This is a genomic window from Falsirhodobacter sp. 1013, from assembly GCF_051195255.1.
GTDB lineage: Bacteria > Pseudomonadota > Alphaproteobacteria > Rhodobacterales > Rhodobacteraceae > Falsirhodobacter.
Genome location: NZ_JBNJLK010000001.1, coordinates 1 through 218,339, shown reverse-complemented (window position 1 = coordinate 218,339; position 218,339 = coordinate 1). Strand labels below are relative to the sequence as shown.

Sequence of the window (218,339 nt, the reverse complement as noted above, 5' to 3'; positions counted from 1 at the left end):
GCCTATGCCATGCTGGCCTGCGCGCGCATCGGGGCGATCCATTCGGTGGTCTTCGCGGGCTTTTCCCCCGACAGCCTGGCGAACCGGATCAACGATTGCCAGGCAAAGCTCGTCATCACCGCCGACACGGCCCCGCGCGGCGGCAAGCGCACCGCGTTGAAGTCGAACACCGACGCAGCCCTGCTGCGCTGTTCGGAAAAGGTGCGCTGCCTGGTGGTGAAGCACACGGGCGATCAGATCAGCTGGATCGACGGCCGCGACGTGGACGTGAAGGCCCTGATGGAAACGGTGGCCCCCGATTGCCCGCCCCGTCCGATGGGAGCGGAGGATCCGCTGTTCATCCTTTATACCTCCGGCTCCACCGGGCGGCCCAAGGGGGTGGTGCACACGACGGGCGGCTATCTTCTGTATGCGGCCATGACGCACCGGCTGGTCTTCGATTACCACGACGGCGACGTCTACTGGTGCACGGCGGATGTGGGCTGGGTGACGGGCCACAGCTACATCGTTTACGGGCCGCTGGCGAACGGGGCCACGACGCTGATGTTCGAAGGCACACCGAACCACCCGGACGCGGGCCGGTTCTGGGCCACGATCGAAAAGCACAAGGTCACCCAGTTCTACACCGCGCCCACCGCCATCCGCGCCCTGATCGGGCAGGGGGAGGCGTGGCCCGCAAAGCACGACCTGTCCAGCCTGCGCGTCCTTGGCAGCGTGGGCGAACCGATCAACCCCGAGGCGTGGAACTGGTTCGACCAGCACATCGGCAAGAACAAGTGCCCCATCGTCGACACCTTCTGGCAGACCGAAACCGGCGGGCACATGATCACCCCGCTGCCCGGCGCCATTCCGACCAAACCGGGATCGGCCACGAAACCGTTCTTCGGGGTGAAGCCGGTGGTGTTGGACCCGACCTCCGGAGAGGAATTGACGGGTGAGGCGGAGGGCGTCCTTGCCATCGCCGACAGCTGGCCCGGGCAGATGCGCACCCTTTGGGACGACCACGAACGGTTCGAGGAGGCATATTTCAGCCAGTACAAGGGCACCTACTTCACCGGCGATGGCTGCCGGCGCGACGCGGACGGCTATTACTGGATCACCGGCCGCGTGGACGACGTGCTGAACGTGTCCGGCCACCGCATGGGCACGGCCGAGGTGGAATCGGCCCTTGTCGCCCATCCCGACGTGGCCGAGGCCGCGGTCGTCGGCGTTCCGCATGACATCAAGGGGCAGGGCATCTACGCCTATGTGACGCTGATGAACGGGGTAGAGCCTTCGGACACACTGCGCGCCGACCTGGTGAAATGGGTCCGGGCCGAGATCGGCCCCATCGCCACGCCCGACTTCCTGCAATGGGCGCCGGGCCTGCCCAAGACGCGGTCCGGCAAGATCATGCGCCGCATCCTGCGCAAGATTGCCGAGGATGATTTCGGCAGCCTTGGCGACACCTCCACCCTGGCCGATCCCGCCGTCGTCGACGACCTGATCGAGAATCGCCAGAATCGGAGTGGCGCATGAACTGTCCTTCGGTGACACAACCTGCCGTCCTGATCCTGCTGGGCCCGCCCGGTGCGGGAAAGGGCACGCAATCGCGCGTGCTGGAAAAGGCCTTTGGGCTGATCCAGCTGTCCACCGGCGACATGCTGCGGGCGGCGGTGAAGGCCGGCACCCCCGCCGGACAGGCGGCGCAGGCGGTGATGGAAACCGGCGGCCTCGTGTCCGACGACATCGTGCTGCAGGTGCTGGCAGAACGGATGGCCGATCCCGACACCGGGCGCGGCGTGATCCTGGACGGCTTTCCGCGCACCGCCGTCCAGGCCTTCGCGCTGGACGAACTTCTGGCCGCGCGGGGCCAGTCCGTCGGTGCCGTCATCAGCATGGAAGTGGATGACGACACGATGGTGGCCCGCGTTTCGGGCCGCACCACCTGCACCAAATGCGGCGAAGGCTATCATGACACGCTGAAGCGGCCCGCCGTTGCCGGCGTCTGCGACGTGTGCGGCGGAACGGACTTCCTGCGCCGCAAGGACGACAACGCCGACACCGCGCGCCAGCGGCTGGACACCTATCACGCCCAGACCGCGCCGCTGATCGGCCATTACCAGCGGGCGGGCGTGTTGCAGCGTCTGGACGCCATGCAGGACATCGCGGCCGTCAGCCGCGAGCTGGAGCGGATGGTGGGGTCCATCGTCCGATCCAGGGCCCCCTGAAGGGGCGGAAACGGACCGGCGGGCACAAGGCTTGGGAGGGCCTTCGCCGGATCGAGGGGAAGGGGCCAGGAAAAGGCCCCGTTATGGGAGGGGAACGACATGGCAAACCATGCTGTGAACGTGGGGCATGCGCGCGCGCGCCCCATGACGAGGGACGAGAAGAAGGTCATCCTGGCCTCGTCCGCCGGGACGATCTTCGAATGGTACGACTTCTATCTCTATGGCTCATTGGCGGCGATCATCGGGGCGCAGTTCTTCACCGCCTTCCCCGAGGCCACGCGCAACGTCTTCGCGCTGCTGGCCTTTGCCGCGGGGTTCCTGGTGCGGCCTTTCGGGGCGCTGGTCTTCGGGTCGGTCGGTGATCTGGTCGGGCGGAAATACACCTTCCTGATCACGATCCTGATCATGGGGATTTCGACCTTCATCGTGGGCCTGCTGCCCGGCTATGCCAGCTGGGGCATCGCGGCGCCGGTCCTGCTGATCGCGCTGCGGATGCTGCAGGGGCTGGCGCTGGGCGGCGAATACGGGGGGGCTGCGGTCTATGTGGCCGAACATGCGCCCGCCAACCGCCGCGGGTATTACACGGCCTTCATCCAGACCACGGCGACGCTGGGCCTCCTTTTGTCGCTGGTCGTGATCCTGATCGTGCAAAGCTACGTGAACAACAACTATCCGATGCAGCCGGTGCTGGATCTGGCCGGCAATGCCGTGCTGGCCGCCGACGGCACGCCGCAGATGATCAGCGCGTTCAACGCCTGGGGTTGGCGGATCCCGTTCCTCGGCTCCATCGTGCTTCTGGGCATCTCGCTTTACATCCGTCTGCAGATGGAGGAGAGCCCGGCCTTCAAGAAGATGAAGGAAGAAGGCCGCACCTCCAAGGCGCCGATGAAGGAAGCGTTCGGGACGTGGAAGAACGGCAAGATCGCCCTGATCGCGCTGTTCGGCCTGACGGCGGGGCAGGCGGTGGTCTGGTATTCCGGCCAGTTCTACGCGCTGTTCTTCGTGCAGAACGTGGTGAAGGTGGACAGCTTCAGCGCCAACGTCTTCATCGCCTGGGCGCTGATCCTTGGCACGGGCGGGTTCCTGTTCTTTGGCGGGCTGTCGGATCGGATCGGGCGCAAGCCGATCATCCTTGCGGGCTGCCTTCTGGCGGCGCTGACCTACTTCCCGGTCTTCAAGGGCATCACCCACATCGCCAACCCCGCGCTTCATGCGGCCCAGATGGTGCCGGTGACGGTGACGCACGCGCCGGACGATTGTTCGTTCCAGTTCAACCCGACGGGCACGGCGAAGTTCACGTCGTCCTGCGACATCGCGAAGGCGGCGCTGGCGAGGGCCTCCGTGAATTATCAAAGCGTGGAGGGTGCGGCGGGCACGCCTGCCGTCATCCGCGTCGGAGAAACGGAGATCGCGTCCTATGACGCGGCCACCTCCGTCGCCGAGAAGCCCCGCTTCGACGCCGCGCTGACGGCGGCGCTGACCGAAGCGGGCTATCCCTTGGGCGGGCAGAACACGACTGTGGCGAAGGCCAACCATTTCTTCGACATCTTCACGGTGCAAAAGCTGACGCTGATCGCGATCCTGACCTACCTGATCCTGCTGGTGACGATGGTCTACGGCCCCATCGCGGCCGCCTTGGTGGAGATGTTCCCCACGCGCATCCGCTATTCCGGCCTGTCCTTGCCCTATCACATCGGCAACGGCTGGTTCGGGGGGCTGCTGCCCGCGACGGCCTTCGCCATCTCGGCCCAGACGGGCAACATCTATGCGGGGTTGTGGTACGCCATCACCGTCGCGGTGATGACGGTGGTGATCGGACTGATCTTCGTGCCGAACAACACCCACCGGAAGGACATCTTCGCGGACGATCACGCGAACTAGGTACAGGGGCGGGGGAGACCCCGCCCTTAGTCCACCTTGATGGCGGTGTAATGTTTCAGGTCGAACTGGATGTTCACCGCCACGGCCGCCGGCGCCTTGGCATGCGATCGAATCACCTCGGCCAGTCGTTTCCCCAGTTCCGCCGCGTAGACGTCATCGCGATGCGGCTTCGGCAGCAGCGACAGGCGCAGAAAGATGTGGCTGTGATGATGATCGGCCACCGGATGGGCGCGGCCCTTGCAGACGCCCGCGCCGCTGTCGAAGGCGGCGATCGTGCGTTCGATTTCGGGCAGGATGTCGGTCAAGGTCTGGTCGGTCGTGAAATACAGGTCGGCCTGCGGCATGGTCTCTCCTCCGTTCGCAGATTCAACCTTGGAACGGATCGACAGGATAGCCAACCCCTGTCAGATACAGCCCCTGCGGCGGACAAACCGGCCCGCAGGCGGCGCGGTCCCGCGCCTCCAGCGCCTGCCGCACGCGGTCCGGGGACCAGCCGCCAGCACCCACCCGTTCCAGCGTGCCCACGATCGACCGGACCTGATTGTGCAGGAAGCTGCGGGCGCGCAGACGGAAGCGGTATTCGACGCCAGCGTCCAGCGGCACCTCCTCGATCGTAATCTCGTCGATGGTCTTCACGGCCGACTTCGCCTGGCACATCGTGCTGCGGAAGGTGGTGAAATCGTGATGACCCACCAGATGCGCCGCCCCTTCGCGCATGGCCTGCGAGTCCAGCCGGTGCCCCACCTGCCAGGCAAGGCCCCGATCATGCGTCAGCGGCGCGCGGCGCGCGATCAGGCGGAACAGGTAGCGCCGTTCGTGTGCGGAAAAGCGGGCGTGGAAATCGTCCGGCACGGCGGCGCAGGCCACCACGGCCACGGGCAGGGGCTTCAGGTGGTGGTTCAGCGCCTCGCTCAGCCGAAAGGGGTCCCAGGGCTTCGACAGGTCGCAATGGGCCACCTGTCCGGTGCCGTGCACGCCGGTGTCGGTGCGCCCCGCCGCCGCGATGGTGTGGGGGCCGGGCTCCAGCCGGGCCAGAGCATCCTCGATCGCGCCCTGAACCGAGGGCTGGCCCTGCGCCTGCCGCTGCCACCCGTGGAAGGGGCCGCCGTCGTAATCGATCTTCAGTGCGTATCTGGGCATGCGTCCGGCCTAGCACCAACCGCGCGCCCTACACAAGCGGCCCACGTGGGCCTACATCCGACAGGCAACCGGAGAAAATGCACGTGGCCCTATCGACCCTGACCGACACCGTCACGCGCCGCGTGGAAGGCACGATCTCCAGCGTGGGGGGGCTGTTTTCGGATCCGGTGATCCGGCTGGGCGTCACGGGCCTGTCGCGGGCGGGCAAGACGGTGTTCATCACCGGGCTGGTCGCGAACCTGCTGGACCGCGGCCGGATGCCGCAGCTGAAGGCGCAGGCCGAAGGGCGGATCGAAAGCGTCTGGCTGCAACCCCAGCCCGACATCACCCTGCCGCGCTTCGATTACGAGGCGCATCTGGCCGCCCTGACCGGCGACGACCCGCGTTGGCCGGACTCCACCCGCTCCATTTCCGAACTGCGGCTGTCGTTCCGCGTGCGGCCGTCGGGGATGTTTTCGGGGCTGCAGGGGATGCAGACGGTGCACCTGGACATCATCGACTATCCCGGGGAATGGCTGCTGGATCTGGCCCTGCTGGACAAGACGTACGAGGAGTGGTCCGACGCCACCTTCGCCCGCATCGCCAAGCGCCCGCAGGCGCGGGACTTCCTTGCGACCGCGCGAGCCGAGGATGGGGCGTTGCCGCTGAACGAGGGCCGCGCGCTGGCACTGGCGGAAAGCTTCACCGCCTATCTGCAGGCGGCGCGGAAAGACGGCTATTCCGACTGCACGCCGGGGCGCTTCCTTTTGCCCGGCGATCTGGCGGGCAGCCCGGTCCTGACCTTCGCCCCGCTGCCCAAGCCGTCCGACGCGCGGCGCGGCACCCTTTGGCATGAAATGGCGCGGCGCTACGAAGGCTACAAGGACAAGGTGGTCCGCCCGTTCTTCCGCAACCATTTCAGCCGGATCGACCGGCAGGTGGTGCTGGTGGACGCGCTGTCCGCCATCCATGACGGCCCGCAGGCGCTGGAGGATCTGCGCCGCACCATGGCCGACATCCTGACCGCCTTCCGCCCCGGCGCGAACAGCTTCCTGAGCCAGATCCTGCTGGGCAAGCGCGTGGAACGCATCCTGTTCGCGGCCACCAAGGCCGACCACATCCATCACACCCAGCACCCGCGCCTGACCGCCATCATGGAGGCGCTGCTGCGCGACGCCCGCGACCGCGCCGCATTTGCCGGCGCGCGGACCGAGGCGATGTCGCTGGCCTCCCTCCGCGCCACGGTTGAGGAGGAGATCACCCGCCACGGCGAGGTGCTGGAGGCCGTCCGCGGCCGCCTGCCCGACAACCGCCACGTGGCCATGTATCCCGGGGAATTGCCCGCCGATCCCGCGCGCCTTCTGTCCCCCGCGCGGGAAGGGGTGGAAAAGTGGCTCGATGCCGAATTCTCGCTGATGAGCTTCGCGCCCGCCCGCAGCACCCTGCGGCCCGGGGAAGGCCCGCCCCATATCCGCCTGGACCGCGCGGCCCAGTTCCTGATCGGAGACCGCCTATGAAGAAGCCCGTCGTTCTGGACTGGGAGGAACCCGCCGACCCCGCCCTGGCCGCCCCCGTGCCCGAGGACAGCGAGGGCGCGCTGGCCGTCGCGATCCGTGTGGGGGCGAAGAAGCCCTCGGGCCTGTGGAAGTTCGCGCTTTGGGCGTTCGGCGCGGCGGGCGGGTTCATCCTGTCGGTTGCGGCTTATGACTTCATCGACTCGCTCCTGAACCGGAACACGGTGCTGGGGCTGATTGCCTTCGTGCTGATCGGGCTGGCAATCGCGGCCGCCGTGATACTGGCAGGACGCGAGGCACTGGCCTATTTCCGCTTGGCACGGCTGGACCACCTGCGGCTGGCGGTGGACGAGGCGCGGGCCAGGGCGGACGTGAAGGCCGCACGGGCGGCCAGCCAAGGCATCGCCTCGGTCTACGCCCCGCACCACCCGCAGGCCGTGGCGCGCCTGCGCGAACGTCAGGACGAGACGTTCGACGCCGACGCCCTGCTGAACATGACGGAAACCGAACTGCTGGCCCCGCTGGACCAATACGCCCGCCGGGAAATCGAGCGTGCGGCGCGGCAGGTGGCCATCGCCACGGCGCTGGTGCCGCTGGCGCTGGCCGATGTGGCGACGGCGCTGTTTGCCAACCTGCGCATGGTGCGGCGCATCGCCGAGATCTATGGTGGACGTTCGGGCACGGTGGGCAGCCTGAAACTGATGAGTCGGGTGTTCAGCTATCTGGTGGCCACGGGCGCGCTGGCCGTGACGGACGATCTTGTGCATTCGGCCGTGGGCGGGGGCCTCTTGTCCCGCGTGTCGCGCCGGTTCGGCGAGGGGATGATCAACGCGGCCCTGACCGCCCGCATCGGCGTGGCGGCGATGGAGCTGAGCCGCCCGATGCCCTTCCACACCGCATCGCGCCCGCGCATCCCGAACCTGCTGTCGCGCGCGCTGACGGGCCTTTGGGAAAAGGACGCCGGATGATCCGGCGTCCCTTGCGGCGTCAGCTCGCCGCCAGCTCGAACTGGTAGGTTTCCGGCATGAAGCGGTAGCCGGCTTCGGTCTTGGCCACGAAGCCGACCGCGGGGAAGGGCATGTGATAGCCGATGAAGGGGATCCGTTCCTCGGCCAGCATGGACAGGACCTTTTGGCGGGTGTTGATGGCGGTGGGCTTGTCCATGTCGAAGCGCACTTCCCAGTCGGGGCGGGCCAGCGACCAGACGTAATGGTTGGTCGTGTCGGCCGTCAGCAGCAGCCGCTGGCCGCCATCCTCGGTCAGCAGGAAGGTCATGTGGCCGGGCGTGTGGCCGGGGGCCAGCATCGCCTTCACGCCCGGAACCACCTCGTCACCATCCTCCAGCAGGCGGAAGTCGGACACGAAGGGGCGCAGCTTGGCCTCGAACGTCTCGTTCCCGGCTTGGGACCAATGCTCCATCTCGATCCGTCCGGCGACCAGATCCACGTCGGGGAAGGTCAGCATGCCGTCGGCCGACAGGCCGCCAATGTGATCGCCATGCATGTGGGTGAGGACGACCGTGCGGATCGTCTCCACCCCCATGCCAGCGCTGGCCAGGGCGGCCTTCAGCCCGTCGGGGTTCAGGCCGGTGTCGAACAGGATCACACCGTTGCCGGATTCGACCACCACGGGGCAGAAGTTGCCCATGGCGCGGTCGGATGGGATGAAGTTCTCCTGCGACAGGGCCACGAACTCCTCTTCCGAGGCGTTGAGGCCGAAGGTGCCGTGCGGATTGTCGCTGGGCGCCTGTCCGGCCAGAAGAACCGTGATCCGCATGGATCCGAAGGTGAAGCTGTGATGCAGCGGCATGGCGGGTGCCTCCTGAGGGGTGGAAGCCTGTGCGGCCAGGTGGGTCGGCACGAAGGCGGCCAGCGGCAACGCCGCCCCGGTGGTCAGGGCGGTACGACGGGTGATGGTCATCGGTGTCTCCTCCTGTGGGATGTGGGAAGGATAGCCTATTCCCACCACGGGTCTATGGCGGCGATGTCGTCGTCGGACCAGCCGAAGTGATGGGCCAGTTCGTGCACCACCACATGCGTGACCAGTTCGCGCAGCGTCACGTTTCCGCGATCCACCCATTCATCCAGGATCGGCCGGCGGAACAGGCGGATCAGGTCCGGCCCCATGGGCTGGTCCATCACCGACTTTTCCGTCAGCGGAATGCCTTCGTAAAGGCCAGTCAGTTCGTAGGGATCCATCATCTCCATCTCGGCCAGCAGGGTGTCCGAGGGGAAATCCTCCACCACGAGGATCACGGCGCGGGCGGGGCCCTGCCACGCGGCGGGCAGCCCCTCCACCGCTTCACGGGCGAGGGCTTCGATGGTGTCGAGGTCGGGCGCGATCTGGTCCATGCCGGCACTGTGGCACGCGGCGGCGGAAAGGCCAATCGAGTTGCATGTCCGGAAGGGCAGGACAGGGACCCGTAGCGCGGGACCGAAGACGCATGCCTTGCCCCGAGGGCCCGCCACGCCGGAGGGGGCGACGAGCCAGGTCTGAGGTCAGCCGCGGATGGCGGCCAGCATCCGGTGCACGTTGTCGGGATCGGCGTCGGGCGTGATGCCGTGGCCCAGGTTGAAGATGTGCGGCCCGTTGCGGAAGGCGGCGACGATGCGCTTGGTTTCGGCTTCCAGATTCGTGGGGTCCACCAAATGGTGCGGGGCGAGGTTGCCCTGCACGCAGCCCGACACCTGCACCTGCGCCGCCGCCCAGTCCGGTTGAACCGAGTTGTCGATGGCCACGGCATCCGCGCCCACGGCCTGCGCGAAGCCGACGTAACGCTCCTTCGCCTCGCGCGGGAAGGCGATGACGGGCAGGGTAGGGTGGCGGCGCTTCAGTTCCGTGATGATGGTCTGGGCCGGGGCCAGCGCGAAATCGTCGAAATCGGCACCCTTCAGCGATCCGGCCCAGCTGTCGAACAGCTTGATGACCTCGGCCCCTGCGCGCACCTGGCAATCCAGGTATTCGATCGTGGCCTCGGTGATGCGGTTGATCAGCGCCTGGAAGGCGGGGCGGTCGGTGTCCTTCAGGCGGTGCGCGGGCCCCTGATCCGGCGTGCCGCGGCCGGCGACCATGTAGGTGGCCACGGTCCAGGGCGCGCCGGCAAAGCCGATCAGCGTCACGGGATCGGGCAGTTCGCGCGACAGGATCTTCACCGTTTCATAGACGGGCGACAGCGTGTCGTGGATCGTGTCGGTCGGGCGCAGGGCCTGAACCCCCGCCATGTCGGTGATGGTCGACAGGCGCGGGCCTTCGCCTTGCACGAAACGCAGGTCCAACCCCAAGGCCTGCGGGATCAGCAGGATGTCCGCGAACAGGATCGCCGCGTCGAAGCCGTAGCGGCGGATGGGCTGCAACGTCACCTCGGCCGCAAGGTCGGGGGTGTAGCACAGTGACAGGAAATCCCCGGCCTGCGCCCGCGTCGCGCGGTATTCGGGCAGGTAGCGGCCGGCTTGGCGCATCATCCAGACGGGCGGCGTGGGCAGGACCTCGCCCGCTAGGGCGCGCAGGATCGGCTTGTCGGTCATGGTCGGATCTCCTTCGGGCCCATCTCGGGGGGTGGGTGGGCAGAGTCAAGGTTGCCCGCCCCCTTCCGGCACGGTAGATGGGGCATATGACCCAGATGCCCACCCCTGACGCGCCGCTTCGCATCGGCACCCGTGGATCGCCGCTTGCGCTGGCGCAGGCGCATGAAACGCGCGACCGGCTGGCGCAGGCGCATGACCTGCCGCCCGACTGCTTCCAGATCGTGCCGATCAAGACCACCGGCGACCGCGTGCAGGACCGCGCCCTGCGCGAAGTGGGCGGCAAGGGCCTGTTCACGAAAGAGATCGAGGAGGCGCTGCTGGACGGCACCATCGATCTGGCCGTGCATTCCATGAAGGACATGCCGGTGCAACAGCCCGAGGGCCTGATCCTGGACACCTGGCTGCCGCGCGAGGATGTGCGGGACGCGTTCATCGCGCCGGGCCTCGGCGGCATCGCCGACCTGCCGCAGGGCGCGGTGGTCGGCACGTCCAGCCTCCGCCGCCGGGCGCAGTTGCTGGCGCGCCGGCCCGACCTGCAGGTGGTGGAATTCCGCGGCAACCTTCAGACCCGGATGCGCAAGCTGGACGAAGGCGTGGCGCAGGCGACGTTCCTCGCCATGGCGGGTCTGAACCGGTTGGGCATGGAGGTGGGCCAAAGCCCCATCGTGCCCGAAGACATGCTGCCCGCCGTGGCGCAAGGCGCCATCGGGATCGAGCGTCGCATGACCGATAATCGCGTGGCCGCGATGCTGGCGGTCCTCCACGACGCGCCCACGGCGGCCTGCATCCGGGCCGAACGGGCGTTTCTTGCGACGCTGGACGGATCCTGCGAAACGCCGATCGCGGGGCTGGCCTTGCTGGTGGACGGCGGGCTGTGGCTACGCGGCGAAATCCTGCGCCCCGACGGTACCGAGGTGCTGGCCGGCGAACGTCGCGGCCCTGTCGCGGACGGTGAAGCGATGGGCGAGGATCTGGCCCGCGACCTCCTCTCGCGCGCAGGTGATGGGTTCTTTGGTTGAAAGGCCCCAAGGCCGGTCTAGCTGCCTGACCCGTATCCCAACGCGAAGGAGACGATCATGGCTATCGTGAAAAAAGGTTCGGCCCAGTGGTCCGGCGGCATCAAGGACGGCAAGGGCACCATCTCCACCGAGAGCGGTGCGCTGAACGCCCATCCCTACGGTTTTGCCGCGCGCTTTGAAGGCGTCAAGGGCTCCAACCCCGAGGAGCTGATCGGTGCGGCCCACGCGTCCTGCTTTACAATGGCGCTGTCGCTGGTTCTGGAAAAGGCCGGCTTCAAGGCCGACAACATGGACACGGTCGCGGCGGTGACGCTGGACAAGGAAGGCGAAGGGTTCGCCGTGAAGAAGTCGGAACTGACGCTGACGGCCACCGTGCCCGGCATCTCGGAGGACGAGTTCCAGAAGGCGGCTGCGGACGCCAAGGTGAACTGCCCGATTTCCAAGCTGCTGAACACCGAGATCACGCTGAACGCTTCGCTGGCGTAAGGCTTTCCGTCCGACAAGGAAAAACCCCCGCCGGTTGGCGGGGGTTTTTCTGTTCGACGCAGCGGTGGGTCAGACGACCCGCTCGACGATCATCTTCTTGATCTCGGCAATGGCCTTGGCCGGGTTCAGACCCTTGGGGCAGGTCTTGGCGCAGTTCATGATCGTGTGGCAACGGTACAGCTTGAAGGGATCCTCCAGCTCGTCCAGACGCTCACCCGTGGCTTCGTCCCGGCTGTCGATGATCCAGCGATACGCGTGCAGCAGCGCCGCCGGACCCAGATAGCGATCCTGGTTCCACCAGTAGCTCGGGCAGGCGGTGGAGCACGAGGCGCACATGATGCACTCGTACAACCCGTCCAGCTTCTTGCGGTCGTCGATGGACTGGCGCCATTCCTTGGCCGGACGGTTCGTCTTCGTTTCCAGCCACGGCATGATGGACGCGTGCTGGGCGTAGAAGGTCGTCAGATCGGGGATCAGGTCGCGAACCACCGGCATGTGGGGCAGGGGGTAGATCTTCACGTCGCCCTTGATCTGGTCCAGACCGTAGATGCAGGCGATCGTGTTGATCCCGTCGATGTTCATCGCGCAGGACCCGCAGATGCCTTCGCGGCAGGACCGGCGGAAGGTCAGCGTGGGGTCGATCTCGTTCTTGATCTTGATCAGGGCATCCAGGACCATCGGACCGCATTTGTCCATGTCCAGGAAGTAGGTGTCGACCCGCGGGTTTTCCCCGTCCTCGGCGCTCCAGCGATAGATCTGGAACTTGCGGACATTGGTCGCGCCCTCGGGCTTCGGCCAGGTCTTTCCGGTACGGATCTTGGAGTTTTTCGGCAGTGTGAACTGAACCATAAGATCATCCCCTCCAGTCAGGGCGCTCGTATAGCGGACGCGTCGGCATCTCGCCCGATTTGTTGAAGACGCAGGTCTGGTAGACAGCTGCCGGATCGCGTCCCATGAAGAAGTCCGACGACGCGTTGATCTCGACGCCGGTATAGGTGTGGCCGCCCGAACCCGTGCCGATCTCGACATAGCCGCGCGGGTGCAGCGCAAGTTCGGCGCGGCGGAAGCAGGCGGCCTCGGCATCCTCGCGCGGGATCGGCCCGCAGGCCGCCACCGCCAGAAGAAGAAGCGCCGCGGCCCGCATCAGTAGCTCAGCCCCGTCAGGGCCGGCAGCCCTTGCGAGCCAAGGCACTGCACCGTCGACGGCCGGGACAGGATCCGCGCCACGATCTGCACCGTGGTCGTGCCGGCCCGCGTTCCGATGTCGCGCGCAAGGGTCGAAAGCTCCCCCGCGTCGGCATTGTCGATGACGCAGTTGGTCGCCGCCTCGGCCTGCCCGGATGGCATGTATTGTGCCACGACCGGGTTCACAACCGACCGGGCCGCACTGCGTGCAACATTGTCGGCCACCGTCTGCGGAGAGCAGGCGGCAAGCAGAAGGGCAGAGGCGACGATCCGGCGCATCAGTAGACCCGTGCCTTCGGCGCGATCTTCTTCAGATCGATCCCGCCTTCCTCGAACGTGGTCAGCGGATCAAGGCGCACGGGACGGTAGTCCAGACGCACCTCGTTCCCATCGACCCAGGCTAGGCTGTGCTTGCGCCAGTTCACGTCGTCGCGATCCGGATAATCCTCGTGCGCGTGGGCGCCGCGGGATTCCTTGCGGGCCTCGGCCCCGACCACGGTGGCCAGCGCGTTCGGCATCAGGTTCGCAAGTTCCAGCGTTTCCATCAGGTCGGAGTTCCAGATGAGGCTGCGGTCGGTCACCTTGATGTCGGCCATCTTGGCGGCGATCGCCTTCATCTTGGCCACGCCTTCGGCCAGCGTCTTGTCCGTGCGGAACACGGCCGCGTCGGCCTGCATGGTGCGCTGCATCTCCAGCCGAAGCTCGGCCGTAGGGATGCTGCCATTGGCGTTGCGGAAACGGTCGAAGCGGTCGAAGATCGCGTCGATGGCCGCCGTGTTGGCGGGTTCGTTGCGGTCCTTCGGGTTCACGACTTCTGCCGCCCGGATGGCCGCCGCACGCCCGAACACCACAAGGTCGATCAGCGAGTTGGAGCCGAGACGGTTCGCCCCGTGCACCGACGCGCAGCCCGCTTCGCCCACGGCCATCAGGCCGGGAAGGATGGCGTCGGGATTGTCGGCCGTCGGGCTCAGCACCTCGCCCCAATAGTTGGTGGGGATGCCGCCCATGTTGTAGTGCACCGTCGGCAGAACCGGGATCGGTTCCTTCGTCAGGTCCACGCCCGCGAAGATGCGCGCGGATTCGGAAATTCCCGGCAGGCGTTCGTGCAGCGTTTCGGGCGGCAGGTGGTTCAGGTGCAGGTGGATGTGGTCCTTGTGTTCGCCCACGCCGCGGCCTTCACGGATTTCCAGCGTCATGCAGCGCGACACCACGTCGCGCGACGCCAGATCCTTGTAGGTCGGGGCGTAGCGTTCCATGAACCGCTCCCCTTCCGAGTTGGTGAGGTAGCCGCCTTCGCCGCGCGCGCCTTCGGTGATCAGGCAGCCCGAGCCGTAGATGCCGGTCGGGTGGAACTGCACGAACTCCATGTCCTGAAGCGGCAGGCCCGCGCGCGCCACCATTCCGCCACCGTCGCCGGTGCAGGTGTGGGCCGAGGTCGCGCTGAAATAGGCGCGGCCGTAGCCGCCCGTGGCCAGCACCACCATCTTGGCGTTGAAGACGTGCATCGTGCCGTCATCGAGCTTCCATGCCACGACGCCCGTGCACTTGCCGTTCGTCATGATGAGGTCGAGCGCGAAGTACTCGATGTAGAATTCCGCGTTGTGCTTCAGCGACTGGCCGTACAGCGTGTGCAGGATTGCGTGGCCGGTCCGGTCGGCGGCGGCGCAGGTGCGCTGCACCGGGGGGCCTTCGCCGTATTCCGTCGTGTGGCCGCCGAAGGGCCGCTGGTAGATCTTGCCTTCTTCCGTGCGGGAGAAGGGGACGCCGTAATGCTCCAGCTCGTACACGGCCTTGGGGGCTTCGCGTGCGAGGTATTCCATCGCGTCCGTGTCGCCCAGCCAGTCCGACCCCTTCACGGTGTCGTACATGTGCCACTGCCAGCTGTCCGGACCCATGTTCGACAAGGACGCCGCGATGCCGCCTTGGGCCGCGACGGTGTGCGAACGGGTCGGGAAGACCTTGGTCACGCAGGCGGTGCGCAGGCCCTGTTCGGCCATGCCCAGTGTCGCGCGCAGGCCCGCGCCGCCGGCGCCGACCACGACCACATCGTATTCGTGGGTTTCGTATTCGTAAGCAGACATCGGTTTTCCTTCAGAGCGCGAGCTTGACCAGCGCGAACAGCACCAGCCCGATGCAGACATAGCTGAACGCCGTCGACAGCAGGATCAGCGAGATCCGCACCTTCGCCTTGGTGTAATCCTCGAACATGACCTGCGCGCCGTTCTTGAAGTGGATCAGGCCCACGATCATCGTCAGAGCCGCGATCAGCACCGGCAGGGGACGCGAGTAGTATTCGACGGCGTCCGCATATTCCATCCCCAGCGCATGGCCGAAGGTGAAGATGAACAGCGGAACCAGAATCACCAGCGCCGCCGAGGAGACCTGCGTGTTCCAGTAGTGATGCGCGCCGCTGTGGGCCGAGCCGTGGCCGTGAACGCGCTTGTAGTCGGTCAGGTAACGCATGATGCCTCCTTACAGCGCGATCAGCGTGATGAGCGTCAGCACGACGGAGCCGACGAGGCAGACGATGCCCAGCATCTCGGCCTTCTTGATCTCCAGCGCGTAGCCCCGGTCCCAAATCAGGTGACGGATGCCGGCAAGGAAGTGGTACCACATTCCCAGAAGGGACAGGGACATCACCAGGTCGCCGAACCACGAGGTGATGAAGCCGTTCGCAGTCTCATACGCCTCTTCACCCAGGGCCGCCGCCACCAGCCACCACACGATCAGGACCACCGCCACCAGCATCGCGTTGCCGGTGATTCGGGTCAGGATCGAGGTGATCGAGGTGATTTGAGGGCGGTAGATCTGGAGATGGGGGGAAAGCGGTCGCTGAATCCGTTTCGCTTCAGCCATGTTCGAACCCTTCTCTTGCTTGCACGCCCGCAGGACAGAAAGGGGGCGGGCTGGCTGGTTTTCGCAATTCCGTCATATACGATTGTACGCCAAAGTCACGCGGACAGAAGCCCCTCTTCGCCCAATTGATGGGCAAAGAGAAAGAAAAAGACGCTTGTGATCACGGAGGAATAACCCGTGATCACAGCTTCACTGTTCGCCCAGCTTCGTGTCGGGCGTGTAGGTGCCCGGCACCTCCTTCACCACGCCCTGACCGCAGCGCATCAGGCCCTTGGCGCTGTCGAAGGCATAGGTCGGGCTGCCATACAGCTCCCATCCCTTGTTCAGGGCGGCGGTGACCTTGTGACAGAACGCGGACGTGTCGTCTTCGGTCAGCAGGCGGTAGAGTTTCATGGATCCTCACAGTTTTCCGATGGCTTCGGCCAGCGCCAGCGTGCGCCGGGCCATGTCGACATGCAAGGCCTCCACGATGCGGCCTTCCACGACGGCGATGGCGCTGCCATCCTGCTCGGCGGCCTCATGCGCGGCGATCTGGCGCCGGGCCAGGTCGATCTCGGCGGGGGAAGGGCTGAAGACCTCGTTCACGACGTCCAGCTGGGCGGGGTGGATCACGGTCTTGCCGTCAAAGCCCAGGTCCAGCCCTTGCGCCGCCTCGCTCCGCAAGGCGTCGATGTCGCGGAACGCCGCGTGAACGCCGTCCAGAATCGGCTTGCCCGTGGCCCGCGCTGCAAGCACACAGGCGGCCAAGGCGTGCGTCAGGCCCAGCCGGTCCGGACGCGGGCGCAGATGCAGCTCCCGTTCCAGATCGTTGGTGCCCATGATCAGCCCTTCCACCTTCGGATGTGCGGCAATGGCAGGGGCGTTCAGGATCGCCTGCGCCGTTTCCATCATCACCCACAAGGGGTGCGGGCTGTCCGGCAGGTCGGCGGACCGCACCTTGGGCAGGACCAGCGCGTCCAGCGGCACATCGGTCAGCGCCGCCATGTCCGTTTCATCATTCACCCGGACCAGGCGCAAGCGGTGGCCGTACTCCATGTCCCGCAGGGCCTGGATCAACCTCGCCCGCGCCTCGTCCTTGCGGGCCGGGCTGACGGCGTCTTCCAGATCGAAGATGATCGCGTCGCAGGGGAGGGTGCGGGCCTTGTCCAGCGCGCGGGCATTGGCCGCAGGAATGTAAAGCGCCGAACGCAGGGGGCGGATGGGCATGGCGTTCCTCCCTTGAAGGTTGCGCGCACTGGACCAGCTTGCCCGGTCATTCGCAAGCACTTGCGATGTGAAAGCCGGTTGGCTACCAACAACGCCAAGCGGTGGGAGGAGGAGCCCTGGGAACTTGCGTGACGGCAATTCAGGGGCTACCCCATTCAGCGTCAATCCTCATGGACCGGAGATATTTCATGGCCAGACCCAAGATTGCACTGATCGGCGCGGGACAGATCGGCGGCACGCTCGCCCATCTCGCCGCGATCAAGGAACTCGGCGACATCGTGCTGTTCGACATTTCGGAAGGCACGCCGCAGGGCAAGGCGCTGGACATCGCACAGTCCGGCCCGTCCGAAGGCTTCGACGCCGTGATGAAGGGCGCCAACAGCTATGAAGACATTGCGGGCGCGGATGTCTGCATCGTCACCGCCGGCGTGCCGCGTAAGCCGGGGATGAGCCGTGACGACCTGCTGGGCATCAACCTCAAGGTCATGAAGGCCGTGGGCGAAGGCATCAAGGCGCACGCGCCGAACGCCTTCGTGATCTGCATCACCAACCCGCTGGACGCGATGGTCTGGGCGCTGCGCGAATTCTCGGGCCTGCCGCACAACAAGGTCGTCGGCATGGCCGGCGTGCTCGACTCCGCCCGTTTCCGTCACTTCCTGTCGCTGGAATTCAACGTCTCCATGCGCGACGTGACGGCCTTCGTGCTGGGCGGCCACGGCGACACGATGGTGCCGCTGGCCCGTTATTCCACCGTGGCCGGCATTCCGCTGCCCGACCTGGTGCAGATGGGCTGGACGACGCAGGAAAAGCTGGACGCGATCATCCAGCGCACCCGTGACGGTGGCGCCGAGATCGTCGGCCTGCTGAAGACCGGCTCGGCCTTCTACGCGCCCGCAACCTCGGCGATCGAGATGGCGGAAGCCTATCTGAAGGACCAGAAGCGCCTTCTGCCCTGCGCTGCCTACGTGGACGGCGCCTTCGGCCTGAACGGCATGTATGTCGGCGTGCCCACGATCATTGGCAAGGACGGGATCGAGCGGATCGTCGACATCAAGCTGGCAGGTGAGGAGCAGGCGATGTTCGACAAGTCCGTCGACGCTGTCAAAGGCCTCGTCGCCGCCTGCAAGGAAATCGACCCCTCGCTGGCCTGATCCGCTCGGCAGCGATTCTGAGGCGCGTCCGGTTTCCGGGCGCGCCTTTTTGCTGCGATCTACGCCGCACCGCCAAAAGCCGTGCCGCAGCGCAGAATATTGTGATCACACATTTTCAGACTGTGATCACGAAGTGCAGATTTCGGCCGTCCTTCGCCTATCCGCGTTTGAATTCGTTTCAACGGCGGTCAGATCCGTGTCATCGATATGACAAATCACCAGCATGGGACATTGCCATGAACATCCATGAATACCAGGCCAAGGCGCTTCTGCGCGATTACGGCGCGCCTGTTTCGGACGGACGCATCGTGCTCAAGGCAGATGAGGCCAAATCGGCCGCCGGTGAGCTGGGCGGCCCGCTCTGGGTCGTGAAATCGCAGATCCATGCCGGCGGTCGCGGCAAGGGCAAGTTCGTCGAGGCTTCGGCCGGCGAGAAGGGCGGCGTCCGTCTGGCGAAGTCCGTCGCGGAAGCCGAAGAGCTGGCCAAGCAGATGCTGGGCCGCACGCTGGTCACGCACCAGACCGGTCCGGCCGGCAAGCAGGTGAACCGCATCTACATCGAAGACGGTTCGGACATCGAGCGTGAGCTGTATCTTGCGCTGCTGGTGGACCGTCAGACCTCTCGCGTGTCCTTCGTCGTGTCGACCGAAGGCGGCATGGACATCGAGGAAGTGGCGGAGCACACGCCCGAGAAAATCGTCAGCTTCTCCGTCGATCCGGCGGCGGGTCTGGCCGACTTCCACGGCCGCAAGGTTGCCTTCGCGCTTGGTCTCGAAGGGGCACTGGTCAAGCAGTGCGTGTCGCTGGTCAAGCTTCTCTACAAGGCCTTCATCGAGAAGGACATGGAGATGCTGGAGATCAACCCGCTGATCGTGACGCCGCAAGGCCAGATCAAGGTGCTGGACGCGAAGGTCAGCTTCGACAACAACGCCCTGTACCGTCACCCTGACATCATGGCGCTGCGCGACGAGACGGAAGAAGACCCGAAAGAGCTGGCGGCGTCCAAGTTTGACCTGAACTACATCGCGCTGGACGGCGAGATCGGCTGCATGGTCAACGGTGCGGGCCTTGCGATGGCCACGATGGACATCATCAAGCTGTATGGTGCGGAACCGGCCAACTTCCTCGACGTCGGCGGCGGCGCGACGAAAGAGAAGGTGACCGAGGCGTTCAAGATCATCACCTCCGATCCGAACGTCAAAGGCATCCTGGTCAACATCTTCGGCGGCATCATGCGCTGCGACATCATCGCGGAAGGCATCATCGCCGCTGTGAAGGAAGTGGGCCTTCAGGTTCCGCTGGTCGTGCGTCTGGAAGGCACGAACGTGGAGCAGGGCAAGGAGATCATCGCGAACTCCGGCCTGAACGTCATCGCGGGCGACAACCTGTCGGACGCGGCGCAGAAAATCGTCAAAGCGGTGAAGGGGTAATCCATGGCCGTTCTCGTCAACGAAAACACCAAGGTCATCTGCCAGGGCATCACCGGCAGCCAGGGGACCTTCCACTCGGAACAGGCGATCGCCTACGGCACGAAGATGGTCGGCGGCGTGACGCCCGGCAAGGGCGGGCAGGAGCATCTGGGCTTGCCGGTCTTCGATTCTGTGCATGACGCCATCGCGAAAACCGGCGCCAACGCGTCCGTGATCTACGTCCCGCCGCCTTTCGCGGCCGACTCGATCCTGGAAGCCATCGACGCCGAGATGGAGCTGATCATCTGCATCACCGAAGGCATCCCGGTGCTGGACATGATGAAGGTGAAGCGCGCGCTGCTGAACTCCAAGTCGCGCCTGATCGGGCCGAACTGCCCCGGCGTCATCACGCCGGACGCCTGCAAGATCGGCATCATGCCGGGCCACATCCACAAACGTGGCTCCATCGGTGTTGTATCGCGTTCGGGCACGCTTACCTATGAAGCCGTGAAACAGACATCCGACCTCGGCCTCGGCCAATCCTCGGCGGTTGGCATCGGCGGCGACCCGATCAAGGGCACCGAGCACCTCGAAGTGCTCGACATGTTCCTGTCGGACCCGGAAACGGAAGCCATGATCATGATCGGCGAAATCGGCGGTTCCGCCGAGGAAGAAGCCGCGCAGTTCCTGGCCGACGAACGCCAGAAGGGCCGCTGGAAGCCGACCGCCGGCTTTATCGCGGGCCGCACGGCGCCTCCCGGACGTCGCATGGGCCATGCCGGTGCCATCGTGTCCGGCGGCAAGGGCGATGCGGACAGCAAGATCGCAGCCATGAAAGAGGCCGGCATCGTCGTCGCCGACAGCCCCGCCCATCTGGGCGAGGCGGTGATGAAGGCGCTCGGTCGCGCATAACCCATAGGCGCCGCCCTTCCGGGGGCGGCGCACCCATTTGTCAGGTGCAGCCATGACGGAACAAAGCCCCAACCAGCAATTCCAAGCCTCCTCCTTCATGGACGGGGCCAACGCCGATTACATCGACCAGCTTCAGGCCCGGTACGCCACCGATCCAGACAGCGTCGATCAGCAATGGGCCGAGTTCTTCGCCGCGCTTGGCGAAAGCGACCAGGATGTGAAGCGTGCCGCCGCAGGTCCCAGCTGGGCCCGCGCCGACTGGCCGCCGCAGCCGGTCGACGATCTGACCGCCGCCTTGACGGGCGAATGGCCGATGCTGCCCGCCGCCGATGCCAAGGCCGCCGCGAAGAAGATCGCGGGCAAGGCCGCCGAGGCGGGCGTTCCGGTGTCTGCCGACCAGATCCAGCGCGCCGTGCTGGATTCGATCCGCGCCATCATGCTGATCCGCGCCTACCGCATCCGCGGCCACTTCGCGGCCGATCTGGACCCTCTGGGAATGCGCGACATCAGCACCACCCACCATCCGGAGCTGGATCCCAAGACCTACGGGTTCACCGACGCCGACATGGACCGCCCGATCTTCCTCGACAACGTGTTGGGAATGCAGGTGGGTAGCCTGCGCCAGATCCTCGACATGGTGAAGCGCGTTTATTGCGGCACCTTCGCACTGCAATACATGCACATTTCCGATCCCGAACAGTCGGCCTGGCTGAAGGAACGGATCGAGGGCTACGGCAAGGAGATCGCCTTCACCCGTGAAGGCCGCCGTGCGATCCTGAACAAGCTGGTCGAGGCCGAGGGCTTCGAGAAGTTCCTGCATGTGAAATACATGGGAACGAAACGCTTCGGTCTGGATGGCGGCGAGGCGCTGATCCCCGCTATGGAGCAGATCATCAAGCGGGGCGGACAGCTGGGCGTGAAGGAAGTCGTCATCGGCATGCCGCACCGTGGCCGCCTGTCGGTGCTGGCCAACGTGATGCAGAAGCCCTTCCGCGCCATCTTCAACGAATTCCAGGGCGGCAGCTTCAAGCCGGACGATGTCGACGGTTCGGGCGACGTGAAATATCACCTCGGCGCCTCGGCCGACCGGTCGTTCGACGGCAACTCCGTCCACCTGTCGCTGACGGCCAACCCGTCGCACCTTGAAGCCGTGAACCCGGTGGTGCTGGGCAAGGTCCGCGCCAAGCAGGACCAGTACAACGACACCGAAAGCCGCGTGGCCGTCCTGCCGATCCTGCTGCATGGCGACGCGGCCTTTGCGGGTCAGGGCGTCGTGGCGGAATGCTTCGGCCTGTCGGGGCTGCGCGGTCACCGCACCGGCGGCACGATCCACATCGTCGTGAACAACCAGATCGGCTTCACCACGGCACCGTCGTTCAGCCGTTCATCGCCCTATCCGACGGACATCGCCTTGATGGTGGAAGCGCCGATCTTCCACGTGAACGGCGACGATCCGGAAGCGGTGGTTCATGCCGCGCGCGTCGCGATCGAATACCGTCAGAAGTTCCACAAGGACGTGGTCATCGACATCTTCTGCTATCGCCGGTTCGGGCACAACGAGGGCGATGAGCCCATGTTCACGAACCCCGCGATGTATCAGAAGATCCGCAAGCAGAAAACGACGCTGCAACTCTATACCGACCGTCTGGTCGCCGACGGGCTGATCCCGGAAGGCGAGATCGAGGACATGAAGGCGCAGTTCCAGTCCATGCTGAACGGCGAGTTCGAGGCCTCCAAGGACTACAAGCCGAACAAGGCCGACTGGCTGGACGGCCGCTGGAAGCACCTCAACCGTGAAGGCGAGGAGTATCAGGCCGGCCAGACCGCGATCGCGCCCGACACCATGGCCGAGATCGGCAAGGCGCTGACCGCCGCCCCCGAAGGGTTCGAACTGCACAAGACCGTGGCCCGTCTTCTGGAAGCCAAGGGCAAGATGTTCGAAACCGGCAAGGGCTTTGACTGGGCCACGGCCGAGGCGCTGGCTTTCGGATCGCTGGCGGTCGAGGGCTTCCCCGTCCGCCTGTCGGGCCAGGACTCCACCCGTGGCACGTTCAGCCAGCGGCATTCGGCTTTCGTCAACCAGTCGACGGAAGAACGCTACTACCCGCTGAACAACATCCGTCAGGGGCAGTCGCGCTACGAGGTCATCGACTCGATGCTCTCGGAATACGCGGTGCTGGGCTTCGAATACGGCTACTCGCTGTCCGAACCGAACGCCCTTGTTATGTGGGAAGCCCAGTTCGGCGATTTCGCCAACGGCGCGCAGATCATGTTCGACCAGTTCATCAACTCGGGCGAATCGAAATGGCTGCGGATGTCGGGCCTGACGATGCTGCTGCCACACGGCTATGAAGGGCAGGGGCCGGAGCATTCCTCCGCCCGTCTGGAACGCTTCCTGCAGATGAGCGCGAACGACAACTGGATCGTGGCCAACGTCTCGACGCCGGCGAACTACTTCCACATCCTGCGCCGCCAGATGCACCGGACCTTCCGCAAGCCGCTGGTGCTGATGACGCCGAAATCGCTGCTGCGCCATCCGATGTGCATCTCGGATGCGGCCGACTTCACGGACGGGTCCACCTTCCACCGCATCCTGTGGGATGACGCGGAACGCGGCCATTCGGAAACGAAGCTGCGTCCGGACGCCGAGATCAAGCGCGTCGTCATCTCCTCGGGCAAGGTTTATTACGACCTGCTGGCGGAGCGCGACAAGCGCGGGGCCGACGACGTCTACCTGCTGCGCCTGGAGCAGTTCTATCCCTTCCCGGCGCTGTCGCTGGTCAAGGAGCTGGAGCGCTTCAAGGACGCCGAGATCGTCTGGTGCCAGGAAGAGCCCAAGAACCAGGGTGGCTGGACCTTCGTGGAGCCGAACCTGGAATGGGTCCTGACGCGCATCGGCGCCAAGCACAGCCGCGCGGTCTATGCCGGGCGTGCGGCTTCGGCCTCGCCCGCGACGGGTCTCGCCTCGCGCCACAAGGCGGAGCAGGACGCGCTTGTGAACGAAGCTTTGACGGTAGGGGGCTGATATGGCGACCGAAGTACGTGTTCCGACACTGGGTGAAAGCGTCTCCGAGGCGACGGTGGCCACCTGGTTCAAGAAGGTGGGTGACAGCGTCGCGGTCGACGAGATGCTGTGCGAGCTGGAAACCGACAAGGTGACGGTGGAGGTGCCGTCGCCCGTCGCCGGCACGCTGACCGAGATCGTCGCCGCGGAAGGCGAAACAGTCGCGGCCAGCGCACTGCTGGCACAGATCGGCGAGGGTGCGGCACAGCCCGCCACCCCGGCCAAGACGGAAGAAACCGGCGCGAAGGCCGGGTCGAGCGAGGCGAAGATGGTCGATGTGATGGTGCCCGCACTGGGCGAAAGCGTGTCCGAGGCGACGGTGGCCACCTGGTTCAAGAAACCGGGTGATGCCGTGGCGCAGGACGAGATGCTGTGCGAACTGGAAACGGACAAGGTGTCGGTCGAGGTTCCGTCCCCCGCGGCGGGCATCCTGGGCGAGATCATCGCCAAGGAAGGCGACACGGTTCCCGCCGGCGCCAAGCTGGCCGTGATCCAGGCCGGCGAAGGCGCGGCGACGTCCACGGCATCGGCGCCTGCCGCGGCCGCTCCGGCGCCCGCCTCCTATGGCGCGTCGGCGGAACCCGCGGCGTCCGCCCCGGGCCGTTCGGTGGAAGACGCGCCGTCGGCCAAGAAGGCGATGGCCGAAGCCGGCCTGAACCGCGACCAGGTCCAGGGCTCGGGCCGTGACGGCCGCGTGATGAAGGAAGACGTGCTGAAGGCGATGAACGCGCCCAAGGCCGCGCCGGCCGCCGCTGCCGCGCCGCGCGCTGCAAGCCCGGCCGACGACGCCTCGCGCGAAGAGCGTGTGAAGATGACGCGCCTGCGTCAGACGATCGCCCGCCGCCTGAAGGAAGCGCAGAACACCGCCGCCATGCTCACCACCTACAACGAGGTGGACATGTCGGGCATCATGGGCCTGCGCAACGAATACAAGGACGTGTTCGAGAAGAAGCACAAGGTGAAGCTGGGCTTCATGTCCTTCTTCGTGAAGGCCTGCTGCCACGCGCTGAAGGAAGTGCCGGACGTCAACGCCGAGATCGACGGCACCGACGTCATCTACAAGAACTACGTCCACATGGGCGTGGCCGTGGGCACGCCCTCGGGCCTCGTGGTTCCGGTCGTCCGCGACGCCGACCAGATGAGCTTTGCCGCGATCGAGAAGAAGATCGCCGAACTGGGCGCGCGCGGCCGTGACGGCAAGCTGTCGATGGCGGAAATGCAGGGCGGTTCGTTCACCATCTCCAACGGTGGCGTCTACGGCTCGCTCATGTCCTCGCCGATCCTGAACCCGCCGCAATCGGGTATCCTGGGGATGCACAAGATCCAGGAACGCCCCGTGGTCGTGAACGGTCAGATCGTGATCCGTCCGATGATGTATCTGGCGCTGTCCTACGATCACCGCATCGTCGACGGCAAGGGCGCGGTGACCTTCCTTGTCCGCGTGAAAGAGGCGCTGGAAGATCCCCGTCGCCTGCTGATGGACCTGTAAGCGCGTTTCACGGTTGATCCCGAAAGGGCGCGCGATCCCCGCGCGCCCGTCATGGGAAAGGCACCACGATGCAGCTGCTTCTTCAGATCGACACACCCGATTACGAAGGCTGGAAATCGTCCTGGGACGACGGCGCGGAAGACCGCGCCAATTCCGGGCTGACGCAGCTGCAACTGTGGCGGGCGGTGGATCACGGCGCGGCCTTCGCGCTGATGGAGGTTCACAATCCGGCCCATGCGAAGGCCTGGCTTGAAAAGGAAACCGCCTTTGGCGGGGCGACCACCGCAACCTTCCTGAGGACCGCATAGCATGGCCGAGATCATCGTTCTTTGTTTGTCCGCACTGCTGTATGTCGGCATCGTGCTGTTCACCTCCCGTCTTCAGGACCGGGACATGGGGCACGAATACAACCTCAGCCCGCGCGATGCGGAACCGCGCTATGCCACCGACACCGGGCGCATGCAGCGCGCGATGCGCAACCATCTCGACAACTTCGTCCTGTTCGCGGCGGCCGCCCTGGCCGTGTACGTGACGGACAGCGATTTCTGGCTGACGGATCTGGCGGCGTGGGTCTACCTGCTGGCCCGCATCGCTTACGTTCCCGCCTATTACATGGGTCTGGCGCCGTGGCGCTCGATCTTCTTCCTGTGCGGCCTCGTGGCGACGATCGTCATGTTCCTGGCCGTTCTTTTCTGACATCTCCGAGGAGCGACTTTTATGGCCAGTTTTGATGTGATCGTGATCGGCGGCGGCCCCGGCGGCTATGTGTGCGCCATCCATTGCGCGCAGCTTGGCCTGAAGGTCGCCTGCGTCGAGGGGCGCGAGACGCTGGGCGGGACCTGCCTGAACGTCGGCTGCATCCCGTCCAAGGCGCTGCTGAACTCCACCCACCACCTGCACGAGGTTCACGAGAACTTCGAGAAGATGGGCCTGATGGGCGCAAACGTGACCGTCGACTGGTCGAAGATGCAGGCCTACAAGCAGGACGTGGTCGACGGCAACACCAAGGGGATCGAGTTCCTGTTCAAGAAGAACAAGGTCACCTGGCTGAAGGGCTGGGGATCGATCCCCGAGGCCGGCCGCGTCAAGGTCGGCGAGGAGGTGCACGAGGCGAAGAACATCGTCATCGCCACCGGCTCCGTACCCGCGACCCTGCCGGGCGTCGAGGTGGACGAGAAGAAGGTGGTGACCTCCACCGGTGCGCTGGCGCTGGACAAGATCCCGGAGAGCCTCGTGGTGATCGGCGCAGGCGTGATCGGGCTGGAAATGGGCTCGGTCTACAAACGTCTGGGGGCGAAGGTCACGGTGGTCGAATTCCAAGATAAGATCCTGCCGGGCACCGACGCGGACACCGTGAAGGCCTTCCACAAGATCCTGACCAAGCAGGGGTTCGAGTTCGTTCTGGGCGCGGCCGTCCAGGGCACTGAGGTGAAGGGCGACAAGGTCGCCGTCAAGTACAAGCTGAACAAGGACGGGTCCGAAGCCTCGATTGAGGCGGATGCGGTTCTGGTCTCCACCGGCCGCAAACCCTACACCGAAGGTCTGGGGCTGGAAGCGCTGGGCGTGGAAATGCTGCCGCGCGGCGTGGTCAAGGTGGACGACCACTTCCAGACGAACGTGAAGGGCGTCTATGCGATCGGCGACGCCATCCCCGGCGCGATGCTGGCCCACAAGGCCGAGGATGAGGGCATGGCCGTGGCCGAGATCCTGGCCGGCAAGCATGGCCACGTGAACTATGGCGTCATCCCGGGCGTGATCTACACGACGCCCGAGGTCGCGTCGGTCGGCATGACCGAGGAAGCGCTGAAGGAAGCGGGCCGCAAGTACAAGGCCGGCAAGTTCCCCTTCATGGGCAATGCCCGCGCCAAGGCGATCTTCCAGGCGGACGGCTTCGTGAAGCTGCTGGTGGACGCGGAAACCGACCGCATCCTTGGATGCCACATCATCGGCCCCATGGCGGGCGACCTGATCCACGAAGTCTGCGTGGCGATGGAATTCGGCGCCTCGGCCCAGGATCTGGCGCTGACCTGCCACGCGCATCCGACCTTCTCGGAAGCCGTGCGCGAAGCGGCGCTGGCCTGCGGCGACGGCGCCATCCACGCCTGATTGCCGGGCCATGCGGGTGCCTTTAAGGTGCCCGCATGACCGCCACCGTTGAACTTCCCGTCTGGCTGCTTGTTCTGGTTCTGGCCTTCGCCATCGTGGCGGCGCTGGACCGGGTGCTCGTCCCCTCGGCCCGCTGGTATCTGCGGCGGCGGATGGAACGGGTGGTGGCCCGGCTGAACCTGCGGCTGGACCGCCCGATCGAGCCGTTCAAGCTGATGCGCCGTCAGGACATGATCCTGCGGTTGGTGCACGATCCGGCGATCAGCGCGGCCGTCGCCCGAAGCGCCCGCAGCACCCAGACACGCGAGGATGTGGTGCTGGAACGCGCCCGCGCCTATGCGCGCGAGATCGTCCCCGCCTTTTCCGCCACCGTCTATTTCGGTTTCGCCACCCGCTTTGCCCGCCGGTTCAGCCGCGCCTTCTATGACGTGAGGATCGCGGCCTCGGCCCCGAGGGGGGATCTGGTGAACCGCGACGCGACGGTTGTCTTCGTGATGAACCACCGTTCGAACATGGATTACGTGCTGGTGACGTGGCTGGTCGCCCAACGCTCGGCCCTGTCCTATGCAGTGGGGGAATGGGCGCGCATCTGGCCCTTGTCCTCGCTGATCCGGGCGATGGGGGCGTATTTCATCCGCCGCAATTCCCGCAGTCCGCTGTATCGCCGGGTGCTGGCCCGCTATGTCCAGATGTCGACCGAAGCGGGGGTGACGCAGGCCTTCTTCCCCGAAGGGGGGCTGAGCCTGGATGGCCGCATCGGCACGCCGAAGGTCGGACTCCTCAGCTACCTGATGGCCGCCGAGGGGCGGGACCTTCTGTTCGTGCCGGTGGGCATCGCCTATGACCGGGTGCTGGAGGATCGCATCCTGACCGAGGCGGACCGCGTGGGCGAACGGCGGTTCCGCGCGGGGCCGGCGCAGTTCGTGGGCTTCGTGCTGCGTACCTTCTGGCGGCTGGTGCGCGGACGCTTTCCGGGTTTCGGCGCGGCAGGGGTGGCGTTCGGGGCGCCCATCTCGCTTCAGGCCTGGAAGGCACGGCGGGCCGAGGATCGGGGCCCGGACGCGCTGGCCCGCGATCTGATGGACGAGATCGGCCGCAACATCCCCATCCTGCCCGTGCCCTTGGTGGCCGCCGCGCTGTCCCGTGGTTCGGTCAGCCGCCATGGTTTGCCGGCGGCGGTGGCGCAACTGCGCGTTGAACTGGCACATGTGGGGGCGGTGACACTTTTGCCCGAAGATCCGGTGGCGGAAGGACTTCGCGCTTTGGAAAAACGCGATATCGTGGTTGAACAAGGGGGTCGGCTGATCCCCGCCGCTGGCAAGGCACGCCTTCTTGCGTTCTACGCGGCAAGCGTGTTGCAACGGCTGGACCGTGGCACGGAAGGAAGACCGGATGGAAGCGAAGTTGGCGCATGACTGGATCCTGGACGTGCTTCGGGATCTGCAAAGCTATTCGATGCAGAACGGCCTGACCGAACTGGCCGAACGGGTGGAAGCGCTGCTTCCCGTGGCCGAGGCCGAGATCACGGCCCGCGCGATGGACCCCGACACGCCCGTCCACTGACTGGCGCCGGGGGCGCGGGGCGGCTATGGTTCGGGCATGAATGTGCCCGCCATCACCTTTTCCGAAGACCAGGCCGAAGCTTGGGATCGTTTGTCCGAACAGCTTCTGGGCATGGGGGTCGATCTGGAACACGCATCCCACCAGCCGGCGCTGGAAGGGAAATCCACCGTTCTGGCCGTCATCGGCAAGGCGGGGTCGGGCAAGACGCTGCTTCTGGCCCAGCTGACCAAGTCCATGCGCGACGCGGGGGTGGACATCGTCTCCGCGGACTGGGAGGGGAAGAAGCGCAAGGAACGGCGCACCTTGGCGATCCTTGCGCCCACCAACAAGGCGGCGTCCGTTCTGCGGATGCGCGGGGTGCCGGCGACCACCATACATCGCATCCTCTACACCCCCGTTTATGATCCGCATTACGAGGCGTTGGCCGAATGGCTGGCGGGCACCGGCAAGCGGCCCGTGGACGTGGAGGGCATGACCGAGGCCGCGCTGGACCGGGCCAAGGCGTTCTATGACACCGTGCCGTCGATTCCGGGCGCGCTGGCGGCGGCGGGGCTGCGGGGGTCGGACTTCATACGCGGCTGGAAGCGGCGGGAAGAGCCGCTGGATGTGGGCTTCGTCGACGAATCCTCCATGCTGGACGAACGCCAGTTCGACGACCTGCGCGAGATTTTTCCGACGCTGGTCCTGTTCGGCGATCCGGCACAGCTGGCCCCGGTGAACCAGTCCGGCCAGATGGTGTTCGAACGGCTGGGCGCCTCGCGCCAGCTGATCCTGAACCGCATCCACCGTCAGGCCGAGGACAACCCGATCCTGGATCTGGCCCACGCGCTGGCCGATCCGGATGTCGATTTCCACCGGTTCGAACGGATGGTGGAAGAGGCGGCCGCCAAGGATGAACGCGTCGTCTGGGCGCAGCGGGTGGACAGCGACCTGATGGCGCGGTCGCCGGTTCTGGTTTGGCGCAACGCCACGCGCATCCGGCTGATCACCGCCTTCCGTTCGGTGCATGGCGCGCCGGAAGATGCGCTGCTGCCGGGCGAACCCCTGGTCTGCGACGGGATCGAACTGCCGCTGAAGCACCGCAAGAAGCGCATCGATCTGGAAGCGCGCGGCCTGATCAAGGGCGCGCAGGTCATCTATCTGGGACCCGGCACGCGCGACGGTTTCGCCCGTCTGCACGTGGTGGGGGCGGAAGATCCGCAGATCTCGGCCGCGTCGATCATCAAGATCGAGAAGCCGGACGAGGAGGAGCCGTTCATCCCCGCCGCCGCCCGCATGGGCGCGGCCTTCCTGCACGGCGCGGCCGTCACGATCCACAAGGCGCAGGGGTCGCAATGGGACAAGGTGCAGGTCTTCGCGCCGGACCTTTACGCCGCCGCGCAGGCCGGACGGATGGAGGCGGGCGTGCCCTTGTGGAAGCGTCTGGCCTATGTCGCGATCACGCGGGCAGAAAACCGGCTGCTGTGGATCGTCCGCAACCGTCTGGCCCGTCCGCAGCAGGCGCTTGGCATCGACGATCTGCCCAAGGCGGCTCCCCGACTGAAACTCCAATCCGAGGAAACACCATGATCTGCGTCTTCGTCCAGTTCCGCTGCGCCCCCGGCAAGACCTACGAGGTGGCGGACGCCATCTATGCCCGCGAGGTGGTGTCGGAACTGTATTCCACCTCCGGCGAATGGGACCTGATGGCGAAGGTCTACCTTCCCGAAGGTTCCGATGTGGGGCACTGGCTGTCGGAACGCCTGTTCGATATTCCTCACATCCAGCGCACCCTGACGACGATGACGTTCAAGGCCTTCTAAAGCCAGCGCTCACGATCCGTGCCCACCGCGTCCGCCACGGTGGCAAAGCCGTCGCGGGCCAGAAGCGCGTCCAGTTCGCGCGCGATCCGGGGGATAAGGGACAGCCCTTCAAACACCATGGCGCTGTAGACCTGCACCGCCGAGGCGCCCGCGCGAATCTTGGCATAGGCCTGTTCGCCCGACCCCACGCCGCCGACGCCGATCAGCGGCAGCCGCCCCGCCACCCGCTGCGACAGTTGCGCCAGCACGCGAGTGGAGCGTTCGAACAGCGGCGCACCCGACAGCCCGCCCGCCTGTTCGCGCTGGGCGTCGGACAGCGCTTCGCGCGACAGGGTGGTGTTGGTGGTGATGATTCCCGACAGGCCAGAGGTGAGGGCCACCTCGGCGATGTCGTCCAGATCGCCTTCCGTCAGGTCGGGGGCAATCTTCAGGAAGACGGGAACGGGTTTGGCCAGCGTGGCGCGCACGTCCATCACCCCTGCCAGAAGGGCGGCCAGCGCCTCTCGGCCCTGAAGGTCGCGCAGGCGCTCGGTGTTGGGCGACGACACGTTGACCGTAACGAAATCCGCGTGAAGCCCGCAGCAGGCCAGAACGGCAGCAAAATCGGCGGCGCGGTCGGTGCTGTCCTTGTTCGCGCCCAAGTTCAGGCCCACCGGAACGCGGCCCCGGGGGCGCATGGCCAGACGGGCCGCGATGGCCGCCGCGCCTTCGTTGTTGAAGCCGAAGCGGTTGATGACCGCGCGGTCCTTGGGCAGGCGGAACAGGCGGGGCTTGGCGTTGCCGGACTGGGGGCGGGGGGTGGCGGCGCCCACCTCGAGGAAGCCGAAGCCCGCCCGCATCAGGGGGGCCACGGCCACCGCGTTCTTGTCGAAGCCTGCCGCCAGCCCGATCGGGTTGTCCAGCGGTATTCCCGCCAGCGTGGTGGCCAGCCGCGCGCCGGTGGCCGGCCCGCCATGCAGCGGGGCAAGGCCCGCGCGCAGGGCGTTCAGCGACCAGTGATGGGCGGTTTCCGGATCCATCCGGTGCAGAAGGCCAAGGCCGGCACGTTCCAAGGCAGTCATATCACACCCTCGGGGAAAATATGGCCGCTGGCCCCCAGCGGCAGGGACTTGTCCCACACCACGTCGTCCAGCGTCAGATCACGGTAAAGATGCGGGAAAAGCTGGCCGCCGCGCGACGGTTCCCAGCGCAGATCGGGGCCAAGGGCCGCGTCGTCCAGCGCCACCAGCACCAGATCGGCCTCGGCCCGGAAATGCTTGGCGGCCGTTTCGGCCACCTGTTCGCGGGTGGAGATGTGGATGTAGCCGTCCGCCAGATCCACCGGTGCACCGGCGGTCTTGCCCGAAGCTCGGAACGCGTCCCATTCCGGACGCCGGAAGATCTTGTAAATCAGCATGATGTCTCTTGCTCCCAATCGGGCTGTCGGTCAATCCCGCTTTGACATGTGAGATGACGCGCCGCAGTCTGGCCCCGCATGCACATGGAGCTTTCGATGCGGACAACCCTTCTGGCAACCGCCGGTGCCCTGGCGCTGAGCGCGGGCGCGGCGCAGGCCGACTTCACCCTGACGATCCTGCACACCAACGACGTGCACGACCGGTTCGAACCCATCACCGCCACCGGCTCCACCTGCGGGGCGGAGGATGACGCGGCGGGCAAATGCTTTGGCGGGGTCGCGCGGCTGGTGACGGCCGTGGACCAGGCGAAGGCGCGGGCGACCAACCCGCTGCTGCTGGACGCGGGCGACTGGTATCAGGGCACGCTTTTCTACACCCACTACAAGCACGAGGCGGCGGCGGAGTTCATCAACAAGCTGGGCTATGCCGCGATGGCGGTGGGCAACCACGAGTTCGATGATGGTCCGGCGGAACTGGCCGCGCTGGCCGACGCGGTGGACATGCCGATCCTGGCCGCCAACATGGACATCGCCAAGGAACCGCTGCTGGCCGACAAGATCGCCCCGCACACGGTGGTGGACGTGGCGGGCCAGAAGATCGGCATCATCGGCCTGACGCCCGAATCGAATCCCGAACTGTCCAGCCCCGGCCCGAACGTCACCTTCCAGGCGCCCATCCAGGTCGTGCAGGCGCAGATCGACGAACTGACGGGGCAGGGGATCGACAAGATCATCCTGCTGTCGCATTCGGGCTACGTGGTGGATCAGCAGATCGCGGACCACACCTCCGGCCTTGACGTGATCGTGGGCGGGCACAGCCACACCTTGCTGTCGAACACCGATCCGGCGGCGGCGGGCCCCTATCCGACGCTGGCCAACGGGGTGCCGATCGTGACGGCGGAATCCTACACCAAGTATCTGGGCGAACTGGTCGTGACCTTCGACGATCAGGGCCGCGTCACGAAGGCGGAAGGCGCGCCCCTGCTTCTGGACGCCAGCGTCACGCCCGATCCGGACGCTGTCGAGCGCATCACCGCCCTTGCCGCCCCGCTGGAGGAGATCCGCGCCGAGGTGGTGGGCCAGACCAGCGCCCCCATCGACGGCAGCCGGGAATCCTGCCGCGTCAAGGAATGCAGCATGGGCAACCTGGTGGCCGAAGCGCAGCTGGCCCGCGTGGCGGATCAGGGGGTGCAGATCTCGTTGGTCAACGGGGGCGGGCTCCGCGCCTCCATCGACCAGGGGGAGGTGTCAATGGGCGACGTGCTGACGGTTCTGCCCTTCCTCAACACCCTGTCCACGTTCGAGGTGACGGGAGAGCAGCTGATGGCCGCGCTGGAAAACGGCGTCAGCCAGATGGAGGAAGGCGGCGGGCGTTTCCCGCAGGTCGCGGGCTTCCGCTACACGGTCGATCCGGCGGCGCCAGCGGGCAGCCGCATTTCGGACGTGATGGTGGGCGATCAGCCGCTGGATCCGAAGGCGAGCTATTTGGCCGTGTCGAACAACTATGTCCGCAATGGCGGGGACGGCTACGTCATGTTCAAGGACGCGCGCAACGCCTATGACTACGGCCCGGATCTGGCGCTGGTCGTGGCGGATTACCTGCGGGCCCATCCCGACTACGCCCCCCACACCGACGGCCGCATCACCGTGAAATGAGGTTGCGCCCTCGGTCACGAGGGCGTATATCCACCCCAGCGCGGGCGTTGTGTAATGGTAAGACCTTAGCCTTCCAAGCTAAAGACGCGGGTTCGATTCCCGCCGCCCGCTCCATCCTCTCCCTCATCGTTCAGGCCGCGCCCCATCCGGACCGGGTGTCGCTTTCTTGTCATTTGCCTGTCATCACGGGGTCGTGCGGGACGCGGTTTCCCCTGACGATCCGGCACGTCCTGCCTGAAATCCTGCCACCTGTCACAAAACGATCTTACGGCTGCCATCTGGCTGTCGCGTGGATGAGGGAAAGCGCTCCGCAAGGCAAAGGAGCGCAGAATGACCCCACAATCCGTCGATCTGACCGGCATCGGCAAGGGGTTCGGGGGGACCGAGGTCCTCAGGAACATCGACCTGTCCATCCGGCCGGGGGAGTTCCTGTCCCTTGTCGGCATGTCGGGCTGCGGAAAATCGACCCTGCTGCGCATCCTTGCGGGGCTGGAAAAGGCCGATCGGGGTTCGGTGTCCATCGGCGGGCGCGACGTGACCGGGATGGACCCCAGCGACCGGAACCTTGCGATGGTGTTCCAGTCCTATGCGCTTTACCCGCACATGACGGTGCGCCAGAACATCTCGACGCCGCTGCGGATGCGTCAGTTGCCGATGTCGGCGCGACTTCCGCTTCTGGGCCGCCTGATGCCGGGCCATGCGCCCACGCGATCCGCCATCGCCGCCGCAGTTCTGCAGGCGGCCGAGACGTTGCAGATTGCCCATCTTCTGGACCGCAAGCCCGCCCAGCTTTCGGGCGGTCAGCGGCAGCGGGTGGCGTTGGCGCGGGCCTTGGTGCGCGACCCGGCCGCCTTCCTGATGGACGAGCCGCTGTCGAACCTTGACGCCAAGTTGCGCGCCCACATGCGCGAGGAACTGTCGGGCCTGCACCGCCGTCTGGGCGCAACCTTCATCTATGTCACGCACGACCAGATCGAGGCGATGACCATGTCCGACCGGATCGCCCTGATGGTCGAAGGCCGGATCGCGCAACTGGGCACGCCGGACGAACTGTATCGCGCCCCGGCCTCGCTGACCGTGGCGCGCTTCATCGGGTCGCCCGCGATCAACCTCCTTCCGGCGGACATCGTGCAGGGCCGCGTCATGGCGTTTGGAACCGACACCGGCCTGCGGGCGGCGGGCCAGGGCCCCGTGACGCTGGGCGTCCGGGCCGAGGATCTGTTCGTGGCCGATCATGGCCTTGCGGTGCGGGTGGACCGTGCCGAGGCCCATGGCGCCGACCGCTTCCTCAGCGGGCATCTGCTGGCCGACGCTGCCCTGCGTGTCACGGTGCGGCAGCCCGCCTCCCACCCGGTGGGGGAAGGGGTGCTGCATCTGGCCTTCGCGCCGGACCGCGCGCATCTCTTCGGGGCGGACGGGCTGCGGCTGGCGGGCGTGACGGACGCGCGGGTGGCCGCATGACCGCCATTCCCCTGAAACAGGCGCCCGCGGCACGGCGGGGGCGCAGCATCGCCCGCCGAGGGATGCTCTTCGCCGCGCCGGCCGCCCTGCTGCTGCTGGCGATCTACATCCTCCCGATCCTGGTGCTGGGCGTCTTTTCGGTGACCGACTACCAGCTGGGCGCGCTGTCCTTCGGCTTTGTCGGTCTGGACAACTTCGCGAATGCTTTCTCGGACCCTGTCTTCCTGCGCGCCCTGTGGAACACCGCGCTTTACGCGCTGATCGTGATACCCCTCGGCGTGTTCCTCGCGCTCGGGATCGCGCTGCTGGTGCACAATCGCACCCGCAGCCGTGCCTTCTGGGAGGTCGCGTATTTCCTGCCCGTCACAGCCACGCTGGTGGCGATGGCGACGGTGTGGCAATTCCTGCTGCACCCCACGCTCGGCCCGGTGAACAGCTTCATCACCTGGCTGGGGTTCGATCCGGTGTCCTTCCTTGGCACGCCGTCGCTTCTGATCCCGACCATGGCGCTGATCGGGGTGTGGCAGATCCTCGGCTTCAACATGGTCCTGTTCCTGGCCGGACTGACCGCCATTCCGAAGGACCTGCACGAGGCCGCGCGGCTGGATGGTGCCAAGCACCCGCTGGACCGGTTCCTGACCGTCACATGGCCGATGCTGGGTCCGACGACGATGTTCGTCGTGGTCACGACCTCGATCAGCGCCTTCAAGGTGTTTGAAACGGTGGCCGTCATCACCAAGGGGCGCGCCGGGTCGGAAACGCTGCTCTTCGCGCTGTATCTGGAAGGGTTCGAGTACTCCAACACCGGATACGCCGCCGCCCTGACCCTGATCTTCCTTGCGATCGTGCTGGTCCTGTCCATCGGCCAGACCATCCACATGGACCGGAAGGTGCATTACTGATGCGTCGTTTCCTTCCCCACATCGTGCTGGCGCTGGGCGCGGGCGTCATGCTGCTGCCCTTCTACTGGATGGTGCTGACCTCCATCCGCTCCCCGTCCGAGATCTTCGACGTCTCGCTTTGGCCGATCCCGAAACAGTTCGACGCGGCTGAGAATTACGCCCGCGCGGCGGGGCAGGTGCCGATGGCGCGCTTCATGCTGAACGGCGTGATTGTCTGCGCGGGCATCCTGATCGTGCAGGTGCTGACGGCGGTGCCGGCGGCCTATGCCATCGCCAAGCTGCGCTTTCCGGGCCGGCGCCTGTTGCTGACGCTGGTGATCGCCGCCCTGTGCGTGCCCATCCAGGCACTGGCGCTGCCCTTGTTCGTGGGGCTGGCGAAGGCCGGGCTTCTGAACACCTATTTCGCGATGATGGCGCCCTTCTTCCTGTCCGTGTTCGCCATCTTCCTGTTCCACCAGTCCTTCCGCTCCTATCCCGAGGAGATCATCGAGGCCGCCCGCATGGACGGCTTTTCCGAGATGGAGATCTGCTGGGGCCTCGTGCTGCGCGGCTCTCTGCCCTCGCTGGCGGCGTTCTCGGTCTTCTCGGTCGTGGCGCATTGGAACGACCTCTACTGGCCCATGATCGTGGTGTCCGACACCGCGCTCGCCCCGCCGCCGCTGGGCATGCTCTTCTTCTCCGACGTGGAGACGGGGGCGAACTACGGCGCGCTGATGGCGGGGGCCACCCTGATCACGGCCCCGATGGTCGTCTGCTTCCCTCTGGCACGACGGCACTTCATCGCGGGCATCACCATGACCGGGGTCAAGTGACCCCTTTTCCGGAGACGACCATGAACATCACCCGCCGCCTTGCCGTCAGCGCGCTGGCGCTTGGCCTGACCCTGCCCGGCCTTGCGCTGGCGCAGGAGGTCACGCTGAACGTCCTGTACAACCTGCCGGGCTTCACGAAATTCCATCAGCCGCTGGCGGATGAGTTCATGAAGAACAACCCCGACGTGAAGATCAACTTCCTGGCCCCCGCCGCCGGTTACAACGAGGGCCAGCAGCAGGTGCTGCGGTCGGCCGTGACGGGCGATCTGCCGGACATCTACTTTTCAGGCTACAACCTGACCGGGGAACTGGTGCACACGCTGGCGCCCCGCGACCAGATCACGGACCTCGGCCCGTTCATCGAGGCCGAGGGCGGTCAGGCCTTCCTGGACGCCAACTTCACCCCGAACATGGTGGCCTTGGGCAACATCGACGGCACGCAATACGGCCTGCCGGTCAACGCGTCTTCACCCATCATGTACATCAACGCCGATCTGGTGCGTTCGGTGGGCGCCGATCCGGAGAACATGCCGACCACCTTCCCCGAACTGATCGAGATCGCGAAGAAGATCCACGAGGCCGATCCCAAGGTCGCGGGCATGGCCTATGACATCGCGGGCTGGGCCGATGACTGGCTGTGGCAGGCGATGATCACGCAGCAGGGCGGCACGCTGGTCGATCCCGCCACCGGCAAGGTGGCCTTCGACAATGAGATCGGGCTGAACAGCCTGCGCCTGATCCGCCAGATGACGGCCGAAGCCGGTGCGCCCACCATGGACTGGGATCAGGCACGCCAGCAGTTCGGCGCCGGGATGACGGGATTCATGTTCTCCACCCCCGCGCATGTCCAGACGATCGAGGGGCTGGTGGGCGACCGCTTCCCGCTGATGACCACGACCTTCCCGCTGCAGGACAAGGAAAAGGGCGGCGTGCCGACGGGCGGAAACTCCGTCGTGATGCTGACGCAGGACGAGGCGAAGCAGAAGGCGGCCTGGAACTACATCAAGTGGATCACGGGACCCGAGGCGCAGAACGTGATCGTGCGCATCACCGGCTATCTGCCGACCAACATCCGCGCCACGGGCGAGGATTATCTGGCACCCTATTACGCCGAGCATCCGAACGTGGCGACGGCGGCCAAGCAGGCCACCCGCTCGCTGCCCTGGGCGGGCTATCCGGGCGGCGATTCGGTCCGCATCTGGCGCACGCAGCGTGACATCATCGGCACCGTGATGCGCGGCGAGGTGACGCCCGAGGATGGTCTGGCGCAAATCGTCGAAGCCACCAACGCCCTGATGAAGTGATCGGACGCGGCGCGGGATCCGTCCCGCGCCCCACAGCGGAGACAAGTCTTGAAGATCATCCAGATCACCGACACGCATCTTGTGCCCTCGGGCCGGATCGTGAACGGCGTGGACCCGGAGGCGCAGCTACGCGCCGCCATCGACGACATCCTGACGCGTCATCCCGATGCGGACCTGCTGACCCTGACCGGCGATCTGTGCAACGATGGGGAGCCGGAGGCCTATACGCTTCTGCGCGACATCCTTGCGCCCGTGCCGTTTCCGGTCCGGCTGATGCTGGGCAACCACGACCGTCGTTCGGCCTTCGTGGAAGCGTTCCCCGACCATCCCCGCGACCCCGACGGCTTCATCCAGTCCCACATGGACACGCCGTTCGGCCGGCTGCTGTTCCTTGACACGCATGAGGCGGGGGTGATCGGCGGCATCTACGGGCCGGATCGGCTGGCTTGGCTGGACGATGCGCTGGCCGGGGCAGGGGAGGCACCGGTGACGGTGTTCCTGCACCACCCCCCCATGGCCGACGGGCTGGCGCATTTCGAACATATCGGGCTGCACGATGACGGCGCGCTTCTGCAACGGCTGGAGGCGCACCGCCCCGGCGTCCGCCATGTCGTCTTCGGCCATATCCATGTGCCACTGGTGGGCGTGACGGCGGGCGGGGTGGCCTTCAGCTCGGGGCAGGCCTGCTCGCACCGCTTCATCACGGATCTGGCCGATCCCGCGCCCTGGTGGACGGGCGGGAACCCGTGCTATCGCATCCTGACGCTGGGGGCCTATGGCCTGCGCGCTTACAGTGCGGAGGTAGGGCAGCAGGCCACACATCGCGCCGTGGAATGCCCCGGCCCGTGAAACAAGAACGGCGCCTGCGAAGGGCGCCGATCCGTCAGTGTCCGTTCATGTGTTCGGGCTGCGGCATGCCCAGAACGTGGTATCCGCCATCTACGCGGATGATTTCTCCCGACGTCATCGCGCCGTAATCCGACGCAAGGTAGACCGCCGTCCCCCCGATCGTTTCCAGCGTCGCGTTGGCGCGCAGGGGGGCGTTCGTTTCCGTGTGACGGAAGGTGGCGCGGGCGCCTGCGATGGCCGAGCCGGCCAGCGTCTTCATCGGGCCGGGCGAAATGGCGTTCACGCGAATCCGCTGCGGACCGAGATCATTCGCAAGATACCGTACGGCCGATTCGAGCGCCGCTTTCGCCACGCCCATGACGTTGTAATAGGGCGTGACGGCGTTCGAGCCCTGATAGGTCAGTGTCAGGACCGTGCCGCCATCGGGCATCAGGTCCGCCGCGCGCTTGGCCACGTCGATGAAGCTGTAGCAGGAGATCGTCAGCGAGTTGCGGAAGTTCTCGCGCGAGGTGTTGATGAAGCGGCCGGCCAGCTCGGTCTTGTCCGAATAGGCGATGGCGTGCACGATGAAGTCGATCGTGCCCCATTCCTCTTTCAGTCTGGCAAAGGCGGCGTCCATGCTGTCGTCGCGCGTCACGTCCACGTCCAGCAGGATCGAGGAGCCGACCGAGGCCGCCAGCGGCGCCAGACGCTTGCCGAAGGCATCACCCTGATAGGTGAAGGCCAGTTCCGCACCCTCGGCCGCCATGGCCCTCGCGATGCCCCACGCGATGGAGCGGTCGTTCGCGACGCCCATCACGACACCGCGTTTTCCCTTCAAAAGCTCGGCCATTGGCGTTCCTTACAGATATTTGCTCATGACAAGCGTGGCGTTCGTGCCGCCGAAGCCGAAGCTGTTGGACAGGACAGAATCGAGTGTGACGTTTTCGCGCAGGGTTGTCACGATCTCACCCTCCCGCAGTTCCGGATCAGGGGTCGTGACGTTGGCCGAAGCCGCGATGAAGTTGCCGTTCATCATCAGAAGCGAATAGATCGCCTCGTGCACGCCCGTGGCGCCCAGCGAGTGGCCGGTGAGGGACTTCGTCGACGCGATCGGCGGGGTGGAGCCTTCGCCGAAGACGCGGCGGATGGCCTTCACCTCGGTCAGGTCGCCCACGCCGGTGGAGGTGCCGTGGCTGTTGATGTAGTCGATCTTGCGGCCTTCGGGCAGCGTGGCCAGGGCCAGACGCATGGACCGTTCGCCGCCTTCACCCGAAGGGGCGACCATGTCGTAGCCATCCGAGGTCGCGCCGTAGCCGGTGACTTCGCCGTAGATCTTCGCGCCGCGGGCCAAGGCGTGCTCCAGCTCCTCCAGCACCACGACGCCGCCGCCGCCGGCGATGACGAAGCCGTCGCGCGTCGCGTCATAGGGGCGGGAGGCGGTGGCCGGCGTGTCGTTGTATTTCGACGACATCGCGCCCATCGCGTCAAACAGGCAGGACAGGGTCCAGTCCAGTTCTTCCCCGCCGCCGGCGAAGACGATGTCCTGCTTGTTCATCTGGATCTGTTCGACCCCGTTCCCGATGCAATGCGCCGAGGTGGAGCAGGCCGATGTGATCGAATAGTTCACGCCCTTGATCTTGAACGGCGTGGCCAGCGTGGCCGAGTTCGACGACGACATGCAGCGGGTGACCATGAACGGCCCCATGCGCTTGGGCGCGCCTTTCTCGATCACCGTGTTGTGGGCAAGAAAGAAGTTGGAGGTCGACGGACCGCCCGAGCCCATGATGAGGCCCGTGCGCTCGTTCGACACGTCGTTGGGTTCCAGCCCCGAATCCTTGATCGCCTGTTCCATGGCAATGAAGTTGTAGGCCGCGCCCGGTCCCATGAAGCGCAGGTCGCGCTTGTCGATGTGATCTTCCAGCACGATCTGCGGCATGCCGTGGACCTGGCTGCGGAAGCCGTGTTCGGTGTATTGCGGGGCGGCGACGATGCCCGAACGGCCCGCGCGCAGCGAGGCTTCCACCTCGGCTGCATCGTTGCCGATGGGAGAGACGATGCCGATGCCGGTGATGACGACGCGACGCATGGACGGTGTTCCTTTCGGTTCTCAGATCAGCTCTCGGAAAGAGCGACCTTCATGTCCTTGACCTGATAGATGACTTCCCCGTCCGCCTCGACGCGGCCGTCGGCCACGCCCATGGTCAGACGGCGGGTCTGCACGGCTTTGGTGAAATCAACGAAGTATCGCAGCAGCTTGCGTTCGGGGCGAACCATGCCGGTCAGCTTGACCTCGCCCACGCCAAGGGCATAGCCGCGCCCTTGCCAGCCACGCCAGCCAAGGTTGAAGCCGGTCAGCTGCCACAGCCCGTCAAGGCCAAGGCAACCGGGCATGATCGGGTTGCCTGGAAAGTGGCAGGCAAAGAACCACAGATCGGGATGGATGTCGAATTCGGCCACGACATGGCCCTTGCCATGCGCACCGCCATCCGCGGAAACCTCCGTGATGCGGTCCATCATCAGCATCGGCGGTTCGGGAAGCTGGGCGTTGCCGGGGCCGAACAGTTCGCCGCGCGCGCAGGCCAGAAGTGCTTCCTTGTCGAAACTCGTCGGATAGTCCGCCATCAAGGCTCCCCATAGATATTCCGCCCCCCTGTATCACCGCAGCCGAACATGTGGCAAGTGCAGGGGGATTCCGTTTGAATCCCGGCGGGCCGACACGATATAGGGAGGCGGAAAGGTGACGCAACAATGACCCAGACGGCAATTGAACGCGGAACATATTGGCTGGCCACGGCCGGACTGCGCCCGACACGGCAGCGGCTGGCCTTGGCAAGCCTGCTGGTGGGGGACGGCCAGCATCGGCACGTCACCGCCGAAAGCCTGTTCGCCGCCAGCACCGACAGCGGAGAGAAGGTGAGCCTTGCCACCGTCTACAACACCCTGCGCGCCTTCTGCGAGGCCGGCCTGATGCGGGAAGTCGTGATCGATGGGGCGAAAAGCTATTTCGACACCAACATGGACGACCACCCCCACTTCTTCTGGGAAGACACGGCCGAGATTGTGGACGCGCCGGCCGACCAGTTCCGCATCGCGCAACTGCCGAAGCTGCCGAAGGGGGCCACGCTCAGCAAGGTGGACGTGGTCATCCGCCTGAAACGGGACTGACCGGAACCGGCAGGCCCCCACGGCGTTCTTCCTCCGATCCAGAGGAAGAGTGTCATGTTTATCAGGTTCGGCTACGACATCACCGTGGCCTGCGCGCAGCCCACCCACTTCGTCAGCCGCATGGCGCTGCGCCCCGAACGCCGTGGCGATCTGGTTCAGGACGAGGTGATCGAGCTGTCCGAGGGCGTTCCTGCACATCCGTTCGTGGACGGATTCGGTAATCATTGCCTGCGCTTTACCGCCCCCGTGGGGGAAACACGGATCAAGGCCACCGGCCTTGTGCGGGACAGCGGGCAGCCGGACGACGTGGCGCCCCATGCGGGCGAAACCCCGTTCGAGCAGTTGCCGGACGACGTGCTGCCCTTCCTTCTGCCCAGCCGGTATTGCGAAAGCGACAGCCTGATGAACATCGCGTGGGAGATGTTCGGCCATCTGCCACGCGGCTGGGCGCGCGTTCAGGCGGTCTGCGACCATGTGAATGGACGCATCAAGTTCGACTACCAGAAGGCCAGCGCCACCCGTACCGCGCAGGGAGCACTGTCGGACGGCCATGGCGTGTGCCGCGACTACGCCCACACCGCGATCGCCCTGTGCCGCGCGCTGTCGATTCCGGCGCGTTACGTGAATGGCTATCTGGGCGACATCGGTGTGCCTTACGCCGGCGCCATGGACTTCTCAGCCTGGTTCGAGGTGTGGCTGGACGGGCGCTGGTATGCCTTCGACGCGCGCCACAACGTGCCGCGCATCGGGCGGGTGAACATCGCGGTCGGGCGCGACGCGGCCGATGTGGCCATGCTGCACAGCTTCGGCCGCCACGATCTGCCCATCTTCACCGTCGTCTGCGAAGAAGAAGCAGAAGGCGACGTGGCCTAGCCCACGGGCGTCCACATCACGGTGTCCACATCTGGCGCCCCTGTGGCCAGCATCACCAGCCGATCAAAGCCAAGGGCAATGCCGCTGGAAGGGGGCATGATCTTCAGCGCGGCCAGAAGATCCTCGTCCAGCGGATAGCGTTCGCCATAGAGGCGGGCCTTTTCGTCCATCTCGGCCAGAAAGCGGCGGCGTTGTTCGATGGGGTCGGTCAACTCGCCGAAGCCGTTGGCCAGTTCCACCCCGCAGGCATAAAGCTCGAACCGTTCGGCCACGCGGGGATCGTCGGCCGGGCGGGCCAGTGCCGCTTCGGCCACGGGGTAGCGGTCAAGGATCGTGGGTCGGTCAAGGCCCAGCGTCGGCTCCACCTTTTCCGAGAGGATGCGGGAGAAGATATCGGACCACGTGTCGTCCGCAGCCACCCGCACGGGCGACATCGCGGCCAGCGCCTCGCGGTCCGTGCCCTGCGGCGTGACTGTGGCCAGCAGATCGACGCCGGCGCGGGCAAAGGCATCGGCCACCGACAGGCGCTCGGGCACGGCGAAGGGGTCGCAGGTCCGGTCGCGGTGGCGGAACAGACACGTTCCGGCCGCCTCGGCCGCCATCCGCATCAACGCGGCGCAATCGTCCATCAGCACGGTGTAGTCCTGCCCGACGCGGTACCATTCCATCATGGTGAATTCGGGGCTGTGGCGCGCGCCCCGTTCGCGGTTGCGCCAAACATGGGAAAAGGCCGCGATGCGCGTTTCCCCCGCCGCCAGCAGCTTCTTCATCGCGAATTCGGGGGATGTGTGCAGATACATCTGCCGGGGTTCCCCATCGTTGCCGATGGCGGTGGTGGCGAAGGCGTGCAGATGCGTTTCGTTTCCCGGGCTGACCTGAAGGGCGGCGGGATCGACCTCCAGAAACCCCTCCTGATCCAGCCAGCGGCGGATGGCCGATTGCAGGCGGGCGCGGGCCAGGAGGGCGGGGCGGCGGTCGGCGTGGCGGTCGGGATGCCACCAGGGGCTGTCTGTCATGTCTCGGGGCTTCCGATTTGCGGCGATATGCGTTAGATCACGCGGGATTTCCCGCGCGTCGGGACCCGCATATCAAGGACATCTTCGTGAAAGTCATCGCATCCTCGCTCCGCAAGGGCAACGTCGTCGACATGGACGGCCGCCTTTATGTCGTCCTGAAGTCCGAGAACTTCCACCCCGGCAAGGGCACGCCCACGACCTCGGTCGACATGCGCCGCATCTCGGACGGGGTGAAGGTGTCGGAACGCTGGCGCACGACCGAGATGGTCGAAAAGGCCACCGTGGATGAGCGTGAATATGACTTCCTGTATGAGGATGGCGAAGGCTACCACTTCATGGAGCCGGCGACCTACGAGCAGCTGGCCGTGTCTCCCGACGTGGTGGGCGAGGACAAGTGGTTCCTGACCGAAGGCTCCAAGGTCTATCTGCAGACGTTCGAAGGCGTGGCCATCGCCATGACCCTGCCGCAGCGCGCCGTGGTGGAGATCGCGGAAACCGAGCCGGTCGTGAAGGGCCAGACGGCGTCGTCGTCCTACAAGCCCGCCATGTGCACCAACGGCCTGCGCGTCATGGTGCCGCCGCATATCGGCGCCGGCACGAAGATCGTCATCAACACCGAAGACAAGACCTATGTGGAGCGTTCGAAGGAGTGATCCTTCGCGCGTCTGGAAACGAAAAGGCCCCCGAACCGGGGGCCTTTTTCATTCCTGCGGATCGTCCTTGCCGTAGAACATGGTGCCGATCTTGATCTTCTCGCGCCCCTTGGAGAGGCGGAAGTCGTTGGTGTCGCGCAGCGAATAGATGCAGCCGCAATATTCCTGCATGTAGAACTCCTCCCGCTTGGAGATGTCGATCATGCGGGACGACCCGCCGCCCTTGCGCCAGTTGAATTCCCAGTACGTCACGCCGTCATAGGGCTTGGCCGCCCGCACGCCGCAATCGTTGATCTGCGTCATGTTCTTCCAGCGCGAGATGCCGAGCGAGGAGGTGATGACGGGGAACCCGTTTTCATAGGCGTAAAGCGCAGTGCGTTCGAATCGCATGTCGAAGCACATGGTGCAGCGGATGCCGCGCTCAGGCTCCCACTCCATCCCCTTGGCGCGCTGGAACCAGTTGTCGGCGTCATAGTCGGCATCGACGAAGGGCACGTTGTGCTTTTCGGCAAAGCGGATGTTCTCGTCCTTGCGCAGAAGGTATTCCTTCTTCGGGTGGATGTTCGGATTGTAGAAGAAGATGGTGTAATCGATGCCGGACGCGGTCATCGCTTCCATCACCTCGCCCGAACAGGGGGCGCAGCAGGAATGGAGCAGGACCTTCGTCTTGCCGTCGGGCGGGGTCAGTATGGGGCGTTCCACGGTCATGATGCCATCCTAATCCGGTCGCGCGATAACGAAAAGGCCCGCGACAAGCGCGGGCCGTTTCGTGATGGTAGCGGAGGAGGGATTTGAACCCCCGACCTAAGGATTATGATTCCTCCGCTCTAACCAGCTGAGCTACTCCGCCATCGGGGCGGACAATTATGCGACCGCGTGCAGGGCGTCAAGCGGGTTTTTGCGAAATTATCCAACCTTTGCGGTGGCCGCTGTCCGGTACTGCTGCGACACGTTCCGGGCCCATTGGTCGACCCGCTGGTCCAGCTGGCCTTGCACCTTACCCTTGGCCAGCCGCAGCGACTGGATCAGCAGGCGCGCCGTCAGGTTGCGCGGCCGCAGTTCCAGCGACACCGCGATGCGCGACCGTTCGGGCGCCACTTCGATCAGGTCGGCCAGGATGTCCACGTCCAGCGAAGTGTCCGCCAGCGTCACGTGCACCTGACGCCCCGGAATTTCCGAAAACAGCGTCATCAGCATGTCCCGGTCGCGGCCCTTCAGGCGGAACCGGGTGTCCCAAGTCGTGCCGGGCCGGATGGGGCCGGGGCTGCGGACAAGGGTAGTATTGCGCTTGGCGATCGCCCGCTCCCACGCCTCGTAATCGGACATGCGCGCGAAGACGAAGTCCGGGGATGCCCCCACGTCGCATTTGCTGGTGATCTTCATGCAGCCTCCCCCGGTGTCGCCGGGGCGGAGTGTGGGGTCAATCCAGATCGTCCGCAAGCCAGCGCGTGATCAGGTGGCGGGCGATAGTGCCCGGCTGGGGCAGGACCAGATCGAGGTGACGTCCGATGATGGCCTCCATCACCTCGTGCTTGTCGGCCCAGCGCGCCGCCTCAAGCTCCTCCGGATCAAGGGTGATGTCGGTGCTTTCGGCTTGTGCCACGCAGCCCAGCATCAGCGAGGCGGGGAAGGGCCAAGGCTGGCTGGTCAGGTAGCGCACCGGCCCGACGCGCACGCCCGTTTCTTCCATCGCTTCGCGCCGCACGGCGGTTTCGGGCGTTTCTCCCGGTTCCATGAAACCTGCAAGGCAGGAATGCATCCCCGGCGCCCATCCCGGAGAGCGGCCGAGAAGCAGGCGTTCCCCGTGCAGGATCAGCATGATGACAACCGGATCCGTGCGCGGGAAGTGGGATGTGCCGCAGGCGGGGCAAAGGCGCTGCCACCCGCCTTGCGATAGGGCGGAAGGTTCGCCGCAGGCCGAACAGAACCGGTGGCTGCGGTGCCAGTGGATCAGGGCGCGTGCCGTCGCGGCGCGTTCTGCCTCGGCCGGGTCCAGTTGCGTCATCATGTCGCGCAGGCCGCGCAACCCCTCGACCGGCCATTCGGGCACGTCGCGTGCGTGACGGGGGCCATCGGCGTCCAGCCCCAGGAATATGTCGTCCCCGGGAGGAAGCTTGTCCGGCGCGTGCCAGATCAGCCCTTCGTCCCCGGCAGACACCTGTCCGCCGCACAGGATCAGGACGCGGCGGGGCGCAGGCGGGGCGGCCCGAAGATGCGCCGCGCGATCCATTCCTGTGGTCCCGAATGCCAGAGCCTTGTTCATCGCCGTTCCCCTTGTGGATCCCGCCTTCAGCATCGCAGGAACGACCGCCAAGTCAAATGTCACAACCCCAAGTGGAATATCGGTTTTTTCAGGTTAAAAGCGTGGCTTGGGGTATCTTTTGCTCAACATCTCGGCAAAAGTCACAGCCGCGTGAGATGCGGGTGAGGCGGAATGCAGGGCGAACGGAACGGCAGGATCGGCGATGACCGCGCGAAGGGCAGGGCCAGCCTTCCGCCTTTGCCCATGGCCCGGCCGGATCGGGTCCATCTGCGCCTTCTGGCCACCAGCGACGTGCACGGCTGGCTGGAGCCGTGGGACTACCATGCGGCGCGGCCGGTTCCGCAAGCGGGCCTGGCCCGGACCGCCCGCCTGATCGAGGAGGCGCGGACCGCGTCCAACACCCTTCTGTTCGACAACGGGGACTTTCTGCAGGGCAGCCCCCTCAGCGACCGGCGCGTTGCGGAGGGGGCGGAGCATCCGGTCATCGCCGCCATGAACCACCTGCACTATGACGCGGTCACGCTGGGCAATCACGAATTCAACTTCGGGCTGTCCGCGCTGCTGGAGGCGCTGGGCCCGGCCCGCTTTCCGGTCGTGTCGGCCAACATCTCGGACATGGAGGGGGAGGAGATCATTCCCCGCTCGGTCGTTCTGGCGCGGCAGGTCGCGGACGGGGCAGGCGGGCTGCATGATCTGCGCGTGGGCGTGATCGGCTTTCTTCCGGTGCAGGTTCTGGTCTGGGACAAGGCCCATCTGGAAGGGCGCGTGGTGGTGGAGCCGATCCTGGCGGCCGCCCGCGCGCAGGTGGGGGCGTTGCGCGCCCGCTGCGATCTGGTCGTCGCCCTTTGCCACGCCGGCATCGGCCTTCCGACCGCACCTGAAGACAGCGAGGACGCCTCTACCGCGCTGGCGGGCCTTGAGGGGATTGATGTGGTGGTGGCGGGACACAGCCATCTGGTCTTCCCTTCCGCCCGGTTCGACGGGATGCCGGGGGTGGACGCCGTGCGGGGCACGTTGCAGGGAAAGCCCGCGGTCATGCCGGGATCGCGCGGGTCGCATCTGGGCGTGATCGATCTTCAGATGCGGGTGGGCGACTGGAAGATCCTTGAAGCGGAAAGCCATGCCGTTCCGGTGACGGACGTGCCGGCCTCACCCGCGCTGGTGGACCTGATCGCCCCGGCGCATCGGGCCACGCTGGCCGAGATGGACCGCCCCCTTGGGCATACCGACCAGCCGTTGAACAGCTTCTTTGCCATGGTGGCGCCGTCCCGCGCCGCGTCCCTGATCGCGGAGGCTTCGGCCGCCTATGTCCGCGAACAGCTGGGCGAGGGCGCGCCGCCGGTTCTGGGCAGCGGTCAGCCGTTCAAATGCGGCGGGCGCGGCGGTCCCCGCCACTACACCGACATCCCCGCCGGCCCCCTGACCCTGCGGCACGCCAGCGACATCTACAGCTATCCCAACACGGTGGCCGCCTTGCGCCTGACGGGCCATGAGGTGCATCTGTGGCTGGAGCGGGCGGCGCGCGTCTTCCGCCGCATCCGCCCCGGCATGCCCGACCAGCCGCTGCTGGACCCCGAGGTGCCGTCCTACAATTTCGACGTGATCCATGGCGTGACCTTTGTGGTGGATCTGGAGCGCCCCGCGATGTTCGGCCCGGACGGGCAGCGGCTGCCCGACGGACGCATCCGCGACCTGACATGGCAGGGCCAGCCCCTTGATCCGGAGGCGGAGTTCATCATCGCCACCAGCAGCTACCGCGCCGGGGGGGCCGGGGGGTTCGCCTCGCATCCCCCGATCCATTCGGGGGCGCGGCGGATGCGCGACGTGCTGGCCGATCATCTTGCCCTGGCCCCCGTTCCGGAAGCCGTGCCCTTCTGGACCTTTGCGCCCATGGCCGACACCTCGGTCACCTTTCCGACGTCACCCCACGCCGCCGCCCATCTGGACGAGGTGCCGCACCTGGCCCTGACCCCGCTGGTCGAGGACAAGGCCGGCTTTCTGAACCTGCGGCTGAGCCTTTGACTTGCGCGCCCCGCGCATTGCTTCTATATCGGGCGCCGAGAGGTTGGCGCGGGCAGGCGCCTCGCCAACCCGGTCAGGTCCGGAAGGAAGCAGCCGTAACGATCCCCGTCTGGGTCGCTGTCCAGCCTCTCACCTTTCCCATCCTAAGTCGTTGATGTTGAAGAAGCCCTTTGTGACAAGAGGGTTTTTTCCATTTGAAGGTTACAAACCTTGCTACAAACGGGCTGACGATGGTGGGCAAGCACAGGCATCTTCTCAATCGCGATGGTCGGTATTTTGCTCGCCTCGTGGTGCCGGTCAACCTGCTTCCGATCCTCGGCAAGACCGAGTTGCGAACCGCACTCGGCGCCGACCTTAGGCTCAGGACTTCGGTAACGGGGCCGTCTCAGTCAAGCGGTTTTGCGCATGCGCCGCCAGCCGCTAGGTAGCGGTTTTCATGCTTGGTCGATCTACGTGTCTCTGCTGGCGCCGCCGCCTTCGTCTGAGATCATCCCGGGTGCATGCTTCGGTTCGTGATCAGCGCGTTGGCTGCCAACATGATGCTGGTTCTAATGCAATTCCGATGGGCCTATCTCATTGGCGTGCTCGACGTTGATCGGCAGCAGTCCTGACCACGGCATCATCAGGACCGCGTCCCTGGGGGCCTCGAAGGCCTGCGGTCAGGCAGGCAACGGTTGGGATCTCAGTTCAGGCCGCATGAGGCATGGCGACGTCTGAGCGGAAGTCGGTATCATCGACCCACATCCTGTGCAGGATCACGCTGATGCGCCGTGCCAGGGCAACCATGGCGCGTTTCGCACCGCGACGGCGGGCAACCTGCACTGCCCATGTTCTTATCCAGGTCCGAACGACCGCGATGTATCATCACGGTTGCCGCCTGACACAGCGCGCGGCACAGGCTGACGTCACCTGCCTTTGTGATGCCGCCCGAGACATCGCGTTCACCGGATTGGTTTCGTGATGGCGTCATGCCAACCCATGGGCCTACCTTCTTGGATGAAGTGAACCGTGCCGGATCATTGACGGCTGATCGGTAGGTCAGCGCAACAACAGCGCCGACTCCGGGCATCGACATCAGTCGCCGACAGACCGGATCATCTTGAGCCAGTTGGCGAACACGGCGCTCCAATCCCGCCAGCTCCAGTCGCAGGGATTCCCGTGCCCGAAGCATCGGCCCGGTCGCAGCTTCCAGCATAGGATTGCCGTTTGCCACTTCGCGGATGCGCTGTTCATACCTGCCCCGGGAGGTGGCGCCAACCTTCAGCCCGAAGTTCCGCGAAAGCCCGCGCAGGGACATTTCCTTCGCGATCATGCCTTGCTGGATAGTTTTTTTGGGCGCCGACCGCGTTTCATGACCTTGGCGAACACGGAAGCCGCGCCTAGACGTCGCCCGCATCTCAATGTTCGCCATTAACAAGTCGTGGCGCCAGTTGTCCTCAACTGAAAAGTTCACCGCCTCCGTGCAGCATGCCTTTGAGGTAGGCGGGCAAGCTCAAAGTCTGAACTTGGGGATTGGCCGCGAGGCGACTCTCCTGGAGCACCCTGATCCCCGGCGCGCGCTGATGAAGGTTCTCAACAAGCACATGAACAGGGCGGGTTGTGGCAAGCTGCCTTACGCTCTCATTTTCAAGAGGGAGCCGGCGGCGGGAGGTGACGGCCACCTTCATCGTCATGGTGTCCTGGACATCAGCGGCCTCTCAACCGAGGAACCGATGCGAGTGCGCCAGTGTTTTGCGAGGCCGCCGGAGAGGCAACCGGCTGCCTGGGAGGTGCACGCCAGCTCAAGCTGAACGTAATAAACGATCCGGAGGGCTGGGCCGACTACATGATGAAGTCCTGAGCGCTGGTCTGGCGGGTCATGAACGTCGAGGCGCCTTACATGCTGAATCAGCCTATGATTCGCGCTGCCCGGCAGTCTTACGACAGGCTCCGTGGCGGCATGCACCGGGGCAGGCGGGGCATCAGAACGGCCACCTGAGCGTTGATAGACGTCTTGATCGCGCGAGACTCGGCGACACCGTCGTGACCTCGAGCGCCACGCCATTCCGTTCAGGACTGATCTTAACGCATCTTGTCATTGGACACACCCGACGTCGTTGACCGACCCTCGTGAAAACATACAGGGGATGACGATGCAGAACAGCGACCCGATCTGGGATCACGTGGACACGCACCGGGACGACCTCATCGCGCTGAGCGATCGAGTTTGGGGCATGCCTGAACTGCTCTATGGCGAATACCGCTCCTGTGCCGAGCATGTCGCGGTGCTGCGCGACAAAGGGTTCACCGTGCACGAGGAAATGGCTGGCATCCCGACCGCCGTCATGGGCGAGGCGGGAGAGGGCGGACCGGTCATCGCGATCCTTGGGGAATACGACGCGCTGCCGGGCCTGAGCCAAGTCGCAGGCATCGCCGAGCCGAAGGCGACGGAGGCGGGTGGTGCCGGACATGGTTGCGGGCACAACCTGCTGGGTTCGGCGGCGCTGCTGGCCGCTTGCGCGCTGAAGGACTGGCTGGCCGAGACGGGAACCCCCGGCCGCGTCCGTTACTACGGCTGTCCGGCGGAAGAGGGTGGGGCGGCCAAGGCGTTCATGGTGCGCGATGGCGCCTTCGACGACGTGGATGCCGCGATCACCTGGCATCCCGCCACGATGACCAAGGTGGATGAGGCGCAAAGCCTTGCCAACACCCGCATGGACTTCGTCTTCACGGGCCGCGCCAGCCATGCGGCCGCCGCCCCGCATCTGGGCCGGTCGGCGCTGGACGCGGCGGAACTGATGGCCGTCGGCGTGAACTACCTGCGCGAGCATGTGCCGCAGGAAAGCCGCATCCACTACGCCTATCTGGATGCGGGCGGCACCGCGCCGAATGTGGTGCAGGCCCGGACGAAGGTGCGCTACGCCATCCGCTCCACCACCCTGGCGGGCATGCTGGCCCTGAACGAGCGGGTGAAGAAGGTCGCGCACGGCGCGGCGATGATGACCGAGACGAAGGTCGACATCTCCATCATGTCGGCCGTGTCGAACATGCTGGGCAACACCCCGCTGGAGGAGGCGATGCAGGCGGCGATGGACGAACTGGGCGGCGTGCCTTTCGATGACGCCGACCGCGCCTATGCCGCCGAGATCCAGAAGACGTTGACGCCCGAGGACATCGCCGCTTCCTATCGCGGCAACGGCATGGAGGTGCGTGAAGGCGAGCCCCTGTGCGACTATGTCGTCCCGCGCACAGCACCCGGCTCGAAGATGATGGGCTCCACCGACGTGGCCGACGTGTCGTGGAAGGTGCCGCTGGTGCAGGCGCGGGTGTCCACGGTGGCGATCGGGACACCGGGGCACAGCTGGCAGATCACGGCGCAGGGCAAGTCGCCCGCCGCGCACAAGGGCATGACCTATGCGGCGAAGGTCATGGGCGTTGTGGGCCGCATGCTGATGACTGACGAGGTGCTGCTGGCCCGCGCCAAAAAGGACCATGCCGAACGGCTGGCGCGCGAACCCTACATCTGCCCGATCCCCGAGGATGTGCGCCCGCCGCTCGTCCCCCGTCCTGTCGCCGCCGAATAAATGCGCGCCGGATCAACCGGCCGCACCACCAACAGGGAAACCTCCATGAACTTCCGCACCCGCCTTCTGGTCGGCGCGGCCTGCCTTGCCGCAGCGCCGAGCTTGGCCGCCACCCCCGACAACGCCCTTGTAATGGCGTGGAACATCGACGCCATCTCCACCTTCGATCCCGCGCAGATCGGTGAGGTCGTGACGAGCGAATTGATGGACAACATCTGCGACCCGCTCGTGAACTTCGCGCCCGAAGAGGAAAGCCGCGTCATCCCCGGTTTCGCCGAAAGCTGGGACGTGTCCGGGGATGGCAAGACACTGACCTTCCACCTGCATCAGGGGGCGACTTTCCCCTCGGGCAACCCCGTCACGGCGGAGGACACGGTCTGGTCGCTGAAGCGGGCGATCTCGCTCGGTTTCGGCAACGCCTCGGCCTTGACGGATTACGGCTTCACGACCGAGAACATGGACGCGCGCATCACGGCGCCCGACGACCACACCGTGGTCCTGACCTTCGAGACGGCCTATCCGACCAACCTGCTGCTGCAGGCCATCGGCGCCGACGGCATCTCGGCCACTCTGGACCGCGAAACGATCCTCGCGAACGAGACGAATGGCGATCTCGGCAATGCCTACCTCAACGCGCACACGGCCTGCGTCGGTCCCTACAGCCTTGTGCAGTGGAACCAGGGCGAAGGCGTGGTCTTGCAGGCGAACGAGGAGTATTACGGCGAGACCCCGAAGATTCCGCGCATCCTGATCCGGCACGTGGCCGAAACCGGCACGCAGCGTCTGCTGGTCGAACAAGGCGACGTGGACGTGGCGCGCGATCTGACGCCCGACGATCTGGCCGCACTGAATCAGACCGACGGGATCGAGATCGTGTCTGCCCTGAAGCCGCAGTTGATTTTTAACACCATGAACCTGTCCCGCCCGCCCTTCGACAATGAAAAGGTGCGGCTGGCGATGAAATACCTCATCGACTACCAAGGCCTTGGCGACACGGTGATGCAGTATCTCGGCAAGCCCTGGAACAGCTTCGCGCAGTTCGGCGCCTGGGGCGCGCTGGAAGGGGAGGAGGGCACGCCCTTCACCCTCGATCTGGAAAAGGCCAAGGCGCTGATCACCGAAGCCGGCTATCCCGACGGGTTCGAGACGACGCTCCTGATCGGTTCGCTCCCGTGGTCCTCGCCCTTGGGCCAGCACCTGCAGCAGAACGCCGCCAAGATCGGCATCACCCTGAACATCGAGCAGATGGCCAACGCGCAACTCTTTGCCCGCGCCCGCGCCCGCGACTTCGACAGCATCATCATGGCGTGGCAGACTGGCATTCCCGACGCACATGGCAACGCCTCGCGTCTGGTCATGAACCCCGACAACTCGGACGAGGCGAAGCTGACGCAATATCCTGCCTGGCGCGCCCATTACCAGGATGTCGGCTACAACGAACGGGTTGAGGCCGCCGTGTCCGAAACGGACGAGGCAAAGCGCCGCGAGATGTATCGCACCCTGCAGCAGGACTGGATGCAGACGGGCGAGATGGCGATCATGTTCCAGACCTACAACGTGGCCGCGATCCGCGACACGGTGAAGGACTGGACGTGGAACGGCTTCCGCACCTACTACTCGGTGGTTTCCAAATGACGGTCGCGCTCGCCACCCCGCGGCGGCGGCGCAAGCGCGGCGGCGCGCCGTCAAAGGCGCTGGCCGTCCTGTCGCGGGCGGGCTCCGTCCTCGTGACCCTGCTGGGGCTGGCGGCGCTGACCTTCATGATCGGACGGCTTCTGCCGCTCGATCCCGTGCTGGCGGTGCTGGGCGACAACGCGACGCCTGAGGCTTACGACCGCATGGTCGTGCAGATGGGTCTCGACCAACCACTGATCGTGCAATTCGGCCACTACCTTTGGGATCTGGCCCGGCTCGACTTCGGCAACTCGCTTCTGTCCGGTCGCCCAGTGGGCGAGGAGATCGCCCGCGTTTTCCCCGCCACGCTGGAACTGGCGACGGTGGCCATGATCCTCGGCACCGGCATCGGCGTGCCGCTGGGTGTCGTTGCCGCCGTCTACCGCAACAGCTGGATCGACCATCTTGCCCGTATTCTGTCGCTGGTGGGCTACTCTGCGCCGAACTTCTGGCTGGGGCTGATGGGTCTCGTGCTGTTTTACGCCGCGCTGGGCTGGGTCGGCGGGCCGGGGCGGATCGACTTCATCTACGAGTTCGACCTGCAGCCCGTGACAGGCTTCTTCCTGCTCGACGCTCTGCTTTCGGGCAACCTCGCGGTCTTCGGCAACGTCTTCAGCCACATCATCCTCCCGGCCTCGATCCTTGCACTGTCGTCCTTGGCCTATATCAGCCGCATGACCCGGTCCTTCATGATCGAGCAGCTGGAGCAGGAATACGTCGTCACCGCCCGTGCCAAGGGCTTGGGCCTGTGGCGGATCGTCTGGCTGCACGTCTTCCGCAACATCGCCGTGCAGGTGATCACCGTGATCGCGCTGTCCTACGCGTTCCTGCTGGAAGGCGCGGTGCTGACCGAGACTGTCTTCGCCTGGCCTGGCTTCGGCCGTTACATGACGAACGCGCTTCTGTCGGGCGACATGAACTCTGTCGTCGGCTGCACACTGCTGATCGGCGTGATCTTCGTGGCGCTGAACCTGATCTGCGATCTTCTCTATCGCATCCTCGATCCCCGCACGCGCTGAGAGGTGACCATGACCGCCATTCCCGCCACCGCAGGACCCCGCACCCCGGCCGAGGCCCGGATGCAGCAGATGCGCATCACCTTCCTGAAGCTGCGCCGCAATGGCTCAGCCATGCTGGGCTTGATCCTGCTGGTGATCATCTTCGCCGCCGCGATCTTCGCGCCGTGGCTGTCCACCCACGACATCTATGCCCAAGACTTGACGAACCGGCTTGCCCGCCCCTCCGCCGCGAACTGGCTGGGAACGGACGAACTGGGGCGCGACATCTATTCGCGCCTGCTGCATGGCGGCCGCATTACCCTCTACATCGCGTGCCTGACGGCGGTGATCTCGGCCCCGATCGGGCTGATCGTTGGAATGCTATCGGGCTGGTTTGGCGGCTGGGTCGACGTGGTGCTGATGCGCGTGACCGAGATCTTCCTCGCTTTCCCGTCGCTGATCCTGGCGCTGGCCTTCGTCGCGGCCCTGGGGCCGAGCATCGAGAACGCGATCATCGCCATCTCGCTGGCCACATGGCCGCCCATCGCTCGTCTGGCGCGGGCCGAGACGATGATGGTCCGCCGGTCGGACTACATCGCCGCCGTGCGTCTTCAGGGGGCAAGCGCGTGGCGGATCATGGTGGGGCACATCGCGCCGATGTGCGTGCCGTCGGTCATCGCGCGGGTGACGCTGAACATGGCGTCGATCATCCTGTCGGCGGCGGGTCTGGGCTTTCTCGGCCTCGGCGCGCAGCCGCCAAGCCCTGAATGGGGGGCGATGCTGTCCTCGGCCCGCCAATTCATCCTGTCGAACGGGCATGTCGCCGCAGCCCCCGGCATTGCGATCCTGCTGACCTCGATCGCCTTCAACCTCGTGGGCGACGGCCTGCGTGACGTATTGGACCCGCGCCATGACTGATCCTGTCCTGACGGTCGAGAACCTGAACATCCATTTCCATGGCTCCGTCCGCACCACCCATGCCGTGCGCGGCGTCAGCTTCACGCTGGGGCACGAAAAGCTGGGTATCGTCGGCGAAAGTGGATCGGGCAAAAGCCAGACGGGGCGGGCGATCATGAAATTGTCGCCCTCATCGGCCAAGATCACGGCGGACGCGTTGCGCTTCGGGCCGACCGATCTGCTGGCCGCGTCCGAAAAGCAGATGCGCGCCATTCGCGGCTCCGAGATCGCGATGATCCTGCAGGACCCGAAATTCAGCCTGAACCCGCTGATGACCGTGGGCAAGCAGATCGCCGAGGCCTATCGCACCCATCACCGCGTCACGAAAGCCGAGGCGAAGGAGCGGGCGCTGGCGATGCTGGAAAGCGTTCACATCCGCGATCCGAAGCGCGTCTACGACATCCTGCCGCACGAAGTGTCGGGCGGCATGGGCCAGCGCATCATGATCGCGATGATGCTGATCCCCGAACCGAAACTGATCATCGCCGACGAGCCCACATCCGCCCTGGACGTGACCGTTCGCCGCCAGGTGCTGAGCGTGCTGGACGAGCTGGTGGACCGCACTGGGGCGAGCCTGATCTTCATCAGCCACGACCTGAACCTCGTGGCCGATTTCTGTGACCGTGTGCTGGTGATGTATGCCGGCCGCGTGATGGAGGATCTGCCCGCGAAGGATCTGGGCCGGGCCAATCACCCCTACACCCGCGCGCTGCTGGAAAGCCTTCCCCGGCTCGACCAGCCGCGCGCCGAACTGCCGGTGATCCGGCGCGACGACACATGGCGGACGGGAGCGCTCGCATGAGGGACACGGTTCTCGAGGCAGTCAACCTCAACATCAGCTTCAACGACGGCGCCGTGATGGCCGTGCAGGGCGCGGAGTTCCGCATCGAACGCGGCGAGTCCTACGGCCTGATCGGCGAATCCGGCTGCGGCAAGTCCACCATCCTGCGCGCCGTCGCGGGGCTGAACACCGATTATGAAGGCGCGATCCTGTTCGAGGGGCGGGAACTGCCCGAGCACCGCCGGCAGGAGCATTTTCGCGCCATGCAGATGGTGTTTCAGGACCCCTACGGCTCGCTTCATCCGCGCAAGATGGTGCAGGCGGTGCTGGCGGAACCCGTGCGCCTGATGGGCCTTGGCGACGAACAGCGCCGCATCGACGAGGTGCTGCGGAATGTCGGCCTCGGCCCGGAATTCCGCTTCCGCTATCCGCATGAGCTGTCGGGCGGGCAACGCCAGCGCATCGCCATCGCCCGCGCCCTGATCGTGGAGCCGAAGATGCTGCTGCTGGACGAACCGACCAGCGCCCTGGACGTGAGCGTCCAGGCAGAGATCCTGAACCTGTTGTCCCGCCTGCGGCGCGAGCTGGGGCTGACCTACCTGATGGTCAGCCACGACATCGCCGTCATCGCGCACATGTGCGACCGCGTAGCGATCATGCAGCACGGACGCATCTTGGAAGAGATCACCGCGCCAGATGTCCGCGCGGGCAAGGTGGCCGAGGATTACACGCGCGAGTTCCTCGCCGCCTCGGCCCCCGCCATCACCGTCTGAGGAGACGCCATGACCGTTCTGGAACAGATTGCCGCCCGCGTGACGGGCGGATGCCGGATCACGCTCGCCGACCGCCATGCGGCGGTAGATGCGATTGTCGACACCATCGCCTGCATTGTTGCGGGGAAGGATGACATGGCCACGCGCGCCATCCTGACCGCCCGTCCACCGGCTGGCGGCCCTTGCGCCACCCCCCATGGCCACGCCACGCCTTCGGACGCGGCGCTGCTCAATGGTGTCGCAGCCCATGCGCTCGATTTCGACGACAACTTCGGGCCGGGGATGAGTCACGCTTCCGCCGTCATGGTGCCCGCGCTGATCGCGGTTGGGCAGGCGGTGGGGGCCACGGGGCGGCAGCTGGTCGATGCCTATCTTGCGGGACTGGAGGCGCAGGCGCTGGTGGGGCAGGGGGTGCGTCCGCATCACTACACCGCCGGATGGCATGGAACCTCCACAGTCGCGCCGATCGGGTCCGCGGCCGGGGCGGCGCTGCTGGCGGGCGCGGATGTGGTGCAGGCGATGTCGCTGGCCACCTCCACGGCTTGCGGGCCGAAAGGGCAGTTCGGCACCTCCGCCAAGCCCTTCCACGCCGGCGTCGCGGCGCGCAACGCGACCGAGGCGGCGCTGTTCGCAAAGGCGGGCCTTCAGGGCCGGACGGACATCCTCGAACGCCCGCAGGGGTTCGGAGAGCTGTTTGGTGCGGGTGTTCACGCGACATGGACCATCGAGGAGGGGCCGCATGTCATCGGGATAGAAGGGCTGTCGCCGAAACTGCATCCCTGCTGCGGGTCCACCCACAACGCGATCGACATGATCCACGACCTGCGGCACACGCACGGCTTCGGCCCCGACGATGTGGAGCATGTGGAGGTCGCGGTGGCGCTGGCGAACTATCGCAACCTTGCCTTCCCCGATCCGCAGGACGAGATGGAGGCGCGCTTTTCGATGCAATATTGTCTTGCACGGGCGCTGCATCAGGATGTGCTGTACCTGGCCGATTTCACGCCCGAGGCGACGCAGGCGCCGCACATCCGCGCCCTTCTGCCGCGCATCGCGATGGTCCTGCTGCCGGAAGAGGAGCAGAAGGCCGCGCTGAAGGCGGCGCACCGCATGACGTTGCGGCTGAAGGACGGTCGTTGTTTCGAGGCATCGCGCAGCCACGCCCGCGGCACCATCCTCGACCCGCTGACGGAGGCCCAGCGCCGGGCGAAGTTCACGGACTGCACCGGCCGCGCGGATGTGTATGAGCGCCTGCTGGCACTGGACGATCTGCCCGACCTGTCCCTGATCGGCGACATCATCGGGGCGCGGATGTTGCTGCCCGCCTGACGCTCAATTCCGGCGGCGCAAGGGGGTGACGTTGGCGGGCTCCTCAGCCAGAAGGGCTTGCGCCGCGTGCCAGACCCGCTCCGTCACCGGACGCTTGGTGCGGCGGTGACGGAAAAGCCTTACCTCCAGCTCCAGCACCCATTCCGGACCACCTGCGAGCACCAGTTCACCCGATCGCAGGTCGGGGAGGGCCAGCGTCTCGGGAATCCAGGCAAAGCCGCATCCGACTTTGGCCAGCGACTGAAGTCCTACGCTCATCGCGTTGGTGGCGGCGACATTCAACCCCATGGGCCGCTCACTCAGCAGTGGGGCCAAGGCACGCGCGAAGAATGAAGACGTGCCATAGCTCAGGAAATTGACGACGCCCCCGGCGTCGAGCTGGTGCAGCGGTCGCCCGTCCGTCCCCGGCGCGGACAGAGGTAAAAGCCGGTCATGCCCAAGGAGGCAGGATTCGAACTCTTCCGGACAAAGACCGTTCGCGACCGATGCATGGGCATATGTCAGGAGAAGGTCCGTCTCTCCATTGCGGAATTGGCGAAGGGTCTGGGCATAGGCGGCGAAGGAGCCCGTGTTTTCGATCACGAGAGGGCCAGTCGCCGCCTCGATCCTCTGACGCCATTCGGGCAGGAAGGCCACGCGCAGCGTGTGCAACGCCGCCAGCCGGATGCAGTTGCGCCCCGGCGTGGCGAAGGCCCGGATGCCCGAGCGCATGCCCAGGAACGTGGCCACCAGCTCTCGCGCTTGTGGCACCATGGCGGCGCCTTCCGGTGTCAGTTCGATCGGATAAGAGGATCGGTCGACCAATGTCGCACCTAGCCAGTGTTCCAGCGTGCGGATGCGCTTGGACAGTGCCGACTGGGTGACGTTGCGCGCTTCCGCCGCGCGGGAAAAGTTGCGCGTGTCGTTCAGACAAAGAAAATCCTCAAGGAGCTTGAGTTCCATGACGTGCCTCCGGCGCAGGATTGGTCCTGTCAGGAGGCGGTCCGAGACACGCTCAGGTCAATGACAAGGCTGGCGATGAAGAATTGCCAGACCGGCATTGGGCAATCACTGGGCAGGAATGATCCCCTGCTGGGCAGGCTGCGCGCTGGTCGCGAAGATGGCGCGCAGCAGGCGGCCGAAGCCGTGCTTGCTGATCGTCCGTCCCTTGATGTCGGTGTTCACGCGGTGGACGATCACCATGTCACGCTCCGGCACCACAAGGCAGTAATGCCCACCCGCGCCCACGGCGGCATAGCTGCCGCGCGGCGTCACGCAGCCCGGAGCGAAGACCCCGTCGCGTTCCAGCCACCACATGTAGCCATAGGCCCCGCGGGTGCCGGCATGCGAATAGGGCATGACATTCTCCTCCGCCCAACCGTCGGGCAGGATACGGCGCCCCTCCCACATGCCGCCTTGCAGGAACATCTGCCCGAACCGCGCCAGATCGCGCGAGGAGAGCCGGAAGGGATAAGCGTCGTGGCGGCTTTCGACGAAGCTTTCTGTCCAGGCGTCGCGGGCGGCATCGAAGTCTTGGAACCCGAGCGGCCGGGCGATGCGCGCCGCGAAGGCCTCCGCCACGCTTTGCCCCGTCGCCCGCACGAAGATCGTGCCAAGCGCGTTGAAGTCCCAGTTGTTGTAGCACCAGAATGTGCCTGGCCCGTGGGAATGGCGCTTTTCCTTGATCGACTTCATCCACTCGGTCTCATAGCCCGCCGGATGATAGATCCCTGAGCGGGCGGTCAGCAGATCATGGACCAGCGCCTTCCGCTCCACCGCCGACAGACCTTCGTTGTCGTCGATGCCCAACTCCTCCAGCGTCGCGTCAAGGCGGATGATCCCCGCCTCCACATCCTGCCCCATCAGCGCGGCCAGAAAGGACTTGCGCATAGAGTGGCAGAGGTAGCGGTGCGTGACGTCGCCATAGGAGTAGACGGTGCGGCCGCCCTGAAGGATCAGCAGGCAATCCGTTTCCAGCGTGTCCACCAAGTGATCGATTTCCGCGGTGTTCCAGCCTGTGCTGCCCACGTTCATTTTGCGGCCAGATCGTAATAGGTGCGGAAGCCGTTCCATGTCCATTCGGTCACCGCGTCGGACAGGGCCGCGGATTCCATGGTTTGCATGATATAGGCCTGCGGCCCGTCCTGCATGACGTCGCGCTGAAGCTGGTGATACATCTCGGTGCGGGTGGCGGGGTCGCGTTCGAACAGCGCATCTTCCACCCGCGCGTTCATCGCCGGGTCATGATACGCCGACCGCCAGCTTGGATATTGGCCCAGCCCCGCGCCGGCCCCATTGTCGGGGTTCGCGACGTGGCGTGAGGCCATGCCATGTGCGTCGGGCACGGACGTCTTGAAGCCGAGCATGGCGGCCTGGAACTCCCGCGCGCGGGTCTTGGCGAACAGTTGGGAGTTGGCCATGCGCTCGATCTGGAACGTCACGCCGACCTTGGCCGCCGCCTCCTGGATCGTCTGCGCGATAGGATCCGCATAGGCATGGGAGCCGAGGATCAGCGATACGGTGAAGCCCTCTGGATATCCCGCCTCGGCCAGCAGCGCCCGTGCCTTTTCGATGTCGAGGTTGAAGGGCTGGCCCGCCTCCTCATCCAGCGCTCCGTAGGCACCGAGTTGGACGAAGCTGGCTCGCGGCACGCCTATGCCGTTCATCACCGTATCACCCAAGCCTTGATAGTCGATCAGGTAGCGCATCGCGAGACGCACCTTCGGGTCGTCGAACGGCTTTTGTGACAGGTTCATCGCCATGTAGAACATCGAGGGCTTCAGGGCAGTATCCACGCGCAGCCCGTCCATCTCCGCCACCGCCACAAGGTCGTCAGGGTTGAGGTTGCGGGCGATGTCGACATCACCGTGCTGCAGCATCAGCCGCTGTGTTCCCGGCTCTGCCACATGGCGGATCAGGATGCGCGGAAGGGCAGGGGCTGGGCCTGCATAACGCTCCGACGCCTCCAGCATTACCGACTCGCCCGAGTTCCAGCGAGCCAGCGTATAAGGTCCGACGCAAGCCGTGCGCGCGCCCAGCCATGCGTTGCCCATGTCCTCGCCTTGGGCGTTCGGCTCGATCTCGGCCCGGTTCAGGAGGAACGATACCCTGTTCGCCCCGATGGAGCCCATGACGAGGTTGACAGGGTAGGGGCGGTCCAGCGATAGAATCACCGTCCGGTCATCTGGCGCGGTGATGCGTTCGGCCATGTTCTCCGCGGTAAAGCCGAAATCGGTCAGCTGCGCGGCATTGCCGTAACCAAGGCTCAGCACGCGGTGCATCGACCAGATCAGGTCACGGGCGGTGGCGGGCGTTCCGTCGGGAAAGACCAGACCCTCCTTCAGGTGGAAGGTGATCGTCTGGCCATCCTCTGCCACATCCCAACGTTCCGCAAGCGACGGGATGAAGTTCGCCTCATCGCCCGGATCGAAGTCCACAAGGGCATCGCAGGTGTTGGTCAGGATCTCGTCCGTGACCACCTCGGCCACCTGCGCGGGATCGAATGTGCTGATCGCGTCGATGTTGTAGGCCATGACCAGCGCCGTGTCGGGCGTCGCGGCCAAGGCCGGAAGGGGAAGGGCCAGCAGCAGGGCGGGCAGAAGCGGTTTCATCGGGCTCTCCTTTGAAATCAGAGGGTGCGGGCCAGCCAATCGGCGATGCGTCCGAAGACGGTCAGGCGATTTCGAAGCCGGACGAAGCCGTGGCCCTCGTGCTCGATCCTCAGCATCTCCACCGCGTGGCCACGGCCACGCAGGCGGGCGAAGACCTGCTCGCCCTGCTCCATCGGCACGCGCGGATCATCGGTGGCGTGGATGACCAGCAGTGGGGCGGTGACACGGTCCAGATGCTTCACGGGCGACACGTCGGCCAGAAAGGCCGCATCCGCCACAGGATCGCCATATTCGGCGGCCCGCAGTGCCGCGCGCCACGGACCCGTCGTTTCCATCAGCGTGGTGAAGTTCGCCACGCCATAGATGTCGATGCCGGTGCGCCAAAGGTCCGGCGCTTCGGTCAGGGCCGCCAGCACCATGAAGCCGCCATAGGATTGCCCCATGACGCCGATCCTTGTGGCGTCCACATCCTCGCGCGCTGCAAAACTGCGGGCCAGCGCGATCAGGTCGCCGACGCTGTCCATGCGCTTCTCGACATCGTCGGCCTCCTGCCATGCGCGGCCATAGCCGGTGGAACCGCGCACGTTCGGCGCCACCACCATGATCCCGTGCGAGGTGTAGTGGTGGATGTCGGCGCGGAAGGTCGGGCGCCACTGTGCCTCAGGCCCGCCATGTACGATGAACAGCACGGGCCAGCCGGCGGCAGGACGTTCGCCCGTCGGCGCATAGACGAGGTGCGGAACCGCCGCCCCATTGACCCCCGGCAGCCGTGCGACGACAGGCATCGGCCGATCGGCCAGACGAACCCCCGCCTTCGGCACCTGTGACAAGTTGGTCCATGTGCCGGCCGTCGGGTCGTGGCGCCACAGATCGGCGGGATCATTCGGTCCCTCCAACGTCATCAGGAGTTGCCCATCGGGCAGCACCTTCAGAGACTGGATAACTCCATAAAGGGGCAGAGCGATATCCACCCCATCACCTCCCACCAGCGGCATGAGGGCGAGGCGTGACGCCCCTTCCTCGTTCACCACTACCCAGGCCTGAGCACCATCGGGATGTGGCGCCCAGAGGTCGATGTCCCGACCTTCCACCACGATCAGCGGCGTGATCTGGTTCTTGGCAAGATCCAGCCATTGCAGGGCGTGAAACTCCTTTCCCTGGTCGCAAATCAGGTGGATGCCGCTGCCGTCTTTTGCCATACGGGCCGCGACATAGCGCGTGCGCCCCGTTTCAGGGGCAAGGTTGCGAACATGCCCCGTCGCGATGTCGAGCAGGGCGAGAGACTGCTGATTCGTTCCGTGCAAAGAATCTCGCAGCAGCAGTCCTGCGCCGTCCGGCGTCCAGGCGATCGCTTCTTGAAAGCCGTGCCCCTTGTGCAGAAAGCGGGTTGCACCCGTTGCGACCGTCATCTCATGGATATCCATGATGCGTGCATCGCGAGCGTTGGACGCATAGGCGATCCTCGTGCCGCAGGGTGACCAGGCCCCCCAGACATGGACGACCCCTGGAGCCGCGGTCAGGGCGCGCGCTGGCCCCGTCCCGTCGGAGAGGAGGTGGAACTGGAACCGCTCGTCCCCGCCGCAATCGATCGTGACCAAAAGGTCGCGACCCACAGGCGAGAAGGCCATCTGCACCACACGCTCAGGCAAATCCGTCACCTTCCAGGCGGCTCCTCCTGCCGCGGCCCGCATCCAGACTTGTGGCAGGCCCGAAGTGTTCTCGATGCTCGCGATCAGCGTGCCATCGGCCGAGACCGCCTCAGCTCGCGCCTCGCGCATGTGGATCAGGTCGGCCATTGTCAGTCCGACATCGCCCGTGTTCTTGAAGATGCGTGTCATGATCCCTCGCGCCGGTGATTGTCACGACAGGGTCACCCTATGACTTAAAGGAGGCAAGATCCGGTTCGGAACGAGCAAGTCCGTTTTGGAATGACTGACTTTTCCGCGGAGGTTTATACTTGTTCGACACAAAGCTTGGTTTCATTAAAATCCTTTGCTGGCCCGCAGGCATCACGTTGCGGATCCACTAGAAGGTGCCGCGTCCAGATTGGACCTCAAGACAAAACCAAGGTCCTAGACCAGCCTGCTATGCTCATCCTGGTGCCGGATGGGCCGCCACTCAGGAGGAACCTAAGCTCCTCTGTTCGCGGCGAGAGCCGCCACTGCGGGTTGCCCGGGAGCCACCACTGGCGTGCCGTTGATCGTCGGCTGCCGGCTCAAACCTGTGGGCGGCATGTCCTTTCAGATCTACCTCGTCGGCCGCGCCGTTTGGCGTTCTTTAGGATCTCGGGGGACCATACTGCGGCCGTATCCTCTCGACCTGCCGACAAAGGTGCGACGTGATCGTGGGTCACTGGGCCCGGTGCCGGGCGTCTCTGAGAACCCGCTGAGCAGGGCACTTCTGGAGGGGCTGATGGACACCGCGCAGCAAAGCCTCCTGACGCACCGCGTCCGAGGGCGAGGTGGAACTGGCGGGCCGCGTCCTCCGTTGGTTTGGATGAAGATCGCGACGTTCAACATCAACGGCGTTCGTGGCCGGCTTTCCCTTCTGCTGCAATGGCTCGCCGAGGCGGCCCCTGACGTCGTATGCCTGCAGGAGTTGAAGTGCCCCCAGAACACCTTTCCGGCGGAAGCGCTGCAACGTGCAGGGTATGGTGCCGTCTGGAAAGGGCAGCGCGCGTGGAATGGTGTCGCGATCCTGGCGCGCGATGCCGATCCGGTTCTGACACGCGATCAACTGCCGGGCGACGCGGAAGACGGACAGGCGCGTTATCTCGAAGCGGCCGTAGAAGGCATGCTGATCGGCTGCGTCTATCTGCCGAACGGCAATCCGCGACCCGGATCGAAATTCGATGACAAGCTTGCCTGGCTCGGCCGGCTGGAACGTCATGCGGCCGCCTTGCTGGAGGCGAAGATCCCGATCATTCTTGTGGGAGACTTCAATATCATTCCGACGGAGTTCGATGTCTACAAGCCCGAGCGGTGGAGAGAGGATGCGTTGTTCCACCCGGACGTACGACATGCGTTCGAGCGCCTATGCGCCTCGGGGTGGATCGATGCCATCCGGGCGCGCCATCCCGAAGAGAAAATCTTCACATTCTGGGACTACATGCGGAATGCCTATGGCCGAAACGACGGCTTGAGGATCGACCACCTTCTGCTGTCGCCGGCACTTGCTCCGGTCTTGCGAACAACGGGGGTCGACGCTCATGTCCGTGGATGGGACAAGCCTTCTGATCACGCCCCCGCGTGGATCACTTTGGATTGGTGATGTGTCACCGGATCGCGTTCAGATGCACCGGGCGCAGTAGGACAGCCAGCAGCGGCCATGGCACATGGTTGGCGACACGGCAGTCCAAAGACGACATAAGTTCCTGTAGAGCGAAAGCAGCCCCAAGGATCATCAGTCCTTCTTCTCCAACCTGCCCTCGACGCGGGTGCGGCTGTTGCCCACATCCTTGATGGCGTCCTTCACCTCCTGCTTCGAGACGCCTTCTTTGCGGGCCTCGTATCGGACCTCATGGTCTTGTCCGCCCGCAACAAGCCGGCGATCCTGGGCACGTCCGCGGGGTGTCTGCTTCTGGGTCATGGTCGTCCTCCTTCTTCCGCACAACACATTCCCGGGCCTTCAAGGTCCATACACTCAAGGATTCCAGCTTGTTGGTCCCGCAATCCCGAATCCAAAACAGAAGCTTGGCCGCACATGTTTACGGTCGTGGCGAAAGGGGTCCGGCCCGTCAAGGCGGGCCGAGATCAGGCTCAACGGCGCGCAAGGGCGCGCGCGGCGACGGCTCCAACCGCCGCCCCGCCCAGCAGCAGGCTGGCCGCAAGACCCGCTTTCACCAGCCCGACGTGGCGCGAAGTGATGAATTCCTGCCGTGTCCGCAACATGCGGTCGGTGGAGATCCCATCGATCCGGGCCGGCCCTTCGCCAGGTTCGTAGAGGTTGCCGTCCTTGCTGCCGACCGGGGCGCCCATCTGGGCGTCGATGAAGCTGCCCACCTGACGGTCCGCGAAGGAGGGACTGATCGCCTGCACCAGCGCCATCTGCATGGTGGTGCGCCCCACCCAGACATCACGGTGCCCGTGCCGGATGGCGGATAACGTGGCCTCGGCGCAAAGACGCGGATCGAACAGCGGGTCGGGCAGGATCTGCTGGTGCCCCGTGTGATTGCGCGCCCAGTCAGGCTGCGGAGTGTTCACCGCTGGCAGGTAGACCACGCTGAGTTTGACCGGAACCTCGTCCGCGAGCAGTTCGGCCCGCAGCGCATCGGTGAACCCGGTGACCGCCGCCTTCGCACCGCAATACGCCGCCTGCAGCGGCGCCGGGCGAATGCCAAGGCCGGAGGAAATCTGCACGATCGATCCCATCCGTCGCGGCTTCATGTGACGCAACGCGGCGAGGGTTCCATAGACTTGGCTCAGATAGGTGGTGGCCGTCACACGCTGGTATTCCTCGGGCGTGATCTGGTCGGCTTTGGAGACGACTGTCGACATAGCGTTGTTCACCCAGGCGCCGATTGGCCCCAGCTCCGCCTCGATCCGGTCGGCGGCGGCGTTCACGGCCTCCGCGTCAGCCACATCCACCGGCAGGGCGAGCACTCGGGCACCTCGTTTCGCCAGATGGACACGCGCCTCTTCCAACCGTTCCTTGCCGCGCGCCAGGATGGCAACATCCCAACCGGCACGCGCCAGCCGGTCCGCGATCGCAAGACCGATCCCGGCGCTGCCGCCGGTCACAACTGCTGCTTTGTTCATTCCATATCCTTGTCGGGAAAGCGGGTCAGTTCCCGAGGGCGACCTGAGCGTGCTGCACCACCGTCCAGTCCTCGTGCGCGCGACGGCGATAGACGGAGGTGCAGGCCGCTGTAAAGATGTTGTCGCCCTTGGCGGCCCTGACCCGATAACCGACCACGATCAGACCTTCCTGGGGGCGGGAGATCGTGTCGTCCGAGAATTCGACCTCATCCCATTCCGGGGTGCCGCTGACAGCGGAGATCGCGTCCTCGCCGCTGGCCAGATATGGCTCATGACTCAGGGCCATGATGCATTCGGGATCGACCCGCTCGTGATACCGCTCGTCGGTCGCCTGCCACAGGCCTCGTTCGAAAGCCCAAACCCGTGTGTCGTCCATATCGTTCTCCTACCTGTGCAGCAGGTCAACAGGAACCAGCGCCGGCTGTTCCCGGCAAACGTTTGATAGGGGGTGCAGTGAAGCTTCGCAGGACAGTCGCTTTCACAATGATGACCGCTTTCCCAGCTTCCGACCGGCCGATTGACGCCCTCGCAGGCCTGCTCCGGCATGGTCGCCAGAACCGACCTTCGGCCGCGTTATGGCAGGACCCGGAACGCCGCTGGCGCGCAAGCTGCATTCCAGGATCCTTCAGCTTGGTGGCAGAAGTTTACTACGAGAACATTAATCGCCGCTTCTGGTGTCCGGCTGATCGCAATAAGATTCTGCTGAACCCGCCCTGCGATGCCCCTTCCGGCATCTGTGCCAGCATGGATGCTACACCGTGCCTACGCTTTGAGTCCCAAGTTCCGACTGTGGCCCCCACGAAACTGAACCAGATCGCTAGGGAGCATACGGGCTGACGCTGGCGTGCAAAGGCACGGATTGGTGAAAGCTGCACAACCTTTTCTGCGCCCAAGACAGCGGCCGGGAGCCTCCGCAGCAGGAGTTCGTCGAGGTCTTGGATGTCGAGCAGAAGTGGCTGCAAGGTGCATGCCGAGGGGTAGACGCTGGGTGTCTCCAAGCGTTTTAGTGCCTGCAGAAGCCGGTCGATACGAAACGCTTCTGCACAGAGTTGACGTCAATGGGTGGCACGCCACGCGGCCTCTGCCGCCGCTTTGAACGCAACGACCTGAGCCTTGTCCCTTGTCAGTGCCTGGCCTGATTATCTGGCCTTCAGCCGCGGCCTGTCTTTATAAACGGTGGCCGCGTTCGGTATCAAAGAAGTGCAACGCAGAGGCGTCGAAGCGTGCCCAGACCGATTCGCCTTCATGTATTTGGGTCGTGGCCGGAACGGCCGACGTGAAGAGGTGCGCGCCGCTCCTGAGCGAAATGAGGCGGCTTTCCCCATGAAATTCATCACGCTCGACCATGGCGGGAATGGCGTCGGGCGTGCCCTCGGGCACCAGATGCACCGCGCCCGGGCGAACACCCAGCGTGACCTTGCCGCTCGGCACAGCGGCGGGCGCCGGCAGGTCCAGTGCCCCATCACGCAGCCGACCCTCGCTTGCCTCCAGTTCGAAGAAGTTCATGTTGGGCGTGCCGATGAATCCCGCGGCGAACAGGGTGGCAGGACGCGAATAAATCTCTTCGGGCGTTCCCATCTGTTCGATCTGGCCCTTGTTCATCAGCACGATACGATCGGCCAGGGTCATCGCCTCCAACTGGTCATGGGTGACATAGATCGAGGTGGATCTCAGGCTCCGGTGCAGCTTGGCGATCTCAACCCGCAGATGGCCGCGAAGCTTCGCGTCGAGGTTGGAGAGAGGTTCGTCGAACAGAAAGACGTCCGGGGTCTTGATCATCGCGCGCGCGATGGCGACGCGCTGCTGCTGCCCGCCGGACAGTTCCGTGGGCTTGCGGTTCAGATGGACATCAAGCCCCAGCGAGTCCACCACAGGGGACAGGCGGGTATCAATGTCGGGTTTCTTCACGCCAGCACGTTCCAACGCGAAAGTGATGTTTTCGCGCACCGTCATGTGCGGATAGAGCGCGTAGTTCTGAAACACCATCGCGATGCCGCGGTCACCAGGATCGCGGTCGTTCACGCAGGTCCCCCCGATCATCAGCTTGCCCGCCGAGATCTCCTCCAGCCCCGCGATCATCCGCAGAATGGTCGACTTTCCGCAGCCCGACGGCCCGAGAAACACCACGAATTCATGATCCGCCACTGAAAGGTTGAAGTTGCGGATGACTTCCTGGGACCCGTAAGATTTGCACAGATCGCGGCATTCGACGGTCGCCATCACCGGACCTCGCTTGCTTTGGAAAGGATGGTGCGAAGGCGCGCCTCGCCGACACGTTCAAGAACGGAAGCTTTCATGGGTCAGTCCCGGGTGGTTTTCTTGGAAAAGGCGGAGTTCAAACCGGCGCCGATCAGCGCGAGCAGGATGAGCGGCGGCAGCGACAACAGCACCACGGCCGCGTTCAGGATGCCCCAAGGCACGTTCATGCCAAGCTGGGACATCTCGGAGGCGATGATCGGCAGCGTCCTGGCCTTCGAGGTGGTCAGCATCATCGCCAGCAGGAACTCGTTCCACACGAGGATGAACGAAAATGCGATCGCCGACAGGATCTGCAGCCGCGCGATCGGAAGCGCGATTCGGAAAAAGGTAGCATAGGGGCCAAGCTGGTCCACCCGTGCCGCCTCCTCGACCGAAATGGGCACGCGTTCGAAGGCGGGGATCGACAGCCAGATGGTGATCGACACAGTGATCGTCATGTAGGTCACGATCAGGGCGGTTCGGCTGTCGTAGAGCCCGAGGCTGAGCCAGATCACCATCATGGGAATGGCCACGGCAACGGGTGGCAGGAAGCGGAGCGACAATGCGAAGAACTGCGTTTCGCGCGTTACACGGTTCTTGTGGCGCGCGATCATATAGGCGGCGGGCACCCCCAGCAGCGCCCCGAGGCCCACGGCGGACGAACAGATCACCAGCGAGTTGATGAGCGCCCGTGACACCGACCGGCGGTTCAACACATAGTCCATGTTGTCCCAGACAGGCGTGAACCACAACTTGGGCGTGCTGACCAGCAGGTCGGCATTGGTCTTGAACGCGTTCAGAAGCGTCCAGACAAGTGGCAACACCACGATCAGCGAGGCAAGGACCAGCAGGGCGCGCAGAAGAAGGGTGGACATCTTCATCGGTTCAACCTTTTCCAGATGGCCGTGAACAGAACCACCGTCAGCACCATCATGATCACCGCCATGGAGGACGCATAGGAGATGTTGCCCGCCTCGATGAAGCCCTGGGAATAGGCATACATGTCCAGCGTTTCGGTCGAGACGCCCGGCCCGCCGCGCGTCATCACGTAGACAAGGTCAAAGGAGCGCAGCGATTCGATCGCTTTCACGAGAAGCAGGGAGATCAGCGGCAGCTTCAGCATCGGCAGGGTGATGTAACGGTGGATCTCCCAACCCTTTGCCTTGTCGATGCGCGCGGCCTCAATCGGTTGCGGGGGCAGGGCTTCCAGCAGCTTCAAGATGATGACGGCGAACAGCGGCCCCCATTGCCAGACATCGACGAACGCCACCGCCAGCATCGCGCCTGCGGGGGATGCCAGAATGTCCGGCGTTTCACCCGTGATGGCACGCACGGGCCAAGTCACTGCACCGTAAAGTGGGTGGAACGAGAACTTCCAGACGAAGGCGGCGCACACGCGGGGCAGAAGAACCGGGATCATGAACAGGATGGTCAGGATCGCACGCCACCGCGGGCTCGCGGCTTCGAACATGGCGATGGCAAGGCCGATGCCGACCGCCATCGTGGCCGACACGGTCAGCAACTCCCACTTCAAGGACACCCAGAGCGCGTTGAGGAAACGCTCATCCCCGAACAGCCGAAAATAGTTGGCAAACCACACATAGTCGGCCGCGGGTGTGCTGAGCGTCCGGTTCTGAAGCGATATGTTGATGGCAAAAAGCGTCGGCACGGCGGCGAGGATGACCATCACCGCCAGAGCCGGGCCAAGAAAGACATAGGGAAGTGATCGCCCCGTCCGCATCTGTGCACCCGTCTGGCAAGAATCGAGAAAGAAGCCGGAGGCGCAGAGAGCGCATCCGGCTGTATTCAGGTCTCAGAGTTGCTTTGCGAAGGCTTCCAGCTCATCCAAGGCGCCCTTCACATCGGTGCGCGAGCCGGTGATCAGCTCTTCCAGCTTGATACCCCAGGCGTTGCCCAGTTCCTGCCAACGCGGGTCTTGCCAGAAGAGCACCTCCGTCTTGGCGCCAGTGGCGGCCATCGCCTGGGAAAGGTTCTCCCCGAAGGTGTCGACGTATTCCTGGCTCTCGAACGTGCTCTTGCGCGTCAGCTCGCCGGGCTGGCCTTCGGCCAGACGGCGCGCCTCCTGCTCCTTGGACGTCGCCCACGCCACGAACAGGCCGGCACAGGCCTTGTCTTCGTCGTTCGCATTGGCACGCGAGGCGATGGCGAAACCATGGGCGTAGCCCGCACCCGGAAGCGGCTCGGGCGGGGGAGCGAAGGCCACAGTGTCCACGACCTGGCTTTGCGACGGGTCCTTGGACATCGCCCCAAGCGGTGCCGATTCGATCAGCAGCGCGACCTTGCCGGATCGGAACGCGCCGGTCGATTCATCGAATGAACCCGTTTGCGTGCCCGGTGCGGAATACTGGAACAGATCGAGGTATTCCTCGGTGGCCTGAACGGCCGCGTCTGAGTTGAACGTGAAGTTCCCGGCCTCATCGACCCACTTGCCGCCCTTGGCAGCGAAGAGGGGCAGCCAGCGCCAGACGTTGGCGCCCGACCCGCGCTGGCCACGCAACGCGACGCCGTAGACACCGTTGTCCGGATCATGAAGCGCGGCCACGGCCCCCTTGTAGTCTTCCCATGTCTTCGGCGGCTCGATCCCGGCTTTTTCCAGAAGATCCGTGCGATACACCATCAGATCGCCGCCGCCTTGGATGGGTGCGAACCACTGCTTGCCGTCATAGGTCGCGGCACTGCGCATGCCGGCGTCGAAATCATCGTAATCGTATTCAGCCGGATAGAAGCCATCCAATGGCACGATCCAGTCCGAGGAAGCAAACAGGGGCAGGTTCGCCTCATCGACGTAATAGACGTTGTAGCTTCCGACCGTGGACGCGTCCGCCTGCGACTTCGTGCGGCGGTCGTTCTCGTTCAGGTAGTCGATCTCGAATCCGGCTCCCGAAAGCTCCTCGAACTCGTCGACATACTCCTCCAGAAGCGTTAGGCCGTCCCGCGGCTGCGCCAGCACGCGCAGATCGTCATTGCACACCGGCGCGGCCCAGGCGGCAGTGCCCAGCAGGGCCGCCAGAACACTGGCGGTCACGATTGTCAGCTTCACAATGATCTCCTCCCAAGAGCCCGGGACCTCTCCCGAATGTGAACATTGAGATTGACCCACTTCCAAAGCTGTCACTAGCTGCAGAGACATGAAAAAGTGATACTTATTCGGCAGTAATCGAAGTGAAATGGCGGTCGCGCATGCGCGGAGCATTGTCGGAAGGGGATACGCGCGCCGGGGGCAGGGCAAAGGAAAGGGTGCCGAAGACGGACAGGCTGGAATGGCCGACGCCGCTTCGTCCCACCCAAGCCACACGCGAAAACATCCGCATGCCTCCGGATCGCTCGTATCTTGTCCGGCGGGACGATTACCCGCATCCCCTCTGCACCTGGAACTATCATCCCGAATGGGAAATCCATTTCATTCCCGACGCGAGAGGCTTTGCCTATGTCGGGGATTATATCGGACCGTTCGAACCTGGCCATGTCACCATGTGCGGCAGCAACCTCCCGCACAACTGGGTGTCTCCCGGGCTGACCGCTCCGGGGCGGGACTACGTGCTTCAATTCGATGCGCAAAACCTCATGCGGCAGGGGCTGGCGGAGTTGCAGGTGCTCCATCTTCTCGCGCCGCTGTCCGAACGGGGTATTGAGCTTTCCGGGCACGAGGCAGCTGAGATAGGAGCCCTCGTGGTGGCGCTTGAACAGGCGCCACCAGGGCAGGGCTTGGGGCTCTTTGTGGAGATCCTCAGCGGGTTCGCGACGTCAGCTAATGCCCGCCTGCTGGCGAGCCCCGGCTTCGTTTCCAGCTACACCCCTTCAGTGAAAGGCCCGCGTGCGAGGGTCAACGACGCGATGCAGCTTCTTCAATCAACGCCCGCAATCACCATGGCTGAAGCGGCCCACCGCGTGGGAGCCGATGCCTCAACCTTCTCCCGCAGCTTCAAGGCGCTCACGGGGATGACCTTTTCAAGCTATCAAAGGGAGGTTCGCATTTCCCGCGCACGGTCTTTACTGGCAGAAACAAGGATGCGGAGGTATGTTTTGAAGCCGGATACACCAACCTGTCCAACTTCAATCGGATGTTTCTGAAGGAAACCGGAATGACCCCACGCGAGTATCGCAGGGTGGCTGGCATCCGGACAAGTTCCCGGTTGGCGCCTGGAGAACGCTGAATGCCGTCAAGGGTGCTGATGTTCAGAAAAAGTCGCCGGCTCAAAAACTGTTCCATCTCGACAGCCGTTACATCGTTACAAACACCAGTGTAAGTTATTGGTTTATAATAGAAGGGGTCGCTGTCCAGCCTCTCACCTTTCCCTAAGCTAGCAAGGTTGAGCAAGACCCCTAGATTGCAAGGACTTTCGTCGCAGCACATGTGGATGTGCTGCGTTGAAACGCTTACCGGGTCTCTCAAGCGTTCGCTCCATAGCCGGCAATCGTGGTAGCCATTCCATCCTTCAGCATCCGGCGCAGCGGCTCTGCGACCATCCGGCCGTCATGGGGCGGCAAAAGCGGCGACAGCGCCTTCTGAATCCGTGCGGCATCCTGTTCCGCGCCGGCCAGGACAGCCGTGATCTGTGCTTCACGCGGGTCCCTCAGGGCATAGGTCTCTCCGCTTTCGGTGCGGCCGACGCAGTAGCGCATCCATGCGGCGAGGGCGAAGGCGAAAGCTTCGGGGGTGTCGCTTTCGGCCATGGGGGCCATGATGCGCTGTGGCAGCTTTTCCGTGCCGTCCATCGCGATCTGATAGGTTCGGTGGGCGATGGCACTGTTGGCGAACCGGGCCAGCAACTCCACGCGGTAGGCATCCAGATCGATCCCTGGCACCGGGGGCAGCGTCGCCGCTGCCGCGATCATCTGCCGTTCCGCGATCCGGCGCAGGTTCGCGTCCTTCATGGCTTCGGCCACCGTGTCGTATCCGGCGATGAAGCCTGCATAAGCCAGCAGTGAATGCGCACCGTTCAGCATGCGCAGCTTCATCTTCTCATACGGCGCCACGTCCGCCACGAAGACCGCGCCCGCCTTGTCCCACGCGGGGCGACCGGCGGCGAAGTCGTCCTCGATCACCCATTGGGTGAAGGGCTCCGTCTCTACGGCCGCGGCGTCGGGATGACCCAGCAGGGCGGCGGCATCGGCCAACGTCTTGTCGGTTGCGGCGGGGGTGATCCGGTCCACCATCGACGACGGGAAGCGCACGTTTTTCGTGATCCAGTCCGCCAGCGCCGGATCGCGGTGGCGGGCGAATTCGGTGACCAGCCTGCGGGTGATGTGCCCGTTCTCGGGCAGGTTGTCGCAGCTGAGGATCGTCAGCGGCGTCTTGCGCCGCGCCAGCCCGGCGACCAGAAAGCCGATCAGGCCGGTCGGGACCATTGCCGCCAGATCCTGCGCGATGGCGGGGTGGGCCGGATCCAGCCCGCCCGTCGCCCGGTCCACCCCATAGCCCTTTTCCGTCACCGTGATCGTCACGATGCGCGTTGCGGGATCGGCGATGGCGGCGATCACGGCTTCGGGGTCGTCGGGGGCCACCAGCACGCGGTCGATGCTGGCGATCAGGCGGGCGCTGTCGCCTTCCTCGTCGCGCGTGAGGAGGAGATAACGCCCGTTCTGCGGGTTCAGCGTCCGGGCGACGTCCGCGCTGCGCAGGCTGACGCCCGTGATGCGCCAGTCGCCGCCATGTTCCAGCGCCGTGTCGGTATAGACGGCCTGATGCGCCTTGTGGAAGGCGCCGGTCCCGATGTGGACGATCCCGCAGCCATGTGCGACCGGGTCGTAATGCGGCATCCGGACCCGCATCAGAAGGTCACCGCCGGATGCGACAGCGCGGTCATGATGCCGCGCAGTTCGGCCAGCCCCTTCAGGCGCCCGATGGTAGGATAGCCGGGCTGACCCTTCCGGTTCAGGTCGTCGATGATGTCCTGACCGTGGTCTGGCCGCATGGGGATCTGGTGGTCGCGGCGGCCTTCGGCCTTCCGGCGGGCTTCCTCGCGCAGCACCTCGGCGATGAGGGCGACCATGTCGGTGCCGCCGCCCAGATGCTCGGCCTCGTGGAAGGAGGCGGGCATCCCCGGTTCCTCCAGCGTGACGTTGCGCAGGTGCAGGAAGTGCACCTTGGGGGCGAATTCGCGCATGATCGCGGGCAGGTCGTTGTCCGGCCGCGCACCAAGAGAGCCGGAGCAGAGCGTCATCCCGTTCGCGGGGCTGTCCACCGCGTCCAGCACGGCCCGGTAATCGGCGGCCGAGGACATGATCCGCGGCAGGCCCAGAAGCGGGAAGGGCGGATCGTCCGGATGACAGCAGAGCCGCATGCCAAGGCGCTCGGCCGTGGGCACGACCTCTTCAAGGAAGTCGATGAAGTGGCGGCGCAGGCGGTCGGCGTCGAGGTTGTCGTATTCGGCCAGATGGCGGCGCACGTCGGGGATCGACATGCTTTCCGTCGATCCCGGCAGGCCCATGGTCACGTTGCGGGCCAGTTCGCGCTTGCGGTCTTCCGTCATGCCGGCAAAGCGTTCGGCAGCCTGCGTGGCCACGTCAGGGCCGAAATCGGACGCGGCAGCGGGGCGTTGCAGGATGTGGATGTCGAAGGCGGCAAAGTCGATCAGGTCGAACCGCATGCAGGTGCCGCCATGCGGAACGCGGAAGGCAAGATCGGTGCGCGTCCAGTCCAGCACCGGCATGAAGTTGTAGCAGATCGTCTCCAGCCCCTTGTCCGCAAGGTTCTGAAGGCTGGTCTTGTAGTTGGCGATGTGGGTGCGCCAGTCGCCCTTCTGCTTCTTGATGTCCTCGGACACGGGCAGGCTTTCCACCACCTCCCACGCTAGGTGCGGGGCAAGGGCCGCCTGACGTTTCGCGATCTCCTCGCCGGTCCAGACGGCGCCGGTCGGGATGTGGTGCAGCGCGCTGACGACACCTTCGACCCCCGCCTGCCGCATGTCGTCGACCGATGTCAGGTCGTGCGGTCCGAACCATCTCCACGTCTGGCGCATGTGCTTTCTCCCCAAGCCATGACATCCATATAAACGGAAGTTGACTAGTATGGAAGTATGCAAGATAACGACCTAAAGAGGAGATCGGATGAACGTCACCCACAGTCTCGATGCCGGTTCGGCGATCGCGCCGCAGCTTTACCAGTTGCTGCGCGGCCGGATCGTACGCACCGAACTGCTGCCGGGTGAGGTCATATCCGAGACGGAGATCGCGAAGGCCTACGACGTGTCCCGCCAGCCGGTGCGCGAAGCGTTCATCAAGCTGGCCGAGGCCGGGCTGGTGCAGATCCGTCCGCAGCGCGGCACGATGATCACGCGCATCAACGAAAGCGCCGTCATGGACGCGCGTTTCGTGCGCGAAGCGATCGAGGCGGACGTGGTGCGGCTGGTGGCCGAAACCTGCGACGCCGCGATGCGCCGCGAGTTGCAGGACCAGATGGCCGCCCAGCAAAGGATGGCGGACGGCGACAACGAGGCGTTCGTCCGGCTGGACGAGCTGTTCCACCGCACGCTCGCCGAGATGGCGGGCAAGCCCTATGCGTGGCGCGTGGTGGAGGACGTGAAGGCCCAGATGGACCGCGTGCGGTATCTGAGCGTGCAGAAGGACCACATCCGCGTGCTGATCGTGCAGCACGCCGCCATCGTGGACACCGTCACGCGCAATGACATCGCGGGGGCCGAGGCCGCGATGCGCGCGCATCTGCGCGAAATCCTGAGATCCATGCCGGAGGTGGCGAAAGCGCGTCCGGACCTGTTCAACACGGCGCGGTAATCCCCGCGCCGGTCGGTCTGCCAAGGAGGAGAAGGGCATGATTTCGATGGGCACCATGAGGATGTTGCTGGCGGGCGCCGCGTTCGCCCTGCCGCTGGGCGCTGCGGCGCAGGACATGACGCTGAAGCTGGGCCATCTCGCGAACGAAGCCAATTCCTGGCACAAGGCTTCGATGCTGTTCGCCGAGGAGGTGGCGACACGCACCGAGGGCCGCATCGCTGTGGAGGTCTATCCCAACGACTCGCTCGGGCGCGAGATCGACCTGATCAACGGCATGCAGCTTGGCACGGTGGAAATGACCATCACCGGCGAAAGCCTGCAGAACTGGGCCCCCATGGCCGCGCTGCTGGCGATCCCCTACGCCCACGCCTCGCTGGAGGAGATGGACGCCGTCGCCAGCGGCGAGATCGGCGACCAGATCGAGGCGCAGATCATCGAACGCGCGCAGGTCCGTCCCATCGCCTATTTCGCCCGCGGCCCGCGCAACCTGACGGCCAACAAGGCGATCACCACCCCGGCCGATCTGGCCGGAATGCGGATGCGTGTGCCCAACGTCCCGCTGTTCGTCGACACGTGGAGCGCGCTTGGCGCCCAGCCGACGCCGATGGCGTTCTCCGAGGTGTTCACCTCGCTGCAGAACGGCACGATCGCGGGGCAGGAAAACCCGCTGGCGCTGATCCAGTCCGCCTCCTTCAACGAGGTGCAAAGCCACGTCAACCTGACCGAGCATGTGCGCGGCTGGATCTATCTGACGGTGGCCGAGCAGGTGTGGCAGCAGATCCCCGAGGAGGATCAGGCCCATCTTCTGGAGGCCGCGGCCGTCGCGCAGGAGTTCGAGCGCGCGCAGTTCCTGAAGGACGAGGAGTTGATCCGGGCCGATCTGGAAAAGAAGGGCATGACCTTCCACGAGGTGGATCAGGCCGCCTTTGCCGAAGCCTCGCGGCAAGCGGTCATCGACGGGGTGGACGAAAGCATCCGCCCGGTCGTCGAGGAACTTTTCGCCAACTGATACCAGCCCCGGCGGTCCGTGCCGGCCGCCGCCCAAGGACTTCATCCGATGCAAACTCTGGCTTTGCTGCAGCGCGTGCTTGCGCTTGTCTGCCGGTCGGTGGTGGGACTTGCGTTCTTCGCGCTGATCGTGGTCGTCATGATCCAGATCACGACGCGCACCTTCGGGCTGCCATCCCCCGTCTGGACCGAGGAACTCTCCCGCTACCTGCTTCTCTACCTCGTGGCCTTCGGGGTCGGCCTGTCGCTGATGACGGGTGAACTGGTGAACGTGGACCTTTTGCAGGAAACCGTGCCGGAAAAGGCCGCCTGGGTGATGCGGCTTGTGGCCGCCGCGTCGACGGCGATCCTTGGCGCGGTGATGATCTGGCCCGCATGGCGGTTCACGAAGATCGGCGCGTTCCAGCAATCGCCCAGCCTGCGCTGGCCGATGGACATCATCCACGCCTCGGTCCTGATGCTGTCGGTTCTTCTGTGTCTGTTCGCGCTGCTGCGCGTGATCGGGATGCTGGCCGGCGCCGATGACGGGCGCCCCCAATATGTCGAGGAGCCTGAATAATGGAGCTTTTCCTGCTTGTCGCGACCTTCTTCGGCACGCTGGCGATCGGGGTTCCGGTGGCGGTCTGTCTGGGACTGTCCTCGCTGGCCTACATCCTTGCGGCGGGTCTGCCGGTCGTCATCATCCCCCAGCGCATGTATGCGGGCATGGACGTGTTCGTGCTGCTGTGCATCCCCGGCTTCATCCTGGCCGGCAACCTGATGAACTTCGGTGGCATCACGGAACGCATCATCCGGCTGGCGAACGCGCTGGTCGGCTGGATGCGCGGTGGCCTCGCGATGGCCAACGTGGCGGACTCCATGATGTTCGGCGGCGTGTCGGGCACGGCGGTGGCGGATGTCGCGGCCACCGGCGGCGTCATGATTCCCGGGATGAAGAAATCGGGCTATCCGGCCGATTTCGCTGCGGCGATCACGGCGGCGTCCTCCACAGTGGGGCCGATGCTGCCGCCCAGCGTGCCGATGATCATCGTGGGGGCGCTGTCCGGCATCTCGGTCGGTCAGCTGTTCCTCGCGGGGGCGGTGCCGGGGGTGCTGATGGGGCTTGGCATGGGGATCACCTGCTACATCATCGCCCTGCGCCGCAATTTCCCGCGCCTGCCGTGGCAAGGTTGGAAAGAACTCCTCGCCGCGTTTCTCAGCGCGTTCTGGGCGCTGGCGATGACCGGGCTGATCATCGGCGGGCTGCTGACAGGCGTCGCGACCCCGACGGAAACCGCCGTCGTGGCCTGCGTCTATGCCTTCATCATCGGCGCCTTCGTGTATCGTGAACTTCCGATCCGGGCCGTGCCGCGCATCGTGATCAACAGCGCGGTGTCCTCGGCGGGCATCCTTGCGCTGGTCGGGTTTGCCAACGTCTTCGGGTCGATCCTGTCGTCCGAGCGCATTCCGCAGCTGCTGGTCACCACGGTGCTGGCAATCACCGACAATCCGATCTTCGTGATCCTGCTGATCAACATCCTGCTGCTGATCATCGGCATGTTCATGGAAACCATCGCCGCGCTGATCATCCTGTTCGTGCCGCTTCTGGGCCTTGCGACCAGCGTCGGGATCGATCCGCTGCACTTTGCCACCTTCGCCGTGCTGAACCTGATGATCGGGCTGACGACGCCGCCCGTGGGCGTCTGCCTGTTCGTGGCCTGCAACATCGCGCGGGTGCCGCTGGCCGGGGTGATCCGCGCGGTCGTGCCCTTCCTGATTTCCAACATCATCGTGCTGCTGCTCGTGTCCTACTATCCACCCTTCGCGACGTGGCTGCCGACAACCCTGATGGGAGCCGCCGCGCCATGAAGACCCGCATCTGCCGCCTGCACGCCAAGGACGACCTCCGCATCGAGGAGATCGAGGTCGCCCCCCCGGGACCGGGCGAGATCCTGATCGCCATGGGCGCGGGCGGGATCTGCGGCTCGGACATGCATTACTGGCTGGATGGCGGCTTCGGCCCCATCCGGGTGCAGGAGCCGATCGTTCTGGGGCACGAGATCGCAGGCACCGTCCGCGACATGGGGAAGGGGGTCGAAGGGTTGTCCGTCGGCACCCGCGTCGCCGTGAATCCGTCGCGGCCCTGCAACGACTGCACCTATTGCCGTCAGGGGCTCCAGCAGCATTGCCTGACGATGCGCTTCTTCGGTTCCGCTCTTCGCTTTCCGCACGAACAGGGCGGGTTCCGCGATCTCATGGTGGTGGATGCCGCGCAATGCGTGCCGCTGGAAAACCCGGAGGTCACACTGGCCGAAGCGGCCTGCGCCGAGCCGTTGGCCGTCTGCCTGCACGCCCTGAACCGCGCGGGGGCGATGGTGGGCAGCCTTGCAGGCAAGCGCGTGCTGGTGACGGGCGCGGGTCCGATCGGGGCGTTGACCGCCGCGGCATTGCGCCAGGCGGGGGCGGAACAGATCGTCGTCACGGATCTGGAGGATTACCCGCTGGAGGTGACTCGCCGCATGGGGGCCACGGAAACCGTGAACATGCGCAGCGACCCTGCGGGGCTTGACGGGTTCATGGCGGGCAAGGGGCATTTCGATCTGTCGTTCGAATGCTCCGCCGCGCCTTCGGCGATCCGGTCGGCTGTCACGGTGACGCGTCCGCAGGGCGCGGTCATCGCGGTCGGGGTGGCCGGCGATGTGCCTGTGCCGTTGAACCTGATCGTTGGCAAGGAAATCGCGTTCGCCGGGACCCACCGTTTCACCAGCGAATACGCCCAGGCCGTCCGCATGATCGACCGGCGCCGCATAGATGTACGTCCGATCATCACCTCGACCTTTGATGTCGGCGATGCCGGGACGGCCTTCGGCGTCGCAAGGGACCGCCGCAACGCGGTAAAGGTGCAGCTTTCTTTTGCAGGTTGATGCAGAACGATGATGGAACAAAGGGAACGCTGCCGGAACAACTGAATGGGCAGCCAGGTGACCAGGTCGTCTTGTCCACTTAAGGCCCCCGCGCTCCTTCAATAACATCTGGGAGGGTTCATGAAGCGAATGAGGGCGCGCGAACCCTGCACCGGGGTGCCATTTTCCGAACTGGACTGGAGTTTCAGCTTCTTAGTTGTGCCCACGCCATGTTGATCGGCCTCCACCCTTGTTCGGGGCCCGCGTCCTGCTAGGATTCCCGCCAACCCCGCATTGGAAGGATCCGATTATGCAAACCCTCGGTTATGCCGCGAAAACCTCTGGCAGCGCGCTGGAACCCATGGCCTTCGACCGCCGCGACCTGCGGCCCGAGGATGTCGCGATCGAGATCCTGTATTGCGGGGTCTGCCATTCCGACCTGCACACCGTCCGCAACGATTGGGGCTTTTCCACCTATCCCGTCGTGCCGGGGCACGAGATCATCGGCCGCGTGACCGAGGTCGGCTCGGCCGTGACCGACTTCCTGGTGGGCGATCATGTCGGTGTGGGCTGCATGGTGGACAGCTGCCAGCACTGCGACCAGTGCCATGGCGGCGAGGAGCAGTATTGCCGCGAAGGCATGACCCAGACCTATGGCAGCCCCGACCGTGTGACGGGCGACATCACCAAGGGCGGGTATTCCAAGCACGTCGTGGTGCGTCAGGAATTCGTGCTGAACATCCCCGACGGGCTGGACCTGTCGCGCGCCGCCCCGCTGCTGTGCGCCGGGATCACCACCTATTCGCCCCTTCGCACCTTCGGCGTGGGGCCGGGCAGCCGCGTGGGCGTGGTGGGCATGGGCGGCCTTGGCCACATGGCGATCAAGCTCGCAGTGGCGCTGGGCGCGCATGTGACCGTCATCTCCCGTTCGCCCTCGAAACAGGGTGATGCCGAGGATCTGGGCGCGCACGCGTTCCTCGTCTCCGCCGACGAAGGGGCGATGGAAGAGGCCGCGAACGGCTTCGACGTCATCATCGACACGGTGCCGGTGAAGCATGACATCAACCCCTACATGCCGCTTCTGGACATCGACGGCACGCTTTGCCTTGTGGGCCAGGTCGGTCCGCTGGACGAACCGATGACGGTGCCGATGATCATGGGCCGCCGCCGCGTCGCGGGCTCGCTGATCGGGGGCATCACCGAAACGCAGGAGATGCTGGATTTCTGCGGCCGCATGGACATCCTGCCGGAATGCGAGATGATCCGCATGGACGAGATCAACGAAGCGTTCGAGCGGATGGAGAAGTCCGACGTTCGCTATCGTTTCGTGATCGACATGGCCTCGCTGTCCGCGTGACGGGTGGACGAAGGCGCGCCGGGTCCTTACCTTGGGGCGACGATCCAATCGGGACTTTTGAATGACCGACGCCCCCGCCACCGCCTACCAGGTGCTGGCCCGCAAGTACCGCCCTGAAACCTTCGCCGACCTTGTCGGGCAGGAGGCGATGGTGCGCACGCTGAAGAACGCCTTCGCCGCCGACCGCATCGCGCATGCCTTCATCATGACGGGCATCCGCGGCACGGGGAAAACCACCACGGCGCGGATCATCGCGAAGGGGCTGAACTGCACGGGGCCGGACGGAAACGGCGGCCCCACCACCGACCCCTGCGGCGTCTGCGACGCCTGCCGCGCCATCGCGGAAGGCCGCCATGTCGACGTGATGGAGATGGACGCGGCGTCCCGCACCGGGGTGAACGACATCCGGGAGATCACGGAGTCGGTGCATTACCGAGCAGCCTCGGCCCGCTACAAGATCTACATCATCGACGAGGTTCACATGCTGTCGACCAGCGCGTTCAACGCGCTGCTGAAGACGCTGGAGGAACCGCCCGCCCACGTGAAGTTCATCTTCGCCACCACCGAAATCCGCAAGGTGCCGGTCACCGTCCTGTCGCGTTGCCAGCGGTTCGACCTGAAGCGGATCGAGCCGGAGGTGATGATCGGCCTGCTGAAACGCATCGCCGGGAACGAGGGCGCGCAGATCACCGACGATGCGCTGGCCCTGATCACCCGCGCCGCCGAAGGCTCCGCCCGCGACGCGACCAGCCTTCTGGATCAGGCCATCAGCCATGGGGCCGGGGAAACCACGGCCGACCAAGTCCGCGCCATGCTGGGACTGGCGGATCGGGGCCGCGTGCTCGACCTGTTCGATCTGGTGATGAAGGGCGACGCGGCGGGCGCGCTGTCGGAACTGGCCGGGCAATACGCCGATGGGGCCGATCCCATGGCCGTGCTGCGCGACCTGGCCGAGATCACGCACTGGATCTCCGTCATCAAGATCACGCCGGAGGCGGCGGATGATCCCACGACCTCTCCCGACGAACGCAGCCGCGGGCTGGAGATGGCGGGCAACCTGCCGATGCGGGTACTGACCCGCGCCTGGCAGATGCTGCTGAAGGCTTTGGAGGAGGTGGCCGCCGCGCCGAACGCCATGATGGCCGCGGAAATGGCGATCATCCGGCTGACGCATGTCGCCGACCTGCCGGACCCGGAACAGCTGATCCGCCGCATCCAGTCCCTGCCGCAGCCCACGCATGCGCCGGCCCCGGCCGCGCCGCAGGGCGGTGGCGGCGGGGCGCGCATGGCCCGCGCGGTGGGTGGCGGCACGGTGGCCAACGCCTTGCCCGCCACCTTCGAATCTGTCGTGGGCCTGATCCGCGACAAGCGCGACATGACCCTGCTGTACGAGGTGGAGAACAACCTTCGCCTTGTCAGCTACCAGCCCGGCCGGATCGAGTTCGAGCCGGGTCCGACCGCCCCGCGCGATCTCGCCTCGCGCCTTGCGCAGCGGTTGCAGGGTTGGACGGGCCAGCGCTGGGGCGTGTCGGTGGTCGGGTCGGGCGGTCAGCCCACCATCGCCGAACAGCAGGCGGTGGAACAGGACGAGGCGAAGGCGCAGGCGCTGGGCCTGCCCCTCGTGCAGGCGATCCTCGCGGCCTTCCCGGGCGCGCAGATCGCCGAAATCCGGGCGCCGGTGGCCGATGCCGCCGCCGAGGCGCTGCCGGAAGTGGAAGATGAATGGGACCCCTTCGAGGAGGAATGAGATGTTCGGGTTGAACGGTTTGGGCGACATGTCCAAGATGATGAAGCAGGCGCAGGATCTTCAGGTGAAGATGACCGAGCTGCAGGAAGAACTGGGCCGTACCATCGTGACGGGCGAAGCCGGGGCCGGTCTGGTCAAGGCGCGCTGCACGGTGAAAGGCGACCTGACGGGGCTGGACATCGATCCGTCCATCTTCGTCGCCTCTGAAAAGGAAGTGGCGGAGGATCTGATCCTGGCCGCCATCAAGGACGCGCAGAAGGCCGCCGCCGATCGTCATCAGGCCGAAATGGCGAAGATGACCGAAAGCTTGGGCCTGCCCGCCGGCATGAAGCTTCCGTTCTGAGATGAGCGAGGCGCCGGGCGACATCCAGACGCTGATCGACCTGATGGCCCGGCTGCCGGGCTTGGGACCGCGATCGGCGCGTCGCGCGGTGCTGACCATGCTGAAGAAGCGGGGGCAGGTGATGGCCCCGCTGGCGCAGTCCATGGCGCAGGTGGCGCTGTCGGCACGCGACTGCGTGCGCTGCGGGAATATCGGCGATTCCGACCTGTGCCACATCTGCCGCGACGACCGCCGCGCCAATGGCGAGATCTGCGTGGTGGAGGATGTCGCCGATCTTTGGGCGATGGAGCGGGGGCGGGCCTTTCGCGGCCGTTACCACGTTCTGGGCGGCACCTTGTCCGCCTTGGACGCGATCGGCCCGGACGAGTTGCGCATTCCCGCCCTGATCGAACGCGTGGGGGATGAGGGGGTAACCGAGGTGATCCTGGCCCTGAACGCCACCGTCGACGGCCAGACCACCGCCCATTACATCGCCGAACGTCTGGAAGGGCGTGTGCGGGTCACGTCTTTGGCGCAGGGGGTTCCGGTGGGCGGGGAACTGGACCATCTGGACGATGGCACCATCGGCGCCGCCTTGCGGGCCCGTCGCAGCGTCTAGAACGCGTTCTGGATCAGGAAGACGGCGCCCGCGACCAGTGCCCAGATCACGCCCCAGACGATCACCAGCGACACGGCGCCCAGCACCAGCCCGATGATGACCCACAGCCCGTCGCGTTCCAGCACGCCCAGCGAGATGATCGTCATGGCCAGCGCGGGCAGCATGTTGCCCAAGGGAATCGGTAAGGCCAGCACCAGCGCCAGAATCAGCAGCGCTGCCCCCAGGAACCGCTGCGCGAGCGGGGAGATCATGAAGGCGAGCCGCGGCACCAGCAGCTTCTCCGCCCGCCCCAGGATTGGGGTCATCTTGCCGACCAGCGCCGCGAAGGACGCCCGTTCCATTGACCGCGTGGCGATGAAGGCGGGCAGCCACGGCATCTTGCCCAGCATCAGCTGCGCGGCCAGGAACACCAGCGGCAGGCCCAGGATGCCCGAGGTTCCGGGCGGCGTCGGCAGCACGTTGGGCAGCGCGAAGATCAGCAGCAAGGCCCCGAAGGCGCGTCCGGCCATCGCATCGATCAGGTCGGCGATGGAGATGCGGATGCGGGCGGGATCATGCGCGATCTCTTCCAGCACCTCCGACAGGCGGCGGCGTTTCAGCTGGGGGTCATCGATCATGGCTTGGTCCCGGGGGTCTGGCATGACGACCACATTGGCCAGTCCCGCCGGCCGGCGCAAGCGGTCAAACGGTCACGTCCAGGTGCGCGCGGCGTCCTTCAGGTGCTTCAGGAAGGTCTGAACCTTCAGCGTGCGGTGCAGGTCCACATGGGTCACCACCCACAGGGGCGCATCCCATTCCGGGCGGGGGGGCAGAACCTCCACCAGGTCGTCGCGGCCGGCGGCCTGGAAGGTGGACAGGAAGCCGATGCCGGCCCCGCTGGTCACCGCCGCCTCCAGCGCGCGGCTTTCCGACGCGCGGACCATGATCCGTTCGGGGGGGATGACTTCCACCAGCCAGCGGTGGAAGGGGGCGCGGGAAATCGGGCCTTCGGCCGTGATGAAGCGGTGGCGGTTCAGGTCGGTCAGCCCTTGGGGCATGCCATAACGTTCGACATAGCTTTGGGACGCGTACAGCCCGCTGCGCATGCGGGGCAGGGGCTGGGCCACGTTGTCCGGCTCCTCGGGGGCGGCGCCGGCGCGGATGGCGACATGCGCCTCGCCGTAATCCAGACGGAAGACGCGCATGTCGGACAGGAACCGCACCACCAGCGAGGGATGCTGAAGCTGGAAGTCGGCCAGAACCGGCATCAGCCGTTCGGCAACACCGGTGATGGATGTGACGACCAGTTCCCCGGCCACTTTCTCCCCCTGACCGCGGATGCGGGAGGCGAGCTGGCCGAACTGCTCCTCGGTCGTCTGGGCGACGGAGAGGAGGTCGCGTCCCGCCTCGGTCGGGGTGTAGCCGCGGGCGTGGCGCTGGAACAGCTTGGTGCCGAGCCGCTTTTCAAGGGCGTCGATGTGGCGGATCACGGTGGCGTGGTGCACGCCCAATGCCTCGGCCGCACCGGACACGGTGCCCATGCGCGCCACCTGGAAGGCCGTCCGCACCTCGTCCCAATTGTCGAAACCCACGCGATCCTCCGGTTGTGCATCCATGAACAGCATAGCCGTCCCTTATGCAGATGCAACGCCGCGCTTGACTTAGGCCGGGGCGCGGCGTAAACGCACCCTGATTTTTCCGGAGTTCTGATGACTCCGGTCCCCCGCAGATCGGGGGATCGCCATCCACCAGCGCGTTGCGCCCGTGGGTGCCGTTGGTGTTTGGAGCGTTCCGGCTTATGTCGGGGCAGGTAATTTGGAAAGGGATGCCGATGTTCGAGAATCTGTCTGAACGGCTTGGCGGCGTCTTCGATCGCCTGACCCGTCAGGGCGCGCTGACCGACGAGGATGTGGCCACCGCCCTGCGCGAGGTGCGCACCGCCCTGCTGGAGGCCGACGTCTCCCTGCCCGTGGCGCGCGACTTCGTGAAGCGCGTGCAGGCGAAGGCCGCCGGCCAGCATGTCACGAAATCGGTGACGCCGGGCCAGCAGGTCGTGAAGATCGTCCATGACGAGTTGGTGGCCGTGCTGGCGGGCGAGGGTCCTGCCGACGCGCTGAAGATCGACAACCCGCCGACCGCCATCCTGATGGTGGGTCTGCAGGGGTCGGGCAAGACGACGACGACCGCCAAGATCGCCAAGCGCCTGAAGGACCGCGAAGGCAAGCGCATCCTGCTCGCCTCGCTGGACACGAACCGTCCCGCCGCGATGGAGCAGCTGGCGATCCTGGCCGGCCAGATCGGCGTGGACAGCCTGCCGATCATCCTGGGCCAGTCGGCCGTGGACATCGCCAAACGTGCGAAGACGCAGGCCGCGATGGGCGGCTACGACGTCGTGATGCTGGACACCGCCGGCCGTCTGCACATTGACGAAGTGCTGATGACCGAGGTTCAGGCCGTCCGCGACATCGCCCAGCCGCGCGAAACGCTGCTGGTGGTCGATGGCCTGACGGGTCAGGACGCGGTGAACGTGGCGACGCAGTTCGACGGGCAGGTCGGCATTTCGGGCGTGGTCCTGACGCGGATGGACGGCGACGGGCGTGGCGGTGCGGCGCTGTCGATGCGCCACATCACCGGCAAGCCGATCCGCTTTGTCGGCTTGGGTGAGAAGATGGACGCGCTGGAGGCCTTCGAGCCCGAGCGCGTGGCCGGCCGCATCCTTGGCATGGGCGACATCGTGGCGCTGGTCGAGAAGGCGCGCGAAACGTTCGAGGTGGAGCAGGCCGAGCGCATGGCCCGCCGCTTCTCCAAGGGTTTGTTCAACATGAACGACCTGAAGAACCAGCTGGACCAGATGCTGAAGATGGGCGGCATGCAGGGCGTCATGGGCATGCTTCCGGGCATGGGCAAGATGCAGAAGGCCGCCGCCGAGGCTGGCATGGATGACAAGATGCTGCGCCGCCAGATCGCGCTGATCAATTCGATGACCAAGAAGGAGCGGGCAAATCCCGACCTTCTGCAGGCGTCGCGCAAGAAGCGCATCGCCGCGGGTGCCGGGCTGGAAGTGGCCGAACTGAACAAGCTTCTGAAGCAGCACCGCCAGATGGCGGACATGATGAAGAAGATGGGCAAGGGCGGTGCCATGAAGCAGGCGCTGAAGGGCATGATGGGTGGCAAGACCCCCGATCTGGCCAACATGGACCCGGCCGAGCTGGAAGCCGCCGCCAAGGCCATGAAGGGCGGGATGCCCGGCGGCATGGGCCTGCCGCGCGGCATGACGCTGCCTGCGGGCCTGTCGGGAATGATGCGCAAGAAATGATCGCGCTGTCGAACACTCCGGTTCTGGAAACGGAACGCCTGATCCTGCGTGCGCCCGTCGCCACGGATTACTCGGTCTATGCCGCCTTCATGGCGGGCGACCGGTGCCGCTGGGTCGGCGGTCCGCAGGCGGAACGGGAAAGCTTCCGCAGCTTCGCCGCGATCATGGGGCACTGGATCCTGCGCGGCTTTGGCCAGTTCGTCATCACCGACCGCCGTTCGGGCGCGGTGCTGGGGCAGGCGGGGGCATGGTTCCCGGCCGCAAAGCCCGAGCAGGAGATCGGCTGGCACATCTGGGCGCCCGAAGCCGAAGGCCAGGGCATCGCCTACGAGGCGGCCTTGGCCGCGCGCGACCATGTCTTCGGCCCCTTGGGCTGGACCACCGCCGTCAGCTACATCGCCACCGACAACACCCGGTCGGCGGCGCTGGCCGCGCGCATGGGCGCCGTCATCGACCGTGAAGCCGTGCCGATGGAGGCGCCGTTCCCCATCGACGTCTGGCGCCACCCCAACCCGAGGAGCCTTGCATGACCGATAGCGCCCAACGCGCCGAAGCGCTGCTGAAGGAACATCGCGCCAGCATCGACCGGCTGGATGCGATCCTCGTCTACACCCTGGCCGAGCGTTTCAACCAGACGCAGGCCGTGGGCCGGCTGAAAGCGGAATACGACCTGCCCCCCGCCGATCCCTCGCGTGAGGCGCGGCAGATCGAACGGCTGGAATGGCTGAGCCGCGAAGCCGACCTCGACCCCGAGTTTGCCAAGAAATTCCTGAACTTCATCATCGCCGAAGTCATCAGGCATCACGAACAACACCAGAAATGACCGTCTTTGGTCCATGCCATCTTAAAGGAGAAACCCAATGGCCATGAAAATCCGTCTCGCCCGTGGTGGTTCGAAAAAACGCCCCCACTATTCCATCGTCGCGACCGACACGCGCATGCCGCGCGACGGCCGCTTCCTGGAAAAGCTGGGCACCTACAACCCGCTGCTGGCCAAGGACGATGAAAACCGCGTCGTCATGAACGCGGAACGCGTGCAGTACTGGCTGGGCCAGGGCGCGCAGCCGACCGACCGCGTGGCGCGCTTCCTGGAATCCGCCGGCCTGAAAGCCAAGACCGAGCGCAACAACCCCAAAGCCGCCGTTCCGGGCAAGAAAGCCGCCGATCTGGCCGCCAAGAAAGCCGCCCGCAACGCGGCACCGGCCGAAGCCGAGTGACGGGATCGGGGGGCGCCACGCCCCCCGTCTTTTCCGGAGAGGGTCATGGACAAGATCTGCGTGGGTGCCATCGCCGGTTCGTTCGGCGTCCGGGGGGAAGTGCGGCTGAAAAGCTTCTGCGCGGAACCTGCGGCCATTGCCGACTACGGCCCCTTGACGACCGAGGACGGGCGCAGCTTCGGCGTGACCCTGACCCGCCCGGTGGCGGGTGGCCTGGGCGCGCGCCTGACCGGCGTGACCACAAAGGAAGCGGCGGACGCCCTGAAGGGCACGCAGTTGTTCGTGGGACGCGACCGTTTGCCGGCCCTTGGCGATGACGAATTCTACCACAGCGACCTGATCGGGCTGGAGGTGCGTGACACTGGCGGCCAGCTTCTGGGCAAGGTCAGCGGCGTGCACAACCACGGCGCCGACGACATCCTGGAAGTGCAGGGCAAGGGCGAAAGCCTGCTGTTCCCCTTTACCCGCGCCGTGGTGCCGACGGTCGATCTGACCGCGGGCCGTATCGTGGTCGACCCGCCCGAGGTGTCGGAATGAGCGATCTTCACCCCGAACGCCGCAACTTCTATGGCCGCATCCACGGCAAGACCCTTCGGCAAAGTCAGAAGGGCTATCTGGCCGAGGATCTGGACAGCCTGCGGCCACGCGGCATCACCTGGGATGAAAACCCGGACCGCACGCCTCTTGATCCCACCGCCCTGTTCGGCGGCAAGGAGGTCTGGCTGGAGGTCGGTTTCGGCGGGGGTGAACACATGGTCGCCATGGCGGCCGCCAACCGCGACATCGGGATCATCGGCTGCGAGCCCTATGTGAACGGCGTCGCCATGCTGCTGGGCAAGATCCGCGCGGCGGAGGTGACGAACGTCGCCGTTCATCCTGGCGACGCGCGGGACCTGATGGATGTGCTGCCCGACGCCTCGATCGCGAAGGCCTTCCTGAACTATCCCGATCCCTGGCCCAAGGCGCGGCATCACCGCCGCCGCTTCGTGACGCCGGATCACCTGATCCCGCTGCACCGCGTGATGAAGCCGGGGGCGGAGTTCCGCGTCGCCTCCGACATCCCCGACTATATCCGGCAAACGCTGGAGGAGGGGCCGAAAGCCGGCTTCACGCTGGTGCATGAAGGGCCGGACGCGTGGGATAACTGGCATTCCACCCGTTACGAGCAGAAGGCGCTGCGCGAAGGCCGTGCGCCCCATTACGTGACCTTCCGTCGTTAAGCCTGTCATGCTAAGGGCGTTTCCAGCAAGAGGAGACGCCCCATGTCCGGCCACGGCACGCCCAAACCCATGACCGCCCAACGCTCCGGCCCGCTGAAGGGCACGGCGGAGGTTCCGGGCGACAAATCCATCAGCCACCGCTCGCTGATCCTGGGCGCGATGGCCGTGGGCGAAACGAAGGTGACGGGGCTTCTGGAAGGGCAGGACGTGCTGGACACGGCTGCCGCCATGCGCGCCTTCGGGGCCGAGGTGATCCGCCACGGGCAGGGCAACTGGTCCGTCTTCGGCGTGGGCGTCGGCGGCTTCCGCGAGCCCGAGCAGGTTCTGGATTGCGGCAACTCCGGCACCGGCGTGCGGCTGATCATGGGCGCGATGGCCACCTCCGACATGACGGTGACGTTCACGGGCGACGCGTCCTTGCGCAAGCGGCCCATGGCGCGGGTGACCGATCCGCTGGCGCTGTTCGGCACGCAGGCCCACGGGCGCAAGGGCGGGCGTCTGCCGATGACGCTGGTGGGCGCGGCCCAGCCGGTGCCGGTGCGGTACGAGGTGCCGGTTCCTTCGGCGCAGGTGAAATCCGCCGTGCTGCTGGCCGGCCTGAACGCCCCCGGCGACACCGTGGTGATCGAGCGTGAGGCGACGCGCGACCATTCCGAACGGATGCTGGCCGGTTTCGGCGCGCAGGTGCATGTGGAGAAGACGGCGCAGGGTAACGTCATCACCCTGACCGGCCAGCCCGAGCTGCGCCCGCAAGAGGTGGCGGTGCCGCGCGATCCGTCCTCGGCCGCGTTTCCGGTCTGTGCGGCGCTGATCGTCGAAGGCTCTGACATCTTCGTGCCGGGCGTCAGTCAGAACCTGACGCGCAACGGCCTTTATCCCACGCTGGTGGAGATGGGCGCCGACATCACCTTCGAGAACGTCCGCGAGGAGGGCGGGGAGCCGGTGGCCGACCTGCGCGTCAAGTTCTCCTCCCTCAAGGGGATCGAGGTGCCGCCGGAACGTGCGCCGTCGATGATCGACGAATATCCGATCCTCTCGGTCGTCGCGGCTTTTGCCGAAGGCAGGACCGTGATGCGCGGCGTGAAGGAGTTGCGCGTCAAGGAAAGCGACCGGATCGACGCGATGGCGCGGGGCCTGGAAGCCTGCGGCGTCCGGATTGAGGAGGACGAGGACACGCTGATCGTTCACGGGATGGGCGGCGCAGTTCCGGGCGGCGCGACGGTGGCCGTGCATCTGGACCACCGCATCGCGATGAGCTTCCTTGTGCTGGGCATGGCCGCGAAGGCGCCGGTGACGGTGGACGATGGAGAGGCGATCTCCACCTCCTTCCCGATCTTCGGGGCGCTGATGACGGGGCTTGGCGCGGACATCCGGGCATGATCTTCACGGTGGCCATCGACGGGCCGGCGGCGGCGGGCAAGGGCACGATCTCGCGCGCCGTGGCGGAGCGGTTCGGGTTGCGGCATCTGGACACAGGGCTGCTGTATCGCGCCGTGGGCGCCAAGGGCGGCGATCCCGTTCAGGCCGCGCTGGCGCTGACCCCCGACGATCTGCTGCGCGACGACCTGCGCAGCCTTGGCGCGGGGGAGGCCGCGAGCCGCGTGGCGGTGATTCCGGAGGTGCGGACGGCGCTCGTCGATTTCCAGAAGCGCTTTGCGCGGGCCGAAGGTGGCGCGGTGCTGGACGGGCGCGACATCGGCACCGTCATCTGCCCCGAGGCCGAGGTGAAGCTGTTCGTGACCGCCAGCGCCCCCGTGCGCGCCCATCGCCGCTGGAAGGAAGTGGGCGGGGATGAGGCCGAGGTTCTGGCCCAGGTGATCGAACGCGACCGCCGCGACGCCGAACGTGCCACGGCCCCGATGGTGGCGGCACCCGATGCGCTCTTGCTTGATACGACGGAAATGAGTATATCCGCCGCAGTCGAGACGGCCGCGAGAGCCATCCGCGAGGTGATCGAACAGGGTCGGGCGTGAGCCTCGGCCCTTTCGTGTTTCCCGTGATCCGTTTCGAAAAGACCGGCGGAGCCAACCGCATGGCCAGAAAAACCGTGTAAAGGAAACTGAAACCGCATGTGCGCTAAATCTACCATGGAAGAATTCGAAGCCCTTCTGAAGGAAAGCTTCGAAATCGACACCCCGGACGAAGGTTCGGTTGTCAAAGGCCGCGTGATCGCCATCGAGGCGGGCCAGGCCATCATCGACGTCGGCTACAAGATGGAAGGCCGCGTTGATCTGAAAGAATTCGCAAACCCCGGCGAAACGCCCGACATCAATGTCGGCGACGAAGTCGAGGTGTATCTGGACCGCGTCGAGAACGCCCGTGGCGAGGCTGTCATCAGCCGTGAGAAAGCCCGTCGCGAAGAAGCGTGGGACCGTCTGGAAAAAGCCTACGCTTCCGAAGCCCGCGTCGACGGCGCGATCTTCGGCCGCGTCAAGGGCGGCTTCACCGTGGATCTGGGCGGCGCCGTGGCGTTCCTTCCGGGTTCGCAGGTCGACGTTCGTCCGGTGCGCGACGCTGGCCCGCTGATGGGTCTGAAGCAGCCGTTCCAGATCCTGAAGATGGACCGTCGCCGCGGCAACATCGTCGTGTCGCGTCGCGCCATCCTGGAAGAATCGCGCGCCGAACAGCGCGCCGAGGTCATCTCGGCCCTGCACGAAGGCCAGACGGTCGACGGCGTGGTCAAGAACATCACCGAATACGGTGCCTTCGTGGATCTGGGCGGCGTCGACGGCCTGCTGCACGTGACGGACATGGCCTGGCGCCGCGTCAACCACCCGTCCGAGATCCTGTCGATCGGCGAGACCGTGAAGGTCCAGGTCATCAAGATCAACAAGGACACCCACCGCATCAGCCTGGGCATGAAACAGCTCCAGTCCGATCCGTGGGATTCGGTGGAAATCCAGTATCCGCTGGGTTCGGTCCACAAGGGCCGCGTCACGAACATCACCGATTACGGCGCGTTCGTGGAACTGGAAGCCGGCGTCGAGGGTCTGGTTCACGTCTCGGAAATGTCCTGGACGAAAAAGAACGTGCACCCCGGCAAGATCGTCTCCACCTCGCAAGAGGTTGACGTCATGGTTCTGGAGATCGACTCCGCGAAGCGTCGCGTGTCGCTCGGCCTGAAGCAGACGCAGCGCAACCCGTGGGAAGTCTTCGCGGAGACGCACCCGATCGGGACCAACATCGAAGGCGAAGTCAAGAACATCACCGAATTCGGTCTGTTCGTTGGCCTCGACAACGACATCGACGGCATGGTTCACCTGTCGGACCTGTCGTGGGACCAGCGCGGCGAAGACGCGATCCAGAACTACCGCAAGGGCGACACGGTTCAGGCCGCCGTCACCGAAGTGGACGTCGAGAAGGAGCGCATCTCGCTCTCCATCAAGGCTCTGGGCGAAGACACGTTCACGGACGCGGTTGACGGCGTGAAGCGCGGTTCGATCGTGACCTGCACCGTGACGGCCATCGAAGAAGGCGGCATCGAGGTTGAATACAACCAGATGAAGGCCTTCATCCGCCGTTCGGATCTGGCCCGCGACCGTGGCGACCAGCGCCCCGAGCGCTTCCAGGTCGGCGACAAGGTCGATGCCCGCGTGACCAACGTGGACAGCAAGACCCGCCGTCTGGGCCTGTCGATCAAGGCGCGCGAGATCGCGGAAGAGAAAGAGGCCGTGGAACAGTACGGCTCCTCGGACTCCGGCGCTTCGCTGGGCGACATCCTGGGCGCCGCGCTCAAAGATCGTCGCTGATCGGACTGCACCTTTGGAAAGGCCCCGCCACTTGGCGGGGCCTTTTTACATTCGCGGTTGGTCTTGGGAACAAGCTGTCCTATAATCAGTCGGATAGAGGGTCCATCATCGCAGCGGGGGGACGATGATCCGGTCAGAACTTATCCAGAAGATCGCGGACGAGAATCCGCATCTGACGCAGCGGCACGTGGAACGCATCGTCCACACCGTGTTCGACGAGATCATCCAGGCCCTGTCCCGCGGCGACCGGGTGGAGCTTCGGGGCTTCGGCGCGTTTTCGGTGAAAGACCGTGACGCGCGCGTGGGCCGCAATCCCCGCACGGGTGAAGCCGTGGACGTCGACGACAAGAGCGTGCCCTTTTTCAAGACAGGCAAGCTGCTGCGCGATCGCTTGAACGGAAGGTAGAATGTTGCGCTGGATCCGAATTGCCCTGCTGGTCATCCTGGCCGTGCTGCTGCTGAGCGTGGCCATTGCCAACCGTGAGCTGGTGACGATCAGCCTGCTGCCGGACGGTGTCACAGCCTTCTTCGGCTGGGACTGGTCGTTCCGGATGCCGTTGTTCCTGATCATCCTGCTGGCGGCGGCGGTCGGCCTCCTGATCGGTTTCGTGTGGGAGTTCCTGCGCGAACACCAGATCCGCACGGCGGCGATCCAAAGCCAGCGCGAAGCGTCCAAGCTGCGGGCCGAGGTGGCAACCCTGCGCCAAGAGCAGCCCAAGGACGACGTTCTGGCGATCTTGGACAACAAGACCGTCTGATGGCCGACATCCGCGTGAAGATCTGCGGCCTTCGCACGGAGGCCGACATGGTCGCTGCGGCGGCCGCAGGCGCGCAATATGCGGGCCTTGTCTTTTTCCCCAGGTCCCCCCGGCACCTGACGCTGGAGGAAGGCCGCGCCGTGGCGCTGGCCGCCCCGCCGGGCGTTGCGAAAGTGGCGCTGGTCGTGGACGCGGACGATGAAACGCTGGACGCGATCGTCGAGGCCGTTCCGCTAGACATGCTTCAGCTTCATGGTCACGAATCCCCCGAACGTGTGGCCGAGGTGCGCGCGCGCTACGGGCTTCCGGTGATGAAGGCGATGGGCGTTGCGGATGAAGGCGATCTGGCCGGGCTGATCGAGATGAGCCTTGCAGCCGACCAGTTGCTGATCGATGCCAAGCCCCCGAAGGACGCGACCTTGCCGGGCGGCAATGGCCTGGCCTTCGACTGGCGGCTGGTGGCCCGCCGCCGCTGGCTGAAGCCGTGGATGCTGGCGGGTGGGCTGACGCCGGACAACGTGGCCGACGCGATCCGGCTGACGAATGTGCGGCAGGTCGACGTCTCCTCGGGCGTGGAGGGGGCACGGGGCGTGAAGGATCACGGCAAGATCGCGGCCTTCGTGCGCGCGGCCACGGGTCCGACCGTTCCCCGCCTGCGTTGAACTGCGCCCCGAACGGGTATAGACCGCGAACGTCACACAGGAGAGACGTCATGGCCGACGACGGTATCAACAGCTTCATGAACGGTCCGGACGAACAGGGGCGTTTCGGCATCTTCGGCGGGCGCTTCGTGTCCGAAACCCTGATGCCGCTGATCCTGGACCTTCAGGCGCGCTACGAGCACGCCAAGACGGATCCGGAGTTCTGGGCCGAGATGACGGACCTGTGGACCCATTACGTGGGCCGCCCCTCGCCGCTGTATCACGCCGAGCGGCTGACGGAGCATCTGGGCGGCGCGAAGATCTACCTCAAGCGGGACGAGCTGAACCACACCGGCGCGCACAAGATCAACAACGTGCTGGGCCAGATCATCCTTGCCCGCCGCATGGGCAAGACGCGGATCATCGCGGAAACCGGCGCGGGCCAGCACGGCGTGGCCACGGCGACGGTGTGTGCGAAGTTCGGGTTGAAATGCGTGGTCTACATGGGCGCGCATGATGTCGAACGGCAGGCACCCAACGTCTTCCGCATGCGCCTTCTGGGGGCAGAGGTCATCCCTGTAACCTCGGGCCGCGGGACGCTGAAGGACGCGATGAACGACGCGCTGCGCGACTGGGTGACCAACGTGCGCGACACCTTCTACTGCATCGGCACGGCGGCCGGCCCGCATCCCTATCCGGCCATGGTGCGCGACTTCCAGTCGATCATCGGCAAGGAAGTCCGCACCCAGCTGGCCGAGCAGGAGGGAGAGGGCCGTCTGCCCGACACCCTGATCGCAGCCATCGGCGGCGGGTCGAACGCCATCGGCCTGTTCCACCCGTTCCTTGACGATCCCTCTGTCCGCATCATCGGGGTGGAGGCGGGCGGCAAGGGTGTGGACGCCAACATGCAGCACTGTGCCAGCCTGACGGGCGGCCGCCCCGGCGTGCTGCACGGCAACCGCACCTACCTGCTGCAGGACAGCGACGGGCAGATCCTGGAAGGCTTCTCCATCTCCGCAGGCCTCGACTATCCGGGGATCGGGCCGGAGCATGCCTGGCTGCACGACACCGGCCGCGCGCAATACGTCTATGTCACGGATGTGGAGGCGCTGGAGGCGTTCCAACTGTGCTGCGCGCTGGAAGGCATCATCCCCGCGCTGGAGCCGAGCCACGCGCTGGCCCATGTGATGAAGATCGCTCCGACTCTGCCGAAAGGCCACATCATCGTCATGAACATGTGCGGCCGGGGCGACAAGGACATCTTCACCGTGGCCAAGCACCTCGGCTTCGACATGAAGATCTGATCAGGTGTCCTGCGCGTATTGGCGCAGGACGTCCAACGGGACGATGTCCAGCGTCCGCTGGTGGGTGGAGGCGAGGCGCACCTGCGGGGCGGCCCCTTCCTCATGCGCCTGAAGGAAGCGCCCCGCGCACAGGCACCAGCGGTCGCCGGCCTTCAGCCCGGCAAAGCCGAATTCCGGCCGCGGCGTGGACAGGTCGTTGCCGAGGTATTTGGACATCGCCAGAAACTCGTCCGTCAGGATGGCGCAGACGGTGTGGACGCCCCGATCCTCCGGCCCGGTGTCGCAGCAGCCGTTGCGGTAGAACCCGGTCAGCGGCGAATGGGAGCAGGGCTGAAGCTCCTCCCCCAGTACGTTCAGCGACGCCTCGATCATCGGAACTTCTCCATCAGCTTCTGCATGGGGCTGCGCGTGTCTTCGGGCGCGGGCGTGGGGGCCGGTTGCGCGGCCGGGCGGGCAATGCCGGTGGAGGGGCGGGGCGGGGCCACGCGCTGCGCCACGGCGTTCAGGAAGCGGGGGCCGTCGCCAGCGGCCAGCGCCGCCGCGCCATCCGACAGGCCGCGCATAACGTCGTCCAGCCAGTCCCCCTCGGCCTTGGCAAAATCGGCGAGGACATAGCCCGCCACGCGGTCCTTGTGGCCGGGATGGCCGATGCCCAGCCGCACACGGTCATAGGACTCGCCGATATGGGCGTGGATGGACCGCAGGCCATTGTGACCGGCATGGCCGCCCGCCGTTTTTAGGCGCACCTTTCCGGGGGCCAGATCCAGTTCGTCATGAAACACGACCACGTCGGCGGGGACCAGCTTCCAGAAGCGCATCGCTTCGCCCACGGACTGGCCGGAATTGTTCATGAACGTCTCGGGCTTCAGCAGGGCCACCTTTTCCGACCCCAGCCGGCCTTCGGACACCAGCCCCTGGAACCCCTTGCGCCAAGGCGAGAAGCCGTGATCTTCGGCGATCCGGTCCACCGCCATGAAGCCGATGTTGTGACGGTTGCCGGCGTATTTCGCGCCCGGATTCCCCAGGCCGACCCAGAGCTTCATGACATCCTCCGTTTTCACGGTTCTAGCAGCCGCGCCGGGTCTTGCAAACCTTGGTGGGGGCGGGGCGCCATGCAAAAAGGGCGCGGAACACCGCGCCCTTTTCATTGTCGATCCGCGAAAGGATCACTCGGCCGCGTCGTCACCGTCCGCGTTGTCTGCCGAGACGAGACCCGACGGAGCCGACACGTTCGCGATCACGAAGTTGCGGTCGATCGTGGGCTTTGCGCCGTTCGGCAGCGTCACGTCGTTGATGTGGATCACGTCGCCGATCTGCTTGCCGGTCAGGTCCACGGTGATGTGGTCCGGGATGTCCGACGCCAGAACTTCCAGCTCGACCTCATTGCGGACTACGACCAGCGTGCCGCCGCGCTTGATGCCCGGGGAGGCTTCGTGGTTCACGAAGTCCACGTGGATGAACAGGTTGATGCGGCTGGTGCGGTGCAGGCGCATGAAGTCCACATGCGTCGGCATGTCCTTCACCACGTCGCGCTGGACCGAACGGCAGATGACGCGGACGTCGTCCTGGCCTTCGACCTTCAGGTTCCACAGCGTGGACAGGAAGCGGCCTTGCTTCAGGCGCTTCAGCAGGTAGTTGAAGTTCATGTTGATGGACACGGGCTCTTTGCCGTCGCCATATACGATGCCAGGTACGTAGCCCTCACGACGAGCTTGACGGGCGGCCCCCTTGCCTGTCCCCGAGCGCACCGTGGCCTGAAGATCCGGGATCTCTTTCGCCATTGGTAGTCTCCAATACTGGTTGATCGCCCCATCCTCCAAGGGTGCATGGGGTCGAAGGATGCGCCTATAGGGTGAATCGAGGAAAAAGGGAAGGGGTCACGCGCCCGCGGGCATCAGGAAATGTCCCGTGGCCTGGGCAAACAGGCGGTCCCGGTTGTCCTGCCAGGCTTCCACATGCACGCTGGCATAGCGGCGGCCGAAGCGCACCACGCGGGCGCGGGCGTAGGCGTCGCGTGGCAGGCCGGGGCGCAGGTAGTCCATGGTCATGTTGATGGTCCGGGGCAGGTGCGGCCGCGGCTCCCCCGCCTCCATCTGCGTCCAGGTGGAGGACCAGGACAGCTCAATCAGCGAGGTCATCTCCAGAAACGCGGCCGTGACGCCGCCGTGGATCGCCGGCGGCACGGGGACGCCGAGCAGGCTGTCCTTGAAGGGCAGGATGGCCGTCAACTCATCCCCACGGCGGTCGAAGCGCATGCCGAGGAAGTCGATATACGGGACGCTGGCCAGAAGATCGGCCAACGCTTGATTGCGGCGGGCCTTCACGGCGTGGACGGGTTCGATCATGTCCCCTCGCGCAGGATGGTGAAGGTGCCGGTGGCGACGGCCACCGGGCGGCCGGTGTCGTCGTCATGGGTCTTGGCGCGCACGAAGGCGACGTGCTGGGTCACGTGATAGCATTCGGCCTCGGCCACGACGGTCTGGCCGGGCGTGGCGGCCCGCAGGTAGTCGACGCGCAGATCGATGGTGGCGGTCACGCCCCGCGCCTCGGGATGGGCCATCACGGCGGCGCTTGCGGCGGAATCCAGCAGAACCGACACCGCCCCGCCGGCGATGACGCCGGTCGCAGGATCGCCGATCAGGCGGATGTCATAGGGCAGGGCAAGGGTCGCCCGTCCCAGGCCTACATCCTGAACGGTGATGCCCAGGGCGGTGCAGTGCGGTATGACGGCGATGAAGCGGCGTGCGCGTTCCAGCAGATCCATGGCGCGATCCTGCCCACATTCGGGATGTGGCGCAAGTCGGTTTGCTGGCCCGCCGCGCGGCACTATCTGGTGCGGCAGGAGGCCCGGATGTTGGACGATTTGCTGAACTTCAAGGATATGTGCGCCAGGTTCGAGGTGACGCCCCGCACGTTGCGATATTACGAATACATCGAACTCCTGCAGCCGCACAAGGAAGGGCGGGCCCGCTTCTACGGCCCGCGCGAGGTGCGGCGGATGGAGGTGATCCTGCGCGGCAAGCGTTTCGGCTTTTCGCTGGAAGAGATCCGGCAGTGGCTGATCCTGTCGCAAAGCCAGGGGCCCGCCGCCGAACGGCAGTCGATCGTCGCCATCGCCGACCGCAAGCTGGACGAACTTACCCGCCAGCGCGAGGCGCTGGACCGCGCCATCGTTGACCTTCGCGCCATGCGCGACGACGCGGCCCAAAGGCAGGCCGACTAGGCGGTCGCTTCCTCGCGGGACTTGTGGCGCGGGCTCCACAGCGCCAGCGCGATCAGGGCGAGGCCGGGCGGGATCGCGAAATTCCAGCCGATCATCCCGTGGCCGATGGCGCCCAGGATGCCGCCGACGATGAAGGCCACCACCAGTTGCACATAAAGCCAAAGGCGTCCCGTGTCGGCCACGATGCCCGAGCGGGGGGACACGAGGCGGTAGAGCGAGCGACCGATCTCGATCCCCATGTCGGTGATCAGGCCGGTGGCGTGGCTGGTGCGGATGCGTGCGCCGGAAATGCGGGTGATCGTGGCGTTCTGCAGGCCCATCACGAAGCAGACGTTGATGATGGCGATCCGATGCTCCAACCCGTCGGGCAGTGTGCTGATCAGGGCCAAGGCGGCCAGCAGCACGCCCTGCACGCCCAGCGGCAAGGCATAGCACAGGCGGGAATGGTTCAACTGTCCCCAAGCGATCATCGCGGCCGATAAGGCGGCGCCCAGCACGAAGCCCGTCACCGCCGCCAGACTGTCCAGCAGCATGATCAGGTTGGAGAAGACGACCCCCCCCGACATGTTCGACAGGTGCCCCGTCATGTGGGAGGTGTATTGCGACAGCAGCAGAAAGCCGCCGGCGTTCAGGCTTCCGGCGATGGCGGCCAGAAGGATGCCAAGGGTGCGGTCGGTTTCGGGTGTGCGCTTTTGTGCGGCGGCAAGTCGGGCAACACGAAAGGCGCGGCTTTGTCGAGCAATCATGCGATCACCAATCCAGTTCAAGTGGCCTCCCCTTTTCGAAAGGTGGGGCACGACCTGCGACAGGGCAATGCCGTGTTTCGCAACGGGGGCGACGTTCGCGCTAACGCCGGCGGCGCTTGCGCGGAAAATTGTCAAAAACCTGATATCATTGGCGAAACTGCGCTGCCCGCTGCGACAGGATGACGCGTCAGAACAGCCGACCGCCGAGGGGCACGTCCTGCTCGGGCGCGATCAGGACGACCTCCCCTCCGGCGTCTGGAACGCCCAGCACCAGCACCTCGGACATGACGGGGCCGATCTGGCGCGGCGGGAAATTGACGACCGCCAGCACCTGCCGCCCGATCAGGCACTCCGGAGTGTAGTGCCGCGTGATCCGGGCCGAGGATCGCTTTTCCCCCAGTTCTCCGAAGTCGACCCACAGCTTGATGGCGGGCTTGCGTGCTTCGGGGAAGGGTTCGGCCCTGGTGATGCGGCCCACCCGGATGTCGAGCTTTGCAAAATCGTCGAAGGTGATCATGCGCCCAGTTCCCGCCCGCGATCGGACGCCGCGCGCACCGTGCGGTGCACAAGGTCGGGCAGATCCCGCATCAGCACCGCCAGCCCCGCCGCCGTCATCCCGCCCGGAGAGGTGACGTTCACCCGCAACTGCTGGGCGTCGTCGGGCGACTGGTAAGCCAGTTCCCCCGCACCGGTGATGGTCGCGCGGGCCAGCCGCATTGCCAGTTCCGGCGACAGGCCCTCGGCCACGCCCGCATCCGCCAGCGCCTCGATCAGGTGGAAGACATAGGCCGGGCCGCAGCCCGAGATGGCGGACACGGTGTCCATCTGGTCCTCCCGCTCCAGCCGCACGGTGTCGCCGACGGCAGACAGAAGGGCCTCGGCCAGTTGCATGTCGGCTTCCGTCACCTGCGCGTTCGCGACCAGCGCCGTGATGCCGCGCCCGACAGCCGATGGCGTGTTGGGCATGGCCCGCACGATGGGCGTGCTGGCCCCCAGCATCGCCTCGTACCGCGCCAGCGTCAGGCCGGCGGCCACGCTCAGGAACAGGGTCGTGCCACCGCCCAGGGGGGCCAGACGCGGCAGCGCTTCGGCCATCTTCTGCGGCTTCACGGCCAGAAGGGCGATGGCGGCGTCCATCGGCACGGCACCGTTGATGTGGACGCCCGTGCCCTTCAGCCAGTCCGATGGATTCGGCGTCATCACATGGACCGAGGCGGGCGGCAGGCCCCCGTCCAGCCAGCCGGCCAGCATGGCCGATCCCATCTTTCCGCATCCCAGCAGGACAAGCCCGCGTTCCGCCACCTGATCCAGTGTCATCCTCGTTCTCCCTCAGGCCCGGCCATACGCCTCGGCGATTGCGATCTTCAGGGCCTTTTCCGGCGCCGCATCGCCCCATGCGACCAGCTGGAACGCCGGATAGAAACGTTCCGAGGCCGCGACGGCGCTTTGCATCAGGTGTTCGATCTGTTCGGCGCCCACGATCTGCCCGCCCGACAAGGCCAGGCCATAGCGCCAGACCATCAGACGCTGATCGGCCCAGAAAGTGAAGGCCCCCGTCCAGACGCTGTCGTTCACGCGGTTCAAAAGATCGAACAGGGCCGGGCGGCGGGCCGCGGGCGGGTTCATCTCGAACGTGCACAAAAGGCGCAGCGTTTCGTCCAAGGGCTGCCAGACAAGGGTCAGCCTGTAAAGCCGCCATTGGCCCTCCACCGTCAGGGCGATGCGGTCCTCGCTCAGCCGGTCGAACTCCCACGCCTTGCGAGAGGCGAAGACCTCCACCGCGTCGATCGGGTGAAGGTCGCTGTCAAAGATGAAACCGTCCAGCATGCCGCCCCCAGAACCAATCAGGGGCCCATCTTAGGGGGACCGATTCGCGCTGTGAATCCTCAATCGGCTCCGGAGACCGAATCTCTTGGGGATAAAGCTGGGGGCAGAGTCAATATGATTCGAGAAAGATCATTCTGGATCGGCCGGGACGGTGGCGCGGGCGTTCAGCGCCGCTTGCAGCCGGGACGCGAGGTCGAGGATGGGGGCCGGCACGGGCTCGTTCCGCAATGCGTCGAGCAGTTCGGCCGTCAGCCGCTTCAGATCCTCATCCAGGTCGCGCACGTCGTTCATTCCATATCCCTGCATGACGGAACCAAAGGCCCCAGGTCACGTTGACCCCGCATCAAAGACAGCAGGGTGGCAGGACATGGATCAGCAAGCAGGAGGGAAGGTGGTTCCCGATGTGCTGGAGCTGATTCCCGCCCTGAGGGCTTACGCCCGTTCCCTGTGCCGAAACGCCGCCGATGCCGACGACCTTGTTCAGGATACACTGGTAAAGGCCCTTGGCAACATCGACAAGTTCGAAGAGGGGAGCCGCCTGCGCGCCTGGTTGTTCACCATCATGCGCAACACGTTCTTTACCTCGGTAAAGATTCGCACGCGTGAGGCGCCGGCTGGGGAGGATTGCATCTCCTCCACCCCGATCAGTCCGGCCACGCAGGAATGGTATGTGCGCGGGAAAGAGTTGATGGCCGCAGTGGACCGCCTGCCGTCCCATTATCGCGAAATGCTGATCCTGGTGGTGATGCTGGGCGAAAGCTATGAAACAGCAGCCGAAATTTGCGATTGTGCGATTGGGACCGTGAAAAGCCGGGTGAACCGCGCGCGCCAGATGGTCATCGAGGATCTGGGCGTCGACGCCCTTTGATGTGAAACGAAGCCTTTGCTTCGCCGACTGCGGCGGAAGTATCAATTTATTAAAAAATGATGTATACGACTTAGGCAGGGGTGCGGAAAGGACCGGTCCTTGGAGCCAAGATAGGAAACATCATGTTCACCGTCGCAGGCGTCGTGGCCGTGCTGCCGGAAATCCTCTTTGGTCTGCTGGGCATCAGTTCCGCATGGTGGGTTATGCGCCATTGGTGGTGAACCTGTGCTGCATCTGGTGGGACCGGAGTGCCCTGAGCATCCGCTCCTGTGGCCTGCCGTGGTTTTCTGCAGGATACCGGCGTTCAAGATGCCTCAAAACAGCCTTTTGACCTAAGGCCGCCTTCCTTCGGAAAAGCCGCTTGTTTTCCCAAAACTTGACCCCTATACGGGTCAGCGGAGACGTGGCCGAGTGGTCGAAGGCACACCCCTGCTAAGGGTGCAGGCCCGGAAGGGTCTCGAGGGTTCGAATCCCTTCGTCTCCGCCATATCTTCCTATTGCCAGATGTCGCTGCCTCAAGCCGGTGGTACTTGGTACATGAGGCACGGGCCGTTTTTTTTGATGCCTTAAACCGAGGGTGTGAGAAATACCGGCGGGGCAAGGAAGTGCAGGAGCCTCATCGCAAAGCTCCTATCACACGCGGAAAGCCGGAACAGCCGCAGCCGCCCCGATCTTTCCTTTACGCGCGCAGCCGGTCTCTACGGCTTGACAGGGGCCACGCGCCAGATCGTGTTGGACAGGTCATCCGCGACGATCAGCGCACCCCTTGGATCGACAGTGACGCCCACCGGGCGCCCGCGGGTCTTGCCCGCATCGACGAGGAAGCCGGAAACGAAATCCACCGGCTCTCCGGCAGGCGCGCCGTTCTGGAAGGGAACGAAGACGACCTTGTATCCCACCGGCTCGTTCCGGTTCCAGCTTCCGTGCATGCCGACGAAAGCGCCTTCCGCGAATTGCGGCCCCATCGCATCGTTGGAGAAATCGACCCCAAGGGCCGCGACATGCGCGCCCAGTGCGTAGTCCGGCGTGATGGCCGAGGCCACCTTGTCCGGATTCTGCGGTTGCACCCGGACATCGACGTTCTGACCCCAATAGCTGTAGGGCCAGCCATAGAAGCCCCCTTGCTGGACCGAGGTCAGGTAGTCGGGCACCAGATCCGGCCCGATCTCGTCCCGTTCGTTCGCTACGGCCCAAAGCGCATCCGTGCCGGGCTGGATCGTCAGCGCCGTCGGGTTGCGGATGCCGGTGGCATAGGGGCGATGCGCGCCGGTGGTCGCGTCGATTTCCCACACCATCGCGCGGTCTTCCTCGGCATTGATCCCGCGTTCGGTGATGTTGCTGTTGGACCCGATGCCCACGTACAGGAACCGCCCGTCGGCGCTGGCCGCCATGGACTTGGTCCAGTGGTGGTTGATCGCGGACGGCAGCCGGGTCAGCACTTCCGGCGGACCCGCGGCCTCGGTCTGCCCCTCGGTATAGGGGAAGCGAACCACCGCGTCCTGATTGGCGACGTAGATCGACCCGTTGACGAAGGCGAGGCCATAGGGAGAGTTCAGGTTCTCGGCAAAGACGGTCTGCACCTCGTACTCGCCGTTGCCGTCGGCGTCCCGCAGCAGCGTCAATCGGTTGCCGCCGGGCTCGGGGCTTTTGCCCCAGGCCTTGATGATGCCGGCGATCATGTCCTTGGGGCGCAGGGCAGGGGCGCCCTGGCCCTTGCCTTCGGCCACCAGGATGTCGCCATTCGGCAGGATCAGCGTCTGGCGCGGGATTTTGAGGCCCGTGGCGATGGCGGTAACCTCGAAGCCCTCGGGCACCGTCGGCTTCGCATCGCCCCACTGCGCCGGGCGCGGGATCGTCATGTCGGGCAGCAGGCCCCGATTGGGTTCGGGAAGCTGGGGGCTTTCACCGGTGGACTGGGCAATGGCAGCAAGGGGAAGCACGGCCACTAGGGCGCTGGTCAGGAACAGGGACCGCATCAGAACGTTTCCTCCTTGATGGGAAAGCCAGCATAGCCGAGCCACGAGGCGACCAGCGCCAACGCCGCCGCCGCCGAGGACCACCAAAGCACCTCGGGCATGACGGCCCAAGCGTCTTTAGAATGGGCAAAGGCGTTGAGGAGGCCGACGATCCAGGCCGCCAGCAGGATCAGCCCGTACACCAGGGGTCGGCCGGTCGAAATCTTGCGGTGACGCACCAGGCCGATCAGGGCCGCAAGCAGCGCCAGTCCGCCCATGAACAACCCGGCGGCGTTGAGCCACTGCGCGAAGTTCGACCACTGGATCTCGGCGCTCCGCCCATAGGCGATGTCTGCGACCAGCGTGCCCAGAAACAGCGGGAACACGAAAGCCAGAAGAAGGGCATGGATCGGATGAATGGATCGGATCCGGCCGTGTCGGGTCGCGGCGTTCATGACACGTCCCGGTGGGGTGGTGGTGGCCGCATGCTGCATGTCGTGAAGCCTTTCATGGTCTTGAACGCGCGTCAGCCCGGCGGGTCGTGCAGCATCGCGTTCGCGGTCGCAGGGCATAAGGCCCTTGGTGCCCTTTCAACCTTCTGATGAAGGCATGGTTCCCGGCGACAAGTCCTGTTGCAGAATACAGCAGAATGCAGCATGATGATGCATAACGCTGAAGGGATAGACCAGTGAACCTGCCGGACGCACGACAAGATATCTTGCGGGCCCGTCTGGAGCGTGGCCAGACAGTGGAACTGGCGTCGGTCGCGTCGGAGTTTCATGTCTCGGTCGATACGGTGCGACGGGATCTGAAGCTGCTGGAAACGGAAGGCGTGGCGCGATGCGTCCGTGGCGGGGCGATGCCCGTTGCGCGTCCGTCAGGGGCCGCGTTGCGCCGGATGGCCCAAAGCCATGCCCGGTACGAGGCGCTTGCTGCCCGCGCGCTCCCCCTGATCGAGGACGGGATGGTCCTGCTTCTGGATGGGGGCGCGACGGTTCTGGCGCTGGCCCAGGCCTTGCCGCCTCTGCCCAACGGTCTTGTCGTGACTCCGGCTCCGGCCGTGGCGCTGGCCTGTCTGGCGGCCGGGGTGCCCACGCATCTGGTCGGGGGGCGCCTGTCAGGCTCCGGCGCGATCTGCGTGGGGCATGAGGCTGTCGTGGCGATAGCGGACGTGGCCGCGGACATCGCCTTTCTGGGGGTCTGCGGCTTTGATGCCGGTTTCGGCCTTAGCGCGGACGATCCCGACGAAGCCTCGGTCAAGCGGGCCATGGGCATGGCAAGCCACAGGACCGTTGCCCTGACCGGTGCGGACAAGCTGGGACGGCGGGCGCGTCATCGTGTTCTGCCCTTGAAGGAGATGTCCCTGCTGATCACCGACGCGTCGCCGGACACCCTCCGCGATTTCACCAGCAAGGGTCTGGAGGTTCACCGTGCCTGAATCGAGAACGCCGTGGCGCTGCGTTGCCGCCGCCTTTGCCTTGAATGGTATACTCCTTGGATCCTGGGCCTCGCGCATCCCGGCCTTCGTGGACCGGCTTGGGCTGGACGAACGGGTGCTGGGCGCCCTGCTGCTGGCCATGGGGATCGGCGCGCTCGTGTCCTTTCCGCTTGCGGGGCGTTTCTCCGACCGCTTGGGCGCGGTGCGGCTGACGCGCTGGATCGCGGCTGGGTATCTTCTGTCCTTCGTCTTCCTGGGTGTCGCGCCGTCGATGGGCATGCTTGCCGTTGCGCTTTTCTTGTTCGGGATGTTCCACGGGTCCATGGACGTGGCGATGAACAGCTGGGCCAGCGAGGTCGAGCGGCACATGAAGCGGTCCGTCATGTCGTCCTTCCACGCGATGTGGAGCCTTGGGGCAGGGCTGGGGGCGGCCGGCGGCTACGTGGCCACCTCCGTCGGGGTCGCGCCGGCCGTGCACTTCCTTGCAACCGTTCTTTTGTCGGCAGCCGTGTTCGGACCCTTCCTCATAGCGCCTTGGGAGTCGGAGACCCGCACCGGTGCAGCGCACGACCCGGTCTTCGCGCTGCCCCGCGGCGCGCTCATCCTCGTCGGGATCATGGCCTTGGCCGCGGGTCTGGGCGAAGGGGCCGCCGTGGATTGGAGTGCCGTCTTCCTGAAGGAAACGCTTCAAGCGCCCGAAGCGCAGGCCACCTTCGGATACGCCGCCTTTTCCGTCACCATGGTTGTGATGAGGCTGTGCGTCGACCGCCTCATCACCCGGTTCGGTGCTGCGAACGTGGCGCGGACCAGCGGTCTTCTGGCGGCCAGCGGCTACGGGCTGTGTGCTGTCACGGGCGCGCTTCCGGTGGCGCTGGTCGGGTTCATCCTGATGGGGCTGGGCTATGCGGCGGTGGTTCCCATGGCCTTTTCCCGCGCGGCCAACGATCCAGAAGTTCCGGCCGGTCAGGCGATCGCCTCCGTCGCCACGCTTTGCTATGGGGCGATGCTGCTTGGCCCGCCCGTCATCGGGTTCATGGCGCACGCGACCTCGCTTCGCATTCCCTTTGCCATGGTGGGGGCAGCGGCCCTGCTCATCGCGCTGTTCGCACCGGCGCTGACCTCCACGCGCGATCCGGGAAAGGTCCGCTAAGCGTCAGGCGCCGCTTCGCACCGATCAGGATTCACTGTCAGGGAAAGGAAGTGGTGCCCGGAGACGGGGTCGAACCGCCGACACACGGATTTTCAATCCGTTGCTCTACCAACTGAGCTATCCGGGCACTTTTGCGGCGTGCCGCGTTTGGTGTGGGTCTGATAAGCGAGTGTTGCGGGGCTGTCCAGAGGGATTTGTCAGAATTTCGGGCGGTTTCGTTCCGCCCGAAACGTCACACCCACTGGCCGGGCTCCAGCAGGCCCAGATCCATCAGCTGCTGCGAATCCCAGCGGAAGGGGATGGAGTAGTGCCAGCGGAAATCCTTCACCTCGCGCCGTGAACCGGGATTCGTGCGCAGGGCCTTGGCCGCGCGGAAGGAACACACGGCCGTGGTCGCGTTGTGGTGCCACGGGCAGGAATAGGTGTTGTATTCCTCGTCGTTGAAGGTGAAGTCGGGGCGCATTTCCAGCCCCGGCTTGGCCAGGAACAGGCTGATCCGGTCGATGCGCCGGCGGTGGTAGGGGACATGCTCCTCGAACCGCCAGCGCAGGCCACCGTAGAAGTCCATCTGCCGGTCCTTGTGCTGGAAGCCGTTCAGCGGATCCTCGCGCCCCAGGGCGTAATAGCCGGCACGGTCCAGATGCGCGTCCTCGGGCGAGACGCCGTTGGGATAGGTGTCGAGGTCGGTCGCGTAAAGATCCACCACATAGGTCAGGAAGGAATAGCGCCGTTCTTCCGTGTGGAAGGAGATCAGTTCCCGCACGTCGCGCGTTTCGCAGAACGGGTAGAACAGGTATTCGCCGTTGAAGCAGTAATGGAACCACACCCCCGGCGCCGCCGCGATCAGGCGGTTCATCACGCGGGGCATCGCGTCTTCCATATGAACGTCATGGCTCACGCGGTGCACCGGGGCCTCGTCCTCGGGGGCGACGCGAATCTCGTCATGGGTCAGCAGCAGCACGCAGGGAAAGCCCAGCATCCGCGCATGGGCAAGGGAGGAACCGACCTCGGTCTCATCCTCTGCCATGATGACTGCGACAGGGCCCTTGCGGAACACGTTTGCGCCAATCACGTCTTCCAGATTGCGGTAACGCATTCATTCATCCATAGCCGTTTCGGCGCCAAGATGGCGGAACCCCTTGGGGCAGGGCAAGACCTTCGATTGCGATCGGGGATGTTTTTCGGATAGAAGCGCCATCACCTTACGGAAGAGCGACCATGGCCGACGTGAAGAAGCTGTTCATCAAAACCTACGGTTGTCAGATGAATGTCTATGACAGCGAGCGCATGGCCGAAGCCATGGGCGGGCAGGGCTATGTCGTGACGGACCGGGCCGAGGATGCGGACATGGTCCTGCTGAACACCTGCCACATCCGTGAAAAGGCGTCGGAGAAGCTGTATTCCGATCTGGGCCGCCTGCGGCCGCTGAAGCGCAAGAACCCCGACCTGAAGATCGGCGTCGCCGGCTGCGTCGCGCAGGCCGAGGGGGCGGAGATCATCCGCCGCATGCCGATGGTCGATCTGGTCGTGGGGCCGCAAAGCTATCACCGCCTGCCAGAGATGGTGCAGGGCAGGGGACCGGCCGTGGACACCGATTTCCCGGCCGAAGACAAGTTCGACCACCTGCCGCCGCGCAAGGCCCTGCGCGGGCCGACGGCCTTCCTGACCGTTCAGGAAGGCTGCGACAAGTTCTGCGCATTCTGCGTCGTGCCCTATACCCGCGGGGCGGAGGTCAGCCGCAGCCCGCAGCGCCTTCTGGCCGAAGCGCGCGATCTGGTCGAACGCGGCGTGCGAGAGATCACGCTGCTGGGCCAGAACGTCAACGCCTATCACGGCGACGACTGGACGCTGGCGCGGCTGATGCGCGAACTGGCCCGGATCGACGGGCTGGAACGCATCCGCTACACCACCAGCCACCCCAACGACATGGACGACGACCTGATCGCCCTGCATGGAGAGGAGGCGAAGCTGATGCCCTATCTGCACCTGCCGGTGCAGTCGGGATCGGACCGCATCCTGAAGGCGATGAACCGCAAGCACACGGCCGACAGCTACCTCCGCCTGATCGAGCGCATTCGGGCGGCGCGGCCCGACATCCTTCTGTCGTCGGACTTCATCGTGGCGTTTCCGGGGGAAACGGAGGCCGACCACCGCGCCACCGTCGATCTGATCCGCGAGGTGCGCTATGGCGCGGCCTTCACCTTCAAGTATTCCGCCCGCCCCGGCACCCCCGCCGCCGAGAAGCCCGAACTGCCGACCGAGGTGGGCGACGCCCGCCTGCAGGAGGTGCGCGACCTGATCATCGACCAGCAGCGCGCCGCACAGGAGGCGATGGTGGGCCGGGAGGTGGGCGTCCTTTACGAAAAGCCCGGGCGCTGGGCGGACCAGATGGTCGGCAAGTCCGATCACCTGCACGCGGTCCACGTGACCGATCCTGCCGCGAAAACGGGCGATCTTGTGCGGGTTCGCATCACGGAAAGCACCGCGAACTCCCTCGCCGGGGTGCGGGTCTAGGGGATGTGGCCCGCGGGTGGCGACTTTCGGGTCTCGGTTGCAAAACGCTTGCCTCGGGGGCGTCCGGCCCCCACATTCAAGGTATAGCTTCACGCCTGCAGTAAGGAGATCTCCTTGGGCATCAGTGCGCTGACTTCCCCGAAACGTCCGGAAGACGCCGTGGAAACCGTTCTTGAATTTCCCGACAACCGTCTTCTGATCGACCTTTGTGGCGAATACGACCGTCACCTGGCCAAGATCGAGCAACAGATGGGGGTTCATATATTGAGGCGCGGCAACCGTCTTGCCCTTGTGGGGGACAAGCCGTCGCGCGACCAGGCCGAGGCTGTGCTGAACGGACTTTACGCCCGCTTGGAGGCCGGACGCGGCCTGACCTCCGGCGACGTGGACAGCGCCCTGCGCATGTCCGCCCCCGTCTTCGGCGACACCGTCGAGCAGATGGAGATGTTCCAGCCCGGCAAGTACGAGATCCGCACCCGCAAGAAACCGGTGGAGCCGCGGACCGAGGCGCAGAAGGCCTATGTCGCAAACCTGTTCGACCACGAGATGGCCTTCGGCATCGGCCCGGCCGGGACGGGCAAGACCTATCTGGCCGTCGCGGTGGGCGTGACCATGCTTCTGTCCGGGGGGGTGGAGAAGATCATCCTGTCGCGTCCCGCGGTGGAGGCGGGGGAACGCCTCGGCTTCCTGCCCGGCGACATGAAGGAAAAGGTCGATCCTTACATGCAGCCGCTTTACGACGCGCTGAACGACTTCCTGCCCCAAAAGCAGCTGGCCAAGCTGATGGAAGACAAGAAGATCGAGATCGCGCCGCTGGCCTTCATGCGCGGCCGGACGCTGTCCAACGCCTTTGTCGTGCTGGACGAGGCGCAGAACGCCACGACCATGCAGATGAAGATGTTCCTGACCCGTCTGGGCGAAGGCTCGCGCATGGTCATCACGGGCGACCGGACGCAGATCGACCTTCCGCGCGGCACGACCTCGGGGCTGTGGGACGCGGAGCGGATCCTGAAGGAAGTGCGGGGCATCAGCTTCAACTACTTCACCTCCAAGGACGTGGTGCGCCACCCGCTTGTGGGCCGCATCATCGAAGCGTATGAAGCCGCCGATGGAACCGCTGGTTGACACCGTAATCGAAGACGACCGCTGGGAGGCCTTCGGCCTTCCGGCCCTTGCGACGCGCGCGGCGGAGGCCACCTTCGCCGCGCTGGGCGTTCATGGCGTGACGCTGGCCCTGATGGGCTGCGACGACGCCGAGATCGCGGAGCTGAACGCCCAGTTCCGCCAGAAGGGCAAGCCCACCAACGTGCTGTCCTGGCCGTCCGAGGATCGCGCGGCGGGCGAACCCGGCGGCATTCCCGACCTGTCGGGCGGGGACGAGGACGACCCGGACGAGCTGGGCGACATCGCCATCGCTTGGGAAACCTGCATGGCCGAAGCGGCGGACCAGAAGAAGACCCCCGAGGATCACGTGACCCATCTGGTGGTGCACGGGATCCTGCATCTTCTGGGCTATGATCACGTCGATGACGCCGATGCGGAGCTGATGGAATCCACCGAAACGCGGATTCTGGCCAGTTTGAACATTTCCGACCCCTACGCCTGACCGCGGAACCCTTGCCAGACAGGCCACCCGTGCCCCATATTGGCGGCGGCGCCCCCGACGGCGTTGCATCCGACAGAAGGACACATGGGCAGTAGCATCGACGGCTCTCCTGCGGCGCAGGGCGCGCAGGACACCGCAGAGGACGATCAACGGCGCGACGTTGCGGACGTCGCTCTGGACGAGCGTGACAATCGCGGCTTTTTCGGACGGCTTTTCGGCGCCTTCGCGCCGGGCGAAGACCGTGAGAACGCCGCGGACAAACCGGACGAACATCACGGCATCGCCAACCTTCGCCGCCTGCGGGTGGACGATGTGGCGGTTCCCAAGGCCGAGATCAAGGCCGTGTCCATCGACATCGGCCTGAAGGACCTGGTCGCGGTGTTCCGCGAGGAGGGATATTCGCGCCTTCCCGTCTACGAGGATTCGCTCGACAATCCGCTGGGCATGGTCCTTTTGAAGGATCTGGCGCTGCGGCACGATTTCACCTCGCAGGAACCCTTCGACCTGCGCACGCTGCTGCGCCCGATCATGTTCACCCCCCCTTCGATGACAGCCGCCATGCTGCTGCAGAAGATGCAGCGCGAACGGATGCATCTGGCGCTGGTGATCGATGAATATGGCGGCGTCGACGGTCTGGTCACGATCGAGGACCTGATCGAGACGATCATCGGAGAGATCGACGACGAGCATGACGAGGTGGCCGGCGCCCTTTGGGTGCAGGACGCGCAGGGCAATTACATCGTGCAGTCGCGCGCCTCGCTGAACGCGTTCGAAAAGGCGACGGGGCTGGAACTGCGGCGCGAGGATGACGACGAGGATGTCGACACGATCGGCGGCCTGATCTTCGTGCGCGCCGGTCGCGTGCCCCGCAAGGGTGAGGTGGTGGATCACGAATCGGGTGCGCGGTTCGAGGTGCTGGACGGCGATCCCCGCCGCATCAAGCGTCTGCGCGTCCATCTGCCCGAGGCGCAGCCCGCTTGACGCCACGACGGCCGGGGGCCACAAGCGACGCGTCTGGCGACGGAGGCTTGTGATGTGGCGTTTCCCCGGCTGGTCGCGCATGGGCGCGGCCTTTGGCCTTGGTGCCGTGATGGCGACGGGGCAGGCCCCCCTGGGCTTCTGGTGGTTCACGCTGGCGGGGCTGGCCGCGGTGTGCGTGATGCTGTCGCGGGCCGAAGACTGGCGCGCGCGGGCCTGGACCGGATGGTTCGCCGGGGCCGGGTATTTCGCGCTGGCGCTGAACTGGATCATCGAACCCTTCCTTGTGGATCCCTGGACCTTTGGCTGGATGGCCCCCTTCGCGGTGGTGCTTCTGTCCTTCGGGCTGGCGCTGTTCTGGGCGCTGGCGGCGGCCGTGGCGCGGGGCCCGCTGATCTTCGCGGTCGCACTGACGGCCGTTGAATTCGCGCGAGGCCACGTGCTGACGGGCTTCCCCTGGGCGCTGCCGGGGCATGTCTGGATCGGCTGGGCGCCGTCGCAGATGGCCGCCTGGATCGGACCGACCGGCCTGACGCTGATGACCGCGCTGATGGCGGCCCTGCCGGTGGCGCTGCGCTGGAAGGGGGCGGCCCTGTCGGGCGTCCTGCTGATCGGGGCCTTCGGTCTTGGCCTGTGGCGGCTGGACCAGCCGGACCCGGCGGGCACCGGCCGCATCGTGCGGATCGTGCAGCCCAACGCCGCGCAGGCCATGAAATGGGATCCGGATCGCGCCGCGATGCTGTTCCGCCGCGCGCTGGATCTGTCGGCGGCGCCGGGGCGCAAGGATCTGGTGGTCTGGCCCGAAACCTCCGTTCCCTATCTTCTGGACGATTATGTCGCGCAAGAGATCGGCTCGGCCGCAGGCGTGCCCGCCGCCGTCGGCATCCAGCGCACGGAAGGGCCGCTGGCCTTCAACTCCCTCGCGGTGGTGCAGCCGGACGGTCGGGTGTCCCAGATCTATGACAAGCACCATCTGGTGCCGTTCGGGGAATACATGCCCTTCGGGGACACGCTGGCCCGTGTCGGCATCTCGGCCTTCGCGGCGCGCTTGGGCCACGGCTACATGGCGGGGCCGGGCCCGCATGTGCTGGATCTGGGGACCTTGGGCGACGCGCTTCCCCTGATCTGCTACGAGGCGGTGTTCCCGCAGGACGTCCGCGCCGACACCCGTCCGGGCTGGCTGCTGCAGATCACCAACGACGCGTGGTTCGGGACGCTGACAGGCCCCTATCAGCATCTGGCGCAGGCCCGCCTGCGCGCGATCGAGCAGGGGCTGCCCATGGTCCGTGCCGCCAATACGGGCGTTTCCGTCATGATCGACGCCAAGGGGCGGGTGCAGAAAAGCCTTCTGCTGGGGGAGCAGGGGTATCTGGACGCCGAACTGCCCGGCGCATTGCCGGCCACGGTCTATGCACGCTTCGGCGAAGGGCCGGTTCTTGCCGTTCTGGTGCTTCTGGCGGGGGTCCTGCTGGTCCTGCGCCGGAAAAGGCGCGGTTGACCCTCGCCCCCGCCCGATATAGCGATGCTGCTCATCGAACCGTCACAACGGCTTCCTGGCGTGACGGGGATATCCAACGGAGCACACTTTCCATGTCGCGCAAGAACTACACCTTCACCTCCGAATCCGTGTCGGAGGGGCACCCGGACAAGGTTTGCGATCGCATCTCGGATGCGATCCTCGACGCCTTCCTGACCGAGGAGCCGAACGCACGGGTGGCGTGCGAAACCTTCGCCACCACCGACCAGGTGGTCGTCGGCGGGGAAGTGGGTCTGACCGACAAGGCCCGCCTGCACGAACATCTGGGCAAGATCGACGCCATCGTCCGCGATTGCGTGAAGGATATCGGCTATGAACAGGACAAGTTCCACTGGAACACCCTGCGCGTGCTGAACCTGCTGCATCCGCAATCGGCCCATATCAGCCAGGGCGTGGACAAGGACGGCGCGGGCGACCAAGGCATCATGTTCGGCTTCGCCGTGGACGAGACGCCGGACCTCATGCCCGCGCCGATCCAATACGCCCACGCGATCCTGCGCCGTCTGGCCGAAGCCCGCAAGTCGGGCGCAGAACCCACGCTGGGTCCGGACGCGAAATCGCAGCTGTCCCTGCGCTACGAAGATGGCAAGCCAGTGGAGGTGACGTCCATCGTCCTGTCCACCCAGCACCGCGACATCGCCCAGACCTCGGACGACATCCGCGCCATTGTGGAACCCTACATCCGCGAAACGCTGCCGCAGGGCTGGCTGACCGAGAAGACGGAATGGTGGGTCAACCCCACCGGGACCTTCGTGATCGGCGGGCCGGATGGCGACGCGGGCCTGACCGGCCGCAAGATCATCGTGGACACTTATGGTGGCGCGGCCCCCCATGGTGGCGGCGCGTTTTCGGGCAAGGATCCCACCAAGGTGGACCGTTCGGCCGCCTACGCCGCACGGTATCTGGCCAAGAACGTGGTGTCGGCCGGCATGGCGTCGAAATGCACGATCCAGATCTCCTACGCGATCGGCGTGGCGAAACCCCTTTCCGTCTACGTGGACACCCACGGCACGGGCGAGGTGGACGCCGCCGCGATCGAGCGGGCGATCCCGAAGGTCATGGACCTGTCGCCCCGCGGCATCCGCGAACATCTGCAATTGAACCGTCCCATCTATGCCCGCACGGCGGCGTACGGCCATTTCGGCCGCGCGCCGGACGCCGATGGCGGCTTCAGCTGGGAACGCACCGATCTGGTCGAGGCGCTGAAACGCGCTGTCTAGGACCCTTCCGCCATCCCGGACACGGGGTGGCGTTCACGTTTCAACGGGATGTGCATGACGCTCTCCGAACGGATCCGCCCCGATGGGCTGCTGCTGGACATCGAGGTGGCTGACAAGGCCGCGCTTCTGGACCTTCTGGCCCACCGCGCCGCCGACGTCTTTGGACTGGACCACGACACCGTCCTGTCGAAGCTGTCCAAACGGGAGGAGCTGGGCTCCACCGGCATCGGCCACGGCATCGCCTTGCCCCATTGCCCCTGCGCGGGGATCGAGGCGCCGGCCGTGCTGTTCGCCCGGCTGAAGCCCGCGATCGAGTTCCAGGCCGTGGACGAACGCGTGGTGGACCTTGTGCTGATGCTGCTTCTGCCCAAGGACAGCGCGGCGCAGCATCTGCCGGTCCTGTCCATGGCGGCGCGCGTTCTGCGTCAGGCGGATGTGGCCAAGGCGCTGCGCCAGGCGCGCCCCGAGGAGATCGCGGCGATCTTCCATCGCGCCGCCGCCACGGTGGACGAGGAAAAGCGCAGCGCCGACCTCTAGACCGGCCGGCGAAAGGCGGCTAGAGGCGAAGGGATGAGCATTCCGACAAAATCCCATGGCCGCCTTGCGATCAGCGCGTCTTCCAAGCCGCGCGACCTGATGGCGGATGTCCGCGTGCAGGGCGCGTGGCGGGCCAAGATCATCACCCTGTTCCCCGAGGCCTTTCCCGGCACGCTGGGCCTGTCCCTGACGGGCAAGGCGCTGGATTTCGGGCTGTGGGCGCTGGAAACGATCGATCTGCGCACCTTCGGCGAAGGCAAGCACCGCAATGTCGATGACACGCCGGCAGGCGGCGGGGCCGGGCTGGTCATCCGCCCGGACATCGTGGCCAAGGCCCTGGACGCGGCGGCGGAACCGGCGGGCTGGCCTGTCGTCTACCTGTCACCGCGCGGAAAGCCGTTCGATCAGGCGATGGCGCAGCGCTGGTCCGAAGGGCCGGGGGTGACCCTTCTGTGCGGCCGCTTCGAAGGCGTGGACCAGCGCGTGATCGACCATTACGGGATCGAGGAGGTCAGCCTTGGCGACTTCGTCATGACCGGGGGGGAGATTGCGGCACAGGCCTTGATCGACGCGACGGTTCGCCTTATACCGCGCGTCATCGGGAATCACGCGTCCACCGAGGAGGAGTCCTTCTCGGATGGACTTTTGGAGTTTCCGCAATACACGAAACCTTCGGTCTGGCAGGACCGCGAGATACCGGAAGTGCTTCTGTCCGGCCATCACGCGAACATCTCCGGCTGGCGGAAGGCGATGGCCGAAAGGCTGACAAAGGAACGCAGGCCTGATCTCTGGCGGGCTTACTGTGCACGGCACGGTAGGGACCCGGGCGAAGACTGAGAGCTCTCTGGCGGCATCACCATCGTGGAACACCACGAGATTTGAAAGGACACGCGATGAACCTGATCGCACAGATCGAGGCGGAGCAGATCGCCGCCCTCGGCAAGACCATCCCGGATTTCAAGGCCGGCGACACCATCCGCGTCGGCTACAAAGTGACCGAAGGCACCCGCACCCGCGTGCAGGCCTACGAAGGCGTCTGCATTTCCCGCAAGGGCGGTGCCACGCTGGCCGCTTCGTTCACCGTGCGGAAAATCTCCTTCGGTGAGGGTGTGGAACGTGTGTTCCCCCTCTACTCGACCAACATCGAGACGATCGAGGTTGTGCGTCGTGGCCGTGTGCGCCGCGCGAAGCTGTACTACCTTCGTGCACGTCGTGGCAAATCGGCACGTATCGCCGAAGACACCACGTACAAAAACAAGAACGCCGTCGAAGCGTAAGGACTGGAACGATGAAAAACGACATCCATCCCGACTATCACTTCATCAACGTCAAGATGACGGACGGCACCGTTTACCAGGTCCGTTCGACCTGGGGCAAAGACGGCGACCAGATGTCCCTGGACATCGACCCGCTGGCACACCCGGCATGGACCGGCGGCACCAGCCGTCTGATGGACACCGGTGGCCGCGTGTCCAAGTTCAAGAACAAATACGCCGGTCTGGGCTTCTGAGATCGGAAAGAAGGGCGCGGGAAACCGCGCCCTTTGTCTTTGCGCCACAACCCCGGCCTTTCCGCCACCCGCCCCTTGCGCGAGGCCCGGCCAGACGCTAGCCGCTTGAACAGGAAAAGCGGGAACAGTTTCGTGGCGCATATCATCGTCGTGGGCAACGAAAAGGGCGGGTCGGGCAAATCGACCACCTGCATGCATGTGGCCACAGCGCTCGTCCGCATGGGCCATCGCGTGGGCGCGCTGGATCTGGATGTCCGGCAGCGCAGCTTCGGCCGCTACACGGAAAATCGCGCGGCCTTTCTGGCGCGGACGGGGCTCGACCTGCCGTCTCCGCATTACCTTGCCCTGCCGGAGGTGGAGGAAGCCAAGGTCGGCGCGGGGGAGAATGTGCTGGACCGCCGGCTGGCCCTTGGCGTGGCGCAGCTGGAGCCGGTGTCGGACTTCATCCTGATCGACTGCCCGGGATCGCACACGCGCCTGAGCCAGGTGGCCCACACGTTGGCGGACACACTGATCACCCCGCTGAACGACAGCTTCATCGACTTCGACCTGCTGGCCCGGATCGATCCCGACACCGGCAAGGTCAAGGGCCCGTCGATCTATTCCGAGATGGTGTGGAACGCGCGCCAGTTGCGGGGGCAGGCGGGGTTGAAGCCGATCGACTGGATCGTGCTGCGCAACCGCCTTGGCGCCCAGCAGATGCACAACAAGAAGAAGGTCGGTGCGGCGCTGGAGGATCTGTCCAAGCGCATCGGCTTCCGCGTGGCCCCCGGCTTTTCCGAACGGGTGATCTTCCGCGAGCTGTTTCCCCGCGGCCTGACCCTGCTGGACCTGAAGGACACGGGGGTGGAAACGCTCAACCTGTCCAACATCGCCGCACGGCAGGAGGTGCGGGATCTGGTGGCCGAACTGCGCCTTCCCGGGGTGACGGTCGATTTCTGAGGGTCAGCCCAGCTCGGCCTTCAGGAACCGTTCGAAGGCGTCCAGATCCATCGGGTCGAACTGCCCGAACCCCTGCATCCAGACCGAGGCACGGCGCAGCGCGTCCGGCTCCAGCCGGCACCAGCGCACGCGACCTTGCTGTTCCTGCGTCACAAGCCCCGCCGCGACCAGAACCTGAAGATGCTTGGACACCGCCGCCAGCGACATCTGAAAGGGGGCGGCCACATCGGACACCGCCATGTCGTCTTCCAGCAGCATCGACAGGATCGCCCGCCGGGTCGGGTCTGCCAGGGCGGCAAAGATAAGGTCAAGGGGATCCGGCATGACGGTCATCTTGCGCGGCGTGCGGGAAAGGTCAACGCATCACGATCAACCGCACGGTTTAGGAACACCGGGGGCCGGTGGGTGCGACATTCTGGCACAGGAAGGTGAACCGAACCTTTCCCCTGCTTGAACAATGGCTTGACGTGTCCCCCGCTTCCTTGACTTGAAGGGGAGGGGGCAGTAGCAACGCTTCAACTGTCACAGGGACGTGTTCATGGCGGACGACCCCGATCCAGAGCGGCTGCGCGCACTCGAGGCGCGCCTCGCGAAGGCGAAGGGCTCGGCCGTGCCGAAGCGGACCGGGAAGGCAGGCGAGGCGTTCTCGCAGGGCGAGATCGGTTGGCGCATGATCACCGAACTGGTGGCCGGGCTGCTGATCGGGTTCGGCATCGGCTATGGGCTGGATGTGCTGCTGGGAACCTTGCCGCTGTTCCTGATCCTCTTCACGCTGCTGGGCTTTGCCGGCGGGGTGCGGACCATGATGCGGACGGCGCAAAGCGTGCAGTCGAAGGAAATGACGGACGGCGACGTCCCGAAGCGAGAGGAATAGGGCGTGGAGACGGAAACGGCAGCAGGCGGTTTTGCCATCCATCCGATGGATCAGTTCATTGTCCGTCCGCTGTTCAGCGACGGTCCGGTCCAGTGGTACACCGTCACCAACGTGACGCTGTGGCTGGCGCTGGCCGTGCTGTGTGTGGCCGCGCTGATGATCTTCGGCACCCGTCGCCGCGCGCTGGTTCCCAGCCGCAGCCAGTCCATGGCCGAAATGGCCTATGGCGTCGTTCACAACATGGTGGAGGAAGTGACCGGGCCCGAGGGCGTGAAGTACTTCCCCTATGTCATGACGCTGTTCATGTTCATCCTGTTCGCCAACCTGCTGGGCCTGATCCCCGCTTCGTTCACGACGACCAGCCACGTGGCCGTTACCGTGACACTGGCGCTGATGGTCTTCGTGGGCGTCACGATCCTGGGCTTCGTGCGCAAGGGTCCGGGCTTCCTGAAGATGTTCTGGGTCGAAGCCGCGCCGCTGCCGGTCCGTCCGGTCCTGGCCATCATTGAGCTGATTTCCTACTTCGTGCGCCCCGTCAGCCATTCCATCCGTCTTGCGGGCAACCTGATGGCCGGCCACGCCGTCATCAAGGTGTTCGCGGGCTTCGCCACGATGGCGATCCTGTCGCCGGTGGCCATTGGCGCCGTGACCGTCATCTACGGTCTGGAAACGCTGGTCGCGGTCGTTCAGGCCTATGTTTTCACCATTCTGACCTGCGTCTATCTGCGTGACGCGGTGGCGGACAATCATCACTAACGGGCACCGACGGGTTCGACCCTTCTGCCAACTCAAGGAGATACGACAATGCAAGAACTCGCTCTCATGGGCCAATACATCGGTGCTGGTCTGGCTGCGATCGGTTGCGGCGCAGCAGGTATCGGCGTCGGCCACATTGCCGGCAACTTCCTGTCGGGCGCCCTGCGCAACCCGTCGGCGGCCGCTGGCCAGATGGCGAACCTGTTCGTCGGCATCGCGTTTGCCGAAGCTCTGGGCATCTTCGCCTTCCTGATCGCCCTGCTGCTGATGTTCGCCGTCTGATCCAAGGCACGACGATCCTTTGGCCGAGGGGGTTGACCGCCCCTTCGGCCTGATCCTTGACGCCGCGGAGGGAATTCATGGAACATCAAGTTCAAGACGTGGCGGAAGCCGCGCACGGCGAGGCCCCTCATGCTGCGGGCATGCCGCAACTGGATTTTTCCAGTTGGCCAAACCAGATCTTCTGGCTTCTGGTCGCCCTGGTGGCCATCTACCTGCTGCTGACCCGCGTCGCGCTGCCGCGCATCGGTTCGGTCCTGTCCGAACGTCGTGGCGCGATCACCAACGATCTGCTGGCCGCGGAAGAACTGAAGCAGAAAGCCAAGGACGCCGAAAAGGCGTATGAAGCCGCCCTTGCCAAGGCGCGTGCCGAAGCGCAGGCGATCGCGGCCGACGCACGCGCGGCGACCGATGCCGATCTGGCCGACGCCATTGCACGCGCCGATGCGGAAATTGCCGCACGTGTGGCTGTGTCCGAGTCCCGGATCGCGGACATGCGGGCCGGCATGCGGCAAAGCGTGACGGACGTCGCCACCGAAACCGCGGCGGCGCTGGTCGCGGCTCTGGGTGGCCGGCCGGACGGGACGATCGATGCGGCTGTCGCCAGCCATGTGAAGGTGTGATGTGATGAAGACGCTTTCCATCCTTCTGGCGCTGGCCGCCACGCCCGCACTTGCGGCGTCCGACGCTCCGTTCTTCTCGCTCTACAACACGAACTTCACGGTCGGCATCGCCTTCCTGATCTTCGTGGGCATCCTTCTTTGGGCCAAGGTACCGGCCCGGATCACGTCGATGCTGGACAAGCGCTCGACCGACATCCGGAACGAGCTGGACGAGGCCAAGGCCCTTCGCGAAGAAGCCAAGGCCCTGCTCGCCTCGTACGAGCGTAAGCAGAAGGAAGTAATCGAGCAGTCCGAGCGCATCGTGGCCAAGGCCCGGCAGGACGCGGTCCACGCGTCCGAGCAGGCGAAGCTGACGCTGCAGGAAACGGTCACGCGCCGGATCAAGGCGGCGGAAGACCAGATCGCGGCGGCCGAAGCCGGTGCCGTCAAGGAAGTGCGCGAACGCGCCATCCTTGCGGCGGTCGAAGCGGCCCGCGACGTTCTGGCCCGCCAGATGACGCCGGAAAGCCGCTCGATCTCCATCGACGCGGCCATCGATCAGGTCGGCCAGAAGCTTCACTGATCGCCAGCGACGCATCATGAAAAAGGCCGGTCTTTCGACCGGCCTTTTGCTTAGCGCTGGATCGGGCGGATGACGATGTCCACCCGGCGGTTCTGAGCGCGACCTTCGGCCGTCGCGTTGGAGGCGACCGGCTGGCTCAGCCCCATGCCGTAGGAGGAGATCCGGTTGGCGGGCACGCCGTTGCGGATCAGCACCTGCGCCACGGCGGAGGCACGACGTTCCGACAAGGCCTGGTTGTAGGCGGCGCTGCCCGTGTTGTCGGTGTGGCCCGCGATCTGGATGGTGGAGTTCGGGTATTGCACCAGGTTCCGGGACACGGCCTGAAGGTCCGCCTGCAGATCGGCCCGCAGGTTGGAGCTGTCGGTCGCGAACAGCAGGTCCTGCGGCATGTTCACCACAAGCTCGTTCCCCGTGTTTGTCACGTTGATGTTGGAGCTGGTGGTGGAGCGGAGTTGCGCCGCCTGACGGTCCAGTTCGGCGCCGGCCGCGCCGCCCAGGATGCCGCCGACCAGGGCGCCACCGGCGATCTTGGCCGCGCGATCCTCGCCCGACTGCGCACCCAGCGCGCCGCCGATGATCGCGCCGGTGATGGCGCCCATGTTGGTTTTCTGGTTCGCGGCCCCGCCCGGGCCCACGCCGGTGCCATAGGGATCGTTGCAACCTGCAAGGGCAACAAGGCCCACGGTGCCAAGGAGAAGGGGAAGTTTGAAGTTCATTCTGACGCCTCGTATCTCGCGTTCACGCCAATGCGTGGGCATATGGCTATACCAACGTCAGAGGCGTTCCGATAGTTCCTCCGTCACATCGGCGGCATCGCGCCGAGCCGATTCATGCGCCAGCATCGCCCGCTTGCGCGTCAACCCCCAGTGGTAGCCCCCCAATGCCCCGGTCTTGCGCAGGGCGCGATGGCAGGGGATCAGCCAGCTGACCGGGTTGCGCCCGATCGCGGTGCCCACCGCCCGCACTGCCCCCGGATGACCGATGCGGGTGGCGATGGTGGAATAGGTCGTCACCTGTCCCGAGGGCACGGACAGCAGCGCTTCCCACACCTTGATCTGGAACGGGCCGCCCATCAGGTGCAGGCGGGCTTGCCGCCCCTCGAACGCCGCTTGGGCCAAGGGGGCGATGGCCATGTCCTGCTCATACCGCGCACGGGGCCAGCGGCGGGTCAGGTCGGCAAAGGCATCGAAATCGGGGTCATCGAACCCGATGCCGCAGATGCCGCGATCGGTCGCCATGACTACGGCCTCCCCGAACGGGGAGGGGAGGCGCGTCCATCCAATTCTCAGCCCCTCCCCGGCACGGGCGTAGTCGCCGGGGCTCATCGCCTCCCACCGCAGGAACAGGTCGTGCAGCCGCCCACCGCCCGACAGGCCGGCAGCGTGGCTGGTTTCCAGAACGGTGGTCTGGGCGGCCAGCAGATGCCGCGCATGATCCAGCGCCAGATATTGCGAGAATCGCTTCGGCGAAACACCCACCCAGGCCGAGAAGACCCGCTGGAAATGCGCGGGCGACAGGCCCGCCACCGCCGCCGCGTCCTCCAGCGAGAGGTCGGGCCGTTCGGCAATGGCGTCCAAGGCGCGGGCGATGATGGGGTAATGGTATGACATGCCCGGAAGATACGCCCGCGCCGCCATCCGGGCGACCCGAATCTTGCGGCTTTGCAGGCGGGCTGTCATACCGTCGCCATGGCACGCCAGCTTCCTTATCAAACCATCAAGGCGATCTTCACCCGCCTGCACGAGATCGAGCCGGAGCCGAAAGGCGAGCTGGATCACGTGAACGCCTACACGCTGGTCGTGGCGGTGGCGCTGTCGGCGCAGGCCACGGATGCCGGCGTCAACAAGGCGACCAAAGGGCTGTTCGCCCAAGTGACCACGCCCCAGCAGATGCTGGACTTCGGCGAGGGGCGGTTGCTGGAGGCGATCAAGACCATCGGGCTGTTCCGCCAGAAGGCCAAAAATGTCATGAAGCTGAGCCGGATTCTGGTCGAAGATTATGGCGGCGAGGTTCCTTCCTCGCGGGCGGCGCTGCAAACCCTGCCAGGCGTGGGACGCAAGACGGCGAATGTCGTGCTGAACATGTGGTTCCACCAGCCGACGCAGGCCGTCGATACACATATCTTCCGCGTGGGCAACCGCACGGGCCTAGCCCCCGGCCGCGATGTCGATGCGGTGGAGCGGGCGCTGGAGGACCATGTGCCGGCACAATTTGCCCTGCACGCCCACCACTGGCTGATCCTGCACGGGCGCTACATCTGCATCGCGCGAAAACCGAAATGCGGCATCTGTCCTATCTATGAATTCTGCGCTTACGAGGAAAAAACGGCATGAAGAAGTATCACGTCACGGGCATCGGCAACGCCATGGTCGATGTGCTGGCGCGCACCGACGATGCGTTTCTTCAGGATCACGGCATCGACAAGGGCATCATGCAGCTGATCGACCGCGACCGCGCGGTGGAGCTTTACGCCCATATCGGTCCCGCGCGCGAAGTGTCGGGCGGGTCGGCCGCGAATACCATCGCGGGCATCGCGCATCTGGGCGGGCCCACCGCCTATATCGGAAAGGTGCGCAACGATCAGCTGGGCGCCATCTTCGCCCATGACCTACGCGCGCAGGGCGCGACCTTCGAAACCCCGATGGCGGGCGTGGACACGGTGCAGGAAACCGGCCGCTGCCTTGTCTGCGTGACCCCGGATGGGGAGCGTTCGATGAACACCTATCTTGGCGTGTCCGAATTCCTTGGCCCCGAGGATATCGACGTGGAGATGGTGGCCGATTCGGAATGGATCTATCTGGAAGGCTACCGCTTCGACGGGCCGGACAGCCATGCGGCGTTCGAAAAGGCGATCCGTGCCTGCAAGGCGGCCGGTGGCCGCGTGGCGCTGACCCTGTCGGACCCGTTCTGCGTGGAACGTCACCGCGACGCCTTCCGCCGCCTGATCGAACAGGACGTGGACCTGCTGTTCGCCAACCGGGCGGAGATCCTGTCGATGTATGGCACGACCGATCTGGACACGGCACTGACGGCCGCGGCCGCGCAGGTGGCGATCCTCGCCTGCACCGAGAGCGAGAAGGGCGCGCATGTGCTGTCCGACGGACAACGCTGGCACATTCCCGCGTTCGCGACCGAGATTCAGGACGCGACCGGGGCGGGCGACCTGTTCGCGGCGGGCTTCCTGTGGGGGATCACCAACGGCTACGCGCTGGAAGAGGCGGGACGCATGGGCTGCATCGCCGCGTCCGAGATCATCAGCCATGTCGGCGCACGGCCGGAACAGGACCTGAAGGCCCTGTTCCATCAGCACGGGCTTCTTTAATCGCCCAGACGGCGGTGGACCTCTTTCAGGTCCACCTCGGACTTCGGCAGCTTGTTGGCCGGGTTGTCGAAGTCGTATTTGAACAGCTGGAAATCCTTGCGATAGATTTCCCACATCAGGTGCATCGACAGGTCGTCGAAGTAATCCTCCACCGGATGGGCGCGCTTCGGGCCGTGGCCTTCGGATTCATTGAAGCGCGGCATCCCCTTCAGGTCGACCTCGTGCTTCGGCTCCATCGCGTTCAGGACCTTCTGCATCCCGTCGTTGAACTTCTCGGTGAAGAAGATCTGGTCGTACTTGCCGCCGTTCACGATGAACGTCGCGATGTGGCCCGACATGGCGGACCAGTGGATGTCCGGATCCATCGGCTTCTTGAAGCGGATGGTGTCGCGGGCGAACAGAAGGAAGCGCCGGAAGCTCTTGATCTGGTCGAACTCCTCGGTCCCGTCGGGGCCACCCACCTCGATCCCGTATTTCTGGATCAGCAGCGGCACGAGGTTCCCGCGATACCGCTTCCCGTTGCGCTGGATGCCGCAGATCTTGTCGAAGAAGGACGACAGAATGCGCGTGTAGGGGTTGCGCACGCAGGTGAAGGTGACGCTCTTGTGCTTGCTGACATTCGCCTCGATCAGCGGCTGGCTTTCAGCCTGCGACCACTTGTGCAGCCCGCCCGTCGAATCGTGGATGTCACCTTCGAAGAATTTGCCATGATCCGTGTAGAACATGATCTGCCCGATGGTGGAGCAGGCGCATTTCGGCACGACGCGATACACGACGCTTTCGCTTTCGGTCATCCACGTTCCTGGAAACCCCATCACCATACTCCCGCTCAGGTACTTGCCGCATAAGCAAAAGCAGAGGATGCGGGACTTTTCAATCGCAGAGAAAGCGATTTAAATGATTTCGTTGGAACATCGGGACGGCACATGGCGAAGATCGCGTTCATTCTGCTTTGTCACAAGGATCCGGCCGGGATCATCGCGCAGGCGCAGCGATTGACAGCGACGGGCGATTTCGTCGCCATCCACTTCGACCGGCGCGCCAGTTCGGAGGATTACGCGCGAATCCGCAGCGCGCTGGCCGGCAATTCGGGCGTCGTCTTCACGCGCAAGCGGGTGAAATGCGGCTGGGGCGAATACAGCCTGATCGCCGCCACCCTTCTGGCCACCCGCGCGGCCGAGGAATCCTTCCCTGCGGCCACGCATTTCTACATGCTGTCGGGCGACTGCATGCCGATCAAGTCGGCCGAATACGCCAAGGCCTTCCTGGACGGGGAGGATGTGGACTACATCGAATCCTTCGACTTCTTCAAATCCGACTGGATCAAGACCGGCATCAAGGAAGAACGGCTGGTCTACCGCCATTTCTTCAACGAACGGAACCAGAAGACGCTGTTCTACGCCTCGCTGGCGCTGCAGCAGAAAATGGGGCTGTCCCGCCCCATCCCCGCGGGGCTGGAGATCCAGATCGGCAGCCAGTGGTGGTGCCTGCGCCGCCAGACGGTGGAAGCGGTTCTGCAATATTGCGACAGCAACCCCAACGTGCTGCGCTTCTTCGCCACCACATGGATCCCGGACGAGACGATGTTCCAGACGCTGGTTCGTCACGTCGTTCCCGATTACCAGATCCGCACCCGCACGCTGACCTTCCTGATGTTCTCGGATTACGGGATGCCGCTCAGCTTCTACAACGACCATTACGATCTGCTGCTGTCGCAGGATTACCTGTTCGCGCGCAAGATCAGCCCGCAGGCGTTGCAGCTGAAGGAACGGCTGGGCCAGCTCTGGGCCAAGGAAGGCACCGACTTCGCCATCTCGAACGAAGGGCGGACCCTTCTGACCTTCTTGCGCCAGCGGGGCCGGATCGGGCGCCGCTTCGCCCCCCGCTTCTGGGAAACCGAGGCCAGCATCGGGCGCGACCGGCAGCTGACCATCGTGATCTGCAAGAAATGGCACGTGGCCAAACGCTTTGTCGACAGGGCCGAGGAGGTGCTGGGCGTCAAGGCGATGCACTACCTGTTCAACGAGGCCGACACCCCGCTGCCGGCCCTGGGCGGGATCGAGACGACGCTGGCCAAGCGCACGCGGCACCGCCGGGCGCTGCTGCGCATGCTTTACGACTACTGGAAGACGGACCGGATGATGATCTGCCTCGATCCGTCCTCCATCGACCTGATCCACGACTTCGTCAGCGACAAGGCCGTGGTGCGCATCATCGAGCTGGAATGCGAATTCGACACCGACTACCTGACCGGCCACGCGCGGCGGGTGGGTCTGGCCGGCGACCAGACCCCGGCCGAAACGATGGAGCGGATCATCCCGACAATCCGCTACGACTTCCGCTTCGAAAGCGATCGCATCCGGGACGCAGGCTTCGGCCGCCACCGCCGGTTGCGCCAGAAGCTGTCACCCCAGCAGAACGCGGTGGCGCTGGCCGATCTGATGGGCATCCCCGAGGATCAGGCGCTGGAAGTCACCTCTGTCCACTACCTGTTCGAGGATTGAACATGACCTACGACCCCCAGAACATCTTCGCCCGCATCCTGCGCGGCGAGATCCCCAACAAGACGGTGGCCGACACCGAGCACACGCTGGCCTTTCACGACATCGCGCCGCACGCGCCGGACCATGTGCTGGTGATCCCGAAGGGCGCCTATGTGGATTTTGCCGATTTCGCCGCCCGCGCCACGGCCGAGGAGCTGGTGGACTTCCACCGCACCGCCGCGCGCATCTGCGAAGGCTATGGGGCCGGCTACCGCGTCATCTCGAACTCCGGCGGACATGGCGGGCAGGAGGTGCCGCATTATCACCTGCACCTTCTGGCCGGCCGCCCCCTGGGCCCGATGCTTCAGCGTTAATGCGCGGCGGCCCAGTTCGGGCCGCGCCCCGCGTCCACGATCAACGGCACGGACAGCTTCACCGCCGGATCGGCCGCGCCCTCCATCACCTCGCGCGCGCGGGCGATCAGGGTGTCCGTCGCCGCTTCCTCCACCTCGAACAGCAATTCGTCATGGACCTGCAGCAGCATGGTGGCGGGCAGCCCTTCGATGGCCTTGGGCATGCGGATCATCGCACGGCGGATGATGTCGGCGGCCGTTCCCTGGATCGGCGCGTTGATCGCGGCGCGGCGGGCAAAGCCGGCGCCGGGGCCGCGGGCGTTGATCTCGGGCGTGTTGATGCGGCGGCCGAACAGGGTCTGGACGTGGTTGTTGGCCTTCGCGAAGGCGATCGTTTCGTCCATGTAGGTGCGGATGCCGGGGAAGCGTTCGAAATACCGGTCGATGAAGCCCTGCGCGTCGGCGCGTGGGATGCGCAGGTTGCGGGCCAGACCGAAGCCTGAAATTCCGTAGATCACCCCGAAGTTGATGGCCTTGGCCTGACGGCGGATCATCGGGTCCATGCCTTCCAGCGGCACGTTGAACATCTCGGACGCGGTCATGGCGTGGATGTCGTGCCCTTCGCGGAAGGCGTCCTTCAGCGCGGGAATGTCGGCGATGTGCGCCAGGATGCGCAATTCGATCTGGCTGTAGTCCAGAGACACCAGAACTTTGCCCGGCCCCGCAACGAACGCCTCGCGGATGCGGCGGCCTTCGTCGCTGCGAACGGGAATGTTCTGCAAGTTCGGGTCGGTCGAGGCCAGCCGCCCCGTGTTCGCCCCCGCGATGGAGTAGGACGTGTGCACCCGCCCGGTGTCGGGGTGGATGTGGTCCTGCAAGGCGTCGGTATAGGTCGATTTCAGCTTGGAGATCTGCCGCCAGTCCAGAACCCGCGCCGCAAGGTCGTGCCCCTCGGCGGCCAGATCCTCAAGAATGTCGGCGCCGGTGCCGTAAGCGCCATTCTTGCCCTTCACGCCGCCCGGAAGGCTTTGCTCGTCGAACAGGATCTCTCCCAGCTGCTTGGGCGATCCGACGTTGAACGGGCGGCCGGCCAGCGCGTGGATCTCCTCCTCCAGCATGGCCATCTTCTGGGCAAAGGCGCCCGACATGCGCGACAGCGTATCGCGGTCCACGCGGACGCCCGCCATCTCCATGTCGGCCAGAACGGTCACCAGCGGACGTTCCAGCGTTTCATAGACCGTGGTCACGCGGTTGCGGTGCAGTTGCGGCTTGAACAGTTCCCACAGGCGCAGGGTGACGTCGGCATCCTCGGCCGCATAGGGCGTGGCCTTGTCCAGCGGCACGTGGTCGAAGGTGATCTGGCCTTTGCCGGTGCCGATCAGTCCCTTGATCGGGATGGGTGTGTGGCGCAGGTACTGCTCGCTCAGCGCGTCCATGCCGTGGTTGTGCAAGCCCGCATGCAGGACGTAGGACATCAGCATCGTGTCATCGACCGGTGCCACGTCGATGCCGATCAGCGCCAGCATCTTGCAATCGTACTTGGCGTTGTGCGCGATCTTCAGGATCGACGGATCCTCCATCACCGGCTTCAGCTGCGCCAACGCTTCCGCGATCAGCATCTGGCCGGGCACAAGGTCAGCCCCGCCAAACAGGTCGTCCGTGCCGCTGCGATGCGCCAGCGGGATGTAGCAGGCCCGCCCCGCCGTCACGCACAGCGAGATGCCGACCAGATCGGCCCGCATCTCGTCCAGGCCCGTCGTCTCGGTGTCGAACGCCACATGCCCCACGTCACGGATCAGGGCGATCCATTCGGCCAGTTGGGCAGGTTCGGTCACGGTTTCATAGGCGGCGTGGTCGAAGGGCAGGGCTTCGCGCTCCTCCGCCTCCACCACCGGGGTCGGGGCCGCGGGCAGGGGGGCTTCGACGCCGCGCTTTTCGGCCACGCGCTTGGTCAGCGTGCGGAACTCCATCGCGTTCAGGAAGTCGATCAGCCCCTCGTCCGGCTCGCGGATTTCTAGGCTTTCCAGCGTGAAGTCGAGGGGTGTGTTGCAGTCCAGTTCCACCAGACGCTTCGACACGCGGATCTGGTCGGCGAAGTCCATCAAGACCTGCCGGCGCTTGGGCTGCTTGATCTCGCCCGCCCGTTCCAGCAGCGTGTCCAGATCGCCGTATTCCTGGATCAGCAGGGCCGCGGTCTTGATGCCGATACCCGGCGCGCCCGGGACGTTGTCCACCGAATCGCCGGCCAGCGCCTGCACGTCCACCACGCGGTCGGGCCAGACGCCGAACTTCTCGAACACCTCGTCACGGCCGATGCGCTTGTTCTTCATCGGGTCCAGCATTTCCACGCCGTCGCCCACCAGCTGCATCAGGTCCTTGTCCGAGGAGATGATGGTGACCCGTCCGCCCGCGTTGCGCGCTTTGCAGGACAGTGCGGCGATGATGTCGTCGGCCTCATACCCTTCGGTCTCGATGCAGGCGATGTTGAAGGCGCGGGTCGCTTCGCGCGTCAGAGGGAATTGCGGCTTCAGGTCTTCCGGCAGGTCGGGGCGCTGGGCCTTGTAGGCGGGATAGATCTCGTTCCGGAAGGTTTTCGACGAATGGTCGAAGATGACGGCCACATGCGTGGGCGCGTCGCCGGATTTCGAATCCTCCACATACCGGAACAGCATGTTGCAAAAGCCCGCGACCGCCCCGATGGGCAGCCCGTCGGACTTGCGCGTCAGCGGCGGCAGCGCGTGATAGGCGCGGAAGATGAAGGCCGATCCGTCGATCAGATGCAGGTGGTGGCCGCTGCCGAAGGTCATGATCCGCTCCTTACCTATCCGGGTTACGGATATGGCACGAAGCGGGTCCGCCTTCCACCCGTCAGTGATCGCCCGTCGCGTGATCGCGGTCGATGACGAACCGCTTGTCGCAATAGCCGCATTCGACGAAGCCTTTATCCGCGGGGATCGTCAGCCAGACGCGGGGATGTCCCAGCGCCCCTTCGCCGCCGTCGCAGGCGACCTTCCAGCGGGTGACGGTCTGGGTTTCCGGCGGGGGGATGGGCATGTGGCGATGTCTCCTTGCTGGCGGTATTCTATCGTGGACCGCCGCAGCTTCAAGCGGTCAGAGGTCGAGATCCTCTGCCGCGCACAGCGCCACGAAGGCGCCGCCGCTGCGAAGGCCGAACGCGTCGCCCTCCACCTCGGCCCGCTCCACCAGCCGGTAGAAGGTCTTGCGGTCGATCCGCCCTTCCATCCCGCCGCGCACGTGCATGTAGGGCACCCCGCCCTTCATCCGCAGGGGGGACAGCGGCACCTCGTCCGCTAGGTTCGTGGTCAGCACGATGCGATCGTCCTCCTCCCGCAGGTCGGTCAGGACGAAGGGCACATCCTCCACCACGATGCCGACCTTTTCCGCTGGCGTCACAAGGAAATAGGCGTCCCCCTCGCGCTTCAGGACATTGGCGAACAGGCGCACCATCGCCGGTCGGGTGATCGGGCGCCCCTCATGGTGCCAGTCGCCGTTCCGGTCGATCCGCAGGTCGATGTCGCCGCAGAAGGGCGGATCCCACAGGTGCACGGGGGCGGGGCCCTTGCTTTCGATCAGCCCTCTCACGGCATTTTGTGCATCGGTGGTGTTTGGCATTTGAGCCTGCGGGCTAAAGTCGATTGAATGGGCGGGACTGTAAACGCCCGACGGAGGAATGTCATGGCCGACCCCGAGACCCTGATCGCGGACATCGAAACCCTCGGGGGGAAGCTGGCCGCAGCGAAGGCCAGCATCAACCGCCGCTTCCTGGGGCAGGACGATGTGATCGATCTGGTGCTGGGCTCCATGCTGTGCGGCGGGCACGCGCTGCTGGTGGGCTTGCCGGGTCTGGGCAAGACGCGGCTGGTCGACACGCTGGCCACCGTCATGGGCCTTCAGGGCAGCCGCATCCAGTTCACGCCGGACCTGATGCCCGCCGACATCCTCGGATCCGAGGTTCTGGACGCCATGCCCGACGGCAGCCGCGCCTTCCGGTTTCTGGAAGGCCCGATTTTCTGCCAGCTTCTTCTGGCGGACGAGATCAACCGCGCCTCGCCCCGCACCCAGTCCGCCCTTCTTCAGGCCATGCAGGAGCGGGAGGTGACCATCGCCGGCCAGCACCGCCCGCTGGGCCGCCCGTTCCACGTCCTCGCCACCCAGAACCCGATCGAGCAGGAAGGCACCTATCCGCTGCCCGAGGCGCAGCTGGACCGCTTCCTCGTGCAGGTGGATGTCGCGTATCCCGACCGCGCGACCGAACGCGACATCCTTCTGGCCACCACGGGCGCGGTGGACGATCAGGTGCATCCAGTCTTCACGGCCGATGAACTGCTGGCCGCCCAGACCGTTCTGCGCCGGATGCCCGTGGGCGACACGGTGGTGGAGGCGATCCTGGATCTGGTCCGCACCTGCCGTCCGCAGGAACCCGAGGGCAAAGCCCTGTCCGACACGCTGGCCTGGGGTCCGGGGCCGCGCGCGGCGCAGGCGCTGATGCTGATGGTGCGGGCGCGGGCGCTCTTGGACGCGCGACTGGCGCCGTCGGTCGCGGATGTGGTGGCCATGGCGCAGCCTGTCCTGATCCACCGCATGGCCCTGTCCTTCACCGCCCGCGCCCGTGGGGAAACCCTGTCCGGCGTGATCGCCCGCACCGTCGATGCCCTGACCGCGCTGGGCCGCGCCGCGTGAGCGTTCTTCGCCCCCATGCCGAGGCACTGGGCCAGTCGCTGCCACCCCTGCTGGCGGCGGCCGAGCAACTTGCCCAGACCGTCATGCTGGGCGAACATGGCCGCCGCCGCGCGGGCACGGGTGACGAATTCTGGCAATATCGCGCGGCCGGTCCGGGCGACGGCAGCCGCATGATCGACTGGCGCCGTTCGGCCCGCACCGACGCGCATTTCGTGCGGGAACGGGAATGGCAGGCGGCGCAAAGCGTCACGCTCTGGGTGGATCGCGGGCAGTCGATGGCGTTTTCAGGGGCCGCGGACCGCGCGCCCAAGGGCGACGTGGCGCAGCTTCTGGCACTGGCGCTGGGCGTGCTGCTGCTGCGCGGCGGCGAACGGGTGGGCCTGTCCGGCACCCCGCCGCGCCCCGGCCGCGCCCAGATCCTGCGCCTGGCCGAGGCTATGGCGGCCGAGGCGGCGGATGAACACGCCTCGCCCGATCTGGCGTTGACGCCGATGCACGGGCGGGTCGTGCTGATCTCGGACTTCCTTGGCCCGATGGGGGGGGTGGAGGAGGCGATGGCCCGCGCCAGCGCCCGCAACGCGCGCGGCGTCCTTCTGCAGATCCTTGATCCGGTGGAGGAGGCGTTTCCCTTCGACGGGCGCACCGTCTTCGAATCCATGACCGGCGCCACCCGCTTCGAGACGCTGGAGGCTGGCGCCCTGCGCGAGGCCTATCTGGCGCGGCTGGCCGAACGCAAGGCGCGGCTGGCCGATCTGGCGCGTGCCAGCGGCTGGCACGTCCACACCCACCATACGGGGCATGCCCCGCAATCCGCCCTGTTGTGGCTGTACCAGGCAATGGAGCGTCGCGTCTGATGTGGATCCTTGGCCCGATCGGGTTCACCGCGCCGCTGGTCCTGCCGGCCCTTGTTCTGCTGCCGGTCCTGTATGTCCTGCTGCGCGCCGTGCCGCCCGCGCCGATCCGCCGCCGCTTTCCCGGCGTGGCGCTTCTGCTGGGTCTGGCCGACAAGGACGCGCAGGCGCATCGCACGCCGTGGTGGTTGATGGCCCTGCGGATGCTGGCGGTGGCGGCGGCGATCCTTGCCTTTGCCGGCCCTGTTTTGCATCCCCGCGTGCAGGGCGGGGGCACCGGGCCGCTGCTGATCGTGATGGACGCCTCCTGGGGGGACGCGCGGGACTGGCCGCGCCGACTGGCCCGCGCCGAACAGGCGGTGGAGGAGGCGGCCCGCAACAACCGCCCCGTCGCCCTTCTGCGCGCCACCGAAGCCGCCCGCACCCCCACCTTCGCCCCCGCCGAAAGCCTTGCGCCACTGGTGCGGGGCTGGCAGCCGAACCCTTGGACGCCGGACTACACTTCGTGGGTCAACACCCTGCCGGAAGGGGAGTTCGACACGCTCTGGCTCTCGGACGGCCTTGACCATCCCGCCCGCGCCGATCTGCTGGAGGCGCTGGAACGCCATGGCCCCGTCACGGCGGTGGAGGTGCCGAACGCCACCATCGCCTTGCGCCCGCCGATCTTTGAAGGCGCGGCGATCCGGCTTCGCGCCAGCCGCCAGCCGGTTCTGCAGGCGACGGACGTTGTGGTGCAGGCGGTGGGCGCCGACCCTTCCGGCGCCGACGCCGAACTGGCCCGCGCCACCCTGACCTTCCCCGCGGGCGAGACCGGGGCGGAAGGCGAACTGGCCCTGCCGGCCGAGTTGCGCAACCGCGTCACGAGCTTTCAGGTGGAAGGCGCGCGTTCTGCCGCCTCGGTCCAGCTGGCCGATGACAGCCTCCGGCGGCGCGAGGTGGCGCTGATCGGCGCCGATGCGCAGGCCGAAGGGGCCCAGCTTTTGTCGCCGCTGTTCTATCTGCGCCAAGCGCTTCAACCCTCGGCCGACCTGATCGAGGGGGGGCTGTCCGACATCCTGCCCGCCAATCCCGACGTGATCGTTCTGGCCGATGTGGCCCAACTGGGGCCAACCGACACGACGGCCCTGACGGAATGGGTGGAAAAGGGCGGCCTTCTTTTGCGCTTTGCCGGCCCGCGCCTGGCCGCCAGCCAGGTTGGCCGCGTGGAGGAGGACCCGCTGCTGCCCACCCGCCTGCGCGAAGGCGGCCGCGCCCTTGGCGGCGCGATGAGCTGGGGGGAGCCCCGCAAATTGGCCGCGTTCCCCGAGGGCTCCCCCTTCCACGGGCTGCCGGTGCCGGAGGAGGTCGCGGTGACCGAACAGGTTCTGGCCCAGCCGGGTCCCGATCTTGCGGCGCGCACCATCGCCTCGCTGGAAGACGGCACGCCCTTGGTCACGCGCAAGGCGATGGGGCAGGGGCAGGTGGTGCTGTTCCATGTGACAGCCAACACTGACTGGTCGAACCTGCCGCTGTCGGGCCTGTTCGTGCAGATGCTGGAACGGCTGGCCATCACCGGCGGCAATCCGTCCGAGGCGGTCGATCTGGCCGGTCAGGTCTGGACGCCGGATCGCGTGATGGACGCGTTCGGCCTTCTGACCGACGCCGGCCAGATGTCCGGTCTTCGGGGGGAGGATATGGGCGCCCCCCTGTCGGCCGCCCTGCGTCCCGGCCTGTATCGTGGGGAAGACCGTCTGGTCGCCCTGAACGTGATGCGCGCCGACACCCCCTTCGACGCCGCCGTCTGGCCCGATGGCATGGCGGTCGAAGGGCTGGACGTGGCCCCCGAACGGTCGCTTCAGGGGCCGCTTCTGCTGATGGCGCTGATGGCGCTGATGGTGGACGTGCTGGCGGCGCTGGCCGTGTCGGGGCGCTTGCGGCGGGTGGCGGCGGCACTGGCCGTGCTGGCCCTTCTGCCGATGGCCGAAGCCCGCGCGCAGGACCAGACAGCCATCGAGGCGACCGAGACGCTGCGCCTCGCCTTTGTGCGCACGGGCGACGCGCGGGTGGACCGTGTTTCGGAACAGGGCCTGCGCGGCCTGTCGATGCAACTGGCCGCCCGCACCTCGGTGGAGCCGGGGGACCCTGCGGGCGTCGATCCCGCCACGGACGAACTGGCCTTCTTCCCGTTCCTGTACTGGCCCGTGGTGGCGGACGCGCCGCTGCCTTCGGCCGACACCTTCACCAAGGTGAACGCCTTCCTGCGCACCGGCGGGCTGATCCTGTTCGACACGCGCGATGCGGACATGTCCGGCACCACGCCCGAAGGGCAGGCGCTGCAACGCATCGCCTCCGGCCTCGACATCCCGCCGCTGGAGGAGGTGCCGCAGGATCATGTCCTGACCCGGACCTTCTTCCTGATCCAGAACTTTCCCGGCCGCTTCAACGGCCCCGTCTGGGTGGAGGCCGCCCCTGCCGACGCGGAGCAGGAGGAGGGCCAGCCCTTCCGTCATCTGAACGACGGGGTGACGCCGGTGATGATCGGCGGGAACGACTGGGCTTCGGCCTGGGCGGTGGATGAACTGGGCACGCCGACGCTGCCCGTCGGGCGCGGGTTCGGCGGCGAACGCCAGCGCGAGATCGCGCTGCGCTTCGGCATCAACCTCGTGATGTATGTGCTGACCGGAAACTACAAGAACGACCAGGTGCATGTGCCGGCGCTGCTGGAAAGGCTGGGGAATTGAACGGTTCCATCCTCTTTGATCCGATGCTGCCGTGGTGGGCGCTTTGGACGGCCTGCGTCCTCGCAGTCTTGTTCGTGGCGCTGGCGTTGTGGCGGGGCCTGCGCGGCTGGTGGCTGCGCGGGCTGTCGCTGGCCGTGATGCTGCTGGCGCTGGCCGGCCCGTCGATCCTGCGCGAGGATCGCGCGCCTCTGTCCGACATCGTGATCGCGCTGGTGGATGACAGCGCCAGCCAGCGTCTGGGGCACCGTGCGGACCAGACGGCGGGCGCGCTGGCGCGCCTTCAGGCGCAGGTCGACGCGATGCCGGACACCGAATTGCGGGTGATCCGCGTGGCCGACGCGCCCGACAACGGCGGCACGCAGGCCATGACGGCCCTGGCCCAAGCGCTGGCCGAGGAGCCGCGCGACCGTATCGCGGGGGCGGTCCTCATCTCGGACGGGCAGGTGCATGACATGGGGGCGGCACCCCCGCTGCCCGCGCCGCTGCACCTGCTGCAAACGGGGCACGCCACCGACTGGGACCGCCGCCTGATCGTCCGCAACGCCCCCGCCTTCGCCATCGTGGGCGAAGAAGCGCGCCTGACCCTTCGGGTGGAAGATCAGGGCCGCGTTCCCGAGGGGCAGGGCCAGACCGCACGCCTGACCCTTGCGCTGGGGGCCGAGGCGCCTGCCACCGTGGATGTGCCGGTGGGGCAGGACATGGAACTTCCGGTCCGCCTGAGCCATGGGGGGATGAACGTCCTGCAAATCTCCACCCCCGGGGCGGAGGGGGAGATCACGGATCGCAACAACGCCCAGATCGTGCAGATCAACGGCGTGCGCGACCGGCTGCGCGTGCTGCTGGTGTCGGGCGAACCGCATGCGGGGGAACGCGTGTGGCGCAACCTGCTGAAGTCCGACCCCTCGGTCGATCTGGTGCATTTCACCATCCTGCGCCCGCCGCAGAAGCAGGACGCGACACCGGTGGACGAACTCTCGCTGATCGCCTTCCCCACGCGGGAACTGTTCATGGAAAAGATCAACGACTTCGACCTGATCATCTTCGATCGCTACCGATTGCAGGGCATTCTTCCCAGCCTGTATCTGGAAAACGTGCGCGACTATGTCCGCAAGGGCGGCACGGTGCTGGTGGCGGCGGGGCCGGAATTCGCCGGCGTCGAAAGCCTCGCCCGTTCCCCGCTGGGAGAGATCATGCCCGTGAAGCCCAGCGGCCGCGTGCTGGATCAGGGCTTCCGCCCCGGCCTGACGGACCTTGGCCAGCGGCATCCCGTGACGGAAGGTCTGGAAAACCCCGAACACTGGGGCCGCTGGTTCCGCGAGATCGACATGAAGCAGACGGGCGGGGAGGCCTTGATGAAGGGCATCGACGGCCGCCCCCTTCTGGTGCTGGACCGCGTGGGGGAGGGGCGCATCGCCGTCCTCGGCTCGGACCACCTGTGGCTTTGGGGGCGCGGATATGAAGGCGGCGGGCCGCAGCTGGAACTGACCCGCAGGCTGGCCCACTGGATGCTGAAGGAGCCGGAGCTGGAAGAGGAAGCCCTGACCGCCACCAGCGCCGGTCAGGAGGTCACGATCCAGCGCCGCACCTTGGGCGATCCGCCCCCCGCCGTCGTGGTCACGGCACCCGACGGCACGACCACGGATCTCGCGATGCAGGAACAGGCGCCGGGCCGCTTTGCCGTCACGTGGCCGGCGCCGGAACTGGGTCTTTACCGCATGCAGCAGGGCGAGTTGACCGAGGTGTTCGCCGTCGGTCCCGCGGCCCCGCGCGAGTTCGAGGAAACGATCGCCACGCCACGCCTTCTGACGCCGGTCATGGCCCCTGTCGGCGGCGGCGCGGTGCGGCTGGAGGATCACCCCGACTTCACCCTGCGTGAGGTCGGTGAGGGCCGGGTGGCCGCAGGGCGCGGCTGGCTGGGCATCACCCCGCGCGGGGCCTTTGTCGCGCAGGACGTGACGGTGGCGCCGCTGCTGCCGGGCTGGATCTGGCTGGTGGTGGCCGCGGCCTTCGCGCTGGGCGCGTGGCTGCGCGAAGGACGCCCTATTCGACGCGCTGCATGACGATGGCGCGGGATTCGGACGCGAACTCGCGCCGGATCAGCGTGGCCGCCGTCAGTATCGTCGCCAGCATCAGCGTCCACGGGCCCAACAGCCAGCCCAGCGCCGCCAGCGCGAAATAGACCGACCTCAAGCCACGGTTGTAGCTGCGGGCGGCGGTCACGTTCAACTCCGCCGCCTGCGCCGCGCGGTGATAGGCGACCGGATCCTCGCTGTTGGGCATGGACCCCATCAGGACGGCGCAATAGCCGAACAGCCGGTGCGACCAGATGAACTTCAGGAAGGCGTTGGCCAGAAACAGCAGGACGAAGATGATCTTCACCTCCACCACCACGGCCTGCGCGCGCAGGTTCAGGTCGTTGGCCACAAGGATCAGCTGTTCGGGATTGCCCACCAGCGCCAGACCCGCGCCCAACGCCAGCATGGTGCCCGAGATGAAGAACTGCGTGGCCTGCCGCAGGCTGGTGATGACCGTGCCGTCCAGGATCTTTTGCGGACGCGTCACGAAGTGCTTCATCCATTCCCGCCGGTAGTTCGCCATCAGCAGGCTGACCGAAGGGCGGTTCTTCGGTGGATGCTCCACCGCCCAGCCGATGGCCAGAAAAAGAACAACCGTCAGCGCGACCGCGATCGCGTCTGGCCAGTCCAGGATTCCGAGTCGTGGCAGCAGTTCCATGAACCCTGCGTAGCATGTTCCACAGGTGCGGAAAGGGGTCTTGACGGCCCCCCATACGCTTCCCACATCACGGATGCGCCGGTGCCACAACGGGTCGGCGCATCAACATCGGTCCCGCCTGACGAAGGGGGGCCACAGACATCGCTCTTGGAGGATGAACATGCGTGGTTATGACTTCGCACCGCTTTACCGTGCCACCGTCGGCTTCGACCGCATCGCCGACCTGATGGACCGCGTGCTCAGCACCGACGTGCCGCAGCCCGGCTATCCCCCCTACAACATCGAGAAGACGGAGGAGAGCGCGTACCGCATCTCCATTGCCGTAGCGGGCTTCACGCCCGAGGAACTGGCGGTCGAGGTGAAGGACAACGCCCTGCACGTGTCCGCCCGCAAGGATGATGACGCTTCGGAGCGGCGTTTCCTGCACCGCGGCATCGCGACCCGCGCGTTCGAGCGTCGCTTTGCGCTGGCCGACCATGTTCGCGTCGTGGGTGCGACGCATGAGCATGGCATGCTGCACATCGACCTTGTCCGCGAAACGCCCGAAGCGCTGAAGCCTCGCCGGATCGAGATTGCCGGCAGCAAGCCCGCCGCCATCGAGGCCTGATCGGGAAAGGGCGCGCCATCGGCGCGCCCTTTTTCATTCCGTTTCCAGCTTTTCCACCAGGATCTTGTCGATGCGGCGGTCGTCCAGATCGATCACCTCGAACCGCCACCCGTCGCGGGTGAAACTGTCGCCCTGGTCAGGCATCCGGCGCAGCTGGTTCAGGACAAGGCCCGCCACGGTTTCGTAATCCCCGGCCAGTTCGGTGGGAATGCGCAGCATCTCGCAGAACTCGTCCACCGGCATCCAGCCCGACACCAGCCACGACCCGTCCTCGCGCTGGCGGATCGCCGGTTCGTCGGCCAGATGTTCCTGGAAGGCGCCGGTGATCGCCTCCAGGATGTCACCGGTGGTGATGATCCCTTCAAAGCTGCCATATTCGTCGTACACCAGCGCCATGTGGTTGGGCGAGGCGCGCAGGATCTCGATCACGTTCAGGGCGTCGGCGGCGTCCGACACCACCGGCACTTCGCGCATCAGGGCACCCACCTCCAGGGGCTCCCCCCGGGTGACGGCGGCGAAGGCGTCGGTCACGTACAGCACGCCCACATATTCGTCCGTCTCGCGGCGGCGCACCGGAAGGCGGGCGCGGCGGGATTCGCGGATCGTGTCCAGCACCTCCTCGGCCGAGGCGCCGAGGTCCACCGACACCACGTCGCGCCGCTGCGTCATCAGCTGGCTGGCCTGGCGGTCGGCCAAGCGCATCACGCCGGTCAGCATGTGCCGCTCCCCGGTCTCGATCACGCCTTCGACATGCGCTTCAGCCAGGATCGTGCGAACTTCCTCGTCGGTGACGCGGTTCTTTTCCTCGTTCTGGACGCGCAAAAGCTTCAGCAACCCACGTCCCGACACGTCGAGCACCCAGACGATGGGCGCACCGATCTTCGACAGAAGCAGCATGGCCGGAGCGACGCTGACGGCCACGGCTTCAGGATTCTTCAGCGCGATCTGCTTGGGAACCAGTTCCCCCACGATCAGCGACAGGTAGGTGATGACCACCACCACGAGGCCCACGCCCAGCGTGTCGGCAAAGGGCACGTTGTTGGACGCCAGGAAAGCCGCGAACCGTCCGCCCAGCGTGGCCCCGGAAAACGCCCCCGACAGGACGCCCACAAGGGTGATGCCGATCTGGACCGTCGACAGGAACCGGCCGGGATCGGCCGCCAGCCGCAGGGCCGTCGCCGCGGCGGTGCTCCCTCCTTCCGACATGTTCCGCAGCCTCGCGGGGCGTGCGGACACCACGGCCATTTCGGACATGGCCAAGGCGCCGTTGATGACAATCAGGACGGCGACGATCAGAATCTCGAGATACACTGTGTTCCCTGCAGGTGGCGCTCATCAGGGCCACCGGCCCCGAAGAACCGTCGCAGCGCAACGGTCCGCCGAAACTAAGGCCGAAGCCCTTCCACGTCGAGGGAAATCAGCGCTGCAGACGCTCGATCTCGGCCTGCATCGCCTCCACCTCGGCGCGGGATTCGCCCAGCGCCTCCATGACGGCGCGCAGTTCGGCGTCCGTCTGGGCCAGCTGGCCCATCAGTTCGCGCTCGCGCTCCTCGCCATAGACGATGGCCGCGTTCCGAATTTCCTCGGCCTCGTGCAGGGCCTGGGCCAAACGGTCCACCTCGTCCATGTTGCGGTTTTCAAGGGGGGACAGGCGCGTCATCAGCCAGCGCGCGAACCAGCCCAGGGCGAAGGCCACAAGCAGGATGACGGTCGTGGCGACGATAAGGGTGGTGCGGTCCAATGTCGGCCTCGGCTTTCTACAGGTCGTCCGGACGGCGCTCGGGCCGCTCGGTCGCTTCTGTTGGCGCGAAAGAGGGTTCGGCGTCAATCTCCGGATTTCCCTCGTCCTCTCCGTCGCCCGATCCGTCATCGACCATGTCGGCGGGCACGCTGTCGATCCAGTCGCCCTGCGGCAGAAGGAAGGCATCCATGCGGGCGATGGCCAGCATGGCCGTGTGCGCCAGCGTGGGCTGTTCTTCCGGTGCTGCGTTGGGATCGGCGGCGACGTTCGTCAGCTTGAACTCGATCCGCCGGTTGGCCTCGCGCCCGTCCTCGCTGCCGTTGGAGGCGATGGGGTTCTCCTCGCCGTAGCCCATCGCGGTCAGGCGGGCCGCGTCGATGCGGCGGCCCAGAAGGGCGATCATCACGGCTTCGGCGCGGGCTTGGCTCAGCGCCTGGTTGCCTGTGTCGCTGCCCTGGCTGTCGGTGTAGCCCTGGATCTCGAAGGACAGGTTGGCGCAATCGGTCAGGATCCCGGCCAGCCCGTCCAGCGTGGCGCGGGCCGATCCGTCGATCTCGGCCGACCCGGGGGCGAAATTGATCTTCTGCTTCGTCATGACCGTGCCGATGCGGGCCGTGCATTCCTCGGGCAAGGGGAGGGCCGCGTAGGGGTCCAGATCCTCGTCATAGGCGGCATCGACCGTGACCGCCGTTTCGGCGCCCAGCTTGCGGGTCAGGGCGTCCGTGATCTGCGCCTGCGCCGACTGCGACCCCGTAACGCCGCTGACGCGCAGCCCTTCGGTGGTGACGCGCAACTCGCCGCTGGACAGCTGGCCCAGCGCCTCAAGTCCCGCGATGATCCGGGTGGTCCAGCCGGCCGGCATCTCGGGGTCGATCACCGGCTCTCCGCTCACGTCGGCGGCGCCGAAGCGGGCGCGCGCGAAGGAGGTGACGGCCTCTTGCCCCAGCGCGTCGCGCACGCGGCCGGTCAGGGTGGCGGTGCCGTCGGGATGGGACACGGCCACGAATTCCGACGGACCTTCCACCTGGTCGGGGAGTTCCGGCAGGATGGTGTTCAACGAAAAGCCGGCGGGCAGCGCCGATTTCAGCGTTCCCGCCGCCTGATCGAACACGTTCTGCGCCATTCCCGGCTGGCCCGTCAGGGTCATGTCCGCATCCGACAGGGTCAGCCGACCCGCAGGCATGGCACCCAGCGCAGCGATCCCCACCTCCACCGCCCGCGTCCAATCGGATGAAGGCGCGCCCAGGCCCACGGCGCAGGTCGCGTCCCCAGCCACGCCGATGGCCTTGGCCGCGTCCAGAAGAACGCGGGCCTGATCGTCATCGGGGGCCGAACAGGCGTCGAACCGTGCGCCCTGTTCGTCCTTCACCAGTTGCAGGGCATAGGGCGTGATGACGGGGCGCGGGGCCGAGATGTCCACCTGCGTCTTCAAGCCGGGTGGCGTGGCCTGCGCCAGCTGCATCTTCAGCCGCTGCTGCTGCTCCACGTTGTCGGCAATGGCCGTCACCACCACCTCGGCGGCGGAGATGGAGATCTTGGCGCGGGGCAGGATCTTCAGCGCCTCGATCCCGAAGTTCATCGCGGCGTTCCACTGGTCGGGGGCCGGATAATTGGCCGATTCCAGCATGTCGGCCACGCGGATGCCCGGAACCAGCCCCGCCGTGTCAGCCAGCATCGCCGACGACGCCTGCGGCACAAGGCCGATCAGCGACACGCCGTCGTCGTTGCGCAGGATCTCCATCTCGAAGGGCGGCGCCTCCACGGGGCGGGAAGGGACGACGGTCATGTCGTCGCGCAGCCGGGACGGATCGACCACGCTGCCGGCAAGGTTCAGCACGCGGAAACGCGCCGCCTCGTCCGGGGCGGTGCCTGTCAGGTGGACGTCCAGCCCGTCGGCCTGCGCCGTGGCAAAGGAAAGGCCGTCCTGGGCCAGCCGCTCCGACACGGCCGCCTCGGACCGATCCTCGATAAGGCCGGAGACGAGGGTTGCCCCGCCGGCCGCGACGGCGGCGGCACCAAGAAACATGGCAGGCGCGATGATCTTGCGGGACAAACGCATGAAAGGATCCTTCGAAGATGTGGCACCGGGCATACGCCCCGCACCATCGGCCCGCAATTACACCAAAGCCGCACCGGCAAGAAACAGCGCAGCCAGCAATCCGGCATCACGATTGGATCGAAAAAGCGTGAGGCAGACGTCCGGCCGGTCGATATCCAGTCGTTCCATCTGCCACAGCATGTGCGCGGCGAAGGCCACGCAACCGGCCAGCGCCAGCCACAGCGATGCCCCTGACAAACAGGCCACGGCCGCCGTGGCCATCAGCCCGGCCGCCAGGATCAGGAAGGCCATCAGCCACAGGGGGGTGGCCGTGCCGAACAGCCGGGCCGTGGATTTCACGCCGATCAGGGCATCATCCTCCTTGTCCTGATGGGCATAGATCGTGTCGTAGAACAGCGTCCAGGCGATGCCCGACAGGAACAGCGTCAGCGTGGCCCCCGTCACCGGTGCGCCATGCGCGGCCCACGCCACCCAGACGCCCCAGTTGAAGGCGATGCCCAGGAACACCTGCGGCCACCAGGTGAACCGCTTGGCGAAGGGATAGACGGCCACCGGCACCAGCGCCGCGATCCCGAAGGCGATGGCCACCCATCCCAGCGTAAACAGGATCAGCGCCGAGATGGCGACCTGTGCCCCCATCCACCACAGCGCCTGCTTCACCGTCACCTGGCCCGAGGGGATGGGGCGGGACCGTGTCCGCGCCACGCTGCCGTCGAACTCGCGGTCCGTGATGTCGTTCCAGGTGCAGCCCGCGCCCCGCATCAACGCAGCCCCAAGGGTGCAGCCGATCACGATCCACAGGTCGAACCAGCGCACGCCCGTGGCGGCGGCAGCCATCGCCACCCCCCACCAGCAGGGGATCAGCAGCAGCCAGGTCCCGATCGGCCGATCTGCGCGCGACAGGCGCAGATAGGGGCGCCAGGCTTCAGGCGCCAGATGATCGACCCAGTTGCCCCTCACGGCATCGGCGACTTGTCCCTTGGTCATGCGGCACCCCCTTTTGTCGCCGTTCTAGGCTATGGCGCCGGCGGGGCCAACCCGCTACACCCTTGGGCATGAGCGAGATACGACTGTTCGTGGAGGCCCCGCTGGCGGCGGGCGCCGAGGTGGCCCTGACCGAGGCGCAGGCCCATTACCTGTTCGGGGTGATGCGGCAAGGCACGGGCGCGCCCGTCACCCTGTTCAACGGCCGCGACGGGGCCTGGCGGGCCGAGGTGGCGCGCGCCGCGAAACGCGGCGGCACGCTGATCTGCGCCGAACAGACGGCCCCCCTGCGCCTTCCGCCCGACCTTTGGCTGATGTTCGCGCCGATCAAGAAGGCCCGCACCGACTTCATCGTGGAAAAGGCGGCCGAGATGGGGGCCGCGCGGATCCTTCCCGTCAACACCCGCTTCACCAACTCCGAGCGCATCCGGCAGGACCGTCTTCAGGCCCATGCCATTGAGGCGGCCGAACAATGCGGCGGCACGTACGTGCCCGAGGTGACGGGCCTGATGCCGCTGGACCGGCTGCTAAGTGACTGGCCCGCCGACCGCCGGATCCTGTGGTGCGACGAGACGCTGACCGGCGCCCGCGCGGGCTTGCAGGCGGCGGGGGCGGGCCCCTGGGCCATCCTGATCGGCCCCGAAGGCGGATTTTCTGAGGCCGAGCAGACACGTTTGCGTGCGATGGAACAGGTGGTTCCCGTCAGCCTTGGCCCGCGCATCCTGCGCGCGGACACGGCCGCGGTGGCGGCGCTGACGTTGTGGCAGTCGACCTTGGGTGACTGGAGCACTTGACTTAACCCCTTCAACGCGACAGGTCTGCTGTTCCAAGTGCTTGATCGAGGCCACGATGTCCATTCCCCAGCAGGGCGGCGGCCCGATCGAAGATTTCTCCCAGCTCGCCGCGTATATGGAGGCCGGGTGCAAGCCCGCCGACCAGTGGCGCATCGGGACCGAGCATGAGAAGTTCGGCTTCACCGAGGATCACCGTCCGCTGGACTACAAGGCGATCCACGACCTGATGGAAGGCCTGACCCGCTTCGGCTGGACCCGGGTGGAAGAAGCCGGAAAGCTGATCGGCCTGACGCGGAACGGGGCCAACATCTCGCTGGAACCCGGCGGGCAGTTCGAACTGTCGGGCGCGCCGGTCGCCACGCTGCATGACACCAAGGCCGAGATCGACAACCATCTGGCCGAGATCGCCGAACTGGGCGGCCCGCGCTTCATGGGAATCGGGGCCGCGCCCGAATGGCGTCACGAGGACATGCCCGTGATGCCCAAGGGCCGCTATCGCCTGATGACCGACTATATGGGCCGTGTCGGCACCCACGGCACGCAGATGATGTACCGCACCTCCACCGTGCAGGTGAACCTCGACTTCGCGTCCGAGGCGGACATGGTGAAGAAGATGCGCGTGGCATTGGCGTTGCAGCCGGTGGCAACGGCGCTTTTCGCTTCCTCTCCGTTCTTTGACGGCAAGCTGAACGGGCATAAAAGCTGGAGGTCGCGCATCTGGCGGGGTCTGGACGACAGCCGCACCGGCATGCTGCCCTTCATGTTCGAGGACGGCGCCGGCTTCGAGCGGTATGTGGACTGGGTCCTTGATGTGCCGATGTATTTTGTCTACCGCGACGGCCAGTATATCAACGCGCTGGGCCAGTCCTTCCGCGATTTCCTGAAGGGCGAACTGCCCGCGCTGCCCGGCGAGAAGCCCACCCTGTCTGACTGGGCCGACCACATGACCACCGTCTTCCCCGAGGCCCGGGTGAAGAAGTATATCGAGATGCGGGGCGCCGATTGCGGACCCCTGTCGCACATGCCCGCTTTGTCCGCCTTCTGGGTGGGGCTGATGTATGACAGGGGCGCGCTGGATGCGGCCTGGGATCTGGTGAAGCATCTGGACGCAGAGACGCGGGAAGGCTTGCGGGTCGCGGCTTCCGTCGATGCGCTTCAGGGCGAGGCGGGGGGTGTCAAGCTGCACGATCTGGCGCGCGAGGCGCTGCGCCTGTCGCGGGGCGGTCTGGCCGCGCGTGGTCAGGGTGAGGAAACCTATCTGGACGTGCTGGAGCACAGCATCGCCACGGGCCGCGTGCCGGCGGACGACCTGATCGCCGCCTACAAGGGCGAATGGGGCGGCGATCTGTCCCGCGTTTATGACGCGATGGCTATCTGATCGCGCGCCGGAAACGGGCGGGGTCGGACAGCTGGACAAAGCCGCAGGCGCGGTACGCGCCTTGCGCGGCCTTGTTGTCGGCTGTGGTGCTGACGGTCACGTAATCGCAATGCAGGGTGACGGCCTTCTGGACGCACCCTTCGATCATCCGCCGTCCCAGCCCCTGACCCCGCCACTGGGGGCGGATGTAAAGGTGGTGGATGTCCATCCCCCGCTCTCCGAAATGCAGCTGGGCCTTGGGGCACAGGGCGGCATAAGCGACCAGCCTCAGGTCATGTTCCGCCACCAGCCCGTAAAGCCAGGGCGGGGTGCCCAGAAAATCGCGCTCGAGGGTGTCTTCCGACACGCGGGGCACGTCGCCGTGATGTTCGGCCAAGGCCATGACCAGCGCCTTCAGGCCCGGCAGATCATGGGCGGCGAGGGGGCGGATGCGTGGCATCAGCCCTTCTTGCCGATCTTCGGCTCGGTTCCCGCGATCAGGCGGCGGATGTTGGCGTGGTGGCGGATCAGCACCAGAAGCGTCATCCCGGCGGCAAACAACGCGGTGATGGGTGCCCCGATCAGAACGGCGAAGACCGGCGCCAGCACGCCCGCCACCAGCGCGGCGAGCGAGGAGATGCGGAAGATCACCGCCACCGCCAGCCATGTGGCGCAGGTCATCAGCCCAAGGGGCCAGGCCAGCGCCAGCAGCGTGCCCAGATAGGTGGCCACGCCCTTGCCGCCCTTGAAGCCCAGCCAGATCGGGAACAGGTGGCCCAGGAAGGCGGCCAGACCCGCGACATGGGCCGCATCCTCCCCCACCATCGCCCGGGCGATCAGCACGGCGATGCCGCCCTTGCCGGCGTCCAGGATCAGGGTCGCCAGCGCGGCGGGTTTGTTGCCCGTGCGCAGGACGTTGGTGGCCCCGATGTTGCCCGACCCGATCTTGCGCAGGTCGCCCAGACCCATGGCCCGCGTGATGACGATTCCGAACGGAACGGAGCCGAGGAGGTAGGCCAGCGCCGCCACCAGCAGCAAGAGCGCGGGCGCTGTGTCAAAGACCGGCATCGTACACCTGTGCCCCGTTCACGAAGGTGGCCAGAACGCGGCCTTCCATCCGTTGCCCGTCAAAGGGCGTGTTCTTGGACTTCGACCGCAAGGCGAAGCGGTCCATGACGAACGGCGCGTCGGGATCGAACAGCACCAGATCCGCCGGTGCCCCTTCGGCCAGACGACCCTGCGGCAGGCCCAGCCGCTTCGCCGGGTTCAGCGACAGCGCCCGGAACAGCTGCGGCAGGGTCAGCCCGCCCGAATGATACAGCCGCATCGCCGCCGGAAGCAGCGTTTCCAGGCCCACGGCGCCCGAGGCGGCGTCCTCGAACGGCAGGCGCTTGCTTTCCTCGTCCTGCGGGGTGTGCATGGAACAGATGATGTCGATCGTGCCGGCGGCCACCGCGTCGATCATGGCCAGACGGTCATCCTCGGACCGCAGGGGCGGGGTTACCTTGAAGAAGGTGCGGTAGTCCCCCACGTCCATCTCGTTCAAGGTCAGGTGGTGGATGGAGATGCCGGCCGTCACGTCCAGCCCATTGGCCTTGGCACGTTCCAGCGCGGGCAGGGTGCGCGCGCAGGTGATCTGGTCGGCGTGGTAGCGCACGCCCGTCATCTCCACCAAGGCCATGTCGCGGTCGAAGCCCATGCGTTCGGCCATCGGATGCACGTCGGGCAACCCGCGAAGGGAGGCGAACTTGCCCTTGGTGACGGCGGCGCCCTTCGACAGGCCGGGTTCCTGCGGATGGCCGATCACCAGCGCGTTCAGGCTGCGGGCATAGGTGAAGGCGCGGTTCAGGACCTTGGTGTTCGTGCAGACGCGGTCGCCATCGGTAAAGGCCACGGCACCCGCGTCTAGCAGGAACCCGATCTCCGTCATCTCGCGCCCCTCACGCGCCTTGGTCAGGGCGGCCATGTGGCGGATCCGGACGGGGGAGGCTTCGCGCGCGCGGCGGGTGACGAATTCCAGCATTTCCGGCGAATCCAGCGCGGGGTCGGTGTCGGGCCGCGCGATGATCGTGGTCACCCCGCCCGCCGCCGCGGCCAGCCCGGCCGAGCGCACGCTTTCCTTGTGCCGTGCACCGGGTTCGCCCACCTGCACGCCAAGGTCCACGATGCCGGGGGCCAGCACCTTGCCGCCGCAATCGATGATCCGCGCGCCTTCGGGGGCGTCGCCGTCGATGGCGGCGATCACGCCCCCGTCCAGCAGGAGGGAGCCTTCGGTTTCCGTCAGCGCCTCGGGGTCGATCAGTCGGGCGTTGGTCAGATAGATCATGTCACTCCGCCGCGTCATGGGTCAGGCGCAGATCGTCCTGCGCGGGAGGGTCGTGGTCGAACTCGGTGCGGAAGGTCTTGGTGGTCTTGGCCCCCAGCACCTTCATCGTTTCCAGCTGCGACAGCATGTTGCCCCGGCCGGAGGACAGCTTGCCCATCGCGTCGCCATAGGCCGACTGCGCGGCGCCCAGGTTCTTGCCCACCTTTTCCATGTCGTCCACGAAGCCCGCGACCTTTTCGTAAAGGCGCCCGGCGCGATCGGCGATGGCTTCGGCGTTCTGGTTGCGGCGTTCGATCGTCCACACGTTCGAAATCGTGCGCAGCGCCATCATCAGCGTGGTGGGCGTGGCGATGGTCACGGACTTCTCGAAGGCCATGGTGGTCAGGTCGCCCATCTCGCGCAGCGCTTCGGACAGCGCGCCCTCGATCGGGATGAACATCACCACGTAGTCGACGGAGTTTTCCTCCATCCGGTGATAGGCCTTTTCGTGCAGCGTCTGGATGTGGTTCTTCAGCGCGCGCACGTGGCGGACGCGGGCCAGTGCGGCGTCGTTCTCGTCCTCGCAGTTCACGCAGGTCTCGTAATCGACGAGCGACACCTTGCTGTCGATCACCAGCCGCTTGCCGTCGGGCATGTTCACCACGACATCGGGGCGGAAGCGGGCGCCGTCCTCGTTCACCCGATGCTCCTGCACCAGATATTCCTCGCCCTTCCTCAGCCCCGACCGTTCCAGCAGCGATTCGAGGATCATCTCCCCCCAGGCACCCTGCTTCTGCTTGTCGCCCTTCAGGGCGCGGGTCAGGTTGACGGCCTCGCGGCTCACCTCCTCGGACCGGCGGGTCAGGGCCTCTATCTCGGTCTTCAGGGTGGCGCGGTCCTGCAACGCGCCCTGGTGGACGTTGCGCAATTCCGTCTGGAAATGTTCGACATGCTGCTTCAGGGGGGCAAGGGCGGCCTCCAGCCGCTGCTTGCTTTCCTCGCCGTTCAGGCGAAGGCTGTCGGCGGCCAGCTGCTTGAAGCGATGCTCCATGTCCGCACGGACCTGGGACAGAAGCTCGATCTTCTCCACATTCGCCAGACGTTCCTTTTCCAGCACCGTGCTCAGCCGCGACAGTTCCACCTCGGCGGTGGTGGCCCGTTCGCGGGCGTCTTCCAACCCCCCAAGGGTGGAGCGGTGGCGGTGGTCGCTGTCCTCGGCCCGACGCTCGGCCGCGCGCAGTTCGGCCTCCAGCGTGGCGATGCGGGAATGGGCGTGGCTCGCCTCCTCGCGCATGTCGCCGACAAGATGGCGTTCAGCGGTCAGTTGGGCGACAAGGTCGTCCTTCGCGCGGGCCAGGGTGTCGTATTCCGCCTGAAGACGGGCAAGGTCATGGGCCGAACGGGTATCGGGACGGCGCAGCGCCCAGCCGATCAGGACGCCGACGACCAGACTGACCGCGACAAAGATCCACATCTCGTTCATGCCATCACCTCGGACGCCCTGGCGCCCCGTTCGGCGCGCAGGTTGCGCGCCAGAAGATCCATGCAGGCCATGCGGACGGCCACGCCCATCTCCACCTGCTCTTGTATCACGCTGCGGTTGATGTCGTCGGCGATGGTGCCGTCGATCTCCACCCCCCGGTTCATGGGGCCGGGATGCATTACGATCGCGTCGTCCTTGGCATGGGCCAGCTTCTCGGCGTCCAGACCATAGCGGTGGAAGTATTCGCGTTCGGACGGGATGAAGCCGCCATCCATGCGTTCCTTCTGCAGGCGCAGCATCATGACGACGTCGGCGCCCTTCAGGCCGGCCTTCATGTCGTCGAACACCTCGCACCCGAACTCCGCTACGCCCGAGGGCATGAGGGTGGGCGGCCCCACGAGGCGCACGCGGTTGTCCATCTTGCCCAGAAGCAGCAGGTTCGACCGGGCCACGCGGCTGTGCTGCACGTCGCCGCAGATGGCGATGGTCAGCCCGCGGATGCGGCCCTTCGACCGGCGGATCGTCAGTGCGTCCAGCAGCGCCTGCGTCGGATGTTCGTGCCGCCCGTCGCCTGCATTCAACACGGCGCAATTCACCTTTTCGGCCAGAAGGTTCACCGCGCCAGACGCGCCGTGCCGCACCACCAGCAGGTCGGGATGCATCGCGTTCAGCGTCAGAGCGGTGTCGATCAGCGTCTCGCCCTTCTTTACGCTCGACTGGGCCATCGCCATGTTCATCACGTCCGCGCCCAGCCGCTTGCCGGCCAGTTCGAAGCTGGCCTGCGTGCGGGTGGAGTTTTCGAAGAACATGTTGATCTGGGTCATGCCCGCCAGCGCGTTCGACTGCTTCACCGTGCGGCGGTTGAACTCGACGTAACGCTCGGCCAGGTCGAGGATCGTCATGATCTCGTCCGGGGCCAGATGCTCGATCCCAAGAAGGTGGCGGGCGCGGAAACTCATCGGCGGCTCCTTTGGTCCGGGACGTTGGGGGGCTTATAGGAAGCGGCGGGGATTCCGACAAGTCGCCTTGTTCCCGGGCGGGGGGCGGAATACCTTGGCGCCATGACTCGGGATGCCTGCGATCTGGACTTCGACACCGCTGCGGCCCTTCTGGCCTGGCAGTTCGATCTGGGCGTGACGGAAAGCATCGGCGACGCCCCCCTGAACCGGTACGAGCTGGAGGCGGTGGTTCCGAAACCGGCCGCGGTGACGGCCGCCCCCGTCATCCCTGCGGAAACCGATCCCGTGGCCGAAGCGCGGGCCATGGCCGCCGCCGCCCACGATCTGGACGCGCTGCGCGAGGCCGTTACCGCATTCCCGCATTGCGAGCTGAAGCGCGGGGCGCGCAGCACCGTCTTCGCCGATGGACGCCCCGGCGCCCGCCTGATGATCATCGGGGAAGCCCCAGGCCGCGAGGAGGATCAGGCCGGACGTCCCTTCGTGGGCAAGGCGGGGCAGCTTCTGGACCGGATGCTGGCGGCCATCGGCCTGTCGCGCGACAATCCCGATCCCGCCTGCGCCGTCTACATCACGAACGTGATGCCGTGGCGCCCGCCCCACAACCGCGACCCCTTGCCCGAGGAGGCGGCGATGATGCGCCCCTTCCTGGAACGGCATGTGGAGCTCGCCGACCCCGACGTGCTGGTGGTGCTGGGCAACACCTCGGCCAGGACGGTGCTGGGGCAGGCGGGCATCACGCGGTTGCGCGGCACCTGGGGGGAGGGGTTCGGCCTTCCCGTCCTGCCGATGTGCCATCCGGCCTATCTTTTGCGAAACCCGGCTGCCAAGCGCGACGCTTGGGCCGACCTTCTGGACCTGAGAGCGAGGCTGAAATGAGCGACTTCAAACCCGTGCGGATCGCCGTGCTGAGCGTGTCGGACACGCGCACGCTGGACACCGACAAATCCGGCAAGGTGCTGGCCGAACGGATCGAAGGTGCGGGCCACGTGCTGGTCGAACGCGTCATGGTGACGGACGACCGCGCCGCCATCGCGGACCACCTGCGCCGCTGGTCGGACGATCCGGCGGTGGATGTCGTGATCTCCACCGGCGGGACGGGGCTGACGGGGCGCGACGTGACGGTGGAAGCGCATCGCGACGTTTATGAAAAGGAGATCGAGGCCTTCGCGTCGATCTTCGCCATGGTGTCCATGCGCACCGTCGGCACCTCGGCCATCCAGAGCCGCGCGACCGGCGGTGTGCGCAAGGGCACCTACCTCTTCGCGCTGCCCGGAAGCTCAGGCGCGTGCCGGGACGCGTGGGACGAGATCCTGCGCCACCAGCTCGATTCCACCAACGGCCCCTGCAATCTGGTGGAGATCATGCCCCGCCTGACGGAACGCTGACGCGTCAGGGTGCGGGGCAGCCGGTCACCTCGACCGCGCGGCCCGCGCCCAGAACGGTCAGCCGCAGGCCGGACCGGTCCAACCCGAACGGCTGGCCGGACGAGGCAACCAGATCGCTGGTCGCCGTCAGGGTGCCACCCTGCCGCTGCACCGTCGCGGGGGCGGCCCAGACCGAAGGGTCCGCAGGTTCCATGACCACCGTTTCTTCCGGCCCCTGCACGGGCACGTTCAGGTGGGCGGTGACGCGCAATCCGTCCGATGTCGGCTCGATCGTGCACGTCGCCTTTGCGCGGCTGCGTTCGGGCTGATGCGCCAGTGCGGCGCGGATGGCGGGATCGGGGGCGCCCCGACCCGACAGGTCGGCGGTCAGCGCCACCTCGGTCGGGACGCAGACGTCGCGGCAAACTCCCATGTCCACCCGTGCCTGAAGATGCACGGGGCGGGACGGGTCGGCGGGCACCACCTCGATCGGCAGCACAAGCTCGCGGTGATAACCGATGGTCTGCATGCCCGCCGTTTCGAACACCTCCGGCACCGGCCAGTGGAAATGCACGGCGCGGACGTTGGTCGATCCCTTCCAGTCAAAGGTGGGGGGGATGCCCGCATCGCCGGGGCTGCGCCAATAGGTTTTCCAGCCGCTGGCCAGCTGGATCTGGAAGGCGGCCATGCGGGTGCCACGGTCGGTCTGCCATCCAGGCAGAAGCCGCGCCTGCACGAGGTCGGGCGGCAGCGACTGGGCAAAGGCGCCGGCGGGCAAAAGCAGGAAGGCAAGGGCATATCGGATCATCCCGCGAACATAGGCATGCTGCCGCGGATGGAAAATCACTTTCGGGTCACGTGCGGGTTGAGCGGCGGTTCCGGCGTGCCATATCTGAAGGATGGAACATGAAATGAACCTGTCAGGGGCCGTCCTCATCGCCATGCCCGGTCTTGGCGACACGCGGTTCGACCATTCCGTCATCCTTGTCTGCGCCCATTCCGATGAAGGCGCGATGGGGCTCGTGGTCAACAAGACGGTGGAGGAGTTGGAGTTCGCCGACCTTCTGGGCCAGCTGGACATCCCGGTTTCGCCCGAAGGGCGCGACATCACCGTGCACATGGGCGGCCCGGTGGAGCGCGGGCGCGGCTTCGTGCTGCATTCGCCGGATTACGAATCCCCCGGTTCCATGCCGATCGAGGGGGGGCTGGGAATGACCGCCACGCTCGACATCCTGCAGGCGCTGGCACAAGGGGAAGGGCCGAAGCGCGCCCTTCTGGCGCTTGGCTATTGCGGCTGGGGCGCCGGGCAACTGGAGGCCGAGATCGCGCGCAACGACTGGCTGATGCTGCCCGAGGTTCAGCCCGACCTGCTGTTCTCCCCCGATGTGGGCGGCAAATGGGCCAGCCATCTGCGCGCCATCGGGGTGGATCCGGTGTCGCTGTCGGCCGCCGGGGGCCGCGCCTAGATCAGCGCGAAGCGGTCCACGTCGACCATGCCGTGATCCGTGATCTTCAAATGCGGGATCACCGGAAGGCACAGGAACGCGAGTTGCAGGAACGGCTCCTCCAGCGTGACGCCGAGGCTTTGCGCGGCAGCCCGCAGATTGATCAGCCGGTCGCGCACGGCCTCGAACGGCTCAAGGCTCATCAAACCCGCGACGGGCAGGGGCAGTTCGGCCAGCACCTTGCCATCAGCCACCACCACGAAGCCCCCCTCGATCTGGCCCAGACGGGTGACCGCCAACGCCATGTCGTCGTAATCCGCGCCCACCACGGCGATGTTGTGATGGTCGTGGCACACGGTGGAGGCGATGGCCCCGCGCCCCAGCCCGAAGCCTTTCACGAAGCCGGTGGCGATGTTGCCGTTCCGGCCATGGCGTTCGACCACCGCGATGCGGATCAGGTCGCGCGCGGTGTCGGGGCGCTTGTCGCCATCCTCGGGGTGGATGGTTTCGGTCAGATGCTCGGTGATGATCTTGCCGGGCAGGATGCCGATGACCGGCGTTTGGGCGGCGTTGCCGCGATGGCGGAAAGACTGGGCGGTGACGGTCGGCGCGCGGACGGACCCTCGCGCCACGGGGGGCACGGTATCGCGGGCGGCGAAGGCCGCGTCATCGGCCGCCACGCCACCGGACAGCACCATCGATGCATGGCACCCTTCCAGCGAATCGATCACCGCGATGTCGGCCCGCAGCCCCGGCGCGATCAGCCCGCGGTCCTTCAGCCCGAACGCTTCGGCCGCCGACAGGCTGGCGGCGCGATAGACGGCCAGGGGCGGGCAGCCGCGCACGATCAGGGTGCGGATCATGTGATCCAGATGGCCATGCTCGGCGATGTCCAACGGGTTGCGGTCATCGGTGCACAGGCACAGGTAGGGCGAGGTGCGTTCGGTGAGGACCTCGGCCAGCGCCTCCATGTCTTTGGACACGGAACCTTCGCGGATCAGCACGCGCATCCCCTTGCGCAGCTTTTCCATCGCCTCCTCGGCCGTCGTCGCCTCATGTTCGGTCCGGATGCCGGCGGCGATGTAGGCGTTCAGGTCGCGGCCCCGCAGCAGGGGGGCGTGGCCGTCGATGTGACGTCCCGCGAACGCGTCCAGCTTGGCGATGCAGCCGGGATCCTTCATCAGCACGCCGGGAAAATTCATGAATTCGGCCAGCCCGATCACGCGCGGATGGTCGGCCAGCGGGATCAGATCCTCCGCCCCCAGATCGGCGCCTGCCGTTTCCATATGCGTGGAGGGCACGCAGGACGACAGGTTCACGCGAATGTCCATCACGGTGCGGGACGAGGCGTCGAGGAAGTAGCGGATGCCGTCCAGTCCGCAGACGTTCGCGATCTCGTGCGGATCGCAGATGGCGGTGGTGACGCCGCGCGGGGTGACGCATCGGTCGAACTCGAACGGTGTGACCAAGGAAGATTCGATGTGCAGATGCGTGTCGATGAAGCCGGGCACCAGGATCTTGCCGGTGCAGTCGATCTCTCGCACGCCGTCATAGGTGGCGAAGGTGCCCACGATCCGGTCGCCGCAGATCGCCACGTCGCTTTCGACCAAATGACCCGTGATCAGGTCGAAGATGCGACCGCCCTTCAGCACGATATCGGCGGGCGTGTTGCCGCGTCCCTGGTCGATGCGGCGGGGCAGGTCGGTCATGATGTTCTCCTTCGTCTTGCGCGCGCAGGGGAACAGTGCTGATCTGGGGCGTCAAGCCAGAAGGTTCCGTTTCCATGGACGTGCCCACCCCCCGCCCGATGCGCGGCATCGCCCTGAAGCTCGCGTCCGTCCTGATCTTCATCGTCATGTCGGCGCTGATCAAGGTCGTGTCGGATACGGTGCCGGTGGGGCAGACGGTGTTCTTCCGGTCCTTCTTCGCGATCCCCGTCATCCTGATCTGGCTGGCGATGACGCAGAAGCTCGCCTCGGGCCTGCAGACGCGCAACCCGCTGGGCCATGTCTGGCGCGGGCTGGCGGGCACGATGTCCATGGGGCTGAACTTTGCCGCGCTGGCCTATTTGCCCCTGCCGGAGGTCACCGCCCTCAGCTATGCCGCGCCCATTCTGACGGTGATCCTCGCCTCGATGTTCCTAGGTGAAGAGGTGCGCCTGTTCCGGCTGAGCGCGGTGGTCATCGGGCTGGCGGGGGTGATGGTGATCCTGTGGCCGCGCCTGACGATCATCGGGGACGGGGCCATCGACGACACGGCGGCGCTGGGCGTGATGCTGGTGCTGACGGCGGCGCTGTGCACCGCGCTGGCCATGGTGTTCATCCGCAAGATGTCGGCCACCGAATCGACGACGTCCATCGTCTTCTGGTTCACCATCACCTCCACCGTCCTGTCGTTGTTCACCATTCCCTTTGGGTGGGTGATGCCGACGCCGACCGAGGCGCTGCTGCTGGTTCTGGCCGGCCTGATGGGCGGTGTGGCGCAGATCTTCATGACGCAGGCCTTCCGCGAAGCCGATGCGTCTGTCATTGCGCCCTTTGAATACGCGTCGATGCTGTTCGCGCTGGTCATCGGCTATGTCGTGTTTTCGGAGGTGCCGACGGGCGCCATGCTGCTGGGCGCGGCGATCATCGTCGCCGCGGGCTGCCTGATCATCTGGCGCGAACGGGCCTTGGGGCTGGAGCGGACGCGTCAGCGCAAGGCCATGTCGCCGAACGGATAAAGCAGGGGCGGAAAAACAAAAGCCGCCCCGAAGGGCGGCCTTGGTTTATTTTGGTGGAGCCAGGCGGGATCGAACCGCCGACCTCTTGAATGCCATTCAAGCGCTCTCCCAACTGAGCTATGACCCCACCGGGTGTGCCCGCCGTTCCCAGCGTGCTCGGGCCTTTTATGAAAGGTCGCCGCGGGATGCAAGAGAAAAAATCACACCGCCGCAACCTTTTCGCAGATCAGTTCTCGTCCTCGTCTCCGGCCACGTCGGCCAGATCGTCCAGCGAGACGTTGTCGTCCGTGTCGTCTTCCAGCAGATCGTCGTCCGTCTCAGCGGCGGCGTCGTCTTCCAGCAGCTCGTCGCCTTCCAGATCCTCGACCAGCGGGCTGTCGTCCTTGTCATCCACCACGCGGCTGATGACCGCGGAGGCAGCCTTGCGGCGCGCGCTTTCGATGTCCACGATCTCGCCCGTGTAGGGGCTGACGATGGGCGTGCGGTTCAGGTCGTAGAAGCGTTTGCCGGTGGTGGGGCAAAGACGCTTCGTGCCCCATTCCTCTTTGGGCATGTCAGTTTCCTTCAAAGGGGTGGATGATGCCGTCGCTTGCCACAGGTGCGCCCGGCTGTCAAAGGCATTTCGAGTGCGCGAAGATGGGGGTTACGCCGGTTGATTGCAAGGCTAATCTGCGCCGCGAAGAGGGAGGTTCCGATGCCTGTGCTGCCCGGTTTGCCCGAGGTCGATCTGGTTCTGCGGCGTTCGGCGCGGACGCGGCGGTTTTCTCTGCGGGTGTCGCGGGTTGACGGGCGGGTGACGCTGTCGATGCCCGCGCGCGCCCGCGAATCCGAGGCTTTGGCCTTTGCCGGCGGCCATGCCGACTGGCTGCGCGACGTGCTGGCGGACCTGTCGCCGGCCGCGCTGGTGGCCCACGGAACCGTCCTTCCCGTGGAGGGGCGGGCGCTGGTTCTGGCCCCCGGACGGGGCCGCGTGCGGGTGGAAGGTGATTCGCTGATCGTGCCCGATCCGGTGCCCGCCCGTGCCGCCGCCTGGCTGCGCACGCTGGCGCGGGACCGTCTGGCCGCCGCCTGTGACCGCCATTCGGCCACGCTGGGCCGCCCCTACACCCGCCTGACGCTGCGCGACACCCGCAGCCGCTGGGGAAGCTGCACCAGCGACGGCGCCCTCATGTTCAGCTGGCGCCTGATCCTCGCCCCGCCCGCCATCCTCGATTACGTCGCCGCGCACGAGGTCGCGCATCTGGCCGAGATGAACCATTCCCCGGCCTTCTGGACGGTCGTGTCCCGCCTGTGCCCGGATCATGTCCGCCTGCGCGCCTGGCTCCGTGGGCCGGAAGGTCAGGCCCTGCAGGCGTGGCGCTTCGCATGATCACGCCGCGCATCGACACCACCGCCGCGCATGAACGCGTCTACCGCGTGCTGCGCACCCGCATCATGCATGGCGAACTGGCGCCCGGCCAAGCGCTGACCCTGCGCGGCATCGGCAAGGATTTCGACGTCTCCATGACGCCCGCGCGGGAATCGGTGCGGCGGCTGGTGGCGGAAGGCGCTCTCACGCTCTCCTCCTCCGGCCGGGTCGCGACGCCGGAACTGTCTTCGGAACGGATCGAGGAGCTGGCCACCATCCGGTCGCTCTTGGAACCGGAGCTGGCCTCCCGCGCCTTGCCGCGGGCGCATTTCGCGCTGATTGACCGGCTGGCCGCCATCAACACCGCCAATGCCGAGGCGGTCGCGAAAAGCGACGCCGTGGGCTACATACGCACCAATCTGGAATTCCACCGCACCCTTTATCTGCGCGCGCAGGCGCCCGCGATGCTGGCCCTGCTGGAAACGGTTTGGCTGCAGTTGGGCCCCACGATGCGTGCGCTGTACAGCCGCCTGCGACGAAACGAACCGCCCGCGCATCACCGCCACATCCTTGCTGCCCTGCGCGCGGGGGACGAGCCGGGGTTGCGCCTTGCGATCCGGACGGACGTGACGCAGGGCCTGCGCCATCTGGCGGGATGGGAACGGACGTGACCGTCCTTGCTTGACCAGACCGATTCGCGGGGGTTCAGTGGCCCGATTGCGAAAGGAACGGCGATGAAACAGCGGCAACTTGGGGCCAACGGCCCGACGGTGGGTGAGATCGGCTTCGGCGCGATGAGCTTCGGGGGCATGTTCGGCGAAACGGACGAGGCGACGTCCCTGCGCACGCTGGATGCAGGGCTGGAGGCGGGCATCACGCTGATCGACACGGCGAACATCTACGGGTTGGGCGTGTCGGAAACGGTCATCGGGAAGTGGGGCCGTGCCGTCACGCTGGCCACGAAATGCGGCATCGTCGCGGGCCCGCCACGCAGCGTGGACAATTCCGAACCCTATATCCGCGCCTGTCTGGAGGAATCGCTGCGCCGCCTGAAGCGCGACCACATCGACCTCTACTACCTGCACCGCCTGGACCCGAAGGTGCCGGTGGAGGAGGTCGCAGGCACGATGTCGCGCCTGATAGACGAAGGAAAGATCGGCGGCTACGGCCTGTCCGAGATCGCCCCTTACACGCTGCGCCGCGCCCATGCCGAATGCCCGGTCATGGCGGTGCAGAACGAGTATTCGCTGTGGACGCGCCTGCCGGAACTGGGCCTTCTGCGCACCTGCAAAGAGTTGGGGGTCGCCTTCGTCGCCTTCTCTCCCCTCGGCCGTGGCATGTTCGGAGAGAGGGAGATGCGGCGCGAGGATTTCCGGTCCGGCGTCGACTTCCGCCACACCAACCCGCGCTTCGTGGAGCCGAACTTCAGCGCGAACAATGCGGCCATCGCGAAATTCCGCGCCTTTTGCCAAGAACGCGGTTGGTCGGTGTCGGGCACGGCGGTGGCCTGGGTGCTGGCGCAGGGCGACCACATCATTCCGATCCCCGGCACCCGCACGGCCGAACATCTGCGCCATTGGCTGGACGCCAGCCTGACGCCCGAGGATCTGGCCGAGATCGAGCGCATCCTGCCCGCGGGCTTCGCCTGGGGTGACCGTTATGGCGATCACCAGATGAACGCGATCGAGCGTTATTGCTGACGCAGGCAGTGGCGGGGCTGTTCACCGATCGGCAGATCGGTTTCCGCCCGGCAGGCCACGCAGTGATGGAAGGATCGGCCAGGGGCGGCGCGGCTGCGATCCTCGCGCCACTTGCAGTCGCGGGTCAGGCTGCGGCTGCGGTGCCACCACCAGGACAGCACGAAGAACGCGATCAGCCCAAGGATCAGAAGGACCGGCATCAGGCGGCGTAATAGCCGAACATCTGGTCAAGATCGGTCGGCGCGGGCACCTTTGCGGGCTTCGCAGCCTCGCGGCGGTAGTAGTCGAGGGCGGCGGTGCCGGCGTCGGGTTTGGCGGGGGCTGGGGCGGTCATGGCGATCTCCATCTTGTGGGTGGAAGATAGGCCGTCCTTGCCCCCGGCGCCACGCGGCATTCTGCAACCGCGCCATGCACGCCGCGAAGGGCTGGCCTATCAGGCGACCGCCCTGGCCGAGGCGAGGCGGTAGCCCACGGCTTCGGCCACATGCGGCTGGCGCACGTCGGGGCTGCCATCCAGATCGGCGATGGTCCGCGCCACCCGCAGGATGCGGTGATAGCCGCGGGCGGACAGGCCGAACCGTTCCGCCACCCGGCCCAGCAGGGCGCGGCCACCGTCATCGGGCGTGGCGATGGCGTCCAGCAGCGCGCCCTCCGCCTCGGCATTGGTGCGGATGCCGTGTGCGGCGAAACGGGCCGTCTGCACCGCACGCGCCGCCGCCACGCGCGCCGCGATGATGGCAGAGCTTTCGCCGGTCGGGGCGCCCTGCAACTCGGTCCAGGCCACGCTGGTCACGTCCAGCCGGATGTCGAACCGGTCCATCAGCGGACCGGAGATGCGGCCAAGATAATCCTCGCCGCACAAGGGCACGCGGGCGCAGGCGCGGGCCGGGTCCGACATGTAGCCGCAGCGGCAGGGGTTCGCGGCCGCCACCAGCAGGAAACGGCAGGGATAACGGACATGGGCGTTGGCCCGCGACACCATGATCTCCCCCGTCTCGATCGGCTGGCGCAGGGTTTCCAGCACCTGACGCGGGAATTCGGGGAATTCGTCCAAAAACAGGATGCCGTTATGGGCGAGGCTCAGCTCCCCCGGTTTGGCCGAACGTCCTCCGCCGACGATGGCCGCCGGGGTGGCGGTGTGGTGCGGCGCGCGGAACGGACGCTCCCGCCGGATGCCGCCCTTCAGAAGCCCTGCGACCGAATGGATGGTGGAGGTTTCCAGCGCCTCCACCGCCGACAGGGGCGGCAGGATGCCCGGCAGGCAGGACGCCATCATCGACTTGCCCGATCCGGGCGTGCCGACCATCAGGATGTGATGGCGGCCGGCTGCGGCGATCTCCATCGCCCGCTTGGCCCGTTCATGCCCCTTCACCTCGGCGAAGTCGCGGGCTGCGGTGGCGGGGGCCGCTTCCCCCATTTCCACCGGCGGCAGGTGCGCCTTGCCCGTGAAGTGCCGCACCACGTCCAGAAGGGAGGGGGCGGCCAGAACCTCGGTCGCGCCGACCCAGGCGGCTTCGGGTCCGCAGGCGCGGGGGCAGATCAGGGCGCGGTCGGCCTCCGCCGCGGCCATGGCGGCGGGCAGGGCGCCGACCACGGGCATCAGCCGCCCGTCCAAGGACAACTCCCCCAGACTGACCGTGCCCTCCACCTCCTCTTTCGGAAGGATGTCCATCGCGGCCAGCAGCGCCAGCGCGATGGGCAGGTCGAAATGCGATCCTTCCTTCGGCAGATCAGCGGGGGCGAGGTTGATGGCGATGCGGCGGGACGGCAGGGCGATCGACATGCCGTCCAAGGCCGCGCGAATCCGTTCCTTCGCCTCGCTCACGGCCTTGTCGGGCAGGCCGACGATGGCGAAGGCGGGCAGGCCGGGGGACACGGCGCATTGCACTTCCACCAGACGCGCTTCCACGCCTTCAAACGCGACGGTGTATGCGCGGGTGACCATGCTGCCCCTCCTGTGGTTCAGGAGGGACTAGCCGTGCATGGTTACCGGAAGGTTAACGGATCATCGCCATGAAGGCCGGCCACGCCTCCGGGTCGTTCACCGTCTTGTCGCGGCAAGTGGCGTTGCAGAAGCCCCAGCGGCGACCGTCCAGTTCCAGAACATGGGTCACCGGCTTGCCGGAATAGGGGCAGGAGGCGTTCTCGGCCTCCGCCCCCTCCACCGCGCGGGCGGAAAGGGGCGCGGGACCGGGCCAGGCGGCCTGCGGCCAGTCGCGGTCATAGGCAGGCAGGACCGGATCGACCGCCAGCCCCAGCGCCCGCCAGCGGCGCAAGGACGGATGCGCCAGATGCCGCGCCACATAGGCCTGCGCCACCGGACCCACGGGCAGGCCATGGCCCGCAATCCGCAGGGCAACTGGCGCGAAGAAGGCATCGGCCGCGGAATAGGTTCCGCACAGCCAGCCGCCTTGGCTGCGGGCCCACAACATCTCGATCCGGTCCAGATCGGCACGCACGCCATCCGGCACCGGCACCTCCCGATACGCCGTCCGCAGGTTCATGGCGCAGTGGCGGCGCAGCGCGGTGAAGCCGGAATGCATCTCGGCCACCATCGAACGCGCGGCGGCGCGGGCGGCGGGATCGGCGGGCCAGTGGCCCACCTCGGGGTGGCGGGCGGCCAGTTCCTCGGCAATCGCAAGGCTGTCCCAGACGACCACATCCCCCAACCTGGCGGCCGGGGCGGTGCGGGCAGGGGCAAAATCCTGAAGAACGCGCGCGAAGTCGGGCGTGTACATGGGGGCGGAAACGGTTGTCACCGGCAGGCTGAAGGCGTCGAACAGGAGCCAGCCCCGCAAGCTCCAGCTGGAATAGGATCTTTCACCGATCGCCAGCGTCCAGCCCATGCGTTTCCCCCTGCTGTTGGGCGGCAGGATGCACAGGCGAAATCACCTGTCCAGAAAAAATTGGCTGTCGGAAAAAATTAACCTTGAAGCAACTTTTTCGGGAACTAGGGCGCCTCTGACGCCGTTAGCCCTTCGAAAACGGATGCAACCTCGACCGTGAAGGTGGGGCGAAAGCATCAGGGGTCAAGAGACCGCCTAAGAAAGAGGGAACGCCACATGCCGCTCGACGCCTTCAGCGATCAGACAATGTCCCGCCGCGCGATGAAAGCCGAACTGCTGGACGCCGAGACGGAACTGCGGCTTGCCTATGCCTGGCGCGACCAGCGTGACGAACAGGCGCTGCACCGGCTGATCACCGCCTACATGCGGCTGGCGATTTCCATGGCCGCAAAGTTCCGGCGCTATGGCGCGCCGATGAATGACCTGATCCAGGAAGCGTCCCTCGGCCTCATGAAGGCCGCCGACAAGTTTGATCCCGATCGCGGGGTCCGCTTCTCCACCTACGCCGTGTGGTGGATCAAGGCGTCGATCCAGGACTACGTGATGCGGAACTGGTCGATGGTGCGCACGGGCTCCACCTCCAGCCAGAAGGCGCTGTTCTTCAACATGCGCCGCGTTCAGGCCAAGCTGGAGCGTGAGGCCGAGGCCATGGGCCAGAGCCTGGATGGCCATCAGCTGCGCCAGATGATCGCGACCGAGGTCGGCGTTCCGCTGGCGGATGTGGAGATGATGGAAGGCCGCCTGTCGGGCACCGACTTCTCTCTCAACGCGACTCAATCCTCGGACGAGGAAGGCCGCGAATGGATCGACGCGCTGGAGGATGACGCGGTTCAGGCCGCCGAACAGGTGGAAGGCGCCCATGACGCCGAATGCCTGCGTGGCTGGCTGATCAGCGCGATCCAGGGGCTGAACGCCCGCGAACGCTTCATCGTGACCGAACGCAAGCTGCGCGAAGCCCCCCGCACGCTGGAATCGCTGGGCGAGGAACTGGGCCTGTCCAAGGAACGCGTGCGCCAGCTGGAAGCCGCCGCCTTCACCAAGATGCGCCGCGCGCTGGAATCGCAAAGCCGCGAAGTGCATCACTTCCTGTGATGGTTTTTCCCTGCTAGGCTTTGCCCCATGCAGGGAAAACGCATTCTTCTGATCATCGGGGGTGGCATCGCCGCCTACAAGGCGCTGGATCTGATCCGGCGCCTTTCCGAACGTGGATATTCGGTCACGCCGGTGCTGACCCGTGCGGCGTCTGAATTCGTGACGCCGCTGTCAGTCGCCACGCTGTCGGGCAGCAAGGTCCACCAGGACCTGTTCGACCTGACGCAAGAGGCGGAGATCGGCCACATCCAGCTGTCCCGCTCCGCCGACCTGATCGTGGTGGCCCCAGCCACGGCCGATCTGCTGGCCAAGATGGCGCAGGGGCGGGCGGACGACCTTGCCTCCACCCTTTTGCTGGCGACGGACACGCGGGTGCTGGTGGCGCCCGCGATGAACGTGCGCATGTGGGACCATCCCGCGACGCAGCGCAATCTGGCGACCTTGCGCGCGGATGGCATCCTGTTCGCCGGCCCGAATGACGGGTCGATGGCCTGTGGCGAATACGGCCCCGGCCGCATGGCCGAACCGCTGGAGATCGTGGCCGCGGTGCAGGCGGCCTTTGCCGAAGGGCGTTTGGCGGGGCGGCATGTCCTTGTCACCTCCGGTCCCACGCAGGAAGCGATCGATCCCGTTCGCTACATCGCCAACCGATCCTCGGGCGCGCAGGGGACGGCCATCGCGAAGGCGCTTCTGGCACTGGGCGCGAAAGTCACCTTTGTCACCGGCCCGGCCGAGGTTCCCCCCCCCGACGGCGCGCAAGTCGTGCGCGTGACAACGGCGCAAGAGATGTTGACGGCCGTGGAGGCCGCACTTCCGGCCGATGTAGCGGTCTTTGCGGCCGCCGTGGCGGATTGGCGTGTGGCCAATGCCCAAGGATCGAAGATGAAGAAGGTGGCTGGAGCCTTGCCGACCCTGTCCTTCGCCGAAAACCCCGACATCCTGCACACCATCTCCCACGCCGCGGACCGGCCGGAATTGGTCATCGGCTTTGCCGCCGAAACAGATGACGTGATCGCCCATGCCACGGCCAAGCGGTTGCGCAAGGGCTGCGACTGGATCGTGGCGAACGACGTCTCCCCCGCCACCGGGATCATGGGCGGGACGGAAAACGCCGTGACGATCATTTCCGATGCCGGAGCCGAGACGTGGCCCCGCATGGCCAAGGACATGGTCGCCCGCCGTCTGGCCGAGGCGATCGCCGCTGCGCTGCGGAACCCGAAGGTGCCGGACATCGTTTCCTGAAGACAGGAGATACAACATGTTCCGCCTTGCTCTCGCCTTCTCGCTCCTCCCCTTCGCGGCTGTTGCGCAGGAACGGATCACCCTGCCCGAAGGCGCAACCCACACGGTCGTGCAGGGCGCGGGCGACACCACCTATGTGCTGAACGCCGGAGCGGGGCAGACGCTGAACCTGACGCTGTCGGACGGGGCGCTGGCGATCTATCCCCCTGGCGATGAAACGCCGTCCTTCCAGGGGTCGGTCTTCTCGGGCCTGCTGCCCGAGGAGGGGGATTACACTGTCATCGTGCAAAGCCCCGCTCCCTTCGCCCTGGACGTCGCCATCACGAACGATGTCGCTCCGGGCGCGCCGGTCCTGCCGCAATAGGTTGTCCTTCCCCGCACCCGCGCCTATCTTCCGCGCGCAATGACGAAGGGGCGCAGCATGTCGGTGGTTGAGGTTAAGGTTCTGGACGCACGCATCAGGGACTGGGGCCTGCCCGCCTATCAGACCGAAGGCGCCGCGGCCGTGGACCTGTTCGCCTGTCTGGACGCCCCGCTGGAGATTGCGGCCGGTGCGCCCGCCGTTCTGGTTCCGGCCGGTATTGCCCTGTTCATGGACACCGACAAGATCGCGGCGCTGGTGCTGCCGCGCTCGGGCGCGGGGCACAAGAAGGGGCTGGTGCTGGGCAACCTCGTCGGGCTGATCGACAGCGATTACACCGGCGGGATCATGATGTCCCTGTGGAACCGCAACCCGAACGGCACGCCGATCACCGTTCAGCCCGGCGAACGCGTGGCCCAGTTGATGTTCGTTCCCGTCATCCGTCCCGAACTGCGGGTGGTGGAGGCGCATTCCGGCGCCACCGCGCGCGGCGCCGGGGGCTTCGGGTCCACCGGATGACGCCGGAGGAGCTTCAGCGCTATTCCCGCCACATCCTGCTGCGAGAGATCGGCGGCACGGGGCAGCAGCGCCTGAAGGCCGCGCATGTGCTGGTCGTGGGGGCGGGGGGGCTTGGGGCGCCGGCACTGATGTATCTGGCGGCGGCCGGGGTCGGCCATATCATCGTGATGGATGGCGACGTGGTGGAGGAGTCGAACCTTCAGCGCCAGATCGTGCATCTGGATGCGATCGGCCAGAACAAGGCAAAGTCCGCCGCCCAAACCCTGCGCCGCCTGAACCCCCACGTGGCCATCACTGCGATCCCGCACCACTTCGCCGATCAGGCGATCACGCAGGATCTGGTGCTGGACGGCACCGACAGCTTTGACACGCGCTATGCCGTGAACCGCGCCTGCGTGGCGGCCGACGTGCCGCTGATCGGCGCCGCCCTGACGCAGTGGGAGGGGCAGATCGGCCTCTTCGGCAACGGCTCCGCCTGCTATGCCTGCGTCTTTCCCCATCCGCCCGCCGCCCACCTGATCCCCACCTGTGCCGAGGCGGGGGTGGCCGGTCCGCTGCCCGGCGTCCTTGGCGCGATGATGGCGACCGAGGCGGTGAAGCATCTGACCGGCGCGGGCCAGACGCTGCGCGACCGCCTGCTGATCCATGACGCGCTTTACGCCGAAACGCGGACCATCACCACACATCGGCGGGCGGATTGCCCGGTTTGTGGAACTCCGGCCCCTGTCTGACGGTTGATCGCCGCAGAGGAGCCCGCTTCATGCCCAATGATCTCATCGTCCCGCAGGGGCTGGTTTATGTCGAGGATTCCATTCCCGGGATCCGCCGTCGGAAGTCTGGCAAGGGCTTCTGCTTTCTGGCCCCCGACGGCACGCGGCTGAGCGGAGCGGAACGCGCCCGCTGCCTGAAGCTGGCGGTGCCCCCCGCCTATCAGAATGTGTGGATCTGCCCGCTGCCGAATGGCCATCTTCAGGCGACGGGCTTCGACGCGCGGGGCCGCAAGCAATACCGCTACCACCCGGAATGGGCGGATTGGCGATCGGAAGCGAAATACGGCAACCTGCCCGCCTTCGGGGCCGCGCTGGGCCAGTTGCGCCGACGCGTGGACCGCGACCTGAAGGGGGAGGCGGGTGATCTGTCCTTCTCCCTCGCCGCGATGGTGATGCTGATCGACCGGACCTATCTGCGCGCGGGAACACCCGCGTACACTCTGGAAAACAAGACGTTCGGGGCGACCACGCTTCTCAGCCGGCACCTGACGCTGTCGGAGGGAGAGGTGCGGCTGAAGTTCCGCGCCAAGGGCGGCAAGGCCGTGAATCGCACCCTGCGCGACCGGCGCCTGCATCGGATCATGCACCAGATCGGCGATCTTCCGGGCAAGCACCTGTTCACTTGGGTGGACGAGGACGGGGAGGTCCGGGCGGTGTCGTCGCATCACCTGAACGACTATATCGCCGAAGCGTCCGGTCTGACCGGCGCGTCCGCCAAGACGTTCCGCACATGGGGCGGGTCGCTTGCAGGGTTCACCGCCGCCCGCACGGCCGAAGGCAAGCTCTCGGTAAAGGACATCGCCATGGCCGCCTCCGAGGCGCTGACCAACACGCCCACCATCGCCCGCAAATCCTACATCCATCCCGTCGTTCTGGGGTTGGCGGATCTGCCCGTGAACGAACGTCTGGAACTGATGGAGGCGCTGCCGACTGAAGGCGACAGCGCCCTGAAGCTGGACGAACGTCGTCTGCTGGCGCTTCTGAACGCCTGACGGTCGTTTCAGCCGTAGATCGGGGGATTGACCTCTCCCGGCTCGGGCAGGTCCGGGTCCTGTCCCGGGGGGATCGGATCCGGGTCCGGCATCGGATCGGGATAGGTGTCCGGCTCGGGCAAAGGCGGCAGGTCGTTGGGCGGCAGATCGCCCGGCTGCGGGATTCCAACGGCGTCGGTCATGGTGATCTCCTCCTTGGTGCCTGTATCAACCCCCGGGCGGCGCACCCTGTTCCCGAAACGGCTTCGAAAGAAAGCGGGAGCCTTTCGCGCCAAAGCGCCACGGCAGGTCCACGGCGCGCGTGATGCCGATCCGTGGCCCCGTGACGACCGGCAGGTCGGGGCCGGGCAGGATCGTCAGAATGTCGGTTCCGCTGTCCGCCCCATCCAGCCCAAGCGCCTGCCCGATGCAGCCCGGGCCGTTGCACAGCCGCCGGACGTCCTGAAGTCCCCGGCGTTCGGTCATGAGCTCCAGTCCCAGCAACGGTTCCAGCGCCCGGATCAGGACGGCGCTGCCCGGCGTGCAGACCACGTTCAGGCACCAGTGAATCCCGTAGGAGCGGTAGACATAGGCATGCCCCGGCGTGCCGAACATCCCGGCATTGCGGGGCGTCACGCCGCGAAAGCTGTGCGAGGCGGGATCGTCGGGGGCATAGGCCTCCGTCTCCGTGATGCGGCCGCCAAGGCCGCGCACCAGAAGTTGCGCGCCGATCAGGTCGCGGGCGACCATCTCGGCGGGACGGTCGAACCATGGGGAAGGCAAGCGTGTCATGCCCGTGATATAGGGCGCGGAACATCCGCGGCATCCGGAGGTTTTCCTTCCAGATGGAGGAAGATATCATGTCGGACCAGACCCCGCGCCCCGCCGGCCCCTATGCAGACGATCCCGCGCCGGCCCATCCGCTGGCAGAGCACGAGGCCATTCCCTTTGATGCGCCCTATCGCACGCAGCGGCCCAGCGACGACTTCAGCGACGGCAATCCCCGCCGGGACTACAATCCCTATGCGGCGGAACCGAACGGGTTCGGACGCAGCTACGACACCCCCTACGATCAGGACGACAAGCGGGGGTTGATGGACCGCGCCGCGGACGAACTCGCCTCGTGGTTCGGCGGCCGGGACGCGCCCGCGCGGCGCGACGGCGACCACTGAGGCATGATCGAAGCGGGTTACCGTGTTCCGTAGGCGTTGGGCAGGCCCGCCGCCGCGCGGATGGCGGGCACCGCCAGACGGGCGATGCTGAGCACGATCAGGTAATAGCACACGGCTTCCAGAACTTCCTCGCTACGTCCGGCCAGCATGTCGACCGATCCGGGGATATGGATGCCAAGACCCAGCAACTTGCGCCCCAGCCCGTCGAAGGTTTTTGCGAAGATGCCGCACAGGGCCGCCCCAAGGATCATCCAGGCGTCCATCGTGCCGCCCTTCAGGCGTGCCCACCACAAAGGCAGGTTGCGGCGCAGAAGGCGCGCCATCACCCAAAGGGTGAACAGGATGGCAAGGCCGCCGACCACCTTGGTCAGGATCGGGGCGGAATGGGTGTAGGTCGTCAGTTTCAGCAGACCATGCTCGGTGAAGCGCTTGTCGAAATCCATTTCGCGCGCCATCATCAACAGCAGAACAGCGGGGATCTGCCATTCGCGCCACCGGTATTTCCCTGCCAGCAGGAACCACAGGGCAACGCCGACGGGCAGGAGCCCGAGGGACACCTCCTCCACCCCATGTCCTTCGTGGAAGAACTGGCCGGGATCGGACGTGGTCAGGACCGAGATGAGAAGATAAAGAACGGTCGCCACGGTGACGACACCGGCGATCTGGGTGAAATTGGGAAGGCGCATAACAAGTTCTCCTGTCGGCGCAGGATAAGAAGATCCTTTGCCCCGCGACATTACGCCGTGGCGTCAGCGTCATATATTGTTTACAAAATGGGCAAACTGTATCTTTTAGGACACATTCGCTGCCCTGCTTCACCGGAAGGAGTGGATCCATGACAACCGCATTGATCGTGTCCCATGGTCAACCCTCGGACCCTGCACCTGCCGCGGCGGAAATTGCCGCCTTGGCCGCCCAGGTCGCGGATCACCTGCCGGGCTGGAGGGTGCGATCTGCCACCTTGGCCGAGCCTGACGCCCTGGCGCAGGGGCTGGCTGGCCATCCGGGGCTGGTCTATCCGCTGTTCATGGCCGAAGGCTGGTTCACCCAGACCCACCTGCCCAAGCGCCTGGCGGAGGCGGGGGGGAAGGACTGGCGCATCCTGTCGCCCTTCGGCACCGACCCGGCCATAGCGGCGCTGACGGTGGATCTCGCGCGTACGGCAAGCCGGCCCATCCTTCTGGCCGCGCATGGCTCGTTCCGCAGTTCCGCCCCGTCGCAGATCGCCCACGACATGGCCGCCCGGATCGAGGCGGAAACGGGCCAGCTTGCCCGCGCCGCCTTCATCGACCAGTCCCCGCAGATCGCGGAGGTGGCGGTCACCATGCCCGACGCCGCCTGCCTGCCTTTCTTCGCCGCAAAAGGCGGCCATGTGATCGAGGATCTGCCCACCGCCCTCGATCAGGCGGCCTTCACCGGTCCGCGTCTGGAGCCTGTAGGCCTCGACCCGCGTGTGCCCGCGATCATCGCGGCGGCGCTTCGGGCCGCACTTCAAACGGTGTGCAGGTAAAGGTCGTAATCGACATCGGCGATCGTGCGGGCCACGCGCGCCAGTTCCGCCGCCTTGATGGCGCAGAAGGTGCGGTGCATCTCCTCCCCCAGCGCTGTTCTCAGGAAGGCAGAGGTTTCGGCCCGCCGGATCGCGTCCCGCCAGTCGGCGGGCATGTTGGGATCGGGGGGCGTGTCATAGCCATTCCCCGTCACCTCCGCCCCCGGGTCCAGCCGGTGCTGCAACCCGTGCCGGATCCCGGCCAGAACCGTGGCCGCCACAAGATAGGGGTTCGCGTCCACACCGGCCGGACGATGTTCGATCCGCCGTGACGTCTTCGCTCCTTCCGGAATCCGCAGCGCGACCGAGCGGTTGTTCACCCCCCAGGTGGGCGACACCGGGGCATAGCTTTGGGCCGCAAACCGCCGCCAGGAATTGGCGTGAGGGGCGAAGACCAGCATCGATTCGGCCATCGTCGTCTTCAGCCCGCCCAACGCGTGCAGGATGCGGTCGGACCAGCCCTCGCCATCCTCGGCGAACAGGTTGCGCCCTTCGGCGTCGTTCAGCGACACGTGGAAATGCATGCCTGACCCGGCCACATCCTCCATCGGTTTCGCCATGAAGCAGGCGGTCACGCCGCGCGCCCGGGCCTGCGCCCGCACGATGCGCTTCAGGCGGATCAGGTCGTCGGCGGCGCGCAGCACGTCGTGGCGGTAGTGCAGCGTCAGTTCATACTGCCCCGGCGCGAATTCCGAGATCATGGTTTCGGCCTTGATCCCCGCCGCTTTTGCCCCCGCATAGATCGCGTCGAACAGCGGCATCATCCCGTGCAGGTGATCGACGGAATAGACCTCCGTCCGCTTGGTGGCGCGTCCGTCCAGCACGTCGCGCGCCGGCTGCACCCGGCCTTGGGAATCGCGATCATTGGCCAGCAAAAAGAACTCCAGCTCGAACGCGCCGGCGGGGTGCAGGCCCTCGGCGGCCATCGCCGCCACCTGCCGGGCCAGCGCGTGGCGGGGGTCCGGCCCCATGGGCGCGCCGTCCAGCGTGTGGACAGCCATCAGCACCTCGGCCCGGTTGGTGCCGTGCAGGGGCACCAGCGTGCCGGGGATTGGCCAGGCGCGCACGTCACCATCGCCCTTGTCCCAGATCAGGCCGGTTTCGTGCACATCCTCGCCGCAGATATCAAGGCCGAGGATGGAGATCGGCAGCAGCCGCCCGTTGGCGAACAGCCCCTCCAACTCGTGCCGCCGGATGATCTTGCCCCGGCCCACGCCATTGGCGTCGTGCAGCACGATGTCGATCGCCTCCACCTGCGGGTGGGCGTCCAGAAAGGCGCGGGCTTCGGCGGGATCGGTCATGGCGGCTCCTTCGGCTTTGGCCCCTTTTAGCCGATGGTTGAGTGTGCGCGAACCCCTGCTAAGATCGCGCCACAGCCGGAGGTTCCCCCATGCGCCTGATCGCTCTTGCCCTGATCCTTCTGCCCACGGCGGCGCTGGCCGACCTGCGCAAGTTCACGCTGGTGAACCACACGGCGGTGAACATGACCGAACTCTACGCCTCGCCCACCGTCGCCGACAGCTGGGAAGAGGACATCCTGAACGGGGAGGACCTGACCCCCATGGGCATCCAGACCTTCACCATCAAGGACGGGCGCGACCATTGCGCCTATGACATCCGCGCCGTCTTCGCCGATGAGGAGGTGCTGCTGGACACCGTCGACGTCTGCCACGCCGAGGTGCTGGAGATGCTGGAAGAGGACGAGGGCGAGGATCCGCAGGAAAAGGGCGACATCCCGGTGGGTCAGGCCCTTTGATCCGCCACATCCTTGTGGATGATGACGTCGGTCTGGGGATAGGCAAGCGTGATGGTGCGCTTCAGGCCCGCGCCGATGTCATGCGCCTCCCTCAGCGTCAGGTCGCCGTCCAGTTCGATGTGCAGGTGGATGAAGACGCGGCTGCCGGCGGTGCGGGATTTCAGGTCGTGAAAGCCCCGCACCTCGGGCCAGTTGCGCGTCAGGGTCATGATGCCTTCCAGCAGTTCGGGATCGGCCTGCCGGTCCATCAGCGCGTCAAAGGCCCCGCGTCCGATCCCGGCGGCCCCGATGACCATGAACACCGACGCCGCAAGCGCCACGACGCTGTCAATCTGCGGCAGGTTCAGTGGGCCCGACGCCATCAGCGACACGATGGCCCCCACGGACGGGATCAGGTCGCCCAGGTAATGCAGCCGGTCCGCAGAGATGACGCGGTTGCCGGTGCGCCCCGCCACGCGCCCCTGCCACCAGACCAGAAGCAGCGTCAGCAGGATGGACACGCCCATCACCGCCACGCCCTGGCCTTCGGCCGCCAGCGGCTGCGGATCGGGCGACAGCAGCCGCAGCACCGCCGCCACCGCGATCACCCCGGCCGAGATCGTGATGAACACGGCCTGCCCAAGCGCTGCGATATCCTCGGCCGAGGAATGGCCGAAGGCGTGATCTTCGTCCGCCGGGCGCTGGGCGTAGAGCAGGGCCGTCATCGCCCCCAGCGACATCATCAGGTCCATCGCGCTGTCGGCCAGCGACGCCGCGATGGACAGCGCACCGGTGGAAGACACGGCCCACAGCTTCAACGCGACCAGGATTCCTGACACGAGGATGGAGGCGAGGCCGGCGCGCAGGGTCATGCGGGCATGGTCGGTCATCAGTTCAGGATCTCGTCCGCGCCGGCACCCCAGAAGTCGGTCTTGGCGATCCAGCCTTCGTTTCCGTCGACCCGCAGGCGGCACCAGTCCTTCTGGCATTCCTGAAGCGTGCCGATCACGTCCTTTTCCGCCTTCACGACCACGGAGGAGTCGGCCGAAGGGCTGGAATGCAGCAGGGCCAGCGGCGCCGTGACCAGCGCGCTGCGGGTGCCCGACAGCAGGGCGTAATGCACCCAGCCGCCCGCGCCCTCGTAATCTTCCACTCGGCGCCAGTGGCCGTATTCGGCCGTGATCTTCAGCGGCATCCCGTCGCGCGTGAACACCCAGTCGATGCGATGCGTCAGGCCGGGACCGCGGCGGGCGTTGCCTTCGCCCGTCTTCAGCGTCACGAAGCGGGGCAAAGGCAGGTTCGTGACCGCGCCCACGGACGGGTCCGACGCCGGACGATCGGCCGAGGGGGGGGCCGTATCCTCGGCCCCCAGTTCCTGCGCGCCCGCCATGCCGCCGGCGATCATGGCCGCGGCGACGGTGGCCCGGATCAGTCCCTTCATCTTTCTGCCCTTCCTTGTGGCGGGTTCGCCCGCTTCTGGTTCAATAGCCCCGGCTGCGGTCCACGAGGAACAGCAACGGCTCGCCCGCCTCGGCGCGGCGAATGTTCTCGGCCACAACGAGGGAGGCCGATTTCGGCCGCGACACCGCCGCGATGTGCGGGGATACGGTGACCTTCGGATGCGCCCAATAGGGATGATCGGCGGGCAGCGGTTCCACCCGGAACACGTCCAGGACGGCATGGCCGATGCGCCCGTCGTCCAGCGCGGCCAGCAGCGCGTCATCGTCGATCAGCGGTCCGCGGCCGGGATTGATGACAACGGCGCCCCGCGCGGGCCAGTTCAGGCTTTCGGCGTTCAGGATGTTCCGCGTGGCGGGCGTGTCGGGCAGCAGCGTGATCACGATGTCCGCCCCGTCCAGCGCCTGTTTCAGACCGCCCGCGCCGTGGAAGGTGGGGAAGGGGGCGTCTTTGCGGCCACGGCTCCACCCCCTCAGGTCGAAATGCAGGGCGCGCAGCAGGTCGGCGCAGGCCATGCCCAGCTCGCCCAGTCCCAGCAGCGTCACGCGGCGGTCGCGCGCCAGGGGCGGCGCGTCCTGCACCCAATGGGGTGCTGCGCCGATGTTGCGGTCCAGATGCAGGTGGTGCAGCAGCACCTGCCCCGTCACCCATTCCACCATCCCCTCGGCCAGGCCCGGATCAACGAGCCGCGTCAGGGGCTGGGTCAGCGTGGTGTTCCCCACGATCCGGTCCACCCCCGCGAAGAGGCTGAGAACGGCGCGCGCCTTCGTGAAGGGCGTGAAGTCGCGCAGCCGGTCGTTCGGGGCATAGACGATGTAGTCGACCGCCGCGGGATCGGCGTCGCGCACCAGCGTCCCGTCCACCCCCTTGGCGGACAGGGCGGCGGGCAGCACCTCCTTGTACTGGTTCCACAGCGCGTCGGGGGCGGAAAACAGGATGGTCAGCATGGGGATCCTTCAGCGGGCACGGTGGACATGGGCACTTTGCACGATCCCGAAGGCCGTGAGCAACACCATCATCGCCGATCCGCCATAGCTGACCAGCGGAAGTGGCACGCCCACCACGGGCGCCAGCCCCATGACCATCAGCATGTTGACGCCGAACAGGAAGAAGAACGACGCCGCGATCCCCAGCGTCACGAGCGAGGCGAACCGGTCCTTCATCCGCACCGCCGAGGAGATGCAGAAGGCGATGATCAGCGCATAGAGGATGAGGAGCGAGCAGGCCCCGATGAAGCCGAACTCCTCCGCCACGACGGTGAAGATGAAGTCGGTGTGCTTTTCGGGCAGGAAGTTCAGCCGGCTTTGCGTGCCCTGCATGAACCCGCGCCCCGTCCAGCCGCCCGAGCCTAGGGCGATCTTGGCCTGCGTGATGTGATACCCGGCGCCCAGCGGGTCCGAGGAAGGATCGAGGAAGGTGTCGATCCGCTTGTACTGGTAATCGTGCAGAAGCTGCCAAGGCGTGCCCCGGCTCATCAGCACCACGGTGACAAGGCCCGCGCCCGCGCCGATGACCACCGCGAAATAGATCCAGCTGACCCCCGCGCAGAACATCACGACCGCGCCGCCCCCCATCAGCAGGATCGCCGTGCCAAGGTCCGGCTGCACCATGACCAGCGCCACCGGCAGCAGGATCAGAAGCAGGGGCACCAGCACCCACAGGGGCCGCGACACCTTCTTCGGGTCCAGCCAGTCGTAATAGGCCGCCAGCATCATCACGAGCGCGATCTTCATCAGCTCCGACGGTTGCAGCATGATGAAGCCGAGGTTCAGCCACCGCTGCGCCCCCATGCCGATATGGCCCATCACGTCCACCGCGACCAGGAGGCCCACCGCGATCAGGTAGGCCACGCCCGACATGTTGCGCCAGAACCAGATCGGGATCATCCCCACGATGATCATGATCGTCAGCCCGACCGCGAACCGCTTCATCTGCGGTTCGGCCCAAGCGGAGATGTCGCCTCCGGCCACGGAATAGAGCATGAGCCAGCCGACCGCGCAGACCGAGGTCAGCAGCAGGATCAGCGCCCAGTTCAGATAAAGCAGCTTGCGCGGCCCCGAGGGGACGGTCTGGATGCGGTATTCAAGAAAGCTCATGCCCGGCCCCGCACCCCGGTGGCGCCGGCAAGGGCGGCGAAATCGCGCAGGGGCAGTTCCGACAGCGCCGTCTCGATCCGCGAACGCTGGCTTTCGGGATATGCCGCAAGGGGTGGCATGCCCCCCGACAGGATGCGCAGCAGCACGTCCCGCACGATCGGCCCCGCCACGGTGGAGCCGCCGCCGCCATGTTCCACCACGCAGGCCACCGCCACCTTGGGATTGTCGTAGGGCGCAAAGCCCACGAACAGCGCATGGTCGCGCCGTTCCCAGGGCAGCTGGTCGTTGCTGATGACGCCCCGCGCGCGTTCGGCCGCGGTGATGTTGCGGACCTGCGCCGTGCCCGATTTTCCCGCCATGGTCATGGTCGGATCGACGATGCGGCTGGAATAGCCGGTCATGCCCAGCTTGTTCGACACGGTGAACATCCCGTGCCGGACCATCCGCAGATAGGCGGACGGGATGTCCAGCGCGGGCGCCGCCTCGGTTTCGACCTCTTGCCCGTCGATGGCGCGGACCAGCCGGGGCACGATGGCACGACCGGAGGCGAGGCGCCCCGTCATCAGCGCCAGTTGCAGCGGCGAGGCGAGGACGTAGCCCTGACCGATGGAGGCGTTGATCGTGTCGCCGATCCGCCATTCCTGGCCATAGCTCGCCATCTTCCAGTCCTTGTCGGGCATGACGCCTTCGACGATGGCCGACATCGGCAGGTCGTGGCGCTGGCCAAGGCCCATCTTGCGGCCGGTTTCGGCCATCTTGTCGATGCCGACGCGCTGCGACACGTCATAGAAGAACACGTCGCAGCTGCGGCCAAGGGCGCCGTCCAGGTTCAGGTGCCCGTGCCCGCCGCGCGACCAGCAGTGGAACCGCCGTCCGCCATATTCGTAATAGCCGGGGCAATACACGGTGCTGTCGGCGTCGATGACACCTGCCTCCAGCGCGGCCAGCGCCGTCACCATCTTGAAGGTGGAGCCGGGGGGATAGGCCCCGGACACGGCCTTGTTCGCCAGCGGCCGGTGGTCGTTCGCCGTCAGCGCCGAATAATCCTTGTAGGAGATGCCGCGCACGAACAGGTTCGGGTTGAAGGACGGGGTGGAGGAGATGGCCAGAAGATCGCCGTTCGTGACATCGATGGCCACCACGGCCGCGCTTTCGCCGCCCAAGCGCGCGTTGACGAAGTTCTGCACCTCGGCATCGATGGTCAGCGTCAGGTCCGCGCCCGCCTGACCCTCCACCCGGTCCAGTTCGCGCATGATGCGGCCGACGGCGTTCACCTCGATCCGGCGGGTGCCGGCTTCGCCGCGCAGCACGTCCTCGCGCCATGTTTCCACCCCGGCCTTACCGATCTGGAACTGCGGGATCTGAAGCAGGGGGTCGGGGTTTTCCTGCCCCTTCAGATCGCGTTCCGACACGGGGCCGACATAGCCCACCACATGTGCGAAATCGGTGTCGAGGGGGTAGATCCGCGACTGCCCCACCTCGGGCGTGACGCCGGGAAGGGAGGGGGCGTTCATCGCCACGCGGGACATGTCATCCCAGCTGATGCGGTCCGCCACGATGATCGGCACGAAGGCGGACCGTTTCTTCGCCTCGTCCTCCACCCGCAGGATCTCCTCCTCCGACAGGGGGATCACGCGCTGCAGGCGGTGCAGCACGTCGTTCACGTCGCCCGCATCCTCGCGCGTGATGATGATGCGGTAGTTCTGTTCGTTGCCCGCGATCAGCCGGCCGTTCCGGTCGAAGATCTGCCCGCGATTGGGCGGGATCAGCCGGATGGACACGCGGTTCTCCTCGGCCAGAAGGCGGTACTGGTCGGCCTGGTCCACCTGCATGTAGCGCAGGCGCGCGCCCAGCACCGCGACAACGGCGGACATCGCGCCCCCCATGATCAAGGCGCGGCGCGTGGTGCGGCGGGTCGTTTCGTCACTGTCGCGGTGGGCGATGCGTTTCACATCCGTCTCCCATAGGCGTCGATTTCACCGGTGGCGGGCTTGTGCAGGCCGAACGCCCAGGACGTGGCCAGCACGACAACAGGATAGCACAGGATCGTCGCCGCCGTTCCGATCATCGCATATCCCAGACCCACCTGCGGAAGAAAGGCTAGCGTGAACACAAAACGGTAAGCGAAGGTCATGCCCAGAACCAGCACCGCCACGCTGATCCATTCGCTGAGGAAGTTCGCCTCGCGCGCGAAGGCCATGCGGCTGCGCAGGAATTCGGTTCCCACGACGACCACGGCCGTCCAAAGACCGGGGGGCCGCATCAACAGCAGATCCTCGGCCAGGAAGACGAAGGCCACCAGCCAGACGCGCATCGCGTCGGGGCGGCGCAGGGTCCAGGCCAGCGTCACGCACAACAGGATGTCGGGGCCGGGCCAGTCGCCCGCCTCGCCGCCCAAGGGCAGCAGGCGCAAAAGCACCAGCACCAGCGCGATCAGCAGGAAGGCAATCCGGTGGAACCAGCGCCCCGCCCGGCCAAGGCCGCTCACGGCGCCGTTCCTTGGACCGCCGGAAGTTCGGGCGTGGGGGGCAGGGGCGGGGTGACCAGGGTCCCCGCCTCGGCCGGAACGGCGCGTTCGCGCATCCGCAGCACGCGCAGGAATTCAAGACGGGCGTAGTCGGCGGCCAGCCGGACGCGCAGCCGGCGGTCGGGGCTTTGCGCAACCTCTCCGACCAGAAGATCGGCAGGAAAGACCGATCCGTCGCCCGAGGTCACGACGCGGTCGCCCGGACGCACCAGATCGGGCTTTTCCAGAAACTCCAGCACCGGGGCGCCGCTGTTGTCGCCCGACAGGATCGCCTTCTGCCCCGAAGGCTGCACCATCACCGGAATGCGGCTGTTGGAATCGGTCAGCAGGATCACGCGGCTGGTCTGGTCGCCGACGCCCGAGATGCGGCCGACCAGCCCTACGCCGTCCATCGTGGCCCAGCCGTCGCGGATCCCGTCCCGCAGGCCGACGTTCAGCAGCACCGACTGGCGGAAGGGCGATCCGCTGTCGGCCAGCACGAGGCCGGTCACATGGGTCAGTTCAGGGTCCAGCCGCACCTGGTTCAGGTCCAGAAGGCGGGCGTTCTGCTGTTCCAGTTGCAGCGCCGCCTCTTTCCAGGCGCGCATCTGCTGCAACTCGCGCCGCAGTTCCTGGTTCTGTTCATAGATGCGGACATAGGATTGCGCGTCGTCGATCATCGCGGCGGCCTTGGTGACCGGCGCCATCGCCCAGTTGAAGGAGGGCACGAAGCGGTCCACCAGCGCCGCGCGCAGCTGTTCCACGCGCGGGCTGTCGATGCGCCAGATCATGAAGATGGCCAGCAACAGCAGCACCAGCCCGCCGACGAGGACACGTCTCAGGGGGCGGGTGAACTGCTCCGATCCGTTGTCCCGTGCCACGGTGCCCCCGGCGTTTGATCAGGTTTCGTAGTCGATGACGTGGCGCAGCTGTTTCTGATATTCCAGCGCCTTGCCGGTGCCCAGAGCCACGCAATTCAACGGCTCGTTCGCGACCGAGATCGAGAGGCCCGTCTGTTCGCGCAGCGCCAGATCCAGATCGCCCAGCAGCGCGCCGCCACCCGTCAGCATCACCCCGCGGTCCACGATGTCGGCGGCCAGATCCGGGGGCGTCGCTTCCAGCGCCTGCATGACCGCGTCGCAGATCGACTGGACGGGCTCCATCAGGGCTTCGGCCACCTGCGCCTGGTTGATCTCCACCTCTTTCGGCACGCCGTTCAGAAGGTCGCGGCCGCGGATCAGCATGGAGGTGCCGCGCCCGTCATCGGGCATCCGCGCGGTGCCGATGGAGGTCTTGATCCGTTCGGACGTCGCGTCCCCGATCAGCAGGTTCTGCTGGCGGCGAAGGTAGGAGATGATCGCCTCGTCCATGCGGTCGCCACCGACGCGGATGGAGCGGGCGTAGACGATGTCACCCAAGGACAGCACTGCAACCTCGGTCGTGCCGCCGCCGATGTCCACGACCATGTTGCCGGTCGGTTCGGTGATGGGCATGCCCGCGCCGATGGCGGCCGCGATCGGCTCCGCGATCAGGCCCGCGCGGCGTGCACCGGCCGACAGGACGGACTGGCGGATGGCGCGCTTTTCCACCGGCGTCGCGCCATAGGGCACGCAGACGATGATCTTCGGTTTGGAGAAGGTGGTCCGCTTGTGCACCTTGCGGATGAAATGCTTGATCATCTCCTCCGCCGTGTCGAAGTCGGCGATGACGCCGTCGCGCAGCGGGCGGATCGCCTCGATGCTGCCGGGGGTCCGGCCCAGCATCAGCTTGGCGTCCTCGCCCACAGCCAGAACCTGCCGCTTGCCGTCTTTGACATGATAGGCGACGACCGACGGTTCATTCAGGATGATCCCGCGCCCTTTCACATAGACGAGCGTGTTCGCCGTGCCGAGGTCGATAGCCATGTCCGACGAAAAGATACCCGCCAATGCCATTTGCGTTCCTGTCCTGCTGTCCCGAAGCTGCCCGAGTCATGCGCTGCACGGGCGGGTCCTTATAAAAAGCGAAGGGGCAAAGCGAAAGGCTCCGCTTTGCCCCATCACGAGATAATCAGCGGGGTTCAGCCGGCGTCGCGGTAGCTTACGGCTTTCGTGTCATGTCCGGGGGCCGTCTTCTGGCGGCGCAGGATCAGCCGGTTCAGCGCGTTCACATAGGCGCGGGTGGAGGCGACGACCGTGTCCATGTCCGCCGCGTGCCCCGTGGCGATCTTCCCGTCCTCCTCCAGACGGACGGTCACGGTGGCCTGCGCGTCGGTGCCTTCGGTGATCGCCTGCACCTGATACAGGGCAAGGCGGGCCTGATGGGGAACCAGCGCGTTCACCGCGTTGAAGGCCGCGTCCACCGGGCCGTCGCCCGTGGCTTCCGCGGTCTTGTCCTCTCCGTTCACGGTCAGGGTCAGCTGCGCTTCCTTCGGGCCGTCCGTGCCGCAGACCACGCGCAGGCGCTTGATGTGCAGGCCATCATAGGCCGACTGGGTGTTTGCGTCCTGCATCAGCGCCAGCAGATCCTCGTCGTAGATCTCCTTCTTGCTGTCGGCCAGCGCCTTGAACCGCACGAAGATGTCGGCCAGCTGGTTGTCCGCGACCTCGAAGCCCAGATCCTTCAGCTTAGACCGCAGGGCGGCGCGGCCCGAATGCTTGCCCATCACCAGCGACGTTTCGGTCAGGCCCACGTCGGCCGGGCGCATGATCTCGAACGTTTCGGCGTTCTTCAGCATGCCGTCCTGGTGGATGCCGGATTCATGGGCGAAGGCGTTCTTGCCGACGATGGCCTTGTTGAACTGGACGGGGAAGCCCGACACGGTCGCGACCTTGCGGCTGATCGCCGTCAGCTTCGTGCTGTCGACGCCGGTGCGGAACGGCATGATGTCGTTGCGGACCTTCAGGGCCATCACGACCTCTTCCAGCGCGGTGTTGCCGGCCCGTTCGCCCAGGCCGTTGATGGTGCATTCGATCTGGCGGGCGCCGGCCTCCACCGCGGCCAGCGCGTTGGCGGTCGCCATGCCCAGGTCGTTGTGGCAATGGGTCGCGAAGATGATCTGATCCGCGCCCGGCACCCGATCCAGCAGCATGCGGATCAGGGCGGCGCTTTCGCGCGGCGCGGTGTAGCCCACGGTGTCGGGGATGTTGATCGTGGTGGCGCCGGCCTTGATCGCGATCTCCACCACGCGGCACAGATAGTCATGTTCGGTCCGGGTCGCGTCCATCGGCGACCACTGCACGTCCTCGCACAGGTTGCGGGCATGGGTCACCGTGTCGTGGATGCGTTCGGCCATCTGGTCCATGTCCAGGTTCGGAATGGCCCGGTGCAGCGGAGAGGTGCCGATGAAGGTGTGGATGCGCGGGCGGGCGGCGTGCTTCACGGCCTCCCAGCAGCGGTCGATGTCGCGGAAGTTGGCGCGCGACAGCCCGCAGATGACCGAATTCTTCGAGTTCTTCGCGATGGCCGACACCGCCTCGAAGTCGCCTTCCGAGGCGATGGGGAACCCGGCTTCGATGATGTCGACGCCCATCTCGTCCAGCATGGCGGCGATGTCCAGCTTTTCGGAATGGGTCATCGTGGCGCCGGGGGACTGTTCACCGTCGCGCAGGGTCGTGTCGAAAATGAATACTTTGTCTTGCATGGGTCTTCTTCCTTCGTTCGCGTTTGCCGGGCGCTGGTCACCTCTGAGCGGTCGCGCCCAAGGGCACGCTCAGAGGCGCGTAAGAAGAAGAAGGCCGCGGGGGCGGAGGAGGGCGATGCCCCGGTCTGCGATATGTTGGTCCCGTGCCATGAGGGGAACTATAAGCGCCACGAAATGCGTGGCAACCGGAAATAAACGGCAGGCTGTCTGCCCTATAGCCACTTCTTCCGGCGGAACCACAGATAAGGAAGGCCCGCCGACAGGACCATCACGGCCAGGGCCAGCGGATAGCCGTAATGCCAGTCGAGTTCCGGCATGTCGTGGAAGTTCATGCCATACACGGTGCCCACCAGCGTGGGGGGCAGGAACAGGGCGGTGGCAACCGACAGGACCTTGATGATCTTGTTCTGCTCCACCCCGATCAGGCCGATGGTGGCGGAATGCAGGAAGGTCAGCTCTTGCTCCACCTGCGCCTCGTAGGCGGACAGGGATTTCAGGTCGCGCTCGATCGCCTTCAGGCGCTTGTCCCCCTTGGCGGACAGGCGGGCGAGGGGGGGCAGCGTTTCGTCGGCCGTGCGGGCCGCCTTGCCGGAGGTGGCGTCGCGCAGGAACGGCAGCAGCCGGTCCAGCGACAGAAGGCTTTCGCGCAGGATCGACAGGGCGCGGTTCTGCCGCCCCAGCTTTTGCAGCAGCTTCTTCAGGTCCTGTTCCTGCGGGCCCGCGCCTTCCTCGAAGAAGACGGTGTCGGAGATGGCCGTCAGTTCCGCCGACACCTGTTCCAGCACGTCGGCGATGCGTTCCACGAACGCTTCCAGGATCGTGGCCATCAGGCGCGGCGCGTTGTCCGATTCGGCCGGACGGCGCGCCACGCGGGCCGCGATGGTGCGCAGGGGCACGGGGTTGGCATAGCGCACGGTGATCAGCACATGCGGCAGCAGGACCAGCGTCAACTGCGCGCGGCGGGGGCGGCCCGTGTCCATCCCCTCGATCACGACGATGGTCATCACCATCGCGTTCCCGTCGATGTAAAGGCGCGAGGAGTCTTCGATCTCCACCATCTCGGCCAGGGTGGGGACCGCGACGCCCACCCGTTCCTCGATCAGGCTTTCTTCCCAGCGGGTGGGATTGCAGAGGTCGATCCACAAGACGCCGTCCAGCGTCTCGGGCGCGCCTTCGACGCTGCACAGGGCGCCGTTCGACAGGATGTGGTGTTCGATCATGGTGTCAGGCTTGCCCGCACCGCGCGGTGCAGGCAAGCCGATTTCGTCACGCCTCCGGGGTGATGCGCAGGATGGTGGAGGAGCCGCCGTTGTCTTCCGTCACGGCGTAGATCGCGCCGTCGGGTCCGACCTTCACGTCGCGCACGCGGGCCTCCACGGGGATGCGTTCCTCATGCACGACGCGGTCGCCGTCCATGTGAAGGATGACGACGGCCTGCGCCGCCAGACCGCCCACCAGAATGGCCCCGTCCAGCGCGGGGAACATGTCGCCTTCGTAGAATGCCATTCCCGAGGGCGCGATCACCGGATCCCAGTAATACAGCGGTTGCTGCGTGTCCGCGCGCTGGGTGATGCCTTCGCCCACGGGTTTGCCGGAATATTCAATGCCATAGGTGACCTCGGGCCAGCCGTAGTTCTTGCCCGCCTCGGGGCGGTTCAGCTCGTCCCCGCCTTTCGGCCCGTGTTCGATCATCCAGAACTGCCCGTCCGGACCCAGCGTGGCCGCCTGCGTGTTGCGGTGGCCAAGGCTCCAGATCTCGGGGCGGGCGCCGTCCTGATCGGCAAAGGGATTGCCTTCGGCCGGTTCGCCATCGGTGGTGATGCGGATGACCTTGCCGAAATGACTGCCCAGATCCTGCGCCTGCACGCGGGGTTCGGGGTCGGACCGTTCGCCCACCGTCAGCCAGATCACGTCGTCCGGCGCCACGGCGATGCGGGATCCGAAATGCTTGTCCCCGTCATAGGTGGGCTGCTGGCTGAAGATCGTTTCCACATCCTCCAGCCGGGCGGTGCCGCCGTCTTCCACCAGCCGGGCCTTGGCCAGCGCGGTGCCGTTGCCCCCCTCCCGCGGTTCGGAGAAGGAGAAGAAGATCGTGCCGTTCTCGGCGAAGTCGTTGCCCAGCGCCACGTCCAGCAGGCCGCCCTGGCCCTCGTTGACCACGTCCGGCACGCCTTCGATCGCGGGACCGGCGGCGCCGTCCTTGATGATGTGCAGGGCGCCGTCCTTGGCGGTGACCAGCATCCGGTCGTCGGGCAGCAGTTCCATCGCCCACAGCTTGGGCAGATCCTCGGCCACCGTTTCCACCTGGAAGGCCGTCGCCTCGGGCGGTTGGGGGGCCCGCGTCTGGCCGTCGAAGGCCGGGGTCTGGTTCGTGGCGTTCGGCGCGGCGGTGGGAACCGGCGGGCGGGCCTCCTGCGCGAAGGCGGGCAGGGTCAGGAACACGGCGGCTGTGGTGGCAAGCAGGCGTTGCATCGGAATCCTCCCAAGGGTTTCGTGTGCAAACGTCAGGCTGTGCCCTCCGTTCCCCGCGCGGATTGTCGCAGGGAACGCCGGGCTTGCCTTACTGTGCGGGGGGCTGGCCGTCGGTCCAGACGCCGCTGACCGTCTGCCCGTTGGCATAGGTCATCGTGCCTTGCCCGTCCGGCTGGTTCGCCGAGAACAGCCCCTCGTACCGGTCGCCGGTCGGATAGGTAAGGGTGCCTTGCCCCGCGAACTGCCCCGCCTTCCAGCTCCCCTGATAGTGGTAGCCGTCGGGACGCTTCAACTCACCCGTGCCGTCCCGCTCTCCGGCCAGGAAGTCGCCGGTATAGACGGTGCCGTCGGGGAAGGTGGCCGTGCCCTTGCCCTCACGCTCCCCCGCCTTCCAGGCGCCTTCATAGCGGTAGCCGTCGGCGCGGGTGAGGGTGCCCATCCCGTCATAACGTCCGGCGGCGAAAGCGCCTTCGTACACCGTGCCGTCGGCCTGGGTGATCTTGCCCTGGCCTTCCATCGCGCCCTTGGCCCAGCCGCCTTCGTAGCGGCTGCCATCGGCATAAACCATCGTGCCCTGACCCTGCGGCTGGCCCGCCGCGAAGGCGCCTTCATAGACCGATCCGTCGGCATAGGTGGCCTTGCCCGCACCTTCGGTGACGCCGGCCTTCCAGTCGCCTTCATAGCGGTAACCGTCCGGTCGCGTCAGGGTGCCCCGACCTTCGCGCTGGTCCTGCACGAAGCCGCCTTCGTAGATCTCGCCGCTGGCATAAACGGCGCGGCCCTGGCCTTCGCGCTTGCCGTTCACGAAACGCCCTTCATAGGCGTCGCCGTTGGTCTGGGTCAGCTTGCCGTTGCCTTCGATCCGGCCTTCGACCCAGTCGCCTTCATAGGTCATGCCGTCCTTGGTCTTCAGCGTGCCGCGTCCCGCGGGAACCCCCGCCGCCAGCGTCCCCTGATAGGTGGAGCCGTTGGCATAGGTGATGCTGCCCTCGCCGGATTTCTGGCCGCCCGTCCAGGCACCTTCGTAGACGTAGCCGTCCACCGTCTCGATCCGGCCCTGACCCTGCGGCTGGCCGTCCTGGAACCCGCCGGTGTAACGGGTGCCGTCGGCATAGACTGCCGTGCCCTGACCGCTGCGCTGGCCGCCCTGCCAATCCCCTTCATAGGTGGAACCGTCGGCGAAGGTGATCTTGCCCTTGCCCTGCGGACGCCCATCGGCGAACTGTCCGGCATAGACCGACCCGTTGGGATAGCGCGCGGTGCCGTCGCCCTGGATCGTGCCCTTGTCCCAGTTGCCGGTGTATTCGTAGCCGTTGGGCATGCGGTAGGTGCCCTGACCCTGCTGAAGCCCGTTTTCGAACGTGCCTTCATAGACGGAGCCGTCGTCATACTGCTTTGTCCGCACGTCCTGCGCCAGCGCGGGGCCGGCCAGCGCAAGCGCCACCGCCGTTCCGATCCAGAGATGTCTCGCCATGGCCTACTCCCGTCCAGTTGGTCAAACCTTAGTAAAATGATAAGCTTGCCGCAAGCCGACCCGTGTTCACGGACCGGTGGGGCGGGCCCGCGCGATCGCTCTGGACCGCTGCGGTGGGGGCGCTTATAAGCGGCGGCATGAAAATCACATGCCCCATACGTCGAATTACCGGCCCGGCGAGCTGACCGCCAGCGGCCCGCCGGGATGACCCTGCACGGCATTTCCCTGCCACGACGACATGAGGACACGCTCCATGAGCGATGAGACCGCCACGACGGCGCCCGACTACCGCGACACCGTCTTCCTGCCCGACACCGAATTTCCCATGCGCGGCGGCCTTCCGCAGCGCGAACCCGAATGGCTGGCCCATTGGGAAAAGATCGGCATCTACGATCGCCTGCGCGAAAAGCCCGGTCGCACGCCCTTCACGCTGCATGACGGCCCCCCCTATGCCAACGGGCACCTGCACATCGGCCACGCGCTGAACAAGACGATCAAGGACATGATCGTCCGGTCCCACCAGATGATGGGCTTCGACGCGCGTTACGTGCCCGGCTGGGACTGCCACGGCCTGCCCATCGAATGGAAGATCGAGGAACAGTACCGCACCAAGGGCCTGAACAAGGACGACGTGGACATCGTCGCCTTCCGCCAGGAATGCCGCGCCTTCGCCAAGGGCTGGGTGGACATCCAGCGCGAGGAGTTCAAGCGTCTGGGCATCACCGGCAACTGGGCCGACCCCTACCTGACCATGGACTTCCACGCCGAGGCGGTGATCGCCGACGAGTTCATGACGTTCCTGATGAACGGCACGCTGTATCAGGGGTCGAAGCCCGTGATGTGGTCGCCGGTCGAAAAGACCGCGCTGGCCGAGGCGGAGGTCGAATACCATGATCACACCAGCCATACGGTCTGGGTGCGGTTCCCGCTGACGCTGGCCGAAGGCGCGGCCTCGGTCGTGATCTGGACGACGACGCCTTGGACCATTCCGCAGAACCGCGCGGTCGCCTTCAACCCGACGATCGCCTACGGTCTGTACCGGACCGAGGGGACGGAGGAGAAGCCGTCCGAGTTGCTGATCCTGGCCGACGCGCTGGCCGAAGGCGTGCTGGCGCAGGCCAAGGTGGCCGGAACGCGTCTGCGCGACGTGCCCGCGGCCGAGTTCGATGGTGTGATGCTGGCCCACCCCTATCGCGGAATCGAAGGTGGCGCGGGGGAATGGGATTACGACGTTCCCATGCTGCCCGGCGACCACGTCACGGACGAGGCGGGGACGGGCTTCGTGCACACCGCGCCCTCCCACGGCGACGACGACTATCAGGTCGGGCTGAAGTTCGGCCTGCCGATGACCTACAACGTGGAACCCGACGGGTCCTACCGCGCGGACCTGCCGCTGTTCGGCGGCCAGCACATCATCCTGCCCGATGGCAAGGAAGGTCCGGCCAACGTGTCCAACATCAAGGCGCTGGCCGGGGCGGGGGCGCTTCTGGCCAAGGGCAAGGTCAAGCACTCCTATCCCCATTCGTGGCGGTCCAAGGCGCCGCTGATCTTCCGCAACACGCCGCAATGGTTCGCGGGCATCGACCGCCCGCTGGACGACGGCATGGGCGAATACGGCGACACGATCCGCAAACGGGCGCTGGCCTCGATCGAGCGGTTGGTGAAGTTCACCCCCGTGTCGGGCCAGAACCGCCTGCGGTCCATGATGGAAACGCGGCCCGACTGGGTCCTGTCGCGCCAGCGCGCTTGGGGCGTGCCGCTGACTTGCTTCGTGAAGAAGGGCGCGAAACCCGACGACGCGGACTTCCTGCTGCGCGATCCGGAGGTGAACGCCAACATTGTCGCGGCGTTCGAGGCCGAGGGTGCCGATGTCTGGTACCGCGACGGCTTCAAGGCCGAGGTTCTGGGCGACCGGGCGGATCAGTACGACCAGATCTTCGACGTTCTGGACGTGTGGTTCGATTCCGGTTCCACCCACGCCTTCGTGCTGCGGGATCGTCCGGACGGAACGGCGGACGGCATTGCCGACGTCTATCTGGAAGGCACCGACCAGCATCGCGGCTGGTTCCATTCGTCCATGTTGCAAGCCTGCGGCACCAAGGGCCGCGCGCCCTATCGCAACGTGGTGACCCACGGCTTCACCCTGGACGAAAAAGGCATGAAGATGTCCAAGTCCTTGGGCAACACCGTGGTGCCGGAAAAGATCGTGCAGGAATACGGTGCGGACATCCTGCGCCTTTGGGTGGCGCAGGCCGACTACACCGCCGACCAGCGCATCGGGAAGGAAATCCTGAAGGGCACCGCCGACGGCTATCGCCGGTTGCGCAACACCCTGCGCTTCCTTCTGGGCGCCCTCAACGGGTGGGAGGAGGCCGAACGCGTCGCCCCTGCCGACATGCCGGAGTTGGAGCGTTGGGTCCTGCACCGCATGGCGGAACTGGACGCCGAAGTGCGGGCCGGCTACGCCGCCTTCGACTTCCAGGGCGTGTTCCAGAAGCTCTTCACCTTCTGCACCACGGACCTGTCGGCCTTCTACTTCGATGTCCGCAAGGACGCGCTCTATTGCGACGGGCCGGACAGCCTGCGCCGTCGCGCGTCGCGCACGGTGCTGGACCTGCTGTTCCACCGTCTGGTGACGTGGCTGGCCCCCATCCTCGTCTTCACGACCGAGGATGTGTGGCTGTCGCGCTTCCCCGGCGCGGACTCTTCGGTCCATCTGCTGGACATGCCGGACACGCCCGCCGACTGGCTGGACCCGGCGCTGGCCGCGAAATGGCAGGCGATCCGGGGCGCGCGCCGCGTGGTCACCGCCGCGCTGGAGGTGCAGCGCACCGCCAAGGTCATCGGCGCCAGCCTTGAGGCGGCGCCGGTGGTGCATGTGGCGGACGACACCCTGCGCCAGGCGCTGGGCACCGTCGACTTCGCGGAGATCTGCATCACCTCGGCCCTGACGCTGGCGGACGGGGGGGCGCCATCGGACGCTTACACCCTGTCCGACGTGCCCGACGTGGCCGTGGTCTTCCACGAGGCGGAGGGCGAGAAATGCGCCCGCTGCTGGCAGATCCTGCCGGATGTGGGCACCCATGCCCATCCCGAAACCTGCGCCCGCTGCGACGCGGTTCTGGACTGATCAAAGGAAAAGGCGCCCCGCAGGGCGCCTTTTTCATTCGGCGGAATGGATCAGCGGCGACGTTCGGGAAGGATCTGCTGCGCGATCCCGGCCAGAAGCAGATAGACCGAGGTGATGACCAGCCCCCAATGCGCCCAGCTTTGCGGATCGAACGACACCCAGGCCGCCCAGCCTGCAAAAACGGTCCAGGCGATGGCCATGGGCAGCGACACCGCCCGCCAGCGGGCCGTGCGGACGGGATGGATGAACTTCAGGTTCGTGAACATCGTCGCCGTCAGCAGAAGCGAGATCACGAGGATCACCGTCTCGTTCGGGCGGATGGCGAACAGGACCAGCACGACCATGTTCCAGCAGCCGGGGAAGCCGGCAAAGGAATAGTCCTTCGTCTTCATCCGCGTGTCGGCGAAATAGACGACCGAGCCGTAGGTGATGGCGATGATCGTCAGCCAGCCTTCCCACCCGTCCAGCAGCCCCGACTGGAAGAGCGCGAAGGCGGGAATGAACACATAGGTCAGATAGTCGATGATCAGGTCCATCAGGACCCCGTCATAGGACGGCCAGTTCTTTTCCACCTGATAGCGGCGGGCCAGCGGACCGTCGATCCCGTCGACGATCAGGGCCACCACCAGCCACAGGAACATGATCGCCCAATGCCCCTCCACCGCCGCCAGCATCGCCAGCATGGAAAGGACCGCGCCCGTGGCGGTCAGCAGGTGGACGGAAAGGGCTTTGAGGCGAGGAGTCATGGCGCGCAGAATGACCTTTCGGGGGTACAAGTGCAACGGGGGTCAAGCACGGGGATGGGCGCGGGCGTAGATGTCCATCAACCGGGCGCTGTCGACCCCGGTATAGGTCTGCGTGGTGGACAGAGAGGCGTGGCCCAGCAGCGTCTGGATGGTGCGCAGATCGCCGCCCCGCGCCAGCAGATGCGTGGCGAAGGAATGGCGGAAGGCATGCGGCGTGGCCGAGGCCGGCAGGCCCAGCCGCGCCCGCGCCCGCGCCACCACCGCGTCGATGATCGAGGCGTTCAGCCGCCCGCCGCGCGCCCCGCGGAACAGGGGGCCGGCCGTCAGCTCATACGGGCAAAGGCGGGCGTAATGCTCCACCGCTTCCCGTGCTACGGGCAGGGTGGGGATCAGGCGTTCCTTGCCGCCCTTGCCGCGGATGCGCAGCGTGTCGGGCATGGGCAGGACGTCGCAATCCAGCCCGATCGCCTCGGAGATGCGCAGCCCGCAGCCGTAGAGCAGCGTGACCACGGCCTGATCGCGGGCGGCGATCCATTCCTCGGGGTGGATGGCCACCTCGGTCAGCATCTCGCGCGCCGCATCCTCGGGCAGGGGGCGGGGCAGGGTCCGGCGATAACGGGGGCTGCGGGCGGACAGGACGGCGGTGGCGTCGCCGCCCTCACGTTCGCTCAGCCAGCCGGTGAAGGTCTTGACGGCCGAAAGGCGACGGGCGAGCGAGCGCGATCCCACGCCCGCCGCGCGTTCCGACGCCATCCAGGACCGCAGATCGCCCTGATCGGCCGCAATCAGCACGGACAGGCCATACCCTTCGCCCCGGTGCCGGGCGATGAAGTCCAGCCAGCGCGTCACGTCCAGCGCATAGGCGCGGACCGTCGCGGGGGAGCGGCCATCGAGGCTTTGCAGGTGCGATAGCCAGCGTTCCAGCGCGTCGCGGGCGGCCGGGGGGATGGCCAGGCTCATGACAGCCAGCGGCGCATCACGCGCTCGAACACGCCGTTCAGGAAGGCCAGAAGATCCGTGCCGTGGCTGGCGCGGAACTGGTCGGCATCCGTCGCGCCCAAGGCCAGCATGCCCGGCAGCCGGCCGGGACCGAGGTCCAGCATCATCAGCGCCTCGGACCGGATCCAGCGGGTGCGATCGCCCCAGATGGTTTCGGTGCCCCCGGCCGCGGCGCGCAGGATCACGGGGCCGTTGCGTCCGGCATAGGCAGCGATGAACCCTGCGGGAACGGTGCAAAGCACGCCCTCGAACCGTTCCAGCGCAGGGTCCTGCTCCTCCTCTGCGGTTTCAAGAACAAGGCGCAGGCTGTCCACGCGCAGGATGTCGCGGATGGGGCCGTCCAGCGCCTCCAGCAGGGCGGGGAAGGTGGGCGGGTCCAGCAGGGCCAGGATCGCGCGGTGAACCTGCGCGGTGCCGGCCACATTTTCATAGGCCGCGGCGATCACGTGGCGGTGCGTGTCTTCCAGCGCATCCAGCTTCGTTTCCAACCGGTCCATCGCGGCGGCCCGCAGGTCGATCACGTTGGGTCCACGCCGTTCGTCCCCCGCGCGGATCAGCGCGCGCATGACGTCGTGATCTTCCAGCACCAGTTCGGGTTGCGACAGGATCCTGTCGCGCCATTCCGTCGGCCCGTCTTTGGGTTGCATCCTGCTCTCGTTCATCTTGTTTCGGAGCAGTATATAGAGAGGTCGTCCCCGCACAACGGGCCATGGCCCGATATGGACACCGCGCGGCTTTCATGAGACAGGTCGCCCCGCAATCGGAGAACAGCCATGACCGTCGTCACCCGCTTCGCCCCTTCCCCCACCGGCTTCATCCACGTGGGCAACCTGCGCACCGCGCTGATGAACTGGATGATCGCCCGCAAGCAGGGCGGCCAGTTCATCCTGCGGCTGGACGACACCGACCAGGAACGTTCGAAGCAGGAATATGTCGACGCGCTGAAGGAAGACCTCGAATGGCTGGGCCTGACCTGGGACCGCGAGGAACGCCAGTCCGCCCGCTTGGAGCGGTACGCCGAGGCGGCCGAGGATCTGCGCGCCAAGGGGAAGTTCTACGAATGCTTCGAATCCCCAACCGAGCTGGACCTGAAGCGCAAGAAGCAGCTGAACATGGGCAAGCCGCCGGTCTACGACCGCGCCGCCCTGAAGCTGACCGAGGACGAGAAGGCGAAACTGCGCGCTGAACGCGGCGGCTACTGGCGGTTCGAGCTGGAGCAGGAGCGGATCGAGTGGACGGACGGCATCCTCGGCCCGATCTCCATCGACGCGGCATCGGTATCGGACCCGGTGCTGATCCGGCAGGACGGTCAGGTGCTGTACACCTTCGCGTCGTCCGTCGATGACATCGACATGGGCGTGACCTTCATCGTGCGCGGCGCGGATCACGTGACAAACACCGCGACGCAGATCCAGATCATGGAGGCGATGGGCGGCACGCCCCCCGGCTTTGCCCACCACTCGCTTCTGACAGGCCCTCAGGGCGAAGCGCTGTCGAAGCGTCTGGGCGTCCTGTCCCTGCGGGACCTGCGCGCCCAAGGGGTGGAGCCGATGGCTCTGCTGTCGATGATGGCGCGGCTGGGGTCTTCGAAACCGATCGAGGTGATGCGCACGCATGAGGAACTGATCGCAGGCTTCGACATCGAAAGCTTCGGCGCGGCACCGACCAAGTTCGACCAGGCCGACCTGTTCCCGCTGACCAAGACCTGGGTGCAGGGGCTGGAGATCGCGCAGGTCGAGGATCGTCTGGCGGATCTGGGCGTGCCGGAAGACCTGCGCGCGCGGTTCTGGTATGTGGCCAAGGACAACATCACCGTCCTGAACGATCTGCGCGGCTGGTGGGACCTGTTCCGCGACGGGGCGGAGCCGGACATCGCGCCCGAGGATGCCGATTTCGTGGCCGAGGCGCTGACCCTTCTGCCTCCCGGTCCCTACACCCGCGACAGTTGGGGCGAATGGACCGCAAAGGTGAAGGAGTCCACGGGCCGCAAGGGCAAAGGGCTGTTCATGCCGCTGCGAAAGGCCCTGACGGGGCAGGCGCACGGGCCCGACATGGCCGACGTGATGCCGCTGCTGCAGCGGGTTCGCGCGAAGGAATAAAAAAAGGCGCCGGAAGGCGCCTTTTTTCATGCCCGCGACAGAAGCGATTGCGGTCGCGCCCGGAACAGGCTTTGCGCCACCAGTGCCGCAAGCCCCGCCTTGATCAGGTCGCCCGGCAGGAAGACCGCCATGCTGGCCGCGATGGTGGGCAGGGCCGTCGATTGCGGGGCCAGCAGCCACAGGCCCACGATCCCGAACGGATACAGCACGAGGATGCAGCCGACGATCGCCGCCACCAGCGCCACGGGCGCGACCGAGGCGCGCCAGCGTTCCATGATCAGGCCGGTGACGAAGGCCGCCACGGGCCAGCCCCAGATGAAGCCCGCCGTCGGGCCAACGAAAGGCGCCAGACCGCCGCGCCCGCCCGACAGGATCGGCAGCCCCATCGCCGCCACGGCCATGTAGAGCAGCACGGCCAGCGCGCCGCGTTTCGCGCCCAGCACGATCCCGCACAGCATCACGCCCAGCGACTGCGCGGTAATGGGCACGCCCAGCGGCAAATGGATCTGCGGCACGGTGGACAGGACGGCGCACAGGGCCGCGAACAAGGCGATCAGGGTGATGTTGCGTTCCAAGGTGACCTCACGGAAGTTCACGGTCTTATGACATGCCGCCGCGCGCTCGCAAAGCCTCTGCCACGCGGTCTGCGTCATCCAGTGTGCCCAACAGGACCGGGGGAACCACCCGCCATCCGGCCCGACGGGCCGAACGTGCACGCCACGCATCTTGCGCCGCCGCATGGCGGGTCGCCATCACCGGGATAAAGCGGATCATCAGCGCGATGGCCAGCGCCAGCGCCCTCGGCGGCAGAAGGGGCGACAGCGGCCGCGTGACCCGGGTGACCAGCGCGATCATCGCGTCCAGCCGCGTCGTCATCGTGACGAGGTTTGCAGCCCCCATGGCCACCGCGATGCGCAACACCATGACAGCCCCGGCCTGGGGCGCGCCAAGGACCAGGTGCCAGCCCATCAGCACCACCACCAGCGGCAGAAGCGGCCGCATCACGGCCATTCCGTGCCGCAGGAACCGCCGGTCCCCCGCCGCATAACAGGCCAGAACCGCCAGAAGCAGCAGCGCCAGCGGAAGCGGCGTTGGCATCGCCATCGCCACGGCGGTCACGGCGATCAGGGCCAGCAGCTTCGGCCCCGGCGGAATCCGGTGCCACGGCGTCCGGACGGGGGAGGTGAGGGCGATCATTCCCGTCCCAGCCGTTCCATCTCCGCCAGAAAGGGCGGCAGGACGGCGTCGGGTGGGCCGTCCGCCACGATGCGCCCCTCGTCCAGCCACAGCACGCGGTCCGCCCCCTGCACCGAGGCCGGATCGTGCGTGATCGTGATCAGCCGTTGGGGCAGGGCCGCCAGCCGTCGTTGCAGGCGCAGCCGGGTGGGCAGGTCCAGCGCGGCGAAAGGTTCGTCAAGCAGGATCGTCTTCGGGCCCATCAGCAGGATCGCCATCAGGCACAGATACTGCTTTTGCCCCTGCGACAGGGTTTGAACGGGACGCTCCGCCCAATCCGCCCGGCCTTCCGCGTCCAGAAGGGCGCGCACCGCTTCGGCGGGGTCGGGGTGGTTCATCTGGCGCAGGCCGAAGCCCAGCTCTTCCTCCACCGTGGGGAAGATGATCTGGTGGTCGGGGTTCTGGAACAGGATGCCGATGGCACCCAGCATGGCACGGCGGTCGGCGGGATCAGCGCCCTCCACCCGAACCTTGCCACTGGTGGGGGGCTGCAACCCCGCCAGCAGGCGCAGGAACGTGGTCTTGCCCGCGCCGTTGCGGCCAAGGATCGCGATGCGCCGTTCGGTCAGGTGCAGCGTCACCCCGTGCAGCAGGGTGCGGCCCTGCAGAACGACGCCCGCCTGTTCAAGTTCAATCCCGTTCATCCCCGCCTGATGGCGCGTTTTGCCCGCTGGATCAAGTTAAGCACGCGTTAACCCTTCATCGGCGACGAAGGCGACATGGACATCGACACCCTTCGCCTGATCCGTTCGCGCCGCGTCGGCGCCGTGACCTTCCACCGGTTGATGGAGGAGCATGGCTCGGCCCGCGCCGCGCTGAACGCGCTGCCCGGCATCGCCCGCGCCTCGGGGGTGGAGACGTACGAGGCTTGCCCCGAGCGTGTCGCGATGGCCGAAATCCGGAAGGGTCAGGCGGCGGGCGCGCGGCTGATCTGCTGGGGGGATGACGATTATCCTATGTCGCTGGCCAGCATCGGCGATGCGCCGCCCGTCCTGTGGGCCAAGGGCGACACGACGCTGCTGGCGCGGCCGATGGTCGCGCTGGTGGGGGCGCGCAACGCCTCCAGTCTTGGGCTGCGGATGGCGCGGAAGCTGGCCTTCTCCCTGGCCGAGGCGGGGCAGGTCGTTGTCTCCGGCCTTGCCCGCGGCATCGACGCCGAGGCGCATGAGGCGGCGCTTCCCGGAACCGTGGCCGTGATGGCAGGGGGGATCGACGTGATCTATCCGACCGAGAACACCGCGCTGGCGGCACGGATCGCCGAACAGGGCTGCCTTTTGACCGAACAGCCGCCGGGGACGGAGCCGCAGGCGCGGCATTTCCCGCTGCGCAACCGCATCGTCTCAGGCCTCGCCCATTCCGTGGTGGTGGTGGAGGCGGCGGCCCGGTCGGGCAGCCTCATCACCGCGCGCGACGCGCTGGACCAGGGGCGGGAGGTGTTCGCCGTGCCGGGCCATCCTTTCGACGCCCGCGCCGCCGGCTGCAACCAGCTGATCCGCGAAGGCGCGACCCTGCTGACGCAGGCGAGCGAACTCTTGGACGCCACCGGCCAGACGGTCATCAACTTCGGCGCGCCAGTCCGCCGGCGGATTCCCGTGCCCCCCGTTTCCAAGCCCGCACCACCCCCCGCCGAGGGGCTGGCGCAGCGCATCCTCGACCTCCTCGGCCCCTCGCCGATGGCGGAGGATCAGCTGATCCGCGACCTTGGCATCAGCGCCGCCGTCCTTGCGCCCGAGCTTCTGGCGCTGGAGCTGGAAGGGGCCGTCGAACGGCAACCGGGTGGGCTGCTGATCCGCACGGCGCATTGACAACCGGGGGCGATCAACCACATTAGGCCCGCTCTCGAAGGGAAATATGCATGGCTGTCGTCGTCGTCGAATCACCTGCCAAGGCCAAGACGATCAACAAGTATCTGGGCTCCGACTATACCGTTCTGGCTTCCTACGGCCATGTGCGGGACCTTCCGCCCAAGGACGGCTCGGTGGACACCGACCACGAATTCGCCATGCTGTGGGAGGTGGCGGCCGACAGCCGCAAGCACGTCAAGGCCATCGCCGACGCGCTGAAGACGGACGACACCCTGATCCTTGCCACCGACCCTGACCGGGAAGGGGAGGCAATTTCCTGGCACCTTCAGGAGGCGCTGGCGTCCTCGCTGAAAAAGGGAAAGACGGTGCGCCGCGTGACGTTCAACGCGATCACCAAGGCCGCCGTGCTGGAAGCGATGGCCAAGCCCCGCGACATCGATGCCCGGCTGGTGGAGGCCTATCTGGCCCGCCGCGCGCTGGACTACCTTGTCGGCTTCAACCTGTCGCCGGTGCTGTGGCGCAAGCTGCCGGGCGCCAAGTCCGCCGGCCGCGTGCAGTCCGTCTGCCTGCGCCTCATCGTCGAACGCGAGATGGAGATCGAGGCCTTCCGCGCCCGCGAATACTGGAGCGTGAAGGCGCAGCTCGTCACCCCCCGCGGGGCGGAGTTCGAGGCACGGCTGACCGTCCTTGGCGGCAAGAAGCTGGACCGCTACGACATCTCCACGGCCGAGGCAGCGGAGCTGGCCGTGCAGGCCGTCATCTCGCGCGACCTGACCGTGCAGTCGGTGGAGGCGAAGCCCGCAACGCGCAACCCGTCTGCACCTTTCATGACATCGACTCTGCAACAGGAAGCCAGCCGCAAGTTCGGCATGGGGGCGAAGGCCTGCATGTCGGCCGCGCAGCGCCTGTACGAGGCGGGGCACATCACCTACATGCGGACCGACGGCATCGACATGGCGCCCGAGGCCGTGATGGCCGCGCGGGACGAGATCAAGCGGCGCTTCGGCGCGGACTATGTGCCCGACAGCCCGCGCATGTACAAGAACAAGGCCAAGAACGCGCAGGAAGCGCACGAGTGCATTCGCCCGACCGAGATGGCCGCGTCGCCTGACGGGCTGCGGCTGGAGGCGGATCAGCGCAAGCTGTACGAGCTGATCTGGAAGCGCACGCTGGCCAGCCAGATGTCCGCCGCGCGGCTGGAGCGGACCACCGTGGACGTGGGCAGCGCCGACGGGCAGGTCACCCTGCGCGCCACTGGGCAGGTCGTGATGTTCGACGGCTTCCTTGCGATCTATGAAGAAGGCCGCGACGACGAGGGGGAGGACGATGGCCGTCTGCCCCAGATCATGCAGGGCGAACCCGCCAAGAAGCAGGGCGTGACCCCCGAACAGCACTTCACCCAGCCGCCGCCCCGCTACACCGAAGCGACGCTGGTCAAGCGGATGGAGGAGCTGGGGATCGGCCGCCCGTCCACCTATGCCTCGGTGCTGACGACGATCCAGGACCGCGAATACGTCCGGAAGGACAAGAACCGCCTGTTCCCCGAGGACAAGGGGCGGCTGGTGACGGCCTTCCTGACCAACTACTTCAAGCGTTACGTCGAATACGACTTCACCGCCGATCTTGAGGCGGAGCTGGACGACGTGTCGGCGGGCGACCGGAACTACAAGGAGGTGCTGGCGCGCTTCTGGCGGGACTTCTCGGCCGCGATCGCGGAGACGGCGGATCTGCGCATCGGCGAGGTTTTGACGACGATCGACGATTTCCTTGCGCCGCATCTTTATCCGCCCCGCGCCGACGGGTCGGACCCGCGGGTGTGCCCGGTCTGCCATGCCGGCCGCCTGCACCTGAAAACCTCGCGCGGGGGTGGGGCGTTCATCGGCTGCGGCAACTATCCCGAATGCCGTTACACGCGCCCCATCTCCGTCGCGGGGGATGAGGAGGCGGCGGGCGAACGCGTGCTGGGCGAGGATCCGGACGGCGTGCCGGTCTGGCTGAAGACCGGCCGTTTCGGACCCTATGTCCAGAAGGGCGAGGCGACGGAGGAGGTGCCGAAGCCACCCCGCGCCAGCCTGCCCAAGGGCTGGTCGCCCGCCGACATGGATCTGGAAAAGGCCCTGCGCCTGCTGAACCTGCCGCGCCCCATCGGCCCGCACCCCGACGATGGCGTGCTGGTGGAGGCGGGGATCGGCCGCTTCGGTCCCTATGTCAAGCACGGGTCAAAATACGCCAACCTGCCCGAAGTGGACGAGGTGTTCGAGATCGGGATGAACCGCGCGGTGGAGGTTCTCGCCTCCAAGGTGGTGCGCGGCCAGCGGGCGGCGGCGGAACCGCTGAAGGTGCTGGGCGATCACCCCGACGGCGGGGTGATGAGCGTGATGGCTGGCCGTTACGGCCCCTACGTGAAGTGGGAAAAGGTCTTCGCGACCCTGCCGAAAGAGATGGAACCCGAATCCGTCACCTTTGAGGACGCGCTGGTTCTGGTGAATGAGAAGGCGTTGAAGGGCGGCAAGAAGAAGGCGGCCCCGAAGAGGGCGGCCACCGCCAAGAAGCCGGCGGCGAAGAAGACCGCCGCGAAGAAGCCGGCGGCCAAGAAAGCCCCGGCCAGGAAGACCGCCAAGACCGAGGAATAAGAAAAAGGGGGGGCCATCGGCCCCCTTTTCGTTCACCCCCGCGGGTTTAGAAGCCGCGCCATCACGCTTTCGGCACGGATCACGCCGATGGGCATCCCACCTTCCGTCACCTGAAGGTGGGAGGTGCCGTCGCGCAGGATCTCCATCACCTGTTTCACGGGTGTTTCCGCCTCCACGCTGCGGGCCCCTGCGGCGACTCCTTCCGTCATCACGTCCCGCGCCTTCAGGACCGACAGCGGGTTCATGTGCGCCACGAACTCCGCCACATAGTCCGAAGCGGGGCTGGCGATGATCTCCCTCGCCGTGCCGCATTGCACGATGCGGCCCCCGTCCATCAGGGCGATGCGGTTGCCGATCTTGAACGCCTCGTCCAGGTCGTGGCTGACGAAGATGATCGTGCGTTTCAGCTTGGCCTGAAGGTCCAGAAGCTCGTCCTGCAGGCGGTTGCGGATCAGCGGGTCGAGGGCGGAGAACGGTTCGTCCATCAACAGGATCGGCGCTTCGGTGACGAAGGCGCGGGCCAGCCCCACGCGCTGCTGCATCCCGCCCGACAGTTCGGCCACCTTGCGGTCGGCCCATTGGGTCAGTCCCACCAGCGCCAGCTGTTCGTCCACCCGGCGGCGGCGTTCGTCGGCCGCCACACCCGCCAGTTCCAGCCCCAGCCCCACGTTTTCGCGCACCGATCGCCACGGCAGCAGGCCGAAGCCCTGGAACACCATGGCGATGCGCGACCGGCGCAGCCGCCGCAGTTCCGCCGCCGGCGCGTGGGTGACGGAGACCATCCGGTCGCCGTCGCTGATCTTTACCTCGCCCCGGATCACGGTGTTCAGGCCGTTCACCCCGCGCAGCAGGGTGGACTTGCCCGACCCCGAGAGACCCATCAGCACCAGGATCTCCCCCTCCTTCACGGTCAGGGAACAGTCGTGGACGCCGAGGATCTGGCCCGTGGCCTCCTGCACCTCGGTCCGGGTGCGGTTCTGGTCCATCAGGGGCAGGGCGCGGTGCGGGTCGTCCCCGAACACGATGGAGACATTGTCGAAAATCACGGCGGTCATGCGCGGGTCACCTTCAGCATGCGGTCGAGGATGATCGCCACCACGACGATGATGATGCCGGATTCAAAGCCCAGTGCGGTGTTGACGGTGTTCAGCGCCCGCACCACCGGCACGCCCAGCCCGTTCGCCCCGACCAGGGCCGCGATGACAACCATGGACAGCGAGAGCATGATGGCCTGCGTCAGGCCGGCCATGATCTGGGGCAGGGCCCAGGGAAGCTCCACCTTGAACAGCCGCTGGCGCCGGGTGGCGCCGAAGCTTTCCGCGGCCTCCAGCAGGGCGGGCGGGGTCGATCCGATGCCCAGCGCCGTCAGCCGGATGGGCGCGGGCAGCACGAAGATGACGGTGGCCAGCAGGCCGGGCACCATGCCCAGCCCGAAGAACACGATGGCCGGGATCAGGTAGACAAAGGTCGGCAGCGTTTGCATCAGGTCCAGCAGCGGGGTAATCGCCTGCAAAAGGCGCGGCCGGTGGGCCGCCGCGATGCCGATGGGCACGCCGATCACCATGGTCGTGGCGCAGGCGAGGATGATCAGCGCGAGGCTTTCGGTCATCGGCTCCCAATACCCCTGGTTCAGGATGAACAGGAAGCCCGTCAGGATCAGCAGGCAGACCTTCCAGTTGCGCTGCAACACCCAGGTCAGCGCCACGAAGGCCGCGATGACGATCAGCGGATGCACCCCCTGCAGGGCCAGAAGCACCCCGTCGATCAGCGTTTCCATGACCGAGGAGATCAGGCCGAAGACCGGTCCGCCATGCGTGTTCAGCCAGTCGAAGGCGTCCTTCGCCCAGCGTCCGACGGGTATCTTGTGGTCTGTGAGCCAGTCGATCATGCAGCTTCCTTGGGGTGTGGCGGCGGGGCGGAGGCGTCCGCCCCGTCGGGAATCAAAGGCCGAGCGCCGTCTTGACGACCGGCAGCGCGGGCGCGCCGTCCAGCGTGGTCACGCCGTCCAGCCACGGATCCAGCGTGTCCGGATGGTCGCCCAGCCATTGCACCACCGCCTTGTCGGCGGCCATGCCTTCGTCCAGGATCAGGCCCATCATCTCGTTTTCCATGGGCAGCGTGAAGACCTGTTGCGACAGGAATTTGGCCACGTTCGGGCACTCGGCCGAAAAGCCCTTGCGCGTGACGGTCTGGACGTGGCCCTCGGTGCCGAAGAAGTCCTGTCCGCCCTGCAGGTAGGTCAGATCGAAGCTGGCGTTCATCGGATGCGGCGCCCAGCCCAGGAAGACCACGGGTTCCTGCCGCGGATAAAGGCGCGACACCTGCGCCAGCATCCCCTGTTCGGAGGATTGCACGATCTCCCACCCTTCCAGCGGCTTGCCGGGTTCGGTCAAGGACAGAAGGTATTCGTTCGCCTCATTCCCCGGCTCGATCCCGTAGATGGTGCGGTTCAACTCGTCCGCGAAGGTGGCCAGATCGTCATAGGAGGCGAGGCCCTTGTCGGCCAGATAGGTCGGGACCGCCAGGTTGTACTGCGTGCCCTGAAGATTGGTCGCCAGCACCTCGATCGTGCCAGCGTCCAGATAAGGCTGGATCGCGGATTGTTGCGACGGCATCCAGTTGCCAAGGAACAGATCGATGTCGCCCTTTTCCAGCGACGCGAAGGTGACCGGAACGCCCAGCACGTCCACCTCCACCTCGTACCCCAAGGCATCAAGGATCTGGCGCGTCAGCGAGGTGGTGGCGGTGATGTCCGTCCAGCCCACGTCGGACATGGAGATGGTGCGGCATTCGCTTTGCGCGAAGGCGGGCGCGGCCATCAGCAGCGCCAGCGACGCGGTCAGAAGGGCGGGGGTGGATGTCATGGCAGTCTCCCTGATATTGTTGTTGATTGACGGATCAATTAAGAAGGCGGCAAACCCCCTGCGGGCGAATGAAAGGAACCGCGATGCCACGGATCGGGATGGAACCTGTGCGCCGGGCCGCGCTTATCCGGGCCACCTTGGAAGAAATCGGCGCGGTTGGCACGCTGGAAGTGACGGTGGCGCAGATCGCGCGGCGGGCGGGCGTGTCGGCGGCGCTGGCGCATCACTATTTCGGCGGGAAGGAGGCGCTGTTCCTGGCGGCGATGCGGTCGGTCCTTGCCCATTACAGCGCGGACGTGCGAGCCGCCCTGCGCGATGTGCGCGATCCGCGGCAGCGTCTGGCGGGGATACTCGAGGCGTCGTTTTCCGACGCCAACTTCCGGACCGAAATCATCGGCGTCTGGCTGAATTTCTACGTGCTGGCGCAGACCGTGCCGGACGCGAAGCGGCTGCTGACGACCTACCAGCGGCGGCTGCATTCCAACCTCGTGTCCTGCCTGCGTCCGCTGGCGGGGGAACGGGCACCGGCCATCGCGGCCAGCGCGGGCGCCCTGATAGATGGGGTCTATCTGCGTCATGCGTTGCGCGATGTCATCCCCGATCCGGCCGCCAGCGTCAACATGGTGTTTGTTCTGATCGAATCCGAAATCAAGGGAGAGGCGCGATGAAAGCCCAACCACAGGCCAGCCATTTCATCGGGGGCGCATGGGTGGAGGACACCGCCGGACGCCCCTTCGACGTGATCTTTCCCGCCACGGGCGAGGTGATCGCCCGCCTGCACGAGGCGACGCCCGCGATCATCGACCGTGCGCTGGCCTCGGCCAAGGCGGCGCAGGGGGCGTGGGCGGCGCTGCGCCCCGTGGAACGCGGCCGCGTCCTGCGCCGGGCCGCCGACATCATCCGAGACCGCAACGCCAACCTGTCGGTGCTGGAGGTTCTGGACACCGGCAAACCCATCCAGGAAACCGAGGTGGCGGACTGGCCCTCGGGCGCCGACGCGCTGGAATACTTCGCGGGCCTCGCCCCCACCGTGACGGGGGAAACCGTGCCTCTGGGGACGGACTTCGCCTATTCCCTTCGTGAACCGCTGGGCGTTTGCGTGGGGATCGGCGCGTGGAACTATCCCAGCCAGATCGCCTGCTGGAAGGCCGCGCCCGCACTCGCCATGGGCAACGCGATGGTGTTCAAACCGTCCGAGGTGACGCCGCTGGGCGCCCTTCAACTGGCTGCGATCCTGATCGAGGCGGGGGCGCCCCCCGGCCTCTTCAACGTGGTGCAGGGCTTTGGCGGGGTGGGGGCGGCGCTAGTGACCGATCCGCGCGTGGCGAAGGTGTCGCTGACGGGATCTGTCCCCACGGGGCGCAAGGTCTACGCCGCGGCGGCGGACGGCATCCGCCATGTCACGATGGAACTGGGCGGCAAGTCACCCCTGATCGTGTTCGCGGATGCCGACATCGATTCGGCGGTGGGCGCGGCGATGCTGGGGAACTTCTACTCCTCGGGCCAGATCTGTTCGAACGGCACGCGGGTCTTCGTGCATCGCAGCATCAAGGATGTGTTCCTAGAGCGCCTGAAAGCCCGGTCCGAAGCGATCGTGATGGGCGACCCGCTGGATCCGGCGACCCAGATGGGCCCGCTGGTCAGCGCCGCGCAGGCCGAAAAGGTCCGCGCTTATGTCGGCAAGGCCGTGGCCGAAGGGGCGCGGCTGGTGACGGGCGGCGCGGGGCAGGGGATGTTCGTGCCGCCCACCGTCTTCGCCGACGTGACCGACAGGATGACCCTGGCCTGCGAGGAGGTGTTCGGCCCCGTGATGGCCGTCCTTGATTTCGAGGAGGAGGCCGAGGTCATCGCCCGCGCCAACGCGACGGAGTTCGGGCTGGCCGCCGGCGTCTTCACCGCCGACCTTGCCCGCGGCCACCGCGTCGTGGGCCAGCTTCAGGCGGGCACCTGCTGGATCAACGCCTACAACCTGACGCCGGTCGAATCGTCCTTCGGCGGCGTGAAGATGTCGGGCGTGGGGCGCGAGAACGGCAAGGCCGCGATCGACCATTACACCCAGCTGAAATCCGTCTACGTGGGCATGGGGCCGGTCGATGCGCCCTTCTGATTACGTCATCGTCGGCGCGGGCAGCGCCGGCTGCGCCCTGGCCTACCGGCTGGCCGAGGCGGGCAAGACCGTCACCGTCATCGAACATGGCGGATCGGACTGGGGCCCGTTCATCCAGATGCCGGGGGCGCTGTCCTTTCCGATGAACATGCCCCGCTATGACTGGGGCCTGAAATCGCAGCCGGAGCCGCATCTGAACGGGCGGCAACTGGTGACACCGCGCGGCAAGGTCATCGGGGGGTCCTCGTCCATCAACGGGATGGTCTATGTGCGGGGCCACGCGCGGGACTTCGACCACTGGGCGGATGCGGGGGCGGAGGAGTGGTCCTTTGCCGACGTTCTTCCCTATTTCCGCCGGATGGAAACCTGGCACGGTCCCAATCCCGACGGCAGCGACTGGCGCGGCGACCGCGGTCCCCTGCACGTGACGCGCGGACCCCGCCGCAACCCGCTGTTCAACGCCTTCATCGCGGCGGGGGAGGAGGCGGGTTATCCCCTGACGCAGGATTACAACGGCAAGCAGCAGGAAGGCTTCGGCCCGATGGAGGCGACGATCTGGAAGGGTCGCCGCTGGTCCGCCGCCAACGCCTATCTGCGTCCGGCCCTGCGCACGGGCCGCGTGATCCTGCTGCGCGCCTTTGCCCAGCGGGTGATTCTGGAAGGAACCCGCGCCGTGGGGGTGGAGGTGCGCCGCAAGAACCGCGTGCAGGTGATCCGCGCGGGGCAGGAGGTCATCCTCTGCGCCTCCTCCCTCAACACCCCGAAGCTGCTGATGCTGTCGGGAATCGGCGAGGGCGGGCATCTGTCCCAGCATGGCATCCCCGTCGTGGCCGACCGGCCGGGCGTGGGCGCGAATCTGCAGGACCATCTGGAAGTCTACATGCAGTTCGCGGCGTTGCAGCCGAACACGCTGTTCCGCTACTGGAACCTGCCCGGCAAGATGCGGGTCGGGTTGCAGTGGATCTCGCTCCACACCGGGCTTGGCGCCTCAAACCAATTCGAGGCCTGCGGCTTCATCCGGTCGCGGGCGGGGATCGAGTATCCGGACATCCAGTATCACTTCCTGCCGCTGGCCGTGCGCTATGACGGAAAGGCTGCGGCGGAAGGTCACGGTTTCCAGGTGCATGTGGGGCCGATGCGGTCGAAATCGCGCGGCCGCGTGACGCTGGCTTCGGCCGATCCGGCGGCCGATCCGGTGATCCGCTTCAACTACATGTCCCACCCGGATGATTGGGCAGAGTTCCGGTCCTGCATCCGCCTGACGCGCGAGGTGTTCGCCCAACCCGCCATGGCCCCCCATGTGAAGCACGAGATCCAGCCGGGATCCGCCGTGCAAAGCGACGCCGAGATCGACGCCTTCATCCGCGAACATGCCGAAAGCGCCTATCACCCCTGCGGCACGGCGCGCATGGGGCGGGCGGACGACCCGCTGGCCGTCGTCGATCCCGAAGGCCGCGTCATCGGCGTGGACGGCCTGCGCGTGGCCGACAGCTCCATCTTCCCGCGCATCACGAACGGGAACCTGAACGGCCCTTCCATCATGGTGGGGGAAAAGATCGCCGATCACATCCTGAGTCGCCGCCTGCCGCCCAAGGGTGCCGAGCCGTGGATGCACCCCGACTGGCAGGTGCGGCAACGGTGACCTCAATTTTCGGTGTGCAAAGTCTTGCCGTTGCATTAGCTTTGCATCGTCACGGCCCTACGTAACCGTGTCACGGAGAAGGGGATGGTCCCCGACCCGCTTTCTTTAGGAGTTCACTATGTCGCTGACCGCCCGCATCACCTGTGTCGTCTTCGTCGCTGCTCTGGCTGCCGCTTGCGCCCCCAAGCGTGAAGAAGTCGTCGTGACCCAGCCCGCACCGGCTGCCGTGACGACCGAGCCGACCTATACCAACAAGTGGCAATAATTTCGCGGGGCGGGGCTTGTCCCCGCCCGCTTTTTTCTGGACGAAAATGCAAAAACATCGCGGGTTCCCGGGCCGCCTGACGGGGACCGACCACCAATTCGTCATCCGGCGCGCGTCAAAGGATGGCCCCACGAAAATCATCCGTCGCGAACGCTACCGCGACCGCAAGAACATTGACCGCGCGGCGGACGAGGCGTTCATGGCGGCGCTTTGGGCCCATTTCGGCGAAGAACCCTTCGAACGCGGCAATCTGGACGCGGGACGCCTGTCCTGGCTGTTCGGGCGCGAGGTGGTTCCGGCCGAGGATCCGTTCGACCCCCAAAGCTACGACGCCCTGCTGCGCATCGATGCCGCCAAGGCCGAAGCCGCGTTTCCGGCCGTCTTTGCGGCCGACGCGCCCCCCGTCGCCTTCGATGAGGATGACGACGACTGGGACGAATGACGCGCATGTTCGGCGCCGAAATGCCGACCGTGGCCCTGAACACGCAATTGCGTCTTTTCCCTGCCACAGGTTCGGTTATCCTGCTACGATAAGAATTCCATGAGGAGGGCCGAAGAATGGCTAAAACGAAACTTCTGATCTTGGCAGCCGTGGTGGCGACGGGCACGATCGCCGGGTGCAGCCAGCCGTACAGCAACAGCGGCTACGGCGGCAGCTACGGCACCTCCCCGGTGAACAACGCGGCGGTCCGCACGCTGGGCGGTGCTGCGGCAGGGGCCGTGATCGCGGACGCGACCGGCGGTGGCAAGACCAAGGGCGCCCTGATCGGCGCGCTGGCCGGTGGCGGTTCCTGCATGGTTCCGGGCCAGAACTGCAACTGATCGGAAATGGGCCGCCCTCGAGCGGCCCTTTTCATGCGGCCTGATGGGCGTTGATTTCGTCCCAAGCCCGGTTGATGTGGATCAACCGCTCCTCGGCCAGCTTGATGGCCTCGGCCGGCACCCCGCGAGAGATCAGCCGGTCCGGATGGTTGTCCCGCACGGCCTTTTTCCACGCGTTGCGGATCTGGTCCATCGGCGCGTTCGTGTCGACGCCCAGCACGTCATAGGGATCGCAATTGCCTGCGACGAAACGGTTGCGCAAGACGCGGAAGCAGCGGTCGCCCACGTCGAAGATGCGCGCCACGTCCCGCAGGAACTGGTCCTCCGCGTCCGAGTAGTTGCCGTCGGCGGTGGCGATCTGGAACAGACCTTCCAGAACGTCGATCAGCGTGTCGCAATTGTCACGGAACATCTCGGCAATCGTGCGGGCATAAGATTCAAAGCCGGCCACGTCCTGACGCGCGAGGTTGAAGACGCGCGCGGCGTTCTGCTCCTCCCCCTCGGGCAGGGCGAAGATGCGGCGGAAGGCGGCGACCTCACGGCGCGTGACCTCGCCATCGGCCTTGGCCATCTTGGCCCCCAGACCGATCACGGCGATGGTGAAGGCGACGGACCGTTCGGGGGGCGTGCGCAGACGGGCGAACACCATCGACAGGGATTCGCCATGAGCGAGAGCCGCAAGGGCGGCTGAAATGCGGGACCATATGGACATGAAGGGCAATATAGCCCGAACCGGCGGCCGTGTCAGAGGAATTTCTGCATCAGCACGAGATCGAGCCATTCGCCCCATTTGAAACCCGACTGCGGCACCACGGCGACCGTATCGTAGCCGCAGGCCTTGTGAAAGGCGATGCCGTCGGTGTTGCGTCCGCTGACGCCCGCGATCATCGAATGTGCCCCGCCGGCACGTGCGTGATCCTCGATCCCGGTCATCAGTTGGCGGCCGAAACCGCGCCCCTTGGCGATGGGCAGCAGCGCGATCGTGTTTTCCATCGTGAAGCGATAGCCGGAATTGGCCCGGAACTGGCCATAGGTCGCAAACCCCACCACCCTGCCGTCCAGTTCCGCGACCAGCAGCAGCGGGCGGGTGCGGATGGCCTCCTCCACCTCCGCCTCCGTTTTCAGGATCTCGGAAAAGTTGGCGGTGGAGTCTGTGATCATCGTGTCCCAGACGGCACGAAGGGCCTGCGCATCGTCCAGCGTGGCGGGGCGGATCATGGGGCCTTCACCTCCGCCGTCGCGCCAAGGGAATTTGCAAGCGACCGGAAGCGGGCCTGCGCCACCTCGCCGAACAGGGGCTCGCCCTTCGCGCTCAGATGCAGGGCCAGAACACGCTTCTTCGGCTTCCACGACAGGCGGCCCGCCTGCGTCAGGTCGTCCATCGCGAACATGGCGCCAAAGCGCATGGCCTTGCCCAGCACCTCCGCCTCGCGGATCTCGTCCTCGCTCAGCAGGGGGAACAGGTGGTCGAAGCGGGTGCCGGAGCGGTTGTTCTTGTAGCGGTGCAGCAGGGCCAGCCCCAGGAAGACCCGCCCCGGATGATCCAGCCCGCCCAGATTGGCACGGGTGGCGTTGTCAAAGCACATCTCGGCCCGGAAATCGGGATGGGCGCGCCACGTCGTGTCGTGCAGCAGGCACGCGGCCTTGATCAGGCGCTGGCGTTCCGCCGGCACCTCTTCGAACAAGGGCAGCAGGAACTGGTAGAGCGTCTTGCCAAAGCCGGGAATGCGGGCCGAGGACAGTTCGGCCGCCCGCGCCGCCTCGATCAGCGGATCCCGTTCGCGCAGGCGTTGGGGCATGGCCTCGTAGAGCAGCCCCTCGCGGATGCCGTAGGAGGAGATGTCGATCTCCGAAGGTTCGAACATCGCGATCAGCTCGCGCAGAACCTCGGAAGCCAGCGGCACCAGTTCCATCCGCTCGGCCGAGGTGCCGGTGGCGGCGCGCAGGGCCTGCGGGTCCGAGGCGGCGATCCAGTCCAGCGTGTCCAGCACGTCCTTCGGCTGCATCCGGTATTCGTGCAGAACGGTCAGCGGATATTTCCGCCGTTCCATGTCCAGCCGGGCGATGACGCGCCACGATCCGCCCACAAGGAAGATCCGGTCGCGATGGGGCTGAAGCAGGTCTTTGAGGGGCTTCAGCACCTTGTGGATGTGCGCGCGCCGTTCCTTGGCGCCGCCAGCCACCTGCTGCATCCGGAAGGGGCCAAGCGGCGTCGTGCCGCGCAGGCCTACCTCTCCGCCACCGATCCGCGCCAGTTCCATGGAGTTGCCGCCGATGTCGCAAACGATGCCCTGCGCGTCCGGCCAGCCCAGCAGCACCCCCTGCGAGGACAGCCGCGCCTCCTGATCGCCGTCGATGACGGTTAGCTTCAGGCCGGTCAGCGCCTCCACCTCCTTCTGGAACTGGGGGCCGTCCTCGGCCTCGCGCACGGCCGCGGTGGCGACGACGGTCATATCCTTGATGCCCATGCCGCGGGCCAGCGCCGCAAAGCGGTTCAGCGCCGCCAGCGCGCGTTCCCGCCCCGACGGGTTCAGGCGGTTCGTTTCCGCAAGGCCAAGGCCCAAGCCGCACATGACCTTTTCATTGAAGAAATAGGCCGGGCTGCGGGCGGCTCCGTCGAACACCACCATCCGGACCGAGTTCGATCCCACATCCACAACGCCCACCCGCCGCAGGGCGCGCACCGACGGATCATCGAACAGCGGGCGCCCGAACAGCGCGGCGTCTTCGGCCCTTGAAGCGGTCACTCGGGTCATCGTGGTCTTCCTTGCGCGTTGAACAGGGGTCGGAAGCGGATCTCACTCACCGACGCGGCCTTCGTCGAAGCTGTGCGTCAGGCGGGGCACATCCTTGTCACCCGCCGTGCCCCGTCCTGACAAGGACGGATTTTCCATGAAGAAGCGGTGGCAGGAAAACGCCTTGTCCCCCGCATCGGCCCGAAGATAGCGGCCATGCCCGTCCATCACCCAGCTTTGCGCCTCGTCCGCCATGTTGGCGGCCATGATCTGGTCGGTGATCTGGGCCTTCACGGTGGGGTTCTTCGCTTCCACCAGCGTTTCCACGCGACGGTTCAGGTTGCGCCCCATCCAGTCGGCCGAGGAGAAGAACACCCGCGCCTTCTTTGACGGCAGGCCGTGGCCGTTGCCGAAACAGACGATGCGGCTGTGTTCCAGGAACCGCCCGACGATGGACTTCACGCGGATGTTTTCCGACATGCCCTTCACGCCGGGACGCAGCCCGCAGATGCCCCGGATGATCAGGCTGATCTTCACGCCTGCCTGTCCGGCCGCATACAGCGCGTCGATCACCTCCGGCTCCACGAGGGAGTTCATCTTGGCCCAGATCGCGGCGGGACGCCCCTTGCGGGCGTGCTCGGCCTCGGCCGCGATCATCTCCAGCAGGCGCGGCTTCAGCCCGGTGGGAGAGATGGCGAGGTTCTCCAGCCCTTCGGGCTGCACATAGCCCGACAGGTAGTTGAAGACCTTCTGCGCGTCCCGCCCCAGCGCCGGATCGCAGGTGAAGAAGGACAGGTCGGTGTAGATCCGCGCCGTGATCGGGTGGTAGTTGCCCGTTCCGTAATGGGTGTAGGTGACCAGCTGGTCCCCTTCGCGCCGCACGACCGTGCTGATCTTCGCGTGGGTCTTGTACTTCATGAAGCCGTAAACGACATGCGCCCCCGCCCGTTCCAGCCGGCGGGACTGGCGGATGTTCGCGGCCTCGTCGAAGCGGGCCTTCAGTTCCACCAGCGCGGTCACGGATTTGCCGGCCTCCGCCGCCTCGCACAAGGCCGCCACGATCGGGCTGTCGGTGGAGGTGCGGTACAGCGTCTGCTTGATCGCCAGCACGTCGGGATCGTTCGCCGCCTGTTGCAGGAAGCGGATCACCATGTCGAAGGTTTCATAAGGGTGATGCAGCAGCATGTCCTTCTGGCGGATCGCCGCGAACATGTCGCCTTCGAAATCCTGCACCCGTTCGGGCACGCGCGGCGTGAAGCGCGGCCACAAAAGGTCGGGACGCGAGGACAGGACCAGTTCCTTCAGGTCCGACAGGCCGATCAGGCCCCGCGCCTCCACGATCTCGTCGTCCGACACGTCGAGTTCGTCCTTGATGGTGGCGAACAGATCCTCGGGCGCGCCGGCGCTGATGGACAGGCGGATCACGTCGCCGCGGCGGCGGCGTTTCAGCGCGGTCTCGAACTCCCGCACCAGATCCTCGGCCTCCTCCTCCACCTCAAGATCGCTGTCGCGCAACACGCGGAAGGTGCAGTGGCCGTGGTCGGTATAACCGGGGAACAGCCGGTGCAGGTGCAGCAGCAGCAACTCCTCCAGCGGCAGGACACGGGTTTCGCCCGGACGGCCCGGCAGGTGGACAAAGCGCGCGACCTGCTGGGGAATCGGCAGCAGCGCCTGAAGGCGGCGACGGTCGGCCGTGCGTTCCAGTTGCAGACCAAGGCAGAAGCCGGTGTTCGGGATGAACGGGAAGGGGTGGGCCGGGTCGATGGCCAAGGGCGACAGCACCGGGAAGACGTTCGCCAGGAAATGCGCTTCCAGATGGGCAAGGTCGCGCTTTGTCAGCTTCGACCGCGTCATCAGGCGGATGCCCTGCGTTTCCATCTGGCGGCGCAGGCGGTTCCACACGGCCTGCTGCTTGCGCATCAGGGCGCGGGCGTCGGCGTTGATCAGGGTCAACTGCTCCACCGGCGAACGTCCGTCTTCGGACAGGCCGGGTTTGGCCCGGCGGGCCAGTGCACGAAGGCCAGCCACGCGCACCGTATAGAACTCGTCCAGGTTGGTGTCGGAGATGGACAGGAAGCGCAGCCGTTCCAGCAGGGGCACGGCGGGGTTTGACGCCTCGTCCAGAACACGCCAGTTGAAGGCGAGCCAGCTCAGTTCCCGGTTCACGAAACGGCGTTGCCCCATTGTTTCCACACGCGGCAACGCAATGGCGGGGGGAAAGTCGGAAAGAAGAAAATCAGCGTTCGTCATGAGCTTGGAGATATAACTGGCACATGCGCCTGTCTCGTGAAGCTTTTGTAACAATAGTTTCGCAAGTCTGTCATGTCATTGTTACACTTAAATGCTGACCAGTACATCCATCGCCATCTGGCGCGTGACGGGCCGCTGTTCGGCCAGGGATCGGGCGTCCAGCGCCGCGACCAGCGTGCGGGCGGTGCCAAGGTCTCGGTCCATGCGGGACATCAGCCACGACACCAGCGCGGGCGGCACCGTGATCTGGCGATCCGCGAACAGCTTCACCAGAACGGCCGACAGCAGACTGTCATCGGGCGCGTCCAAGCGGGCCACGGGCGCCGCCAGCATCCGGCTTTTCACGTCCGGAAGGTGCAGCCCCCAGTCGCGCGGCGGGATGGACGCGGTCAGAAGGAACGGCCGCTGCCGTTCGGCGAGCAGGTTGTGCAGGTGGAACAGCGCGGCCTCCGCCTCGTCATCGCCGGCCAGCGTGTCCGCGTCTTCCAGCACGACGGCGCTTTCTTCGGCCAGCAGCGCAAGGTCCGCGCCGGGCAGGGCGCCGCAATCCACCAGCACCGCATCCGCGTCCGACGCCCAGACATGCGCCAGATGCGTCTTGCCCGCGCCGTGCGGCCCCACGAGGATCATCTTGTTCTGCGGCCAGTCGCGCCAGCCGTCCAGACTGGCCACCGCCAGGGCGTTGGCCGGCGATACGAACAGATCCGCCCGTCCCAGCGCGGGACGGGCCGGCAGGTCGAACGCAAGCTGGCGTATCACCCCTGGTTTTCCTGCACCGGTTGATCGTCGCCGTGATACAGGCGGCTGGCCTTGTATTGCGCAAGTCCGAAGCGGGCCAGCACGCCAATGGCGGCGGCGACCGGCACGGCCACCAGCATGCCCACGAACCCGAACAGCGCCCCGAAGGCCGACAGCGCGAACAACAGCCACACCGGATGCAGCCCGACCGAGCTTCCGACAAGGCGTGGCGTCAGGATGTTGCCTTCCACGAACTGCCCCGACTGGAAGATCGCCCAGATGATGACGATCTGCCACCAGTCGCCCCAGAACTGGAACAGCGCCAGCCCGATGGCCAGTCCCCCTCCCACCAGCGCACCCACGTAAGGGATGAAGGTCAGGAACCCCGCGATGGCGCCCACGATGGCGCCGAAGTTCAGCCCCGCCGCCATCAGGGCGAAGGCGTAATAAACGCCGAGGATCAGGCACACCACGGTCTGACCGCGCACGAAGCCCGCCAGCGTGCGGTCGATCTCGCGCGCAAGTTCGCGGACGGTGGGGGCGTGCTCCAGCGGCAGCAGGGCGTTCACCTTGGCCACCATCTTGTCCCAGTCCAGCAGCATGTAGAAGGTCACGACCGGCACCACGACGATGAACACCACCGCGTTGATCACCGAGTAGAACGAGGTGATGAGCGTGTTCGCCATCTGCCCGCCCCGTTCCTGGATCGCGCGTCCCAGCGAATCGAGCGTCTGGCGGATGGTGGAGGTTTCATCGTTGAGGTCGGGGAAGCGATCCATCAGGAACGCCTGCAACTGCGTGAAGATGGTGGGGGCCACGTTGATCAGCTGCGTCAGCTGGTTCACCAGCGTAGGGATGACAGCCAGGATCAGCAGCACGAAGATCAGCACCGCGAGGATCGCGATGACGGCCGTCGACAACGCGCGGCTGAGCCCCAGCTTTTCCAGCCGGTCGGCCAGCGGATCAAGGAAATAGGCGATGGCCCCGCCCACGAGGAAAGGCAGGATCACATCCCCGAGGAACCACATCACCACCAGGAACACGACTGCGGCGATGCCCCACCATTTGGCCTGATTGAGTTCGGTCAGTTGCATCGTGCCCCCTTGGTGCTGGCCAATCCATGGCCCAACCGGCCGGTTCACGCAAGGGCAAGCGCGGGGCGCTTGCCCCCGCAGGGCCAAGGCCCTAAACCCCTTGCAACCGTATCTTATGAGGCATTCATGCGCCTGAGCCGTTATTTCCTGCCCGTCCTGAAGGAAAACCCCTCCGAGGCGCAGATCGTCTCGCACCGCTACATGCTGCGGGCCGGGATGATCAAGCAGCAGTCGGCCGGCATCTATTCCTGGCTGCCGCTGGGCTTCAAGATCCTGAAGCGGATCGAGCAGATCGTCCACGAGGAGCAGATCCGCGCGGGCCACATTCCCCTGCTGATGCCCACGCTGCAATCGGCCGACCTGTGGCGCGAATCCGGCCGCTACGACGATTACGGGCAGGAAATGCTGCGCATCAAGGACCGTCAGGGCCGCGAGATGCTGTACGGCCCCACGAACGAGGAGATGATCACCGACATCTTCCGGTCCCACGTGAACAGCTACAAGGACCTGCCGCTGACCCTGTACCAGGTGCAGTGGAAGTTCCGCGACGAGATGCGGCCCCGCTTCGGCGTGATGCGCGGGCGCGAGTTCCTGATGAAGGACGGCTACAGCTTCGACATCGACCGCGACGCGGCGCTGCACGCCTACAACCGCCACATGGTCGCTTATCTGCGCACCTATGAACGCATGGGCCTGACGGCGATCCCGATGCGCGCGGCCTCCGGCCCCATCGGCGGCGACAACACGCACGAATTCCTGGTGCTGGCCGAAACCGGCGAAAGCGAGGTCTTCTATGACAGCGCCGTCACCGACCTGAAGCTGGGTGCGCGCGACGTGGACATGGACGACCGTGCCGCCGTGGCCGCCGTGTGCGAGGAGTTCACGACCCTTTACGCCCGCACCGACGAGACGCATGACGAGACGCTGTTCGCCGAAGTGTCCGAGGACCGCCGCCGCGTGGCTCGCGGGATCGAGGTGGGGCAGATCTTCTATTTCGGCACCAAGTATTCCGAAGCGATGGGCGCCAACGTCGTCACCGCCGACGGCAGCCGCGTCCCGGTGGAGATGGGCAGCCACGGCATCGGCGTGTCCCGCCTGCTGGGCGCCATCATCGAGGCGAACCACGACGACAAGGGCATCATCTGGCCCGAAGGCGTGACGCCGTTCCATGCGGGCATCGTGAACCTGAAGCAGGGCGACGCCTCCACCGACAGCGCCTGCAACGCGCTTTATTCCGCGCTGGTCGCCCAAGGGCTGGAGCCGCTGTATGACGACCGCGACGAACGCGCGGGCGCCAAGTTCGCGACGATGGACCTGATCGGCCTGCCGTGGCGCATCACGGTCGGCCCGCGCGGTCTCGCCAATGGTAAGGTGGAGTTGACCTCGCGCCGCACGGGTGAGAGCGAGGAACTGTCGATGGAAGCGGTGGTGGATCGCCTGACCCAGATCTACGCCGCCATCTGACAAGGAAGAACGCCATGGCGACCAGACCCTTCGCGGGCTTCGAATGGATGATCGCCTGGCGCTATCTGCGCGCCAAGCGGGCCGAAGGCGGCGTGTCCGTCATGACGTGGATCAGCCTGATCGGCATCACGCTGGCCGTCTTCGCGCTGATCGCGACGCTGTCGGTGCGCGCGGGCTTTCGCACTGAATTCGTGGACACGATCCTGGGCGCCAACGCCCATGTGAACGTCTATTCTGCGGGGCAGGTGAACGAACAGGGCGAGGTGATCCGCGGCTTTTCCGATTACGACGCCTTGTCCCAGCGCATCGCGGGGGTGGAGGGCGTGACCCGCGCGGCACCCTTGGTGAAGGGGCAGGTCATGGCGTCGGCCAACGACGTGTCGGGCTTGGGCGACGTCTACGGCATCCGGCTGGAGGATCTGAAGGCGATCCCCCGCGTCGGTTCGGGGGGCGAGGGCAACGTGGACGATCTGGACCGCGGCATCGCCATCGGGGCCCAGATGGCGCGCGACATGGGCGTTTCCGTGGGCGACCGCCTCCGCCTGACCAGCGCCAACGGCGTACGCACGGCCTTCGGCACCAGCCCCCGCGTGAACGCCTACGAGGTGGTCTACATCTTCAGTGCCGGGCGCTATGACATCGACAAGACCCGCGTCTACCTGCCCTTCGCCGAGGCGCAGAGCTTCTTCAACCGCGAAGGCCTTGCCGACGAGATCGAAGTGATGGTGCAGGATCCCGAACAGGTGGACCGCTACCTGCCCGCGCTGTCCGACGCCATCGGGCCCGAAGGGTTGCTCTGGACGTGGCGCGACAGTTCCGGCAGCTTCCTGCGCGCGCTGGACGTGGAGGACAACGTGATGTTCGTCATCCTCTCCGTCCTCGTGCTGATCGCGACGATGAACATCGTGTCGGGCCTGATCATGCTGGTGAAGAACAAGGGCCGCGACATCGGCATCCTGCGCACGATGGGCCTGACCGAAGGGTCGATCCTGCGGGTGTTCTTCATCTGCGGGGCGGGGACGGGGATCGTGGGCACGCTGATGGGCGTGATCCTCGGCTGCCTCTTCGCGGTCTACATCGATCCGATCTTCAGCCTTGTGAACTACGTGTCGGGCGGCGGTGTCTGGGATCCGGAGATCCGGGGCATCTACCATCTTCCGGCCAAGCTGCAACTGTCGGACGTGCTGTCCGCCGTGTCACTGTCGCTGGGCCTGTCCTTCATCATCACCATCTTCCCGGCCCGCCGCGCCGCCCGCATGAACCCGGTGGAGGCCCTGCGCTATGAATGACATGCTGGTTCTGGACGGCTTGCGGAAGGGCTACAACCAAGGCAAGCCGAACGCGATCACCGTGCTGGACGGGGCCGATTTGACCGTCGCCGCGGGCGAGGTCGTGGCGCTGGTCGCCCCTTCGGGCGCGGGAAAATCCACGCTTCTGCACATCGCGGGCCTTCTGGACACGCCCGACCAGGGGCGCGTCGTCATCGGTGGCACCGACTATGCCGGCAGAAGCGACCGCGCCCGGACCGAAGCACGGCGGCGCGAAGTGGGCTTCATCTACCAGTTCCACCACTTGCTGCCCGAATTCACGGCGGCTGAGAACATCATCCTGCCGCAACTGGCCAGCGGCATCTCCCGCAAGGACGCCGAGGCGCGGGCCACCGAACTGCTGGGCCATGTCGGCATCGGCCACCGGGGCGATCACCGTCCCGCCGCCATGTCGGGCGGGGAACAGCAGCGCGTGGCCTTCTGCCGCGCGCTGGCCAACCGGCCGCGCCTGCTGCTGGCGGACGAACCGACGGGCAACCTCGATCCCGGAACCTCGGACAAGGTGTTCGCGGCGCTGATGTCGCTGGTGCGCGAAACCGGCCTGTCGGCGCTGATCGCCACGCACAACCTGGACCTCGCTGCGCGGATGGACCGCATGGTGCGGATGGACGCGGGCCGCCTGACCGCGATCTAGGTGTCAGGCACGATCGTGCCCTGACCCGTGGGCCAGCGCGTGATCTCGGTCGCCGTCAGATGTTCCAGATGCGCGAGGTTGCGGTCGCGCAGCCCGTATTCCTCCAGCTTGCGGACAGTGTTGTGCAGGTATTGCGCGCCCGACCCGCCATGGCCGCAGGCATGGGCCAGACGCCAGGCCTGAACCTCGGGCGGCAAGGACACCACCATCGGCCCTTTCGGCCCGGCCCAGAAGGTCAGGGCACGTTCGATCCCACGCTCCGTCTTCACGGTCACCCAGCGGACATTCTCCACCAGTTCCTTCGCCACCAGCTCGCGCTTCAGCAGGGCGCGCAGGGCCTCGGCCTCGTGCCCCTCGGCGATCTCCATGATCAGGCCGGTGGCAGAACCGCCGCGTTCCAGCGCCATCATCAGGCCGGGACAGTCGGGGCTGCCGCGCCATTGCAGGATTTCCAGACAGAAGGAACGGTGCCATCCATGGGCCACGGCCTTTCGGATCGGGCCAACCGCAAATCCGGGATTCCAGATCAGGCTGCCATAGGCGAAGATGGGGATCGGCCCTTCATGCCCGCGGATTAGGTCGGCCGCCAGACGGTCGTAGTCGTCCTCGGTCAGCAGGGTCCAGCCCGGCGGCGTGCCCGGATCGGGTACGTGGCGCAGGGTGCGTTGAACGGCGGCGTCGGTAAGGGTCAGGCGCTTGCTATTTTTCGGAATCATGATCTTTACCTAAGCATCATCGTACCGGAGGCCAAATGGATCATGTAGATGCCTGTAAGCAGGCGCACCTAGGTGTTCAGTCCCGGCATCTGGTGGATCGGGTTTAGGATGAATCTGTCTGGCTCGGATGTCCAGATCTTGCAGATGTATTCGTAGGGCGTGAGGCCGCCGGGGGTCTTGAGCCTGCGCGCGAAGTTGTAGGCCGCCATGACGGCGGAGAGATGAATGCGAAGCTGATTGTGGTCGTCGGAATGGAAGCGTTCGAGGGTCGCGTCCTTGATTGTGCGGTTCATCCGCTCCACTTGGCCATCCGTCCGAGGGGGCTTCACGTCTGTCAGCCTGTGCTCGATTTCCTGCTTCCTGCACACGCGGTCGAAGATGTGCTCGAAGGCACTTATGTCGCAGCTTCGATTTGTGAATTGGACGCCGTTGTCGGTCAGCACCGTGTGCAGTCGGTAGGGAACGGCAGCGATCAGATCACGCAAGAACCGGGCGGCCGCCATCTTCCCCGCCTTGTCGACGGGCTGGGTCACGGCGAACTCGCTCGTGCGGTCGATGCCGACGAACAGGTACAGCGTGTCTTCAGC

229 protein-coding genes, 5 tRNA genes, 1 other RNA gene, 1 pseudogene and 1 riboswitch (1 of these 237 running past the window's edge) are annotated in these 218,339 nt (G+C 66.1%); of the genes and pseudogenes, 124 read left to right on the top strand and 112 right to left on the bottom strand.

Annotated elements, in window-relative coordinates; genetic code table 11:
• The 3 genes from acs to ACSHZY_RS01170 form a co-directional block, all read left to right on the top strand.
• On the top strand, window positions 1–1,518 hold the 3' portion of the coding sequence (gene acs, locus ACSHZY_RS01180) for an acetate--CoA ligase (RefSeq protein ID WP_435164323.1). The gene continues 444 nt to the left of window position 1, outside the view; the window shows 1,518 of its 1,962 coding nt (coding positions 445–1,962); its start codon lies beyond the left edge, outside the window; its stop codon occupies window positions 1,516–1,518.
• Window positions 1,515–2,210: an adenylate kinase gene (locus ACSHZY_RS01175; RefSeq protein ID WP_435164321.1), complete on the top strand. Its 696-nt coding sequence runs from the start codon at window positions 1,515–1,517 to the stop codon at window positions 2,208–2,210. The genes acs and ACSHZY_RS01175 overlap by 4 nt, the downstream gene beginning before the upstream one ends.
• A gap of 99 nt (window positions 2,211–2,309) precedes the next feature.
• Window positions 2,310–4,091 carry an MFS transporter gene (locus ACSHZY_RS01170; protein WP_435164320.1) on the top strand — a complete coding sequence of 594 codons (1,782 nt, stop codon included), beginning with the start codon at window positions 2,310–2,312 and terminating at the stop codon, window positions 4,089–4,091.
• A 26-nt stretch (window positions 4,092–4,117) separates the two neighbouring features.
• Here the strand turns inward: ACSHZY_RS01170 and ACSHZY_RS01165 are convergent, their stop codons facing one another.
• Both ACSHZY_RS01165 and truA read right to left on the bottom strand, forming a co-directional pair.
• Window positions 4,118–4,435 (bottom strand): hypothetical protein, encoded by a 318-nt coding sequence (locus tag ACSHZY_RS01165; protein WP_435164318.1) that lies wholly within the window; start codon window positions 4,433–4,435, stop codon window positions 4,118–4,120.
• A gap of 22 nt (window positions 4,436–4,457) precedes the next feature.
• The gene (truA, locus tag ACSHZY_RS01160) at window positions 4,458–5,231 is read right to left on the bottom strand and encodes a tRNA pseudouridine(38-40) synthase TruA (protein ID WP_435164316.1); all 774 of its coding nucleotides are present in this window, start codon (window positions 5,229–5,231) and stop codon (window positions 4,458–4,460) included.
• An 83-nt stretch (window positions 5,232–5,314) separates the two neighbouring features.
• On the opposite strand from truA, the gene ACSHZY_RS01155 reads away from it, so the two are divergent.
• Both ACSHZY_RS01155 and ACSHZY_RS01150 read left to right on the top strand, forming a co-directional pair.
• On the top strand, window positions 5,315–6,727 hold the full coding sequence (locus ACSHZY_RS01155) for a YcjX family protein (RefSeq protein WP_435164314.1): 1,413 nt from the start codon (window positions 5,315–5,317) through the stop codon (window positions 6,725–6,727).
• Complete coding sequence (locus ACSHZY_RS01150) at window positions 6,724–7,692, top strand: YcjF family protein (RefSeq protein WP_435164312.1); 969 nt, start codon at window positions 6,724–6,726, stop codon at window positions 7,690–7,692. Before ACSHZY_RS01155 ends, ACSHZY_RS01150 begins: the two co-directional genes overlap by 4 nt.
• A 19-nt stretch (window positions 7,693–7,711) precedes the next feature.
• Here ACSHZY_RS01150 and ACSHZY_RS01145 read toward each other — a convergent pair whose 3' ends face one another.
• The 3 genes from ACSHZY_RS01145 to hemE form a co-directional block, all read right to left on the bottom strand.
• The gene (locus tag ACSHZY_RS01145; RefSeq protein WP_435164310.1) at window positions 7,712–8,644 is read right to left on the bottom strand and encodes an MBL fold metallo-hydrolase; all 933 of its coding nucleotides are present in this window, start codon (window positions 8,642–8,644) and stop codon (window positions 7,712–7,714) included.
• 35 nt (window positions 8,645–8,679) lie between these two features.
• On the bottom strand, window positions 8,680–9,075 hold the full coding sequence (locus tag ACSHZY_RS01140) for a metallopeptidase family protein (RefSeq protein WP_435164308.1): 396 nt from the start codon (window positions 9,073–9,075) through the stop codon (window positions 8,680–8,682).
• A gap of 147 nt (window positions 9,076–9,222) precedes the next feature.
• Complete coding sequence (hemE, locus tag ACSHZY_RS01135; protein ID WP_435164306.1) at window positions 9,223–10,248, bottom strand: uroporphyrinogen decarboxylase; 1,026 nt, start codon at window positions 10,246–10,248, stop codon at window positions 9,223–9,225.
• 86 nt (window positions 10,249–10,334) lie between these two features.
• On the opposite strand from hemE, the gene hemC reads away from it, so the two are divergent.
• Together hemC and ACSHZY_RS01125 are read left to right on the top strand one after the other, a co-directional pair.
• Complete coding sequence (gene hemC, locus ACSHZY_RS01130) at window positions 10,335–11,267, top strand: hydroxymethylbilane synthase (RefSeq protein WP_435164304.1); 933 nt, start codon at window positions 10,335–10,337, stop codon at window positions 11,265–11,267.
• 57 nt (window positions 11,268–11,324) lie between these two features.
• A complete protein-coding gene (locus tag ACSHZY_RS01125) occupies window positions 11,325–11,753 on the top strand; it encodes an OsmC family protein (protein ID WP_435164302.1) in 429 nt (142 codons plus the stop codon).
• A 69-nt stretch (window positions 11,754–11,822) separates the two neighbouring features.
• On the opposite strand, the gene ACSHZY_RS01120 is transcribed toward ACSHZY_RS01125, so the two are convergent.
• From ACSHZY_RS01120 to ACSHZY_RS01085, 8 genes are all read right to left on the bottom strand, one after another.
• Window positions 11,823–12,602 carry a succinate dehydrogenase iron-sulfur subunit gene (locus ACSHZY_RS01120; protein WP_271972159.1) on the bottom strand — a complete coding sequence of 260 codons (780 nt, stop codon included), beginning with the start codon at window positions 12,600–12,602 and terminating at the stop codon, window positions 11,823–11,825.
• A 4-nt stretch (window positions 12,603–12,606) separates the two neighbouring features.
• Window positions 12,607–12,897, bottom strand: coding sequence for a hypothetical protein (locus tag ACSHZY_RS01115; protein WP_435164299.1), 291 nt, complete (start codon window positions 12,895–12,897; stop codon window positions 12,607–12,609).
• Entirely contained in the window at window positions 12,897–13,217 is a 321-nt protein-coding gene (locus ACSHZY_RS01110; RefSeq protein WP_435164297.1) for a hypothetical protein, read from the bottom strand. Before ACSHZY_RS01110 ends, ACSHZY_RS01115 begins: the two co-directional genes overlap by 1 nt.
• Complete coding sequence (gene sdhA, locus ACSHZY_RS01105) at window positions 13,217–15,019, bottom strand: succinate dehydrogenase flavoprotein subunit (RefSeq protein WP_435164296.1); 1,803 nt, start codon at window positions 15,017–15,019, stop codon at window positions 13,217–13,219. Before sdhA ends, ACSHZY_RS01110 begins: the two co-directional genes overlap by 1 nt.
• Before the next feature lie 10 nt (window positions 15,020–15,029).
• Window positions 15,030–15,401, bottom strand: a complete 372-nt coding sequence (sdhD, locus tag ACSHZY_RS01100; RefSeq protein WP_435164294.1) for a succinate dehydrogenase, hydrophobic membrane anchor protein — start codon at window positions 15,399–15,401, stop codon at window positions 15,030–15,032.
• Window positions 15,402–15,410: 9 nt separating this feature from the next.
• Window positions 15,411–15,794 carry a succinate dehydrogenase, cytochrome b556 subunit gene (gene sdhC / locus ACSHZY_RS01095; RefSeq protein ID WP_435164292.1) on the bottom strand — a complete coding sequence of 128 codons (384 nt, stop codon included), beginning with the start codon at window positions 15,792–15,794 and terminating at the stop codon, window positions 15,411–15,413.
• A 189-nt stretch (window positions 15,795–15,983) separates the two neighbouring features.
• Window positions 15,984–16,187 carry a DUF1737 domain-containing protein gene (locus ACSHZY_RS01090; protein WP_435164290.1) on the bottom strand — a complete coding sequence of 68 codons (204 nt, stop codon included), beginning with the start codon at window positions 16,185–16,187 and terminating at the stop codon, window positions 15,984–15,986.
• Window positions 16,188–16,193: 6 nt separating this feature from the next.
• Window positions 16,194–17,000, bottom strand: a complete 807-nt coding sequence (locus ACSHZY_RS01085) for an HpcH/HpaI aldolase/citrate lyase family protein (protein WP_435164288.1) — start codon at window positions 16,998–17,000, stop codon at window positions 16,194–16,196.
• A gap of 188 nt (window positions 17,001–17,188) precedes the next feature.
• On the opposite strand from ACSHZY_RS01085, the gene mdh reads away from it, so the two are divergent.
• From mdh to ACSHZY_RS01025, 12 genes are all read left to right on the top strand, one after another.
• Window positions 17,189–18,151 (top strand): malate dehydrogenase, encoded by a 963-nt coding sequence (mdh, locus tag ACSHZY_RS01080; protein ID WP_435164286.1) that lies wholly within the window; start codon window positions 17,189–17,191, stop codon window positions 18,149–18,151.
• Between the two features lie 236 nt (window positions 18,152–18,387).
• Window positions 18,388–19,581, top strand: coding sequence for an ADP-forming succinate--CoA ligase subunit beta (gene sucC, locus ACSHZY_RS01075; RefSeq protein ID WP_435164284.1), 1,194 nt, complete (start codon window positions 18,388–18,390; stop codon window positions 19,579–19,581).
• Window positions 19,582–19,584: 3 nt separating this feature from the next.
• On the top strand, window positions 19,585–20,472 hold the full coding sequence (gene sucD, locus ACSHZY_RS01070; protein ID WP_435164282.1) for a succinate--CoA ligase subunit alpha: 888 nt from the start codon (window positions 19,585–19,587) through the stop codon (window positions 20,470–20,472).
• A gap of 52 nt (window positions 20,473–20,524) precedes the next feature.
• On the top strand, window positions 20,525–23,497 hold the full coding sequence (locus tag ACSHZY_RS01065) for a 2-oxoglutarate dehydrogenase E1 component (RefSeq protein ID WP_435164280.1): 2,973 nt from the start codon (window positions 20,525–20,527) through the stop codon (window positions 23,495–23,497).
• A 1-nt stretch (window position 23,498) separates the two neighbouring features.
• A complete protein-coding gene (gene odhB / locus ACSHZY_RS01060; protein ID WP_435164278.1) occupies window positions 23,499–25,025 on the top strand; it encodes a 2-oxoglutarate dehydrogenase complex dihydrolipoyllysine-residue succinyltransferase in 1,527 nt (508 codons plus the stop codon).
• Window positions 25,026–25,093: 68 nt separating this feature from the next.
• Window positions 25,094–25,333, top strand: a complete 240-nt coding sequence (locus tag ACSHZY_RS01055; protein WP_435164276.1) for a hypothetical protein — start codon at window positions 25,094–25,096, stop codon at window positions 25,331–25,333.
• A 1-nt stretch (window position 25,334) separates the two neighbouring features.
• The gene (locus ACSHZY_RS01050; RefSeq protein WP_435164274.1) at window positions 25,335–25,721 is read left to right on the top strand and encodes an MAPEG family protein; all 387 of its coding nucleotides are present in this window, start codon (window positions 25,335–25,337) and stop codon (window positions 25,719–25,721) included.
• A 21-nt stretch (window positions 25,722–25,742) separates the two neighbouring features.
• Entirely contained in the window at window positions 25,743–27,131 is a 1,389-nt protein-coding gene (gene lpdA, locus ACSHZY_RS01045) for a dihydrolipoyl dehydrogenase (protein ID WP_435164272.1), read from the top strand.
• Between the two features lie 35 nt (window positions 27,132–27,166).
• A complete protein-coding gene (locus ACSHZY_RS01040; protein ID WP_435164269.1) occupies window positions 27,167–28,546 on the top strand; it encodes a 1-acyl-sn-glycerol-3-phosphate acyltransferase in 1,380 nt (459 codons plus the stop codon).
• Complete coding sequence (locus tag ACSHZY_RS01035; RefSeq protein ID WP_435164266.1) at window positions 28,524–28,694, top strand: hypothetical protein; 171 nt, start codon at window positions 28,524–28,526, stop codon at window positions 28,692–28,694. Before ACSHZY_RS01040 ends, ACSHZY_RS01035 begins: the two co-directional genes overlap by 23 nt.
• 36 nt (window positions 28,695–28,730) lie before the next feature.
• Entirely contained in the window at window positions 28,731–30,263 is a 1,533-nt protein-coding gene (locus ACSHZY_RS01030) for an ATP-dependent DNA helicase (RefSeq protein WP_435164263.1), read from the top strand.
• The gene (locus tag ACSHZY_RS01025) at window positions 30,260–30,496 is read left to right on the top strand and encodes an Lrp/AsnC family transcriptional regulator (protein ID WP_435164260.1); all 237 of its coding nucleotides are present in this window, start codon (window positions 30,260–30,262) and stop codon (window positions 30,494–30,496) included. The genes ACSHZY_RS01030 and ACSHZY_RS01025 overlap by 4 nt, the downstream gene beginning before the upstream one ends.
• Here ACSHZY_RS01025 and ACSHZY_RS01020 read toward each other — a convergent pair.
• Both ACSHZY_RS01020 and ACSHZY_RS01015 read right to left on the bottom strand, forming a co-directional pair.
• A complete protein-coding gene (locus tag ACSHZY_RS01020) occupies window positions 30,493–31,557 on the bottom strand; it encodes a quinone-dependent dihydroorotate dehydrogenase (protein ID WP_435164257.1) in 1,065 nt (354 codons plus the stop codon). The genes ACSHZY_RS01025 and ACSHZY_RS01020 overlap by 4 nt on opposite strands.
• A complete protein-coding gene (locus ACSHZY_RS01015; protein ID WP_435164254.1) occupies window positions 31,554–31,892 on the bottom strand; it encodes a DUF952 domain-containing protein in 339 nt (112 codons plus the stop codon). The genes ACSHZY_RS01020 and ACSHZY_RS01015 overlap by 4 nt, the downstream gene beginning before the upstream one ends.
• Before the next feature lie 96 nt (window positions 31,893–31,988).
• Between ACSHZY_RS01015 and ACSHZY_RS01010 the strand changes: the two genes are divergently transcribed.
• The 7 genes from ACSHZY_RS01010 (at window position 31,989) to ACSHZY_RS00980 (ending at window position 38,876) form a co-directional block, all read left to right on the top strand.
• The gene (locus ACSHZY_RS01010; protein WP_435164251.1) at window positions 31,989–33,548 is read left to right on the top strand and encodes a bifunctional metallophosphatase/5'-nucleotidase; all 1,560 of its coding nucleotides are present in this window, start codon (window positions 31,989–31,991) and stop codon (window positions 33,546–33,548) included.
• Window positions 33,549–33,588: 40 nt separating this feature from the next.
• Window positions 33,589–33,662: transfer RNA gene (locus ACSHZY_RS01005), tRNA-Gly, on the top strand.
• Between the two features lie 216 nt (window positions 33,663–33,878).
• Window positions 33,879–35,009, top strand: coding sequence for an ABC transporter ATP-binding protein (locus ACSHZY_RS01000; RefSeq protein WP_435164248.1), 1,131 nt, complete (start codon window positions 33,879–33,881; stop codon window positions 35,007–35,009).
• Window positions 35,006–35,911, top strand: a complete 906-nt coding sequence (locus tag ACSHZY_RS00995; protein ID WP_435164245.1) for a carbohydrate ABC transporter permease — start codon at window positions 35,006–35,008, stop codon at window positions 35,909–35,911. Before ACSHZY_RS01000 ends, ACSHZY_RS00995 begins: the two co-directional genes overlap by 4 nt.
• The gene (locus ACSHZY_RS00990; RefSeq protein WP_435164242.1) at window positions 35,911–36,723 is read left to right on the top strand and encodes a carbohydrate ABC transporter permease; all 813 of its coding nucleotides are present in this window, start codon (window positions 35,911–35,913) and stop codon (window positions 36,721–36,723) included. The genes ACSHZY_RS00995 and ACSHZY_RS00990 overlap by 1 nt, the downstream gene beginning before the upstream one ends.
• 20 nt (window positions 36,724–36,743) lie before the next feature.
• Window positions 36,744–38,027, top strand: a complete 1,284-nt coding sequence (locus tag ACSHZY_RS00985) for an ABC transporter substrate-binding protein (protein WP_435164239.1) — start codon at window positions 36,744–36,746, stop codon at window positions 38,025–38,027.
• Between the two features lie 48 nt (window positions 38,028–38,075).
• Window positions 38,076–38,876 (top strand): phosphodiesterase, encoded by an 801-nt coding sequence (locus ACSHZY_RS00980; RefSeq protein ID WP_435164236.1) that lies wholly within the window; start codon window positions 38,076–38,078, stop codon window positions 38,874–38,876.
• A 34-nt stretch (window positions 38,877–38,910) separates the two neighbouring features.
• Here the strand turns inward: ACSHZY_RS00980 and ACSHZY_RS00975 are convergent, their stop codons facing one another.
• From ACSHZY_RS00975 to fabA, 3 genes are read right to left on the bottom strand one after another with little or no spacing between them, the layout of a single operon-like run.
• Window positions 38,911–39,708, bottom strand: a complete 798-nt coding sequence (locus ACSHZY_RS00975; protein ID WP_435164233.1) for an enoyl-ACP reductase FabI — start codon at window positions 39,706–39,708, stop codon at window positions 38,911–38,913.
• 9 nt (window positions 39,709–39,717) lie between these two features.
• Complete coding sequence (gene fabB, locus ACSHZY_RS00970; protein ID WP_435164230.1) at window positions 39,718–40,944, bottom strand: beta-ketoacyl-ACP synthase I; 1,227 nt, start codon at window positions 40,942–40,944, stop codon at window positions 39,718–39,720.
• A 26-nt stretch (window positions 40,945–40,970) separates the two neighbouring features.
• Complete coding sequence (fabA, locus tag ACSHZY_RS00965; protein ID WP_435164227.1) at window positions 40,971–41,480, bottom strand: bifunctional 3-hydroxydecanoyl-ACP dehydratase/trans-2-decenoyl-ACP isomerase; 510 nt, start codon at window positions 41,478–41,480, stop codon at window positions 40,971–40,973.
• 126 nt (window positions 41,481–41,606) lie between these two features.
• Here fabA and irrA point away from each other — a divergent pair, with 126 nt between their 5' ends.
• Entirely contained in the window at window positions 41,607–42,023 is a 417-nt protein-coding gene (gene irrA / locus ACSHZY_RS00960) for an iron response transcriptional regulator IrrA (protein ID WP_435164224.1), read from the top strand.
• A gap of 54 nt (window positions 42,024–42,077) precedes the next feature.
• Entirely contained in the window at window positions 42,078–42,896 is an 819-nt protein-coding gene (locus tag ACSHZY_RS00955; protein WP_435164222.1) for a transglutaminase-like domain-containing protein, read from the top strand.
• On the opposite strand, the gene epmA is transcribed toward ACSHZY_RS00955, so the two are convergent.
• Window positions 42,893–43,912 carry an EF-P lysine aminoacylase EpmA gene (gene epmA / locus ACSHZY_RS00950; RefSeq protein WP_435164219.1) on the bottom strand — a complete coding sequence of 340 codons (1,020 nt, stop codon included), beginning with the start codon at window positions 43,910–43,912 and terminating at the stop codon, window positions 42,893–42,895. The genes ACSHZY_RS00955 and epmA overlap by 4 nt on opposite strands.
• 86 nt (window positions 43,913–43,998) lie before the next feature.
• Between epmA and efp the strand changes: the two genes are divergently transcribed.
• Window positions 43,999–44,565 (top strand): elongation factor P, encoded by a 567-nt coding sequence (gene efp, locus ACSHZY_RS00945; protein WP_271972103.1) that lies wholly within the window; start codon window positions 43,999–44,001, stop codon window positions 44,563–44,565.
• A gap of 48 nt (window positions 44,566–44,613) precedes the next feature.
• On the opposite strand, the gene ACSHZY_RS00940 is transcribed toward efp, so the two are convergent.
• The 4 genes from ACSHZY_RS00940 to nudC all read right to left on the bottom strand — a co-directional run bounded on the left by ACSHZY_RS00940 (window position 44,614) and on the right by nudC (window position 46,828).
• Window positions 44,614–45,273: an epoxyqueuosine reductase QueH gene (locus tag ACSHZY_RS00940; RefSeq protein ID WP_435164215.1), complete on the bottom strand. Its 660-nt coding sequence runs from the start codon at window positions 45,271–45,273 to the stop codon at window positions 44,614–44,616.
• Between the two features lie 65 nt (window positions 45,274–45,338).
• Window positions 45,339–45,415 (bottom strand) — tRNA-Met (locus ACSHZY_RS00935).
• Window positions 45,416–45,471: 56 nt separating this feature from the next.
• The gene (locus ACSHZY_RS00930; RefSeq protein WP_435164212.1) at window positions 45,472–45,948 is read right to left on the bottom strand and encodes a hypothetical protein; all 477 of its coding nucleotides are present in this window, start codon (window positions 45,946–45,948) and stop codon (window positions 45,472–45,474) included.
• Window positions 45,949–45,985: 37 nt separating this feature from the next.
• On the bottom strand, window positions 45,986–46,828 hold the full coding sequence (nudC, locus tag ACSHZY_RS00925; protein WP_435164209.1) for an NAD(+) diphosphatase: 843 nt from the start codon (window positions 46,826–46,828) through the stop codon (window positions 45,986–45,988).
• A 243-nt stretch (window positions 46,829–47,071) separates the two neighbouring features.
• On the opposite strand from nudC, the gene ACSHZY_RS00920 reads away from it, so the two are divergent.
• Both ACSHZY_RS00920 and ffs read left to right on the top strand, forming a co-directional pair.
• Window positions 47,072–48,850 (top strand): bifunctional 2',3'-cyclic-nucleotide 2'-phosphodiesterase/3'-nucleotidase, encoded by a 1,779-nt coding sequence (locus tag ACSHZY_RS00920; RefSeq protein ID WP_435164206.1) that lies wholly within the window; start codon window positions 47,072–47,074, stop codon window positions 48,848–48,850.
• Between the two features lie 37 nt (window positions 48,851–48,887).
• Window positions 48,888–48,984: signal recognition particle sRNA small type (gene ffs / locus ACSHZY_RS00915), an RNA gene on the top strand.
• Window positions 48,985–49,537: 553 nt separating this feature from the next.
• On the opposite strand, the pseudogene ACSHZY_RS00910 reads toward ffs, so the two are convergent.
• Window positions 49,538–50,183 (bottom strand): annotated as a pseudogene (locus ACSHZY_RS00910) (transposase); the annotation flags it as partial.
• A gap of 103 nt (window positions 50,184–50,286) precedes the next feature.
• Window positions 50,287–50,523, bottom strand: a complete 237-nt coding sequence (locus ACSHZY_RS00905; RefSeq protein WP_435164203.1) for a hypothetical protein — start codon at window positions 50,521–50,523, stop codon at window positions 50,287–50,289.
• A 459-nt stretch (window positions 50,524–50,982) separates the two neighbouring features.
• Here ACSHZY_RS00905 and ACSHZY_RS00900 point away from each other — a divergent pair, with 459 nt between their 5' ends.
• Genes ACSHZY_RS00900 through ACSHZY_RS00870 form a run of 7 tightly spaced genes read left to right on the top strand, consistent with a single transcriptional unit; the run spans window position 50,983 to window position 58,925 of the window.
• Complete coding sequence (locus ACSHZY_RS00900; protein WP_435164200.1) at window positions 50,983–52,413, top strand: amidohydrolase; 1,431 nt, start codon at window positions 50,983–50,985, stop codon at window positions 52,411–52,413.
• Between the two features lie 45 nt (window positions 52,414–52,458).
• Window positions 52,459–54,048 carry an ABC transporter substrate-binding protein gene (locus ACSHZY_RS00895; protein WP_435164197.1) on the top strand — a complete coding sequence of 530 codons (1,590 nt, stop codon included), beginning with the start codon at window positions 52,459–52,461 and terminating at the stop codon, window positions 54,046–54,048.
• Window positions 54,045–55,106, top strand: a complete 1,062-nt coding sequence (locus ACSHZY_RS00890; protein ID WP_435164194.1) for an ABC transporter permease — start codon at window positions 54,045–54,047, stop codon at window positions 55,104–55,106. Before ACSHZY_RS00895 ends, ACSHZY_RS00890 begins: the two co-directional genes overlap by 4 nt.
• Before the next feature lie 3 nt (window positions 55,107–55,109).
• On the top strand, window positions 55,110–56,003 hold the full coding sequence (locus ACSHZY_RS00885; protein ID WP_435164191.1) for an ABC transporter permease: 894 nt from the start codon (window positions 55,110–55,112) through the stop codon (window positions 56,001–56,003).
• On the top strand, window positions 55,996–56,844 hold the full coding sequence (locus ACSHZY_RS00880; RefSeq protein WP_435164188.1) for an ABC transporter ATP-binding protein: 849 nt from the start codon (window positions 55,996–55,998) through the stop codon (window positions 56,842–56,844). Before ACSHZY_RS00885 ends, ACSHZY_RS00880 begins: the two co-directional genes overlap by 8 nt.
• Entirely contained in the window at window positions 56,841–57,596 is a 756-nt protein-coding gene (locus ACSHZY_RS00875) for an ABC transporter ATP-binding protein (RefSeq protein WP_435164185.1), read from the top strand. The genes ACSHZY_RS00880 and ACSHZY_RS00875 overlap by 4 nt, the downstream gene beginning before the upstream one ends.
• Before the next feature lie 9 nt (window positions 57,597–57,605).
• Window positions 57,606–58,925, top strand: coding sequence for an MmgE/PrpD family protein (locus tag ACSHZY_RS00870; RefSeq protein WP_435164182.1), 1,320 nt, complete (start codon window positions 57,606–57,608; stop codon window positions 58,923–58,925).
• A gap of 3 nt (window positions 58,926–58,928) precedes the next feature.
• Here ACSHZY_RS00870 and ACSHZY_RS00865 read toward each other — a convergent pair whose 3' ends face one another.
• The 4 genes from ACSHZY_RS00865 to ACSHZY_RS00850 form a co-directional block, all read right to left on the bottom strand.
• Window positions 58,929–59,867 (bottom strand): LysR family transcriptional regulator, encoded by a 939-nt coding sequence (locus ACSHZY_RS00865; protein WP_435164179.1) that lies wholly within the window; start codon window positions 59,865–59,867, stop codon window positions 58,929–58,931.
• 105 nt (window positions 59,868–59,972) lie between these two features.
• On the bottom strand, window positions 59,973–60,938 hold the full coding sequence (locus tag ACSHZY_RS00860; RefSeq protein ID WP_435164176.1) for a serine hydrolase domain-containing protein: 966 nt from the start codon (window positions 60,936–60,938) through the stop codon (window positions 59,973–59,975).
• Entirely contained in the window at window positions 60,935–62,515 is a 1,581-nt protein-coding gene (locus tag ACSHZY_RS00855; protein WP_435164173.1) for an ABC transporter substrate-binding protein, read from the bottom strand. Before ACSHZY_RS00855 ends, ACSHZY_RS00860 begins: the two co-directional genes overlap by 4 nt.
• Before the next feature lie 17 nt (window positions 62,516–62,532).
• Window positions 62,533–64,353 carry a prolyl oligopeptidase family serine peptidase gene (locus ACSHZY_RS00850; RefSeq protein ID WP_435164170.1) on the bottom strand — a complete coding sequence of 607 codons (1,821 nt, stop codon included), beginning with the start codon at window positions 64,351–64,353 and terminating at the stop codon, window positions 62,533–62,535.
• A 658-nt stretch (window positions 64,354–65,011) separates the two neighbouring features.
• On the opposite strand from ACSHZY_RS00850, the gene xth reads away from it, so the two are divergent.
• Entirely contained in the window at window positions 65,012–65,785 is a 774-nt protein-coding gene (gene xth, locus ACSHZY_RS00845; RefSeq protein WP_435164167.1) for an exodeoxyribonuclease III, read from the top strand.
• A gap of 132 nt (window positions 65,786–65,917) precedes the next feature.
• Here xth and ACSHZY_RS00840 read toward each other — a convergent pair whose 3' ends face one another.
• The 7 genes from ACSHZY_RS00840 to ACSHZY_RS00810 all read right to left on the bottom strand — a co-directional run bounded on the left by ACSHZY_RS00840 (window position 65,918) and on the right by ACSHZY_RS00810 (window position 72,571).
• Window positions 65,918–66,103, bottom strand: coding sequence for a DUF3606 domain-containing protein (locus tag ACSHZY_RS00840; protein WP_435164164.1), 186 nt, complete (start codon window positions 66,101–66,103; stop codon window positions 65,918–65,920).
• A 170-nt stretch (window positions 66,104–66,273) separates the two neighbouring features.
• On the bottom strand, window positions 66,274–67,272 hold the full coding sequence (locus ACSHZY_RS00835; RefSeq protein WP_435164161.1) for an SDR family oxidoreductase: 999 nt from the start codon (window positions 67,270–67,272) through the stop codon (window positions 66,274–66,276).
• A gap of 25 nt (window positions 67,273–67,297) precedes the next feature.
• The gene (locus ACSHZY_RS00830; protein ID WP_435164158.1) at window positions 67,298–67,648 is read right to left on the bottom strand and encodes a hypothetical protein; all 351 of its coding nucleotides are present in this window, start codon (window positions 67,646–67,648) and stop codon (window positions 67,298–67,300) included.
• A gap of 791 nt (window positions 67,649–68,439) precedes the next feature.
• The gene (locus ACSHZY_RS00825) at window positions 68,440–69,492 is read right to left on the bottom strand and encodes an ABC transporter ATP-binding protein (protein ID WP_435164155.1); all 1,053 of its coding nucleotides are present in this window, start codon (window positions 69,490–69,492) and stop codon (window positions 68,440–68,442) included.
• 80 nt (window positions 69,493–69,572) lie between these two features.
• Window positions 69,573–70,391: a carbohydrate ABC transporter permease gene (locus ACSHZY_RS00820; protein WP_435164153.1), complete on the bottom strand. Its 819-nt coding sequence runs from the start codon at window positions 70,389–70,391 to the stop codon at window positions 69,573–69,575.
• Window positions 70,388–71,251 (bottom strand): carbohydrate ABC transporter permease, encoded by an 864-nt coding sequence (locus ACSHZY_RS00815; RefSeq protein ID WP_435164150.1) that lies wholly within the window; start codon window positions 71,249–71,251, stop codon window positions 70,388–70,390. Before ACSHZY_RS00815 ends, ACSHZY_RS00820 begins: the two co-directional genes overlap by 4 nt.
• A gap of 72 nt (window positions 71,252–71,323) precedes the next feature.
• Entirely contained in the window at window positions 71,324–72,571 is a 1,248-nt protein-coding gene (locus ACSHZY_RS00810; RefSeq protein WP_435164148.1) for an ABC transporter substrate-binding protein, read from the bottom strand.
• 197 nt (window positions 72,572–72,768) lie between these two features.
• Here ACSHZY_RS00810 and ACSHZY_RS00805 point away from each other — a divergent pair, with 197 nt between their 5' ends.
• Together ACSHZY_RS00805 and ACSHZY_RS00800 are read left to right on the top strand one after the other, a co-directional pair.
• Complete coding sequence (locus tag ACSHZY_RS00805; RefSeq protein ID WP_435164145.1) at window positions 72,769–73,602, top strand: AraC family transcriptional regulator; 834 nt, start codon at window positions 72,769–72,771, stop codon at window positions 73,600–73,602.
• Window positions 73,575–73,685 carry a hypothetical protein gene (locus ACSHZY_RS00800; protein WP_435165419.1) on the top strand — a complete coding sequence of 37 codons (111 nt, stop codon included), beginning with the start codon at window positions 73,575–73,577 and terminating at the stop codon, window positions 73,683–73,685. Before ACSHZY_RS00805 ends, ACSHZY_RS00800 begins: the two co-directional genes overlap by 28 nt.
• A gap of 235 nt (window positions 73,686–73,920) precedes the next feature.
• On the opposite strand, the gene ACSHZY_RS00795 is transcribed toward ACSHZY_RS00800, so the two are convergent.
• Both ACSHZY_RS00795 and uxuA read right to left on the bottom strand, forming a co-directional pair.
• Window positions 73,921–75,303: a mannitol dehydrogenase family protein gene (locus tag ACSHZY_RS00795; RefSeq protein ID WP_435164142.1), complete on the bottom strand. Its 1,383-nt coding sequence runs from the start codon at window positions 75,301–75,303 to the stop codon at window positions 73,921–73,923.
• A complete protein-coding gene (gene uxuA, locus ACSHZY_RS00790) occupies window positions 75,303–76,493 on the bottom strand; it encodes a mannonate dehydratase (RefSeq protein ID WP_435164139.1) in 1,191 nt (396 codons plus the stop codon). Before uxuA ends, ACSHZY_RS00795 begins: the two co-directional genes overlap by 1 nt.
• A gap of 88 nt (window positions 76,494–76,581) precedes the next feature.
• On the opposite strand from uxuA, the gene ACSHZY_RS00785 reads away from it, so the two are divergent.
• From ACSHZY_RS00785 to recR, 9 genes are all read left to right on the top strand, one after another.
• The gene (locus ACSHZY_RS00785) at window positions 76,582–77,265 is read left to right on the top strand and encodes a GntR family transcriptional regulator (RefSeq protein WP_435164136.1); all 684 of its coding nucleotides are present in this window, start codon (window positions 76,582–76,584) and stop codon (window positions 77,263–77,265) included.
• A 55-nt stretch (window positions 77,266–77,320) separates the two neighbouring features.
• Window positions 77,321–78,274, top strand: a complete 954-nt coding sequence (locus ACSHZY_RS00780; RefSeq protein WP_435164133.1) for a TRAP transporter substrate-binding protein — start codon at window positions 77,321–77,323, stop codon at window positions 78,272–78,274.
• Window positions 78,275–78,322: 48 nt separating this feature from the next.
• Window positions 78,323–78,832 (top strand): TRAP transporter small permease, encoded by a 510-nt coding sequence (locus ACSHZY_RS00775; protein ID WP_435164130.1) that lies wholly within the window; start codon window positions 78,323–78,325, stop codon window positions 78,830–78,832.
• Complete coding sequence (locus ACSHZY_RS00770) at window positions 78,832–80,121, top strand: TRAP transporter large permease (RefSeq protein WP_435164127.1); 1,290 nt, start codon at window positions 78,832–78,834, stop codon at window positions 80,119–80,121. The genes ACSHZY_RS00775 and ACSHZY_RS00770 overlap by 1 nt, the downstream gene beginning before the upstream one ends.
• Window positions 80,118–81,176: an L-idonate 5-dehydrogenase gene (locus ACSHZY_RS00765; RefSeq protein ID WP_435164124.1), complete on the top strand. Its 1,059-nt coding sequence runs from the start codon at window positions 80,118–80,120 to the stop codon at window positions 81,174–81,176. Before ACSHZY_RS00770 ends, ACSHZY_RS00765 begins: the two co-directional genes overlap by 4 nt.
• Window positions 81,177–81,465: 289 nt before the next feature.
• Window positions 81,466–82,512, top strand: a complete 1,047-nt coding sequence (locus ACSHZY_RS00760; protein ID WP_435164121.1) for an NAD(P)-dependent alcohol dehydrogenase — start codon at window positions 81,466–81,468, stop codon at window positions 82,510–82,512.
• A gap of 61 nt (window positions 82,513–82,573) precedes the next feature.
• Window positions 82,574–84,259, top strand: coding sequence for a DNA polymerase III subunit gamma/tau (locus ACSHZY_RS00755; protein ID WP_435164118.1), 1,686 nt, complete (start codon window positions 82,574–82,576; stop codon window positions 84,257–84,259).
• Window position 84,260: 1 nt separating this feature from the next.
• Window positions 84,261–84,602, top strand: coding sequence for a YbaB/EbfC family nucleoid-associated protein (locus tag ACSHZY_RS00750; RefSeq protein WP_271972077.1), 342 nt, complete (start codon window positions 84,261–84,263; stop codon window positions 84,600–84,602).
• Window position 84,603: 1 nt separating this feature from the next.
• Window positions 84,604–85,200 carry a recombination mediator RecR gene (gene recR / locus ACSHZY_RS00745; RefSeq protein ID WP_435164115.1) on the top strand — a complete coding sequence of 199 codons (597 nt, stop codon included), beginning with the start codon at window positions 84,604–84,606 and terminating at the stop codon, window positions 85,198–85,200.
• Here recR and ACSHZY_RS00740 read toward each other — a convergent pair.
• Both ACSHZY_RS00740 and ACSHZY_RS00735 read right to left on the bottom strand, forming a co-directional pair.
• Window positions 85,197–85,817 carry an exopolysaccharide biosynthesis protein gene (locus tag ACSHZY_RS00740; RefSeq protein WP_435164112.1) on the bottom strand — a complete coding sequence of 207 codons (621 nt, stop codon included), beginning with the start codon at window positions 85,815–85,817 and terminating at the stop codon, window positions 85,197–85,199. The two genes, recR and ACSHZY_RS00740, sit on opposite strands and share 4 nt — an antisense overlap.
• 72 nt (window positions 85,818–85,889) lie before the next feature.
• Complete coding sequence (locus ACSHZY_RS00735; RefSeq protein WP_435164109.1) at window positions 85,890–86,795, bottom strand: LysR family transcriptional regulator; 906 nt, start codon at window positions 86,793–86,795, stop codon at window positions 85,890–85,892.
• Window positions 86,796–87,010: 215 nt separating this feature from the next.
• Between ACSHZY_RS00735 and ffh the strand changes: the two genes are divergently transcribed.
• From ffh to trpB, 13 genes are all read left to right on the top strand, one after another.
• The gene (ffh, locus tag ACSHZY_RS00730) at window positions 87,011–88,495 is read left to right on the top strand and encodes a signal recognition particle protein (RefSeq protein ID WP_435164106.1); all 1,485 of its coding nucleotides are present in this window, start codon (window positions 87,011–87,013) and stop codon (window positions 88,493–88,495) included.
• A complete protein-coding gene (locus tag ACSHZY_RS00725) occupies window positions 88,492–89,025 on the top strand; it encodes a GNAT family N-acetyltransferase (protein ID WP_435164103.1) in 534 nt (177 codons plus the stop codon). Before ffh ends, ACSHZY_RS00725 begins: the two co-directional genes overlap by 4 nt.
• Window positions 89,022–89,318 carry a chorismate mutase gene (locus ACSHZY_RS00720; RefSeq protein WP_271972066.1) on the top strand — a complete coding sequence of 99 codons (297 nt, stop codon included), beginning with the start codon at window positions 89,022–89,024 and terminating at the stop codon, window positions 89,316–89,318. Before ACSHZY_RS00725 ends, ACSHZY_RS00720 begins: the two co-directional genes overlap by 4 nt.
• Before the next feature lie 37 nt (window positions 89,319–89,355).
• Entirely contained in the window at window positions 89,356–89,712 is a 357-nt protein-coding gene (rpsP, locus tag ACSHZY_RS00715; protein WP_435164100.1) for a 30S ribosomal protein S16, read from the top strand.
• A 45-nt stretch (window positions 89,713–89,757) separates the two neighbouring features.
• Window positions 89,758–90,249 (top strand): ribosome maturation factor RimM, encoded by a 492-nt coding sequence (gene rimM, locus ACSHZY_RS00710; protein ID WP_435164097.1) that lies wholly within the window; start codon window positions 89,758–89,760, stop codon window positions 90,247–90,249.
• Window positions 90,246–90,932, top strand: a complete 687-nt coding sequence (trmB, locus tag ACSHZY_RS00705; RefSeq protein WP_435164093.1) for a tRNA (guanine(46)-N(7))-methyltransferase TrmB — start codon at window positions 90,246–90,248, stop codon at window positions 90,930–90,932. Before rimM ends, trmB begins: the two co-directional genes overlap by 4 nt.
• A 42-nt stretch (window positions 90,933–90,974) precedes the next feature.
• A complete protein-coding gene (aroA, locus tag ACSHZY_RS00700; protein ID WP_435164090.1) occupies window positions 90,975–92,312 on the top strand; it encodes a 3-phosphoshikimate 1-carboxyvinyltransferase in 1,338 nt (445 codons plus the stop codon).
• Window positions 92,309–92,905 carry a (d)CMP kinase gene (locus ACSHZY_RS00695; RefSeq protein WP_435164087.1) on the top strand — a complete coding sequence of 199 codons (597 nt, stop codon included), beginning with the start codon at window positions 92,309–92,311 and terminating at the stop codon, window positions 92,903–92,905. The genes aroA and ACSHZY_RS00695 overlap by 4 nt, the downstream gene beginning before the upstream one ends.
• Before the next feature lie 96 nt (window positions 92,906–93,001).
• Window positions 93,002–94,681, top strand: coding sequence for a 30S ribosomal protein S1 (rpsA, locus tag ACSHZY_RS00690; protein WP_435164084.1), 1,680 nt, complete (start codon window positions 93,002–93,004; stop codon window positions 94,679–94,681).
• 124 nt (window positions 94,682–94,805) lie between these two features.
• The gene (gene ihfB / locus ACSHZY_RS00685) at window positions 94,806–95,087 is read left to right on the top strand and encodes an integration host factor subunit beta (protein ID WP_271972052.1); all 282 of its coding nucleotides are present in this window, start codon (window positions 94,806–94,808) and stop codon (window positions 95,085–95,087) included.
• Between the two features lies 1 nt (window position 95,088).
• Window positions 95,089–95,439 carry a lipopolysaccharide assembly protein LapA domain-containing protein gene (locus tag ACSHZY_RS00680; RefSeq protein WP_435164080.1) on the top strand — a complete coding sequence of 117 codons (351 nt, stop codon included), beginning with the start codon at window positions 95,089–95,091 and terminating at the stop codon, window positions 95,437–95,439.
• Window positions 95,439–96,101 carry a phosphoribosylanthranilate isomerase gene (locus ACSHZY_RS00675; RefSeq protein ID WP_435164078.1) on the top strand — a complete coding sequence of 221 codons (663 nt, stop codon included), beginning with the start codon at window positions 95,439–95,441 and terminating at the stop codon, window positions 96,099–96,101. The genes ACSHZY_RS00680 and ACSHZY_RS00675 overlap by 1 nt, the downstream gene beginning before the upstream one ends.
• A gap of 50 nt (window positions 96,102–96,151) precedes the next feature.
• The gene (gene trpB, locus ACSHZY_RS00670) at window positions 96,152–97,384 is read left to right on the top strand and encodes a tryptophan synthase subunit beta (protein ID WP_435164075.1); all 1,233 of its coding nucleotides are present in this window, start codon (window positions 96,152–96,154) and stop codon (window positions 97,382–97,384) included.
• On the opposite strand, the gene ACSHZY_RS00665 is transcribed toward trpB, so the two are convergent.
• From ACSHZY_RS00665 to ACSHZY_RS00645, 5 genes are all read right to left on the bottom strand, one after another.
• Window positions 97,385–97,756: a DUF2237 family protein gene (locus ACSHZY_RS00665; RefSeq protein ID WP_435164072.1), complete on the bottom strand. Its 372-nt coding sequence runs from the start codon at window positions 97,754–97,756 to the stop codon at window positions 97,385–97,387.
• Window positions 97,753–98,427, bottom strand: coding sequence for an aminoacyl-tRNA hydrolase (pth, locus tag ACSHZY_RS00660; protein ID WP_435164070.1), 675 nt, complete (start codon window positions 98,425–98,427; stop codon window positions 97,753–97,755). Before pth ends, ACSHZY_RS00665 begins: the two co-directional genes overlap by 4 nt.
• Before the next feature lie 123 nt (window positions 98,428–98,550).
• Window positions 98,551–99,165, bottom strand: coding sequence for a 50S ribosomal protein L25/general stress protein Ctc (locus ACSHZY_RS00655; protein ID WP_435164068.1), 615 nt, complete (start codon window positions 99,163–99,165; stop codon window positions 98,551–98,553).
• A 96-nt stretch (window positions 99,166–99,261) separates the two neighbouring features.
• The gene (locus ACSHZY_RS00650; protein ID WP_435164065.1) at window positions 99,262–99,729 is read right to left on the bottom strand and encodes a PaaI family thioesterase; all 468 of its coding nucleotides are present in this window, start codon (window positions 99,727–99,729) and stop codon (window positions 99,262–99,264) included.
• Window positions 99,726–100,148 carry a PaaI family thioesterase gene (locus tag ACSHZY_RS00645; RefSeq protein ID WP_435164063.1) on the bottom strand — a complete coding sequence of 141 codons (423 nt, stop codon included), beginning with the start codon at window positions 100,146–100,148 and terminating at the stop codon, window positions 99,726–99,728. The genes ACSHZY_RS00650 and ACSHZY_RS00645 overlap by 4 nt, the downstream gene beginning before the upstream one ends.
• A gap of 87 nt (window positions 100,149–100,235) precedes the next feature.
• Here ACSHZY_RS00645 and ACSHZY_RS00640 point away from each other — a divergent pair, with 87 nt between their 5' ends.
• Complete coding sequence (locus tag ACSHZY_RS00640) at window positions 100,236–100,607, top strand: MerR family DNA-binding protein (protein WP_435164060.1); 372 nt, start codon at window positions 100,236–100,238, stop codon at window positions 100,605–100,607.
• On the opposite strand, the gene ACSHZY_RS00635 is transcribed toward ACSHZY_RS00640, so the two are convergent.
• The 5 genes from ACSHZY_RS00635 to ACSHZY_RS00615 all read right to left on the bottom strand — a co-directional run bounded on the left by ACSHZY_RS00635 (window position 100,604) and on the right by ACSHZY_RS00615 (window position 103,471).
• Window positions 100,604–101,353, bottom strand: coding sequence for a YoaK family protein (locus tag ACSHZY_RS00635; protein ID WP_435164057.1), 750 nt, complete (start codon window positions 101,351–101,353; stop codon window positions 100,604–100,606). The genes ACSHZY_RS00640 and ACSHZY_RS00635 overlap by 4 nt on opposite strands.
• 187 nt (window positions 101,354–101,540) lie before the next feature.
• A complete protein-coding gene (locus ACSHZY_RS00630) occupies window positions 101,541–101,870 on the bottom strand; it encodes a tRNA-binding protein (RefSeq protein WP_435164054.1) in 330 nt (109 codons plus the stop codon).
• Entirely contained in the window at window positions 101,867–102,670 is an 804-nt protein-coding gene (gene proC / locus ACSHZY_RS00625; protein ID WP_435164051.1) for a pyrroline-5-carboxylate reductase, read from the bottom strand. Before proC ends, ACSHZY_RS00630 begins: the two co-directional genes overlap by 4 nt.
• A gap of 12 nt (window positions 102,671–102,682) precedes the next feature.
• The gene (locus ACSHZY_RS00620; protein ID WP_435164048.1) at window positions 102,683–103,180 is read right to left on the bottom strand and encodes a YbjN domain-containing protein; all 498 of its coding nucleotides are present in this window, start codon (window positions 103,178–103,180) and stop codon (window positions 102,683–102,685) included.
• A gap of 129 nt (window positions 103,181–103,309) precedes the next feature.
• Complete coding sequence (locus ACSHZY_RS00615; protein ID WP_435164045.1) at window positions 103,310–103,471, bottom strand: hypothetical protein; 162 nt, start codon at window positions 103,469–103,471, stop codon at window positions 103,310–103,312.
• Window positions 103,472–103,547: 76 nt separating this feature from the next.
• Between ACSHZY_RS00615 and ACSHZY_RS00610 the strand changes: the two genes are divergently transcribed.
• Window positions 103,548–104,048 carry a sigma-70 family RNA polymerase sigma factor gene (locus tag ACSHZY_RS00610; RefSeq protein ID WP_435164042.1) on the top strand — a complete coding sequence of 167 codons (501 nt, stop codon included), beginning with the start codon at window positions 103,548–103,550 and terminating at the stop codon, window positions 104,046–104,048.
• A 397-nt stretch (window positions 104,049–104,445) separates the two neighbouring features.
• A tRNA-Ser gene (locus ACSHZY_RS00605) sits at window positions 104,446–104,535 on the top strand.
• Between the two features lie 211 nt (window positions 104,536–104,746).
• Here ACSHZY_RS00605 and ACSHZY_RS00600 read toward each other — a convergent pair.
• Together ACSHZY_RS00600 and ACSHZY_RS00595 are read right to left on the bottom strand one after the other, a co-directional pair.
• Complete coding sequence (locus tag ACSHZY_RS00600; RefSeq protein ID WP_435164039.1) at window positions 104,747–106,024, bottom strand: PQQ-dependent sugar dehydrogenase; 1,278 nt, start codon at window positions 106,022–106,024, stop codon at window positions 104,747–104,749.
• Window positions 106,024–106,497: a DUF2231 domain-containing protein gene (locus tag ACSHZY_RS00595; protein WP_435164036.1), complete on the bottom strand. Its 474-nt coding sequence runs from the start codon at window positions 106,495–106,497 to the stop codon at window positions 106,024–106,026. Before ACSHZY_RS00595 ends, ACSHZY_RS00600 begins: the two co-directional genes overlap by 1 nt.
• Before the next feature lie 194 nt (window positions 106,498–106,691).
• Here ACSHZY_RS00595 and ACSHZY_RS00590 point away from each other — a divergent pair, with 194 nt between their 5' ends.
• A complete protein-coding gene (locus tag ACSHZY_RS00590; protein ID WP_435164033.1) occupies window positions 106,692–107,441 on the top strand; it encodes a DeoR/GlpR family DNA-binding transcription regulator in 750 nt (249 codons plus the stop codon).
• A gap of 40 nt (window positions 107,442–107,481) precedes the next feature.
• The gene (locus tag ACSHZY_RS00585) at window positions 107,482–108,591 is read left to right on the top strand and encodes an MFS transporter (protein WP_435164030.1); all 1,110 of its coding nucleotides are present in this window, start codon (window positions 107,482–107,484) and stop codon (window positions 108,589–108,591) included.
• Window positions 108,592–108,642: 51 nt separating this feature from the next.
• On the opposite strand, the gene ACSHZY_RS00580 is transcribed toward ACSHZY_RS00585, so the two are convergent.
• Window positions 108,643–108,718: transfer RNA gene (locus ACSHZY_RS00580), tRNA-Phe, on the bottom strand.
• A gap of 105 nt (window positions 108,719–108,823) precedes the next feature.
• Window positions 108,824–109,687: a hypothetical protein gene (locus ACSHZY_RS00575; RefSeq protein ID WP_435164027.1), complete on the bottom strand. Its 864-nt coding sequence runs from the start codon at window positions 109,685–109,687 to the stop codon at window positions 108,824–108,826.
• A gap of 122 nt (window positions 109,688–109,809) precedes the next feature.
• Here ACSHZY_RS00575 and miaB point away from each other — a divergent pair, with 122 nt between their 5' ends.
• From miaB to ACSHZY_RS00520, 11 genes are all read left to right on the top strand, one after another.
• Window positions 109,810–111,105: a tRNA (N6-isopentenyl adenosine(37)-C2)-methylthiotransferase MiaB gene (gene miaB / locus ACSHZY_RS00570; RefSeq protein WP_435164024.1), complete on the top strand. Its 1,296-nt coding sequence runs from the start codon at window positions 109,810–109,812 to the stop codon at window positions 111,103–111,105.
• Window positions 111,106–111,219: 114 nt separating this feature from the next.
• Window positions 111,220–112,230, top strand: coding sequence for a PhoH family protein (locus tag ACSHZY_RS00565; RefSeq protein WP_435164021.1), 1,011 nt, complete (start codon window positions 111,220–111,222; stop codon window positions 112,228–112,230).
• Complete coding sequence (gene ybeY / locus ACSHZY_RS00560; protein ID WP_435164017.1) at window positions 112,214–112,711, top strand: rRNA maturation RNase YbeY; 498 nt, start codon at window positions 112,214–112,216, stop codon at window positions 112,709–112,711. Before ACSHZY_RS00565 ends, ybeY begins: the two co-directional genes overlap by 17 nt.
• Before the next feature lie 84 nt (window positions 112,712–112,795).
• Window positions 112,796–113,692 (top strand): hemolysin family protein, encoded by an 897-nt coding sequence (locus ACSHZY_RS00555; protein ID WP_435164015.1) that lies wholly within the window; start codon window positions 112,796–112,798, stop codon window positions 113,690–113,692.
• Between the two features lie 52 nt (window positions 113,693–113,744).
• Window positions 113,745–115,187, top strand: coding sequence for an apolipoprotein N-acyltransferase (lnt, locus tag ACSHZY_RS00550; protein ID WP_435164012.1), 1,443 nt, complete (start codon window positions 113,745–113,747; stop codon window positions 115,185–115,187).
• A 36-nt stretch (window positions 115,188–115,223) separates the two neighbouring features.
• A riboswitch (SAM-SAH riboswitch) is annotated at window positions 115,224–115,271 on the top strand.
• A gap of 8 nt (window positions 115,272–115,279) precedes the next feature.
• Window positions 115,280–116,446, top strand: a complete 1,167-nt coding sequence (gene metK, locus ACSHZY_RS00545) for a methionine adenosyltransferase (protein WP_435164009.1) — start codon at window positions 115,280–115,282, stop codon at window positions 116,444–116,446.
• A gap of 54 nt (window positions 116,447–116,500) precedes the next feature.
• Entirely contained in the window at window positions 116,501–116,983 is a 483-nt protein-coding gene (locus tag ACSHZY_RS00540) for a PTS sugar transporter subunit IIA (protein ID WP_435164006.1), read from the top strand.
• Window positions 116,984–117,016: 33 nt separating this feature from the next.
• On the top strand, window positions 117,017–117,820 hold the full coding sequence (gene trmD / locus ACSHZY_RS00535; RefSeq protein ID WP_435164004.1) for a tRNA (guanosine(37)-N1)-methyltransferase TrmD: 804 nt from the start codon (window positions 117,017–117,019) through the stop codon (window positions 117,818–117,820).
• Window positions 117,821–117,876: 56 nt separating this feature from the next.
• Entirely contained in the window at window positions 117,877–118,260 is a 384-nt protein-coding gene (gene rplS, locus ACSHZY_RS00530) for a 50S ribosomal protein L19 (protein WP_435164001.1), read from the top strand.
• Window positions 118,261–118,271: 11 nt separating this feature from the next.
• Window positions 118,272–118,493, top strand: a complete 222-nt coding sequence (gene rpmE, locus ACSHZY_RS00525; RefSeq protein WP_435163998.1) for a 50S ribosomal protein L31 — start codon at window positions 118,272–118,274, stop codon at window positions 118,491–118,493.
• A gap of 132 nt (window positions 118,494–118,625) precedes the next feature.
• The gene (locus ACSHZY_RS00520; protein WP_435163996.1) at window positions 118,626–119,435 is read left to right on the top strand and encodes a division plane positioning ATPase MipZ; all 810 of its coding nucleotides are present in this window, start codon (window positions 118,626–118,628) and stop codon (window positions 119,433–119,435) included.
• A 3-nt stretch (window positions 119,436–119,438) separates the two neighbouring features.
• Here ACSHZY_RS00520 and ACSHZY_RS00515 read toward each other — a convergent pair whose 3' ends face one another.
• A complete protein-coding gene (locus ACSHZY_RS00515; RefSeq protein ID WP_435163993.1) occupies window positions 119,439–119,759 on the bottom strand; it encodes an ArsR/SmtB family transcription factor in 321 nt (106 codons plus the stop codon).
• 214 nt (window positions 119,760–119,973) lie between these two features.
• On the opposite strand from ACSHZY_RS00515, the gene ACSHZY_RS00510 reads away from it, so the two are divergent.
• From ACSHZY_RS00510 to ACSHZY_RS00490, 5 genes are all read left to right on the top strand, one after another.
• The gene (locus ACSHZY_RS00510; protein WP_435163990.1) at window positions 119,974–120,309 is read left to right on the top strand and encodes an AtpZ/AtpI family protein; all 336 of its coding nucleotides are present in this window, start codon (window positions 119,974–119,976) and stop codon (window positions 120,307–120,309) included.
• Window positions 120,310–120,312: 3 nt separating this feature from the next.
• Entirely contained in the window at window positions 120,313–121,065 is a 753-nt protein-coding gene (locus ACSHZY_RS00505) for a F0F1 ATP synthase subunit A (RefSeq protein WP_435163987.1), read from the top strand.
• 48 nt (window positions 121,066–121,113) lie between these two features.
• Window positions 121,114–121,347 carry a F0F1 ATP synthase subunit C gene (locus ACSHZY_RS00500; protein ID WP_435163984.1) on the top strand — a complete coding sequence of 78 codons (234 nt, stop codon included), beginning with the start codon at window positions 121,114–121,116 and terminating at the stop codon, window positions 121,345–121,347.
• A gap of 77 nt (window positions 121,348–121,424) precedes the next feature.
• Complete coding sequence (locus ACSHZY_RS00495) at window positions 121,425–121,967, top strand: F0F1 ATP synthase subunit B' (protein WP_435163981.1); 543 nt, start codon at window positions 121,425–121,427, stop codon at window positions 121,965–121,967.
• A gap of 4 nt (window positions 121,968–121,971) precedes the next feature.
• Entirely contained in the window at window positions 121,972–122,529 is a 558-nt protein-coding gene (locus ACSHZY_RS00490) for a F0F1 ATP synthase subunit B (protein WP_435163978.1), read from the top strand.
• A 50-nt stretch (window positions 122,530–122,579) separates the two neighbouring features.
• On the opposite strand, the gene ACSHZY_RS00485 is transcribed toward ACSHZY_RS00490, so the two are convergent.
• Window positions 122,580–123,245, bottom strand: a complete 666-nt coding sequence (locus ACSHZY_RS00485) for an OmpA family protein (protein WP_435163976.1) — start codon at window positions 123,243–123,245, stop codon at window positions 122,580–122,582.
• A 57-nt stretch (window positions 123,246–123,302) separates the two neighbouring features.
• Entirely contained in the window at window positions 123,303–124,166 is an 864-nt protein-coding gene (locus ACSHZY_RS00480) for a methylated-DNA--[protein]-cysteine S-methyltransferase (protein WP_435165416.1), read from the bottom strand.
• Between the two features lie 51 nt (window positions 124,167–124,217).
• Between ACSHZY_RS00480 and nth the strand changes: the two genes are divergently transcribed.
• A complete protein-coding gene (nth, locus tag ACSHZY_RS00475; RefSeq protein ID WP_435163974.1) occupies window positions 124,218–124,862 on the top strand; it encodes an endonuclease III in 645 nt (214 codons plus the stop codon).
• Entirely contained in the window at window positions 124,859–125,851 is a 993-nt protein-coding gene (locus ACSHZY_RS00470; protein ID WP_435163972.1) for an adenosine kinase, read from the top strand. Before nth ends, ACSHZY_RS00470 begins: the two co-directional genes overlap by 4 nt.
• Here the strand turns inward: ACSHZY_RS00470 and ACSHZY_RS00465 are convergent.
• Window positions 125,848–126,666 carry a sulfotransferase family protein gene (locus tag ACSHZY_RS00465; protein WP_435163970.1) on the bottom strand — a complete coding sequence of 273 codons (819 nt, stop codon included), beginning with the start codon at window positions 126,664–126,666 and terminating at the stop codon, window positions 125,848–125,850. The two genes, ACSHZY_RS00470 and ACSHZY_RS00465, sit on opposite strands and share 4 nt — an antisense overlap.
• Before the next feature lie 111 nt (window positions 126,667–126,777).
• Here ACSHZY_RS00465 and ACSHZY_RS00460 point away from each other — a divergent pair, with 111 nt between their 5' ends.
• Together ACSHZY_RS00460 and ACSHZY_RS00455 are read left to right on the top strand one after the other, a co-directional pair.
• Complete coding sequence (locus ACSHZY_RS00460; RefSeq protein WP_435163967.1) at window positions 126,778–128,355, top strand: DUF5928 domain-containing protein; 1,578 nt, start codon at window positions 126,778–126,780, stop codon at window positions 128,353–128,355.
• Window positions 128,352–128,708, top strand: a complete 357-nt coding sequence (locus ACSHZY_RS00455; protein ID WP_435163965.1) for an HIT domain-containing protein — start codon at window positions 128,352–128,354, stop codon at window positions 128,706–128,708. Before ACSHZY_RS00460 ends, ACSHZY_RS00455 begins: the two co-directional genes overlap by 4 nt.
• Here ACSHZY_RS00455 and polA read toward each other — a convergent pair.
• From polA to ACSHZY_RS00440, 3 genes are all read right to left on the bottom strand, one after another.
• A complete protein-coding gene (polA, locus tag ACSHZY_RS00450; protein WP_435163962.1) occupies window positions 128,705–131,494 on the bottom strand; it encodes a DNA polymerase I in 2,790 nt (929 codons plus the stop codon). The two genes, ACSHZY_RS00455 and polA, sit on opposite strands and share 4 nt — an antisense overlap.
• A gap of 61 nt (window positions 131,495–131,555) precedes the next feature.
• Complete coding sequence (locus ACSHZY_RS00445; protein WP_435163959.1) at window positions 131,556–131,741, bottom strand: zinc-finger domain-containing protein; 186 nt, start codon at window positions 131,739–131,741, stop codon at window positions 131,556–131,558.
• A gap of 57 nt (window positions 131,742–131,798) precedes the next feature.
• Complete coding sequence (locus ACSHZY_RS00440) at window positions 131,799–132,290, bottom strand: DUF1285 domain-containing protein (protein WP_435163956.1); 492 nt, start codon at window positions 132,288–132,290, stop codon at window positions 131,799–131,801.
• A gap of 93 nt (window positions 132,291–132,383) precedes the next feature.
• Here ACSHZY_RS00440 and ACSHZY_RS00435 point away from each other — a divergent pair, with 93 nt between their 5' ends.
• Genes ACSHZY_RS00435 through ACSHZY_RS00420 form a run of 4 tightly spaced genes read left to right on the top strand, consistent with a single transcriptional unit; the run spans window position 132,384 to window position 139,019 of the window.
• Window positions 132,384–133,388, top strand: coding sequence for an AAA family ATPase (locus tag ACSHZY_RS00435; RefSeq protein ID WP_435163953.1), 1,005 nt, complete (start codon window positions 132,384–132,386; stop codon window positions 133,386–133,388).
• Window positions 133,385–134,242: a DUF58 domain-containing protein gene (locus ACSHZY_RS00430; protein WP_435163950.1), complete on the top strand. Its 858-nt coding sequence runs from the start codon at window positions 133,385–133,387 to the stop codon at window positions 134,240–134,242. The genes ACSHZY_RS00435 and ACSHZY_RS00430 overlap by 4 nt, the downstream gene beginning before the upstream one ends.
• A complete protein-coding gene (locus ACSHZY_RS00425; protein WP_435163948.1) occupies window positions 134,242–136,959 on the top strand; it encodes a DUF4159 domain-containing protein in 2,718 nt (905 codons plus the stop codon). The genes ACSHZY_RS00430 and ACSHZY_RS00425 overlap by 1 nt, the downstream gene beginning before the upstream one ends.
• Window positions 136,956–139,019: a DUF7408 domain-containing protein gene (locus tag ACSHZY_RS00420; RefSeq protein WP_435163945.1), complete on the top strand. Its 2,064-nt coding sequence runs from the start codon at window positions 136,956–136,958 to the stop codon at window positions 139,017–139,019. The genes ACSHZY_RS00425 and ACSHZY_RS00420 overlap by 4 nt, the downstream gene beginning before the upstream one ends.
• On the opposite strand, the gene ACSHZY_RS00415 is transcribed toward ACSHZY_RS00420, so the two are convergent.
• On the bottom strand, window positions 139,000–139,692 hold the full coding sequence (locus ACSHZY_RS00415) for a DUF599 domain-containing protein (protein WP_435163942.1): 693 nt from the start codon (window positions 139,690–139,692) through the stop codon (window positions 139,000–139,002). The genes ACSHZY_RS00420 and ACSHZY_RS00415 overlap by 20 nt on opposite strands.
• 160 nt (window positions 139,693–139,852) lie before the next feature.
• Between ACSHZY_RS00415 and ACSHZY_RS00410 the strand changes: the two genes are divergently transcribed.
• Window positions 139,853–140,299, top strand: coding sequence for an Hsp20 family protein (locus ACSHZY_RS00410; protein WP_435163939.1), 447 nt, complete (start codon window positions 139,853–139,855; stop codon window positions 140,297–140,299).
• A gap of 33 nt (window positions 140,300–140,332) precedes the next feature.
• On the opposite strand, the gene ACSHZY_RS00405 is transcribed toward ACSHZY_RS00410, so the two are convergent.
• The 4 genes from ACSHZY_RS00405 to ubiA all read right to left on the bottom strand — a co-directional run bounded on the left by ACSHZY_RS00405 (window position 140,333) and on the right by ubiA (window position 145,086).
• A complete protein-coding gene (locus ACSHZY_RS00405; RefSeq protein WP_435163936.1) occupies window positions 140,333–141,610 on the bottom strand; it encodes a hemolysin family protein in 1,278 nt (425 codons plus the stop codon).
• A gap of 106 nt (window positions 141,611–141,716) precedes the next feature.
• Window positions 141,717–142,040, bottom strand: coding sequence for a hypothetical protein (locus ACSHZY_RS00400; RefSeq protein ID WP_435163933.1), 324 nt, complete (start codon window positions 142,038–142,040; stop codon window positions 141,717–141,719).
• 16 nt (window positions 142,041–142,056) lie between these two features.
• Window positions 142,057–144,099, bottom strand: coding sequence for an OmpA family protein (locus ACSHZY_RS00395; RefSeq protein WP_435163930.1), 2,043 nt, complete (start codon window positions 144,097–144,099; stop codon window positions 142,057–142,059).
• A 57-nt stretch (window positions 144,100–144,156) separates the two neighbouring features.
• The gene (gene ubiA / locus ACSHZY_RS00390) at window positions 144,157–145,086 is read right to left on the bottom strand and encodes a 4-hydroxybenzoate octaprenyltransferase (protein WP_435163927.1); all 930 of its coding nucleotides are present in this window, start codon (window positions 145,084–145,086) and stop codon (window positions 144,157–144,159) included.
• Window positions 145,087–145,154: 68 nt separating this feature from the next.
• Between ubiA and ACSHZY_RS00385 the strand changes: the two genes are divergently transcribed.
• Window positions 145,155–145,877, top strand: coding sequence for a 16S rRNA (uracil(1498)-N(3))-methyltransferase (locus ACSHZY_RS00385; protein WP_435163924.1), 723 nt, complete (start codon window positions 145,155–145,157; stop codon window positions 145,875–145,877).
• A gap of 55 nt (window positions 145,878–145,932) precedes the next feature.
• Window positions 145,933–147,255, top strand: coding sequence for a glutamate--cysteine ligase (locus ACSHZY_RS00380; protein ID WP_435163921.1), 1,323 nt, complete (start codon window positions 145,933–145,935; stop codon window positions 147,253–147,255).
• On the opposite strand, the gene ACSHZY_RS00375 is transcribed toward ACSHZY_RS00380, so the two are convergent.
• The 5 genes from ACSHZY_RS00375 to ACSHZY_RS00355 are packed head-to-tail and all read right to left on the bottom strand — an operon-like array spanning window position 147,248 to window position 151,981.
• Window positions 147,248–147,694 carry a GNAT family N-acetyltransferase gene (locus tag ACSHZY_RS00375; protein ID WP_435163918.1) on the bottom strand — a complete coding sequence of 149 codons (447 nt, stop codon included), beginning with the start codon at window positions 147,692–147,694 and terminating at the stop codon, window positions 147,248–147,250. The two genes, ACSHZY_RS00380 and ACSHZY_RS00375, sit on opposite strands and share 8 nt — an antisense overlap.
• Window positions 147,694–148,302, bottom strand: coding sequence for a glycerol-3-phosphate 1-O-acyltransferase PlsY (gene plsY, locus ACSHZY_RS00370; protein ID WP_435163915.1), 609 nt, complete (start codon window positions 148,300–148,302; stop codon window positions 147,694–147,696). Before plsY ends, ACSHZY_RS00375 begins: the two co-directional genes overlap by 1 nt.
• Window positions 148,289–149,560: a dihydroorotase gene (pyrC, locus tag ACSHZY_RS00365; protein ID WP_435163912.1), complete on the bottom strand. Its 1,272-nt coding sequence runs from the start codon at window positions 149,558–149,560 to the stop codon at window positions 148,289–148,291. The genes plsY and pyrC overlap by 14 nt, the downstream gene beginning before the upstream one ends.
• 1 nt (window position 149,561) lies before the next feature.
• Window positions 149,562–151,022: a DNA recombination protein RmuC gene (gene rmuC, locus ACSHZY_RS00360; RefSeq protein WP_435163909.1), complete on the bottom strand. Its 1,461-nt coding sequence runs from the start codon at window positions 151,020–151,022 to the stop codon at window positions 149,562–149,564.
• Window positions 151,019–151,981: an aspartate carbamoyltransferase catalytic subunit gene (locus tag ACSHZY_RS00355; RefSeq protein WP_435163906.1), complete on the bottom strand. Its 963-nt coding sequence runs from the start codon at window positions 151,979–151,981 to the stop codon at window positions 151,019–151,021. The genes rmuC and ACSHZY_RS00355 overlap by 4 nt, the downstream gene beginning before the upstream one ends.
• Window positions 151,982–152,083: 102 nt before the next feature.
• Here ACSHZY_RS00355 and ACSHZY_RS00350 point away from each other — a divergent pair, with 102 nt between their 5' ends.
• Both ACSHZY_RS00350 and ACSHZY_RS00345 read left to right on the top strand, forming a co-directional pair.
• Window positions 152,084–152,857 carry a uracil-DNA glycosylase gene (locus ACSHZY_RS00350; RefSeq protein ID WP_435163903.1) on the top strand — a complete coding sequence of 258 codons (774 nt, stop codon included), beginning with the start codon at window positions 152,084–152,086 and terminating at the stop codon, window positions 152,855–152,857.
• A complete protein-coding gene (locus ACSHZY_RS00345; RefSeq protein WP_435163900.1) occupies window positions 152,854–153,366 on the top strand; it encodes a molybdenum cofactor synthesis domain-containing protein in 513 nt (170 codons plus the stop codon). The genes ACSHZY_RS00350 and ACSHZY_RS00345 overlap by 4 nt, the downstream gene beginning before the upstream one ends.
• A 4-nt stretch (window positions 153,367–153,370) precedes the next feature.
• Here ACSHZY_RS00345 and ACSHZY_RS00340 read toward each other — a convergent pair whose 3' ends face one another.
• The gene (locus tag ACSHZY_RS00340) at window positions 153,371–154,153 is read right to left on the bottom strand and encodes a protein-disulfide reductase DsbD domain-containing protein (protein WP_435163897.1); all 783 of its coding nucleotides are present in this window, start codon (window positions 154,151–154,153) and stop codon (window positions 153,371–153,373) included.
• A gap of 103 nt (window positions 154,154–154,256) precedes the next feature.
• Here ACSHZY_RS00340 and ACSHZY_RS00335 point away from each other — a divergent pair, with 103 nt between their 5' ends.
• The gene (locus tag ACSHZY_RS00335; protein WP_435163894.1) at window positions 154,257–154,811 is read left to right on the top strand and encodes a YqgE/AlgH family protein; all 555 of its coding nucleotides are present in this window, start codon (window positions 154,257–154,259) and stop codon (window positions 154,809–154,811) included.
• Here the strand turns inward: ACSHZY_RS00335 and ade are convergent.
• The gene (gene ade, locus ACSHZY_RS00330) at window positions 154,808–156,499 is read right to left on the bottom strand and encodes an adenine deaminase (protein ID WP_435163891.1); all 1,692 of its coding nucleotides are present in this window, start codon (window positions 156,497–156,499) and stop codon (window positions 154,808–154,810) included. The two genes, ACSHZY_RS00335 and ade, sit on opposite strands and share 4 nt — an antisense overlap.
• A 74-nt stretch (window positions 156,500–156,573) precedes the next feature.
• On the opposite strand from ade, the gene ACSHZY_RS00325 reads away from it, so the two are divergent.
• The gene (locus ACSHZY_RS00325) at window positions 156,574–157,512 is read left to right on the top strand and encodes a DMT family transporter (RefSeq protein ID WP_435163888.1); all 939 of its coding nucleotides are present in this window, start codon (window positions 156,574–156,576) and stop codon (window positions 157,510–157,512) included.
• Window positions 157,513–157,563: 51 nt separating this feature from the next.
• Here the strand turns inward: ACSHZY_RS00325 and ACSHZY_RS00320 are convergent.
• Window positions 157,564–157,639: transfer RNA gene (locus ACSHZY_RS00320), tRNA-Ala, on the bottom strand.
• Between the two features lie 99 nt (window positions 157,640–157,738).
• Entirely contained in the window at window positions 157,739–158,065 is a 327-nt protein-coding gene (locus ACSHZY_RS00315; protein WP_435163885.1) for a TIGR02300 family protein, read from the bottom strand.
• Between the two features lie 141 nt (window positions 158,066–158,206).
• On the opposite strand from ACSHZY_RS00315, the gene ACSHZY_RS00310 reads away from it, so the two are divergent.
• The 3 genes from ACSHZY_RS00310 to ACSHZY_RS00300 all read left to right on the top strand — a co-directional run bounded on the left by ACSHZY_RS00310 (window position 158,207) and on the right by ACSHZY_RS00300 (window position 160,560).
• Complete coding sequence (locus ACSHZY_RS00310) at window positions 158,207–158,881, top strand: M48 family metallopeptidase (protein WP_435163882.1); 675 nt, start codon at window positions 158,207–158,209, stop codon at window positions 158,879–158,881.
• Window positions 158,878–159,531, top strand: a complete 654-nt coding sequence (locus tag ACSHZY_RS00305; protein ID WP_435163879.1) for a GntR family transcriptional regulator — start codon at window positions 158,878–158,880, stop codon at window positions 159,529–159,531. Before ACSHZY_RS00310 ends, ACSHZY_RS00305 begins: the two co-directional genes overlap by 4 nt.
• A 63-nt stretch (window positions 159,532–159,594) precedes the next feature.
• On the top strand, window positions 159,595–160,560 hold the full coding sequence (locus tag ACSHZY_RS00300; protein WP_435163877.1) for an aldo/keto reductase: 966 nt from the start codon (window positions 159,595–159,597) through the stop codon (window positions 160,558–160,560).
• On the opposite strand, the gene ACSHZY_RS00295 is transcribed toward ACSHZY_RS00300, so the two are convergent.
• From ACSHZY_RS00295 to ACSHZY_RS00280, 4 genes are all read right to left on the bottom strand, one after another.
• Window positions 160,551–160,760: a hypothetical protein gene (locus ACSHZY_RS00295; protein WP_435163874.1), complete on the bottom strand. Its 210-nt coding sequence runs from the start codon at window positions 160,758–160,760 to the stop codon at window positions 160,551–160,553. The genes ACSHZY_RS00300 and ACSHZY_RS00295 overlap by 10 nt on opposite strands.
• Window positions 160,760–160,894, bottom strand: coding sequence for a hypothetical protein (locus ACSHZY_RS00290; RefSeq protein WP_435163871.1), 135 nt, complete (start codon window positions 160,892–160,894; stop codon window positions 160,760–160,762). Before ACSHZY_RS00290 ends, ACSHZY_RS00295 begins: the two co-directional genes overlap by 1 nt.
• A 99-nt stretch (window positions 160,895–160,993) precedes the next feature.
• Window positions 160,994–162,505 carry a YifB family Mg chelatase-like AAA ATPase gene (locus ACSHZY_RS00285; RefSeq protein ID WP_435163869.1) on the bottom strand — a complete coding sequence of 504 codons (1,512 nt, stop codon included), beginning with the start codon at window positions 162,503–162,505 and terminating at the stop codon, window positions 160,994–160,996.
• A 52-nt stretch (window positions 162,506–162,557) separates the two neighbouring features.
• Complete coding sequence (locus tag ACSHZY_RS00280) at window positions 162,558–163,406, bottom strand: glutathione S-transferase (protein ID WP_435163866.1); 849 nt, start codon at window positions 163,404–163,406, stop codon at window positions 162,558–162,560.
• 216 nt (window positions 163,407–163,622) lie between these two features.
• On the opposite strand from ACSHZY_RS00280, the gene ACSHZY_RS00275 reads away from it, so the two are divergent.
• The 6 genes from ACSHZY_RS00275 to ACSHZY_RS00250 are packed head-to-tail and all read left to right on the top strand — an operon-like array spanning window position 163,623 to window position 168,382.
• The gene (locus tag ACSHZY_RS00275) at window positions 163,623–164,498 is read left to right on the top strand and encodes an RNA polymerase factor sigma-32 (RefSeq protein WP_271971883.1); all 876 of its coding nucleotides are present in this window, start codon (window positions 163,623–163,625) and stop codon (window positions 164,496–164,498) included.
• A gap of 27 nt (window positions 164,499–164,525) precedes the next feature.
• Entirely contained in the window at window positions 164,526–165,740 is a 1,215-nt protein-coding gene (gene coaBC, locus ACSHZY_RS00270; RefSeq protein WP_435163862.1) for a bifunctional phosphopantothenoylcysteine decarboxylase/phosphopantothenate--cysteine ligase CoaBC, read from the top strand.
• A 16-nt stretch (window positions 165,741–165,756) separates the two neighbouring features.
• Window positions 165,757–166,104 carry a hypothetical protein gene (locus tag ACSHZY_RS00265; protein WP_435163860.1) on the top strand — a complete coding sequence of 116 codons (348 nt, stop codon included), beginning with the start codon at window positions 165,757–165,759 and terminating at the stop codon, window positions 166,102–166,104.
• A 57-nt stretch (window positions 166,105–166,161) separates the two neighbouring features.
• The gene (dut, locus tag ACSHZY_RS00260; RefSeq protein ID WP_435163857.1) at window positions 166,162–166,620 is read left to right on the top strand and encodes a dUTP diphosphatase; all 459 of its coding nucleotides are present in this window, start codon (window positions 166,162–166,164) and stop codon (window positions 166,618–166,620) included.
• A complete protein-coding gene (locus tag ACSHZY_RS00255) occupies window positions 166,617–167,351 on the top strand; it encodes a HesA/MoeB/ThiF family protein (protein ID WP_435163854.1) in 735 nt (244 codons plus the stop codon). Before dut ends, ACSHZY_RS00255 begins: the two co-directional genes overlap by 4 nt.
• Before the next feature lie 29 nt (window positions 167,352–167,380).
• Window positions 167,381–168,382, top strand: a complete 1,002-nt coding sequence (locus ACSHZY_RS00250) for a DNA topoisomerase IB (RefSeq protein WP_435163851.1) — start codon at window positions 167,381–167,383, stop codon at window positions 168,380–168,382.
• Between the two features lie 8 nt (window positions 168,383–168,390).
• Here the strand turns inward: ACSHZY_RS00250 and ACSHZY_RS00245 are convergent, their stop codons facing one another.
• A complete protein-coding gene (locus tag ACSHZY_RS00245) occupies window positions 168,391–168,564 on the bottom strand; it encodes a hypothetical protein (protein WP_435163848.1) in 174 nt (57 codons plus the stop codon).
• A gap of 25 nt (window positions 168,565–168,589) precedes the next feature.
• On the bottom strand, window positions 168,590–169,153 hold the full coding sequence (locus tag ACSHZY_RS00240) for a DNA-3-methyladenine glycosylase (protein WP_435163846.1): 564 nt from the start codon (window positions 169,151–169,153) through the stop codon (window positions 168,590–168,592).
• A 68-nt stretch (window positions 169,154–169,221) separates the two neighbouring features.
• Between ACSHZY_RS00240 and ACSHZY_RS00235 the strand changes: the two genes are divergently transcribed.
• Complete coding sequence (locus tag ACSHZY_RS00235) at window positions 169,222–169,533, top strand: SWFGD domain-containing protein (RefSeq protein ID WP_435163843.1); 312 nt, start codon at window positions 169,222–169,224, stop codon at window positions 169,531–169,533.
• A 17-nt stretch (window positions 169,534–169,550) separates the two neighbouring features.
• Here the strand turns inward: ACSHZY_RS00235 and ACSHZY_RS00230 are convergent, their stop codons facing one another.
• A complete protein-coding gene (locus ACSHZY_RS00230; protein WP_435163840.1) occupies window positions 169,551–170,219 on the bottom strand; it encodes a hypothetical protein in 669 nt (222 codons plus the stop codon).
• Between the two features lie 149 nt (window positions 170,220–170,368).
• On the opposite strand from ACSHZY_RS00230, the gene ACSHZY_RS00225 reads away from it, so the two are divergent.
• The gene (locus tag ACSHZY_RS00225) at window positions 170,369–171,043 is read left to right on the top strand and encodes a CbiX/SirB N-terminal domain-containing protein (RefSeq protein WP_435163837.1); all 675 of its coding nucleotides are present in this window, start codon (window positions 170,369–170,371) and stop codon (window positions 171,041–171,043) included.
• On the opposite strand, the gene ACSHZY_RS00220 is transcribed toward ACSHZY_RS00225, so the two are convergent.
• Window positions 171,025–172,383 carry a glutamine synthetase family protein gene (locus ACSHZY_RS00220; protein WP_435163834.1) on the bottom strand — a complete coding sequence of 453 codons (1,359 nt, stop codon included), beginning with the start codon at window positions 172,381–172,383 and terminating at the stop codon, window positions 171,025–171,027. The two genes, ACSHZY_RS00225 and ACSHZY_RS00220, sit on opposite strands and share 19 nt — an antisense overlap.
• Before the next feature lie 89 nt (window positions 172,384–172,472).
• Between ACSHZY_RS00220 and ACSHZY_RS00215 the strand changes: the two genes are divergently transcribed.
• On the top strand, window positions 172,473–172,838 hold the full coding sequence (locus tag ACSHZY_RS00215) for a hypothetical protein (protein WP_435163831.1): 366 nt from the start codon (window positions 172,473–172,475) through the stop codon (window positions 172,836–172,838).
• Here ACSHZY_RS00215 and ACSHZY_RS00210 read toward each other — a convergent pair.
• From ACSHZY_RS00210 to ACSHZY_RS00155, 12 genes are all read right to left on the bottom strand, one after another.
• Window positions 172,826–173,707 carry a cation diffusion facilitator family transporter gene (locus ACSHZY_RS00210; RefSeq protein WP_435163828.1) on the bottom strand — a complete coding sequence of 294 codons (882 nt, stop codon included), beginning with the start codon at window positions 173,705–173,707 and terminating at the stop codon, window positions 172,826–172,828. The two genes, ACSHZY_RS00215 and ACSHZY_RS00210, sit on opposite strands and share 13 nt — an antisense overlap.
• The gene (locus tag ACSHZY_RS00205; protein ID WP_435163822.1) at window positions 173,707–174,258 is read right to left on the bottom strand and encodes an SH3 domain-containing protein; all 552 of its coding nucleotides are present in this window, start codon (window positions 174,256–174,258) and stop codon (window positions 173,707–173,709) included. Before ACSHZY_RS00205 ends, ACSHZY_RS00210 begins: the two co-directional genes overlap by 1 nt.
• 40 nt (window positions 174,259–174,298) lie before the next feature.
• The gene (locus tag ACSHZY_RS00200; protein ID WP_435163819.1) at window positions 174,299–175,222 is read right to left on the bottom strand and encodes a 2-hydroxyacid dehydrogenase; all 924 of its coding nucleotides are present in this window, start codon (window positions 175,220–175,222) and stop codon (window positions 174,299–174,301) included.
• Between the two features lie 9 nt (window positions 175,223–175,231).
• Window positions 175,232–176,371, bottom strand: a complete 1,140-nt coding sequence (gene rodA / locus ACSHZY_RS00195; RefSeq protein ID WP_435163816.1) for a rod shape-determining protein RodA — start codon at window positions 176,369–176,371, stop codon at window positions 175,232–175,234.
• Window positions 176,368–178,323, bottom strand: a complete 1,956-nt coding sequence (gene mrdA / locus ACSHZY_RS00190; protein WP_435163814.1) for a penicillin-binding protein 2 — start codon at window positions 178,321–178,323, stop codon at window positions 176,368–176,370. The genes rodA and mrdA overlap by 4 nt, the downstream gene beginning before the upstream one ends.
• Complete coding sequence (locus ACSHZY_RS00185; protein WP_435163811.1) at window positions 178,320–178,859, bottom strand: rod shape-determining protein MreD; 540 nt, start codon at window positions 178,857–178,859, stop codon at window positions 178,320–178,322. Before ACSHZY_RS00185 ends, mrdA begins: the two co-directional genes overlap by 4 nt.
• Window positions 178,856–179,758, bottom strand: a complete 903-nt coding sequence (gene mreC, locus ACSHZY_RS00180; protein ID WP_435163808.1) for a rod shape-determining protein MreC — start codon at window positions 179,756–179,758, stop codon at window positions 178,856–178,858. The genes ACSHZY_RS00185 and mreC overlap by 4 nt, the downstream gene beginning before the upstream one ends.
• A gap of 18 nt (window positions 179,759–179,776) precedes the next feature.
• Window positions 179,777–180,811 carry a rod shape-determining protein gene (locus ACSHZY_RS00175; protein WP_435163805.1) on the bottom strand — a complete coding sequence of 345 codons (1,035 nt, stop codon included), beginning with the start codon at window positions 180,809–180,811 and terminating at the stop codon, window positions 179,777–179,779.
• Window positions 180,812–180,936: 125 nt separating this feature from the next.
• Window positions 180,937–182,499 carry a 2-isopropylmalate synthase gene (locus tag ACSHZY_RS00170; protein ID WP_435163802.1) on the bottom strand — a complete coding sequence of 521 codons (1,563 nt, stop codon included), beginning with the start codon at window positions 182,497–182,499 and terminating at the stop codon, window positions 180,937–180,939.
• A gap of 212 nt (window positions 182,500–182,711) precedes the next feature.
• A complete protein-coding gene (locus ACSHZY_RS00165) occupies window positions 182,712–183,719 on the bottom strand; it encodes a magnesium transporter CorA family protein (RefSeq protein ID WP_435163799.1) in 1,008 nt (335 codons plus the stop codon).
• Between the two features lie 46 nt (window positions 183,720–183,765).
• Window positions 183,766–184,971 carry a PQQ-dependent sugar dehydrogenase gene (locus tag ACSHZY_RS00160; RefSeq protein WP_435163797.1) on the bottom strand — a complete coding sequence of 402 codons (1,206 nt, stop codon included), beginning with the start codon at window positions 184,969–184,971 and terminating at the stop codon, window positions 183,766–183,768.
• A gap of 88 nt (window positions 184,972–185,059) precedes the next feature.
• Window positions 185,060–186,445, bottom strand: a complete 1,386-nt coding sequence (locus tag ACSHZY_RS00155) for a 2-isopropylmalate synthase (protein WP_435163794.1) — start codon at window positions 186,443–186,445, stop codon at window positions 185,060–185,062.
• A gap of 253 nt (window positions 186,446–186,698) precedes the next feature.
• Between ACSHZY_RS00155 and ileS the strand changes: the two genes are divergently transcribed.
• Window positions 186,699–189,575, top strand: a complete 2,877-nt coding sequence (ileS, locus tag ACSHZY_RS00150; RefSeq protein WP_435163792.1) for an isoleucine--tRNA ligase — start codon at window positions 186,699–186,701, stop codon at window positions 189,573–189,575.
• Window positions 189,576–189,625: 50 nt separating this feature from the next.
• Here the strand turns inward: ileS and ACSHZY_RS00145 are convergent, their stop codons facing one another.
• Genes ACSHZY_RS00145 through ACSHZY_RS00135 form a run of 3 tightly spaced genes read right to left on the bottom strand, consistent with a single transcriptional unit; the run spans window position 189,626 to window position 191,967 of the window.
• On the bottom strand, window positions 189,626–190,321 hold the full coding sequence (locus ACSHZY_RS00145; RefSeq protein WP_435163789.1) for a CDP-alcohol phosphatidyltransferase family protein: 696 nt from the start codon (window positions 190,319–190,321) through the stop codon (window positions 189,626–189,628).
• A 42-nt stretch (window positions 190,322–190,363) separates the two neighbouring features.
• Window positions 190,364–191,281 (bottom strand): tyrosine recombinase XerC, encoded by a 918-nt coding sequence (locus ACSHZY_RS00140; protein ID WP_435163786.1) that lies wholly within the window; start codon window positions 191,279–191,281, stop codon window positions 190,364–190,366.
• Complete coding sequence (locus ACSHZY_RS00135) at window positions 191,278–191,967, bottom strand: DUF484 family protein (protein ID WP_435163783.1); 690 nt, start codon at window positions 191,965–191,967, stop codon at window positions 191,278–191,280. The genes ACSHZY_RS00140 and ACSHZY_RS00135 overlap by 4 nt, the downstream gene beginning before the upstream one ends.
• 126 nt (window positions 191,968–192,093) lie before the next feature.
• On the opposite strand from ACSHZY_RS00135, the gene gltX reads away from it, so the two are divergent.
• Window positions 192,094–193,419 carry a glutamate--tRNA ligase gene (gltX, locus tag ACSHZY_RS00130; RefSeq protein ID WP_435163780.1) on the top strand — a complete coding sequence of 442 codons (1,326 nt, stop codon included), beginning with the start codon at window positions 192,094–192,096 and terminating at the stop codon, window positions 193,417–193,419.
• Between the two features lie 26 nt (window positions 193,420–193,445).
• On the opposite strand, the gene ACSHZY_RS00125 is transcribed toward gltX, so the two are convergent.
• The 3 genes from ACSHZY_RS00125 to ACSHZY_RS00115 are packed head-to-tail and all read right to left on the bottom strand — an operon-like array spanning window position 193,446 to window position 195,299.
• Entirely contained in the window at window positions 193,446–193,994 is a 549-nt protein-coding gene (locus tag ACSHZY_RS00125; RefSeq protein ID WP_435165414.1) for a biotin transporter BioY, read from the bottom strand.
• A gap of 25 nt (window positions 193,995–194,019) precedes the next feature.
• Window positions 194,020–194,616 (bottom strand): CbiQ family ECF transporter T component, encoded by a 597-nt coding sequence (locus ACSHZY_RS00120; protein ID WP_435163777.1) that lies wholly within the window; start codon window positions 194,614–194,616, stop codon window positions 194,020–194,022.
• Window positions 194,613–195,299 carry an energy-coupling factor ABC transporter ATP-binding protein gene (locus ACSHZY_RS00115; protein ID WP_435163774.1) on the bottom strand — a complete coding sequence of 229 codons (687 nt, stop codon included), beginning with the start codon at window positions 195,297–195,299 and terminating at the stop codon, window positions 194,613–194,615. Before ACSHZY_RS00115 ends, ACSHZY_RS00120 begins: the two co-directional genes overlap by 4 nt.
• A 75-nt stretch (window positions 195,300–195,374) precedes the next feature.
• Here ACSHZY_RS00115 and dprA point away from each other — a divergent pair, with 75 nt between their 5' ends.
• Together dprA and topA are read left to right on the top strand one after the other, a co-directional pair.
• Window positions 195,375–196,460, top strand: a complete 1,086-nt coding sequence (gene dprA, locus ACSHZY_RS00110) for a DNA-processing protein DprA (RefSeq protein WP_435163771.1) — start codon at window positions 195,375–195,377, stop codon at window positions 196,458–196,460.
• Window positions 196,461–196,510: 50 nt separating this feature from the next.
• The gene (gene topA, locus ACSHZY_RS00105; protein ID WP_435163768.1) at window positions 196,511–199,093 is read left to right on the top strand and encodes a type I DNA topoisomerase; all 2,583 of its coding nucleotides are present in this window, start codon (window positions 196,511–196,513) and stop codon (window positions 199,091–199,093) included.
• 32 nt (window positions 199,094–199,125) lie between these two features.
• On the opposite strand, the gene choV is transcribed toward topA, so the two are convergent.
• From choV to choX, 3 genes are read right to left on the bottom strand one after another with little or no spacing between them, the layout of a single operon-like run.
• The gene (gene choV / locus ACSHZY_RS00100; RefSeq protein WP_435163766.1) at window positions 199,126–200,148 is read right to left on the bottom strand and encodes a choline ABC transporter ATP-binding protein; all 1,023 of its coding nucleotides are present in this window, start codon (window positions 200,146–200,148) and stop codon (window positions 199,126–199,128) included.
• Window positions 200,145–200,981: a choline ABC transporter permease subunit gene (gene choW / locus ACSHZY_RS00095; RefSeq protein ID WP_435163763.1), complete on the bottom strand. Its 837-nt coding sequence runs from the start codon at window positions 200,979–200,981 to the stop codon at window positions 200,145–200,147. The genes choV and choW overlap by 4 nt, the downstream gene beginning before the upstream one ends.
• Window positions 200,982–201,033: 52 nt before the next feature.
• Entirely contained in the window at window positions 201,034–201,957 is a 924-nt protein-coding gene (gene choX, locus ACSHZY_RS00090) for a choline ABC transporter substrate-binding protein (RefSeq protein WP_435163759.1), read from the bottom strand.
• 83 nt (window positions 201,958–202,040) lie between these two features.
• On the opposite strand from choX, the gene betI reads away from it, so the two are divergent.
• From betI to ACSHZY_RS00060, 6 genes are all read left to right on the top strand, one after another.
• Window positions 202,041–202,625 (top strand): choline-binding transcriptional repressor BetI, encoded by a 585-nt coding sequence (gene betI, locus ACSHZY_RS00085; protein WP_435163756.1) that lies wholly within the window; start codon window positions 202,041–202,043, stop codon window positions 202,623–202,625.
• A complete protein-coding gene (betB, locus tag ACSHZY_RS00080; RefSeq protein ID WP_435163753.1) occupies window positions 202,622–204,064 on the top strand; it encodes a betaine-aldehyde dehydrogenase in 1,443 nt (480 codons plus the stop codon). The genes betI and betB overlap by 4 nt, the downstream gene beginning before the upstream one ends.
• A complete protein-coding gene (betA, locus tag ACSHZY_RS00075) occupies window positions 204,051–205,706 on the top strand; it encodes a choline dehydrogenase (RefSeq protein ID WP_435163750.1) in 1,656 nt (551 codons plus the stop codon). The genes betB and betA overlap by 14 nt, the downstream gene beginning before the upstream one ends.
• Before the next feature lie 118 nt (window positions 205,707–205,824).
• Window positions 205,825–205,971 carry a hypothetical protein gene (locus tag ACSHZY_RS00070; RefSeq protein ID WP_435163747.1) on the top strand — a complete coding sequence of 49 codons (147 nt, stop codon included), beginning with the start codon at window positions 205,825–205,827 and terminating at the stop codon, window positions 205,969–205,971.
• Window positions 205,972–206,017: 46 nt separating this feature from the next.
• On the top strand, window positions 206,018–206,413 hold the full coding sequence (locus tag ACSHZY_RS00065; RefSeq protein WP_435163745.1) for a hypothetical protein: 396 nt from the start codon (window positions 206,018–206,020) through the stop codon (window positions 206,411–206,413).
• 116 nt (window positions 206,414–206,529) lie between these two features.
• Window positions 206,530–206,793 (top strand): hypothetical protein, encoded by a 264-nt coding sequence (locus ACSHZY_RS00060; protein ID WP_435163743.1) that lies wholly within the window; start codon window positions 206,530–206,532, stop codon window positions 206,791–206,793.
• 31 nt (window positions 206,794–206,824) lie between these two features.
• Here ACSHZY_RS00060 and ACSHZY_RS00055 read toward each other — a convergent pair whose 3' ends face one another.
• The 6 genes from ACSHZY_RS00055 to ACSHZY_RS00030 form a co-directional block, all read right to left on the bottom strand.
• Entirely contained in the window at window positions 206,825–207,505 is a 681-nt protein-coding gene (locus ACSHZY_RS00055; protein ID WP_435163740.1) for a TerB family tellurite resistance protein, read from the bottom strand.
• A 32-nt stretch (window positions 207,506–207,537) separates the two neighbouring features.
• A complete protein-coding gene (locus ACSHZY_RS00050; protein ID WP_435163737.1) occupies window positions 207,538–208,011 on the bottom strand; it encodes a GNAT family N-acetyltransferase in 474 nt (157 codons plus the stop codon).
• A complete protein-coding gene (locus ACSHZY_RS00045) occupies window positions 208,008–209,549 on the bottom strand; it encodes a Ppx/GppA family phosphatase (protein WP_435163734.1) in 1,542 nt (513 codons plus the stop codon). The genes ACSHZY_RS00050 and ACSHZY_RS00045 overlap by 4 nt, the downstream gene beginning before the upstream one ends.
• Before the next feature lie 42 nt (window positions 209,550–209,591).
• Window positions 209,592–211,778, bottom strand: coding sequence for an RNA degradosome polyphosphate kinase (locus ACSHZY_RS00040; RefSeq protein ID WP_435163731.1), 2,187 nt, complete (start codon window positions 211,776–211,778; stop codon window positions 209,592–209,594).
• An 87-nt stretch (window positions 211,779–211,865) separates the two neighbouring features.
• A complete protein-coding gene (locus ACSHZY_RS00035; RefSeq protein ID WP_435163729.1) occupies window positions 211,866–212,537 on the bottom strand; it encodes an HdaA/DnaA family protein in 672 nt (223 codons plus the stop codon).
• Window positions 212,534–213,610: an AI-2E family transporter gene (locus ACSHZY_RS00030; RefSeq protein WP_435163726.1), complete on the bottom strand. Its 1,077-nt coding sequence runs from the start codon at window positions 213,608–213,610 to the stop codon at window positions 212,534–212,536. The genes ACSHZY_RS00035 and ACSHZY_RS00030 overlap by 4 nt, the downstream gene beginning before the upstream one ends.
• 126 nt (window positions 213,611–213,736) lie before the next feature.
• Here ACSHZY_RS00030 and proS point away from each other — a divergent pair, with 126 nt between their 5' ends.
• Genes proS through ACSHZY_RS00015 form a run of 3 tightly spaced genes read left to right on the top strand, consistent with a single transcriptional unit; the run spans window position 213,737 to window position 217,036 of the window.
• On the top strand, window positions 213,737–215,074 hold the full coding sequence (proS, locus tag ACSHZY_RS00025; RefSeq protein ID WP_435163723.1) for a proline--tRNA ligase: 1,338 nt from the start codon (window positions 213,737–213,739) through the stop codon (window positions 215,072–215,074).
• Window positions 215,075–215,088: 14 nt separating this feature from the next.
• Entirely contained in the window at window positions 215,089–216,363 is a 1,275-nt protein-coding gene (locus ACSHZY_RS00020) for a lipoprotein-releasing ABC transporter permease subunit (protein WP_435163720.1), read from the top strand.
• Window positions 216,356–217,036 carry an ABC transporter ATP-binding protein gene (locus tag ACSHZY_RS00015; RefSeq protein WP_435163717.1) on the top strand — a complete coding sequence of 227 codons (681 nt, stop codon included), beginning with the start codon at window positions 216,356–216,358 and terminating at the stop codon, window positions 217,034–217,036. The genes ACSHZY_RS00020 and ACSHZY_RS00015 overlap by 8 nt, the downstream gene beginning before the upstream one ends.
• Here the strand turns inward: ACSHZY_RS00015 and ACSHZY_RS00010 are convergent.
• Both ACSHZY_RS00010 and ACSHZY_RS00005 read right to left on the bottom strand, forming a co-directional pair.
• Window positions 217,033–217,752, bottom strand: coding sequence for a gamma-glutamylcyclotransferase (locus tag ACSHZY_RS00010; protein ID WP_435163714.1), 720 nt, complete (start codon window positions 217,750–217,752; stop codon window positions 217,033–217,035). The genes ACSHZY_RS00015 and ACSHZY_RS00010 overlap by 4 nt on opposite strands.
• A 68-nt stretch (window positions 217,753–217,820) precedes the next feature.
• Window positions 217,821–218,339 (bottom strand): integrase core domain-containing protein (locus ACSHZY_RS00005; protein WP_435163711.1); only part of this gene is annotated, 519 nt, incomplete at its 5' end.

Coding starts and splice junctions, on each gene's coding strand:
- ACSHZY_RS01175 (WP_435164321.1), top strand. CDS start 1,515: ATGAACTGTCCTTCGGTGACACAACCTGCCGTCCTGATCCTGCTGGGC.
- ACSHZY_RS01170 (WP_435164320.1), top strand. CDS start 2,310: ATGGCAAACCATGCTGTGAACGTGGGGCATGCGCGCGCGCGCCCCATG.
- ACSHZY_RS01165 (WP_435164318.1), bottom strand. CDS start 4,435: ATGCCGCAGGCCGACCTGTATTTCACGACCGACCAGACCTTGACCGAC.
- truA (WP_435164316.1), bottom strand. CDS start 5,231: ATGCCCAGATACGCACTGAAGATCGATTACGACGGCGGCCCCTTCCAC.
- ACSHZY_RS01150 (WP_435164312.1), top strand. CDS start 6,724: ATGAAGAAGCCCGTCGTTCTGGACTGGGAGGAACCCGCCGACCCCGCC.
- ACSHZY_RS01145 (WP_435164310.1), bottom strand. CDS start 8,644: ATGACCATCACCCGTCGTACCGCCCTGACCACCGGGGCGGCGTTGCCG.
- ACSHZY_RS01140 (WP_435164308.1), bottom strand. CDS start 9,075: ATGGACCAGATCGCGCCCGACCTCGACACCATCGAAGCCCTCGCCCGT.
- hemE (WP_435164306.1), bottom strand. CDS start 10,248: ATGACCGACAAGCCGATCCTGCGCGCCCTAGCGGGCGAGGTCCTGCCC.
- hemC (WP_435164304.1), top strand. CDS start 10,335: ATGACCCAGATGCCCACCCCTGACGCGCCGCTTCGCATCGGCACCCGT.
- ACSHZY_RS01125 (WP_435164302.1), top strand. CDS start 11,325: ATGGCTATCGTGAAAAAAGGTTCGGCCCAGTGGTCCGGCGGCATCAAG.
- ACSHZY_RS01120 (WP_271972159.1), bottom strand. CDS start 12,602: ATGGTTCAGTTCACACTGCCGAAAAACTCCAAGATCCGTACCGGAAAG.
- ACSHZY_RS01115 (WP_435164299.1), bottom strand. CDS start 12,897: ATGCGGGCCGCGGCGCTTCTTCTTCTGGCGGTGGCGGCCTGCGGGCCG.
- ACSHZY_RS01110 (WP_435164297.1), bottom strand. CDS start 13,217: ATGCGCCGGATCGTCGCCTCTGCCCTTCTGCTTGCCGCCTGCTCTCCG.
- sdhA (WP_435164296.1), bottom strand. CDS start 15,019: ATGTCTGCTTACGAATACGAAACCCACGAATACGATGTGGTCGTGGTC.
- sdhD (WP_435164294.1), bottom strand. CDS start 15,401: ATGCGTTACCTGACCGACTACAAGCGCGTTCACGGCCACGGCTCGGCC.
- sdhC (WP_435164292.1), bottom strand. CDS start 15,794: ATGGCTGAAGCGAAACGGATTCAGCGACCGCTTTCCCCCCATCTCCAG.
- ACSHZY_RS01090 (WP_435164290.1), bottom strand. CDS start 16,187: ATGAAACTCTACCGCCTGCTGACCGAAGACGACACGTCCGCGTTCTGT.
- ACSHZY_RS01085 (WP_435164288.1), bottom strand. CDS start 17,000: ATGCCCATCCGCCCCCTGCGTTCGGCGCTTTACATTCCTGCGGCCAAT.
- mdh (WP_435164286.1), top strand. CDS start 17,189: ATGGCCAGACCCAAGATTGCACTGATCGGCGCGGGACAGATCGGCGGC.
- sucC (WP_435164284.1), top strand. CDS start 18,388: ATGAACATCCATGAATACCAGGCCAAGGCGCTTCTGCGCGATTACGGC.
- sucD (WP_435164282.1), top strand. CDS start 19,585: ATGGCCGTTCTCGTCAACGAAAACACCAAGGTCATCTGCCAGGGCATC.
- ACSHZY_RS01065 (WP_435164280.1), top strand. CDS start 20,525: ATGACGGAACAAAGCCCCAACCAGCAATTCCAAGCCTCCTCCTTCATG.
- odhB (WP_435164278.1), top strand. CDS start 23,499: ATGGCGACCGAAGTACGTGTTCCGACACTGGGTGAAAGCGTCTCCGAG.
- ACSHZY_RS01055 (WP_435164276.1), top strand. CDS start 25,094: ATGCAGCTGCTTCTTCAGATCGACACACCCGATTACGAAGGCTGGAAA.
- ACSHZY_RS01050 (WP_435164274.1), top strand. CDS start 25,335: ATGGCCGAGATCATCGTTCTTTGTTTGTCCGCACTGCTGTATGTCGGC.
- lpdA (WP_435164272.1), top strand. CDS start 25,743: ATGGCCAGTTTTGATGTGATCGTGATCGGCGGCGGCCCCGGCGGCTAT.
- ACSHZY_RS01040 (WP_435164269.1), top strand. CDS start 27,167: ATGACCGCCACCGTTGAACTTCCCGTCTGGCTGCTTGTTCTGGTTCTG.
- ACSHZY_RS01035 (WP_435164266.1), top strand. CDS start 28,524: ATGGAAGCGAAGTTGGCGCATGACTGGATCCTGGACGTGCTTCGGGAT.
- ACSHZY_RS01030 (WP_435164263.1), top strand. CDS start 28,731: ATGAATGTGCCCGCCATCACCTTTTCCGAAGACCAGGCCGAAGCTTGG.
- ACSHZY_RS01025 (WP_435164260.1), top strand. CDS start 30,260: ATGATCTGCGTCTTCGTCCAGTTCCGCTGCGCCCCCGGCAAGACCTAC.
- ACSHZY_RS01020 (WP_435164257.1), bottom strand. CDS start 31,557: ATGACTGCCTTGGAACGTGCCGGCCTTGGCCTTCTGCACCGGATGGAT.
- ACSHZY_RS01015 (WP_435164254.1), bottom strand. CDS start 31,892: ATGCTGATTTACAAGATCTTCCGGCGTCCGGAATGGGACGCGTTCCGA.
- ACSHZY_RS01010 (WP_435164251.1), top strand. CDS start 31,989: ATGCGGACAACCCTTCTGGCAACCGCCGGTGCCCTGGCGCTGAGCGCG.
- ACSHZY_RS01000 (WP_435164248.1), top strand. CDS start 33,879: ATGACCCCACAATCCGTCGATCTGACCGGCATCGGCAAGGGGTTCGGG.
- ACSHZY_RS00995 (WP_435164245.1), top strand. CDS start 35,006: ATGACCGCCATTCCCCTGAAACAGGCGCCCGCGGCACGGCGGGGGCGC.
- ACSHZY_RS00990 (WP_435164242.1), top strand. CDS start 35,911: ATGCGTCGTTTCCTTCCCCACATCGTGCTGGCGCTGGGCGCGGGCGTC.
- ACSHZY_RS00985 (WP_435164239.1), top strand. CDS start 36,744: ATGAACATCACCCGCCGCCTTGCCGTCAGCGCGCTGGCGCTTGGCCTG.
- ACSHZY_RS00975 (WP_435164233.1), bottom strand. CDS start 39,708: ATGGCCGAGCTTTTGAAGGGAAAACGCGGTGTCGTGATGGGCGTCGCG.
- fabB (WP_435164230.1), bottom strand. CDS start 40,944: ATGCGTCGCGTCGTCATCACCGGCATCGGCATCGTCTCTCCCATCGGC.
- fabA (WP_435164227.1), bottom strand. CDS start 41,480: ATGGCGGACTATCCGACGAGTTTCGACAAGGAAGCACTTCTGGCCTGC.
- irrA (WP_435164224.1), top strand. CDS start 41,607: ATGACCCAGACGGCAATTGAACGCGGAACATATTGGCTGGCCACGGCC.
- ACSHZY_RS00955 (WP_435164222.1), top strand. CDS start 42,078: ATGTTTATCAGGTTCGGCTACGACATCACCGTGGCCTGCGCGCAGCCC.
- epmA (WP_435164219.1), bottom strand. CDS start 43,912: ATGACAGACAGCCCCTGGTGGCATCCCGACCGCCACGCCGACCGCCGC.
- ACSHZY_RS00940 (WP_435164215.1), bottom strand. CDS start 45,273: ATGACCGTGGAACGCCCCATACTGACCCCGCCCGACGGCAAGACGAAG.
- ACSHZY_RS00930 (WP_435164212.1), bottom strand. CDS start 45,948: ATGAAGATCACCAGCAAATGCGACGTGGGGGCATCCCCGGACTTCGTC.
- nudC (WP_435164209.1), bottom strand. CDS start 46,828: ATGAACAAGGCTCTGGCATTCGGGACCACAGGAATGGATCGCGCGGCG.
- ACSHZY_RS00920 (WP_435164206.1), top strand. CDS start 47,072: ATGGCCCGGCCGGATCGGGTCCATCTGCGCCTTCTGGCCACCAGCGAC.
- ACSHZY_RS00905 (WP_435164203.1), bottom strand. CDS start 50,523: ATGACGATGAAGGTGGCCGTCACCTCCCGCCGCCGGCTCCCTCTTGAA.
- ACSHZY_RS00900 (WP_435164200.1), top strand. CDS start 50,983: ATGCAGAACAGCGACCCGATCTGGGATCACGTGGACACGCACCGGGAC.
- ACSHZY_RS00895 (WP_435164197.1), top strand. CDS start 52,459: ATGAACTTCCGCACCCGCCTTCTGGTCGGCGCGGCCTGCCTTGCCGCA.
- ACSHZY_RS00890 (WP_435164194.1), top strand. CDS start 54,045: ATGACGGTCGCGCTCGCCACCCCGCGGCGGCGGCGCAAGCGCGGCGGC.
- ACSHZY_RS00880 (WP_435164188.1), top strand. CDS start 55,996: ATGACTGATCCTGTCCTGACGGTCGAGAACCTGAACATCCATTTCCAT.
- ACSHZY_RS00875 (WP_435164185.1), top strand. CDS start 56,841: ATGAGGGACACGGTTCTCGAGGCAGTCAACCTCAACATCAGCTTCAAC.
- ACSHZY_RS00870 (WP_435164182.1), top strand. CDS start 57,606: ATGACCGTTCTGGAACAGATTGCCGCCCGCGTGACGGGCGGATGCCGG.
- ACSHZY_RS00865 (WP_435164179.1), bottom strand. CDS start 59,867: ATGGAACTCAAGCTCCTTGAGGATTTTCTTTGTCTGAACGACACGCGC.
- ACSHZY_RS00860 (WP_435164176.1), bottom strand. CDS start 60,938: ATGAACGTGGGCAGCACAGGCTGGAACACCGCGGAAATCGATCACTTG.
- ACSHZY_RS00855 (WP_435164173.1), bottom strand. CDS start 62,515: ATGAAACCGCTTCTGCCCGCCCTGCTGCTGGCCCTTCCCCTTCCGGCC.
- ACSHZY_RS00850 (WP_435164170.1), bottom strand. CDS start 64,353: ATGACACGCATCTTCAAGAACACGGGCGATGTCGGACTGACAATGGCC.
- xth (WP_435164167.1), top strand. CDS start 65,012: ATGAAGATCGCGACGTTCAACATCAACGGCGTTCGTGGCCGGCTTTCC.
- ACSHZY_RS00840 (WP_435164164.1), bottom strand. CDS start 66,103: ATGACCCAGAAGCAGACACCCCGCGGACGTGCCCAGGATCGCCGGCTT.
- ACSHZY_RS00835 (WP_435164161.1), bottom strand. CDS start 67,272: ATGAACAAAGCAGCAGTTGTGACCGGCGGCAGCGCCGGGATCGGTCTT.
- ACSHZY_RS00830 (WP_435164158.1), bottom strand. CDS start 67,648: ATGGACGACACACGGGTTTGGGCTTTCGAACGAGGCCTGTGGCAGGCG.
- ACSHZY_RS00825 (WP_435164155.1), bottom strand. CDS start 69,492: ATGGCGACCGTCGAATGCCGCGATCTGTGCAAATCTTACGGGTCCCAG.
- ACSHZY_RS00820 (WP_435164153.1), bottom strand. CDS start 70,391: ATGAAGATGTCCACCCTTCTTCTGCGCGCCCTGCTGGTCCTTGCCTCG.
- ACSHZY_RS00815 (WP_435164150.1), bottom strand. CDS start 71,251: ATGCGGACGGGGCGATCACTTCCCTATGTCTTTCTTGGCCCGGCTCTG.
- ACSHZY_RS00795 (WP_435164142.1), bottom strand. CDS start 75,303: ATGCGGGTCCGGATGCCGCATTACGACCCGGTCGCACATGGCTGCGGG.
- uxuA (WP_435164139.1), bottom strand. CDS start 76,493: ATGCGCCAGACGTGGAGATGGTTCGGACCGCACGACCTGACATCGGTC.
- ACSHZY_RS00785 (WP_435164136.1), top strand. CDS start 76,582: ATGAACGTCACCCACAGTCTCGATGCCGGTTCGGCGATCGCGCCGCAG.
- ACSHZY_RS00780 (WP_435164133.1), top strand. CDS start 77,321: ATGAGGATGTTGCTGGCGGGCGCCGCGTTCGCCCTGCCGCTGGGCGCT.
- ACSHZY_RS00775 (WP_435164130.1), top strand. CDS start 78,323: ATGCAAACTCTGGCTTTGCTGCAGCGCGTGCTTGCGCTTGTCTGCCGG.
- ACSHZY_RS00770 (WP_435164127.1), top strand. CDS start 78,832: ATGGAGCTTTTCCTGCTTGTCGCGACCTTCTTCGGCACGCTGGCGATC.
- ACSHZY_RS00765 (WP_435164124.1), top strand. CDS start 80,118: ATGAAGACCCGCATCTGCCGCCTGCACGCCAAGGACGACCTCCGCATC.
- ACSHZY_RS00760 (WP_435164121.1), top strand. CDS start 81,466: ATGCAAACCCTCGGTTATGCCGCGAAAACCTCTGGCAGCGCGCTGGAA.
- ACSHZY_RS00755 (WP_435164118.1), top strand. CDS start 82,574: ATGACCGACGCCCCCGCCACCGCCTACCAGGTGCTGGCCCGCAAGTAC.
- ACSHZY_RS00750 (WP_271972077.1), top strand. CDS start 84,261: ATGTTCGGGTTGAACGGTTTGGGCGACATGTCCAAGATGATGAAGCAG.
- recR (WP_435164115.1), top strand. CDS start 84,604: ATGAGCGAGGCGCCGGGCGACATCCAGACGCTGATCGACCTGATGGCC.
- ACSHZY_RS00740 (WP_435164112.1), bottom strand. CDS start 85,817: ATGATCGATGACCCCCAGCTGAAACGCCGCCGCCTGTCGGAGGTGCTG.
- ACSHZY_RS00735 (WP_435164109.1), bottom strand. CDS start 86,795: ATGGATGCACAACCGGAGGATCGCGTGGGTTTCGACAATTGGGACGAG.
- ffh (WP_435164106.1), top strand. CDS start 87,011: ATGTTCGAGAATCTGTCTGAACGGCTTGGCGGCGTCTTCGATCGCCTG.
- ACSHZY_RS00725 (WP_435164103.1), top strand. CDS start 88,492: ATGATCGCGCTGTCGAACACTCCGGTTCTGGAAACGGAACGCCTGATC.
- ACSHZY_RS00720 (WP_271972066.1), top strand. CDS start 89,022: ATGACCGATAGCGCCCAACGCGCCGAAGCGCTGCTGAAGGAACATCGC.
- rpsP (WP_435164100.1), top strand. CDS start 89,356: ATGGCCATGAAAATCCGTCTCGCCCGTGGTGGTTCGAAAAAACGCCCC.
- rimM (WP_435164097.1), top strand. CDS start 89,758: ATGGACAAGATCTGCGTGGGTGCCATCGCCGGTTCGTTCGGCGTCCGG.
- trmB (WP_435164093.1), top strand. CDS start 90,246: ATGAGCGATCTTCACCCCGAACGCCGCAACTTCTATGGCCGCATCCAC.
- aroA (WP_435164090.1), top strand. CDS start 90,975: ATGTCCGGCCACGGCACGCCCAAACCCATGACCGCCCAACGCTCCGGC.
- ACSHZY_RS00695 (WP_435164087.1), top strand. CDS start 92,309: ATGATCTTCACGGTGGCCATCGACGGGCCGGCGGCGGCGGGCAAGGGC.
- rpsA (WP_435164084.1), top strand. CDS start 93,002: ATGTGCGCTAAATCTACCATGGAAGAATTCGAAGCCCTTCTGAAGGAA.
- ihfB (WP_271972052.1), top strand. CDS start 94,806: ATGATCCGGTCAGAACTTATCCAGAAGATCGCGGACGAGAATCCGCAT.
- ACSHZY_RS00680 (WP_435164080.1), top strand. CDS start 95,089: ATGTTGCGCTGGATCCGAATTGCCCTGCTGGTCATCCTGGCCGTGCTG.
- ACSHZY_RS00675 (WP_435164078.1), top strand. CDS start 95,439: ATGGCCGACATCCGCGTGAAGATCTGCGGCCTTCGCACGGAGGCCGAC.
- trpB (WP_435164075.1), top strand. CDS start 96,152: ATGGCCGACGACGGTATCAACAGCTTCATGAACGGTCCGGACGAACAG.
- ACSHZY_RS00665 (WP_435164072.1), bottom strand. CDS start 97,756: ATGATCGAGGCGTCGCTGAACGTACTGGGGGAGGAGCTTCAGCCCTGC.
- pth (WP_435164070.1), bottom strand. CDS start 98,427: ATGAAGCTCTGGGTCGGCCTGGGGAATCCGGGCGCGAAATACGCCGGC.
- ACSHZY_RS00655 (WP_435164068.1), bottom strand. CDS start 99,165: ATGGCGAAAGAGATCCCGGATCTTCAGGCCACGGTGCGCTCGGGGACA.
- ACSHZY_RS00650 (WP_435164065.1), bottom strand. CDS start 99,729: ATGATCGAACCCGTCCACGCCGTGAAGGCCCGCCGCAATCAAGCGTTG.
- ACSHZY_RS00645 (WP_435164063.1), bottom strand. CDS start 100,148: ATGGATCTGCTGGAACGCGCACGCCGCTTCATCGCCGTCATACCGCAC.
- ACSHZY_RS00640 (WP_435164060.1), top strand. CDS start 100,236: ATGTTGGACGATTTGCTGAACTTCAAGGATATGTGCGCCAGGTTCGAG.
- ACSHZY_RS00635 (WP_435164057.1), bottom strand. CDS start 101,353: ATGATTGCTCGACAAAGCCGCGCCTTTCGTGTTGCCCGACTTGCCGCC.
- ACSHZY_RS00630 (WP_435164054.1), bottom strand. CDS start 101,870: ATGATCACCTTCGACGATTTTGCAAAGCTCGACATCCGGGTGGGCCGC.
- proC (WP_435164051.1), bottom strand. CDS start 102,670: ATGACACTGGATCAGGTGGCGGAACGCGGGCTTGTCCTGCTGGGATGC.
- ACSHZY_RS00620 (WP_435164048.1), bottom strand. CDS start 103,180: ATGCTGGACGGTTTCATCTTTGACAGCGACCTTCACCCGATCGACGCG.
- ACSHZY_RS00615 (WP_435164045.1), bottom strand. CDS start 103,471: ATGAACGACGTGCGCGACCTGGATGAGGATCTGAAGCGGCTGACGGCC.
- ACSHZY_RS00610 (WP_435164042.1), top strand. CDS start 103,548: ATGGATCAGCAAGCAGGAGGGAAGGTGGTTCCCGATGTGCTGGAGCTG.
- ACSHZY_RS00600 (WP_435164039.1), bottom strand. CDS start 106,024: ATGCGGTCCCTGTTCCTGACCAGCGCCCTAGTGGCCGTGCTTCCCCTT.
- ACSHZY_RS00595 (WP_435164036.1), bottom strand. CDS start 106,497: ATGCAGCATGCGGCCACCACCACCCCACCGGGACGTGTCATGAACGCC.
- ACSHZY_RS00575 (WP_435164027.1), bottom strand. CDS start 109,687: ATGCGTTACCGCAATCTGGAAGACGTGATTGGCGCAAACGTGTTCCGC.
- miaB (WP_435164024.1), top strand. CDS start 109,810: ATGGCCGACGTGAAGAAGCTGTTCATCAAAACCTACGGTTGTCAGATG.
- ybeY (WP_435164017.1), top strand. CDS start 112,214: ATGGAACCGCTGGTTGACACCGTAATCGAAGACGACCGCTGGGAGGCC.
- ACSHZY_RS00555 (WP_435164015.1), top strand. CDS start 112,796: ATGGGCAGTAGCATCGACGGCTCTCCTGCGGCGCAGGGCGCGCAGGAC.
- lnt (WP_435164012.1), top strand. CDS start 113,745: ATGTGGCGTTTCCCCGGCTGGTCGCGCATGGGCGCGGCCTTTGGCCTT.
- metK (WP_435164009.1), top strand. CDS start 115,280: ATGTCGCGCAAGAACTACACCTTCACCTCCGAATCCGTGTCGGAGGGG.
- ACSHZY_RS00540 (WP_435164006.1), top strand. CDS start 116,501: ATGACGCTCTCCGAACGGATCCGCCCCGATGGGCTGCTGCTGGACATC.
- trmD (WP_435164004.1), top strand. CDS start 117,017: ATGAGCATTCCGACAAAATCCCATGGCCGCCTTGCGATCAGCGCGTCT.
- rplS (WP_435164001.1), top strand. CDS start 117,877: ATGAACCTGATCGCACAGATCGAGGCGGAGCAGATCGCCGCCCTCGGC.
- rpmE (WP_435163998.1), top strand. CDS start 118,272: ATGAAAAACGACATCCATCCCGACTATCACTTCATCAACGTCAAGATG.
- ACSHZY_RS00515 (WP_435163993.1), bottom strand. CDS start 119,759: ATGCCGGATCCCCTTGACCTTATCTTTGCCGCCCTGGCAGACCCGACC.
- ACSHZY_RS00510 (WP_435163990.1), top strand. CDS start 119,974: ATGGCGGACGACCCCGATCCAGAGCGGCTGCGCGCACTCGAGGCGCGC.
- ACSHZY_RS00500 (WP_435163984.1), top strand. CDS start 121,114: ATGCAAGAACTCGCTCTCATGGGCCAATACATCGGTGCTGGTCTGGCT.
- ACSHZY_RS00495 (WP_435163981.1), top strand. CDS start 121,425: ATGGAACATCAAGTTCAAGACGTGGCGGAAGCCGCGCACGGCGAGGCC.
- ACSHZY_RS00490 (WP_435163978.1), top strand. CDS start 121,972: ATGAAGACGCTTTCCATCCTTCTGGCGCTGGCCGCCACGCCCGCACTT.
- ACSHZY_RS00485 (WP_435163976.1), bottom strand. CDS start 123,245: ATGAACTTCAAACTTCCCCTTCTCCTTGGCACCGTGGGCCTTGTTGCC.
- ACSHZY_RS00480 (WP_435165416.1), bottom strand. CDS start 124,166: ATGGCGGCGCGGGCGTATCTTCCGGGCATGTCATACCATTACCCCATC.
- nth (WP_435163974.1), top strand. CDS start 124,218: ATGGCACGCCAGCTTCCTTATCAAACCATCAAGGCGATCTTCACCCGC.
- ACSHZY_RS00470 (WP_435163972.1), top strand. CDS start 124,859: ATGAAGAAGTATCACGTCACGGGCATCGGCAACGCCATGGTCGATGTG.
- ACSHZY_RS00465 (WP_435163970.1), bottom strand. CDS start 126,666: ATGGGGTTTCCAGGAACGTGGATGACCGAAAGCGAAAGCGTCGTGTAT.
- ACSHZY_RS00460 (WP_435163967.1), top strand. CDS start 126,778: ATGGCGAAGATCGCGTTCATTCTGCTTTGTCACAAGGATCCGGCCGGG.
- polA (WP_435163962.1), bottom strand. CDS start 131,494: ATGACCTTCGGCAGCGGCCACCACCTGCATCTGATCGACGGATCGGCC.
- ACSHZY_RS00445 (WP_435163959.1), bottom strand. CDS start 131,741: ATGCCCATCCCCCCGCCGGAAACCCAGACCGTCACCCGCTGGAAGGTC.
- ACSHZY_RS00435 (WP_435163953.1), top strand. CDS start 132,384: ATGGCCGACCCCGAGACCCTGATCGCGGACATCGAAACCCTCGGGGGG.
- ACSHZY_RS00425 (WP_435163948.1), top strand. CDS start 134,242: ATGTGGATCCTTGGCCCGATCGGGTTCACCGCGCCGCTGGTCCTGCCG.
- ACSHZY_RS00415 (WP_435163942.1), bottom strand. CDS start 139,692: ATGGAACTGCTGCCACGACTCGGAATCCTGGACTGGCCAGACGCGATC.
- ACSHZY_RS00410 (WP_435163939.1), top strand. CDS start 139,853: ATGCGTGGTTATGACTTCGCACCGCTTTACCGTGCCACCGTCGGCTTC.
- ACSHZY_RS00395 (WP_435163930.1), bottom strand. CDS start 144,099: ATGCGTTTGTCCCGCAAGATCATCGCGCCTGCCATGTTTCTTGGTGCC.
- ubiA (WP_435163927.1), bottom strand. CDS start 145,086: ATGACCAAGGGACAAGTCGCCGATGCCGTGAGGGGCAACTGGGTCGAT.
- ACSHZY_RS00385 (WP_435163924.1), top strand. CDS start 145,155: ATGAGCGAGATACGACTGTTCGTGGAGGCCCCGCTGGCGGCGGGCGCC.
- ACSHZY_RS00380 (WP_435163921.1), top strand. CDS start 145,933: ATGTCCATTCCCCAGCAGGGCGGCGGCCCGATCGAAGATTTCTCCCAG.
- ACSHZY_RS00375 (WP_435163918.1), bottom strand. CDS start 147,694: ATGCCACGCATCCGCCCCCTCGCCGCCCATGATCTGCCGGGCCTGAAG.
- plsY (WP_435163915.1), bottom strand. CDS start 148,302: ATGCCGGTCTTTGACACAGCGCCCGCGCTCTTGCTGCTGGTGGCGGCG.
- pyrC (WP_435163912.1), bottom strand. CDS start 149,560: ATGATCTATCTGACCAACGCCCGACTGATCGACCCCGAGGCGCTGACG.
- rmuC (WP_435163909.1), bottom strand. CDS start 151,022: ATGAACGAGATGTGGATCTTTGTCGCGGTCAGTCTGGTCGTCGGCGTC.
- ACSHZY_RS00355 (WP_435163906.1), bottom strand. CDS start 151,981: ATGAGTTTCCGCGCCCGCCACCTTCTTGGGATCGAGCATCTGGCCCCG.
- ACSHZY_RS00350 (WP_435163903.1), top strand. CDS start 152,084: ATGACTCGGGATGCCTGCGATCTGGACTTCGACACCGCTGCGGCCCTT.
- ACSHZY_RS00345 (WP_435163900.1), top strand. CDS start 152,854: ATGAGCGACTTCAAACCCGTGCGGATCGCCGTGCTGAGCGTGTCGGAC.
- ACSHZY_RS00340 (WP_435163897.1), bottom strand. CDS start 154,153: ATGATCCGATATGCCCTTGCCTTCCTGCTTTTGCCCGCCGGCGCCTTT.
- ACSHZY_RS00335 (WP_435163894.1), top strand. CDS start 154,257: ATGAACCTGTCAGGGGCCGTCCTCATCGCCATGCCCGGTCTTGGCGAC.
- ade (WP_435163891.1), bottom strand. CDS start 156,499: ATGACCGACCTGCCCCGCCGCATCGACCAGGGACGCGGCAACACGCCC.
- ACSHZY_RS00325 (WP_435163888.1), top strand. CDS start 156,574: ATGGACGTGCCCACCCCCCGCCCGATGCGCGGCATCGCCCTGAAGCTC.
- ACSHZY_RS00315 (WP_435163885.1), bottom strand. CDS start 158,065: ATGCCCAAAGAGGAATGGGGCACGAAGCGTCTTTGCCCCACCACCGGC.
- ACSHZY_RS00310 (WP_435163882.1), top strand. CDS start 158,207: ATGCCTGTGCTGCCCGGTTTGCCCGAGGTCGATCTGGTTCTGCGGCGT.
- ACSHZY_RS00305 (WP_435163879.1), top strand. CDS start 158,878: ATGATCACGCCGCGCATCGACACCACCGCCGCGCATGAACGCGTCTAC.
- ACSHZY_RS00300 (WP_435163877.1), top strand. CDS start 159,595: ATGAAACAGCGGCAACTTGGGGCCAACGGCCCGACGGTGGGTGAGATC.
- ACSHZY_RS00295 (WP_435163874.1), bottom strand. CDS start 160,760: ATGCCGGTCCTTCTGATCCTTGGGCTGATCGCGTTCTTCGTGCTGTCC.
- ACSHZY_RS00290 (WP_435163871.1), bottom strand. CDS start 160,894: ATGACCGCCCCAGCCCCCGCCAAACCCGACGCCGGCACCGCCGCCCTC.
- ACSHZY_RS00285 (WP_435163869.1), bottom strand. CDS start 162,505: ATGGTCACCCGCGCATACACCGTCGCGTTTGAAGGCGTGGAAGCGCGT.
- ACSHZY_RS00280 (WP_435163866.1), bottom strand. CDS start 163,406: ATGGGCTGGACGCTGGCGATCGGTGAAAGATCCTATTCCAGCTGGAGC.
- ACSHZY_RS00275 (WP_271971883.1), top strand. CDS start 163,623: ATGCCGCTCGACGCCTTCAGCGATCAGACAATGTCCCGCCGCGCGATG.
- coaBC (WP_435163862.1), top strand. CDS start 164,526: ATGCAGGGAAAACGCATTCTTCTGATCATCGGGGGTGGCATCGCCGCC.
- ACSHZY_RS00265 (WP_435163860.1), top strand. CDS start 165,757: ATGTTCCGCCTTGCTCTCGCCTTCTCGCTCCTCCCCTTCGCGGCTGTT.
- dut (WP_435163857.1), top strand. CDS start 166,162: ATGTCGGTGGTTGAGGTTAAGGTTCTGGACGCACGCATCAGGGACTGG.
- ACSHZY_RS00255 (WP_435163854.1), top strand. CDS start 166,617: ATGACGCCGGAGGAGCTTCAGCGCTATTCCCGCCACATCCTGCTGCGA.
- ACSHZY_RS00250 (WP_435163851.1), top strand. CDS start 167,381: ATGCCCAATGATCTCATCGTCCCGCAGGGGCTGGTTTATGTCGAGGAT.
- ACSHZY_RS00245 (WP_435163848.1), bottom strand. CDS start 168,564: ATGACCGACGCCGTTGGAATCCCGCAGCCGGGCGATCTGCCGCCCAAC.
- ACSHZY_RS00240 (WP_435163846.1), bottom strand. CDS start 169,153: ATGACACGCTTGCCTTCCCCATGGTTCGACCGTCCCGCCGAGATGGTC.
- ACSHZY_RS00235 (WP_435163843.1), top strand. CDS start 169,222: ATGTCGGACCAGACCCCGCGCCCCGCCGGCCCCTATGCAGACGATCCC.
- ACSHZY_RS00230 (WP_435163840.1), bottom strand. CDS start 170,219: ATGCGCCTTCCCAATTTCACCCAGATCGCCGGTGTCGTCACCGTGGCG.
- ACSHZY_RS00225 (WP_435163837.1), top strand. CDS start 170,369: ATGACAACCGCATTGATCGTGTCCCATGGTCAACCCTCGGACCCTGCA.
- ACSHZY_RS00220 (WP_435163834.1), bottom strand. CDS start 172,383: ATGACCGATCCCGCCGAAGCCCGCGCCTTTCTGGACGCCCACCCGCAG.
- ACSHZY_RS00215 (WP_435163831.1), top strand. CDS start 172,473: ATGCGCCTGATCGCTCTTGCCCTGATCCTTCTGCCCACGGCGGCGCTG.
- ACSHZY_RS00210 (WP_435163828.1), bottom strand. CDS start 173,707: ATGACCGACCATGCCCGCATGACCCTGCGCGCCGGCCTCGCCTCCATC.
- ACSHZY_RS00205 (WP_435163822.1), bottom strand. CDS start 174,258: ATGAAGGGACTGATCCGGGCCACCGTCGCCGCGGCCATGATCGCCGGC.
- ACSHZY_RS00200 (WP_435163819.1), bottom strand. CDS start 175,222: ATGCTGACCATCCTGTTTTCCGCCCCCGACGCGCTGTGGAACCAGTAC.
- rodA (WP_435163816.1), bottom strand. CDS start 176,371: ATGAGCTTTCTTGAATACCGCATCCAGACCGTCCCCTCGGGGCCGCGC.
- ACSHZY_RS00175 (WP_435163805.1), bottom strand. CDS start 180,811: ATGGCATTGGCGGGTATCTTTTCGTCGGACATGGCTATCGACCTCGGC.
- ACSHZY_RS00170 (WP_435163802.1), bottom strand. CDS start 182,499: ATGCAAGACAAAGTATTCATTTTCGACACGACCCTGCGCGACGGTGAA.
- ACSHZY_RS00165 (WP_435163799.1), bottom strand. CDS start 183,719: ATGATCGAACACCACATCCTGTCGAACGGCGCCCTGTGCAGCGTCGAA.
- ACSHZY_RS00160 (WP_435163797.1), bottom strand. CDS start 184,971: ATGCAACGCCTGCTTGCCACCACAGCCGCCGTGTTCCTGACCCTGCCC.
- ACSHZY_RS00155 (WP_435163794.1), bottom strand. CDS start 186,445: ATGGCGAGACATCTCTGGATCGGAACGGCGGTGGCGCTTGCGCTGGCC.
- ileS (WP_435163792.1), top strand. CDS start 186,699: ATGAGCGATGAGACCGCCACGACGGCGCCCGACTACCGCGACACCGTC.
- ACSHZY_RS00145 (WP_435163789.1), bottom strand. CDS start 190,321: ATGACTCCTCGCCTCAAAGCCCTTTCCGTCCACCTGCTGACCGCCACG.
- ACSHZY_RS00140 (WP_435163786.1), bottom strand. CDS start 191,281: ATGAGCCTGGCCATCCCCCCGGCCGCCCGCGACGCGCTGGAACGCTGG.
- ACSHZY_RS00135 (WP_435163783.1), bottom strand. CDS start 191,967: ATGCAACCCAAAGACGGGCCGACGGAATGGCGCGACAGGATCCTGTCG.
- gltX (WP_435163780.1), top strand. CDS start 192,094: ATGACCGTCGTCACCCGCTTCGCCCCTTCCCCCACCGGCTTCATCCAC.
- ACSHZY_RS00120 (WP_435163777.1), bottom strand. CDS start 194,616: ATGATCGCCCTCACCTCCCCCGTCCGGACGCCGTGGCACCGGATTCCG.
- ACSHZY_RS00115 (WP_435163774.1), bottom strand. CDS start 195,299: ATGAACGGGATTGAACTTGAACAGGCGGGCGTCGTTCTGCAGGGCCGC.
- dprA (WP_435163771.1), top strand. CDS start 195,375: ATGGACATCGACACCCTTCGCCTGATCCGTTCGCGCCGCGTCGGCGCC.
- topA (WP_435163768.1), top strand. CDS start 196,511: ATGGCTGTCGTCGTCGTCGAATCACCTGCCAAGGCCAAGACGATCAAC.
- choV (WP_435163766.1), bottom strand. CDS start 200,148: ATGACCGCCGTGATTTTCGACAATGTCTCCATCGTGTTCGGGGACGAC.
- choW (WP_435163763.1), bottom strand. CDS start 200,981: ATGATCGACTGGCTCACAGACCACAAGATACCCGTCGGACGCTGGGCG.
- choX (WP_435163759.1), bottom strand. CDS start 201,957: ATGACATCCACCCCCGCCCTTCTGACCGCGTCGCTGGCGCTGCTGATG.
- betI (WP_435163756.1), top strand. CDS start 202,041: ATGCCACGGATCGGGATGGAACCTGTGCGCCGGGCCGCGCTTATCCGG.
- betB (WP_435163753.1), top strand. CDS start 202,622: ATGAAAGCCCAACCACAGGCCAGCCATTTCATCGGGGGCGCATGGGTG.
- betA (WP_435163750.1), top strand. CDS start 204,051: ATGCGCCCTTCTGATTACGTCATCGTCGGCGCGGGCAGCGCCGGCTGC.
- ACSHZY_RS00070 (WP_435163747.1), top strand. CDS start 205,825: ATGTCGCTGACCGCCCGCATCACCTGTGTCGTCTTCGTCGCTGCTCTG.
- ACSHZY_RS00065 (WP_435163745.1), top strand. CDS start 206,018: ATGCAAAAACATCGCGGGTTCCCGGGCCGCCTGACGGGGACCGACCAC.
- ACSHZY_RS00060 (WP_435163743.1), top strand. CDS start 206,530: ATGGCTAAAACGAAACTTCTGATCTTGGCAGCCGTGGTGGCGACGGGC.
- ACSHZY_RS00055 (WP_435163740.1), bottom strand. CDS start 207,505: ATGTCCATATGGTCCCGCATTTCAGCCGCCCTTGCGGCTCTCGCTCAT.
- ACSHZY_RS00050 (WP_435163737.1), bottom strand. CDS start 208,011: ATGATCCGCCCCGCCACGCTGGACGATGCGCAGGCCCTTCGTGCCGTC.
- ACSHZY_RS00045 (WP_435163734.1), bottom strand. CDS start 209,549: ATGACCCGAGTGACCGCTTCAAGGGCCGAAGACGCCGCGCTGTTCGGG.
- ACSHZY_RS00040 (WP_435163731.1), bottom strand. CDS start 211,778: ATGACGAACGCTGATTTTCTTCTTTCCGACTTTCCCCCCGCCATTGCG.
- ACSHZY_RS00030 (WP_435163726.1), bottom strand. CDS start 213,610: ATGCAACTGACCGAACTCAATCAGGCCAAATGGTGGGGCATCGCCGCA.
- proS (WP_435163723.1), top strand. CDS start 213,737: ATGCGCCTGAGCCGTTATTTCCTGCCCGTCCTGAAGGAAAACCCCTCC.
- ACSHZY_RS00020 (WP_435163720.1), top strand. CDS start 215,089: ATGGCGACCAGACCCTTCGCGGGCTTCGAATGGATGATCGCCTGGCGC.
- ACSHZY_RS00015 (WP_435163717.1), top strand. CDS start 216,356: ATGAATGACATGCTGGTTCTGGACGGCTTGCGGAAGGGCTACAACCAA.
- ACSHZY_RS00010 (WP_435163714.1), bottom strand. CDS start 217,752: ATGATTCCGAAAAATAGCAAGCGCCTGACCCTTACCGACGCCGCCGTT.